Genomic DNA, 229,852 nt, shown 5'->3' with positions numbered 1-229,852 from the left:
ACGCTCAGGCCGATCTGCACAGCCGGCGTGACGTACTGGCGCACCGGCATGAAGGAACTGAAGCGGCGTCCGGTGAGCTCGATGACTTCCAGGGCACGCACTACGCGCCGCGCATCCGAAATCCGACCGGCCGAGACCGGATCGGCATCCTGCAGCCGGGCCTGCAGGACGGGCAGGCCCTGCGCCGCCAGCTCGGCTTCGAGGCGGGCACGCACCGCAGGATCGGTTCCCGGGAACTCCAGGACATCCAGTGCGGCGCGGATATACAGGCCGGAGCCTCCCACCAGGATGGGGTATCTGCCCCGCCCGCGGATCTCTTCGATGAGTGTCCGCGCGGAGCTTTGGAACGCCGAAACGCTGGCTTCGTCGGTGACGTCCAGGATGTCCAGCAGGTGGTGCGGAACGCCGCGGCGTTCCGCCACGGGAATCTTGGCCGTACCGATATCCATGCCACGGTAAAACTGCATGGAATCGGCGTTGATCACCTCGCCGCCGAGTTCCATGGCCATGGCCACGCCAAGGTCGGACTTGCCGGAGCCGGTGGGCCCGACGACGGCGATCACCGGAAGGTCAGCCGCCGGCGCGCTGCCGGTGCCGGAGAGGAACTCCGCGGCAGAGCCTGCGGAGCTGTTCGGGGTAGCCACCACCGGTCAGGAACGCGGCGGAAGGGCCGGCATACCCAGGGACACACCCGTACGGGTGCCGGCCGGTCCGGCGGGCACACCGCAGGATTCGGCCTGCGACCGGTCCCAGGCGTCACCGGCCCGGGACCGGCGCAGCGAGTAGTCGGCGGCCGTGGCCGGATCGGAGATCAGGTGGAAGGCTGCGGCGGCCGTCACCGGCACGGTCACCAGGTCCCCCGGGCGCGGGACGGGTGCGCCGTCGGGCACCGAGAAGTGCACCAGCCGCTGGTCCCGTGCGCGGCCGGAGAGACGCCCCGTCTCCCCGGACTTGCGGCCCGATGCCGCCGTGACCATCAGCTCCACGGTGGTGCCCACCTGCTTGGCGTTTTCCTCGGCCGCGATCCGGTCCTGCAGGGCGGTGAGCCGTTCAAAGCGTTCCTGGACCACCGCTTTCGGCAGCTGGTCGGGCAGCTCGGCGGCCGGGGTGCCGGGACGCTTGGAGTATTGGAAGGTAAAGGCCGTGGCGAAGCGGGCCTGCTCCACGACGTCGAGCGTGGCGGCGAAGTCCTCTTCCGTTTCGCCCGGGAAACCGACGATGATGTCGGTGGAGATGGCCGCATGCGGCATCCGTTCCCGGACCCGGTCCAGGATCCCGAGGAACTTCTTGGAGCGGTAGGAGCGGCGCATGTCCTTGAGGACCTTATCCGAGCCGGACTGCAGCGGCATGTGCAACTGGGGCATGACATTGGGCGTTTCGGCCATGGCTTCGATGACGTCGTCCGTGAAGGCCGCCGGGTGCGGGCTGGTGAACCGGACCCGTTCCAGGCCCTCGATCTCCCCGCAGGCGCGCAGCAGTTTCGCGAAGGCTCCGCGGTCGCCGAATTCCACCCCGTAGGAGTTCACGTTCTGGCCCAGCAGCGTGACCTCGATGGCGCCGTCGTTCACCAGGGCGGAGATTTCAGCCAGGATCTCCCCCGGCCGGCGGTCGCGTTCCTTGCCGCGCAGCGACGGGACAATACAGAAGGTGCAGGTGTTGTTGCAGCCTACGGAGATGGAGACCCATCCGGAGTACACCGAGTCACGCTTGGTGGGCAGGGTGGAAGGGAAGACGTCGAGGGACTCGAGGATTTCCAGCTCCGCCTTGGCATTGTGCCGCGCCCGTTCCAGCAAGGCAGGCAGGGAACCGATGTTGTGGGTGCCGAAGACGGCGTCCACCCAGGGTGCCTTGCGCAGGATGGTCTCGCGGTCCTTCTGGGCCAGGCAGCCGCCGACGGCGATCTGCATCCCGGGGCGCTCTTCCTTGACCGGAGCCAGGAGGCCGAGGTTGCCGTACAGCTTGTTATCCGCGTTTTCGCGGACCGCGCACGTATTGAACACCACCAGGTCCGGCTGCCCGCCGTCGGACGGGACATAGCCGGCACCTTCGAGCAGCCCGGAAATACGCTCGGAATCATGCACATTCATCTGGCAGCCGAAGGTGCGGACCTCGTAGGTGCGGGGCTGGGCAGCAGCGGCGGCGGGGGCAGGAGAGGTAACAGTCAGACTCACCCTCCTAGGGTACGTCCATCTGCGGGGCGGTCCGGCATGTCCCGCAGTGCACTTATTTAGTACCAGTTATTGGCATAGTGGAAATTCAACGCACTGCAGGGGCTGCCGTAACGCGAGGCAATGTAATCCAGCCCCCAGGTGATCTGCGTGGAATAGCTGACCTTCCAATCGTCCCCGGCAGCGGCCATCTTCTCGGCCGGCAGAGACTGGGCGATTCCGTAGGCACCGCTCGAGGGATTGACGGCGCTGGTCAGCCATTCCGATTCCTTGGTCCAGAGCTTGTCCAGGCAGGTCAGCTCGGCGGCCTCCCATCCGCGGGCGGGCAGGGCGGAAGCAGCGAAGGCCCGGGCTGCCGCGGGATCGTCCACGGGCACCGCGGCACGTGCCGCTTCCTCCGCAGCCTGCTGCCGCGCGGCCGCCTCCGCTGCCTGCTGCTGCCGCTGGGCCGCCTCCGCTGCCTGCTGCTGCCGCTCGGCCGCCTCCACCGCGCCGGGCTCCACCACCGCACCGGCCGCGGCCGGGGGCTCGGCCGAGGCAGGGGTGGAAACGCCCTCCCGCCCGGGTGCCGGTATTTCAGAGTCGTATCCGGCCAGGACAGGATCGGCAAGGTTTACCAGCTGGATGCCGGCAGTGGCACGCAGGGTGGCTCCCGCCGTCCCCAGTGAAGCACCGGAGATGCCGGCTAAGGCAAGGGAGCCCACGGCCGTTGCGGCCCCCAGATGAAGCCGGCGACGGCGTCGCCGGGCTCGTCGGATGCGGGTCAGGTCGCGGCGGGAAAAGTTAGGTGAACTCACAAACGCAGGACGATATCGGAGATTCCCGCAAAAGTCACAAAATGGTAACGCCGATATTGACGTTTCGCCCCCTGCGTGGTGCTGGTACGGGGTTTAGTACCAGTTGTTCCGCTGCCAGAAACCGTAGGCGCCGCACGGTGTCCCGTAGCGGGACTTGATGTAGTCCAGCCCCCAGTTGATCTGGGTCCGGTAATTGGTCAGCCAGTCGGAACCGTGGCTGGACATGTTGCTTCCCGGGAGGGACTGCGGAATACCGTACGCGTCGCTGTAGGGATTGTCTGCGCTGGTCAGCCAACCGGACTCGTGGTTCCACAGGATCACCAGGCAACGGAACTCGCTGGTGTTCCAGCCGAAGGCCCCCATCCGTCCCGCGGCGTAGTTCTGCGCCCCGGCCGGATCATCCACCGGCTGGACGGGTGACGGTGCCGTGGGCGGGGCCGGCGCACCGGGGGCGGGAGCCGGAGCGGGTCCGGGCGCCGGAGCGGGTCCGGGCGCAGGCGCCGGTGCAGGCGCAGGTCCGGGTCCGGGGTCCGATGCGGGCGGCACGGTTCCGGTGGGCGGAGCATCACCGCCCGGTGAACTCGCCGGCTGCCGGCCTGCCGGCTCCGGCCGCTTCGCTGCCGAGCGTTTGGCGGCGGCTTCCTGTTCTTCGAACGCCTTTTCGGCGGCTATTCCGCGTAGCCGTGCTTCCTCGGCTGCGGCGGTGCTGCCGTGCAGCTCCGCCAGCTGCTCAAGCAGGACGGATTTCCGGGTCTCCTCGTCCCGCACCGCTTTGGCTGCCGCCTCGGCGGCTGCCTGGCCGTCACGCAGCGCCCGCTCTGCCTCGGCGGCGAGTTCGGCGCGGGCATCCCTGGCCTGTCGTTCCTGGTCGCTGAACCCCGCAGCCACCTTTTCCGAGGCCACCGCCTCGGCGTACATGGTCCCCGCCCGTGAGGACACCCTGTCCATCAGGTCCACACCGTGAAGTTCATCCGCCGAGGCATCCGCCGCAAGCAGCATCAGGGTCGACCCCGTACCCCCGGACTTATAGGTTTGAGCCGCGAGCCCGGCAACCTGCCGCATTAATTCCGCAGAATGCTCCTCGGCCGCTTCCCCCTGGGCGGCAAGCGACGCAAGCTCTTTGTCACTGGCCGCCAGCGCATCCCTGGCTGCGTTGTAGCGGTTGGTGGCGTCCGCTGCGGCGTCGCCGAGGGTTCCGGCGTCCTCGCGCAGCTCCGTGAGCAGGCCCTCCAGCTTGTCTGCTTCAGCAGCCTTGGCTGTTTCCGAGGACTTGGCCTGCTGGATGTCGTCCCAGGAAGGGTAGGACTCGGCGGCCGAGCCGGGCGCCGCGGTGAGTACCGCTGAGGCAAGTACGCCGCTGAGGACGAGAGCATAAACAGGAGCCGATCGTGTCCTCAGCGGAGCGAATCGACGTGCTGAATGCATCATGTGTCCCGCCAACCTCATCTTTAACATGGTCGGCACAGCATACGATACGGCGCGGCGGATGGACACCACGGCAAAAGGACTCCCGGGCGCCTTGCCGGGCAGGAGGTTAGACCGAATCGCTTCGGGTGTCCCGGATTTCGCCGATCACCTCAGCGGCCACCCGGAACCCCAGCGACGGCGAATAGCCCTTCCGCGCCAGCATCCCGACCAGCCGGCGGGTCTGTTTGTCACGCACGCTGCGGTCAGACAGATCCGCGGAGGCCTGCAGCTTTTTCCGGGCCAGGGCACGGGCACTCTCGAGTTCATCCTCCGCGCTCACCTGCTCCAGCGCCTCGGCGGCCAGGTCCGGGGCAATCCCCTTTTCCGTCAGCTCGCGCCGGAGCGCTCCGCGGGCCAGGGACTTGCTCTGCGATCTGCTGCGGACCCACAGCCGGGCAAACTCGGCATCATCCACGAGCTGCACTTCCTCGAAGCGGTCGAGGACAGCGGCTGCGGCATCGGGTGGAATTTCCCGCTCCGCAAGCTTGGTTTCAAGTTGCCGGCGGCTCTTGGGCGAGGCAGTGAGCTGGCGCAGGACAATGGCCTTTGCCTCCGCGTAGGCTTCCTCGGGGGAAAGCGGCTCAGCCTCCTGGCCGGGATCCTGCGGCTCCTGCCGGCCCCGTTGCCGGCCGGATTTCCTTCCGCCGCGCTTCCCGGGGCCGGATACCCCCTCGCCGGTGTCCAGCCATGGTTCGTCGGCGGCGGCTTCCTCGCCAAAGCCGTCCTCCTTGAAGGCATCCGGTGTCTTGGCGGTGGTCCTCCTGCGGCGTGACGCCTTGGCGCCGGCACCGGCCTTCGCCCGCCCCGCGGCGGCGTCCCCGCTACCGGCGCTGCGGACGGCCTGGTCGGGGGCGGCAGCTTCGGCGGCGGCCGTTCCGGCTGCGATATCGGCGAGGCGGCGCTTCAGCTCCGCGAGGGTTTCTTGCTGCGGGGTATTCATACGTATCACTCCAGGGCAGTGTGTTCCCGGCCATCGGCGGTGCCGCATTCCGGGGAAAAGGCAGCCGCACCGGACGGGACCGGCCGGGGAACCCTCCGGGACGCCGGCGCTGCCCCCGTCCGGAAAGGACCTCCGGCAGGGCTCTAACGGCAAACGCCTCCCGGGCGGCCGGTTCAGCGGCGGCCCGGGAGGCGTGGTGCCTAGGAGTCCTTTCCGACTGCCTTCAGCTTGGGCTCTGCCGGCGCGTCAGCGCCGGGAGCGTCGATCCCGAGCTTTTCGCGGATCCGGCGTTCCAGCTCGTCGGCCAGATCGGGATTGTCCTTCAGGAAGTTGCGGGAGTTTTCCTTGCCCTGGCCCAGCTGGTCACCGTCGTAGGTGAACCAGGCACCGGACTTCTTGACCAGGCCGTGTTCCACGCCCATGTCAATCAGTCCGCCCTCGCGGGAAATTCCGACGCCGTACATGATGTCGAACTCTGCCTGCTTGAAGGGCGGAGCCATCTTGTTCTTGACGATCTTGGCACGCGTGCGGTTGCCGACCGGGTTGGTGCCTTCCTTCAGCGTCTCGATGCGGCGGACGTCAATGCGCACGGAAGCGTAGAACTTCAGTGCCTTACCGCCGGTGGTGGTTTCCGGGCTGCCGAAGAAGACGCCGATCTTTTCACGCAGCTGGTTGATGAAGATGGCCGTGGTGTTGGTGTGGCTCAGGCGTCCGGCAATCTTTCGCAGCGCCTGGCTCATCAGGCGTGCCTGCAGGCCCACGTGGCTGTCGCCCATGTCGCCTTCGATTTCGGCACGCGGAACGAGGGCGGCAACGGAGTCAATGACGACGACGTCGACGGACCCGGAGCCGATCAGCATGTCCATGATTTCCAGGGCCTGCTCGCCGGTGTCCGGCTGGGAGACCAGCAGGGAATCGGTGTCCACGCCGAGCTTGGCTGCATAAATGGGATCCAGGGCGTGCTCGGCGTCGATGAACGCGGCAATGCCGCCGTTCTTCTGCGCATTGGCGACCACGTGGAGCGCCAACGTGGTCTTACCGGAGGATTCCGGTCCGTAGATCTCCACGACGCGGCCGCGGGGCAGGCCGCCAATGCCCAGCGCAACGTCCAGCGCTACGGAGCCGGTGGAAATGGTCTCGGCGGGGGCGCGCACTTCGTCGCCCAGGCGCATGATCGAGCCCTTGCCGTATTGCTTGTCAATCTGGGCCAGCGCTGCCTCTAGGGCTTTTGCGCGGTCGGCTGGAGCAGCCATTCTTCACCTCGTGTTGTGGTTGTGGGCGGCCCGTAGGCCGGTCGTCATTTCTTATCTACGACCCTATCCGGCGGCACTGACAAAACGGCTGACCGGAACGCATAACTGGTTCTGTTGTGGATATCCCCGGGCCGCATCGGCTACGACCAGGCCCTGTGTAGGAGCATATCTTTATCCGAACAAATATTCGAACAGCGGGCCCGGCGTGTCCGTCCGCCTGGGCGTAGCCGCCGCTAATCCGCTTTGGGTTTTACGTCCCGGCCCAGCCGGCGTTCCGGGGGAACATCCTGGATGTCGCAGACCGCCAGCCATACCGATTTCGGCTCCATCCCCTTACCCAGGGCCTCTGAAGCAGTGACGCCGCCAAGCTGGCCAAGGACCAGATCCGCAGCCAGGACCCGGGAGTAGGCCGGACCGAACTCGTCATCCATAAGCCGCCAGAAATCACTGATACGCATCAATTAATCCTCTCACGCAAGCAACGGCGCGGCGAACCGGTTCCTTCCGTGAAAACGGTCCCTTCCCGGTGCCCGGGCAGCGCGGCGAACCTACACTGGAGGGATGACCGACACATCCGGTCCTCCCGGCTTCCCAGCCGGCAGCACCTCCCCGGCTCCGGCCGCCGCCGGCACTGCTGCCGCGGCTCCGGACCGGGACACGGCAATCGATGATCTGGAGCAGGAACTCAGCGTGCTGTGGCGCCGGGCCCGGGCGAGTTCCCAGCGGATCGCCCGGGAAATCCATCCGGAGATGGAGCCCTCCGCCTACGGCCTGATGGTGCTGCTCCACCAGCAGGGACCCATGCGCCTGACTGACCTCGCAGCAGCGGTGGGCGTGGGCAAGCCCTCGCTGAGCCGGCAGATCGGGATGCTGCAGACACTGGGACTGGTGGAGAAGCACACGGACCCGGTGGACGGACGCGCCCAGCCGATCAATCTCACCGCGGTAGGCGCATCCCGGCTGCAGGACACCGCCGCCGCGCGCAGGGAGCGTTCCCGGCAGACCTGGACAGACTGGAACCCGGAGGAACTGGATACCCTGGTCCGGCTGCTGCACAAGCTCAATGCTTCCGTCCAGCCCGGCGGGGAACCGGAGGAACCAGGGGAACCGGAAGAGCCGCCAGGGCCCGGCCGGGGCTGACTGCCGGCGCAGCACCGCGCGCGGCAGCACGGCCGTACGGCAGCGGGCAGAACAAACCCCCGCCGGCACCGCGCCGACGGGGGTTTCCTCTGTTCACCCTGAAATTGCAGATTCAGGGGCATGTCTATGGGGCAACGCTGCTGCTGCGGCCGGATCCGTCCGTCGCGGCAACTGCGCTTGTTGGTGCGGTTCTAGGATGTGCGGGCCAGGTCCCGTGCCAGGTCTTCGGGGAATTCGCGGGCGAACTCCCGGGCAAACTCAGTCGGTACGGTATCTGGAATGGCAACGCCTTCGGCGTTTGCCACCCGGTCGCTGACCTCACGAAGCATCAGGGACAAGGGCACATCGAGGGCCGTGCAGATTGACGACAGAAGTTCTGATGACGCTTCCTTCTGTCCGCGTTCAACCTCGCTGAGGTAGCCGAGGGAAACACGGGCGCTATGCGACACCTCGCGCAGGGTACGGCCCTGGCGCTGGCGCACGTCGCGGAGAACATCACCAATCTCGTGACGAAGAACTACCATCTTGCGCTCCTTAGGCTCCCGGTGTGCGTCTTCCGCCAACCCTACATCCCGCCAGCGGATCACGCCGTTCACGGATACGGGTTGCTTAACCATGTGTATCGTCCTGCTCCCTGTGAGTACGGACTGCGGCGGTGCCGCAGACTGTCCAAAGATCGTAATAAAAGAACCTTGGCGGTTCCTGATACTAACAACTGACGCCCTGCAGGTTTTGTTCCCGACGCGCGGCTTCATTGTTCTGCTTCGACGCTAACGGTCCTTCAACGCGGCCGCCAGCAGGGAAAGCGCCTGGGTGCATGCCGCCGTCCGGATGGCCGTGCGGTCCCCGGAGAACAGGAACTCCCGGGAGAAGGTGCCCTCGGCAGTAGCGATCCCCACGAACACGGTACCCACCGGTTTGCCGTCATGGGCCTGGGGCCCGGCGGCGCCGGTAGTCGATACCCCGACGTCGGCGCCGAGCACACGCCGCGCGCCGGCTGCCATCTGCTCGGCAACCCTTCCGTCGACGGATCCGGCTTCGGCCAAAAGCTCCGCCGAAACGCCGAGGACGGAAAGCTTGACTCCATTTTGGTACGCGACCACTGCCCCCTGCAAAACCGCAGAGGCCCCCGGCACGGATCCCAGTTCCGCGCAGAGCATCCCCGCCGTCAGCGACTCGGCGGTGGCGATGGTCTGCCCCGCCAGCCGCGCGGCGGCCAGGACCTCTTCAGCGAGGACAGCTGCCGGCGGCCGGCTCATGCGCGTTTACCGGCCCGGCGCAGCTTCACGGCCTGCAGCACGTAGTCGACGCCGGTGACGACGGTGATCACGAGAGCAGCGGCCATCAGGACGGCTCCGATCCACCAGGCCCAGGCGCCCAGCCAGGCGGTCAGCGGCAGCAGGAACACAAAGATGGCAAAGGTCTGGACCACGGTCTTGAGCTTGCCGCCCCGGGAGGCGGCCATCACGCCGTACCGGATCACCACGAAGCGCATCAGCGTAATGCCCAGTTCGCGGACGAGGATCACGATGGTGACCCACCACCACAGCTCGCCCAGCAGGGAGAGCATCACGAGGGCGGAGCCGATCAGCAGCTTGTCCGCAATCGGGTCGGCGATCTTGCCGAAGTCGGTAATCAACCCCCGGCTGCGGGCAATATCGCCGTCGAGTTTGTCGGTGTAGATGGCGACGGCGAACGTTGCCACGGCGAGCCAGCGGAACAGGCCGTCACGGCCGTCGTCGGAGGCAAGGAACCAGATGAAGAGCGGAACCATGAGGATCCGCGCCACTGTCAGTGCATTGGCGATATTGAGGGTAGGAACCCGCTCGGTAGGAGAATTGCTCACGGCTTCAGCGTAGCGAAGATTCACCGGCCGGTGAGATTCCACGCGTCCTCGGAACCGTCGGGATCCTCCGCACCGTCGTGGTAATCCTCCGCCTGGGGACGGCCGTCCAGATCCGCCGCCACCAGGTCCACCGGTCCGGTGGGGTCGAACCCGTGGTTGGCATTGGCGTTGTCCGCCAGCGCGGCAGCTCCGGCTCCTCCGGACGGGGCCGGAGCATCGCCGCCGCTGATGGCGGCCAGGGTGGCAGCCAGGTCATCCGGCTTCACCAGCACGTCGCGGGCCTTGGAGCCTTCGGACGGTCCCACCACGCCGCGGGATTCGAGCAGGTCCATGAGGCGGCCGGCCTTGGCGAAGCCCACCCGCAGCTTGCGCTGGAGCATGGAGGTGGACCCGAACTGGGTGGTCACCACCAGTTCGGTCGCCTGCAGCAGGACGTCCAGATCGTCTCCGATGTCGTCGTCGATCTGCTTCTTGGGTGCCGTGACCGCTACGTCTTCACGGTAGACCGCCTTTAGCTGGCCCTTGACGTGCTCAACCACGCGGTGGATTTCGGATTCCGTCACCCAGGCGCCCTGGACACGTATGGGCTTGTTGGAGCCCATCGGCAGGAACAGGGCGTCGCCCTGGCCCAGCAGCTTCTCGGCCCCCGGCTGGTCCAGGACCACGCGGGAGTCGGTGACGGACGACGTCGCGAACGCCATCCGGGAGGGCACGTTGGCCTTGATCAGGCCGGTCACCACGTCCACGGACGGCCGCTGGGTGGCCAGCACCAGGTGGATGCCGGCGGCACGGGCCAGCTGGGTGATGCGGACAATGGAGTCTTCCACGTCCCGCGGGGCAACCATCATCAGGTCGGCGAGTTCGTCCACGATCACCAGCAGATACGGGTAGGCGCGGATGACCCGCTTGGAGCCGGCGGGCGGGATGACCTTGCCGTTGCGCACGGCCTTGTTGAAATCATCAATGTGCTTGAAGCCGAAGTTGGCGAGGTCGTCATAGCGGGTGTCCATTTCCCGGACCACCCACTGCAGCGCCTCGGCGGCCTTCTTCGGGTTGGTAATGATCGGGGTGATCAGGTGCGGCACGCCTTCATAGGCGGTCAGCTCCACACGCTTGGGGTCCACCATCACCATGCGTACCTCGTCCGGTGTGGAGCGCATCAGGATGGAAGTGATCATCGAGTTCACGAAGGAGGACTTGCCGGCACCGGTGGCGCCGGCGACCAGCAGGTGGGGCATCTTCGCGAGGTTGGCGACGACGAAGCCGCCCTCGACGTCCTTGCCCACACCCATGACCATGGGGTGTTCGGTCTTCCGAGCAGAGTTGGAGCGCAGCACATCGCCCAGGGCGACGACTTCCTTGTCCGCGTTCGGGATTTCGATGCCGATGGCGGACTTGCCCGGGATGGGCGAGAGGATGCGCACGTCGGAGCTGGCCACGGCGTAGGCAATGTTCTTGGACAGTGCGGTGACCCGCTCCACCTTGGTGCCTTCGCCGAGTTCAATCTCGTAGCGGGTTACCGTCGGGCCGCGGGAGAACCCGGTGACCTTGGCATCAACATTGAACTGTTCGAGGGTGTGGGTCAGGGCGGCGACGACGGCGTCGTTGGCTTCAGAACGCTCCTTGGCGGGCGGTCCCGGCGGCAGGAAGTCCGACGGCGGCAGGGTGTACGTGATGTCGCCGGACAGCTGCAGCTGCTCGGTGCGCTGCGGAATGGGGGCGGCCGGAGGTGTGTGCGCCACCGGACGGGAGGGCACGGGGGCGACCGGCGGCACCGCGGCCAGGTTCAGCACCTCGGTGGCCCCGGGGACCGTGCTGATGGCCTCGGTGGGGGGCTCGGCAGCGTCAGCACCCATGCCGTCGTCGACGGGCAGGCCCTGGTTGCGGCGGATCTTCTGTGTGGCCAGCTCGGCCTGGGTGGGACGCCGGACGCCCGGCGGCACGGCCGGCGCGGCGGGCGTGGCGGCTGCGGCAGCGGCTGCCTCGTCTTCCTCGTCCTGCAGCAGTGCGCGCTCGAACGCTTCATCGCCGGCGAAGCCGTCCTGCGCGGCGGCTGCCTCGGCTTCCTTCTCACGGCGGCTCTTGCGCGGCTTCTTCACCTTCTGCGGCTTCGGGGTGCCGTAAAGGTAGCTCTGGTCATGCGCTTCGGGATCATCCGGGGCCAGGTCCTGGCCCATCAGGTGTTCGTAGAGGGCGCGAAGCCGCAGCGGAATGTGGCGGAACGGCGTCGCGGTGATGATCAGGATACTGATGAACACCAGCAGGGACAGCAGGGCCAGCACGGGCCACACGGTGAGGGCTGCGGACAGCGGCCCGGCGACGAGGAAGCCGACAATGCCGCCGGAGGCCCAGAGGCGGTCAAAACCGTCCGACAATGCGGGCAGGCCGCCGGCTATGTGGGTGATCCCGGCGCCGGCCAGCAGCATGATCACCAGGCCGATGCTGATCCGGCTGTTGGCCCGGTGGCGCTCCGGATAGCGGAAAAGCCGGATGGCCCCGGTGGTGAGCATGAAGGGCAGGACCACCGCCATCCAGCCGAAGGTTCCGGCGGCGCCGGCATGGATGATGTCGGCAACGGGACCGCGCAGCGCCCACCACTCCACGGTGGCGACCGCGAGGGCGACCAGGAGCAGGAAGAACCCGGTACCGTCCCGGCGGATCTCCCGCTCGGGGGAAACGTCGGTGCCGAGCTTGCGTACGCCGGCCCCGGCAAGCCGGGAGATGCCCATCCAGGCGCTCTCCACCACACGCAGCGGCAGGGGCAGCTGGTCCGGGGGCGCCTGCCGCGACGCGGAGCTCCCCCGGCCTGTAGATCCGCCCCGCTGGCCGGACTTGGCTGGGGTCTTGCTGGAGTTGCCGCCGGAGTTCCGGGCCGGGGTCCGGCCGGAGGAACCGCTGCGCGCGGCAGGGGAAGTACGAGTCGCCATACGAGCCACGCTACCCGATATGTCCCCCGATCCCCCGGATTTACGCGGCCCGGACCGGCCCGGGAACGGATTTGCGCGCCGGGGCAGCCCGGTGCGGACTAGGCCTCGACCACCACCGGCACAATCATGGGACGGCGCCTCAGTCGGCGGTTGACCCAGGTGCCGACCACCCGGCGGACCACCTGCTGCAGCTGGTACGTGGTGTGGTCGGTGTTGGACCGCACCGCTTCCTCCAGGGCAGCACTGATTTTAGGAATGATCTCGTCAAACACCGCGTCCCCCTCGGCGAAGCCGCGGGCATGGATTTCCGGACCGGAGACAATGGTGCCGGTGCTGCGGTTCACCACGGAAATGATGGAGATGAAGCCTTCCTCGCTGAGGATCCGGCGGTCCTTCAGGTCGGTGTCCGTAATTGCCCCGACGCTGGAGCCGTCCACGTAGACGAAACCGCACTCCACTTCCCCCACCACGCGGGCCTTGCCGTCGCGCAGGTCCACCACCGTGCCGTCGTCAGCCAGGATGATGTTCTGCTCCGGGACGCCAGTGGCGGCGGCCAGGCGGCCGTTGGCAATCAGGTGCCGGGTCTCTCCGTGCACCGGCATGGCGTTTTTCGGCCGCAGGATGTTGTAGCAGTACAGCAGTTCCCCGGCGGCAGCGTGCCCGGAGACGTGGATTTTCGCGTTGCCCTTGTGGACGACGTCGGCACCGAGCCGCATCAGTCCGTTGATCACGCGGAACACGGCGTTTTCATTGCCCGGGATCAGGGACGAGGCGAGGATGACGGTGTCCCCCTTCCCGACGCGGATGCGGTGGTCGCCGTTGGCCATCCGGGACAGGGCAGCCATGGGCTCGCCCTGGGACCCGGTGGACATCAGCACCACCTTGTTGTCCGGCAGGTCATCCACGTTCTTCAGGTCCACGAGGATGCCCTCGGGCACGTGCAGGTAGCCCAGCTTCTCGGCAATGGCCATGTTGCGCACCATGGACCGGCCGACAAAGCAGACGAAGCGTCCATGGGCGGCGGCGGCGTCGAGGACCTGCTGCACGCGGTGGATATGGGAGGAGAAGGACGCCACGATGATGCGTTTGTCCACCTTGCCGAACAGTTCCCGCAGCACCGGGCCGATCTCGCGTTCGGCCGTGGTGAACCCCGGAACGTCGGCGTTGGTGGAATCGGCCATGAACAGGTCCACGCCCTCTTCGCCCAGCCGTGCGAAGGCGCGCAGGTCCGTGATCCGGCCGTCCAAAGGCAGCTGGTCCATCTTGAAGTCGCCGGTGTGCAGCACCGTGCCGGCGGCGGTGCGGATGAACACGGCCAGCGCATCGGGGATGGAGTGGTTGACGGCCACGAATTCGCATTCGAACGGACCGAGCTGTTCAATCTGGCCCTCGGTGACGGTCAGGGAGAACGGTTTGATGCGGTGTTCCTGCAGCTTGGCTTCCACCAGTGCCAAGGTCAGCTGGGAGCCGATCAGCGGAATGTCGTTCTTGAGCCGCAGCAGGTAGGGCACGGCGCCGATGTGGTCCTCGTGGCCGTGGGTGAGCACCAGGCCGACGACGTCGTCCAGGCGGTCCTCGATGTAGGAGAAGTCCGGCAGGATCAGGTCCACCCCGGGCTGGGTCTCCTCCGGGAAGAGCACGCCGCAGTCCACGATGAGCAGCTTGCCGTCAATCTCGAACACGGCCATGTTCCGGCCGATTTCCCCCAGGCCGCCCAGTGCGACGATCCGCAGGGTTCCGGGATCCAGGGCCGGCGGGGTGAGCAGTGCGCCGTCTGCGGTTTCACTCATCCGGCTACGCCCCTGCCCGGGAGAAGTCCATGCCCGCTTCGGCCAGGTCCGTGTAGACGGCTTCCATTTCGACGGCGTCCGGGGCCACCAGCGGCAGGCGGACGACGGCGCTGGGGATCACCTTCTGCAGTGCCAGGATCTGCTTGGCGGAGACGGCCCCGGGGATGTGCGTCATGACCGCACGGATCAGGGGGTCCAGTTCGAAATGGATGCGGCGGGCGGTGGCGAAGTCGCCGGCCGCCGCAGCGTCCACGAGGGCGCGGAACCGGGCGGTGGCGATGTGCGCTGACACGCTCACGACGCCGACGGCGCCGGCGGCCATCCACGGCAGGGTCAGCCCGTCATCGCCGGCATAGACGTCCAGGGTGGTGTTGGCCAGCACGCGGGTGATGCCCGCGAAGTCCGCCTTGGCGTCCTTCAGGGCCAGGATCTTCGGATTGTCGCCCAGCCGGATAAGGGTGGAGGTGCTCAGGGCAATCCCGGCGCGGCCGGGAATGTCATAAATCATCACCGGCAGGTCCGTGGCGGCGGTGACGGCATCGAAGTGCGCCAGTACGCCCGCCTGCGTGGGCTTGTTGTAATACGGGGTGACCACGAGCTGCCCGTCGGCCCCGGCGCGCTCGGCGCGGCGTGCCATTTCCACCGAATGCGAAGTGTGGTTGGTGCCGGTTCCGGCAATGACCTTGGCCCGGCCCCCTACGGTCTCGGCAACCACGCGGAACAGATCTTCCTTCTCGCTGTCCTCCAGCGTGGAGGTTTCACCCGTGGTCCCGGACACCACCAGCCCGTCGCAGCCGTCTTCGACGAGCTTGTTCGCGAGGTAGGCAGTGGCGTCGAAGTCCACGTTCCCGTCCTCGGTAAACGGAGTCACCATGGCGGTGACGAGGGTGCCGAAGGGAAGCGTGCGGTTATCAGTTTCCATGGGTGAAACGTTACCCGCTGAGCCCTGCAATAGGACAACGTCCCGCAGGCGAACGCTACCTGCCCCGCCCGGCTGTGAGACGATTCTCTGCATGATCCAACGCCGCCTGACCGGCATCGACGCTGCCCGCGGGATTGCCCTTTTGGGAATGGTCGCCACGCATGCGCTGCCGCTCTACCACCAGGAGACCGGCGAACCCACCCTCACCGGCCTGGTGTTTTCCGGCCGCTCCTCGGCGTTGTTCGCGGTGGTGGCCGGCGTCGGACTGGCACTGCTGACCGGCGGCAGCGAGCCCCATGATGCCCGGACCGTGGGCCGGGACCGGCGCGGTATAGCCGTCCGGGCCCTCCTCATTGCCCTGGTGGGACTGGTGCTGGGCGGGCTGGAAACCACCATCGCCGTCATCCTGTTCCATTACGCCGTGCTGTTCCTGCTGGCACTGCCGTTCCTGGGCATGCCGCTGCGCCGGCTGGCCGTGTGGGCCGGGAGCTGGCTGCTGCTGTCCCCCGTGCTTGCCTACCTGCTGCGCGGCTGGCTGACCGGTGCCATGGCGCCGTCGCAAATCGCCGGGAACATCACCTGGGAGGCGTTCGGCACTCCGGCCGTCCTGGCAGCGGACCTGTTCGTCACCGGGTTCTACCCCGTGCTGCAGTGGCTGAGCTATATCCTGCTGGGCCTGGTGATCGGGCGGCTCGCGCTGACGAACCTGGCGGTCCAGGCCGGGCTGCTGACCGCCGGTGTTTTCGCCGCCGCGGCCGCGAAGTTCCTCTCCGCCTACCTCTTAGGCGAGCTGGGCGGATTCCAGGCCCTCACCGCCACCGAATCCGGGCAGCGGTGGCCGCTGGCACGGATGATGGAGGTCAACCTCAGTCCGGTGGAGCAGACCGGGTCCTGGTGGTGGCTGGCAGTGTCCGGACCGCATTCCAACACCAGCCTGGACATGCTGCACACGGCCGGCACCGCCGCCGCCGTGCTGGGGGTGTGCCTGCTGCTGACGCGTGCCCGGCCGCAGTTGCTGCTGCCGCTCTCCGCGGCGGGTGCCATGACGCTGACCCTGTACAGCCTGCATGTGTGGGTCATGACGATCGTGGACCAGCAGAACCCACAGCTGGAGCCGCTGCCGGTGTACTGGATCCAGGTCACCTTCTTCGTGGTGCTCGCCGTCCTGTTCCAGCGCATCGAGGCCAGGGGCCCGCTGGAATTTGTCACCTCGGGCGCCTCGCGTCTGGCGCGCGGCAAAGCCGGACGCGGCGCAGCCCCCGCCCGGCAGAAGCGCTAAGCGTTCCGCCGGTTCCCCGTGCGGCTGCCTGCGGCGAAGAGCCTGCCGGCCTGGCGCATGGTCCGCCGGGCGCGGGTGCGGTCCCCCGCGGCGTCATAGGCGCAGGACAGCCGGAACCAGCTGCGCCAGTCCTCAGGCGCTGCCTCGGTTTCGGCCTTGTAGGCGGGGAACTGGGCGTCAGCGGCGGCGCGCACAATCCGTCCGGCAGGCGTCCGCGGCAGGTCGTCCACGGGCAGCCGGCCTTCCTCGGCCAGGATGTGGGCCATCTGCTCGGTGCGGCTGCCGAACAGAAGCTCGCGCAGAAGCGCCCAGGCGCCCACCACGGGCAGCACCAGATACGCCAGCCCCATCGCTTTGGCCGTCAGTTCGGGAGCGGTCAGGAGCACCCAGCCGCGCTGCACCAGCACCACCAGATAGAAGCACAAAAGCAGGGATACCAGGGCCACGCCCAGTTTGGCGCGGTTGGTGAAGAGGCCCTTGAAGAAAGACACCGTGTTCCTTAGTCGTTCAGGTTGAGGTAGCCGTCGAGTCCGACGGTCAGTCCGGGGTGGGCGGCCACCTGCCGCAGTCCCAGCAGGACGCCGGGCATAAAGGAGGCGCGGTCGAAGGAATCATGCCGGATGGTCAGCTGCTCGCCCGGGCCGCCCAGGAGCACTTCCTGATGGGCCACCAGGCCGCGCAGGCGGACCGAATGCACGTGCACCCCGTCCACCACTGCTCCCCGGGCTCCCTCGAGTGCCTTGGCGGTGGCGTCCGGGGAGGCCGGGACACCGGCTTCCCCGCGGGCCGCCGCAATCAGCTGGGCGGTGCGCACGGCCGTCCCGGAGGGGGCATCCACCTTGTCCGGGTGGTGCAGTTCGATCAGTTCCACGGACTCGAAGTAGCGTGCCGCCTTCGCGGCGAACGCGGTGGCCAGCACGGAACCCAGCGCGAAATTCGGGGCAATCAGCACACCGGTGCCCGGGGAACCATCCAGCAGGTCCCCAAGCCTGCCGAGCCGTTCGGCGTCCCAGCCGGTGGTCCCCACCACGGCGTGCATCCCGTGCTCGACGGCGAAGCGCACGTTCGCCTCGGTGCTGTCCGGTACGGTCAGGTCCACCACGTACCGGGCTCCGGCGGACACCAGGGTTTCCAGCGGGTCATTCCGGCCCAGGGCGGCCACCAGGTCCATGTCCTCGGCGGCCTCGACGGCGGCAACGGCCTCGGATCCCATCCGGCCCGCGGCGCCGAGGACCGCTACGGCAAGTTTTTCGCTCATATGCTCCAGATTACCGGTCAGGGCCGGTCGCTGACGCCCACCCATTCGGTGCTGCCGTCCGTGAAGCCCTGCTCTTTCCAGATGGGCACGTTCGCCTTGACCGTATCCACCAGATCGGTGCAGGCCGCGAACGCGGTGCCGCGGTGGGCCGAGGCCACGGCGGCAACCAGGGCGGCGTCACCGATCTGAAGGTCTCCGGTGCGGTGCGCGACCCAGATCCGGACACCGTCGTATTTGGCGGCAATTCCGGCGGCCACTTCGCTGAGCACGGCTCCGGCGGTGGGATGGGCGCTGTAGCCCAGGGCGGTGACGGACTTGCCGTCGTCGTGGTTGCGCACAATGCCGCTGAACAGCACCACTGCCCCGCAGTCCGGCGACCAGGCGGCACGTTCGGCCTCGGTGCTGCTCAGGGGTTCCGCCGAGACGGCAGCCCGGATGACTTCGCTAGTGTTCACGTTTTCCTTCCAGTTGGCCGCAGATGTGGCCGATGATCGGTTCAAGCACGGCAAGACCGTCCGCGACGGCGCCCGGGGAGCCGGGCAGGTTGACCACGAAGGTCCGGCCCGCGGTGCCGGCGAACCCGCGGCTGATTGCGGCCATGGGCGTGGACGCCATGCCCTTGGCACGGAGGGCTTCCATGACTCCGGGCACCTGGCGGTCCAGGAGCGGTTCGGTGGATTCCGGGGTAACGTCATCCGGGCTCAGCCCGGTGCCTCCGCTGGTCAGCAGCACCGACGGTTCCAGGGCGAGGATGCGCTGCAGCGACGCGGCGACCTCCACGCCGTCCGGCACCACTTCGGCCAGCACAATGTCGAAGCCGAGGGCATACAGCCAGTCCGCGATCAGCGGCCCGCATTCGTCCTGGTAGGTGCCGGCGGCGGCACGGGTGGAGGCGATCAGCACCCCGGCCGTGCGGCGGGGAGACGGGGTGTTCACAGTGTCCAGTCCCCGCTCTTGCCGCCGGATTTAGCCAGCACCATGATGTCCGTGATGCGGGCATGCTTGTCCACGGCCTTGATCATGTCGTAGAGCGTCAGGGCGGCGACGGACGCGGCGGTGAGCGCTTCCATTTCGACGCCGGTGAGTGCCTTGGTTTTCACCGTGGCCTCGATCAGGACGTCGCCCTCCCGCGGGGTGAAGTCCACCGTGACCTTCGTGATCGGCAACGGATGGCACAGCGGGATCAGGTTGGAGGTCTGCTTGGCAGCCATGATGCCTGCCACCCGCGCCACGGCCAGCGCGTCGCCCTTCGCCAGGCCGCCGTCGGCAATCAGGCGGATTACTTCGGCAGTGCTGTGCAGCACGGCCGAGGCCGTGGCCTGGCGCGTGGTTTCGGTCTTGGCGGAGACATCCACCATGTGCGCGGAGCCGTCCTCGCGGACATGGGTCAGTCCGGCGGGGTGGAGGTCTTCGGGTTCGGCGCTCACGGGAGGGTCCTTTCGGGCACGGCGTCCGGGCGGGACGCAGCTGGGTTTATTCCAGTAGTAATACTGTCACTTCTGCGCCCGCCTCGAGGTGCTCGGTGCCCACGGGTACGGGGATCAGGGCATTGGACGCGGCCAGGGCATGCAGCAGATGGGATCCCGGTCCGCCCACCGGCTCCACCGTTCCGGCTGTGTACCGGCCCCGGCGGATCTGGTGTTTCCCGGCCGGGCTGCCCAGCGGTGCGGTGAGGCGGGCCTGCACCTCGGTCCGGGGACGCGGCGCACCGGTCACCGCCGTGAGGGCGGGGCGGAGGAACATCTCGAAAGACACCAGCGAGCTGACCGGATTGCCGGGGAACCCGAGGAACGGGACGCCGTCCACCGTGCCGATGCCCTGTGGACCGCCCGGCTGCATGGCCACGGAGAGGAACGCCACCTCGTGTGCGGCCAGGCCCTGGCGCACCACCTCGTAGGCGCCCTTGCTGATGCCGCCCGAGGTAAGGACCAGGTCCGGGGCGTCCGCGGCGACGTCGGCGCGGAGCCTGGCGATGAATTCCTGCGGGGAGTCGGCCAGGATCCGGGACCGGAGCACCTCGGCTCCCGCCTCCTCCAGCGAACTGCGCAGCAGGGTGGTGTTCGCATCGTGGATCTGGCCCGGTTCCAGCGGCCGGCCCGGTTCCCGGACCTCGTCTCCGGTGGTCAGCAGCAGGACCCGCGGCCGGGCCCGGACAGTGAGGCGGTCCAGGCCGAGGCCTGCCAGCAGCCCCAGCTGCAGCGGACCCAGCACGGTGCCCGCGGGCAGGGCGGGGGCGCCGGCGGCGATGTCGCTGCCCGCCCGGCGGACAAACTGCCCGGCGGGCGTCTGCGCGGGAACCTCGACGGTGCCCGCTGCGCCGCCGGCCGGGACGGTCCCGCCGGGGCCGGCGGAGGGAAGGAAAGAGTCAGGGATGCAGGCTTCGATCGGTACGACGGCGTCGGCACCTTCGGGCAGCATGGCTCCCGTCATGACCGGGGCTGCCGTGCCGGGCAGCAGCGGCGGCGGAGCCGAGCCGGCCGGAATGGGTGCGGCCGTGGCCAGGGGCACCATCGCGGGGGCACCGGGGGGACGGTTTCCGGCGGCAAGGTCCGCGGTGCGCACGGCGTAGCCGTCCATCTGCGAGTTGGTGAAGGGCGGCAGGTTTCCCGGCGCCCGCACTTCCTCCGCCAGCAGCCGCCCCGCTGCCGAGTCCAGCGCAACGCTCTCCTGGGCCGGAGGGTGGGCCAGGAACCAGCGCCGGAGGAGGTCCTCGACGGCGTCACGGTGTGCAGCCACCGTCCGCGGCCCGGAGCCGGCCGGGACTGCCGGAGATGCCGGAGATGCCGGCGGTGTCTGTGCCTGTCCCGGGACCGGGACACCCTGCGGTGCCGGAGATACGGACATGTTCCTCCTTGGGACGTGGTTGGACCGGACATGAATTGGCCGGGCATGCTTGGGCGGAAGCAGGCAGGAAGCGGACCTCAGCGCACCGTCACCCGAATTGTATGCAGTCCGGTGGCTCCGTCGGGGAGCACCGGCCGTTTTTCCTCCGCCTGGCGGACTCCGTTGGCGTCCACTGCCCGGACGGCGATGCGGTGCTCCCCCGCCGCCAGATCCACCGAGGTCCGGTACTGCCGCCAGGTGTCCGCGGAAATGCCGGGAGCAAGTTCCGCGTCCTGCCAGGCGCCGTCGTCCACGCGCACCTGTACGGCACTGATGCCGGTGTGCTGCGCCCAGGCCACCCCCGCCACGGTGACGGCTCCCGCTGTCACCGGTGACCGTCCGGGAACGTCGATGCGGGAGGAGAGCTTGATGGGACCGCGCTCGCCCCATCCCCGGTCCGTCCAGTAGGCGGTCTCATCCGCGAACCGGGTGACCCGCAGCTCGGTGACCCACTTGGTCGCCGAAACGTAGCCGTACAGTCCGGGCACCACCATCCGGACGGGGAATCCGTGTTCCAGGGGCAGCGGTTCCCCGTTCATGCCCACGGCCAACAGCGCGTCGCGGTCATCGGTGAGCGCTTCCAGGGGGGTGGAAGCGCTCCAGCCGTCCCGGCTCGTGGAAAGCACCATGTCCGCACCGGGCCGGACCCCTGCCCGGGCCAGCAGGTCCCGGACGGGCATCCCCAGCCACCGGGCGTTGCCGATCAGATCCCCGCCCACCTCGTTGGAGACGCAGGTCAGGGTGACATAGCTTTCCTGCAGCGGCTGGGCGAGCAGCTCGGCGTAGCTCAGCTCCACCTCACGGTCCACCATCCCGGTGATACGCAGCCGCCACTGATCCGGATCGACCAGCGGCACGCTCAGGGCAGTGTCAATCCGGTAAAAGTCCGCGGCCGGGGTCACCAGCGGCGCCAGGCCGTTGACGGCGAGCTCCGCACCGGCCGGAACCGCAGCCGCCGGGCGCACCGGCATGGGCAGCCTGACGGTTTCGCGCAGGGCGGTGACGCCCACCTGCCCGCCGCGGGCTATGCCCGCCAGCGCGGCACCGAGCAGGGCCACCGCCGTTCCCCCGCCTACGGAGGTCAGCACCGTGCGGCGGCGCACGGCGGCGTCCTCCGGCGTCCGTGCCGCTGCCAGATCCCGGATCCGTGCGGTGAGGGCCCGGAGGACCAGCACGGCAACGGCGCCGGCGGCCACCGGCGGCAGGAGCGCCAGGATGGAAAACTGCTGCCGGGACAGGACCGCTGCCAGGCCTGCCGCCCCGAAGAGCCCGAGTACGGCCGCGCCAAGCGGGGGCCGGCGCAGTTCCAGCAGGCCTGCTCCGACGGCGGCGAGGGCGATGACCAGCCCCATGCCGACCAGCAGTGCGGCCTTGTCGGCCGTGCCGAACAGCGCAATGGCGGCGTCCTTGACCGGGCCGGGAACGGCATCGATGACAACCGAGCCGACTCCGGACACCGGGGAGAGCGACGGGCTGACGCCGGCGGCCAGCAGCTCCCCGGCAGCCACCCCCAAGCCGGCAGCGACCAGCCCCGCGGCGGCAGCCCACCGGAGGTTCCCCCGGCGGGGGCTGCCGGCAGGCAAACGGGGCTCCGCGTTCCGGGTGCTCATCCCGGCAGCAACCGTCCGGTGGTGGCGCGGGCCATCAGCAGGACCAGCAGGTACAGCGCGATCAGCATCAGGCAGATGCCCAGCGCGGCCTGGGGCTGGTTGGAGTTCAGGCTCAGTTCAATCTGCAGCGGGAGGGTTCGAGTGCTTCCCTCGATGCTGCCGGCGAAGGTGATGGTGGCCCCGTACTCGCCCAGTGAGCGGGCGAAGGCAAGCAGGGTTCCGGCGACGATGCCGGGAAGCGCCAGCGGCAGGGTGATGTGGCGCAGGATCGCCGTGGGTCCGGCGCCGGACGTCGCGGCGGCCATCTCCAGGTCACGGTCCACGGTGGACAGGCTGTTCAGCGACGCAACCACGAAGAACGGCAGGGAGACAAACACCTGGACGATGACGACGGCGGCCGGTGAGTACCCCACGTCCACGCCCACGGTGCCCAGCAGCTTTCCGGCGATCCCCTCCCGGCCCCAGAAGTAGAGCAGGGCAATGCCGGAGACCACCGGTGAGAGCACCAGCGGAATCAGCAGGATGCCGCGCATGAGCTGGATCCAGGGACCCTCCAGCTTGCTGAACAGCACGGCCAGGGGCAGGCCCAGCAGGACGCAGAGCAGTGTTGACACGGCCGAGGTGGCCAGGGAGAGCCCCAGCGCCGTACGGGCACTGTCCGTTCCCAGCAGCTCCGGCAGCGAGGTCCAGGGGACGTTGAGCAGCAGCGAGGCCACCGGCCCGGCGCACAGGAGCAGGGCAAGCCCGGCCGGAATCCACAGCCAGCCGGGGGTGGTGGCACGTGCCTCCCGGCTCATCGCGGACCCGGCTCCTGAGGCCCCGGACCGGAGACTTTCGGGCGTCCTACGGGGCATCGGTGCTCCCGGGGGTGCTGTCAGCCGTACCGGGGACCGCAGGGGTGTCCGGTCCGGCTGCCGGGTCCGCCGGACCGAACCCGGCCTCCGCGAAGACGGCTGCCCCTTCCGGCCCCGTCAGCCACTCATAGAATGCCGCGGCCTCCGCGCTCGCGGCCCCCTGGCTGGTCAACGCGGCCGGGTACCGGTTCGGGTCCGGATCCTCCAGCGGCAGATAGGTGACGCCGGCCTGTTCGGCGGCGAGGGCATCGGTCCGGTAGACAAATCCGGCGTCGGCCTGTCCGCTGGAGACCTTGGTCAGCACCGAGCGGGCACTGTCCTCCAGGCTCGGTGCCGTCAGGGACAGGCCCGCTGCCTGCAGCACCCGATCCGTCGCCCGGCCGCAGGGGACCGACGGGGCGCACAGGGCGGTCCGGACGCCGTCGGCCGCAACATCGCGTAACACGGTGATTCCTGCCGGATTGCCTCCGGCCAGGGCCAGCACCAGGCGGTTGCTGGCCAGCACCGTCTCCCGGTCCAGGTCCGTCCGCAGGGGCTCAAGCGCTTCCAGGTCCGCCGTGATCACCACGTCCGCTGCCGCTCCGGACTGCAGCTGCGCCACGAGCTGGCTGCTGGAGCCCACATTGATGCGCAGCCGCCCGCCGCCGTCGTACGCCGCATTGAGGTCCTCCACAACGTCCGTCAGCGAGGACGCCGCAAAGAGGGTAATGCCGGCGTCGCGTGCAGCGGCGGTACCCGGGGAGGTGCAGGCAGCCACCGAAGCCGTGAGAAACATCACTGCGGATGCCGCCATAATCCGCTGGGAGCGGAGGACCAAACGCATTTATAGAGCCTAACTGTGAAAGGGCGTAACCTCGAGGGATGGGAACTCAGCTGGGAATGCCTGTAATCAGCCCTTCCCCCAGTACATCAGACATCGGCGCCCGGGATGCCCGGGCAGCCGGCGGTGCCGAACAGGTGCCGCCCTCCCCCGCGTCCGCGCTCACCCCGGCTGACGGTCTCCTGGACCGGCACGGCCGGCGGGCCACCGACATGCGGCTGTCCCTCACGGACAAATGCAACCTGCGCTGCACGTACTGCATGCCTGCGGAGGGGCTGGACTGGCTGGCTCGGGACAAGGTGCTCGCGCGCGACGAAATTGTCCGGCTCGTCCGCCTCGGCGTGGACCGGCTGGGCGTGCGGGAGCTTCGCCTGACCGGCGGCGAGCCGCTGGTGCGTGCGGATCTCGTGGAGATTGTGGCGGGGATCCGTGCCAATCACCCGGACCTGCCCATTTCCCTCACCACCAACGGACTGGGCCTGGATAAGAAGGCGCAGGCCCTGAAGGATGCCGGCCTGACCCGGATCAACGTGTCCTTGGATTCCCTGCACCCGGACACCTTTGCCCAGCTCACCCGCCGCCCGTTCCTGGACCGGGTGCTGCGGGGCGTTGAGGAAGCGGCCCGCGTGGGTCTGGGACTGGTCAAGATCAACGCGGTGCTGATGCGCGGCATCAACGACGCCGAGGCTCCGGCCCTGCTGGAGTGGGCGGTGAGCCGCGGCTTTGAGCTGCGCTTCATCGAACAGATGCCGCTGGACGCGGACCACGGCTGGACCCGGGACGGCATGATCACGGCCGCCGAAATGCGAACGCTGCTGGAACGGGACTTCGTGCTGACGCCGGACCCCCGGGAGCGCGGCGGGGCCCCCGCCCAGCGCTGGGAGGTACGCCGGAACGCCGATCCGGCAACCGTCGTCGGAACCGTGGGCATCATTGCCTCCGTCACCGAGCCCTTCTGCGCCGAGTGCGTCCGCACCCGGATCACGGCCGAGGGCAAGGTCCGCAGCTGCCTGTTCTCACACCACGAAACGGACCTGCTGGCACTGCTGCGCAGCGGCGTGGATGACGACGCCGTTGTCCGGCGCTGGCAGGAAGCCATGTGGGGCAAGCCCAAGGCCCACGGCATGGGCCACACCGGGCTCGGCGACGCCGATTATGTCCAGCCCGACCGAACCATGAGTGCGATAGGCGGCTAAGTGCTGATCCGATACTTCGGCGCTGCGAAGGCAGCAGCCGGCACAGAAGAAGAACACCTGGACGAGGGGCCGCTGACACTGGCGGAGCTGACGGGAAAACTTGCCGTCCGCTACCCCACGCCCGGGTCCGGGACCACGGACCTGGGTACCGTCATTGCGCGCAGCACCTTCCTGGTCAACGAAACCGCGGCCCGCAACCCGGATCTGCTGCTGCAGCCGGACGACGTCGTGGACATCCTCCCGCCGTTCGCCGGCGGGTAGGCGCAGCACAGGCCGGACAACGGCGGCGGCGGTCAACGCAAAAAGGCACATCCGGAACCCGTCCGGATGTGCCTTTTTGATACGGGCGTAGTTGTGTGCGGGGTTTAGAAACCCAGTTCGGCAGCCGACTCGAACGGACCCACGACGGTGATGGTGCGGGGCGCGGCAGCAAGTTCGGCGGCCAGTTCCTGCACCTGTTCGGCGGTGACGGAATGGATCCGGCGCAGGGACTCGTCGATGTCGATGAACTCGCCGCTGACCAGCTCCGCCCGGCCCAGGCGGGACATCCGGGAACCGGAGTCCTCCAGCCCGAGCACCATGCCGCCGGAAATCTGGCCCAGGGCCTTGGCCAGCTCCCCCGGCTCCAGGCCGTGGGCGGCGAGGCGTTCGAGTTCGCTGCCGAGCAGGTCGATGACCTGGCGGGTCTTGCTCGGCGAGCAGCCGGCATACATGCCGAAGTAGCCGGCGTCGGCGTACGACGCCGAGAAGGAGTAGGTGGAGTACACCAGACCGCGCTTCTCGCGGATCTCCTGGAACAGGCGGGAGGACATGCCGCCGCCCAGGATGGTGTTCAGCACGCTCATCGCAAAGCGGCGGTCATCCGTGGCGGTCAACGAGGGGCAGCCCATAACAATATTGGCCTGCTCCACCGGACGGTTGATGACCTGCACGCCCGCCGTCCCGGAGATCCGGGCCGGGGCAGTCTCCCGGCGGGGAGCCGGAGTTGCCGAAGGGTCCAGTGTCCAGCCGGCAGCCTGCAGGGCCTCCAGCACCAAGGCACAGACGTGCTCGTGGTCCAGTCCCCCGGCGGCAGTGACTACCAGCTCCTCCGGACGGTAGTAGCGCCGGTAATGCTCAAGGACCGCTTCGCGGGACACGCTGCGGATGGCGTCGGGGGTGCCGCCGATGGGGCGGCCGAGGGCATGCTCCCCGAGCACCGCCTCGGAAAACTTTTCGTGGCAGAGATCGGCCGGATCGTCATTGTCCATGGCGATCTCTTCCAGGATGACGTCGCGTTCCTGTTCCAGTTCCTCCGGATCCAGGACGGCGGACGTCACCATGTCCGTGATGACATCAATGGCCATCGGAAGATCGGTATCCAGCACCCGTGCGTAGTAACAGGTGCTTTCCTTGGCGGTGGCCGCGTTGGACTCTCCGCCCACCTCGTCAAACGCCGAGGCAATATCCAGCGCCGAGCGGCGGCTGGTGCCCTTGAACAGCAGGTGCTCAAGGAAGTGTGTGGAGCCGTGCCGGCCCGCGGCTTCATCCCGCGAGCCGACACCTACCCAGAATCCAATGGCCGTGCTGCGCTGGCCGGGCATTTCCTCCGTCAGCACCCGGACACCGCCGGGCAGCACCGAACGGCGCACAACGGCGCCTCCCGGAGTCCCGATGACGAGCGTCGGGTCGGAGGAAAGGGTGGTCAGCGGCAGCTGGACAACCGTCCCGTGCCCCTTCAGGGAAGAAGGGACCACGGGACGGCTTCCATCGGAATTCTCCGGCATTTACTCTGCTGACTCGGTTTCTGCTGCTTCGTCGCCTTCGGCGTCTTCAGCAACCACCGGGGAGAGCGACAGCTTTCCGCGGTCATCGATCTTGGTGATTTCCACCTGGACCTTCTGGCCCACGGAGACGACGTCGTCGACGTTGTCTACGCGCTTGCCGCCGGCGAGCTTACGCAGCTCGGAGATGTGCAGCAGGCCGTCCTTGCCCGGGGTCAGGGAGACGAAGGCACCGAAGGTGGTGGTCTTGACGACCGTACCCAGGTAACGCTCGCCGATTTCCGGAACCATCGGGTTGGCGATCGCGTTGATCGCCGCACGGGCAGCCTCGGCGGAGCCGCCGTCGGTTGCGCCGATGAGGACCGTGCCGTCATCTTCAATGGAGATGTCAGCGCCGGTGTCCTCCTGGATCTGGTTGATCATCTTGCCCTTCGGGCCGATGACCTCGCCGATCTTGTCCACGGGGATCTTCACCGAGATGATGCGCGGGGCGAACTCGGAGAGCTCGTCCGGTGCGTCAATGGCTGCCTGCATGACATCGAGGATGTGCAGGCGGGCCTCGCGGGCCTGCTTCAGCGCTGCTGCCAGCACGGAGGCGGGGATACCGTCGAGCTTCGTGTCCAGCTGGATGGCCGTGACGAACTCAGAGGTACCGGCAACCTTGAAGTCCATGTCGCCGAAGGCATCTTCGGCGCCGAGGATGTCGGTCAGGGCTGCGTAGCGGGTTTCGCCGTCAACCTGGTCGGAAACCAGGCCCATGGCGATGCCGGCAACCGGAGCGCGCAGCGGCACGCCGGCATTGAGCATGGACAGCGTGGAGGCGCAGACCGAACCCATGGACGTGGAGCCGTTGGAGCTCAGGGCTTCGGAGACCTGGCGGATGGCGTAGGGGAACTCTTCACGCGAGGGCAGCACCGGAACCAGAGCGCGCTCGGCGAGGGCACCGTGGCCGATTTCGCGGCGCTTGGGCGAACCCACGCGGCCGGTCTCACCGGTGGAGTACGGCGGGAAGTTGTAGTTGTGCATGTAGCGCTTGCGCGTTACCGGCGACAGCGAGTCGATCTGCTGTTCCATCTTCAGCATGTTCAGCGTGGTGACGCCCAGAATCTGGGTTTCGCCGCGCTCGAAGATGGCCGAACCGTGCACGCGGGGCAGAACCTCTACCTCGGCGGTGAGCTGGCGGATGTCCGTCAGGCCGCGGCCGTCGATGCGGACCTGTTCCTTGAGGATGCGCTGGCGCACAACCTGCTTGGTGACGGCGCGGAAGGCTGCGGAGATTTCGCCTTCGCGGCCTTCGAACTTCTCCGCCAGGGCGGCCTTGACTTCGTCCTTCAGGGCGTCGGCAGCAGCGTCGCGCTCCTGCTTGTCGGCGATGGAGAAGACCTTGGCCAGCTTCTCGCCGGCGGCAGCCTCAACGGCTTCGAAAGCGTCGTCCTGGAAGTCCAGGAAGATCGGGAATTCAACGGTGGGCTTGGCGGCGCGGGCAGCCAGGTCCGACTGGGCGTCGCACAGGACCTTGATGAACGGCTTGGCCGCTTCGAGGCCTTCTGCAACAACCTCTTCGGTCGGGGCGGTGGCGCCCTCTTCCTTGATGAGGTTCCAGGCGTTGTCGGTGGCTTCGGCTTCCACCATCATGATGGCGACGTCGTCACCGGCAATGCGGCCGGCTACCACCATGGAGAAGACTGCGCGCTCCAGCTCGGAGTGCTTCGGGAAGGCAACCCACTGGCCGTCGACCAGGGCCACGCGGACGCCGCCGATCGGGCCGGAGAACGGCAGGCCGCTCAGCTGGGTGGACATGGAGGACGCGTTAATGGCGACCACGTCGTAGAGAACGTCCGGGTTGATCGCCAGGACGGTAACCACAATCTGGACCTCGTTGCGCAGACCCTTGACGAACGCGGGGCGCAGCGGGCGGTCCATCAGGCGGCAGGCCAGGATGGCTTCGGTGGAGGGGCGGCCTTCGCGGCGGAAGAACGAGCCCGGGATGCGGCCGGCAGCGTACATACGCTCCTCGACGTCCACGGTCAGCGGGAAGAAGTCGAAACCTTCGCGCGGGGACTTGCCGGCGGACGTGGCCGAGAGCAGGGCGGTGTCTTCGTCGATGTAGACCATCGCCGCGCCGGCGGCCTGCTGGGCAAGGCGGCCGGTTTCGAAGCGGATGACGCGCTTACCGTATTTGCCGTTGTCAATGACGGCTTCTGAGAACTGAATTTCGGGACCCTCCATATGAGAGTCACCTCCGTTTCTTCTGTGGGCGGAGGCACCCAGCACCGATTCGGACTTCTTTCCGTACGGCACGGGCCGCACGTTCAACACCCGGTCTTCGATCGAGGTCCTCGGGCAGAATCTCCCGGGGACCACTACCGAGGACCGCGAATGCTGCGATGCTGGCTGACTCCTGTGATGTTTACTGTGCTTCTGTTGTACTGCTTTTACTACTGCTCAGCGGGTCCCCCTTGGGAGGGGGCCGCTTCGCATATCAGGCAGGTGCGCTTCCGGCTTTCCCGGTGTCCATGCCTGCCTGCGCAAAAGGCGGCTCCCCGTGCAGTGCACAGGTGCCGCCTTCCACAAAGACTATCGACGCAGGCCGAGGCGCTCGATGAGCGCACGGTAGCGGGCGATGTCGGTCTCGCGCAGGTAGCTCAGCATGCGACGACGGCGACCAACCAGGGCCATCAGGCCGCGGCGGGTGTGGTGGTCATGCTTGTGGGTCTTCAGGTGCTCGGTCAGGTCGAGGATGCGCCGTGACAGCACAGCAACCTGAACCTCGGGGGAACCGGTGTCCCCTTCAGCCCGAGCGAATTCCCGAATGATCTCCTGCTTGACGGCGGGATCGAGTGCCAATGTAACTCCTAGAGTTGTGCCGTGAGGCCCGAGTCAGCACTTCGCTGCCGGGAATCTTTCTGCTCCCGGGGGAATCCCCTGGAACATAAAGAAATTCAGCCGCCACGGACCGCAGCCGAATTTGAATCCAGTTTACCTGCCCGTGCCGCTTTCTGTCGAAAGGACGTTCCGGGTGCGTTCGACGTCGATCCGCATCTGGTCTACCAGGGCCTGCGGTCCGGTGTACGCCACCATGCCGCGCAGCCGGTCCACGAATTCCACCAGCACGTGCTGGCCGTACAGGTTGAAGTCTTCGACCTTTTCGTCCGGGCGGTCGATCACATGCGCCTCCACCTGCCGGCTGACCCCTTCGAAGGTGGGGTTGGAACCCACGGAGATGGCGGCGGGCCACCGGGTCCCGGCCTCGTCCACCAGCCAGCCGGCATAGATGCCGTCGGCGGGGATGAGGCCCGAAGATTCGGGAGCCAGATTGGCGGTGGGGAATCCCAGTTCCCGTCCGCGTGCCGCTCCGTGGACCACTTCGCCGCGCATGCGGTGGGTACGTCCCAGCAGGCGGGCCGCGGTGCGGACATCACCCTCGCGCAGGGCTTCGCGGATCCAGGTGGAGGAACAGCGGCGCCCGGAGGCGGGACCGTCCGGCAGGGCGCCGAAGTCCTCCACGGCCTCGACGGCGAACCCCAGTTCGCGGCCGAGTTTGCGCATGGTCTCCAGGTCTCCTGCATTGCCCTTGCCGAAGCGCACATCGTGGCCAATGACGACGGTCCGGGCATGCAGTGCCTCCACCAGGACCCGGCGGACAAATTCCTCTGCGGTCAGCGACGCCAGGTCCAGGGTGTAATGCATCATGAGCAGCCCGTCCAGCCCGGTATCCGCCAGGGCCTGCACCCGGTCCGTGGTGCCCATGATCAGTTCGGGGGCACTCTCGGGCCGGTGCACCTGTGCCGGGTGCGGGTCAAAGGAGATGGCCACGGCCGACGCGTCCTGGGCCCGCGCCACCTTCACCAGCCGGTTGAGCACGTGCTGGTGCCCCAGATGCACGCCGTCAAAGTTGCCGATGGTGATTACTGTCGGACCGAAGTCGGCAGGTATCTCCGCCAGGTCATTCCAGTAGTACACGCACAGCTCCTTAGCAGCATTTTCCGGTGCCGGGCGATCGGCATATCCAGGTTCCCGGGAGGCTTGCGCCGCGCCGGGACCTATCCATTATGTCCGATCAGCGGCGCTTACCGGGAACCGCCCGCAATCCCGGGATCAGTGCCGGTCCCGCCCGCCTGCTGGCTGTACTCGCGGCGCAGGTCAGAGGTCTTGGCGATGAACCGGTGCCAGACCAGCAGCGCCGGAGGGAAGGCGAGCTCAAGGATCATCAGCACGATGAAAGTGAAGTGCGGGGTGCCGGAGAATGCCCAGGAGAGCACCCGGCCGATACCGCCCAGGAACACCATCAGGCAGACCAGCCACAGCATGTTCGCCCACTGGAACTTTACGGCGATGGCCACGAACGCGGCGCCGACGCCCACCATCATGGCGGCGAAGAACCGGTACTGGCTCTCCAGCGTGGGGTTGACCTCTCCCCCGGACGCGTCCGGCAGTCCGGCCGTTCCGGTGATGAGGTTATAGAGGCCGAAGCCCGCCACCAGAATGCCCACTCCGATCACCACGGCACGGAAGACACCCCAGTCATCGCTGCTCTTGAAGGCCTTGGCCGCCTTGGGCTGCCTGGCGGGCTTCCCCTGCTTCCGGCCGGACCTTCCGGACGCTGCCCCGGAGGACGCCGGAGCGTCAGGCACGGAAGCATCAGGCGACGGGGTTTGTGCAGTCCGCGGCGCCCGGGCCTGGGGCATGTCGGTGCCCTGGGGGCGGTTCCTGTCGCCGGGGGCGGGCGTTGAGTTACTCATGGTTCTCCCTAGACGGAGTACGGACGGTAAGTGTTCCCGCCATCGTCTCACGCGGTCCCCCGAAACAGGTAAGCATACTTATTTCAACGGCGCGCGTCTTCGCGGTGCCGGTACAGCCACCACAGTCCGATCATCGGCAGGACCAGCGGCACATATCCGTAGCCGCTGCCGAAGCCGGACCAGACCGTGTCTTCGGGCAGTGCCGCCGGATCGATCAGTCCGAAGAGCCCGACGGCCAGCACGCCGACCATTTCCACGCCCACGGCAGCCACCGAAACACGGTATGCGCCTGCTCCGGACCGGGCCAGCCCCACGGTGGCCACGATGTACACCACGGCGGCGAAGGCGGAGAGCAGGTAGGCCAGGGGGGCATGCTCGAACTTGGTGAGGATCTGGAACGCCGCGCGGGCCGTCGCCGCCAGTGCAAAGATGGCGTACACCGCTACCAGCAGCCGGCCGGGGCCGGCATTGCGCCCGGCCTGCGGGGCTGCGTCCTGCGATCCGGCGTCGTGGGAGTTGTTGCTGCGGTTCATAGAAGATTGGCTCCGTCCCAGATCTGTTCCATCCGGAACAGCATGACAAAAACAGTGATTCCGACGGCGGACAGCACGATGTTGCTCCACCGGCTCCGGTCCATGAGGGACCACCAGACGGCCCCGACCGGAATGATCAGCGCCGTGAGCAGGTAGCCCCAGAACTCCCAGGCCGCCCCGGCGATACCCTGGCCGCCTGCCAGGCGCAGCAGGGACGCTCCTCCGTAGACCAGCAGGAACAGTTCCACGGCTGCGGCGGACAGGATGGTGAGGTCATTGGGTCCCTGCTTGAGGGCGGCGGCACCGATGCACAGCACCACGGACACCAGGCAGACCAGGGCCCCGACAAGGAACAGCGGATCCACGCTCATCTACGCTTTCTCGTTTCCGGGGGTGAACACCAGCAGGGCCTTGGCCTGGCCGCCCTTGTCCTCCAGCAGCCCCACCACGCGGCCGTCCGGGTCAATGGCAGCCACCGGCCCGGGCTCCGAGTTCCCGGTGGCAGTGATCCGGCGGCCGTGCGAGAGATCCTCGGCCTCGGCGGCGGAGAGGCTGCGCACCGGGAAAAGGTCCGCAGCGGCGTCGTCAAGGTCCCGGACGCGCAGGTCTTCGGCCAGCTCCTCAAGGGTGGAGGCGGAATCAATCCCGAACGGGCCCACCTTGGTGCGGCGCAGAGCCGTCAGGTGTCCGCCCACGCCCACCGCGGCGCCGAGATCACGGGCCAGTGCCCGGATGTAGGTGCCGGACGAGCAGTCGACGGTGACATCGACGTCGCGCAGTTTGCCGCCGTTCTCCCGCCGGATGTCATGGATCTCGAAGCGGGACACGGTCACCGGCCGGGAGGGCAGGTTCACCTCGCCGCCGGCACGGACCCTGGCGTAGGAACGTTCTCCGTTGACCTTGATGGCGCTGACGCTGCTGGGGACCTGCTGGATGTCTCCGGTGAGCTCCCGGACGGCTGCCCGGATCTCCTCGTCCGTCACTGCGGCGGCGATGGTTTCGGCGGTGACTTCCCCCTCGGCGTCGTCCGTGACGGTCGACTGGCCGAGCCGGATGGTGGCTTCGTAGGTCTTGGTGGTGCCGACAATGTAGGTCAGCAGGCGGGTTGCCTTGTTGATGCCCACCACCAGCACGCCGGTGGCCATCGGATCCAGGGTGCCTGCATGTCCAACCTTCCGGGTACCCGCCAGCCTCCGCAGGCGGCCGACCACATCGTGGCTCGTCCATCCCTGCGGCTTGTCCACAATAATCAGTCCTGAACGGACCTGCCCGGAATTCACGCCTTTCAGTATATGTCGCGGGGCGCGGCCCCCGGGCCGCACCGCCGTTGCCGGCCGGAGCGATAACATTCGGATATGCCACAGCTTTCACCCCATGTCCAAAACGTTCCGGCCAACCAGATCCGTGAAATCACCCAAGCGGCGTGGGACACGCCGGACGCCCTTGTCCTGAGTATCGGCGAACCCGGTTTCCCCACCCCTGCCCACATCCTCGATGCGGCGCGGGCCACTCTGGACCGCGACGAGACCGGCTACACCCCCAACGCCGGAATCCCTGCCGTACGCGCCGCTTTTGCCCGCCGGGCCGGTGCGGCCTCCGGCCTGGACATTTCCCCCCATAGGGCTTTCATCACGTCCGGGGCGCAGCAGGGACTGCACCTGGCTTTGACCCTGCTCCTGGATGCCGGTGACGAGGTCCTGGTGCCCAATCCGGGCTACCCGACGTTCGCAATGACTGCGGAACTGCTGCACGCCGTGCCGGTGGAATACCCGCTGTATCCGGACCACGGATTCCAGCCGCGGGTGGAGGATATCGAGGCCCTGCTGACGCCGCGCACGCGGGTGCTGCTGCTCAACTCTCCGTCCAACCCCCTGGGTGCGGTGCTGAGCCGGGACCTGACGCGTGAGCTGGTGGAGCTGGCGCGGCGGCACGACCTGTGGATTGTCTCGGATGAATGCTACGAGGCCTTCACTTTCGATGTTCCCCACGTGAGTCCCCTGGCGTTCGACGGCGACGCCGGGGAACGCGTCATCACGTCCCTCACGCTGTCCAAGACCTACGGGCTGACGGGCCTGCGCATCGGTGCGCTCATCATGCCGGAGGGACTGGAAACGGCAGCGAGCACGGTGATGGAGTCCACCGTCTCCTGTGTGGCGTCCCCTTCGCAGTATGCGGCCCTTGCGGCGCTGACCGGACCGCAGGACTACGTGGCCGAGGCCTCCGCCCATTACCGGGCCAACCGGGACGCCGCCTGCGCCGTGCTGGACGGGAAGGGGATCCCCTATCTGGCCGCCCAGGGCGCCTTCTACCTTTGGGCCGACATGTCCTTTGCCACCGGCGGCAATGTCCGCGACTGGACCTTCCAGTTCCTCAAGGAGGAATCGGTGGCCGTGGCACCGGGGACGGCCTTCGGCTCCATCGGTGAGGGCTGGATCCGGATTGCCCTCTGCGGTGACCGTGCGGAGCTGCTGGAGGGCATGCGCCGGCTGCCGTCCCCTGCAGACGCCGGCTAGCCGGACCTGGACAGCAAAAAAGGGAGCGGCTCCGGATGGAGCCGCTCCCTTTGTGCCTGCCTGAGGACTACTTGGCGTCCGAGTTGACCGGTGCTTCGGATTCGAGGTCGTCCTCGAAGTCCTCGTCATCCTCGTCCTTGCGGTACGGGTCCGGGTCGCCGGCGTAGGTGGCGCCCTTCTTCAGCGCCGCCAGTTCAGCGTCGCGTTCCTTGGCTGCACGGATCAGTTCCTCGAGGTGCCCGGCGTTGACCGGAATCTCGTCGGCGACGAATTCGAGCGTAGGCGTCAGGCGGACGGTGATGTTCTTGCCCACCTCCGCACGCAGGATGCCGCGTGCCGACTCCAGGGCAGCCTTGGTATCCGCCTGCTGTGCTTCATCGCCGAAAACGGTGTAGTACAGCGTGGCATGCTGCAGATCGTTGGTGACCCGGGCATCGGTGATGGTGACGAAGCCCAGCCGGGGATCCTTGATCCGCCGTTCGAGCGCCTGGGCAACTACTACCTTGATTCGGTCAGCGAGTTTCGCAGCGCGTGCTGGATCTGCCATTACCTCTCCTTATTACCTGAGAATAATCGGGCGCGCACAGACGCCGGCGTGAGCCGGGCGCTGTGCACGTTGTCGGTGGGCCGCACCACGGCCGGAAACCGGCCGGTACGGGGCCGCCGGTTTCCCGGCGGCCCCTGCCACGGATTAGACGCGCGGCTTCTCCCGCATTTCGAAGGTCTCGATGATGTCGCCTTCCTTGACGTCGTTGAACGAGCCCAGGCCGATACCACATTCGAAGTCCGTCCGGACCTCGGTGGCGTCGTCCTTGAACCGCTTGAGCGAGTCAACGGTGAGGTTCTCGCCGATGACCTTGCCGTCGCGGGTAACCCGTGCCTTGGCGTTACGGCGGATGACACCGGAGCGGACGATCGAGCCGGCGATGTTTCCGAACTTGGAAGAACGGAAGACTTCGCGGACCTCGGCGGTGCCGAGCTGGACTTCCTCGTACTCGGGCTTGAGCATGCCCTTGAGTGCAAGCTCAATGTCATCAATTGCTGCGTAGATGACGGAGTAGAAGCGCATGTCCACGCCTTCACGCTCTGCCAGGTCGGCAACGCGTTCGGCCGGCTTGACGTTGAAGCCGATGATGACGGCGTTGTCCACCGTCGCCAGGTTGACGTCGTTCTGCGTGATGGCACCGACGCCGCGGTGGATGACGCGCAGCTGCACGCCTTCGCCGACGTCGATCTTGAGCAGCGAGTCTTCCAGGGCTTCCACGGCACCGGAAACGTCACCCTTGAGGATGAGGTTAAGGGTGTCCACCTTGCCGTCGGCAACAGCCTGATCGAAGTCTTCGAGGCTGATCCGCTTGCGGCGCTTGGCCAGGGCCGCGTTGCGGTCCGCAGCTTCACGCTTTTCGGCGATCTGGCGGGCGGTGCGTTCGTCGTCGGTCACGAAGAACGTGTCGCCGGCGCGGGGAACGTTGGACAGGCCGAGCACCTGGACCGGACGCGACGGTCCGGCTTCGGTGACGTTGTCGCCGTTCTCGTCGAACATGGCACGGACGCGGCCGTGGGCCGTTCCCGCCACGATCGTGTCGCCGACCTTCAGCGTTCCGGACTGGACCAGCACGGTTGCTACCGCACCGCGGCCCTTGTCCAGGTTGGCTTCGATCGCGATACCGCGGGCATCCTTGTTCGGGTTGGCGCGCATGTCCAGGGCAGCGTCTGCGGTGAGCAGCACGGCTTCGAGCAGCGCGTCGATGTTGAGGTTCTGGCGTGCGGAGACCTCAACGAACATGGTGTCGCCACCGTATTCCTCGGGAACCAGACCGTATTCGGTCAGCTGGCCGCGGACCTTCTCCGGGTTGGCGCCTTCCTTGTCGATCTTGTTCACTGCGACCACGATCGGCACATTGGCTGCCTGTGCGTGGTTGAGTGCTTCGACCGTCTGCGGCATGACGCCGTCGTCGGCTGCGACAACCAGGACTGCGATGTCGGTGACCTTGGCACCACGTGCACGCATGGCGGTGAACGCCTCGTGGCCCGGAGTATCGATGAAGGTGATGGCACGCTCGGTGCCCTCATGCTCGAATTCGACCTGGTAGGCACCGATGTGCTGGGTGATGCCGCCGTGCTCGCCTTCAACAACATTCGAGTTGCGGATGGCGTCCAGCAGGCGGGTCTTACCGTGGTCGACGTGGCCCATGACGGTGACTACCGGAGGACGTGCTTCCAGCTCGTCATCGCCTTCGGCTTCCAGCTCGGCATCAAAGTCGATGTCGAACTGGCTGAGCAGCTCGCGCTCTTCGTCTTCAGGCGACACAACCTCGATCCGGTAGCCCAGTTCCTCGCCCAGGACACCGAAGGTTCCCTCGTCGAGGGACTGCGTGGCCGTTGCCATTTCACCGAGGTGGAACAGAACGGTGACCAGTGCTGCCGGGTTGGCCTCAATCTTGTCGGCAAAGTCCGTGATGGATGCACCGCGGCGCAGACGGACAACAGTGTTGCCGTCACCGCGGGGTACCGAAACGCCGCCCAGCGACGGAGCTGACATCTGCTCCAGTTCCTGCCGCTTTGCCCGCTTCGACTTGCGCTGCTTGCCGCGTCCTGCGCCGCCCTTGCCGAAAGCACCGGCAGTGCCGCCGCGTCCGCGGCCGCCCTTGCCGAAACCGCCGCCAACGGGTGCGCCGCCGCCGGTACCCGGGGCTCCGCCCGGTCCGCGGCGGGGGCCGCCGCCTGCACCGGGACGGCCCGGGGCTGCCGGGCGTTCGGTGCGGTTAGGCATCATGCCCGGCGTGGGGCGTGCGCCGCCGGCGCCTGCTCCTGCCGGACGGGGAGCGCCCGGACGCGGTGCACCCGGACGGGGAGCACCGGGACGCGGTGCACCCGGACGGGGAGCACCGGGACGCGGTCCACCTGCACCGGCAGCCGGACGGGGTCCTGCTGCACCCGGCGTACCGGGGCGTTCGGCTTCATCGCGGCGTCCACCCGGACGCGGCATGCCCTGCGAGGTAGCGAACGGGTTGTTGCCCGGACGAGGTGCACCGGCACCCCGCTCGCCGTCACGGCCGCCGCGGGGACGCGGCATGCCCTGGGACGTGGCGAAAGGATTGTTGCCCGGACGGGGACCGCCGGCACCGGGGCGCGGAGCACCGGGACGGGGAGCCGAAGAGGCGGGTGCCTTGGCGGTGTCCGCCTCGGTTGCTGCCGGTGCCGCGGCCGGAGCCGGGGTTGCCGGGGCTTCCGGTGCGGGGGCTGCCGGAGCTGCTTCTGCGGGGGCGGAAGGCGCCGGAGCGGTTTCCACGGGGGCAGAAGGCGCCGGCTGCTCAGCTGCGGGAGCCGCCGGGGCAGGCTTTGCGGAGCCGGGCTTGGGGGATGGTGCTGCCGGGCGGGACGCCGGAGCGTCGGCCTTGGCAGGCGCTGCCGGGGAAGCGGCAGCCTTGTTCTCAGACGCCGGGAAGGCGCCTCGAAGTTTCTTGACTACCGGGGCCTCAATGGTTGATGAGGCGGAACGGACGAATTCGCCCAGTTCCTGCAGTTTTGCAACTGCATCCTTCGAGGTAATGCCGAGCTCTTTAGCAAGCTCGTGTACGCGGACCTTGGCCACATTTCTCCTGTCTCGGTCCGCACCGAGCCAGGCACGAACCGTCTATTTGCTGCGGGCTTCGACTGCAGCTGCAGCGGAGCCCATCACAGAGCACAACAAAGTACTCATCGCTGGGTACTCATCGGGTTTCCATCAGATTTCTGACCCGCTTTCAGGTTGGACGGTTTTGGGTTCGTTCCCGGTCGGAACGTCCCCAAGTGCCTTAAACCAACGCTCAACGTCGATTATTCCTACGGAACCCCTGAAGGCCCGCGGAAAACCCGAACGTTTCACTGCCAATCTCAGGCATGCCGTGTCGGGGTGCAACCAGGCACCCCTCCCAGGCATTCGGCGATCTTCGTCGACACGGACGGCATTTCCGCCTTCCATGCTGACACGGACCAACCGCAGCAGAACAGCCTGATCATCCCTTTTCCTGCATCCCACGCACGTCCGCTGGGGAACGTGCCTGGATACCCGGTTTCCCGATGCAGCGCCGGAAGCGGCTGAACGGGAGGCTGAGGGAGACCCGGCCTTGTACATTCTAGCGCCTTTCTTGCCCGGCGCCGCATCCTCTTCCGGCACCGTCGGCCTAGGAAGCCTTCGAGTCGGAAACGATGTCGATCCGCCAGCCGGTCAGCTTGGCTGCCAGACGGGCATTCTGCCCTTCCTTGCCGATGGCCAGGGAAAGCTGGTAGTCGGGAACCACTACGCGTGCGGAACGCATTTCCTCATCCGTGATGGTCACGGAATTCACGCGCGACGGCGAGAGCGAATTGGCGATGAAGGTCGCCGGATCCTCGCTGAAGTCCACAATGTCGATTTTCTCGTCATGCAGTTCGTTCATGACGGCACGCACACGCGAGCCCATTTCTCCGATGCAGGCGCCCTTGGCGTTGATGCCCGGGACGTTGGCCTTGACCGCAATCTTGGAGCGGTGGCCGGCCTCGCGGGCCAGGGCCACGATCTCCACGCTGCCGTCCGCGATTTCCGGAACTTCCAGTTCGAAGAGCTTGCGGACCAGGCCCGGGTGGGACCGTGAGAGCGTGATGGACGGGCCCTTGAAGCCGCGGCGCACGTCCACGACGAAGGCGCGCAGGCGGGAACCGTGGGTGTACTTCTCCCCCGGCACCTGCTCGGGCGGAGGCAGCAGTGCCTCGACCGAGCCCAGGTTGACCTGGATCATGTGCGGGTTGTTGCCCTGCTGGATCTGGCCGGAGACCAGTTCCCCTTCGCGGCCCTTGAACTCGCCGAGGATGTTGTCATCCTCGACGTCGCGCAGCTTCTGCAGGATGATCTGCCGCGCGGTGCTGGCGGCAATGCGGCCGAAGCCGGCAGGAGTGTCGTCGAACTCCCCCATCTCCTCGCCGTCGTCGTCAAGCTCCTTGGCCCAAATGGTGACGTGGCCGGTTTTCCGGTCCAGTTCCGCCCGCGCCTGATCCTGCGCGCCGTTGGTCTTGTGGTAGGCAACCAGCAGAGCCTGCTCAATGGTCGGCACGAGCAGATCCAGGGGGATCTCCCGTTCGCGTTCCAGCAGCCTCAGCGCACTCATATCAATTTCCATCTAGGCCTCCTCAGCTGTGGTTTCGTCATCCGGGGCGTCCTCGCCGGCCGGGTCGTCTTCAAGGTGGGCGAATTCAACTTCCACGCGCCCCTTGCGGATGGTGCCGAATGCCAGATGGACGGGGTCCCCCTGCTTGGCCTTCATCCCCTTCTTGACCGGAAGTTCCGGTATTAGCGTGATGCCGTCATCGTCGACGGAGACGAGCCGTCCCATGACGTCGTCCCCGCGCTCCACGGACACGGACACCATGCGGCCCGTGTTGCGTCGCCAGTGGCGCCGCTCGGTCAGGGGACGGGAAACCCCGGGGGATGAAACCTCGAGGTTGTAAGGACGTCCGTCATCGCCCGGATCGTTGTCCATTGCGTCGGAAATCACCTGCGCCGCGGCCGCAATCCGGTCCAGGCTGACGCCTCCGGACTGGTCCTCCGGGAGATCGACAATCACGTGGACGGTGCGGTGGGCACCGGCCAGTTTGATCTCGATGTCTTCCAGGAACAGATCCTGCATCTCTACCGTGGGGGCCAGGTAACTCTTCAGCCGCTGCGTTTCCGCGGCTACTTCTGCACGCATCGCATTCCTGCGGTAATCCGACGACGTGTCTTTTTTGGGGTTGGGCCGAACCGCCATGCTGCCTCCCACTAGATGTTGTTGTAGTCCTAGACTACCGACATTCCCGGCCCCCCGAGGCATCGATGCAGATCAGGGCACGTTCGTGACATCATCGATTGTTGTGGACGCGCCTTCGAACAATCCCGGATCCGGGCCCGTGACTGCCCGCCCGCGGGGGCGTCTGGCAGCGCGTGCGCGCCGCCTTGTGTTGTTCCTCGCATTGGGAGCGGTGGTCCTCAGCTTCGGATTGGTGGCCGGCAGCTCCGGCGCCTCGGACCCCGCCCCCACCTTCTCCGAGACCGCTCTGGCCGACGCGCGGGCAGCTGCCCGGAACCTGGCCGCAGAGGCGCAGGCGCTGGCCGGCGAAGGGCAGGATCCCCTGGCGACCGAGCTTCGGCAGCAGGCAGAGGGGCTGCGCACCCAGGCGGCACTCCTGGCTGACACCGGGCAGGCTCAGCGTTCGTCTGCGGCTGCAGGCGGTGGTGCGCGAACCGCGGACGCGGCAGATCCGCAGACTCCGGAGTATCTGCAGGAGCTGGCCGAATCTGCGGATGTCAACCTCCGCGCAGCGTGGCGGGCGGATCCCGGCACCGCGCGCCTGCTGGCCGCGGCCGGCGCGGCACAGCAGGTCTGGGCTGCACGTGGCGGCGCCCTTGCCGGTCCGGACCCGTCCGGTCCTGCCGGCGGGACCGGCGCGGCTGACCGGGGAGGTCCCGGCACCGCAGCGGCCGACGCCGGCGGGAACGTTCCGGGCGCCGGTGCCGACTCACCGGAATGCCCGGACGGTGCCGTACCGGGAGCCGAGCCGGGAGACGAGCCTGGCACCCAGCCCGCCCAGAGCTCCGCAGCGGCGGCACCCTCCGGCACCGGTGCGGGAGCGGCAGAATTCCCCGCAGCCGCGCCGGATGCCGCCGCTGCCCTCAGGGCCGCAGTCGATGCGGAGTTCGGAACCGCCTATGCGTACGAGGTGGCCCTGGCGCAGGTTCGTCCCCCGGAAGCAGAGCGGACTCAGTGGCAAACACGCGTTGCCGAGCATGAATCCCGGGGCGCGGACGCCGTCGCGTACCTGCCCGGCCTGTGCCTGCCCGCCGTGGCTCCCGTTGCCGGCTACCGCCTGGAGGCAGCTTTCCTGCAGGACCCCGCCGCCGGCCTGCCCGCACTGGAACAGCAGTTCCCGGCGGTCTACGCTGACCTGGTGGCGCTGTCCGAAGGCGGGCTCCGCAGCTGGGCAATCGGCCGGCTGGCCGCCGTCACGAACGAACTGTATCTGCAGGCGGACACCGTCCCCGCGGCTCCCGGGCTTGCTGCCGTCCCGGATGATCTGCCGTGGAACTGATCCCCGCCGGTTCCGGCGGGACCGGCCTGCCGCCGCAACCGTAACTGCTACCCCCTAGGAGAAGTGCATGGCACCCGCCGTCGTCGTACCCGAGGCCCTGCGCCGGCGCTATCTCGGCACCCGCAGCGGGCGTACCTGGCTGGCCGGACTGCCGGAGCTGGTGGATGCCAGCCTGACGGCCTTCGGGGTCATGCCCGATCCTCCCGGTGCGGCGCCCTGGCACGGCCATGGAGCCTTGGTGCTGCCGGTCCGCTTTCCGGATCGGGCCCCGGCCGTGTTGAAATTCCCGTTTCCCCATCCCGAGGCCGCCACCGAGACGGCGGCACTGACCCTGTGGGACGGCGGGGCTGCGGTGCGGCTGTTGGACCGGGACGCTGCGGGCACCTGCCTGGTCCTGGAACGCCTGGACCCGGACCGCACGCTGCTGACCGTGGACCTGCCCGACGCCGTGCGGATCTGGGGCTCCCTGGTCCGCAGGCTGAGCCTGCGCGAATCCGACTCGCCCCAGTGGGCGGCCGTCCCCTCCCTGGCGGAGCACGCCGAACAGCTTTCGGACGAACTGCCTTCGGAGTGGGAAGCGCTGGGGCGCCCGTTTGAACGGTGGCTGCTGGAGGCGGCGCTTCAGGTCTGCCAGACCCGCGGTGCGGTGGGACGGCGGTCGGCCCGCGACGTTCTGGTGCATGCGGACCTGCACTATGCCAACATCCTGGCCCGTCCCGGGGTCCCCGGCGGCTACGCGGCGATCGATCCGCAGGCGGTCTTTGGGGAGGCCGAGTACGCGGTGGCACCGATGCTGTGGAACCGTCTGGAGGATCTGGACCCCGCCGCTCCGGAGGAATCCCTGCTCGCACGGCTTACCGCCCTCTGCACTGCGGCGGACCTGGACCGGAACGCGGCGCGGGACTGGAGCATCCTGCGGGAGGTGGCGAATGCGCTCGACTACGCGCGTGTTGGCCGGCACGGGGACGCTCAGCGGTCCGTCTGGGTGGCCTCGGCGCTGACCGGGCGGCGGCATCCGGGCATCCCGCCGGTGGAGGAACTGCCTGCAGCCTAGCCGCGGATGTTCTCCACCCAGACGTCGTGGCCGAGCTTGACGATCAGTGCGGCAACGACCACCAGGAAGACGATGCGGATGAATTTGCTGCCCTGTTTCACGGCCATCCGGGCACCGAGATAGCCGCCGATCATATTGGCGAACCCGAGCACCAGGCCCAGTCCCCAGAGCAGCGACCCGTGCGGCAGGAAAAAGGCCAGGGCCCCGAGGTTGGTGGCCATGTTGACGATCTTGGCCTTGGCGCTGGCCGCAAGGAAGTTGTAGCCGAGCAGCGTCACCATGGCAATGATCAGGAACGAGCCGGTTCCGGGGCCGATCAGCCCGTCATAGAAACCGATCACCAGGCCGATGCCCGCTGCCGTGCCGTAGTGCCGGCGGCCGGTGTGGCGCAGCTGGGTCAGCTCGCCGACCGTGGGTTTGGTGGCGGTGAACACGGCCACCGCCACCAGGGCCACCACTATGACCGGCTTGAAGACCGACGACGGCAGCGACGCCGCGATGACGGCTCCGCCGAAGCTGCCCGCCAGCGCGATCACGGCCATCGGCAGCGCCGTGCGTAGATCCGGATGGGCCCGCCGGTAATAGGTGACGGCACTGGTGGTGGTACCGAAGATAGAGCCCATTTTGTTGGTGGCCAGGGCCTGGACCGGGCTGATCCCGGGCACGAGGAGCAAAGCCGGAAGCTGGATCAGCCCCCCGCCGCCGACGACGGCATCCACCCAGCCGGCGGCCAGGCCTGCCACCACCACAAGCGCGATGGTGGCAAGCGTGACATCCTCGAGACCGGAGACCATGGAAGGTTACTGCTGGACGGCGCGGCGCACGTACTCCACCGCTTCGGCGACGGGTACGTTCTCGGCAACACCGGTGGCGCGGTCCTTGATTTCCACGACGCCGTCCGCGAGGCCGCGGCCGACCACCAGGATGGTGGGGACACCGATCAATTCGGCGTCGCCGAACTTCACGCCCGGGGAGACCTTGGGGCGGTCGTCATAGATGACTTCCAGTCCGGCAGCCTCAAGTTCCCCCGAGAGCTGTGCGGCGGCGTCGAAAATCTCCGCGCCGCGGCCGGTGGCAACCACGTGGACATCAGCCGGGGCGACGGCGCGGGGCCAGATGATCCCCTTGTCATCGTGGTGTGACTCGGCGAGGGCGGCAACGGCGCGGGTCACGCCGACGCCGTAGGAGCCCATGGTCACGGTGGCCAGCTTGCCGTTCTTGTCCAGGACCTTCAGGCCCAGGGCTTCGGCGTACTTGCGGCCGAGCTGGAAGATGTGGCCCATTTCGATGCCGCGGGCGGCCTCGAGCGGACCGGATCCGTCCGGGGCCTCGTCGCCTTCGCGGACCTCGACGGCCTCGATGGTTCCATCCCAGGTGAAGTCGCGGCCGGCGATGAGGCCGATGACGTGCTTGCCGGGCTCATTCGCGCCGGTGATCCAGCTGGTGCCGGAAACCACGCGGGGATCCACCAGGTACAGCAGGCCGGTGGCGGATTCCTCACCCAGGACGGGTTCCTCCACGGACAGGCCCGGGCCGATGTAACCCTTGACCAGTCCGGGGTGCTTCTTGAGGTCCTCGTCCGTGGCGGCGTCCACTGCCAGCTCGCCGCCCATTCCCACATGGGAGCTGATGTTGGCTTCGATGCGCTTGAGGTCGACGGCGCGGTCACCCGGAACGCCGACCACCACGATCCGCCGTTCCCCGGTGGGCAGGGTGACGGCGAGCACCACGTTCTTCAGGGTGTCTGCAGCAGTCCAGCTGCCCGATTCGCGCGGGAACCGGGCGTTGACGTCGTTGACCAGGGTGTCGATGGTCGGGGTGTCGGGAGTGTCCACCACGCGGGCATCAGGTGCGCCGGTGTAGTCGATCTCGGCGGGAACCACGGTGGTGACGGCTTCGACGTTGGCGGCGTAGCCTCCGGCCGAGCGCACATAGGTGTCCTCGCCGACCTCCATCGGGTGCAGGAATTCCTCGCTCTTGGACCCGCCCATGGCGCCGGATACTGCCGAGACGACGACGATTTCCAGGCCCAGGCGCTCGAAGATGCGCAGGTAGGCGCCGCGGTGCGCCTGATAGCTGGCGTCCAGGCCTTCATCATCAATGTCGAAGGAGTAGGAATCCTTCATGATGAATTCGCGGCCGCGGAGCAGCCCGGCGCGCGGCCGCGCCTCGTCACGGTACTTGGTCTGGATCTGGAACAGGGACACCGGGAGGTCCTTGTAGGAGCTGTAGAGATCCTTGACCAGGAGGGTGAACATCTCCTCGTGGGTCGGTGCCAGCAGGTAGTCCGCTCCCTTGCGGTCCTGCAGGCGGAACAGGTTCTCGCCGTATTCGGTCCAGCGGTTGGAGATTTCATACGGCTCGCGCGGCAGCAGTGCGGGGAAGTGGACTTCCTGCGCGCCAATGGCGGCCATTTCCTCACGGATGATGTTCTCCACCTTGCCCAGCACCCGCAGGCCCAGCGGCAGCCAGGAGTAGATGCCCGGGGCGGCGCGGCGGATGTAGCCGGCACGGACCAGGAGCCGGTGGCTGGCGACGTCGGCGTCGGCCGGGTCTTCGCGCAGGGTGCGCAGGAAAAGGGTGGAAAGTCGAAGGACCACGCTGGGAATCCGTTTCTGCAGCCACTCGGCTGCATCTGCAAGGAATGTATTCCCTACTAATCTAACGCGCCCCGGTCCGGATGCCGGACAGGGGCGTACGACGACGGCGGGGCCGGACCCGCGCTGCAGGTCCGGCCCCGCCCCGGGGTACGGGCGGTAGCGGGCTACTTCTTTTCCAGTTCCGCCAGAATCTCGTTGATGAGTTCCTCGGCAGCGGCAACCGCCCCGTCGGAGTCCGCCGGGTTGGTCATGCTGACGCTGATGTTGGTGGTGCCCGAGAAACCGCTGATCTGATAGCCCTCCAGCACCTCGGCCCCCGTCGTCACCACCGAACTGTATGCTTCCGTGGTTTCGGCATCCGTGGACGCCTCAACCGTCTTGCCGGTGGCCGAGGACACCTGTCCGTCGACTTCCATCTGGAATTCCGCGCACTGGTCCACCTGTTTGGCGTTGCTTTCGATCTGGCCCTCGATGAATGAGGCGTCCTCATAGCTGAGGATGGTCACGGCATCGGTCTGGTTGAGCTGCATGACTGCCACGTTGGCGCTGTCGACCTTCTCAGCCAGATTGTTGGTCACCAGGTCGCCGCAGACCTCGGGCGTGATGACAATGTTCTGGAGCGCGTCCGCCGTCCGCTCCAGCTGCGGCCGCAGGCTTGCGTCATTGACCACCAGTCCGGTCATGCCGCGTTCGTCCCTGACCGCGGTAAGGGCAGTTTCCAGGTCGGCGGCGGAATACTGCTGAGCTTCCGCAGTCGGGGTGGGCGTGGCGGACGCGGCCGTGGTTTCAGCAGCTGCGGGTGCCTGCTCGCCCTCGGAGCTGCCGCAGCCCGACAGTGCGATGACGCCTGCGACGAGGAGTGCGCCGGCTTTGACGGTGTTCTTCATGGTTCCCCCAGTGTTGGATGTTCTGCAGTTCTCGTGAGACGCAGTGGTGGTACGGCAGCCCGTCTGCCTCTGTGTGCCGCGGGCCTTCCGTCCGGTTATTTCTTGTCCAGCGCGGCGAGGACCGCGTTGACGGCTTCTTCCCCGTCTGCGACCGCCCCGTCAACGTCTGCCGGATCGAACAGGGTCGCGCTGACCTGGACGGTGCCGGAGATGCCCATGACGTGGACGGCGGTGCCCTGCGAGTCCATCGCGCCGATGGTTGTCCGGTACGCCTGGGTGACCGGCGCTTCGGTGGAGGCGTCAATCTTCTCCAGCGATGCGTTGATCTGCCCCATGCCGTTATCCATCTGGAATTCGGCGCAGTCCGTCAGTGCCTGTCCGCTGGCGTCGACCTGCTCCTCGAGGACTGAGGCGTCTTTATAGCTGACCAGTGTCACGACGTCGGAGTCATTGAGCCCGCCGAAGGCGAGGTTGCCGTCCTGGATCTTCCGGTCGAAGGTGGAGGAAAGCAGGGCTGCGCACTGTTCGGGCTTGATGGTGAGGTCCTTGTAGGAGGATTCCTCAAACTGCGGCCGCAGCATCCCGTCGTTTTCGATGTCGCCCGTCACCACCCCGTCCTCCCGGGCGGCCTTGAGCGCATCTTCGAGCTCATCCGCTGAATACTGGTTCTGGCCGACGGCGAGGGTGGGCGTCGGTGAGGACGTCTCTCCCTCCGCGGAGCCGGACGTTCCTTCCGAGCTGCCGCAGCCCGACAGGGCAATAACGCCGGCTACCAACAGGGCGCCTGCCTTGATGCTGTTCTTCACTAGTCCCCCAAATATGAATAATCCGCTGGGCTCCGCCGCGGCCGCGGCGGTCAGCCTGCCGGCAGCAGTGGTGCCATGACTCCCGGGTAGGAAGTTCACTGAGCATCCTATCGGTGTGGTCCTGCTCACCCTAAACCGCTGCCGGCCCCGATCCGGTCCAGTACCGCTTCAAGGATGGCTGCGGCCCAACGCACGCTTTCCTGGGGATCCACCTCATAAAGGGTGATCTGCGCTGAATTCGTCCCGGACCAGGCCGTCAGGACCAGGGACGTCTGCGTGGCGCCGTCCACGGTTTGGCGGGTGACGTAGGCCTGGGAAGCATCACCGAGCGGCGGCATGTCCACCGCTTCCGTGGCCGAGGACACCGTCCGGCCGTTGGCGGTCAGAGTGAACTCGGGGCAGGCCGACAGCTGCCGTATGCTCGCCTCGATTTCGTCCGCAACCGGCTCCTCGTCCGGCCAGCTCAGGACGGAGATGCTGTCCTGTACCCGCGGTGCGTTGCCGGGAACCACCATGGCGGCCATGCTGGCCTCGCGTACGGCCCTCGTCGGGTCCGTGCCCTCGGTGGGGTTGCAGGGGGTGTATTCGACGCCCTTGAGGGCTTCCGCACTCTGCATCGTGGATGCCTTCAGCTGCGCTTCCTCCACTACCGTGCCGCTCATGTTGAGGTCGGTTTTCAACCCCTCCAGGGCGGCAGCCAGCTCCGCGCTGCTGCGGGTTCCCTGCCCGGCGGCGGTGCCCTGGGAGACCGCGGTCGACGGCGACGGCCGGGCGGAGTTCGACGCGTGCGGGGAGTCCGACGGCGTGGGGCCAGTGCTGTTCGCGCCGGCAGGTTTGTCCTCTCCCCCGCACCCGGAAAGGAGCACGGCCAGCGCCAGGCCGATGCCGATGGCTCCCGCCCGCAGGTGCCCGCTCTCCGCCCGTGCGGAACGGAGCCGTGCAGAACATGGACGCGCTGAACCATTCGGCCCGGTGCTGAAGATAGCCATGGGAATCCCCCAACGTCGACGTCGGCGGACAGGTTCCTGTCCGTTCCTTCGCAGCGGCACAGGGGCATCCGGCGGCGGCCGGACCGCAGCACACTGTGCTCCCCGTGCCTGTGCGCGTGCCCAGAGCCTACGGCATTCCCGGCGAAGCGGCGGCGGGTGCCGGCGCGGCACGCGTAGGGCCGGACCGGATGGCCTCAGACAGGACGGCTTAGAACAGGATGGTGGCGAAGGTGCCCACCTGCTCGAAGCCGACGGCCTCGTAGCTGGCACGGGCGGGCGCGTTATAGGAGTTGACGTACAGGCTGACGAGCGGAGCCACGTCCAGGGCGGCGGCCACAACGGCGGACATGTAGGACCGGCTCAGCCCCTGTCCGCGGTATTCGGGGTTCATCCACACCCCTTGGATCTGGACCGCCTGCGCTGAGACGGTGCCGAGTTCGGCTTTGAACACCACGCGTCCGGCGGCGTCGAAATCCACCAGCGACTGGCGGCGCTCGATCAGGCCCTTGACCCGCTGACGGTAGTGCCTGTCGCCGTTGGACACGGGCGAGTAGCCCACTTCCTCCTCGAACATGGCGGTACAGGCCGGGAGCAGCACGTCCAGTTCATCTACCCGGGCAGGACGCAGGCCCGGCGCCGGGGTGACCGTGGAGCGCCCGGCCATCTGCATCAGCGGCTGTTCGGGCCGGACGTCGAAGGGCTTGGGTGAAACGTCCCGGAGCTCGGACCAGATGGAGAGCACGGCCTCCGCGGGACCGAAAATGGAGGAGACGCGGCTGCGGGACCGGGCAAGATACCGCCCGACCTCGGGGCCGGCAGCGGCGTCGAGGCCAACCGGGACCACATTCACTCCGGCCCAGCAGGCGCCGGTGAGGGTGCCGCCGTCGAACACTCCGATCACCCGGCCGCCGGCCGAGGTGGGCGCCGCAGTCCGGGCGGCTTCCAGATGGGAGAGCATAAAAATGTTGGCCACCGGGTCGGCGGCGGCCAGGTCCCAGAGTGCGTCGGTGTCGCCGTCACCCAGGATCCGCAGCGCCGCACTGGAGGCGGCGCTGCGGATATCGGACTTAGCTGACGGTAACCATGGGGCCACCCGTCCCAGCATCCTCGCCATCGGGTTCTCCCATATCTTCTGCGATCCTCATCGCTTCTTCGATGAGGGTCTCCACAATCTGGTCCTCGGGGACGGTCTTGATGACCTCGCCCTTGACAAAAATCTGGCCTTTGCCGTTACCGGAGGCTACACCCAGGTCCGCTTCGCGTGCTTCACCGGGGCCGTTTACTACGCAGCCCATCACGGCAACGCGCAGCGGGATGGTCATGCCTTCCAGGCCTGCGGTGACCTGTTCGGCCAGCGTGTAGACATCCACCTGGGCGCGGCCGCAGGACGGGCAGGACACAATTTCGAGCTTGCGGGGACGCAGGTTCAGCGACTGCAGGATCTGGTTGCCCACCTTGACCTCCTCCACCGGCGGGGCGGAGAGGGAGACACGGATGGTGTCCCCGATGCCCTTGGACAGCAGTGCGCCAAAGGCAGTGGCGGACTTGATGGTGCCCTGGAACGCGGGACCGGCTTCGGTCACGCCCAGGTGCAGCGGCCAGTCGCCGCGTTCGGCCAGCAGTTCGTAGGCGCGGACCATGACCACCGGGTCATTGTGCTTGACCGAGATCTTGAAATCATGGAAGTCGTGCTCCTCGAAGAGGGACGCTTCCCAGACCGCGGATTCCACCAGTGCCTCCGGAGTGGCCTTGCCGTACTTGGCCAGCAGCCGCGGATCCAGGGAACCGGCGTTGACACCGATGCGGATGGACACGCCTGCGTCCTTGGCAGCATTGGCAATCTGCTTGACCTGGTCATCGAATTTGCGGATATTTCCGGGATTCACGCGAACGGCTGCGCAGCCGGCGTCGATAGCCGCGAAAACATACTTCGGCTGGAAGTGGATGTCCGCGATCACGGGAATCTGTGACTTCTTCGCGATGATCGGCAGCGCGGCCGCGTCGTCGGCGCTCGGGCAGGCAACCCGGACAATATCGCAGCCCGACGCCGTCAGTTCGGCGATCTGCTGCAGGGTTCCGTTGATGTCCGTGGTGGGGGTGGTGGTCATGGACTGAACGCTGATCGGCGAGTCCGAGCCAACTCCGACGGAGCCCACTTTGATCTGACGGGTTTTGCGTCGCGGCGCAAGCGTGGGCGGCGGTGCGGCTGGCATTCCAAGGTTGACCGAGGTCAAAACGTCCTCCATGTGCCGAAACGGCAGGTATTAGGCTGTGAAACGCGCGCCAAAGAAACGCGCCCTTCCTATTATCACCCCGGCCCGGGCAGGGACTGCCGGGGCCGGGCGAATATCACTGTGGGCTTAGAACGTCCGGCTACGAGAGGTCGGAGAAGGCTCCGAGGGCGGGTTTCCATGCCGTGGTCTTCATGCCCGAGATGGCACCTACGGCGGCAAACGGGTCCTGCTTCAGCAGGGCGATCAAACCGGTTTCATCCTCGGCCACGAACAGGAGCAGCGCACCCGCGCCGTCGGCGAACGCCCCAGCGGAAAGGCAATGGCCCTCGTCCACGAGCTGCTGCAGCCACTGGCGGTGCGCGGGACGGTGCTCGTTGCGGAGTTCGGCGGAATCGGCGTCGTAGACATACTCAACTGCGAAAATACTCATGCCCTCCAGCGTACGTGATGCCCGGGCCACGGCCGTAAGAGGCTGACGGCTACAGCAGGTACAGCCGGACGGGAACCGCCACCGCCGCTGCCCACAGCATGGACGTGAGCGTGCCGATGATGAAGCGCTCCGCGGCCGCGGGGGTTTCCTTCAGCTCGGCATACCGGCCCAGGCCTTTGACGGCGACGACGTAGGCAATTGCCACCGGCTCGTCGGCGAGGATTGATGCCGCCACCGCGAGGCGTTCCAGTATGCCGATCGCCAGCCCGCCACGGAGCACGGCGGGCGGCGGCGGAGGCGGATTCCCCACGTCACGCGCAATTCGAAGCACACCGGCGGTCACCGGCCAGCCGAGCAGCGCTGCCGCCAGCAGTCCGAGCACAACCCAAAGGAAAGCCACTACCGATCCCCCTCCGTATTTCCGCTGTGCGTCCCGCTGTTCGTCCCGGCCGCTGCGGCAAGGCTCTCCGCGCGCTCCAGCAGTACCGCCGCAGCAGGCCGGGCGGCCCATTCCTCCTGCCAGCCGGCCCGGCGAACCGCCTTACTGACCGCCTGCGAACTGATGACGAGCTTACGGGCAGCTTCGGTCTGGGTTCCCCATTTGCCGGGTTCGACGTGTTGCAGGATCCGCCATTCGGCGTCGGTCCGCTCAGTGATCAGCCGTCCGAGAAGGACCAGGACGGCCTCCGCCTCCGGCGCACCGGCTGAACCCGCTACGGCAACGGGCGGCCTGTCCCCCGTCTTTTTGGCCCGGTCCACGGCCTGGCGTGCTGCAACGAAAGCGGACCCGCCTGCCTCGCGGGGGCTGCGCGGCAAGGGTTCGTGGACGTCGCCGACGCCGATCCCCACGTACCAGTTGCCGTCCCGCAGGACGCGGAGGGCAGCATCGACGGCGGTGTGGGCGGAGGCGCAGACGCCCTGGATTTCATCACCCACTGACCGTTCGAACGCCAGCACCATGGGCAGGTCCGCCAGGGCATGGAGAAGATCCGGAACCTTATCTCCACTGCCTTGGCTGTTGCGCTGATCGATGGTGAGGACAAACATTTTGCAACCGTAAGGGTTTGTAAACTGATTTGCAACCGATATTGGATGCATCTCGAATTGCAACCAACCGACGGTGAACCACAGAACCCGGAGAAACCGGGTGCCGCAGACCCCTAGCCATGCGCCGGTATTCATGTTTCATTACTACTATGACGAGAATTCAGGCACAGCAAGACGCCCAGCTCGTCCGCGCTGCCCTTCCCCTGCTGACCCTGACCCTGATCGGCAGGGAGGAATCGTACGGCTACCAGCTCATTGAACGGCTGGCGGACTACGGGCTGGAAGTGACCACCGGACTTATCTATCCGCTGCTGAACCGTTTTGAGCGGGACGGCCTCGTCAGCACCAGGATGGTTGCCTCCTCGAGCGGGCCGCCAAGGAAATACTTTGCACTCACGGTAAGCGGAGAGGCTGCCAAGGTCTCTGCCGAAGGACAATGGCACCTTGTGTCCGCCGTGGTCCAGCAGGCCCTCACAAAGGAGCACGGTCAAAATGATTAACAGCAGCCTGCCGTCCGCGGCACCGCCGCGGCGTTCCCTGCCGGACCGATGGCGGACGGAAACCTACCTCCTGCGCTTTGACTTTCACCTCGAAGGAGTGGTGCCGGGCAGGGAACGCAGGGCGATCGTCCGCGAAGTGCGCCAGGCGCTGGCCGGCGACCCCAGGGACGCAGAAACGGCGCTCGATGATCTTGGGTCCCCGGCTTTCCTGGCACGGCAGTACGCCGAGGACGGTGCGCGGCGCCCCCTGTGGTCCATGGGAGCCGTCACTGCCGGTGCGGCACTGCTGGTCTACTGGATGGTGTTCCTGGCGTTCACCTTCGGAATGCTCGCTGCCGTCGAGTCAACGGACCTATCGGAGGCCCACGGCCGCTTGTTCTTCGTCGATGTCCTGGCATTCTCCGGACCCGACCGGGTCGGCATCGGGTGGACCAGTGAGTGGGCATGGCTCGTCGTGCCAGCCGCCGTCGTCCTGACGGCCTTCCTGCTGGGCGCCCGTGTCTGGCGGGTCACCCAGACCCGGCCGTAGCCCGGGCACGCCAGGTATCCGCCCTGGTTGAACAGGCTGACCGGCTTCACGATGTGCGCGTATGCACATCAGATTGCACCCAGATATGGGTTCACTTCCTGTTGCAGCCGTGTGGATTGCCGGCCCCCGCGCAGCACAGCATCCCACGATGCGGTGCTGCTGTGGCGCATGTGACCCCAGGAGTGCGCACCTGTCCCATTCGGTGGGACCCTGCGCCGTTTCCCCTGCCCGAGCATCCGGGCCGCGGGTGCCGGCCGGGAAGCCCAGCACCCCCACGATCAGCCGGTACCGTGCCGGCATCCCCGTAGTGAAGGTAGTTGCATCCCGTGCAAGGTGCCCGGATAAGGCGGCTTTAATATCCCGGCGAGCTCTGCGAGCAAGGGATTTCGTTGCCGCCGTTCCGGGCACCGTAACGGTACCAGCACCCGGGACCACAGCACCGGAAGTACCGGAAGCCCCGCAACCCTAGTTGAACAGGCTGACCGGCTTCACGATGTCCGCGTAGATCAGCAGCGCGCCCATCCCCATGAGCAGCACCGCGACGGCGTAGGTGACCGGCAGCATCTTAGCCATATCGAACGGCCCCGGATCGGGACGGTGGAACAACTTCGCGACGCGGCGGCGCAGCCCTTCCCACAGGGCGCCGGCCACGTGGCCGCCGTCCAGGGGCAGCAGCGGAATGAGGTTGAAGACAAACAGCGCCAGGTTGACGCTCGCCACCAGGCCGACCAGCGACGCCACCCGGTCCGCCGCCGGAATGACTTCCTGCGAGGAGATTTCGCCGGCGATGCGGCCCACACCCACTACGCTCATGGGACCGTTGGGGTCCCGCGGTTCCGAGGAGAAAGCGGCCTGGGCAACATCCACGAGCCGCTGCGGCAGGTTCACTACGACGCCGGCAATGTTGGCCAGGTTCTCCCCCACGGCAGGCAGCACCGCACCGGCGGACTGGCGTACCAGAGTCTGTTCGGCGCCCACACCGATGAAGCCGACCTCCCGGGTGACGTAGTTGCCGTCGTCGTCGGTCTGCGCCGCGCCGTCGTCGCCCACCACCGGGCGTTCGGTGAGCAGCGGGGTGATGCTGGTTTGCCGCTCGACGCCGTCGCGCTCGTAGGTCAGTGGAACGGTGCGTCCGGCGGCCTCCCGGATCCAGCCCGAGAGCTCCTCCCAGGAGGACACTTGCTTACCGTCAAAGACGGTGATGGTGTCTCCGGGCAGCAGGCCCGCCGCGTACGCGGGGGCAGCCGGATCGGCTTCCGTACATTCGGTCTGGCCGGTGTCCGCCTGCTGTTCGGCGGTGATCACGCACTTGTTGACCTCGGCCAGCGTGGTGGTGGTCTGGGCCGTGCCGAAGCCCATCAGCAGGACGGCGAAAAGAACCGTGCCGATCAGCAGGTTCATGAACGGCCCGCCGAGCATGATGATGATGCGTTTGTAGACGGGCAGCTTATAGAAGACCCGGTCCTCGTCGCCTTCGACCAGCCGGTCGGTTTCCGCCTGGCGTGCCTCGGTGGCGAGCTGCTGGAACATGCCGGTGCTGGAGCGGCGGACCTCCCCCTCGTCCTCCTTGTTCGGCGGGAACATGCCCACCATGGAGACGTAACCGCCCAGGGGCAGTGCCTTGAACCCGTATTCGGTCTCACCCCGGGTGCGGGAGAAGACGGTGGGTCCAAAACCGATCATGTACTGGGTGACCCGCACCTTGAACGCCTTGGCCGGCAGGAGATGGCCTACCTCGTGCAGGGCGATCGAGACAGCAATGCCGATCGCCACGAACAGCACACCCAGGATGAAAAGCAGAATGGTCAACGGGTTTCCTTCATTTCAACTGCACCACTGGTCATCTTCCACAACGCGTGCGCGCGGCGGCACGTGCCCACTCCTCCGCTGCCACCAGCGATGCCAGCGTGAGCGGCCCCGAGTCCGGTGCTTCGTCAAGTACGGCGGCGATCGTATCAACGATGTCTGTGAATCGGATGAGTCCGTCATGGAACGCGTCCACGGCCTCCTCGTTGGCGGCGTTGTAGACGGCCATGTTAGTACCCCCGGCAGCAGCAGCCCGCTTGGCCAGGGCAACGGCGGGGAATGCTTCCTCGTCCAGCGGCTCGAACGTCCACTCGGTGGCACGGGTCCAGTCGCAGGCCTGGGCGGCACCAGGCACGCGGTGCGGCCAGCCCATCCCCAGCGCTATCGGCAGGCGCATGTCCGGCGGGGACACCTGGGCCAGCGTGGAGCCGTCCACGAACTGCACCATGGAGTGCACCATGGACTGGGGATGGACGACGACGTCGATCCGCTCCAGCGGGATGTCGAAGAGCAGGTGCGCCTCGATGACTTCGAGCGCCTTGTTCACCATGCTGGCCGAATTGGTGGTGATGACCCGGCCCATGTTCCAGGTGGGGTGCGCCAAGGCCTGCTCCGGCGTGACATCGGCCAGGTCGGCGCGCTTGAGCCCCCGGAACGGTCCGCCGGAAGCCGTCACCACCAGCCGGTCCACTTCGGCATGCGTGCCGGAGCGCAGGGCCTGGGCCAGCGCCGAGTGTTCGGAGTCCACGGGAACGAGCTGCCCGGGAGCAGCGGCGCGCTTGACCAGTTCCCCGCCCACGATCAGGGATTCCTTGTTCGCCAGGGCCAGCAGGTGTCCGGCGGCCAGGGCAGCCAGTGTGGGTTCGAGGCCTATCGAACCGGTGATGCCGTTGAGGACGACGTCCGCTTCGGTCCAGGCCGCGATAGCCGTCGCCGCGGACTTTCCGGCAAAAAGTTCAGGTGCATATCCGGTAACCCCCGCCGCGGCTGCAGCGTCAGAGATGTGCCGGTGCAGGGTGGGCAGGTCCACGGCGGCGCAGCCTACTGCTTCGGCCCGGGTGTGCACCGCCTGGCGTGCCAGCAGCTCGAGGCGGGAACCGCCCGCGGCCAGCGCCACGATCCGGAACCGCTCCGGCGCGGCGTCCGCCACGTCGATGGCCTGCGTACCGATCGACCCGGTGGAGCCGAGCAGGATCACGCGCCGGGGCAGGTGGTCCGAACCGGGCCGGCGGGCACGGACGTAGTCGTGGTCAGAGGAGATCGGCTCGGAAGTCTGCATGCCTCCAGTATCCCGCAGCCGGGCCTTCGGCGCGGTCTCCGGGCCTGCGATGCCCGTTAGAGTGCCTGCACGGCCTCGGGAATCGGAGTGTTTCCGGAAATCAGGCCCAGGGTCCGGTGCACTCCGTTGCCGGTGGTCAGCAGCTCGGCCAGTACGGCGGCGACATCGGCGCGCGGGACGGCAGCCCGTTCCACGTCCGGAGCCAGCTCCACTTTGCCGGTGGGGGCGTCATTGGTCAGGATGCCCGGGCGGATGATCGTCCAGTCCAGCTGGCTGCGGGCCGCCAGGTCCTCTTCGGCGGCGAGCTTGGCCACCAGGTAGGCGTACATCACCTCATCCATGGATTCGGGGCGGGCGCCGCCGCGCACGGCATCCAGTCCCCCGGACGAGACCTGCAGGAACCGGCCGGCACCCGCCTGCTCGGCGGCATCTGCCAGGAGCACGGCGGCGGCACGGTCTACGGTGTCCTTGCGGGCTGCGCCGCTTCCGGGGCCGGCGCCCGCGGCAAACACGGCCGCGTCCGCACCGGTCAGCACCTGGACAACGTCTTCCAGGGTGCTGTTCTCCAGGTCCAGCACCACGGGGGCCACGCCGTCCGCCTCCAGGTCCGCCGCCTGGTCGGGGTTGCGGATCAGGCCCGCAACATCATGTCCGCCGTCCGCCAGGAGGCGTCCAAGGAGACGGCCGATTCTTCCGTGGGCTCCTGCTATGACTATGCGCATGATGCCAGAGTAGCGGCCTGCGCCGGCAGGTGATTCCCCTGCCGCGGGAATCGGTTCCGGTTTCAGCCCTATGCGCGGCGGAGGGTCTGTTCGGCCTGCTTCAGGAGCGGTCCGTCGATCATCTGCCCGCGGAAGCTAAACACGCCCCCGTGGTGCTTTGCCTCGGCCAGTACCTGCTCCGCATACGTCACGTCGGCGGGGTCCGGCATGTACGCGGCACGCACCGCTGCAACCTGGCCGGGATGGATGCAGGCCTTGGCCGCGAAGCCGGACGCCACGGCGTCGCGCGCCTCGGCCTCCAGTCCCTCGATATCCGGGATGTTGCCGTAGATCGAGTCAATGGCTCCCTTGCCGAAGGCGCCGGCGGCGAGCAGCACCGTGGACCGCGCCTGCACGGCCACGCTGCGGTAGGTGCCGTCCTGGCTGCGGCTGGATTCTCCGCCGAGGGAGGCCAGCAGGTCTTCCGCCCCCCACATCAGGGCTGCCACGTTCTCCGTGGAGGCGATCTCCGCCGCCCGCACCACCCCCAGCGCGGTTTCCAGCAGCGCCACCACGGTGAAGCCGGCGAGCGCCCGGGCGACGGCGGGGCCGTCCTCCGCCTTGGCCAGCATCACGGTGCGGTAGGGCGTCTGCTGCAGCGCTGCCAGGTCCCTCTCAAAGTCCTCGGTCCCGAGGGGGTTGACCCGGACAATGGTGCGTTCGGGATCCAGGTCAGCGGCGATGAGGTTCTTCCGTGCCGCGTCCTTGTCCCGGGGTGCAACGGCGTCCTCCAAGTCCAGGATGACGGCGTCCGCCCGTTCCGCCGCCTTGCCGAAGCGTTCCGGCCGGTCCCCCGGGCAGAAAAGCAGTGCTGGTCCCATGGGGAAGGTGGTCATGGCTGAAAACTCCTCGGTGTCTGGCGGTTAGGTGCCGCTCCAACCTATCGCGTCCCGGTCCCTGTCTCCTGCGCGGCGTAACCCTCGGCAGTCCACATCAGGGCGGTGCGGCGGCACCGCCCCACGACGTCGCCGTGTTGGTTCCTGCCGGTATGGGCCAGCGTCACAATCCCCTGGCCCGGGCGGGAGGAGGAGAGCCTCAGGTCCGCCACCTCGGTCTCGGTATAGAGGGTGTCGCCGTGGAAGAGGGGATGCGGAAAGCTAATCTCCGACAACCCCAGCTGCGCCACCAGTGTGCCCTGCGTCAGCTGGGCCACCGACTGGCCCACCATGGTGGCCAGGGTGAACATGGAGTTCACCAGCCGCTGCCCGAAGGGCTGGGCTTCGCTGTACGCGGCATCGAGGTGCAGGCCCTGGGTGTTCATGGTCAGGGTAGTGAACAGGACGTTGTCCGCTTCGGTGACGGTGCGGCCGGGGCGGTGCCGGTACACGGCACCCGGGGAGAACTCCTCGTACCAGAGGCCGCGCTGCTCAATGACCCGCGGCGCCATTGCCGGCTCCTCCGTACCGGCGCCGGGCTCCTCATACGTCAAGGAGCACCTCCAGCGGCGCACCGGTGGCGGCCAGGACCTCGTCCACGCTGACGCCGGGGGCGGTCTCGCGCAGGAGCAGGCCCTCCGGACCCACCTCGATGACGGCCAGGTCGGTGACAATCAGGTCCACGCAGCCCTTTCCGGTCAGCGGCAGGGAGCATTCCGCCACGATCTTGGGCCGACCCGCCCGGTCCACATGCTCCATCATCACAATCACGCGCTTGGCGCCGAAGACCAGGTCCATGGCCCCGCCCATGCCCTTGACCATCTTTCCGGGCACCATCCAGTTGGCGAGGTCGCCGTTGGACGCCACTTCCATGGCGCCCAGCACCGCTACGTCCACATGCCCGCCCCGCACCATGCCGAAGGAGGCGCCGGAGTCAAAGAAGGACGCGCCGCTGTTCACGGTGACGGTTTCCTTGCCGGCGTTGATCAGGTCCGGGTCCAGCTGGTCCTCGGTGGGATACGGCCCGACGCCGAGGATTCCGTTCTCGGAATGCAGCACCACTTCCACGCCCTCGGGGATGTAGTTGGGAATCAGCGTGGGCATGCCGATGCCGAGGTTCACGTATTGGCCGTCCTGCAGCTCGCGGGCTACCCGGGCGGCCAGTTCCTGGCGGGACAGTGCCATCTCAGGACTCCTTGCTTCCGTTGGTGCTTCTGCTTTCAGCGGCCGAAACGGTCCGCTTTTCAATCCGCTTCTCCCCGTCGGAGGCCAGCACCACCCGCTGGACAAAGATCCCCGGAACGTGGATGTGTTCCGGGTCCAGTTCACCGGGTTCCACCAGTTCCTCGACCTCGGCAATGGTGATCCGCCCGGCCATGGCGCAGAGCGGGTTGAAGTTCATGGCGGTGGCGTGGAAGACCAGGTTTCCGTGCCGGTCCCCTTTCGCCGCATGGACCAGGGCGAAGTCGGGGGTGAGGGATTCCTCCAGCACATAGTCCGCGCCGGAGAAGCTGCGGATCTCCTTGGCCTCGGAGGCCAGCGCCACGCCACCCTCGGCGTCGTACTTCTGCGGAAGCCCGCCTTCGGACACCTGGGTGCCCACCCCGGCCGGGGTGTAGAAGGCGGGGATTCCGGCGCCCCCGGCGCGCAGCTTCTCGGCGAGGGTGCCCTGCGGGGTCAGCACCACTTCCAGCTCCCCGGAGAGGAACTGGCGGGCAAATTCCTTGTTCTCACCCACGTAGGAGCTGGTGGTGCGGCGGATCCGGTGGTCCGCCAGGAGACGGCCGAGCCCCCAGTCATCCACGCCGCAGTTGTTGCTGACCGTTTCCAGGTCCGTGGTGCCCTGCTCATGCAGCGCATCGATCAGCGCCACGGGAATGCCGCAGAGCCCGAAGCCGCCCACGGCCAGGGAAGCGCCGTCGGGAATGTCGGCCACGGCCTCGGCCGCACCGGGGTACACCTTGTTGATCATGGGGTTCTCCGTTCGGATTCAGACGGCATCATCGGTTCTTACAGGCCCATACTGCGGGCAATGAGCATCAACTGCACCTCAGTAGTTCCCTCGCCGATTTCGAGGATCTTGGAATCCCGGTAGTGCCGGGCCACGGGGAAGTCGTTGATGAAGCCGTACCCTCCGAAGATCTGCGTGGCATCGCGGGCGTTGTCCATGGCGGCTTCACCGGCCACCATTTTGGCAATCGCGGCCTGCGTCTTGAACGGGCGCCCGGCGAGCATGCGGGAGGCGGCGTCGTAGTAGGCCAGGCGGGCCGTGTGCGCGCGGGCCTGCATCCGGGCGATCTTGAAGGAGATGGACTGGTAGGTGCCGATGGCTGCCCCGAAGGCCTGCCGTTCCTTGGCGTACCGCAGGGATTCATCCACGCAGCCCTGCGCGGCACCGGTGGCAAGCGCAGCAATGGCGATGCGGCCCTCATCCAGGATCTGCAGGAAGTTCGCGAAACCCCGTCCCCGGTCTCCCAGCAGGTTCGCCTCCGGAACCCGGACGTCGGTCAGGGTCAGCGGATGCGTGTCCGAGGCATTCCAGCCCACCTTGTTGTACGGTTTTTCGGCGGTGAAACCGGGGGTGTCGGTGGGGACGAGGATGGTGGAGATCTTTTTCCGGAAGGTGCCGTCCGGCTCGGTCACCGTGTCGGTGACGGCGGTGACCGTCACCAGGCGGGTGATGTCCGTACCGGAGTTGGTGATGAATTCCTTGCTGCCGTTAATGACCCACTGCCCGTTCTCGAGGACGGCGGTGGTCTTGGTGCCGCCGGCGTCCGAGCCCGCTTCGCTTTCGGTCAGGCCGAACCCTGCGAGCGCCTCGCCGCTGGCCAGCAGGGGCAGCCACTGCTGCTTCTGCTCCTCGTTGCCGAACCGGTACACGGGCATGGCCCCGAGGGAAACCCCGGCCTCCAGGGTGATGGCCACGGACTGGTCCACCCGGGCAATCTGCTCCAGGGCGAGGGCCAGCGCAAAGTAGTCCCCGCCCTGGCCGCCGTACTGCTCCGGGAAGGGCAGCCCGAACAGTCCCATCTCCCCCATCTGGGCGATGACCTTGTACGGGAAGCTGTGCTCCGCGTCGTGCTGGGCGGACACCGGGGCGATGACTTCGTCGGCGAAGTCCCGCACCGTGTCCGAGAGGTCCTGGTATTCCTCGGTGAGGTCAAAGTCGGGCATGGTCTGCTCCTTGGTTCTGGTGCTGCTCGATGGGAAGAGTGCCGGACACCGGGTCCGGGGTAAGGGTGGCCAGGATCTGGTCGGCTTTCACCAGGTCTCCGGGGCGGAGGCTGAGGGAGACAATGCCGTCCATCGGCGCGCGCAGCTGGTGTTCCATCTTCATGGCTTCCACGCTGAGCAGCGGTGCACCGGCAAGTACCCGGTCCCCGTCCTCTACGGCCACGGCCACCACGGTCCCGGGCATCGGCGAACGGACCACCGGGTCCGCGTCGCCGGCGCCCCTGCCGGCCGAGGCCAGTTGCCGGTCCAGCTGTTCGCTCCGGCTGCGCAGCCGCAGGCGCACGGTGAACAGCGCCCCGGCGCTGCCTCCGGCCAGCCAGAACGCGCCGGTGACCGGTTCGACGGCCGCCGTGAAGGAATGCAGCACCCCGTCGAAGAGGACACTCACGCGTCCGTCGGCGGCGGCACCCAGCCCGGCTGGGTGTTCCGTTTCGCCGATCCGGATCCTCGCCTGCGCTGCGGTGCCGGTGACGCTCACTTCGACGTCGCCGCCGCCGGATGCCGGGGCAGCGAAGACCAGGTGCAGCGGTGTTCCGGTGCTTCCATCCCGGGTACCCGCTCCGCTGCCGCCGATCCGCCAGCCGTCGGCCCGCCGCCAGGGCGAGCCCGACTCCGGGTCCGCCAGTGCCTGCAGGTGCAGCAGGGCGGCGGCAGCGATTTCGGGCGGCTGCGGAGTCCGGAACGAAAGTCCGGGCAGCCGGCGTTCGATCAGGGTGGTGTCCAGCCGGCCGGCACGGACATCGGGATCGGCCAGCAGGAGGCGGAGGTATTCCACGTTGGTGCCGATGCCCAGCACTGCGGTGCCCGCCAGTGCCGTGTCCAGGCGGGCCAGCGCGGCGGCACGGTCCGGGCCCCAGGCGATGACCTTGGCCAGCATCGGGTCATAGCTGGAGGAGACCGCCAGGCCCGGCAGCAGGGAAGAGTCCACGCGGATGCCCTCGCCTGCCGGTTCCTGCAGCCACTGCACCGAGCCCGACGTCGGCAGGAAGTCCTGCGCGGGGTCCTCCGCATAGATCCGGGCTTCCACCGCATGCCCGGTGAGGGTGACGTCCTCCTGCTTGAAGGACAGGGGATGCCCGGCGGCGATCCGGATCTGCTCCGCCACCAGGTCCACGCCGGTGACCATTTCGGTGACCGGGTGTTCCACCTGCAGGCGCGTGTTCATTTCCATAAAGAAGAATTCGTCCGGAGCAGCGTCCGAGACCAGGAACTCCACGGTTCCGGCGCCGGTGTAATCCACTGACCGGGCGGCGTTGCAGGCCGCCTCGCCGATGCGTTCACGGGTCGCCGGATCCAGCAGTACGGAGGGGGCTTCCTCGATGACCTTCTGGTGCCGGCGCTGCAGGGAACACTCCCGCTCCCCCAGGTGAACCACGTTCCCGTGGATATCCGCGAGGATCTGCACCTCGATATGCCGGGGCGAGGAGACCAGCCGTTCCAGGAACAGGGTGTCGTCACCGAAGGCCGAGGCAGCCACCCGCCGCGCCGTCTGCAGCGCAGCCGGCAGGTCCTCGGGCACCTGGACGGCCTGCATTCCTTTCCCGCCGCCGCCGGCGGAGGGCTTGATCAGGATCGGATAGCCGACGCCGGCAGCGGCCGCCACCAGCCGGGCGTCGTCGAGGCCCGGCTCGGCGATGCCCGGGACCACGGGCACCCCGTGGGCCTGCACATGGTTCTTGGCCCGGATCTTGTCCCCCATCAGGTCCAGGGAACGGACCGGCGGGCCGATGAAGGTGATGCCGGCGTCCGCCAGGGCTGCAGCGAAGTCTGCGTTTTCGCTGAGGAAACCGTAGCCGGGATGCACGGCCTGCGCCCCGGTGCTGCGGCAGGCGGCGAGCACGGCGTCCACGGACAGGTAGCTTTGCCGGGCCGGTGCCGGGCCGAGCCGGACGGCTAGGTCGGCTTCACGCACGTGGCGGGCGCCGGCGTCGTCGTCGCTGTAGACCGCCACGGAACGGATCCCGAGTGTGCGCAGGGTGCGGATCACGCGGCAGGCAATCTCGCCGCGGTTGGCGACCAGGACGGTGTCAAACAGCGGAGCATCAAAGGGTGTCATGGTCGCTCACATCCGGAACAGGCCGAAGGAGGTCTCCGGCAGGGGTGCATTGGCGCAGACGTCCAGGGCCAGGCCCAGGACGGTGCGGGTGTCGAGGGGGTCAATGATGCCGTCGTCCCAGAGCCGGGCGGTGGAGTAGTAGGGGCTGCCCTGCGCTTCGTAGGTCTCGCGGATGGGGGCCTTGAAGGCCTCCTCGTCCTCGGGGGCCCATTCCTCGCCGCGGCTTTCCATCTGGTCCCGTTTGACCGTGGCCAGCACGGAGGAGGCCTGGTTGCCGCCCATGACCGAGATCCGGGCCGCGGGCCACATCCACATAAAGCGCGGCGAGTAGGCCCGGCCGCACATGGAGTAGTTGCCGGCGCCGAAGGAGCCGCCCACCACGACGGTGAGTTTGGGTACCCGGGCCGTGGCCACCGCGGTGACCATCTTGGCGCCGTTCTTGGCAATCCCGCCGGCCTCGTAGTCCCGGCCCACCATGAATCCGGAAATGTTCTGCAGGAATACCAGCGGAATGCCGCGCTGGTCACACAATTCAATAAAGTGCGCCCCCTTGAGCGCGGATTCGCTGAACAGCACGCCGTTGTTGGCCACAATGCCGATCCGGTGCCCGTGCAGCCGGGCAAAGCCGGTGACCAGGGTGGTGCCGTATTCCTTCTTGAACTCGTGGAACTCGCTGGCGTCCACCAGGCGGGCAATAAGTTCGCGGACGTCGTAGGGGGTCTGCAGGTCGGTGGGGACCACGCCGTAGATCTCTTCCGGATCTTCGGCGGGGGCCCGTGTTTCGGCAATGTCTCCCGCGGGTTCCTGCTGCGGGAAGGTCTCCACGATGCTGCGGACTATTTCCAGGGCATGGGCGTCGTTTTCGGCCAGGTGGTCCGTGACCCCGCTGGTGCGCGAATGCACGTCGCCGCCGCCCAGCTCCTCCGCTGTCACGATCTCGCCGATGGCTGCCTTGACCAGCGGCGGGCCGCCCAGGAAGATCGTGCCCTGGTTGCGCACAATGACGGTCTCATCGCTCATGGCCGGAACATAGGCGCCGCCGGCGGTGCAGGAGCCGAGAACGGCGGCGATCTGCGGGATCTTCCGGGCCGACATCTGCGCCTGGTTGAAGAAGATCCGGCCGAAATGCTCCCGGTCGGGGAAAACCTCGTCCTGGCGGGGCAGGAAAGCTCCGCCGGAATCCACCAGGTAAATGCACGGCAGCCGGTTCTCCAGGGCAATTTCCTGGGCCCGCAGGTGCTTTTTGACGGTCATTGGATAGTAGGTGCCGCCCTTGACCGTGGCGTCGTTGGACAGAACCATCACCTGCCGCCCCTGCACCAGGCCGATGCCGGCGATCAGTCCCGCTCCGGGACACTCGCCGTCGTACATTCCTTCTGCGGCCAGCGGAGCCACCTCGAGGAACGGGCTGCCCTCGTCCAGGAGCCTGCTGACGCGTTCGCGCGGCAGCAGCTTTCCGCGGGCGGTATGCCGCTCGCGGGAGCGCAGCGGGCCGCCGACGGCGGCTTCCGCCAGCCGCCCGCGCAGTTCCCTGGCCAGCGCCCGCTGTGCCTCCGTGTTTTGTGCAAACGCAGCCGAGGCCGTATCCAGCCCGGATTTCAGTGTCTCCATTGACGTCTCTCTGCTTCAGGTGCGAGGGGTGGCCCCGGTACAAAGCTGGGTTAATAAGCCCTAACCCAAGTCAGGTTATTGGTTATTAACCGAACTGTCCACCACAATGGAAATATCGGCACAATCCAATCGGGAGGGGCGGGAATGGCCGCAGCAAAGAACGACGCCGTTCCGGAAGCGGAGCGGTTGACGGGACGCAGCCTGGCCAAGGCGTCCCGCCGGGCGGTGATGCTCGACGCCGCTGCCTCCCTGTTCGCCGAGCGCGGCTACAACGGGGTTTCCATTGAGGACCTGGGCGCGGCTGCCGGGGTCAGCGGACCGGCTGTCTACCGGCATTTCAGCGGTAAGCCGGCCGTGCTTTCCGCCCTCCTGATCGGTGTCAGCGAGGATCTGCTGGAAGGCGGACAGGCTGTGGCCTCCGGGTCCGAGACTCCGGAAGAGGCCCTGCGGGGCCTGGTCGAATTCCAGGTGGACTTCGCGCTCCGGCAGCCGGACGTGATCCGGGTCCAGGACCGGGACCTGGGCAGCTTGCCGGAAAACGACGCCCGGCGGGTACGCTCCCTGCAGCGCCAGTACGTGGAGGTCTGGGTGGAGGCCCTTGCCGCCCTGCATCCCGGGTCCGACCTTCCGTCCCTGCGCCACCGGGCGCAGGGGGTCTTCGGCCTGATCAATTCCACCTCCCATACCGTCCACGGCCGCATCAGCGGCCCCGAGACGGCAAGCCTGCGTACGCTGCTCGATAGAATGGCGTGGGCGGCACTAACCGCCCGGTAAACTTATCCGTCCGCCGGTTCCTGCCGCCGGGCCACACTCCACCCCCGAGCAGAAAGACCTGCCGTGATTGAGCTTCGTGACGTAGTTCCCGCCGATCTGGAGGAGTTTTTCTCCCACCAGCTGGACCCGAGCGCCAACCATATGGCTGCGTTCAGTGCCAAGAATCCAGCAGACCGCGGTGTCTTCGACCATCACTGGCAGAGCATCCTGAATGATCCGACGGTCACGGTGCGCACCATTGTGGCCGACGGAAAGGTGGCGGGAAGCATCCTGGCCTACCGGGACGGCGATATCCCGGAGATCAGCTACTGGATCGACAAGGCGCGCTGGGGGCAGGGCATCACCAGCGCTGCCGTGGGGCTCTTCCTCGAAGAATTCGGCGAGCGGCCCATCCGCGCACGCGCCGTGGCGGACAATGTCAGTTCGATCCGCATCCTGGAGAAGTACGGCTTCACGGTCATCGGCGAAACGCAGGGCTTCGCCAATGCCCGCGGTGCCGTGGTGAAGGAACTGGAACTCGAGCTGAGCTAGCTTCCCGGCAGCCGACCAGGCGCTGCACCTGAAAGGGCCGCCCCGGATGTCTCCGGGGCGGCCCTTCGTGTGCCGGGCTGTGTGTGCCGGGCTGTGTATCCGTCCCGTGCTGCGTGTCCGGCCTTGCCCCTGCTAGGCCATGGCCAGTGCCAGCAGTGGATCGGCCAGGACCGCTCCCACGTCGCTGAGGAACCCGGCTCCCTGTTCGCCGTCCACCAGCCGGTGGTCGAAGGACAGGCTCAGTGTCATCACCGAGCGCAGCGCAATTTCCCCCTCGTACTCCCACGGCTGGCGCCGAACCGCTCCCAGCGCCAGGATGCCCGCTTCGCCGGGATTCAGGATGGGAGTTCCGGCATCAACACCGAACACGCCCACATTGGAGATGGAAATGGTGCCGCCGGCCAGGTCCGCCTGCGGCGTTTTCCCGTCCCGCGCCGTCTGCGCCAGTGCCGTGACGGCCGCCGCGAGACCGTGCAGGCTCAGCGCCTGGGCATCCTTGATATTGGGGACCATCAGCCCCCGCGGAGTCGCCGCGGCGATGCCCAGATTCACATAGTTGTAGCGGACAATCTCCCGCGCCGCCTCGTCCCACCGTGAATTCAGTGACGGATACCGCCGCAGCGCCAGGCACACCGCCTTGGCCGCCAGCGTGAGCGGGGACAGCTTCAGGCCGTCAAAGGCCGGCTGCTGCTTCAACCGTTTCAACAGCTCCATAGTGGGAGTGATATCCACGGTGAGGAACACCGTGGCATGGGGGGCGGTGAAGGCGCTGGCCACCATGGCTGCCGCGGTATGCTTCCGCATGCCCGAGACCGGTGTCCGCTCCTCCCTGCCGGCACATCCCTGCGGTCCGGCCGCCGCAGGGGCAGCCGTGGCCGATGCCGTGTCCGCGGCCGGAAGGGCAGCACGGACGATGTCGGCACGCACCACAAGCCCGCCCGGTCCGGATCCCTGTACCCCGGTGAGGTCCACGCCCATGTCCCGGGCCAGCTTGCGGACCGGCGGAGTGGACCGGGGTCGTTCCCGCACCGGGGCGGGTGCGGCTGAGACTGCCGGTGCAGCCGCGGCGACGGCTACGGCACCGGTGACAGCTGCGGGCGCAGCAGCGGTAACCGGCACGGGCACGGGATCGGCAGCTGCAGCGGCTCCGCGGCGCCGTCGGGCAGGGCGCCCCACCGCGTCGGGGACCGCCCCGTAACCCACCAGGTTAGGCTCCCGCTTCGCCGGCGCGGATTCCCCGCCGGTTCCGGAACCGTCTGCGTCGGCACCGGCCGGCGTCGCAACCTCAAACGAGACAATCGGTGACCCGACCTCCACCACGGTTCCTGCCTGTTCGTGCAGGCGGGCCACGATGCCGGCATACGGTGACGGCAGTTCAACCACGGCCTTGGCCGTCTCCACGTCGGCGATCACCTGGTTCAGCTCCACGGTGTCCCCCACGCTGACATGCCAGTTCAGGATCTCGGACTCGGTGAGTCCCTCCCCCAGATCCGGGAGCCGGAATTCGCGCAGCATCAGCCGACCGCCGATCCGGAAACGAGGCCGGCCAGGGAACTGGGACGGCCCATGACGCAGTCAACGCCGTCAAGGATGCGGTCCAGGTCCGGCAGATGATGGGATTCCAGCCGGGCGGGCGGATACGGGATGTCGAAGCCGGTCACCCGCACGGGAGCGTGTTCGAGGTAGTCGAAGCAGCGTTCGGTGATGCTGGCGGCAATCTCGGCGCCCACACCGCCGGACTGGGCAGCTTCGTGGGTGATCACCAGCCGGCCGGTTTTCCGCACGGAGGCCTCCACGGTGGCGAAGTCGACCGGTGCCAGCGAGCGCAGGTCAATGACTTCCACGGACACTCCTTCGTCCGAGGCCGCCACCGCGGCGTCGCGCGCGGTGGGAACCAGCGGCCCGTAAGCCACGAGTGTCACGTCGCTTCCCTCGCTGACCACCCGGGCGGAGCCCATGGGCAGCTGCGGGGCCGCCGCTTCATCCACGTCTCCCTTGACGTGGTAGCGGCGCTTCGGTTCGAAGTAGAGCACCGGGTCATCGGAAGCGATGGCCTGCTGGATCATGGTGTAGGCATCCTGCGGGTTTGACACACTGATCACGCGCAGCCCGGACGTGTGCGTGAAGTACGCTTCGGGTGACTCGGAGTGGTGTTCGGGTGAGCCGATGCCGCCGCCGAAGGGGACCCTGATGGTCAGCGGCAGTTTTACCTTTCCGCGGGTCCGGTAATGCATTTTCGCCACCTGGGACACAATCTGGTCGAATGCCGGGTAGATGAACCCGTCGAACTGGATCTCCACTACGGGGCGGTACCCGCGGAACGCCAGTCCCACGGCCGTGCCCATGATCCCGGACTCGGCCAGCGGAGTGTCCACCACGCGCAGGGGACCGAAGTCTTTCTGGAGTCCGTCCGTGATCCGGAAGACCCCGCCGAGTTTGCCGACGTCCTCGCCCATAATCAGGACGCGCGGATCCTGCTCCATCGCCCGGCGCAGGCCGGCGTTGATCGCCCGTCCGAAAGTCATGCTGGTCATTAGCGGTTCTCCTCGCCAGCGAAACCGCTGAGGTAGCGCGAGTACTGCTCCTGCTGGCGGTCCAGCCAGGAGTTGGGCTCGGAATAGACATGGGCAAAAACATCCGCGGGCCCCGGATCCGGCATCCCGAGGCACGCTTCGCGCAGCTCGGCGGCCACGGCGTCGGCACGGCGGCTGGATTCGGCGGCGAACTCCTCGGTGAACAGGCCCATGGCGTCCAGCAAAGCCTGCAGCCGGGACAGCGGATCCTTGACCCGCCAGCGTTCCAGTTCGGCGGAGTCCCGGTAGCGGGTGGGATCATCTGCGGTGGTGTGCGGCCCCATCCGGTAGGTGACTGCTTCAATGAAAGTCGGCCCGTTGCCGGAGCGGGCCCGGTCCAGGGCTTCCCTGGTTGCCGCCATGACCGCAAGAACGTCGTTTCCGTCCACGCGGATGGAGGGAATGCCGAAGCCCGGGGCACGGTTGGCGATGGGTACCTGCGCCTGCAGGGTCACCGGCTCGGAGATGGCCCACTGGTTGTTGGAGCAGAAGAAGACCACCGGGGAGTTGAAGCTCGCAGCAAAGACCATCGCCTCGCTGACATCTCCCTGACTCGTGGCACCATCCCCGAAGTAGCTGATCACGGCGTCGTCGGTACCGTCGCGGGTAATTCCCATGGCGTAACCGGCCGCGTGCAGGGCCTGGGCGCCGATGATCACTTGGGTGGGTGCCACGTTCACCGTGTACGGGTCCCACCCGGCGCCGGCATTGCCGCGCCAGGTCCGCATCAGCTCCCCCACCGCCACGCCGCGGCAGTACGCCACGCCGTTTTCGCGGTAGCTGGGGAAGACGAAGTCGGAGGAGCGCAGGGAACGCACGGAGCCGATCTGGGCGGCTTCCTGGCCGAGCAGCGGAGGCCACAGCCCCAGCTCGCCCTGCCGCTGCAGGGCCGTGGCTTCGGTATCAATTCGGCGGATGACCGCCATGTCGATGTAGAGCTCCTGGAGCCGGGCGCCGTCGATATCCTCGACCCAGCGGTCATACAGGGGATCTGGAACACGGACGCCGTCGGGGGTGACGAGCTGTACGTACGGGTCGATGGGTGAGCTGCCGGAGTTTTCCGGGTGCCGCACCGGGATATGCAGGGACACTGGGATACGCATCCTTCCGTGTTTTGGGCCCCAGGGGTGGCGGGGCCGGCCGCAGGCTCCATTGCCCGGGTAGATGTGACCCTACTCACACCCGGCAGGTGGCACAACCATTTCCGGAAAGACCGAGCATCCTGCCCTATAAAGCGGTCAAGGGGCGTGCTAGCGTTGCGCACTATGCTCCTTGACGCCACCGACCGCCGCCTGCTTCTGGCGCTGGCAGAAGATCCCCAGCGCACGGCGGTGGCGTTGGCTGCCGTGCTGGGGCTGTCCCGCAACACCGTGCAGGCCCGGTTGGCCGGGTTGGAGCGCAAGGGGGCGTTTCTGCCCTTTGAGCGCCGGATCAATCCGGCGGCTTTGGGATATCCGCTGATGGCGTTTGTCCACGTGCACGTCCATCAGCCGGCGCTGGCCCGGATCACCGCGGATCTGGCGGAATTTCCCGAAGTGACCGAGGCGCACGGGCTTACCGGGGATGCGGACATCCTGCTGCGGGTGGTGGCTGCCGATGCGGAGGACCTGTTCCGGATCAACAAGCAGATACTGGCGGTGGACGGCGTGCAGCGCTGTGACACCAATCTGGCCATGGGTGAGCTGATCCCGCTGCGGGCCACTCCCCTGCTGCAGTCCGGATCCCAGCGCTAATCGGGCCGAAGCCCCTGGCTCGGCTCTCATCCGGGACCATCGCCTGCGCTTCTACCAGCCACCCACCGGCTATGCCTGTAGGGCGCCGCCTTCAACGAGGATTGCATGTGCCATGGCCCACTGCGCCCCGACGAAAGCGAGGATGAGCACGGCTCCGAGGATCGGTACCCTCACACGGGCGCCCTTGCTCAGGTGGTGTGCATCCGGCTTCTTCGTTGCCCTCCACAGGCCCGTGAGGACCAGGAAGACGGCAAGCATCGCGATGGGCATGGGAATTCCGTTCCTGCCGAACTGCCCGTTGTACGGCAATTTGGTATCCAAGGGGACGCTCGCAAAAACAAAAACCGCAATACCTGCGCAGACCGCAATGGCAGCCAGGCACATGATTTCGATGACCCTGACCGTTTTCTTCCCCAGCAGCAGATCCTCTTCGCTCAGCTCTCTGGCAGGGCGTTCAGGCCCGGGCACCGGTTGCTTCTCAGTTTCCACGGCGACTTCCTGACTTTGCCCATGACGATTTCATGCCTTCAAGAATAGCGGAAATGGTGTGTGGGCCCGGGAACATCAGACCGGGCCCACACTGCGGTTATGCGGGTTTATTAAGGGACAATCTCACGGGCCACAAATTCGAGCCCGCTGGAAATTATCGATGCGTGGCCTCCCGCATAGGCGGCCAGGGAATGATCCACCCACCCAGGAACGCCCGGATTCAGCTGTGATGCCCCTGGGAAGTGGCTGAGGATGCTTCCTCCAATAACGTCGAAGCCGATATCCGCAAGCGTGTAATCATCGCCGGTGATGTACTTCTCCAGGCCACCGCCCAGCACGGCGCCGCCGCTGGCCACCGCGTACTGGACAAGCTTGGCTTCGATGCCCGCCAGCGGAGCGGAGAGGTATCCCGCCTGCGGGCTTATCATGCCTGTTACCACACCACCGGCAAGAGCACCTCCGGCACCCTGCCACGACCAGTCTTCCTTGGGATTCGTTACAAAGTACATTCCCGTGTTGACGACTCCGCCAATCGCTCCGTTGGTGATGGCAGCCTTGCCCGCCTGGGTTGCCGCTGCGCGGCCGAGACCGGAGACGACGGCCTGGCCGGCCTTCCCAGCGATGGGACCCGCTATCCAGCCGACAGCCCCGGACACTGCCACCTGACCCCAGTTCACTGAACCCGTAGTTGCCTTTTGGATGATGGTGTCGGCACCGGCAGCTACGAGGGCGAGGCCCGCCGGGCCGCCGACCCCGCTGAGCATCAGGGCGCCGCCGACGACCACCATGGCACCGCCGATCAGGTAGTCCTTGTTCTCCTTCACGAAGTCCCACGCCGCTGCCAGGGCACCGCCGTTCGCGGCGTCGTAGGCCTTCAGGTCCTCATCGGTGAGGGGACGCAGACCCGTCGGGTCAGTGGTGTTGAGCGGGTTGTTGCCCGCATACGAATACGGGTTGCCGTCCCAGCCCGCACCCAGGACCGGAGCGAGCGGGTCCGTGGACAGGAAACCGCGCGTAGCCGGGTCATAGGCGCGGGCACCCAGCCACTCCAGGCCCGCTATGTCCAGGCCGCCGTTGCCGGTCAGCCGGATCCCTGCGGACAGCACTCCTGCCAGTCCGGGAGCAACACCGGCTGCACCGGCGGTTCGGCCCGCTTCGGGGAGCACGGGACTTCCGAGCACCGCCCACGGATCGGCATGGTCTGTCGGACGCGCCGTCCGCCAGCCCGCCGCGGTCCACGCCTCTCCGATCCCCGTGATGCCGCCGGGCAGGTTCAGCACCTGCTCGCCGTCGATCCCGGCCAAGGTGGGGACCGGGTTCGCGGTGTCCCACCACGCCTGGCATCCGTCCACGGCAGCCAGCTCACCCAGCGCGTCCACCCAGACCTCGTGCCGGGACGTTTCGTTACCGTCGCGATCCCGTTCAACTGCCGCTTGGAGGAAACCGGTGGGACTCCAGGAGTATTCGGTCCAGGACCCGTCCGGACCGATCAGCCGCGACCGGCGTCCGAGCCCGTCATAGACGTACTCGGTCCTTGACCCGTCCGGCTCCGTGACGGAGGTCAGTTCCCCGGCAACGTCATAGGCATACGTCCGCGGACCGGCCGGAGTCATCTCCCGGACCAGTCGGCCGCCGGCATCGTACTGCCATTCCGAAACCTGTACCCGGGCGGACGCACCCGCCCCTTCTCCCCGGGTGGTGGCGGCAGCTGCCAGCTGGCCGGCGTTGTCATAGGCGTAGCGGGTCACTGCCCCGGCACGGGTGAGTCCGGTGATGCGCCCGTCCCCGTCCCGGCCGATCAGCGTGGTGTCGGGCGCGCCGTCATCCGTCAGATCGGTGCGGTTGTGTTCGGCCGGGTACCCGTTGCGGTATTGCCATTCCTGGACCAGGGCACCCGCGGTGGCGGCAACCAGCCGGCCTGCCGGATCATAGGTAAACGCTGCGTCCCCCAGGCGGGGGTTGTGCACGGTCTTCACGCGGCCGACGGCGTCCCGAACGTAAGTGGTGGTGGCACCGGAGGTGTCGGTGAAGGACATTCGGTGCCCGTCGGCGTCGTAGTCCCAGGAGAGCCCTTGGGCGCCGCGGGTGCGGGAGGTCAGCTGGCCGCGGCGGTTGAACCCGAGCTCGTGCTCCACGGTCAGCCCGTTCCCGGCAGTTGAGTCCGCGATGACCACCCGACGGGACAACCTGTCACGTTCGATGCGGGCGAGCTGCTTCCCGTTGTACGAGGTGGTGACCTGCTGTCCGGAGCGGTCATAGGACCAGCTGGTGGTGTTCCCGTCCGGGTCGGTGTGGGAGAGCTGCCTGCCGGCCGGATCATACGTTGACGTTGTGACCCGGCCGAGCGGGTCGCGAACCGAGGCGATGCTGTCGGTGTCCGTGTACATACGTTCGGTGACGCCGCCCAGCGGGTCGGTGATCCGCACCAGGCGTCCCCGGACGTCGTACTCGAACCGGGTCCGCCCGCCCAAGCCGTTGACCGACTCGATAAGCTCTCCGGCGGTGTTGTATTTGAACCGGCGTGTGCCGTACCAGGAGTCCTGGGAGAAATTCAGCCGGCCGGCCTTGTCGTAGCCGTAGCGGGCTGCGCCGTTTCCGGGCGTGACGCGTAATGCCAGGCGGCCGGCGGCGTCGTACTCGAACATTTCGGCTTCACCGGTGGGCAGAATCCGGGCTGCCACCCGCTGGTCGGCGTCGTAGACCAGTTCGGTGACCGCCCCGAGCGGATCGATGGTCTTCCACGGCCGCCCGCAAATGTCGTACTCATACCGGGTCACGGCCCCGGATGGCGAGGTCACCGAGGTGATCTTGCCGGAGACATCCCGTCCCAGCAGGGTCAGCCCGCCTTCCCCGTCCACGAGCTCCACCGGGTTCCCGGCCGCGTCATAGGTGATCAGCTCAGCGGAACCGTCAGGCGCTTCGGCCCGGACGGGACGCCCGTACTCATCGAAGCTGTAGGTGGAGGTGGAGAACGCGTTCGCGAGGGTGGCCGTGCCCGTCTTCCGGTCCGTACTCGCCTCTGAGCGTACCCCGGTCGGGTCGACGACGGCGGTGAGGTTGCCGAGCCTGTCGTACTCCCGGATCCAGTCGTGGCCGGCGGGATCGGTGATCCCGGTCAGCCGGGAGAGGCTGTCCTGCGTGAATTTCCACCGGGCGCCGTCGGGCAGGATGGCTGCGGTGACATTGCCGAGTTCGTCAAACTCCCGCTCAATGGCCCGGCCCAGGGGGTCGATGGTGCGGACCAGTTCCCCGTTGGCCGCGTATTCCAGCTCCGAACGGCCCCCGTCCGGGGCGATGGACGCCGTGATCCGCCCGGCGGCATCATGCTCGAAGGACCAGACGGCACCGTCCGCTTCCTCGCGCCGGATGAGCAGACCGGCGGCGTTGTAGGTGAACCGGGTGGTGGCGCCCGAGGGGGTGATGGCTGCCACCGGGCGGCCGGCCGCGTCGCGGAGGACCCTTGCCGTGTCCCCGACTGCGTTGCGGGTGGCAATCAGGTCGCCGTAGTTGTCGTAGTCGAACTCGACGGTTACCCCGGCCGGGTCGGTCACGCGGGTCAGCAGGCCACGGTCCCAGGTCAGCTCGGTCCGACCGCCCAGCGGATCGAGAATCGCCGACGGATCCCGGGCAAGGTCATCGGCATATTCATAGGTAACGACGGACCCGGATTCGGTGACCAGGGTGGTAATCCGGTCCTGCTCGTCCCACCCGTAGGTCAGGTCCGCACCCTCGGGCGTCACGGTACGGATGCGGCGGCCGCGCTGGTCATAGGCGTGGACGGTGACGGATCCGTCGCGTTCGGTCAGGGAGACCAGATTGCCGTGCCGGTCATAGGCCATGGACTGGCGCTGATCATGGGAGTCCAGCACCCCGACCAGCCGGCCTTTGGTATCGGCGATCCAGGAGTTGGAACGGGTGCCGTCCTCATCCGAGACAACCGTGACCCGTCCGGGCAGGTACGCGAAGCGGGTGCGTCGGCCGTGCTGGGTCAGCTGCAGGATCACCCGGCCCTGCTCGTCGTAGGTGTTTTCCGCTTCCAGCACGCCGGCGGCGGAGTACACGGCGTCAATCAGGCCGGCCTCGTTCCACCGGTACGTCCGGGTGCCGGTTGCGGTGGTAACTGAGACGAGCCGGCCGGCGTCGTCATAGCCGTACTCCACCCGCCGGCCGTCCGAGGCACGCACCACCGCAGCGCGGCCGTCAATGTAATCCACGTCGAGGAAACGGCCGCAGGCGTGGGCGAGTTTGGACACCCGGGCGGAGGCCCCGGCGTCGTTAGCCCCGTTGGCTGCAGACTCGTGGTGGACGGAGACGGTACGGCCCGGTCCGGCGCCGGCGCCAAGCCACACGCCGGTAAGGCTGTAGGCCCACCAGGCGCCCTGGTTGTCGCGCACCACCAGCAGTTCGGTAGTGCCCTCGGGCAGCACCAGGTCCGTCAGGGGCGAAGTGGTTGCCGGTTCGCGGGCAACCCAGTAGTTCTCGCCCACGGCGCGGCCCCAGCCCTCGCCTTCGCGGGGAAAGTCCACGGCACGGCCGTCAGCCAGGACCCAGCGGCAGCCCTCATCCGACAGCACCAGGTGCTGGTCCAGGACCGATGCCCAGCCCGGGCCGAACACGCCGGGAGATTCCAGGCCCGAAGGCAGTGAGTTGTACATCCGGGTCAGTGCCAGGCTGGAAGCCCTGCCGGCGAAGGCCAGGTCCGTTTCCGGCTCAATGAAGTTACCCGTGGCCGTGTTCACCGGGTCATTGGCGTAACCGGTGGTAGGGATGGCCCCTGCCGCGGTCGGCGGGTCTATAGCGAGGGCGCTCCGGCTGGTGTCCACACCGGCTGCGGCCAGGGCTGCCGCAAGAGCTGCATCCGAAAGGGTGGAAACGTTCCCGTCTCCCCCGGCTGCGGCAAAGGCATCCGCCACCGTGATGGCCCATCGGGCGTCGTTTTCGTTGGCGGTCAGGTACGCACGGTAGGCCCTCAGGACCCCCGAGGCCTCGATGGTGCCCCAGTTGCACTGTGCAGCAAAGGTGGAAAGGTGGCTTTCAAGGCTGCCGGGAACGCCGATCAGCTCAGCGTTCAACCCCCGGGCACCGACCGCGAAACTGCGCAGGTTGGATGGCCGCGCCGAGGACGTCCCGCCTCCGTTGCCTCCGGCGTTGCCGGACGGCGGAGTTCTGCGGCTGCCGGTGACGGCGGTAGCCGGCGCGAAGGTTGGGGCCGGTCCCCGCTCCTGGTTGGGCCGTTCCCCTTCGCCCCAGATCCAGTCTCCGACTTCCTCCAGCCAGCTGCGGTTGTTGTGCCGCCACACCCATTCATTGTTTTCCCTGCGCCTGGCATCTTCTTCGCGTGCCAGCGGAATCATCTGCCCGGCATATTTGGCCACAGTACGAAGGGCCGTTGCCAGGTTCCCCGCGTCAACGGCTGCAGTAGCGGCGTTCTCCTGGAAGATGTCCGCGAACGCGCCCTTAAAATCCTCGATACCTGTGGACACAAATGATGCCCGGGAGCCAGCCTGCCCTTCGAGCCGTGCCGCCGCGTTCTCAAACGCCTGCTTCATCTCTTCAGCTACGGAGTAGACAAACCGTCCCTGCGCGTCCTCGGGCAACAACGGAACTTCGACAAACTTAGACTCAGACATAAATCAGGGTCCCCCACTGCAAGAACTGGAAAAGAAGAATCAAACAACCTTGGGCGTACCAGCGGGGACGAAACACCGGCGCCGGGACGTCAAGGGAAAACCGGTCAAAGCCGGCCGGAAGCGACCGCCCGCCGAACAGCCGGGGCGACTAGATTGCCCGGCGGGTCCGCAGCGTGTGCCTGCCGGATAGCCGTCCGCAGCAGCGGAACAGCTATCCGGCCCTGACAACGCGGACGGGAACGGCTCGCTTAGGCGCCGCCGCCTGCGGAGAAGATGTCCTGCGAGATCTTCTGGAGCTGGGTGCGGAGCTCTTCGAGTTCCTGGCGGGCCTTATCCAGGGCGGCCTTGGTTTCCGGCCACGTGGATCCGCGGAACTGGGCGGCCAGCGGGCCGTCCCACACGTTCGGGTCAGACAGGATCTTGCCCTGCGCGTCCAGCGCCTGAATCTGGTCGGTGAACCCGCCGTTGATGATGGACTGCACCTGGTTGATGGCGGACTTCGCCTGCTCGGTGGACAACACGCGTGACATATGATTTTCCCCCCTAGAGACAGTGGCTCCGCCGCCCGATGAAATCCGTTGAACATTTCCGTTTGCACGGATTCCGCTAACCTTTCGGGCAACGGGGCGATGAAGACAGTGGTAACAAACACACACAATACCAATACCAATACGGGACGCTGAATCCCCTTTTTTGCGTGCACCTTTCACCGGTTTTTACCGGTGCACGCTTTTAGGCGGCGCACAAAAGGCAGGACCCGCCGGAGCGGGCCCTGCCTTTATGCCTGCGGCAGCTGCCTTAGTGGTCGACGGCCTTTTCGGCGCCGACCCCGGTCAGGGACCGGACTTCCATCTCCGCCTGCTTGACGGCGGATTCGGTGTTCTTGTCCAGCACCGTGCCCAGCCAGCCCAGGAAGAAGGCCAGCGGAATGGACACGATGCCCGGGTTGTTCAGCGGGAACCAGGAGAAGTCCGCGCCGGCGATCATGGACGTTTCCAGACCGGATACCACCGGCGAGAACGCAATGAGCACAATGGCGGAACCCAGGCCCCCGTACATGCTCCACACGGCACCCTGGGTGGTGAACTTCCGCCAGTAGAGCGAGTAGATGATCGTGGGCAGGTTGGCGCTGGCAGCCACCGCGAAGGCGAGGGCCACCAGGAAGGCCACGTTCTGGCCCTGGGCACCGATGCCGCCCAGGATCGAGATGATGCCGATGACCACCACCGTGGTGCGGGCCACCTTGACCTCCCCGTCTGCGTCCACCTGGTCCTTGCGGATGACGTTGGCGTAAATGTCATGGGCAAAGGAGGCGGCTGCGGTGATGGTCAGGCCTGCAACCACCGCGAGGATGGTGGCGAAGGCGACCGCGGAGATCAATCCCAGCAGGACCGGTCCGCCCAGCGCGAAGGCCAGCAGCGGTGCTGCCGAGTTCACGCCGCCCGGAGCACCCTTGATGGCGTCCGAGCCGATCAGCGCCGCGGCGCCGTAGCCCAGGACCAGGGTGAACAGGTAGAAGATGCCGATCAGCCAGATGGCCCAGACCACTGAACGGCGGGCTTCCTTGGCCGTGGGAACCGTGTAGAAGCGCATCAGCACGTGCGGCAGGGCGGCGGTACCCAGCACCAGTGCCAGGCCGAGCGAGACGAAGTCCAGCTTGGAGGTTTCCGACTTGCCGTACTGCAGCCCCGGATCCAGGATGGCCGGGTTGCCGGTGGTCTCCACTGCTGCCCCCAGCAGTTCCGAAAGATTGAAGCCGTGCAGGGCCAGCACCCAGACTGTCATAACGGCGGCACCGGCGATCAGCAGGACGGCCTTGATGATCTGCACCCAGGTGGTGCCCTTCATCCCGCCGATCAGTACGTAGATGATCATGAGGGCGCCGACCACGGTAATGACCAGGGACTGGCCTACCTTGCCGTCGATGCCCATGAGCAGGGAAACCAGTCCGCCGGCACCGGCCATTTGGGCCAGCAGGTAGAAGAAGCAGACGGCGAGGGTGGTGATGGCCGCGGCAATGCGGACCGGACGCTGCTTGAGGCGGAAGGAGAGTACATCGGCCATGGTGAACTTGCCGGTGTTGCGCAGCATTTCGGCAACGAGCAGCAGGGCCACCAGCCAGGCGACGAGGAACCCGATGGAGTACAGGAAGCCGTCATAGCCGTTGACGGCGATGGCGCCGACAATGCCCAGGAAGGAAGCAGCGGAGAGGTAGTCCCCGGCAATGGCGGTGCCGTTCTGCGGACCGGTGAAGGACCGTCCGGCAGCGTAGTAGTCGGCGGCCGTCTTGTTGTTGCGGCTCGCGCGCAGCACCACCACTAGGGTGACGGCAACGAAGAGCCCGAAGATGATCATGTTCAGCAGCCCGGTGTCCTTGATGGACTCGGCTGTGACCTCGGTGGCGGCGGAAATCTGCAGGCTGTTCACTTGGTCTCCTCCGGGCGGCTGACTCCGTGGGCCTCAAGGTCGCGGCGCAGATCCGCGGCGATGGGGTCCATCCTGCGGTTGGCGTAGCTGACATACGCCATGGTGATGCCGAATGTACTGACGAACTGCAGCAGGCCAAGGATCAGGCCCACGTTGATGTTTCCGATTACCGGGGTGGACATGAAGTCATGCGCATAGTCGGCCAGCAGGACGTACGCGAAGTACCAGACCAGGAAAACCACGGCCATGGGGAAAATAAAGCTGCGCTGGCGCTTGCGCAGTTCCTGGAACTCAGGCGAGCTCTGGACTTCCCGGAAGTCCACCTGTTCCTGGTGCGCAGCGTGTGAAACCGGCTGCTCTTCAGCCATTGTTCCTCCTCTGTTGGATGCCCGCCGCGCGGTGCATCCACCCGTGGAGGTCAGGACACGACGCCGTGCAAGCTGTGACGTCCATCACTGTCCTACAGTGCCTGCACGGTTGTGTGCCGAACACACTCCGGCGTCGGTGAACGGTCGATTCTCTGCGGTGAACGGCGTCGTATCCGGCCGGCGGCTGCCGGGCGGCTAGGGTGGGTCCATGCTCAGTCCCGCCGTCGATATCGCCCTGGTCTGCGCCGTTGCCGTCCTGACCGTCGCCGCTGTGGGTGTGCTCGGCTTCCGGCTCAGCCGTTCACAGCGGGACCTGGGGTCCGACGCCGAGCAGGCCACCTACGCCACGCTGCACACCGCCTCGCTGGCCTCGGCCCATCTGCGTGCCGGCCTGACGCCGGCCGGTGCCCGCAAGGCCAGCCGCCACCTGCGCGATTTGCTGGACTGCGACACGCTGGTGATCACCGACGCCACCGCGGTGCTGGCCTGGGACGGGGCGGTCAATGACACCCCCTACCGCCGCCAGCGGCTGTTGTCCGCGGCGGCGCTGGTCCTCGAATCCGGACGGACGCGGGTTTTCCGCGGCGCCGCACTGCGGGCATTGGGCCTGCAGGAGTGTGGCTGTGAACTGTTGATCTGCCCTCTGCCGGTCAACGGCGAGACGGTCGGCACGGTGGCGGTCTTCGCGCCGGAGGTCCGTGCCGGGCTGGTCCGTGCCGCCAACGAAGTTGCCGCCTGGCTCGCCACGCAGGTGGAGCTGGCGGAGCTGGATGCCTCCCGTGCCCAGCTGATGGAAGCCGAGGTGCGTGCCCTCCGGGCACAGATCAGCCCGCACTTCATTTACAACTCGCTGAACGCCATTGCGTCCTATATCAATACCGATCCGGCGCGTGCCCGCGAGCTGGTGGTCGAGTTCGCCGATTTCACCCGGTATTCCTTCCGCCGCCACGGCAACTTCACCACCATCGCCCAGGAACTGGAATCCGTGGACCGGTATCTGCTGCTGGAACGGGCACGCTTCGGTGAGCGGCTGAAGGTGGCCCTGCAGATCGCCCCCGAAGTGCTGACCACCGTCATCCCCTTCCTGTCCCTGCAGCCGTTGGTGGAGAACTCCGTCCGCCACGGCCTGGACACCAAGGACGGACAGGGGCGGATCAGCATTGCCGCCGTCGATGCCGGCGCGGACGCGGTGATCACCATCGAGGACAACGGAGTGGGCATGGACCCTGAGTACCTGCGCTCGGTCCTGGCCGGGCATGCGGACGGCGACCACGTGGGCCTGCGCAACGTCGATGTGCGCCTGCGGCAGGTGTACGGGCAGAGCCACGGGCTGGTGATCGACACTGCGCCGGGCGCCGGCACCCTGATCACCATGCGTGTCCCCAAGTCGCAGCCGGAGAACCGGCCAACGGACGCGTAATCTTTTGTCCATGCGCAAACCTCCCCGGCCGCTCACCGTCGTTGTTGCCGACGACGAAGTTCCTGCTGTCGAGGAACTCGCCTACCTCCTGGGACTCGATGCCCGGATCGGCACCGTGCACCGTGCTGCCAGCGGCGCCCAGGCGCTGCATGAAATCGAGACCCGCGACATCGACGCCGTGTTCCTGGACATCCATATGCCCGCCCTGTCCGGACTTGATATTGCCAAGGCCCTGGGCCGCAGGGAGCGCCCGCCCGCTGTCGTCTTCGTGACCGCGGACGAGGACCAGGCGCTGCGGGCCTTTGACCTGGCCGCCCTGGACTATCTGCTCAAGCCGGTGCGGCCGGAGCGGCTGTCCGAGTCGGTACGGCGGATCTGCGACGCCGCGGCCGATGCCGGGCCCCAGGACGCCGACGTCGTGACCGTGGTCCAGGGCGCGACGACGCGGATCATTTCCCGGGCCGATATCCGCTACGTCCAGGCGCAGGGCGACTATGCCCGGCTGCACACCGCCGATGCCAGCTACCTGATCCGGGTTCCCCTCGCGGATCTGGAGGAGCAGTGGGCGGGAGCGGGCTTTGTCCGCATCCACCGCTCCTATCTGGTGGCCCGGAACCACATCCGCCAGGTCCGGCTGACCGCCGGGCGGGCCAGCGTGCAGCTGGGCGAGGTGGACCTTCCGGTAAGCCGGCGGCACCTGCCGGCCGTGCGCGGCACGCTCGACGCCGGACGGGTCCGGCCGACGTCGTGACCGGCGACCCGCTCCACAGCCAGGCACCCCCGCGGGTCCGGGTCACCGCCCCCGGGACCGGAGCCGCCCCGTTCCCTGTCTCACGCGAGCTGGACGAGCAGTCCGAGGTGGGCGAACTGATCATCGGTTCCCTGATCCGCAGCCAGCTCCGGCTGGCGCTGGTGGTGGGCGGCGGCTTCCTGCTGATCCTGCTCAGCGTCCCGGTGCTGCTGGCCTTCCTGCCCGTGATTGCGGAGCTGACGGTTTTCGGCGTTCCGGCGCCGTGGATCCTGCTGGGCGTCGGTGTCTATCCGCTCGTCATCGGCTGCGGTCTGCTGTATGTGCTCAGTGCCCAGCGGAATGAAACCCGGTACCGCGATCTGGTGGACGGGCGGTAGCCGGTGACCGGAGATGCGGCCGCGGGCATGAACCCCGGCATCGGTTACACCGCCCTGGCACTGGTGTCCGCCGCCACGCTGCTGATCGGTTTCTACGGGCTGCGGATCTCGCGCACCACCAGTGACTTCTACGTCGCTTCCCGCACGGTGAAACCCTGGTGGAACGCGTCCGCCATCGGCGGTGAATACCTTTCCGCGGCCAGTTTCCTGGGTGTGGCCGGGCTGATTGTCGCCTCCGGCGTGGACGCGCTCTGGTTCCCCATCGGCTACACCGCCGGCTACCTGATGCTGCTGCTCTTCGTCGCGGCACCGCTGCGCCGGTCCGGAGCCTATACCGTGCCGGATTTCGCGCACGCCCGGCTGGAATCCCTCCCGGTGCGCCGCCTGACCAGCCTGCTGGTGATCGCCATCGGGTGGCTCTACATTGTGCCGCAGCTGCACGGCGCAGCCCTGACCATGCGCATCACCACGGGACTGCCCGCGGAGATCGGCTGCCTGGTGGTGACCGGCGTCGTCTGCCTGAGTGTGGTGACCGGCGGCATGCGATCCATTACCTTCGTGCAGGCTTTCCAGTACTGGCTCAAACTGGTGGCCATTGCCGTGCCCGTGCTGTTTATCCTCTTCCGGCTGGCCGGAGACGGACCGCCCGGAGCCGACGGTGCGCAGCTGCTGGCGGAAGCATTGGACGCGGAGACCCACGCGCCGCTGTACCGCAATGTCTCCCTCAGCATCGCTCTGCTCTGCGGGACCCTGGGCCTGCCGCACGTTCTGGTGCGCTTCTACACCAACCCCGACGGCGCCTCGGCCCGGCGGACCACGCTGATTGTTTTGGGCCTGCTTTCCCTCTTCTACATCTTCCCCATCACGTTCGGCGTACTGGGCAGGATCTATGCACCGGATCTGGCCGGCGGTGCTGCGGACGCGACGGTACTGCTGCTGCCGGGGAGGGTTTTCGACGGCGCGTCCGGGGATCTGCTGGCTGCACTGGTAACGGCCGGGGCGTTTGCGGCATTCCTCTCCACCAGCAGCGGACTGGCGGTCTCACTGGCGGGGGTGATCAGCCAGGAGTTTTTCCGCGGCAGCGTGCGCGGTTTCCGGCTCTCGGCCGTACTTGCCGCGGTGGTTCCCCTGGTCATTGCCCTGCTCACCGAGTCCTCGGCGCTGGCCGGGAGTATCGGCACGGTGTTTGCGTTTACCGCCTCCACCCTCTGTCCCCTGCTGGTTCTGGGCATCTGGTGGCGCCGGCTGACCGCGCACGGGGCCGGGGCGGGAATGCTGACCGGTGCACTGCTGTGCGGCGGGGCCATGCTCGCTTCCGCCGTCCTGCCCCGGATCGGAGCCGATACCCCGGCCTGGATCGAGCAGCCCGCCGCCTGGACCGTCCCGGCCGCCTTTGCGGTGACGGTCCTGGTATCCCGGCTGACTGCCGGATCGGCACCGGGCGGAGCGGCCAAGTTCCTGGCCCGGCTGCACACGCCGGAGCCGCTGGGACCGTGCCCGGCCGGGAGCCGGTTCCGGGGGCGGTAAGCCGTCCTAGTCGACGGCGGCCATCAGTTCGACCACCCGGTCCAGGAAGGCATCCACCTGGTTTTCCTCGTATCCCTGCGGACCCTTGGCCTCGCGGAAGACGGCACGGCGCACCACGTCGACGCTGAGCGGGCGGTCACGTTCAAAGTAGCCGAGGAGCTCGTCGCACAACGCGTCAACGTCCTCGACGTTGTAGCTGGTGACGCGCTTTTTTCCGGGGCGGCGGAACCGCTCCCCCGGTTTACGGTGCAGGCGGGCCCGCAGGACGGCGGACGTCCGCCCGATCTGCAGCAGCCAGGCCTTTTCGCCGCGGCCTGAAATCAGTTCGTCTCGCTCCCGCTGGGCAAACACGTCCTCGAGGCGGTCCAGCGCGGCGTCCACCGCCTGCGGTTCATAGCCGCCCTTCGCCGGGTCAAACGCCATGGACCGCACATCGGTGCTGGTCACCGGATGGGCCGAGGAGGAGTCCGAGTTGTAATAGTCCCGGGCCTTGGTGAGGAACTCATCGACCTGGCGAATGTTGTAGCCGTAGTCCCGTCGTCCCACGCGCTCGAAAGGGGCACTGGCCTGCCGCACATCGTCCATGAATAACTTGTTCCTCCGTGGTCATTTCCTTGTGGAACTACTATCGGCAGGACCCCGTGTTTCCTGGATCCTGCCGATAGTCGGCTGAAAACTCTGACATATCCTACGATGCCGGCACCGGACCCTCCGGCTCCGGCGCACCGGTTGTTGCCGGACCGTTACGGTTCCGACGCCCCTACGAAACGGCGGAAAGCAACACCGAAAGCAGGAACACCACCGGGGACGCGAAGACCACTGAATCCAGCCGGTCCATCACGCCGCCGTGTCCGGGCAGGAGGTTGGACATGTCCTTCACGCCCAGCTCGCGCTTGACCATGGATTCCGAGAAGTCTCCCGCGGTTGCCGCTGCGACCGTTGCCACGGCGAGCACCAGGCCAAACCACCAGGGCTGGCCCAGGAACAGCACCGCCGAGACGATACCCACCACCCCTGCACCGGCGGCGGATCCCGCGAAGCCCTCCCAGGACTTTTTCGGACTGATCTTGGGGGCCATCGGGTGCTTGCCGAAGAAAGCACCCACCAGGTAGCCGAAGGTGTCATTCGAAACCACTAGCAGGAGCAGCACGGCAACCTGGACCTGCCCGCTCGGCTCGCGGAGCAGCAGGAGGGCAAAGCTGAGCAGGAACGGCACCCAGAGCACCACGAAGATGCCGGCGAGGATGCTCTGGATCGCCTCGTCCGCCGTGTCGATGCTCCGCCAGAGGAGAATGGCTACCGCCGTGGCGACCATGGCGAAGGCCAGTGCCTCCATGCCGCCGAAGAATGCCGCAAACGGCAGTGCCACGGATCCGACCAGCACAGGCACCTGCGGTACCTTCATGCCGCGGACCTCAAGGGCACGGTTCACTTCCCACACGCCGACGGCGGCAAACACCACCGCGATGATCACGATGGCGAAGGGGAAGAAGAGCAGGCCCATCAGCAGCGACCCCAGCAGGATCACGCCAACGGCTATGGCAGCAGGCAGGTTGCGTCCGGCCCGGGAAACCTTTGCCGGCTTCCCGGCGCCGTGGCTGTCCCGGGCACCGCCGCCCCGGACCCGTCCGGAATTCCCTGCGCTCATTTGTTTGGCCTTCGCTGCCGGAACAGTCTCAACGGACGGTGCACCGCCAGCCTGGGTGGGAGGCTGGGCGTCACTCATCAGACCTCGAGAAGCTCGGCTTCCTTGCGCTTAAGGAGATCGTCAATGGAATCCGTGTGCGCCTTGGTCAGGGCGTCGAGATCCTTTTCGGCACGGGCGCCGTCGTCCTCGCCCACCTCGCTGTCCTTGACCAGGCGGTCGATGCCGTCCTTGGCCTTGCGGCGGATGTTGCGGACGGAAACCTTTGCATCCTCAGCCTTGCCGCGGACGATCTTGACGTATTCCTTACGGCGGTCCTGCGTCAGTTCGGGCATGATGACCCGGATGACCTTGCCGTCGTTGGACGGGTTGGCGCCGACCTCGGAATCGCTCAGGGCCCGCTCGATGGCGCGCAGGGCGCTGACATCGTAGGGGGTGATGAGCAGCGTGCGGGCGTCCGGGGTGGCGAAGGATGCCAGCTGCTGCAGCTGGGTCGGGGAACCGTAGTAGTCCACCAGCACCCGGTTGAACAATGCCGGGTTGGCGCGGCCTGTGCGGACGGAGGAGAAGTCCTCCTTAGCAACTTCCACCGCCTTGTCCATCTTTTCGGCGGCCTCTTTCAAGGTGTCTTCGATCACGGTCTCTCCTCATAAAACAGTGTCCACAAAGCTCTATGGCTCTGTGGCCGGACTCTAATATCATCCTAAGCCAAAAGGGTGCGGGTTCCCTGCACCGAGCGAAGCGAGGTGGAGGGGAACCCTTTCGGCGCAAAAGGGTGCGGGTTCCCTGCACCGAGCGAAGCGAGGTGGAGGGGAACCCTTTCGGCGCACCCTTGCCTGCGAGACCCGCGCTGGAGGGACCTGGAGGAAGGCGGCTTTAAATTCCGGAGGCCGCCTGCGGCCGAGGGGATTTCGTTGCCGCCGTTCCAGGTCCCGCAAGGGCCCGCCCAGGGCTAGTTCGAAACGATGGTGCCGATCTTCTCGCCGCGGATGGCACGCGTGACGTTGCCTTCACCCTCCATGCCGAAGACCACCATGTTCAGGTCATTGTCCTTGCACATGGTCATGGCCGTCTGGTCCATCACGCGGATGTCCTGGCGCAGGGCGTCGTCGTAGGTCAGGGTTTCCAGCCGCACCGCGGTGGAGTCCTTGTTCGGATCAGCGGTGTAGACGCCGTCCACGCCGCTCTTGGCCATCAGCACCTCGTCCGCGTGGACTTCGAGGGCACGCTGCGCGGCCACGGTGTCCGTGGAGAAATACGGCAGGCCCGCCCCGGCACCGAAGATGACCACGCGGCCCTTTTCCAGGTGGCGGATGGCGCGCCGCGGGATGTACGCCTCGGCAACCTGGCCCATGGTGATGGCACTCTGCACGCGGGTTTCGACGCCGGCCTGCTCCAGGAAATCCTGCAGGGCCAGGCAGTTCATCACGGTGCCGAGCATACCCATGTAATCCGCACGGGAGCGGTCCATGCCGCTGGTGGACAGTTCCGCGCCCCGGAAGAAGTTTCCGCCGCCGACGACGATGGCTACTTCAACCTCGCCCACCGTCGCAGCGATCTGCTTGGCCACTGCACGCACAGTCTCGGGGTCCACGCCGAGCTTGCCCCCGCCGAATACCTCCCCTGAGAGCTTGAGCAGGACGCGTCGTCGCGGGGAATCGGTGTCTTTCATTACGTGGGCCATGGTGCCTCCCGGGCATAGGTGCTGGTGCTGCTTTAAGACTAGTGAGCTGTTTTGGACAGGCAAAAGGGGTGGTCACCCGTGGTGACCACCCCCTCTGTCATGATGATGATTCCGTCGGAACCGTTTGGCCCTAAGTTATTAGGCGCCTACGCGGAAGCGGGCGAAGCCGACCGGCGTCACACCGGCTTCTTCGAGCACCTTGCCAACGGTCTTCTTGGCGTCCTTCGCGAACGGCTGGTCCAGCAGAACGATTTCCTTGAAGAAACCGGTCAGGCGGCCTTCCACGATCTTGGGCAGGGCGCCTTCGGGCTTGCCTTCTGCGCGGGCAGTCTCGTCGGCGATGCGGCGTTCGTTCTCCACCGTCTCTGCCGGGACTTCGTCACGGGTCAGGTAGGTCGGAGCGTATGCAGCGGTGTGCACGGCGACGTCGTGGGCGGCGGTAGCGGCTTCGGCGCCTTCCCCGTCAACGGCGAAGAGCACGCCGACCTGCGCCGGAAGATCCTTGGAGGTCTTGTGCAGGTATGCATCGACGGTCTTGCCTTCGACGCGTGCAACGCGGCGGACAACAACCTTTTCGCCCAGGATGGCGCCTTCTTCGACAACAACCTCGGACAGCGGCTTGCCGTCGACGTTGTAGGCAAGGAGGGTGTCGGCGTCGGCAGCGGCAGACTCAACGGCAGCGGCCAGGACCTTGTCGGCCAGTTCAATGAACTTGGCGGACTTGGCGACGAAGTCGGTCTCGCAGTTGAGTTCGATCATGACGCCGACCGTGCCTTCGATAACCTTGGCAGCAACCAGGCCCTCGGCGGTGGAACGGCCTTCGCGCTTGGTCGCGCCCTTCAGGCCCTTGATGCGGATGAGCTCCATGGCCTTGTCGGCATCGCCGTTGGCCTCGTCCAGAGCCTTCTTTACATCCATCATGCCTGCGCCGGTACGCTCGCGCAGTGCCTTGATGTCAGCAGCAGTGTAGTTCGCCATTTGGACTCCAGTCCTCCCGTAATAAGTATTGGTGCGGTTCTGCCAGTGCGGCTGGCCGGATAACCGGCCAGCCGCACCACAGTCCGGGTCCGGGGGAATCGATCCCCCGGACTAAGGAAATACGTTCTTTACTTCTCGGTTGCTTCAGCAGCCGGGGCTTCGGCGGCCGGAGCAGCCTCCGCGGCGGGAGCTTCGGCGGCCGGAGCAGCTTCTGCAGCGGGAGCTTCAGCAGCGGCGTCGGCAGCCGGCGCCTTGTCTGCGCCCTCGAGGAGTTCGCGCTCCCACTCGGCCAGCGGCTCAGCAGCGGCTTCCGTGTTGCCGGACTTGTTGTGGCGGACGATCAGGCCCTCAGCCACTGCGTCGGCAATGACGCGGGTCAGCAGGTTGACGGAGCGGATGGCGTCGTCGTTGCCCGGGATCGGGAAGTCGACGTCGTCCGGATCGCAGTTGCTGTCCAGGATGGCAACAACGGGGATGTTCAGCTTCTTGGCCTCGTCAATGGCGAGGTGTTCCTTCTGCGTGTCAACAATCCAGAGCAGGGACGGAGCCTTGGTCAGGTTGCGGATGCCGCCGAGGTTGGTTTCCAGCTTCGTCAGTTCGCGACGCAGGAGCAGCAGCTCCTTCTTGGTGTGGCCGGAGGAAGCGACGTCCTCGAAGTTGATCTCTTCGAGTTCCTTCATGCGCTGGATACGCTTGGCAACGGTCTGGAAGTTGGTGAGCATGCCACCGAGCCAGCGCTGGTTCACGTAGGGCTGGCCAACACGGGTGGCCTGCTCTGCAATGGCTTCCTGTGCCTGCTTCTTGGTACCGACGAAGAGGACGGTTCCGCCGTGGGCCACAGTGGCCTTGACGAACTCGAAGGCCCGGTCGATGTAGGACAGCGACTGCTGCAGGTCGATGATGTAGATGCCGTTGCGCTCGGTGAAGATGAAGCGCTTCATCTTCGGGTTCCAACGGCGGGTCTGGTGACCAAAGTGAACGCCGCTGTCGAGCAGCTGGCGCATGGTAACGACGGGCATGTCGTCACTCCTTCCGGCAGCATCCGTGCGCACGGCGCACGGGTCCTACTGCCTATTGACGGTTTTAGCTGTACGCCCGGTCGGGCGGAGCTCCTGGTGTCCATCAGCCGCTGCCCGTAAGAGGCTGCGACGTGCATCCCCTGCCGGCGTTGCCGGACCGTTGGAGACGCACCCCCGTGACGGGGATAATTGGGACACGCGTAGTCAGCTTCCGTGCCGGCGGATCAAGACCGAGGTCCTTGGCCGGGGGCCGTGGGGACTCTCAGAGTCCGGGCAGGTCCCATGGCACAGCAAGCTGCTCCGTCAAGTGTACTACAGCGCCGGAGCCCTGCCGTTCCGGCCGGCACTCTCCCTCCCGCCATGATTTCCACCCTGCCGCTGTCCACCGCAGGTCCTTCGGGCGCCCTGCGGCACCGGGGCCCCGCGGAGGGTTGGGGCATGGCAATCAAACACGGCGTGCTTGCTGTGCTGGTCTGGGCTGCGGCCGTCCCGGCACCGGTACCGGCAGTCCCCCACGCACCGCTACCGGTGACCGCGGCGGGCGGGTATTCCCCGCCCTGGGCCTGGCCGCTGGATCCCGTGCCGGTCCTGCTGCGCGGCTTTGATCCCCCGGCGCAGCGCTGGCTAGCCGGACACCGGGGTGTGGACCTCGCTGCTGCGGAAGGCACCGAGGTGCTGGCGCCCGCGGACGGACGGGTTGTTTTTGCCCGCCGGGTGGTGGACCGCCCGGTGCTGACCGTGGACCACGGCGGCGGACTGCTGACCAGTTTTGAACCCGTGGATCCTTCCGTTGCCGTGGGTGCGGAGGTACGGAAAGGAACGGTCGTGGGAACGGTCCGGTCCGGCGCGCACTGCAGCGGCAGATGCCTGCACTGGGGCGTCCGGTGGGGCGGCCGGTACGTGAATCCGCTCAACTACGTCACGGACCGCCGTCCGTCGGTGCTGCTGCCGGTGACGCCGGGGCGCACCGCGGCAGGAGGGCGACAGGAGGGCGGCAGACCGTCCGGTAGGACCCGCCGGTTAAACGTCCCGGCCGGATCCTGGGACAGGATCCGGCCGGGGTTCTTTACTGGTTCCGCAGGTGCCGCAGCTTAGACGAACGCAGCAACGCCTGTGATCGCACGGGCGGTGACCAGGGTATTGATCTCGTAGGTTCCTTCGTACGAGTAGATGGCTTCGGCATCGGCGAAGATCTTGGCCATCCCGTAGTCGGTGACAATGCCGTTTCCGCCCAGGATGCTGCGGCCCATGGCCACGGATTCACGCATGCGGGCCGTGGTGAACGCCTTGGCGAGGGCGGACTGCTCGTCCTTGGCCTGGCCCAGGTCCTCGAGCTGCGCGAGGCGGACCATCATGCCCAGCGAGCTGACGGTGTTGCCCAGGATCTTCACGAGCTGTTCCTGCACCAGCTGGAAGGATGCCAGCGGCTTGCCGAACTGCTTGCGCTCCACGGCGTACTTCCGGGCCACGTCGAACGCGGCCATCTGCTGGCCCACGGCCTGCCAGGCCACGGCAAGGCGGGTGACCTTCAGGACCTTGTTGGTGTCGCGGAAGCTGTTGGCTCCCTTGAGGTGGAAGTCATCGCTGACCACCACGTTGTCCAGGACAATATCGGCGTTCTGCACGGTACGCAGGGCGATCTTGTTTTCAATCTTCGTGGCGCTGTATCCGGGCGTCTTAGTGTCCACCAGGAAGCCCTTGACCTGGTTATCCTCGAGGTCACGGGCGTAGATGACCACCCAGTCGGAGAAGGTCGCGTTACCGATCCAGCGCTTTTCACCGTTGAGGATCCAGTTGTCCCCGTCGCGGCGCGCAGTAGTGCGCGTGCCGCCGGCGACGTCGGAGCCGCCCAGCGGCTCGGTGAGGCCGAAGGCGCCGATCTTCTTCATCGAGTAGATGTCCGGCAGCCAGGCCGCCTTCTGCTCTTCGGAGGCCAGGGCTTCGATGGAACCGGTGAAGAGACCGTCATGCACGCCCAGGAACGTGGCGAAGGAGGTATCGGCACGGGTCACTTCGGCGTGGACCAGGCCGGCAAAGAGGTTGGAGTACCCCTGGCGGTAGACCGGGCTCATCACGTCAAGTTCCGCGAGCTTGGGGATCATGTGGTGCGGGAACTCACCGGCGTTCCACCAGTCAGCTGCATGCGGCTTGACCTCGGCCGCGAGCCAGGCACGGATTTCGTGCAGGCGGTCGCGCTCCTTGTCAGTGAGCAGGTCCTCGAATGCGTAGAAGTCGCCGTCCGGGTACGGAAGGTTGTCGACGTCGATAATTCCCATGGAAAATGTCCTTCGCTGCTGATCATCGGTGATCCACTGGTGCCCGTTCGGGGACCGGCAGAGCCTATGTTACCCAGCAGTAACAACGATCACAACGCGTTGGGGAATTGTTGCGTTCCCGTCCCCGGCGGGATCCGGCCGTTGCGGTGCGGAGAAAGCAAAACGCCCCGGTCCGCGGACCGGGGCGTTCATGCACGGGACCGAAGGCATGGTTCGGTCCGTGACAGGGGTAGGGCTGGTGGGGCTTGAACCCACGACCCACGGATTATGAGTCCGCTGCTCTGACCAGCTGAGCTACAGCCCCCGGTGCCCACAGGGCAACGATGCCATCCTAGTGGGTCAGGGGACCGGACAACCAATCAGGCCGCGGGCACCGGCCGGCCGGGATCCCCGCGGTAGAGGTCTTCAAAGGTGGACAGCGTGGCGTCCAGGCTGTGCCGGTCCACCATTTCCCGGCTGATGCTGCCCATCTTCTGGCGCTCCTCCCGGGAAAGAGCCAGAATTTCCGTGATCCGTCCGGACAGCTCATCGCTGTCGCCGGGCCTGAACAGATACCCGTTCCGCCCCTTCTCCACGAGGTGCGGAAGGGCCATGGCATCGGCGAGCAGGACCGGCTTGGACGCCGACATGGCTTCCAGCGTCACCAGGGACTGCAGCTCGGCGGTGCCGGGCATGCAGAACAGGTCCGCCTTCAGATACGCCTCGCGCAGCTCCTCGTCCGAGACCAGGCCGCGGAACACCACGCGGTCCCCCAGTCCCAGCCGCTGCACCTGGGCCTCCAGGGCCGGCCGGACTTCACCTCCGCCGATAATTTCGGCGCGCACGCCCAGTTCGGCCGGAGTCTTGGCCACGGCGTCAATGAGCACGTCCACGTGCTTCTCTTCGGCCAGCCGGCCGACGAACAGGACGGTCGGCCCCGGATGCGGGGGAATCTTCTCCCCCGGGTGCAGTTCGTACACCGAGGCATCGATGCCGTTGGACAGCGCCATCACGTCATGCAGGAAGGCATGCCGGTACATGGCCTCGGCGGCGAGCGGCGTGGGGGTGGTGACCACCTGGGCCTTGCCCATCACCTTGCCCATGTCCTTCCAGGAGTTGGTCGCCACGATCCGCTTTACCCACTTGGGGAACGGCAGGAAGGGATCCAGGTTGGCCGGCATGAAGTGGTTGGTGGCAATCACGCGGATACCGCGTTTGCGGGCCTCGTACAGCGTGTACTCACCCACCATGTAGTGGCACTGGATGTGTACGACGTCGGGCTGCACCCGGTCGAACAGGAGCGCGATTTCCTTCTTGATTTCCCACGGCAGGCAGATCCGCCAGTACTCGTGGGTAGGGACCCCGTGGGAGCGGAGCCGGTGAACCGGCCACTCGCCGTCCAGATCGCTGCGGCTGCCGCCGTCGACGTCGTTCGGGGCCAGGACGTGGACATTGTGTCCGCGCCCGTGCATTCCGCGTGCCAGCCGGTAGCCGAACTGTGCGGCACCGTTCAGGTGGGGAGGGTAGGTGTCACAGGCAATGAGGATCGTCAGCGGTTTGTCTACCGGTGAATCGGTCACGTGTGTGGTCCTGCTTTCGGGGTCTTGGAGGCCAGCTTCTGCCGCCTCCGCTCTTCATTCCGCCGCTGAATGACATCAGGGTGGTATCGGGAGAGGGCAACCACCCCCACAATAGCAATCAAGGCCGCCACTGCCATGGCGACGGCGGCCACCGCGGGCACGTCCGGGCGCAGTTCGTGCAGCACGCCGATCCCGATGGCGATTCCCACCATGGGGTCAATGACGGTCAGTCCGGCTATCACGAGGTCAGGGGGGCCGCTGGAATAGGCGTTCTGGACAAACCAGGATCCCAGGGCGCCTGCCGCAGCAATCGCCACAATCGTGTACCAGGGCACATTGAGCAAAAACCGCCCGTTGGGATTGAGCAGGTCACCGGCAATGACCTTGGTCAGCACGGCCACGAAACCGAACAGGATACCCGCGCCCAGAATATGGGCGATGGCACGGAGCCGCTTGCCGAAAAGCAGGTTCAGTCCGCCGAAGAAGACCACAACGACGGCGAGGATCAGGACGATCGTCACTTCCTGTGACGGCTCCACCGACTGGTCCGTCCGGGTGACCGTGATCGCCAGCGTGACGAACAGCATGCTGCCTGCCACGCAGGCAGCGATAGCCGCGACCGTAATCCGGTTCATCCGCAGGCCCTGGTCCCGCGAATTCACCACGGTGGTGATCACCAGCGCTATCGATCCGATGGGCTGAACCACCGTCAGCGGCGCCATGGACAGGGCGGCCACGTTCAGGGCCATCCCCGAGCCGAGCAGCAGGAGCCCCAGGAGCCAGCGGGGATTACGCAGCAGCCGGCTGATCTGGGAGCCGTTCAAGGACAGCCCGCCGGTATCCGCCTTCACGGCGCTGCCCTGGCGCTGGGCGCCGAAAGCGAGGAAGAAGGCGCTGGCCACCGCGCAGGCTACGGCAATTCCTACCATCGGCACGGTCCCGGAGTAACCCTGCGGCCTGTAAGGGCCGAAGCGTGGCTAGGGCGCATGGCCGGTTCCGGTTCCGGCCGGGACGTGTCCGTGCTGGCTCCGGTACTTGCGCCGGGCAGCCCTGAGGTATCCGGCTGCAGCGACAACATGGCCGATGCAGCCCAGGGCCAGCACAACGGACCCGGCGGACGCGAGCCACTGGTAGTCATACCCGTCCACCCGGCCCAGCAGCAGCAGGGGCGCCCCCAGAAGCAGCAGGGCGGTCCGGACCTTGCCGATGTAGCTGACCGGCAGGTCCGGGTTGCCGCGGAACAGCAGCAGGGAGTTGATGATCAGGATTGCGTCCGGCACGGCGATGGACAGGATCAGCCATACCGGCGCCATGCCGTCCACCACGAAGGTTGCGGCCACAATGATCAGTGCCAGCCGGTCTGCCACCGGGTCCAGCCACTGTCCGGTAGTGGAGACCTGGTTCAGCCGGCGGGCCAGATAGCCGTCGATCCAGTCGGTGCAGCCCACCACAACGAGGGTCAGGAAAGCGCTGCCGTAGCGGTCCCCGCTGATGTAGAAAACGAATAGGGGGATGCCGAGAAAACGAAGGACCGTGATCAGATTCGGTAAGGTCCAGAACTGGTCCGATACGGTGAGTTCCGTATCCGGACGTGCTCCGGCACCGACTAATCTGATCACGGTCCGTTCCCCTCGTCGAAGACGTACGAGTACTGCTTACTTTCGCGCGAGCCTGCGGAACATGATGAGCAGTGCCAGCAGCGAGGCAAGCAGCACGGAGAGCGGCTGCCAGCGTTCCTTGATCAGGGCCATCACGTCATCCGCGGTCGACGGTCCGGAGGTGCTGCCGTCGTTGCTGCGCGCTGCGGCAGCCCGGCGGGACTTCAGCTCCTGGATGCGGGCCTTGACGTCCACCTTCTCACCCAGCCCGTCGCGGACCGCGGCGATGTGCTCGCGGCGTTGGCGGGCGCGGGTGCGCAGTTCCTCGGATGAAGGCTGCTTCGGGCCTTCAGGCTTGTCATCCTTGTCCGCCTTCTTGTCCTTCTTTTCCTTCGGCTCCTTGGGCTTGTCCAGCGTGGCCGGATCGAAGCTGCGGCCTTCCTTCAGTACGCCCAGGTCATAGCGCACCCCGCGGATGGCCTCTTCGGGAAGCAGCGGCAGTGCCTTCTTGAAGCGGCTGTAGCCGATGAAGCCCGCGATAGCCGCGATCACCAGGAACAAGGCGGCGACCAGCAGTGCGGCCAGCCAGGGCGGCATGATCAGCGACAGCGCCATGATGCCGGCGACCAGCAGCGAGATGGCCAGGGCCGCAACCATCAGCAGCGCCACCACCATAAAGGCCGCGGCAATGCCTGCTTTGATGCCCTTCTGCTTCATCTCTGCTGTGGCGAGGGCGAACTCGTCATTCAGCTGGCGCGGCGTCAGGCGGGCCATGACTTTCGCCAGCCCCACCAGCGACGAGCTCCCCGCCGTTCGCTGTGTCCGAGTGCTAGCGGAGCGGTTCATGCGCCCAGCCTCCGTCCTCTGTTCAGTATTCACCGTTGCCATAACCCCAAATTACCATTCTCCTCAGTGTTATCAGTCTGCCCATCCGCACCACCGGCACGTCAGGACGTTTCGAGGCCCTCACGGTCCTCGAGCTCGCGGCCGGACAGCTCGGGAAGTTTGCTCTTCACGAACCAGAAGGACAGCACCGCGAACGCGCTAAAGATCGCGTACATGATCCAGACCCCGAAGTTATCGCTGACCCAGGGGAAGGCAAGAGTAACGATGAAATTGAAGATCCAGTTGACCATGGCGCCGAGACCCAGGGCCAGGGAACGGATGTTGTTCGGGAAGACCTCGCCGAGAGTAACCCACATGACCGGGCCCCAGGTGGCCGCGAAGAAGACCACAAAGAGGTTCGCGCCCACCAGCGCCACCGGACCCCAGATGCCGGGAAGGGACACTTCACCGGCTACGTCCTCGGCCTGGAGGAAGGACACGGTCGCGGCCAGCAGGCCTACGAACATACCCGCCGAACCGATCATCAGCAGCTTGCGGCGGCCGATCCGGTCCACGAACGCAATGGCCACCAGTGTCATCACCACGTTGACCACCGAGGTGATCACCGACGTCGTGAAGGAATCGCTCTCGCTGAAGCCCACGGACTTCCACAGAGTCGTGGAGTAGTAGAAGATCGCATTGATGCCCACCAGCTGCTGGAAGGCGGCAATGGCCATACCGACCCAGAGAATGGGCTGGAGTCCGAACTTGGGGCCGCGCAGGTCGCGGAACGTGGGCTTGGGGCTCTTGAAGCTGTCGCGGATATCAGCGATCTTGCGGTCCGTATCCTTCACGCCGGAAATAGTGGTGAGGACCTTGGCGGCCTCCTCATCCCGGTTGCGGCGGACAAGGAACTGGGGAGACTCGGGAATGGTGAGGGCCAGGAGACCGTAGACGATGGCCGGCGCGACGCCGACCAGCAGCATCCAGCGCCAGGCCGGCAGGCCCCACCAGAGTTCGCCCAGTGCGCTGCCGGCGGAGTTGGCCAAGAAGGCATCGGAGAGCAGGGCGGCAAAGATGCCGAGGGTGATTGCCAGCTGCTGGACCGAGCCCAGTGCACCGCGCCATTTGGCCGGGGCAACTTCGGCGATGTAGCCGGGGGCGATCACGGAGGCGGTGCCGATGGCCAGGCCGCCGATCAGGCGCCACAGCATCAGGTCCCATGCGCTGAAAGCCAGTGCCGATCCCACGGAGTTCGCCGCGAAGAGCACGGCTGCACCGACCATGACGGATTTGCGTCCCAGCTTGTCGGCCAGCTGGCCGGCGAACCACGCTCCGGCGGCGCAGCCGAGCAGCGTGATGGCCACCGTGAAGCCCAGGACGCCGGGGCTCAGTGCGAATTCCTCGCCGATGGCGTCCACTGCACCGTTGATGACTGCGGTATCAAACCCGAACAGCAGGCCGCCCACCGCAGCGGCAACGGTGACACCAATCACCCTGCCGGGGTGGGCCACCTGTTCAGATCCCCCATTGTTAGGTCCTGGCTGAGTCGCGCCCATCGACCGTTCCTCGTTTTCTACTCAACTAGCTACGTACATATGACTGGTGTCAAAACACTTAAGCCTACGCATAACCCTAAGCATGCTTGTTCATGCACGGTAGCCGGAGCAGTCCTCCGAAGACAGATGGGCGCTCAACGGTTGATGGAAATTCTGTGTGGACCCGGACCGGACCGGCCGTAATCCCCGGGGCAGGACGCACATCCCGGCTCAAGGACGGACACAAAAAGGGCCCGCAACACGGGAAAACCCGGTCACAGACCCTTTGCTGGCTCCCCCGACTGGACTCGAACCAGTAACCCTTCGATTAACAGTCGAATGCTCTGCCAATTGAGCTACGGGGGAAAGCGGCGTCCTCAACTATACAGGAAGTTTGGGGTGCTTCCGAACCACGCGGGTGGGAGTCCGTCTCACCGGGTGGTTGAACGGCAGAGGCTTGGGCTCTGTGAGACAGTTGCGCATGGTTACACCGGTCCGGAAAGTCGTCTGCTACGCCGTACAGCAGGGCCATCTGCTGGTTTTCACCCATAAAGATGTGCCCCTCGAAATCACGGGCGTCCAGGTCCCGGCCGGGACTATCCGTCCCGGTGAAGAGGCAGCCGCCGCCGCAGTCCGCGAGCTGCACGAGGAGACCGGGCGAAGCGGCAGGGTCTTGAGGTAGCTCGGCGAGTCTGTCTACGACCTCCGTCCGCTGCGGAATGAGGCGGCTGTCCGACACTTCTTCCAGATGGAGGTGAACGCCGGGGACCTCGCCGAGCGCTGGGACGCCGGGGAGCCGGATCCCGCACACGGCGGTTCACCCGCAGCCTGGACCTGCTGGTGGATGCCCCTCCCCCAGGCCCATGTCCTCGCTGCCGGACTCGGCGCCGGACTTGGCAGACTGGGGCAGCACGAAAAAGGCCCCTGATCTGCATAGCTGCAGACCAAGGGCCTTCCCGATTGCTCCCCCGACTGGACTCGAACCAGTAACCCTTCGATTAACAGTCGAATGCTCTGCCAATTGAGCTACGGGGGAAAGCGGCAGGTTTTACTTTACCCAGATTCCGCGCCGAAACGAAATCGGCACCCTGCCGGAGGAATCCGGGCCTTTACTGGTCTCCCCGCAGGGCGCGGCGCTGCATCTCCAGCTCCATGAGCTCACGGTTGAGCTGGTGGAACAGCTCCTGATCAGCGTTGGGATCCAGGCGCTGCAGCTGGCCCAGTTTCTCTGCCTTGAGGTGGGTCACCTGAAGCTCGAAAAGCCGGTTGAGGATGTCATGGCAGTACAGGGCCAGCGCATCGGCGTCCCGGGCAGGCAGCGGCGTCACGGCCAGCTCGCTGACCAAACCGCGCAGGGGCTCCGGCAGCTCCTCCCGCACCCGCTCCACCCAGGCCGCCGGGGCGGTTCCCGCGTCGCCTGCGGCCCGGATCGCGTCATGGACTGCCACATAGGCCGGAACGGTGAACCGGACAGCCTTGAAGCGTTCCCACTGACCGGCGTCGAGCATTCCCGGCTGCTGGAGTGCCACTTCCAGGGCCTGGCGCTCCATCCGGGCTGCAGGATCGCTGGCGTTGGGACGGCTGAACGCGGGCGCAGATTCGGGTTCCTGCCGGGCGTGATCCTGGGCCGGATTCCGGCCCTGCCACTGCCGCGGGGAATTCTCACCGCGCTGCCCGTAACGGGACTGTCCGCCCCGCTGCTGGCCGTACTGCTGCTGGTCCCCGCGCTGGCCGAACTGGTGTCCCTCCTGGCTGCGTCCGGCCGGAGCCTGCGGGCCGGAGCTGTCCCCGCCGGGCGTGGCCTTCCCCCGTTTGGCGGCGGCGTTGACCGCCCGGGTGACGTCGTCGACGTCGGTCCCCAGCCATCCGGCGAGTTCGCGTGCGTACGCCGGGCGCATCGCCGGGTCACGGATGTCCGCCACCACCGGTGCCGCGGCCCGCAGCGCGGAGACCCTTCCCTCCACGGTGTTCAGATCGAACTTGCGCAGCGTGGAGCGGATCGCGAACTCGAACAACGGACGGCGGGAATGGATCAGCTCGGCAACGGCAGAATCACCGTGGGTCTGGCGGATGTCACAGGGGTCCATGCCGTTGGGGTCCACGGCGACATAGGTCTGCGCAGTGAACCGCTGGTCCTCCTCGAAGGCCCGCAGGGCGGCCTTCTGGCCGGCGGCGTCGCCGTCGAACGTGAAGATGACCTCTCCCCCGGTGCCGTCGTCGGACAGGAGCCGCCGGGCGATCTTGATGTGGTCGGTGCCGAACGCCGTTCCACAGGTGGCGACGGCGGTGGTGATGCCGGCCAGATGGCAGGCCATTACATCGGTATACCCTTCCACGACCACCAACTGCCGGGTCTTGGCGATGTCCCGTTTGGCCAGGTCGATGCCGTAGAGGACCTGGGATTTCTTATAGAGCGGAGTTTCGGGGGTATTGAGGTACTTGGGACCCTGGTCATCTTCATAGAGCTTGCGGGCACCAAAACCGATCACGGCACCGGTGAGGTCGCGGATGGGCCAGATAAGCCGGCCACGGAAACGGTCATAGAACCGGGAAGCGTCGGAACCGGTGGAGAACATCCCGGTCTCCGCCAGTTCCTCGCGGGTGAAGCCTTTGGACGTCAGGTGCTTGAGCAGCGAGTCCCAGCCCTGCGGTGCGTAGCCGACGCCGAAATGCTCCGCCGCTGCCGGATCGAAACCGCGTTCCTGCAGGAAACTGCGCGCCGCCGCCGCACCCTGTGTGCCCAGCTGGCTGCGGAAGAACTCCGCGGCGACTTTGTGTGCGTCCAGGAGCCGCTGCCGTTTACCCACGTCTTCGCGGCGCGGTCCGGTGCCGCCGTCCTCGTAATGCAGTTCGTAGCCAAGCCGGGCAGCCAGCTTCTCCACTGTTTCCGAGAAGGTGCCGTGGTCCATCTTCTGCACGAAGGAGATCACGTCACCACTCTCGCCGCAGCCGAAGCAGTGGTAGGTGCCCACCTGCGGGCGGACATGGAAGGACGGCGAGCGCTCGTCATGGAAGGGACACAGGCCCTTGAAGGAGCCGATGCCGGCCGACTTCAGGGTCACGTAACCGTCGATCACGGCCTTGATGTCGGTGCGCAGCCGCACTTCATCGATATCTTCACGCTTGATCAGTCCGGCCATACCTCCCAGTCTATTCTTCCCCGCTGATGCCGCGTTGCCGGGGCCTGCACAGAGAGGATCCCGTGCGGCCGCCGGCCACACGGGATCCTCCTGGACAGCTACTCCCCACTACTCCTGAGGCTTAGCCTCTTCCTCCGTGCTGCCTGACCTGCGGCGGCTGGCCGCCAGTGCAAGTCCTCCTGCCAGCAGCAGCCCGGCACCGGCGTAGAGCCACCCGAGAGTCCCGTTGGCACCGGTGGACGGAAGGTCGGGCCGGTCCGGTCCCGCCGGAGCGGGTGCCGGCTGCGGTTCCGGTTGCACTACGGGGGCGTACGTGTTGGTAACGATGGCTTCGGCCCCGCCGCCGGCGGGGATCGTTACCGGCTCCGGCAGGTCAGCCACCACGTTGACGGTGCTGGTTTCCCCGCCCGCTGTTTCGGTTACGGTGCATTCGGTGCCGGTGGGCAGGCCCTCAAAGCCGGTGCTGACGTCGCCCTCCGTTCCTGCAGGAATGCTTACCGTCTCATCCAGGACCGATCCGTCGGGACCGCACTGGACCCGCAGCACTACCTCGCCCTGTCGGCCGGCGGCTTCTCCGGCGATGACCTTGGTCACCAGGAGGGTGCCGGGGGTAAACGAGTAGGTGTTGGTAACAGTTGCTGTGACGGTCCCTGCACCGATGACCGTTACCGGTTGCGGTGCCTGCGTGGTCACGGAGACTTGAGTGGTTGCTCCGGTGGCCGTTTCAGTGACAACGCATTCCGTTCCCACAGGCAGGTCCTCAAACGTCGTGGTGACGTTCTCTTCGGCGCCTGCCGGAATGGTCACCGTCTCATTCAGTACCGATCCGTCCGGCCCGCAGGTCACCTGCAGGACAACCTCACCCTGCTGGCCGGCCGCCTCACCGGCGATGGCCTTGGTGACTTCCAAGGCGCCGGGCACGAAACTGTACGTGTTGGTGACCGTCAGTTCCGCACCGCCTGCAGCCGGGATGGTGACCGGGTCCGTAATGACGGTGTCCACGGAGACCGTTGTTGTGGCGCCGGTTTCCGTTTCGGTGACGGTGCATTCCGTGCCGGCGGGCAGATCCTCGAAATTCCGGGTTACCGGTTCGGCGGTCCCGGCGGGGATGGTCACGGTTTCATCCAGGACCGATCCATCCGGGCCGCAGATCACCTGCAGCACCACCTCACCCTGCGCACCGACGGCTTCTCCGGCAAACTCCTTAGTGACTGACAGCGTTCCGGGGGTGAAGGTGTAGGTATTGGTCACAGTGGCACTCTGGATGCCGCCGGGGGTGATGGTGACCGGCGTGGGAAGTTCGGGGACAACCTGGACAAACTCGGTGACCCCTGTGACCGGTTCAGTAATGGCACAGCTGGCGCCCGCTGGGATATTCAGGAACTGGGCCGCTACCTCGCCGGTCTCGCCGGCCGGGATCTGGGAGGTTTCCTCGAACACCGTTTCACCAGCCAGGGTGCACAGGACATCAATTTCCACGGCGTCCTGGTTTCCGGCAGCCTCACCTGCGATCACCTTCGTAACCCGCAGGAGCCCCGGGTTTTGACTGTAGGTATCCGTCACAGTTGCCGTGGCGGTGGCGCCGGCGGCGATGGTCACGGAATCGGGCAGATCCACCATCACGCCTATTTCGGTGCTCTCGCCGGTGACCGGTTCGGTGACCGCGCAGCTGGCCCCTTCCGGAATCCCCCTGAGGGTGCCTGCCGGAACGGTGCCTGTGGTGCCGGCTGTGACGGTGAAGCTTCCCTCTGCGACAACCGCGCTCTCCAGGGTGCAGGTCACCTCAAGGGTGACCTCGCCCTGCTGACCCGCTGCCGGGCCGGCAATGCTCTTGTTCACAAGCAGTGCCCCCGGGTTCACCGTGTATGTGTCAGTGACAGTAACCTCCACGCCGTCGCCGGCCGGGATGGTTATTGCTCCCCCGGCCGGATCGATCACCGTGCTGACGCTGACCTCCGTGGTGGCACCGTCTGCTGTCTCTGTGACGGTGCAGGTGGTCCCGGAGGGAAGGCCCGTGATTTCCTCCGTGATGGGTTCGGTGGTGCCGGCCGGGATGGTGATGGTCCGGCTTGCCCCGGAGCTGCAGGTGACCTGCAGTGTCACAACGCCCTGCCGGCCCGCCCCGGACCCGGTGATGTCCTTGCGCACCGCAAGCGTCCCGGGATTGAACGTGTAGGTGTTGGTCAGTGCGGCAGTAACGCTCCCTGTCGGCGGAACGACCACAGTCCCCTCGCCTTCGACAGTGACAGCCACGGCAGTGGTCTCCCCCCTTCCGGTTTCCGTCACCGTGCAGCTGGAGCCTACGGCGATGTTGGGGAATTCTGCTGCCTCCGGCGTAAGCGTCCCTTCAGGGATAGTCACCGTTTCATTCAGTACCGTGGCACCGTCCAGGGTGCAGACCACGGAGATCGTCACCTCGCCCTGCGCGCCGGCTGCCTCCCCCATATTGGTTTTGGTAACCACCAGTGTCCCGGAGGTGAAGGTGTACGTGTCCGTGACCGTCGCCGTCGCCGCGGTACCCGAAGGGATCGTCACTGCGGTCGGCACAATGCTTGTGCTGACCGCGACACTTGCATTGGTACCGTTGGTGGGCTCGGTAATCGTACAGACGGAACCTGCCGGGATGTCGGTGAAGGTCTCCGACGGCGCCCCGGTGGATTCGGCGTCAATATTAAAGGTGAACTGGTAACCCGTTCCGCAGTCGATGCTGATCACCACCGCGTCTTGGCTGCCCGCGGCGGGACCCTCAATCGATTTGGTAACCGTCAAGGACCCGACCTCGAAGAAGCTCGCCGTGGCACTGGCTGCGGAGCTCAGTTCCCGGGTGTCCGCCAGGATCAGTTTCTGGGCAGCGTCCACCCCCGGTGTGGCCCCGTCGTAGAGGTACACACTGCCCGTGGGAACGGTCACCACCGCCCGCGCGCTGATGGTGGCTGGCCCGGTGCCTCCGTCCTCACTCCGCACCCACACCTGCGTACCGCTGGCGACCGGGTTGGTGAGCGGCACGGTGCCTGCGGCATCTGCGAAGAGACCGAAGCCGTCGTCGACCGTCACGGTGATTTCATCGGCCTCTGAGGTCACGGTGTAGGGTCCGGCGACACCCGTCACTGCGGCTTCGGCCGTGGCAGGAGTGATCGAGATATCCGGGGCATCCGGTTCCTCCAGCGGCCCGGCCGCGATGGTGGAGTTCACGATGGAGGCAACGGTGGAATACAGGCTGTTGGTGCGGTTGACCACGTAGCCGTCCGTGAAGAACCAGATGGCGGCCTGCACCGCCGCGGCCTTCGTATTGTTGTCGACACCGGCAGGGAGATTCGTGCTCGGATAATAGGTATTCAGGATCCGGTTCACATATCCGATATTGGGGACGTTGGATTCGTCCCACGTACCGTTTTCATACCCGATGCCCACACGTGTGGAGGTCCGCAGATCGATGCAGTACATCTGGGCCGTAGTGGTCCCGTCCACTTCCTGGGTGTTGATGACCCCTGCGAAACCGACCGTCTCGGATTGGTAGCCCGCCGGAATGGAGGTGGGATAAGCATTGATGGGCCAGGTGGTCCCAACGGGCGGCAGCGCCCCGGGGACGTTCCTTCGCCCTTCGCCCAGGGACGTGATCACAATGTCGGTGCCGGCGTCCGACGCCGGAGCCGCGCCCCGCGGCGGTTCCGGATCAACGGCCGCCTGGGCCGGGCCGGCCATCGGGACGAAGAACAACAGGGAGAGCAGGGCGGCAAGGAAGATGCCCCGCAGTCCGCGTTGGGCGGACCGCGGATACTGATTGCGGCGTCGATGGGAACGGAAAAGGAAGGGCTGGTCGCTCATCAAGAGTCCCCCGTGGGAGTTGTCCGATGGAGGTGCTCCTGCGGCCAGTGGTAACCGAAGGGATGGGTGATGCACCTCGGAGCCGAAAGACTATGGTCCCCAGGTTGGCTCCGCCAGAGTCATCGCCAATATCCGGCCCGAAAACGCCGGAAATGGATTTACCAGAGCGCCGGAACCGGCCCTACCAGCCGTTCGTGCAGGGCCAGTGCCGAACCGTCCGTGAGCGAGGCGACCTGGTCGACGACGACGCGCAGCCGGGCGCCGTCGTCGGCCGCGTCCCGCCAGTCGGCGGCGAACATCGGGTCCAGGTGCTTATCCCCGGTGGCGGAGAGCTGGGCGACGAGGGCGGTGAGGATTTCACGCTGGCGTTCGTACAGCGGCTGGCGCTGGTCAGTGGTCATGACGAACGTGGTGGCCAGGCCCTTCATCACGGAAATTTCCAGCAGGGTGTCCTCGGGGACGACAATTTCGGCGTTGTACCGGGTCAGCGGGTCGGTGCCGTAGATCCCTCGGGTGGCCTCCAGGGCGCTGTTGCAGAACCGGCCGATCAGCTGGCTGGTCATGTCCTTCAGCGCTGCCATGGCGCGGCGGCTGCCGTCGGATTCGCGGACCCACACGGCGGTGGCCTCCAGCCGGGCCAGGGCGGCGTCGATGGCGGCCGGGTCCGCTCCGGGCAGGTACCACTGCTGGGTGTAGCCCACCACGCGGGCACGCTGGTCCGGGTTGTCCAGCCACTTGAGCTGCACATGGCCGGCAACGATCGCGTCCTCGACGTCGTGCACGGAGTAGGAGACGTCGTCCGCCAGATCCATGACCTGGGCCTCCAGGCAGGAGCGTCCCTCCGGGGCACCGTCGCGCAGCCAGGTGAAGACGGGCAGGTCATCCTCGTACACGCCGAACTTGGTGGTGCGGTGCCCGTTCACCAGCGGGGCGTCGGCGATGGACCACGGGTACTTGCACGCCGCATCCAGACTGGCCCGGGTGAGGTTCAGGCCGGCCGGGGTGCCGTCCGGGGCAATGATCTTCGGTTCCAACCGGGTCAGCAGCCGCAGCGTCTGGGCGTTGCCCTCGAACCCGCCGATGGCGTGCGCAATGTCGTTGAGCGCGGTCTCGCCGTTGTGGCCGAAGGGCGGGTGCCCCAGGTCATGCGAGAGGCAGGCTGCGTCGACGACGTCGGGATCGCAGCCCAGTGCGTTACCCAGTTCCCGGCCCACCTGGGCCACCTCCAGGCTGTGCGTCAGCCGGGTCCGCACGAAGTCGTCCGTATCCGGAGCCACCACCTGGGTTTTGGCTCCGAGCCGGCGCAGCGCGGAGGAATGCAGCACGCGCGCCCGGTCACGGCCGAACTGCGTGCGGTTGGTGTTTTTCGCCGGTTCCGTGACCCATCGGGCCAGATCGACTTCGGTATAGCCTGCGGTGGAGACTGCCTGCGGGAAGGTCATGGGGTGCTTTAGCCGCCTGATACGTCGAGTTCGGCCGCCGAAATGATGGACTTCTGGGCGGCATTGAGTTCCCGCCCGTCCAGCCAGCCTTCCGGCAGCGCTGTCTTTTTGGGTGTTCCGGCCCGTCCGCGCGGTCCCTCGGCGTCTGCGCCGGGGTACGGAGCTTCGGGATCCAGCTGGTCCAGCAGTTCACGGAGCACCGCCAGGGACGGCACCGTGGCCAGTTTAGCGCGGAGGTCTCCGCCCACTACGTAGCCCTTGAAGTACCACGCCATGTGCTTGCGGATGTCGCGCAGGGCAATCACTTCGTCGCCGAAGGTCTCCACCAGCAGCTCGGCATGCCGGTACACGCTGTCGGAGACCTGCTTCAGCCCGGGCCGGTGCCGTTCGGACCGCCCCTCGAAGGCCGCTTCCAGGTCCCCGAACAGCCACGGGCGGCCCTGGCAGCCGCGTCCGATGACGACGCCGTCCACGCCGGTTTCGCGCACCATGGCGATGGCATCCTCAGCGGACCAGATGTCGCCGTTGCCCAGAACATTCATGTCCGGCAGTGCCTCGCGCAGTTCCGCGATGGCGGACCAGTCGGCCTTCCCGGAGTAGAACTGCGACGCCGTGCGGCCGTGCAGCGTCACGGCTGCCACGCCCGAGTCGCGCGCGATGCGGCCGGCATCGAGGAAGGTCAGGTGGTCCTCGTCAATGCCCTTGCGCATCTTGATGGTCAGGGGCACGTTGCCCCGGGAGGCTTCCTTCACTGCCGTCTGAACGATGGCGGTGAACAGGTCCAGCTTCCAGGGCAGGGCCGAGCCGCCGCCCTTGCGGGTCACTTTGGGGACGGGGCAGCCGAAGTTGAGGTCGATGTGGTCCGCCCGGTCCTCCTCCACCAGCAGGCGGACGGCTGCACCGACGGTCTTGGGGTCCACGCCGTAGAGCTGGACGGAACGGACCTTTTCGTCGTCGTCGTGCTTGATGATCCGCATTGATTCCGGCGAGCGCTCCACGAGCGCGCGGGAGGTGACCATTTCGGTCACGTAGAGCCCGCCGCCGTGTTCGCGGCAGAGTCGGCGGAAGGCCTTGTTGGTAATGCCGGCCATGGGGGCCAGGATCACCGGGGTGTCCACGGTGATGGGGCCTAATTGCAGCGGGGGAAGCTCGAGCTTGAGTTCCGGAGATAAAACAGTCACCTGTCTATTCTCGCAAGCCGATGCAAATCCTGCGTACCGGGCGGAGAACCTGCGCAGCGGGCGGGATGCCCGCCGGAATTTGACAGGTGTTCCCCGCCGCTTTAGCGTGCTGGTGATTTACATCACCTTTGCGGTTTCACCGTTGCAACCGACGATTCGAGGTTTCCCATGACCACTGCCGCCCCCGGCACTTCCACGCGTTCCGAAAAGGGCCTGGCCCGGGTTGCCCAGGTTATGGCCGGGTGGACCGAGAAGTGGTTTCCGGACGCGTATGTCTTTGCCCTCGGCGGCGTGGTGCTGGTGGCGCTGGCCGCGCTGCTCAACGGCTCCTCCCCGCAGGCCGTGGTGGATGCCTTCGGCAACGGCTTCTGGGACCTGACCGCCTTTACCCTGCAGATGGCAATGGTGGTGCTCACCGGCTACGTGGTGGCCACGTCCCCGCCGGTGGCCCGGCTGATCGACCGGTTGGCCCGGGTTCCGCAGCAGGCCACTACTGCCGTGAGCTTCGTCGCCCTGTTGTCCATGAGTGTTTCCTTCCTGAACTGGGGCCTCAGCCTGGTCTTCGGCGGCCTGCTGGCGCGGGCCATCGCCCGGCGAACCGATCTGCGCGTGGACTACCGCGCCCTGGGTGCGGCGGCCTTCATGGGCCTGGGCGCGGTCTGGGCACTCGGTCTTTCCTCTTCCGCCGCACAGCTGCAGGCCACCGCAGCATCGCTTCCGCCGGACCTGCTGCAGATCACGGGGGTACTGGACTTCGGCAAGACCATCTTCACGTGGCAGTCCCTGCTGACCTGCGCCATCCTGATTGCCCTGACAACCGTCGTTGCACACCTGTCCGCTCCCCGCGGAGCGGCTATCCGGACGGCCTTTGAGCTGGGTGTGGATCTGGATGATTCGCCGGAACCGGCATCGCGCCGGGAGCGGCCGGGTGAGTGGCTGGAATACAGCCGGATCCTGCCGGTGCTGATGGGCCTGCTGACGGCCGGCTGGCTGGTTTCGCAGTTCCTGAGCAAGCCGTTCCTGACCGTCATCTCCAGCCTGAACGGCTACCTGCTCGTCTTCCTGATGCTGGGTCTGGTGCTGCACGGCACCCCGCGCAACTTCCTTCAGGCCGTGACCAAGGCCGTTCCGGCCACCGCCGGCATCCTGGTGCAGTTTCCCCTGTACGCGGCCATGGCCGCCATCCTGACCAAGGCCGAAGGGTCCGGTGGCATGACCGTTTCGGCGCATCTGGCCGAGTTCTTCACCAGCATTGGTTCCGGAGGCGGTTTTGCTGTCGTGATAGCGCTGTACACGGCCATCCTCGGCATCTTTGTTCCGTCCGGCGGCGGGAAGTGGCTGGTGGAGGCGCCCTACGTGATGCAGTCCGCCACCGACGTCGAGATGAACCTGGGCTGGACGGTGCAGATCTACAACGTCGCCGAGGCCCTGCCGAACCTCGTCAACCCGTTCTTCATGCTCCCGCTGCTGGCGGTCCTGAAACTGCGGGCGCGGGACCTGGTCGGCTTCACCTTCCTGCAGTTCACCATTCACCTGCCGGTGGTGCTCCTGCTGGTCTGGCTGCTGGGCATGACCTTCACGTTCGAGCCTCCGGTGATACCTCCTGCGGTCCCTGCACCCTAACCCGGCCCGCCCCCGGGGACGGCGTTCCTTCCGCGGCATCTAAGATCGAAGGGTCAGCAGTTTTCTTCCGCCCTAAGGACTTATTGCCGCATGCCACGCGAATCCGGCACCAAGCGCGCCATACTCGACGCCGCCCTGGAGCTTGCCTCCGTCAACGGTATTTCCGGGACCACCATGGATGACGTGGCCGAGCGGGCCGGGGTGGCCAAGGGCAGCCTGTATTACAACTTCTCCTCCAAGGACAAGCTCTTCGAGAAGCTGCTGCTGGAGGGCGTGGGCGCCCTGACGGAGTGCCTGCGCACCGCACGCGCCGGGCTCGCCGGCTGGGACGCCATCGAGTCAATGGTCCGCGCCCTGCTGAAGCTGTTGTCCGAAAATCGGGCGCTGGCCAGGCTGATGGCCGCCGAAATCCTGCGCACGGACCGCGTCTGGCAGCATTCCCTGCACCTGCTGCGCCAGGAAGCCCTAGGTGAGTTTGTGGAACCCATCCGTCAGACCGGCGGAGCGACCACGCTGCCGGACGGCAGCCCGGACCGTCTCACGCTGATTGCCGGCAGCGTCTTCGGCGCCACCCTGATGGGGGCATTGGACTGGCTTGTCTTCGATCCGGACCGTTCGGTGGAAGACGTGGCGGCGTCGGTGCTCTACGCACTGTCCGGACGGCTGAATACCTGACGCCGCCTGCGGACAGCTGCAGAGAAGAGGCGGTCCCGCTATTGCACGGGACCGCCTCTTCTTTTTTGCTGCTGTTTCAGTACGCCTAGTCGCTGAGGATCAGCGTTTCCCGTCCGACCTGCCGGGCGGCGCCCGCCTTGAACAGCGGGGCCAGTGCCCGGACCACAGCCGTCATGGACTCATCCACTTCCAGCTGCACCGGATACTGGTACGCCAGCATCGCCAGCAGTGACTCCACCGCGGCGCGTGCCTCGTCGTCGGCGAGGGTGGTGTCGTAGCCCACCAGGACGTCGGCGGGCTCGTCGGTGCGTTCCTGGGTGTAGCTCACCGCGAAGGCGGCGATCTTTCCGCCGTCCTTCTTCGGCTGGTCGCGGAGCACCACGGCGCCCGAGGCGCCGGTGGCGTCATTGAGCAGCATCTGCTGGGCGCGGCCGAGGGTCATGTCGGCGCGGTCCCATTCGTGCACCGCGTTGTAGAACGCCGTTACTGCCTGCGTGAGTTCCACCGAGCCGGTGGCGGCCTCATCCAGCTGGGGTCCGTCATCCTCGAACACCGGAAGCTTCAGCCGGCCCGGTTCCACCACAATCACGGCGGACCGCTGGATCGGGGTGAGCCCGGCGGCTTCGGCAAATGCGGCGGCCGGGGTGCCCGGTTCCACCTTCGCCCGCAGCTTGGTGACGCCCGACGGCGCGGACTCGGCTTCCTTGCGCAGCATCTGCAGCAGCGTGGTGCCCAGTCCGGCCCGCCGGTTTTCCCGGGCGACCTCCACATAGGCCCACAGCCGGTCCGGGTGCAGGCTGGTTTCGTAAACCACTCCCGCGGCCACCGGAATCCCGTCCTCCTCGGCCACGATGCAGCGGCTCCACGGCTCGTTGGAGGAGGGACGCAGCACGGCGCGGAACTGACCGGCCTGCACGCTTTCCGGATCACCCCAGAGCTGGTTCAGCTTGAGATCGTCATCTTCACGCCATTCGCGGAATGAAAGTGCCATTACGCGCCGATCAGCCGTTCGGCGAGGTAGCCCTCAACCTTGTCCAGGCTGACCCGCTCCTGTGCCATGGTGTCGCGTTCACGCACGGTGACCGCCTGGTCCTCGAGGGTGTCGAAGTCCACGGTGATGCAGAACGGGGTGCCGATTTCGTCCTGGCGGCGGTAGCGGCGGCCGATGGCGCCGGCGTCGTCGAAGTCGATGTTCCAGTTCCGGCGCAGCTGCGCGGCGAGGTCCTTGGCCTTGGGCGAGAGGTCCTCGTTGCGGCTGAGCGGCAGCACGGCGGCCTTGACCGGTGCCAGGCGCGGGTCCAGCTTCAGCACGGTGCGCTTGTCGACGCCGCCCTTCGCGTTGGGGGCCTCGTCCTCGGTGTAGGAATCCACCAGGAACGCCATGAAGGAACGGGTCAGGCCGGCGGCGGGTTCAATCGCGTACGGGGTGAAGCGTTCGTTCGTGGCCTGGTTGAAGTAGCTCAGGTCCGTACCGGAGTGCTTGGAGTGGGTGCCCAGGTCGAAGTCGGTGCGGTTGGCGATGCCTTCCAGCTCGCCCCACTCGCTGCCGGCGAAACCGAAGCGGTATTCGACGTCGGTGGTGCCCTTGGAGTAGTGGCTCAGCTTTTCCTGCGGGTGTTCGAACAGGCGCAGGTTCTCCGGATCGATGCCCAGGCCCACGTACCAGTTGAACCGGTTCTCGATCCAGTACTTGTGCCATTCCTCGTCCGTGCCCGGCTCGACGAAGAACTCCAGTTCCATCTGCTCGAACTCGCGGGTGCGGAAGATGAAGTTGCCCGGCGTGATCTCGTTGCGGAAGCTCTTGCCGATCTGGCCGATGCCGAACGGCGGCTTCTTGCGTGAGGTGGTGAGCACGTTGTTGAAGTTTACGAAGATGCCCTGCGCGGTTTCGGGACGCAGGTAGTGCATGCCCTCCTCATTGGCCACCGGGCCGAGGAAGGTCTTGAGCAGGCCGGAGAATTCCTGCGGTTCGGTCCACTGGCCCTTGGTGCCGCAGTTGGCGCAGGCAATGTCGGCCAGGCCGTTTTCCGGGGCGTGGCCCTTCTTTTCCTCGTAGGCCTCTTCGAGGTGGTCCGCACGGTAGCGCTTGTGGCAGCTCAGGCATTCCACCAGCGGGTCCGAAAAGACCTCCACATGGCCGGAGGCTTCCCAGACCTGGCGCGGCAGGATGACCGCGGAATCCAGCCCGACGACGTCGTCGCGTCCGCGGACCATGTGCTGCCACCACTGCTTCTTGATGTTTTCCTTGAGTTCGACACCCAGGGGGCCGTAATCCCATGCGGACCGCGACCCGCCGTAGATCTCACCCGACTGGAAGACAAAGCCCCTGCGCTTGGCCAGGGAGATGATGGGATCCAGCTTGGATTTGGTCGAAGCCATGGAATGGTACCGCCGTTCTTTTCGTGTCTAGAGGGCCGCTGGGTGCGGTCCTCTTCTGATCCCTGGGCATTCTGCACCACACCTTGGAAGGGGTGGGAGTCCGCCGCCGGGCAAAGCTACAACTACCAGCTTAAGGCGGTGATACCCCGCTGACCTACCGGGCCCGCCGGGCGGGGTGTTCGTTCGTCAGCGCGGTGCGCTCTCCCGCCGGGGCTCTGCGGTCCGGCGACGGCGGAGCGGGCCGCCGCCGGGCATGTTCCACGGCAGCGTGGCCAGCACGATGGCGGCCAGCGTGAGCAGGGTTCCCAGCACGGTTGCCGCCACCACGACGCTGCCCGGTGCGGGGAAGACGAGGTCCAGGAGCAGGGAACCGATCAGCTGCCCGCCGATCAGGCCGAGACTGGTCAGCAGCACACCCAGGCTGCGCACCAGCAGGGCGCCGACGCCGATGAAGATGCAGCCCAGCGGCCCGCCCAGGTACAGCCACCATTCCCCCGGCAGCGGATTTCCCGGGCCCGAGACGGCAATCTTGATGCCCCACATCACCGCAAGCAGGACGGTGCCGGAAATGAAGTTCACCAGCGTGGCGGTGATGGGCGTGCCGTAATGCATCCCGGTGGTGCCGTTCATGGCCTGCTGGAAACTCATCAGCATGCCTGCGGTCAGGGGCAGCAGCACCGGCAGCAGCCACTCGGACGGTTCACCGCCTGCTCCGAGTTTCGGGCTGACGGCCCAGGCAACCGCGGCGATGGTCAGCACCGCGCCCACCACGCGCATCACGGTCAAGGCCTTCTTGCCGGCCGGTCCGATGCCGAGACGGTCCACCACCAGCCCGGTGAGGGTTTGCCCGGCGACGGCGGCCACGGTGAAGACGGCCACACCCAGCACCGCGACGGTCAGGGTTTGGGAGAGCACGAAGTAGCCGCCGATCATGCCGGCCAGCACGTAGTAGCGCGGGAACCGCCGCTCGCGCAGCGACGGAATCAGCTGCCCGGCTCCGGCCCGGCCGCGGGGCAGAGCGAGGCTGATGCCGATCATGACCGCCAGCCCGACCAGGAAGCTGACCAGCGCAGCGGCCAGGCCGTCGTCGAGGCGCTCCCCTAGGGCGCCGTTGACGCGGGCCTGGGAGGGAATGGCAACTCCGGCAAGCAGAGACAGGGGCAGACCGATCAGCGGGGACATCCGCACAGCGTTTGGCACCCGACCACCCTACCGCCGTACCCCCTCGTCCCCGCCGCCGCCATGCCGCGGCTGCCGCTCCTGCGCCGGGCGGGGCAGGTCCTGCGCCGGGCGGGGCAGGTCCTGCGCCGGACGGCACGGGAGAATCGGGCAGAATGGAGGTATGAGTTCCTCCGATGCCCAAGACCTTCCCATCCGCGACGACATGATCCGCCTGGGCCAGCTGCTCAAGCTCGCCAACCTGGCGGAGGACGGGATCCAGGCCAAACAACTGATCGAAGACGGCCTGGTTCAGGTCAACGGCGACATTGAAGAACGCCGCGGCCGCCAGCTGCACGCCGGCGACCTGGTCTCGGTCAACGGCGAGACGGTCCGGATTACCCGCGAAGGTTAGTTCGCCCGGGTTCCGGCGCGCAGCACCGTGTGTGCCAGGAACTCCTTCACATGGCCCAGCTCCTGCATGTTGATGCCGTGGCCCATGTTCGAGTAGAGGATCTTGGTCAGCGCGGTATGCGCGTTGAGCCAGGCATGCGTATATTCGATCCGCGGTGCGTCAATCACCGGGTCTGCCTGGTCCCGGCCCCAGAAGAACTGCACCTTGTCCTGTTCCAGTTCCTCGTCATGGAAGAACGCGTTGTCCTGCGACGGGACCACAAAGCCGGAGAGCCCGACGACGGCGGCAAAGTCCCGCGGGCGGTGCCGCAGCAGGGTGGTCGCCACGGCCATGCCCATGGAAAAGCCCAGCAGGCTCACACTCGTGTGGGAGTCCTTGACGGTATCCAGCCAGGCGGCGACGTCCGCCACGGACTCCACCACCGCGTCCACCGAGTAGTCCGCGTCGCTCATCAGCGGGAACCAGGTGTAGCCCGGGCCGGACGCCTGCGGCGCGCGGACCGAGGCAATGGTGAAGTCATCGGGCAGGTAGTCCGTCAGGCCCATCAGGTCCTCTTCATTGGCCAGGTATCCGTGAAAGAGCACCAGCAGCGGGGTGCCCGCCCGCTCGGCTTCGGGTTTTGACCAGAGGACTACGGGATTCCATGCGGGGTTTGTCATGGTTTCATTTTGGCACGCCGCAAATTGGAACCTACGGTCGCGTAGCCGAGGCACGGTTTGCGAGTATTGACCGGTGAGTACAAATTCTTTGCCCGAAGCCGTTTCCCTCCCCGATTCCCGGCAGGAGCAGCAGCCGCTGCACCTCTGGTCCCGGTTCGTGGCCATGGGCGATTCCTTCACCGAAGGCATCGGAGATCCCGATCCGAACAGTCCGGGCGGCAACCGCGGCTGGGCGGACCGCGTCGCCGAGGAGCTGGCGTCGGAGCAGCCGGATTTCGCCTACGCAAACCTGGCGATCCGGGGGCGGCTGCTGAACCAGATCATCGACGAGCAGCTGGAACCGGCGCTGGCCCTGAAACCGGATCTGGTAACCATCTGCGCCGGCGGCAATGACGTGATCCGGCCCGGCGGTGATCCGGACCGGCTGGCCGAACGCATGGACGGCGCCGTGGCCAGGCTGCGCGCCTCAGGTGCCGGGGTTGTCCTGTTCACGGGACCTGACCTCGGCAACACCCCCGTGCTGAGCAGCGTCCGCGGCCGGGCCGCAATCTACAACGAAAACCTGCGGACCGTCGCCAAGCGGCACGGCGCTGTCATTGCGGACATGTGGGCGCTGCGCGAATTGGGAGATCCGCAGATGTGGGCACCGGACCGGCTGCATTTCTCTCCGCTGGGACACCACACCATTGCCGCCATGGTGCTGGACACCCTGCACGTGCCGCACTCCCTGCAGCCGCTGGAAACCAAGCCGCTGCCCCCCAAGAACTGGCGGACGGCCCGCACCGAGGACATGGTCTGGGCCCGCGAATTCCTGCTGCCCTGGGTGGTCCGCCGGGTGCGGCACCAGTCCTCCGGGGACGGAATCTCGGCCAAGCGCCCTGAGGCCGGACCGATTTTCGGGCAACCCATGCCGCAGGGTTCGGCCGACTAGGTCTCTCGGTCAGGTGTCTCAGTCGGGGTTAGGTGTCTCGGTTAGGTGCCTCAGTCCGGCCAGTGTCTCAGTCCAACTAGTGCCTCAGCACAACTAGGACCGCCGGGACCGAAGACCGGCGGACCGCTGAAGCCGCCCGCCGTCGTCGTCCCGCGCCGGCGCTGCGTCAGGAGCCGCCCGACTGCCGGGCCTGGTCGGTTTTCTCCGCCTGCTCTATGAGGTTTGCCAGGTGAAAGGCCCAGCCCTCCCGGTGGGCTGCGGAAAGCACGGCGCCCATTCCGGCGTCGAGCCCCGCAAAGCCGCTTTCGGAGACCTCCACCCCGGTGGCATCAACCTCATCGGTCAGTTCGAAGCTGACCACCGTGTGCGCGCCCCATTCGGGCGCCGTCCACCGGAAGGAGAGCAGCCGGCCCGGGGCGACGGCCAGGACCGTCCCCGTGGCGGTGTGCTCCACCCCGTCCTCGCTCCACCGCTCCGTCAGCGGCGCTCCGGGATGCGGAGCGAAGTCCATGTCCGGCCACCATGCGGCCCGGTTATCGACCAGTACGTGCCAGAGCACCTCCGGAGTGCACTGTGCCCGGCCGGAGAGTGAGATCCGATCTGCCATGGGAAATGTTCTCCCATGAATTGCCGCGGCGGACAAGGGCACGCCCTCTTTGGCGGCGGCCTACCCGAAGACCTCACGTTTCAGCGCGCCCGAAATCTCCCGGATGCTGGTCAGGAACCCGTCGTGGCCGATGGGCGCCCGGATGAGGTGGACGGAGGTTCCCCGGGGCAGGGCGGCAGCCAGATCCGCCGACTGCTGCGGAAAATACAGCCGGTCCGATTCCACCGCGGCAATGAAAAAGTCCGCCGTGGTGCCTGCGAGCGCCGCGCGGAGCGATCCCCGGCCGCGGGCGACGTCGTGGCTCACCAGTGCTTCGGTCAGCACCAGGTAGCTGTTGGCGTCGAACCGTCCGGCCAGCTTCCATGCCTGGTGGTCCAAATAGCTTTCCACGGAGTACCGCCCCCGACCGGCCGGGAGTGCGGCGCCGAACGGATCCTCCGCCGTCTGCGGGGTGCGGCCGAACCGATAGTCCAGTTCCGGCTCGGACCGGTAGGTGATGTGCGCAATCCGGCGGGCCAGGCCGAGTCCGGCCAGCGGCGGCGCACCGTTGTAGTAATCGCCCCCGTTGAACGCCGGGTCCAGGCGGATGGCCGCCAGCTGCGCCTGGGCAAACGCGATCTGCTCCGCAGTGCTGGCAGCCGTAGCGGCAATCACTCCGCAGTGCAGCACCCGGTCCGGCTCGGTCACCGCCCATTCCAGCGCCCGCGCTCCCCCGAGCGAACCGCCCAGCACGGTATGCCAGCGGGCAATGCCCAGCCCGTCGGCCAGCCGCGCCTCTGCCCGCACGGAATCGCGGATGGTAACGAAGGGGAACCGTGACCCCCAGGGCAGTCCGGCGGCGTCGGGCGAGGAAGGCCCGGTGGACCCGTAGCAGCCACCCAGCATGTTGACCGACACCACAAAGTACCGGTTGGTGTCCACGGTCCGGCCGGGTCCCACGAGTTCTTCCCACCAGCCCGGCTCGGTACTGCTCCCCCGGGCCACGTGGCTGCTGCCGGTCAGGGCATGCGGGATCAGCACTGCGTTCCCGGCATCGGCGTCCAGCTGCCCCCACGTCTCATAGGCGAGAACGACGTCGGGCAGGTACCCGCCGGTTTCCAGGTCCAGTCCGCCGATACCGGCGTACTGCAGCACCCCGTCCTTTCCGGCGGGGTGCTGCAGCGGCGTCCGCAGCGGCTCGCACTGCGGGGCCGGACGCCGGGGCACGGAGGTTACGCCCCCTTGGCGGCCCGGAAGCCGGCGTCGAGGTCCGCGAGGATGTCATCAATGTGCTCGATGCCGACCGAGAGCCGGACCAGCCCGGGGCTGACCCCCGCAGCCAGCTGCGCTTCGGCACCCAGCTGGCTGTGCGTGGTCGACGCCGGATGGATCACCAGCGAGCGCACGTCCCCCACGTTGGCCACATGCGAGTGCAGCTCCAGTCCGTCGACGAAGCGTTTGCCGGCTTCCACCCCGCCGTCGATTTCGAAGGACACAATGGCACCGGTGCCGCGCGGGCCGTATTTGCGTCCGCGCTCAAACCAGGGGCTGGATTCCAGCCCGGCATACGAGACCGACACGACGTCGTCGTGGTTTTCCAGCCAGGTGGCGACGGCGACGGCGTTGGCCACATGCCGTTCCACCCGCAGGCTCAGGGTTTCCAGGCCCTGGGCAATGAGGAACGCGTTGAACGGGGAGACGGCCGCACCGAGATCGCGCAGCAGCTGCACCCGCGCCTTGAGGATGAAGGCCAGGTTGGCTCCCAGGGCGCCATTGACGCCGAGGTCCCGGGCGTAGACCAGGCCGTTGTAGCTCTCATCCGGGGTGTTGAAGCCGGGGAACTTCTCCGGATCGGCCGCGAAATCGAAGTTGCCCGAATCCACGATCACTCCGGCAATGGAGTTGCCGTGCCCGCCGAGGTATTTCGTGGCCGAGTGGACCACAATGTCGGCGCCCCATTCGAACGGCCGGATCAGGTACGGCGTGGAGAGGGTGCTGTCCACGATCAGGGGGACGCCGGCGTTGTGGGCGACGGCGCTGATCCCCTCGAGGTCCAGGACGTCCTGGCGCGGGTTGGAGACCACCTCGCCGAAGAACGCCTTGGTGTTGGGCTGCACGGCGTCCCGCCACTGGTCCAGGTTGTCCGGGTTCTCCACGAACGTGGTCTCAATGCCGAACTTCTTCAGCGTGTGCTTCAACAGGTTGTAGGTGCCGCCGTAGAGACTCGGGCTGGCGACGATGTGATCCCCGGCCTGGGCCACGTTGAGCAGCGCGAAGGTTTCGGCAGCCTGTCCCGAGGCCAGCAGCAGCGCGCCGACGCCGCCTTCCAGGGACGCAATCCGGTTCTCCACCGCTTCCTGGGTCGGGTTGCCGATCCGGGTGTAGATGGGTTCCAGTTCGGCCAGGGCAAACCGGTTTGCGGCTGCCTCAGCGCTGGGAAAGACGAAGGACGATGTCTGGTAGATCGGCAGGGCGCGGGCGCCGGTGACGGCGTCGGGCTCCTGTCCTGCGTGGATCTGGCGGGTTTCGAACGACCAATCTGCACTCATGATGCTCCCTTAAACCAGGGGCCGCACAACGCCAGCCGGGACATCCGGGTACGCCGGATGATGCACCGGAATTCCGGTAGGGCTGTGGGACCCGCGCTTGCCGGACGCCCTTTTGGCGTACGGCCAGGTCTTCACCCGGGGCACCCCACCGCGGTTGGAGGGTTGCCGGCCAGCAAGCCGGGGCTATCTGCTGGCACTCATGACCTGCACCTATAGAAACCGATCCGCAGCGATCATGCAACCTCTGTGACGAACCGTGAAAGGCCGGCCGTTTTGGTTACAGATTGGCAGCATGGGGAGGAAAAGTCCGGTCTTAGGCTTCCCTTGGTCGAGACGGGTATCACAACGTGCCACAATGGGCCGCATGCGCTTGGACCATGTTTCTTATGCCTGTGAATCCGACGGTCTTCTGGCCACCACCGAAAGGATTGCTGCTGCACTCGGTGCCGATTTCGTGAAGGGTGGGGTCCATCCCCGCTTCGGTACCCGCAATATGATCCTGCCCCTCGCCAACAACCAGTACGTGGAGGTGGTGGAGGTGCTGAACCACCCGGCGTCGGACAAGGCCCCCTTCGGCCAGGCCGTGCGCCAGCGCTCCGAATGCGGCGGCGGCTGGATGGGCTGGTGCGTCGCTCTGGATGACCTCTCTCCCTTCGAGGAACGCCTGGGCCGGGCCTCCGTGCCGGGCAACCGCAAATTCCCGGACGGCCAGGAGCTGACCTGGCGCCAGATCGGCATCAACGGGCTGATCGCTGACCCGCAGGTGCCCTACCTGCTGCGCTGGGATGACGGCACCGAGGAGCTGCACCCCTCCAACGCGCTTCCGGGTATGCCGGGCTCCGTCAAGCTGAAGTCCCTGACCATTGCCGGGTCTGCCGCGCGCGTCACGGACTGGCTGGGCCAGCCCGTGGAGAAGCCGCTGGAGAACGTCGACGTCACGTGGATTGCCCCCGCCGGGACGCCGGGCATCATGTCCGTCACCTTCGATACCGCGAACGGGCCGGTCGAGATCTAGCTCGGGTTTCCCGTCCGGGTTGGGGTTTTCCGGCCGGTTTGGGGTTTTCCGGCCGGTTTCTCGGCCGGGTTGGGCTTCTGCGCCCGGTTTCCCGCCCGGTTTGGGCTTCTGCGACCGGTTTCCCGTCCGGTTTGGGCTTCTGCGACCGGTTTGAGCTTTCCCGCCCGGTTCAAACCGGCAGCAGAAGCAGCAACTGGTCGATTCTTTTGGAAACGGGGGTTTTCCACAACCAGTTGCAGCACGCTCGCAGGCGGCCTGTACCTCCCGTAGGCCTGGCCTCATGGATCCTGAATTGATGTTCGCGGCCGACGGCGCGTCCGACCGGGGTAGGCCGCTGGCGAAGCGCTGTGCCGCCGGAGAGCTGGTGCGGCTGCGGCGTGGCGTTTATGTGGCCTCTGCTGAATGGAACAGGCTGCCCCGATGGGAGCGTGAGCGCCTGCGGATCACCGCAGCAGTAGAAACCGGCAAAGGACCCCGGGTGCTGGTGCAGCAATCTGCGGCGCTGATATGGGGCATCCCCGTTATAGGTGCATCCACGGAGATACTTCTGCTCAGCTCTCAGGCCACCCGCGGGCGGCGCCGCGGCGACCTCAGATGGACCGAACGGAAGCTCCTTGAATCCGTGACCCAAAGAGACGGCGCCGACCTCACCACCCGGGCCCAGACTGTTATCGATATGGCTGCCTACCTTCCCTTCCGGCAAGCCGTCCCCGCCATGGACCACGTACTGCGCCCGGATCCGGTCAGGGGATTCGAGCCCCTCAGCAAGGACCATCTGTACATGGTTGCGGAGCGGCTGCCTGACCGGGCCAAACACCGGCGGGCGGTAAGGGTCATTGATTTCGCGGACGCACGCGCGGAGTCCCCCGGCGAGTCCTTCTCCCGGGCGGTGCTCCACGGATATGGATTTGCGGCCCCGGAGCTCCAGCAGGACTTCCATTCTGCCGGCGGACGGTTCCTGGGCCGGACGGATTTCTATTGGCGGGAGCAAAGGGTTGTCGGGGAGTTTGACGGAGCGGTGAAATACGGCCGTGGCGCCACGGTACCCGGTGCCGGCACGGCCCCTTCGTGGGAAACCCTAACCAGGGAAAAACGGCGTGAAGACGCGATCCGGGCGACCGGTGTGGGGTTTGTCCGCTGGTCCTGGACCGACATCACGGACTCACCACGGAATCCTGACGGTTTGGTCCAAGGGCTTGTCCGGGCCGGTGTGCCAAGAAACCGGCGGCGTTGATTTGCGTCCGGTTCGCACTTTTCCGCCCGGATAACGTTTTTTCTGCCCCTTTAAACTGGGCGGATAAGTGCAAACCGGTCGATTTGCCCAAGGCGAAGCGCCCCCGGCAGTCACCCGCCGGCCGCACGGATCAGGCGGGCATTGGTTTCCCGCAGCGCCCCGCCATCGATCTTGAGCACCGCCCGGTCATAGGTCAGCAGCCCGTTGACCTCGTCCTCGACGTCGGTGAGCTGTGTATAGACCGTGGCAGCCAGCCCCCGGGCCACCGCCGGTTCGATCTGCCGGGCATGCAGCCGGCGGTAAGCCCGCTGCAGCGCCTGCCGGGTCCGGAAGCTCCGGTAGCCGAACTCCTTGGCGTTGAAGGTGTGCCCGGGGATCCGCAGGCTGTAGCCGCCGTATTCGGACAGGACGACGGCGCGGCTTCCGTGCAGCCAGCTCTTCCGCAGCCGGAACCGATGGAAGTAGACGTGCACGCTTTTCAGGTCGCCGCCGCCCTGGTCATGCCAGCCGCTGGCATGGTCGATGCTGCGGGTAGGATCCAGCGTACGAAGCTTCCCGGCAACGGCGTTGGCGTCGAACTGGCCCCAGCCTTCGTTGAAGGGCACCCAAACGGCCAGGGAAACGGTGTTCTGCAGCAGCTCGACCGTGCCCTGCAGTTCCGCCAGGAACTCCGCCCGGCCGGCCTCATCATCCCGGCCGAAGGCCAGATAGGCGTCATCGCGCCGGTGTGTTCCGCCCACCACGGGAGCGGTGACCACCGAGTGCCGGTAGGTGGTGCCGCCGTTGACCAGGTCCTGCCACACCAGGATTCCCAGCCGGTCGCAGTGGTAGTACCAGCGCAACGGTTCGATCTTGATGTGCTTGCGCAGCATGGTGAAGCCCAGGCCCCGGGCCCGGTCAATGTCCGAGGCAAGCGCCGCGTCCGACGGCGCGGTGTACAGTCCGTCCGGCCAGTACCCCTGGTCCAGCAGGCCCGCGTGGAAATAGGGCCGGCCGTTGAGCAGCAGCCGCTGCCGTCCTGCGGCGTCGGGGCCCATGCCGAAGGTCCGCAGCCCCGTGTAGCTTTGCACCTGGTCGATTTCGCGCCCGCCGGCCAGCAGCCGCACCTCGACGTCGTAGAGAAACGGATCCTCCGGGGTCCACAGGTGGGGATCGGGAATCGGGATGCGCAGCGGAACGCCGGGCCCGACGGCGGCATGGGCTACGGTCTGTCCGGCCGAGGACACGGTGATCTCCGCCGTCAGGTCCGCAGTACGACCGGGGCCGTAGCTTCCGCCGTCGAGGCTTCCGGGAGAGGTGCCTGCGCCAGGCACATGGCCCGGGGCCGCATCATCCGCGCCCGCTGCATCGTCCCCGCCCGGCACGCCGTCCACATCGTCCGCGCCCGGCACGCCGTCCCCGCCGTCCGCATCGTCCGCACCCGGCACGCCGTCCCCGCGGTCCCCGCCCGGTGCGCGCGCATCATCAACCAGCACCGTGATCGTCACCGCGTCCAGCTCCGGCACCAGGGCCAACCCGCCGATGGATGTCCTGGGCACTGACTCCAGCCACACGGTCTGCCAGATCCCGGACTGCGCCGTGTACCAGATCCCGCCCCGGTCCAGTTTCTGCTTGCCGCGGCTGTGGTAGCCGGTGTCGCTGACGTCCCGGACCCGGACGATGATTTCCTGCTCCTCAGCGGAACCGTCCAGCGCACCGGTAACATCCAGGGCGAACGGCAGGTAACCGCCCTCGTGCCCGCCCACCGGCACACCGTTAACCGTCACCGTGCAGCTGGAGTCCACGGCGCCGAAGTGCAGCAGCACCCGCTCCCCCGCGAAACCCTCCGGCAGGGAAACGCCCCTCCGGTACCAGAGCGCTTCCTCGGGCCGGAGCTGCCGGGAAACCCCGGACAGCGGTGCCTCCGGCGAGAACGGCACCAGAATCTGCCCGTCCCATTCGTCCGGTGCCTGCTCCCGGCTGGCGGGGGTGACGGCATACTCCCAGTACCCGTTCAGGTTCAGATAGCTGTCGCGGACGAGCTGGGGCCGGGGGTATTCCTGCAGCACGGCGGCCGGGTCCAGCTCCGTCCCCCAGGCGGTCATCAGTGTCACTGGGCTGTGTTCTCCTTTTTCTCGGCGGTCCTGGTGCCAGGGTCCGGTGCCGGTGTCTGGTGTCAGGGTTCGGTGCAGCGGTCCTGGTGCCAGGGTCCGGTGCGGCGGTCCCGGTGCCAGGGTCCATTGCCGCTCCCGTCACCGACGCCGGTTCCAGGCGTTCCAACGGGGGCAGGCGCGTCAGTTGCCGATTCCAATGGCCGGACCGAACAGGGCAAACCCGACAAACCCGGCAATATCCACCAGCGCGTGCGCGATGACCAGCGGCATCACCCGGCGCGTTTTGTAGTAGGCGTAGCCGAAGAGCAGGCCCATCAGGAAGTTCCCGATCCCGGGGCCGATCCCCTGGTACAGGTGGTAGCTGGCCCGGATCAGGGCACTGGTCAGGATGATCGCCGGCGTCCCCCAGCCCAGCTGCCGCAACCGCAGGAACAGGTAGCCCACCACAATGACTTCCTCCAGCACGGCATGCCGCATGGCGGAGAGGATCAGCACCGGCAGGGTCCACCAGTAGGTGTCCAGGGCTGCGGGGACCAGGGCTGTGGTGAGGCCCAGCGCCCGGCCGCCGGCATAGACACCCAGGGTGCCGACGCCGATCACCGCGGCCAGGGCCACGCCCAGACCGAAGTCCCGAAGCGGCCGGGCAAAGGTGAAGCCGATCCGGCGGAACGCAGACTTCCCCGGCTCGGTCAGCAGGAACAGGACCAGCGCCACCGGCAGCAGCGAAAAGAAGATGCCAAGCAGCTGGTAGACCAGGTCGAACCAGGGCTGCTCGTCGAGGACCGGATTCAGCGTGGTGGTCTGGCTGGCCAGCGGAGCCTTCGTGGCTTTTTCAATGAGCTGGACGACGGCGTAAACCCCGGACTTGCCCAGCGACAGTCCCAGCACGATCAGGATTTCGAACACCAGCATCCGGCGTGCCCGCGGATCCAGGGACCCGGCTTGGGCGGAAGGGGAGGCAACTGACATGCACACCATTGTGCCGGACGGGTGCCGGTGCCGGATGCTGCCGGCCCGGTTTGCGCTTCCCCGGGGTTTGACCCGGACACCAGCCCCCGCCGGAAGTCAGCGCCGCAATTCAGCGGCGGACGAGCTCCCCGGCCCGGAACACCGGACCGGTCAATGGCATGCCGGGCCGGTACGCCAGGTGGGCAACCGAGGGAGCGTTCAACAGCTGCAGATCCGCCCGGTGCCCCACCGCCAGGGATCCCACGGCCCGAGCACCGTCCCGGTCCTCCCCGGCGTGCACCCGCAGGGCCAGGGCCCCGCCATAGGTTGCTGCCCGCACGGCTTCCTGCACGGTCAGGCCCATCTGCAGCACCGCAGTGGCCACGCAGAAATTCATGGAGCTGGTGTAGGAGGTGCCCGGGTTGCAGTTCGAGGCCAGCGCCACCTGCACTCCGGCGTCCAGCAGCCGCCGGGCCGGGGCCAGCGGTGCGCGGGTGGACAGGTCACAGGCGGGCAGGCAGGTCGCCACCGTTCCGGCACCGGGAGCACCAGCACCAGCACCAGCGTCGTCCCACCCGGACCAGCTGTCCGCGAGCGTCGCGACGTCGTCGTCGGACAGGTGGTTCACGTGGTCCACGCTGGCCGCCCCGAACTCCACCGCCAGCTGCACCCCGGCCCCGGGCCCCAGCTGGTTCCCGTGCACCCGCAGCCCCAGGCCGGCCTCCCGGGCCGCCTGCAGCACCCGCCGGGACTGGTCGGTGGTGAAGGCACCCTGTTCGCAGAAGACGTCGGCCCACTGCACATACGGCCGGACGGCGGCGAGCATGTCCGTGCAGACGAGGTCCGTGTACTCGTCGGCGTCGGCTCCGTCCGGGACCAGGTGCGCGCCCAGGAAGGTGACGGTGTCCGCCACCGTGGACGCGATCCGGGCATGCCGGCGCTCCTCCTCCACGCTCAGCCCGTAACCGGTCTTGGTTTCCAGGTAGGTGGTGCCGCCGGCCGCTGCTTCGGCGGCCCGGGCCAGGAGGAGCCGGGTCAGGTCATAGTCCGACGCCGCCCGGGTCGCCTCCGTGGTGACGGCGATCCCGCCGGCTTCGTATGCCTGCCCCGCCATCCGCGCGTCGAACTCCGCGCTGCGGTCCCCGGCAAAAACCAGGTGGGTGTGCGAGTCCACCCAGCCCGGCAGACCGGCCCGGCCGCCGGCGTCGACCACCTCGTCCGCCGCAGGGGCCTGCCGCGCCGGGCCGATCCAGCTGATCCGCTCCCCCTCGAACACCACCGCGGCATCCCGCAGCACGGGCGTGTCCGCGGCGAGGTCCTGCGTGGAGAGTTCGCCGATGTTCGTGACCAGTTTCGAAGCGGAGCTCATCGGCGCCGGGTTCCTTCCGGGATCGGGGGTGCGGAGTCGACGGCGGCCAGGGCAGCACGCAGCAGGACAGCCGGATCACCGAGGGTGGCGTGCCTGCCGTTTTCGGCACGGAGCCGGCCGCCGACGACGACGGCCGTCACATCCGCGGCGGTGGCCGTCAGGGCCAGCTGGCCGGGGTCCGAGCCGGCAGTGCGGACGCTGTGCGGATTCACGGCCATGAGGTCGCAGGTCTTTCCGGGTTCCAGTCCGGGGGCGGTTCTCCCCTGTGCCGCGGCTCCGGCGTCGGAGGCGGCGAAGTGCAGCTCGGCGGGGGTAAAGGTTCCGCGCTTCCCGGTCCGCAGCCGTTCACCGTATTCCAGTGCCCGCATTTCCTGCCAGGGGTCGACGACGGCGTGCTGGTCGCTGCCCAGCGCCAGGGCAACTCCGGCGTTCCGCAGCCCTGCAGCGCGGCCCAGCCCGTCCGCCAGATCGGCTTCGGTGGTCGGGCAGAACACCGCCGTGGCACCTGCTTCCCCCAGCAGGGCCAGGTCCGCGTCGGTCAGGTGCGTAGCGTGCACCGCCGAGAGCCGCCGGCTGAGCAGCCCGTGCCGGTGCAGCAGCCCGGCGGGTGTCAGACCGGTGGCCGCAAGGCAGTCGGTGTTTTCCTGCGGCTGCTCCGAAAGGTGGATGTGCAGCGGTATTCCGGCCGGCAGCCGCTCCGCAATGCGGGCCAGTGCAGCTTCCGGTACGGCACGGACGGAGTGCAGGGCTGCCCCGAGGCTCACCTGCTCCGGATCGAAGGATGCCGCGACCGCAGCCTGAAGCGAGGCGAACCGATCCAGCCAGGCATCGGCATCGGCGTCCCCGAACCGCTGCTGCCTCGGCTCCAGCGGCACCCCGGATCTGCTCGTGCCGGATCCTTTCGTGCCGGAACCGGCGGACCCGGAACCGCCGATGCCGGAACTGCCCGCGCCGAACCCGCCGGCCAGGTAACAGGCGTCCAGCAGGGTCAGCCGGATGCCGGCGGCAACCGCGGCACGGGCCAGGGCCGTTTCCATCCTGTGCTCCGGATAGGGGGAACCGTCCGGAGCATGATGCACGTAGTGGAACTCGGCCACGCTGGTGTAGCCGGAGACCACCATCTCGGCAAACACGGCAGTGGCCAGCTGCTCGTACAGCTCCGGGGTCAGCGACCCGGCAGCCGCGTACATCTGCTCCCGCCAGCCCCAGAAATCTCCGGCGGTGTGGGTGCGCCCGCGCAGCACCCGGTGGAAGGCATGTGAGTGGGCGTTGGCCGCTGCGGGGAAAACGACGCCGGCCAGCACCAGGTCTCCCGGCTCCGGTGCCGCCCCGGGAGTGGCTGCGGTGACTGTCCCCGCGGAGTCGACCGTCAGGCGGATCCCCCTCCGGATGCGGCCCCCGTACCATCCGGCCTCACACCAGACGGCGGTGTTTCCGGCCGGTTTGGCCCCGCCGGCCCTGGCACCGGCACCGACCCCACCGGCCCCCGCACCGGCACCGGCACCGGGCCCGGCACCGTCCCCGGCTCCGCTCACAGCAGCGCCTCCAGCACATCGGCGAGCGCCTCGGCACCGGCGTCGGCGTCCTCCGCTTCCACATGCTCCTCCGGGGAATGCGAAATGCCGGTGGGGTTGCGGACAAACAGCATGCCCGACGGAACGTGTCCGGCGAGGATGCCGGCGTCGTGGCCGGCTCCGGTGGCCAGCACCGGAGCTCCGGGCAGCGCCAGTTCCAGGCTGCGGCCCAGCGCGGGATCGAAGCTCACGGACCCGGTCCAGGATTCCGGAGTCAGGGACACGGTGCAGCCTTCGAAGGCGGCGATCTTCTGGGCCTTGCCGTGAATGGTTTCTACGAGGGCCAGTGCTGCGGCGTCGTCCGGGTGCCGCGCGTCGAGCCACAGATCCACCCGCGAGGCGATGACGTTGGTGCCGCCGGGGATCGGCGAAATCCGTCCCACCGTGGCCCGGGCGCCGTCGATGGCAGCGGCAGCCTGCTGGACGGCGAGGATGATCTGCGCGGCAGCCACCAGGGGGTCGGCGCGGTCCGCCATGGCCGTGGTCCCCGCGTGGTTACCCTGCCCGGAGACACTGATCCGCCAGCGGCCGTGGCCCAGCACGGATCCGCCCACGGCAACGGACGGCCCGTTCTCTCCCAGCCCGCGCCCCTGTTCCACATGCAGTTCCACGAAGTCCCCGATCCGGGCCAGTGCGTTCTCGTCGCGTCCCAGCCGGTCAGGATCGAGTCCGTTTGCGCGGGCAGCGTCTGCGAAGGTGGTTCCGTCCGCATCGCGCAGGTTCCGGGCCTTGTCCGCATCGATGTCTCCGGTAAGCAGCCGGGATCCCAGGCACGCGAGTCCGAAGCGGGAGCCCTCCTCTTCGGGGAACACGGTGATGGCCAGGGAGCGGTTGCGGGTGATGCCGCGTTCGCGCAGCACATCCACGGCGGCTAGCGCGGACGCCACCCCCAGCGGCCCGTCGAAGGCGCCGCCTCCGGGTACGGAATCCAGATGGCTGCCCGTGACCAGCGCCCCGCGTTCGGGTTCTCCCCACCACGCCCAGAGGATGCCGTTGCGGTCCGTTTCCACCCCAAGGCCGCGGCGCTGTGCCTCCTGCTGGAACCACTCGCGCAGCGTCAGCTCCGGCGTCGAAAAGACCGGACGCGAGTAGCCTCCGCGCCGGGAGTCGCGTCCGACGTCGGCAATGGAGGCGAGCAGGGTGTTGACGGTGGAGCTATTGGTTCCCATGCCCCTAGCTTCCCATCCTCGTGGGCGTCCTATTCGTTCATGGGGATGCGTATCCCCCGGTCGGCGGCGACCTCCGCGGCCCGGGGGTAGCCGGCGTCGGCGTGGCGCATCACGCCGGTGCCCGGATCATTGGTCAGCAGGGTTTCCAGCTTGCGGGCCGCCAGCTCGGTGCCGTCCGCCACACCCACCTGCCCGGCGTGGATGGACCGGCCGATGCCCACGCCGCCGCCGTGGTGCAGCGACACCCAGGTGGCGCCGGACGCGGTGTTGAGCAGGGCGTTGAGCAGCGGCCAGTCCGCGATGGCGTCCGACCCGTCGGCCATGGCCTCGGTCTCCCGGTACGGGGAGGCGACCGATCCCGAATCCAGGTGGTCCCGGCCGATCACAATGGGCGCGCTCACCTTCCCCTCGGCGACGAGCCGGTTGAACAGCAGTCCGGCCTTGGCCCGGTCTCCGTAGCCCAGCCAGCAGATCCGCGCCGGCAACCCCTCGAACTCCACATGCTCGGCCGCGGCGTCAATCCAGCGGTGCAGGCGCACGTTCTCCGGAAACAGCTCCTTGATGGCGGCGTCCGTGACCGCAATGTCCGCCGGATCCCCGGAGAGCGCCACCCAGCGGAACGGGCCCATCCCCTCGCAGAACAGCGGGCGGATGTAGGCGGGGACAAAGCCGGGGAAGTCGAAGGCACGGTCGTAGCCGCCCTGCCGGGCCTCGTCGCGGATGGAGTTGCCGTAGTCGAACACTTCAGCCCCGGCATCCTGGAACCCGACCATCGCGGCAACGTGCCGGGTCATGGATTCGCGCGCCTGCTTGGTGAAAGCTTCCGGATCCGCCGCGGCTTCGGCCTGCCACCGGTCCACCGGAATGCCGACCGGCAGGTAGCTCAGCGGATCATGGGCGGAGGTCTGGTCCGTGACAATGTCCACCGTGACTTCCCCGGCCTGCTGCCGGCGCAGCACTTCCTCGAACACCTCGGCCGCGTTTCCCACCAGCCCCACGGACAGGGCTCGCTTCTCCGCCCGGGCGGCCATCACGCGGGCGACGGCGGTGTCCAGGTCCGGGGCCACCTCATCCAGGTAGCGCTTGCCCTCGCGGCGGCGCAGGCGTGCCTCGTCGACGTCGACAATCAGCACCACTCCCCCGTTCAGCGTCACCGCCAGCGGCTGTGCCCCGCCCATGCCGCCGCAGCCGGCGGTCAGGGTCAGGGTGCCGGCGAGGGTGGCGTTCCCATCCCCGAAGAGCTTGCGGGCGACGGCGGCAAAGGTTTCGTAGGTGCCCTGCAGGATGCCCTGCGTGCCGATGTAGATCCAGGACCCGGCCGTCATCTGCCCGTACATCATCAGGCCTTCGGCTTCCAGCCGGCGGAATTCCGGCCAGGTGGCCCAGTCCCCCACCAGGTTGGAGTTGGCGATCAGAACCCGCGGCGCCCACTCATGGGTGCGGAAGACGCCGACGGGTTTGCCCGACTGCACCAGCAGGGTTTCATCCCCGGCGAGGGTGGAGAGGGTCCGGATCATCGCGTCGTAGGCTTCCCAGCTGCGGGCGGCCCGGCCGGTGCCGCCGTAGACCACCAGGTCCTCGGGGCGTTCGGCTACTTCGGGATCCAGGTTGTTCATCAGCATCCGCAGCGGAGCCTCGGTCTGCCAGCTGCGTGCCGTGAGCTCGGTGCCGCGCGGTGCCCGGATGCGGCGGGTCGGGTCAGAGGTGGTTGCCATAGCCAGACCGTAGCCCCGGGCGGTTCCGGAGGCAGCGCTCCCGGCGGGGGTGTCTGGGATGCCAGACGCAATCGGCTCTGTCCTTAGGCCTGCGGCCGGGCGCCCAGCCGGCGGGAAAGCTCGGCGGCGCAGCGAAGCAGGTCGGGCAGGACGTGCTCCGCCAGGGCTTCAATGCCCGCTCCCGCAGCCGGCTCGGTCCCGGGAACCCCGTACGCGGCGGTGCAAACCCGGTGCGGGGCGGTAAGCGTCAGGCCGGCGACGGCGTGCCCGGACCGGTCCTGAACAGGTACCGCAACGGAGGAGAATCCCTCCGTGACCTCGTTCTCTTCCCAGGCGTAGCCGCGTGCGCGGATGGATTCCAGCAGGTCCGGCAGGGCACCGCCGCCGCTGCGCGAAGACCGGACAGCGGCGGGGTCGGGGTAGAGGGCTGCCAGCTGAGCGCCGGTCATGCCGGCCAGCAGGACCCGGCCGCTGGCCGTGCGGTGGGCAGGAAGGCGGATGCCGGCGTCGGTAACCAGCGGCTGCTGGTGCGGGGCGCGCTCCTCGATCACGTAGATCACGTCCGTGCCCTGCAGCACGGCCAGGTGCGCGGTGAACCGGGTCCGGGCGACCAGCCGGCGCAGCGGGAACCGCGCAATCCGCTGCAGCGGTGCCTGCCGGGAGTAGCCGGTCCCCAGCTCGTGGGCCGTCGCGCCCAGGGCATACCGGCGTTCCTCCGGAAGGTGCACGGCAAAACCGTCACTCACCAGAGCCGCAAGCAGGTGATAGGTGGTGGAGCGCGGCAGCGACAGATCCCGTGCGACGGCGGCGGCGCTGACCGGGCCGGCCTGCTGTCCCAGGTAGCGCAGGATCGCCAGGACCTGCGCTGCGGCAGGGACCTGGACACGGGAATAGGCGGCAGGCATCCCCAGAGTCTAGGCGAGTGTCTGGTATCCCAGAAACCGAATTGGCCGGTATGCACTCCGCCGGCAGCCCGGGCAGGCAAGATGGATAGCAGCCGCCGGGACGGGGCGGGCGGGCGCCGATGCCCGGACCGGTACGCCGGCGGAAGCGCAGGAGGAGCAAACATGCAGGAACACCAGAACGTCCGGGCAGCAACCGTGGAGCTGGGAGTCGGTTCGCTCTCCGGGCAGGACATCCTCGCCGTCGCCCGGAACGGTGTACCGGTGACACTGGCTCCGGATGCCCTGGCTGCCATGGCCTCCTCGCGCAGCGTCATCGAGAGCCTGGCCGCCGACGACAAACCGCACTATGGGGTCTCCACGGGGTTCGGTGCCCTGGCGGTCAAGCAGATTCCGCCGGAACAGCGCACCCAGCTGCAGCGCTCGCTGATCCGCAGCCACGCGGCGTCGTCGGGCGCCCCAGTGGACCGCGAAGTGGTACGGGCGCTGATGCTGAACCGGCTGGCCACGCTGGCCACCGGCCGAACCGGGGTGCGTCCCGCCGTCGGGCTGGCATACGCGGGGATGCTCAACGCGGGCCTCACGCCGGTGGTGGGAGAATACGGGTCGCTGGGCTGCTCCGGCGATCTGGCGCCCCTCTCCCACTGTGCGCTCGCGCTGATGGGTGAAGGGGAGGTGCGGACGGCGGACGGGCAGCTGATGCCGGCGTCCGCCGCGCTCGCCGCTGCCGGGCTGGAGCCGGTGGAGCTGCAGGAGAAGGAGGGCCTGGCGCTGATCAATGGAACCGACGGCATGCTCGGGATGCTGACGATGGCCATTGCGGACCTGCACCGGCTGCTGGCCACCGCGGACCTGGCCGCCGCCATGAGCGTAGAGGGGCTGCTCGGCAGCGACAGTGTCTTCGCCGCGGACCTGCAGGCGCTGCGGCCCCAGCCGGGGCAGGGCGAATCCGCTGCCAACATCCGCGCGGTCCTGGCCGGATCGGCCCTGATCGAGGAGCAGAAGACGGGCGGGTTCACCCGGGTGCAGGATGCCTACTCGCTGCGCTGCGCACCTCAGGTCCACGGCGCCGCCCGCTCCACCCTGCAGCATGCCGAGATGGTCGCGGAACGTGAGCGTGCCTCCGCGATCGACAATCCCGTGGTGACGCTGGACGGACGGCTGGAGTCCAACGGCAACTTCCACGGGGCTCCGGTGGCCTATGTGCTGGATTTCCTGGCCATCGCCGTCGCCGATGTTGCCTCCATGAGCGAGCGGCGCACGGACCGCTTCCTGGACCGTTCCCGCAGCCACGGGCTCAACGCTTTCCTGGCTTTCGATCCCGGGGTGGACTCCGGCCACATGATCGCCCAGTACACCCAGGCCGGCATCGTCTCCGAGCTCAAGCGGCTGGCCGTCCCCGCGTCCGTGGATTCCATCCCGTCCTCCGCCATGCAGGAGGACCACGTCTCCATGGGCTGGGCCGCGGGGTTGAAGCTGCGCCGGGCGCTGGACGGACTCACCCGGGTGCTCGCCATCGAGCTGCTGACCTCGGCCCGGGCACTGGATATGCGCGACGGCGGCCTGGCCGCTCCGCGCAGCGCCCCTGCCGTTACCGCCGGCCGGACCGCCATCCGTGCCGTGGTGGCCGGGCCGGGCCCGGACCGGTACCTGGCCCCGGAGATCGAAGCGGTGCGGGTGCTCGTGGACAGCGGCGTTCTGCTGTCAGCCGTGGAGCACGAGCTGGGAACCCACCTGGCCTGAATCCGCCCGATTCCCGGGACATCGGCTGCGCCCGGGCATGTCCGCGCTAGGCTGTGCGGATGAACGAGCAGGATTATCCGGAAGGAACTCCCCGGCGGCTGACCGCCCGGGTCACCGGCGAGGTGCAGGGCGTGGGATTCCGGTACCGGACCCAGCGCCAGGCCGTGCAGCTGGGCCTGACCGGCGTGGTGTCCAACGCCGCCGACGGATCCGTCCGGGTGGTGGCCGAGGGCAGGGAGCCGGCGCTGGACGGACTGCGGGAATTCCTGCGCGGCCCGAAGGCTCCGGGCATGGTGGCCGCCGTCGAGGAATCCTTCTCCGCCGCCACCGGGGAATTCTCCGACTTCAGCGCGGAATAGGCGGGATATCCGGCGGTCCCGGCTGGCCGGCCTGTACCGGCCGGCCACGACGACGACGGCGGCCGCTGCCGGGCCGTGCTGCGGAACGGTTAGCTGCGGAATAGCTGACCCGTTAAAAGGAAAACGCCGGCAGACATGGGGCTGGTTGGGGGAAACAACCCTTGTCTGCCGGCGTCCGGACCGGTCACTACTCGGTCCATTCATCACTCGCACCCTTATGAGGTACTAACGACAATAAACGGCCCGTCTGGGTAGGTGCTGAAGACAACCTGACAACTACCTGAGTACGAGAGCGCTGATGGGCGGGATCAGGCTGCTGCGAGGTGGCGGGCCGCGGCGACGCGTGCCGCCTTGCCCGCTGCGGAATCCGCGCCTTCGGCGGGTTTCTTCACCCCGGCAGGTTTCTTCACCCCGGCGGATTTCTTCACCCCGGCGGATTTCTTCGCTGCGGCAGAAAGTCCCTGAGCCGATTCCCCAGAAGCTCCGCCCGACTTGCTCTGCGAGTCTTCCCCCGCAGAGGTGCCATTGGACGCGCCTTTCCCTGCCGACGCCGGTTTCTTGCCGGCCGGCTTGCTCGAGGCGGATTTGCCGGTCGGGGATACCGATGCTGTCTTGGACCCTCCCACTGCGGACTTCTCCGCTGCCGCGGCGGAGGTGTGCGCTGCCGTCCGTGCTGCCAGGGCGGCGGCCACGTCCACGGCATTCACCGTCTGCGGCATCCGTACGGAAGCGATTGGACGGCCGCGGGGTGTGGCCGGGCGCAGCGCAGCCATGATCTCTTCGGTTGCTGACCGGGTGGTGTCCACAAACACGGCGGCGGCGTTGTCATCGGGAACGGCTTCCACCCGCTGGAGTGCCGCCTTGGTGAGGATGCGGTAAAGGGCGGCAATAACCACCAGCAGGGCGGCACCCGTGCCGTAGAGGAGAATCAGGGACAGGGCCAGCGACGTCGTGCCGCCGGAAAAGAAACCCACACCAACAACGGCAAAAATCAGCCACAGCGTACAAAGAATTTCCAGGACGGAACGAACCCGGACGTAAAGCGGGAGCTGCTGCACGCCAACAAATTTGGGCGGCAAGAAATCTGGCACTGAGACTGACCTTTCGGGCACTGCATGATCGATGCATACGAGTCCTGGCGGACGGGTATGTAAAGACAACTGTAGGCATGTCCCAGCAATCTGATGACCATACGCGCGCACCTTGGCTGATTCGTTACGCGCACATGATGAGATTTTGGTCACACTTGCAGGCGGGCCGGGCTAAGGGCCTCCCGGGCACTGTTTTCTCCGTCACCGTCAAGCAGGATTCCGGCTGCCAGTTCGGCAATCGCGGAGGACGTCTGGAACCCATATCCACCCTGTCCCGCCAGCCAGAAGAAGCCCGGCACAGCCACATCCCAGCCCACTACGGGCAGCCCGTCCGGCGCCTCGGTACGCAGTCCGGTCCAGGCGCGGGCCACCCCGGTGATACCCATGGTCGTGACCCCGTTCACCAGTTCCACCAGTGCCCGCACATCCGCTTCCCGGGGCCGGGCATCCTCCGCCACGCTCGGTTCACGTTCCGACGGTGAGATGAGGACCTGCCTGCCTTCCGGCCGGTAATAGAACCGGTCTTCGGCATCGGCCACCATGGGCGCCCCGGCGTCCAACGGCCGTTCCACGTCGACGACGGCGGCAGTGCGTCGATAGGGGGTGAGCCCCAGGGGACGCGCGCCGAAGGTTCCGGCGAGGATATCTGCCCAGGCGCCTGCTGCATTGATCACCACCGGAGCCTCAACCCGCATTCCCCCAGCAACCGCTTCCCAGCGATCCGAGCCCGGATCCCCCACGCGCCGGGCCGTCTGCACCCGCCGGCCCGTGAGGATGCGGCCGCCCGCCGCCGTCAGCCGTGCGCGGTGGTACTCCAGCAGGGCATCCGTATTGCAGGCAACCGAAGTGGTGTCCAGCCCTGCAGCACTGAAAGCGTCCGGCCTCAGTTCCGGAGCAAGTCCGAGCGCCTCCGCCGGCATCACGGGGTGCATATGGCTGCTTGCCCGGTCCCGCACCGAATCTTCATCCCCGATCAGCAGGAAGCTTCTGGGCGCCAGGATGGGTTCGGGCAGGTTGGCTTCGGCCGCCCTGATCAGGGCCAGGGTCCGCAGGGTCAGGTCCTGGATGACCTGCGGTCCATAGCTGGGTATCAGCTGCCGGGCCGAGCGGGAGGACGTGTGGTAGCCCAGCGTGGATTCGGCCTCCACCAAGACAACCCGGCCGCCGCCGCTGTCCCGGCCCGCGGACCCGGATGTCCGCGCCGCACCCGCCGCACCCGCCGCACCCTCAGCGGACTCAGCGGATTCCTCAGCCCCGGCGAGCCGGGACGCGAGCTCGGCGGCGAGGGAGAGGCCGGCGATTCCACCGCCGATCACCAGGATGTCGCAGACCGTACTCTCAGTCACGGGAGAATCCTTTCCAACGTAAGGAGGGTGGCGTCGTCGGCGTCTTCGCCCAGTTCCGCCTGCAGCGTGCGCAGGGCTAGCAGCAGCTCCTGGGCGGCGACGGCGGAGCCGGCCGCGGCGAAGAAGCCTTCCGGACCGTTCACCACGCCCAGTTCCACCGCCCGCCAGGCACCGTCGGAGGCAAGCACTACCCGCCGCGCCGGGCCGAGCCGGACAGTGCGCGCCTGGTACGCGGCTTCGGCTTCCCGCCGGGCCACCCACAGCCGGCCCGGGGTATTCCGCAGCTCCCGGTCCAGTACCCGCAGCTCGCGTTCCCGTACCGGGTCCGCTGAATGTTCGGTGCCGATCCGGATGTCGGCCGGTTCATGCGTGACATGAACCAGCGAGCCGTCTTCCAGTTCCACCACTGCGTGGCAGTCCGCGAGTGCGAGGATCTCCACGCCGTCGTCCGTCAGCTGGGCCAGGCACAGGGCAGCGGAGGGAAAGCGGATCCGTTCCTCGCCTGCCACGGTTCCGGCCAGCCGGTCCATCCGGGTCAGGGCATCTGCCAGCACGTCCGGCGCGGGTGTCCCGCCGGCAGGACCGGCAGCCACCGCGGCCTCGGTCAGCAGCAGGTCCAGGTTCCGGGCGTACCAGGCCGGGTCCGACGGTCCCGGCAGCCCGAGCTGGGGCAGCAGTGCGCTGGCACCGTCGATCACCCAGCCCGTGGCGGCCGCGTAGCCGCACGTATCTTCCTGGACGTGCCCGTCGCCTTCCGTGGAGATCCGGACAGAGTGCTTCCAGTTGCCGGCCGCCACGGGGCTAGACCCCTTCCCGGTCGCCGGTGAGGATCTCCATCAGCGTTTCCGAGCCCACGAGGTTCAATCCGGGAGCGTCATCGGAGTTTGCCAGCAGAATGGTGGCAATGCACAGTGCCCAGCCGCGGGCCCGCTCCCAGATAGAGGAATCCCCGTTGTACTGCGGGCCAATGGCGGCCCGGAACGCGCGCCTGCCTTCAGCGTCGAACACCAGCCAGGCGGAGGCCAGATCAGTGGCTGGATCCCCGGCTGTCATGTCCCCAAAGTCGATAACCGCCTGCAGGGCGTTGTCCTTGGAGATGAGGTTCGCGGAATGCAGGTCTCCGTGCAGCCACAGGGGCGGTCCGGTCCAGGCAGGAAGCTGCTGCACCTGGTCCCAGAGTTCCCGCACGCGGGCGGCATGCGGCACCATACCGCTGTCCAGGCGTTCCAGCACGGAGTCATACCGGCTGGACAACGGGCCCCCGCGGTACGGGTTGCGGGGGTAGTCCGGTGGCGCCGGACGGTGGAATGCGTTGAGGAACCCGGCCAGCCCGGAGGCGAGGCACACGTTGCGGTCCCGCGGCTGCAGCGAGACATCCTGTCCGTCGAACCAGAGGGTGATGCTCCACGGCCACGGATAGAGCACGGAGGGCTTGCCGCAGAACACCGGGGCCGACGTCGCGACGGGCACATCTGCGGTCAGGTCCGGCAGCCAGCGCTGTTCGTTCGCGGTCAGCCCCGCGGCGGAGCGGCGGCGGGGCAACCGGATGGCGTAGTCGGTGCCCAGCCGGTAGATGTGGTTGTCCCACCCGCTACCCGCCGGCCGAAGCTCCAAATCCGCCAGGTCAGGCCGATGTTCCTGCACCAGCTGACGGACCAGGGCCAGATCGGCAGAGATATCAGCTGCGGGAAGGTTGGCCATTTCGCCAGCGTACCTGTACCTTGTGGGCCCGGTCACCTCGATGACGCGGTCCGTTACGCGACGCCGGTTAACGCAGCGGACCCCGGCAGGCACAATGCCTGCCGGGGTCCGGAACGGACGGATACCGGGTGCTAGCCCTGTACGCCCAGGCGTTCCAGGATCAGCTCACGGACGCGGCCGGCGTCGGCCTGTCCGCGGGTTGCCTTCATGACGCCGCCGACAATGGCGCCGACGGCCTGGACCTTGCCGCCGCGGATCTTGTCCGCGACGTCGGGCTGGGCTGCCAGGGCGGCGTCGATGGCTTCGAGCAGGGGGCCGTCATCGGAGACGACGGCGAGGCCGCGCTTGTCGATGACTTCCTCCGGGGTTCCTTCGCCGGCGAGCACGCCGTCGAGGACCTGGCGGGCCAGCTTGTCGTTGATCTTGCCGGCCTGGACCAGGCGGTCCAGTTCCACGATCAGCTCCGGGGTGACGCCGACGTCGATCGGGTCGACTTCGGCTTCCTTGGCGCGGCGGGCAACTTCACCCATCCACCACTTGCGGGCCACCTGTGCGGAGGCGCCGGCGGCAATGGTTTCCTCGATGGCTTCCATGACACCGGCGTTGACGACGTCGCGGAACTCGGCGTCGGAGTAGCCCCAGTCTTCCTTGAGCCGCTTGCGGCGTTCTGCCGGCGGCTCCGGCAGCTGGGCGCGCAGCTCTTCGATCCATTCCTTCGAGGTGACCACGGGAACGAGGTCAGGCTCCGGGAAGTACCGGTAGTCGTCGGCGTCGGACTTCGGCCGGCCCGACGTCGTCGAGCGGGTGTCCTCGTGCCAGTGCCGGGTTTCCTGCACAATCGCGTTGCCGGAGTCCAGGACGGCGGCATGGCGCTGGATTTCGAAGCGGACGGCGCGTTCGACGGCGCGCAGCGAGTTCACGTTCTTCGTTTCCGAACGCGTACCGAACTTCTCCTGGCCGTAGGGGCGCAGGGAGACGTTGGCGTCGCAGCGCACGTTGCCGCGTTCCATCTTGGCGTCGGACACACCCAGGTTCTTCACGATTTCCCGGATGGCAGCCACATAGGCCTTGGCCAGTTCGGGGGCACGGGAACCGGCGCCCTCAATGGGCTTGGTGACAATCTCCACCAGCGGAACGCCTGCGCGGTTGTAGTCCACCAGGGAGAAGTCGGCGCCCTGGATGCGTCCGGTTGCCCCGCCCATGTGGGTGAGCTTGCCGGCGTCCTCCTCCATGTGGGCACGTTCAATCTCGACCCGGAAGACAGTGCCGTCTTCCAATTCGATGTCCAGGTAGCCGTCGTACGCAATGGGATCTTCGTACTGGGAGGTCTGGAAGTTCTTGGGCGTGTCCGGGTAGAAGTACTGCTTCCGGGCGAACGTGCAGGATTCGGCGATCTTGCAGTTCAGAGCCAGGCCGATGAGGATCGAGTACTCCACGGCCTTTTTGTTCACAACCGGCAGCACGCCGGGCATGCCCAGGTCCACCGGGGTGACGGCGGTGTTGGGTTCGTCGCCGAAGATGTTCGGGGCGTCGGAGAACATCTTGGTTTTGGTGTTCAGCTCCACGTGGACCTCGAACCCCAGCACCGGGTCATACTTCTCCATGGCCTCTTCGAAGGACAGGGTTTCATCCTGGATGTAAACGGACATTTACTTCACTCCTCCGAGTACGGGTGCCGAGGCCAGCAGCGGGCCGCCCCACTTCTGCTCCAGCATGCCTTCAAGGGCGGCGCCGGCGCGGTACAGGCGGATGTCTTCGCGCGCGGGGGCCAGGAACTGGATGCCGACGGGCAGTCCGTCGGACAGGCCGCCGGGGATCGAGATGCCCGGGATTCCGGCCATGTTGGCCGGGATCGTGGCAATGTCGTTCAGGTACATGGCCAGCGGATCGTCCAGCTTTTCCCCGAGCTTGAACGCTGTGTTCGGCGAGGTCGGGGAAATCAGCACGTCGGCCTGCGCGAACGCGGCGTCGAAGTCGCGCTGGATCAGGGTGCGCACCTTCTGGGCCGAGCCGTAGTAGGCGTCGTAGTAGCCGGCGGACAGGGCGTAGGTGCCCAGGATGATGCGGCGCTTGACCTCGTCGCCGAAGCCGGCGGCGCGGGTTGCGCTCATCACGCGTTCGATGGTCAGCGGCGGTTCGGCGGGCAGTTCGCGCATGCCGTACCGGACGCCGTCGTACTTGGCCAGGTTCGAGGAGGCCTCGGACGGCATGATCAGGTAGTAGGCGCCGAGGGCGTACTTGAAGTTGGGGCAGGAGACCTCGACGATCTCCGCGCCGGCATCCCGGAGCATCTCAACCGACTCGTTGAAGCGGGCCTGGACGCCGGCCTCGTAGCCTTCGCCCTGGAGTTCCTTGACGATGCCGATGCGCATCCCGGCCACGTTGCCGTTGCGGGCGGCGTCGGCCAGGGAACCTACGGGGTCCGTCAGGGAGGTGGAGTCGCGCGGATCATGGCCGCCGATGACTTCCTGCAGCAGAGCAGCGTCGAGCACGGTGCGGGAGACCGGGCCGATCTGGTCCAGCGAGGAGGCCATGGCGATGGCGCCGTAGCGGGAGACGCCGCCGTAGGTGGGCTTCACGCCCACGGAACCGGTGACCGCGGCGGGCTGGCGGATGGATCCGCCCGTGTCCGTGCCCAGGGCCAGCGGTGCCTCGAAAGCGGCGACGGCGGCAGCTGAGCCGCCGCCCGAGCCGCCGGGGATGCGGTCCAGGTCCCACGGGTTGTGGGTGGGGCCGTAGGCGGAGTGCTCGGTGGAGGAGCCCATCGCGAACTCGTCCAGGTTGGTCTTGCCCAGCATCGGCATGCGGGCGGCACGGATCTTGGAGATGACCGTGGCGTCGTAGGGGCTCATCCAGCCCTCGAGCATCTTCGAACCTGCCGTGGTGGGCTGGCCCTTGGTGACGATCAGGTCCTTGATGGCGATGGGGACACCGGCCAGTTCGTGGAGGTCTTCGCCTGCAGCGCGGGCCTTGTCGACGTCGGCTGCCACCTGCAGCGCTTCGTCCGTGTTGACGTGCAGGAAGGCGTTGATGGCGCCGTCCACCTCGTTGATGCGGTCCAGGTGGGCCTGGGTTACCTCGACGGCGGTGACCTCGCGGGCGGCCAGCTTGGCGGCCAGCTGCGCGGCGCTTGATGTAATCAGTTCACTCATGGAAGCTTTTACTCCTCATCCAGGATGGCAGGGACCTTGAAGCGGCCGGCGGCATTGTCGGGCGCGCCGGACAGGGCTTCTTCATTGGTCAGCGTCTGCCCCACAACGTCCTCACGGAAGACGTTGGTCAGCGGGATGGGGTGGGAGGTGGCCGGGATGTCCTCGCCGGCCACTTCGCTTACGGATTTGATCGAATCCACGATGACATCGAGTTCGCCGGCCATCTTGTCCAGCTCGTCGTTGGTCATCTCAATGTGGGCCAGCCGCGCCAGATGCGCCACAGCCTCACGATTGATCTCAGACATGAGTCTCCCATGCGTCTTATATAGGAACGTTTCGGTATAAACCGGTATCCGTTCCAGTCTACGGCGTTCAGGGGAAGGTCACGGAGGCGGCCGACACACGTCCGACGCGCAAAAGCCGTCCCGGCGCCGTCGGGCACCGGGACGGCGGGGGCCGCGTACTGACGGAGAACTAGACCGCCTTGCGGAAGACCCAGAGAATGTAGTCCTCGCCGGGGACGGTCCAGTCCCGCTCCGGAACCCGTTCAAACCCGCAGGACAGGTAGAGTGCGTGGGCGTTCAGCATGGTGGTCATGCTGGTGAGGCTGACCGCCTCGATGCCGTCCTTGTTCCGGGCGTAATCGACAATGGCGTTAACCAGGGCACGGCCCACTCCCCCGCGCTGGACGGCGGGGTCCACGGCGAGCATCCGGAATTCGAGTTCACCTTCAATGGCAATGTCGGTGTACGGCTGGCCGGCGTAGGTGATGGCAGCGGAAGCAGCCACCTTCCCGTCGAGTTCGGCTACCCACAGTTCCGTGTGCTTGGCGCGGTCTTCGACGTTTTCCAGTTCCTTGACGTAAGGATTGTCGGCCTCGATGTGCTTGCCGTGCAGGTAAGCCTCACGGGTGATCCGGCGGATGTCGTCAAAGTCAGCCTCGGTGGCAAGCCGGATAGTGATGCTCATGCGTGTTACGAATCCTTACGGTCTTGGTTGAAGTGCACGTAGATTCTATCCCCGCTCCGGAGGGTTTCCGGACGGCGGTGAGACCGCGCACAGCCTCTGACCACTTCCTGTGCCCAACTACCGCCGGCGGGCTGCGGCGCATTCCACGCAGAAGCGGGTTTCCGGACGGATCTCCAGCCGGGCCGCCGGTATGGGATTTCCGCAGCGTTCGCAGATACCGTAGCCGTCCGTGGTCAGGCGTTCCTGCGCCTCCATCAGTTCGATCAGTGATGCTTCCGCTGCGGCCAGCAGCGCTACCTCGTTGGCGCGCTCCACGGACACGGTGGTTCCTTCGGGATCGTGTTCGTCATCCGCCGGGATGTCCTTGGCTGCCAGCGTCACTTCCCGGATAACAGCCGTCAGTGAGCTGATCTGCTCGCGGGTGTGTTCCATCCGTTCGTCGATCAGACGGGCAAAGTAGGCGGCGTCGAGTTCCGGCGGGGCCATGGGTGCTTTTTCAGGCATGCGGTTTCCTCCTGTGAGTCGGTGCTGCACGGGATGCATCGGGATAAATTATCCGGCTCCGGAGCGGGGAAAAGGGCCTCCGAGAGCGGTCCTTTCCTCAGGGCTTAATACCGGTAGGATTCGGGTCAGCTGTCCGAATCCGGGAGAACAATGGTTGACACGGTCTACAACGAGCCGCGGCTCGTGGCTAGATCATCATCGCCGCCCGCTGCCAGACGAGTGCCCGGACCGCCAGGAGCGTCCGGGGAACCGGATAAGCCATCATGGTGCCATGACCTCGAATCCCACCGCTCCCCGCTGGCCCGTCATCACACCCCGCCTCACCATCCGTCCCGCCGCAGCCGAAGACCTGCCGCGCATGTTTGAGTACCGACGGAAGCCCGAGGTCGCGCAATGGATGACAGCCCAGCCCACGGACGTGGACGCCTTCGTGGAGCGGCTCCGGCAGCCGGAGCATTTGGCAGCCACCTTTGCCGTGGAACAAGCCGGAACCCTGGTCGGTGACCTTTATCTTGCCCGCCAGGACGCGTGGGCGCAGCAGGAGGTAGAGGAGTTGGCGAGCGGCACGCAGGCCGAGATCGGCTACGTCATTGCACCGGAGTTCGCCGGGCAGGGGTACGCGAGCGAAGCCGTCACTGCACTAATGCGCGTCTGCTTCGAGAACCTGGGCCTGCGCCGGGTGGTGGCGGAGTGTTTCGCCGACAACACCGCTTCCTGGCGGGTCATGGAAAAAGCCGGGATGCGGCGCGAGGGGCGGTTCCGCCAGGGGTCACTCCACCGTTCGGGGCGCTGGCTGGATGACCTCCGCTACGCGCTCCTGGCCGATGAATGGCGTGCATCCCGGGCCGGCGGAAGTGCCGTAGCAGAACCGCTCCGCCACACCTAACCCAGCAGCGCAGCCCCGGCGACGGTAACGGCGTCGAGCCGCTCGGCGTCGTTGGCAGGCTCCGGCGGACGCTGCACCCGCACGCCCGCTTCCTCGGCAATCAGCGCTCCGGCAGCGTAGTCGTATTCGTTCAGGCCACGTTCCATGTAGGCGTCGAGGGTTCCGTCCGCAACCATGCACAGGTCGAGGGCAGCAGAGCCCAGCCGCCGCATGTCGGCAAACTGCTCCGCCAGGCCGGGCAGAGCCGCATATTGCTCGGACCGCACGGAGGCATCATAGGAGAACCCGGTGCCCAGCAGCTTTCCAACCCGCTGCGGATCCGGACCGGCCAGCTTCCGGACGCTGCCGTGCTCGGCAAGCCAGGCTCCGTGCCCGCGGGCCGCCGAATACACGCGCACCAGCGCCGGAGCGTGCACGACGCCGGCCAGCCACTCGCCGTCGTCGTTCACCGCTGCCACCGAGGTGGCGTAGTAGACGATGCCGCGGATGAAGTTGGTGGTGCCGTCCAGCGGATCGATGGACCAGCGGATGCCGGAGGGATGCACCGGGACCGCAGGTTCCAGCTCCTCCCCCATGACGACGTCGTGTGGGCGCAGGCGGGCAAGGACCTCCCGGACCGCTTCCTCGGCTGCGGTGTCGAAATCGGTGACCCAGTCACCGTCGGCGCTTTTGTTCACTGCGTTCAGACCGCCGACCGAGCGCTGTGCCAGTACGGCGGCACCGGCAGCGGCAGCCTCGCGGGCCACCTCGAGCAGTTCCAGCGGGTCCGCGGCATCGGGCAAAGGCATCATGCGGGTTCTCCTTCCGGGACGGATTCTTCCTCCGACGCCGATTCCGCCGCGGGCACGGCACCCTCAGCCCCGGCACCGTCGGGCACCGACCCCTCGGCCAGCAGCGTCCGGAAACCGTCCTCGTCAATCACCCGCACACCCAGGGATTCGGCCTTGTCCAGCTTGGTTCCGGCGTTTTCTCCGGCCACCACGTAGTCAGTCTTCTTCGAGACCGAGCCGGAGGCCTTGCCGCCGCGGGTCAGGATGGCTTCCTTCGCCTCGTCGCGGCTGAAGTTGGGCAGGGTGCCGGTGACGACGACGGTCAGGCCCTCCAGGGTGCGCGGCATGGATTCGTCGCGCTCGTCCGCCATCCGCACTCCGGCTGCGGCCCACGCGTCAACTATTTCGCGGTGCCAGTCCTCGGCGAACCATTCCGTCAGGGCGGCTGCGATGGTGGGGCCGACGCCATCGACATGCGCCAGCTGCTCTTCGGTGGCAGCACGGATGGCATCCATGGAGCCGAACGCACCGGCGAGGGCGCGTGCCGCCGTCGGGCCCACGTGCCGGATGGACAGTGCCACCAGGACGCGCCACAGCGGCTGTGACTTGGCCTTCTCCAGTTCGTCGAACAGCTTGCGGGTGTTTGCGGAAGCGACAGACGGCTTCTTGGCCGTGCCCTTGGTGTAGAAGTACGGGACCAGTTCGGTACCGTCCACCACGCCCTTGACGCGCTTCGGCCGCTCAATCCGCACGTCGGCCAGGTCCTCGATCTTCAAGTCGAACAGACCCGCTTCACTGGTCAGCGGCGGGTTTTCCGGTTCGGCGGGTGAGGTGAGCGCAATCGCCGCCTCCCAGCCAAGTGCCTCGATATCGAAGGCACCGCGGCCGGCCAGGTGGAACACGCGTTCGCGCAGCTGTGAGGGGCAGGACTTGGCGTTGGGGCAGCGGATGTCCACGTCCCCTTCCTTGGCCGGCTTCAGCTCGGTGCCGCAGGAGGGGCAGTGCGTGGGCATGACAAAGTCGCGTTCGCTGCCGTCACGGAGTGCGACGACGGGGCCCACGATTTCCGGGATCACGTCGCCGGCCTTGCGCAGCACCACGGTGTCGCCGATCTTCACGCCCTTGGCCTTCACCACGTCCTGGTTGTGCAGAGTCGCCATTTCCACGGTCGAACCGGAAACCAGAACGGGTTCCATGATCCCGTACGGCGTGACCCGGCCGGTGCGGCCCACGTTGACGCGGATGTCCAGCAGCTTGGTGTTCACTTCCTCCGGCGGATACTTGTACGCCACGGACCAGCGCGGCACCCGGGAAGTGTTGCCCAGGGCCCGCTGCAGGGCAAAGTCGTCCACCTTGACCACAATGCCGTCGATTTCATGCGACAGGTCGTGCCGGTGCTCGCCGTTGTCCGCAATGTACTTCAGCACTTCTTCGTAGGTGTCCAGCACCTTGTAATAGGGCGACGTCGGCAGGCCCCACTGCTTCAGCAGTTCGTAGGTCCCGGACTGGCTGGCCACATCCAGGCCTTCGCGGGCGCCGATGCCGTGCACGTACATGCTCAGCGGACGCCGGGCGGTCACCTCGGGGTCCTTCTGCCGAAGCGAGCCGGCGGCAGCGTTGCGGGGATTGGCGAAGGGGGCCTTGCCTGCCTCCACCATGGTTACGTTCAGGCGCTCGAAGTCCTTGGACGGGATGAACACCTCGCCGCGGATTTCCATCTCCGCCGGCAGGTTCTCTCCCTTCAGCGACCGCGGGATGGAGGCGATGGTGAGTACGTTGTGGGTGATGTCTTCACCGGTCGTGCCGTCACCGCGCGTGGCAGCGCGGACCAGTTCGCCGTTGCGGTAGAGGAGGTTCACGGCCAGACCGTCGATCTTCAGCTCGGTCAGCCACTTGATCCTCGCCCCAGGGGAAATAGTGGCGACGGAGGCCTCGGTTTTGCGGACCCAGGCGTCCAATTCGTCGAGGGAAAAGACGTCCTCCAGGCTGTACATCCGCTGCAGGTGTTCCACCGGGGAGAAGGCGGCCGATACTTCGCCGCCCACTTCCTGGGTGGGCGAATCGTTGGTGACCAGCTCAGGGTGCAGCGCCTCGATTTCCTCCAGGCGGCGGTAGAGCGTGTCGAATTCCGCGTCCGAAACCAGCGGGGCGTCTTCGTTGTAATAGGCAAACCGGTAGCGGCGCACCTGCTCGGCGAGCGCCTGGTATTCCTCGCGCAGATCCCCGGCGGGCGGGGTGTCAGTGCTGACCGACTCGACGGCGGCTTCGGTTTCCGGGGATGTCTTGGCTGTGCTCACCTAACCAATCTTGCCCCATCGTCCCGGCTGGCGGGAGCCGTGCGCCGTGCCGACGTCGGACCCGAATACAGCCAGGACGGAAACCAATCCACGGCGTTCCGCGGATGTCCACAGGAGCCGCCGTGTCAGCCGCGTGCACGAAGCGGCCGAGGCCCGCCCGGTTCTTGGAGTGCTTGCGGCGGTGCGGCCTGACTGTTAGGTCTAATGGTAGGTAAACTGCGGGAGAGCCAAGTTCGCTTACGGTGGACCTGCAGCTAAGCGATGAAGGGAAGTGCGGCGTGGCCAAGAATGAACCCCGCGTAAAAGAAGTAGACGAGAACGAGATACAGGTTAAGGGCCATCCGAAGGAATGGGCGGCGGGGCTCCCTGCTGTCTACCACTCCATGAAACCCGCCATTGAGAACATGGGCCTCAGCCGTGCCCTCGGAACCACGTTCCGCATGAACCAGAAGCACGGTTTTGACTGCCCGAGCTGTGCATGGCCGGATCCCAAGGACCGCAGCCCGTTTGAATACTGTGAAGAAGGCGTCAAGGCTGTCACGTGGGAAGCCACGCCGGTTATCATTCCCTCGGAGTTCTGGGCCGAGCACAGCCTTACGGAGCTGCGCGAACGCAGCGAATACTGGATGGGCATGCAGGGCCGGCTCACCGAGCCGCTCTACAAGCCCGCGGACGAAGACCACTACCGTCCCGTTGGCTGGGATGAGGCGCTCGGCATTGTGGCCGACAAACTCAAGGCCCTGGACTCCCCCGACGAGGCCGCGTTCTACACCAGCGGGCGTACCTCCAACGAGGCCGCCTTCCTCTACCAGTTGTTCATCCGCGCCTACGGTACGAACAACCTGCCGGACTGCTCCAACATGTGCCACGAGTCCTCGGGCTGGGGCATGGGCCAGACCATCGGCATCGGTAAGGCCACGGTGGCCTACGACGACTTCGAAAAAGCCGACCTGATCATCCTGATGGGCCAGAACCCGGGCACCAACCACCCGCGCATGCTGACCGCGCTGGAGCACTGCAAGCGCAACGGCGGCAACATCGTTGCCGTCAACCCGCTCCCCGAAGCAGGGCTGAAGCGCTACAAGAACCCGCAGAAGCCCCGTGGCATCGCCGGTAAGGGTACGGAACTGGCCGACCAGTTCCTGCAGATCCGGCTGGGCGGAGACATGGCCCTGCTTCAGGCCATCTCCAAGCGGGTCTTCGAGGCCGAGGAAAAGAATCCGGGAACGGTCCTGGACCACGACTTCCTGGAAAAGCACTGCGAGGGCCTCGCAGACCTCAAAGAACACGTCATGCTGCTCGACGACGCCGTTGTCCTCGAAGCTACCGGACTGCGCGTTGAAGAAATCGACGAGCTGGCGGACCGCTACCTGCGTGCGGAAAAGGTGATCATTACCTGGGCCATGGGCATCACCCAGCAGAAAAAGGGTGTCGCCACCATCAAGGAGATCATCAACCTGCTGCTGCTGCGCGGCAATATCGGTAAGCCCGGCGCCGGCGCCGCCCCGATCCGCGGACACAGCAACGTCCAGGGCGACCGCACCATGGGCATCTGGGAGCAGATGCCTCCGGCGTTCCTCGATTCGCTGGGCAAGGAGTTCAACTTCGACCCGCCGCGTGAGCACGGGGCCGACGCCGTCGAAACGTTCCACCGGATGCATGAGGGCCGCATCAAGTTCTTCATGGCACTGGGCGGCAACCTGATCTCCGCCATCTCGGACACGCAGTTTGCCGAGGCCGCCATGGTGAAAACCGACATGACGGTTCAGATGTCCATCAAGCTGAACCGCTCGCACCTCGTCACCGGCAAGGAAGCACTCATCCTTCCGGTCCTGGGGCGCACGGAATTCGACGACCAGGAGACCGGCCGCCAGTTTGTCTCCGTGGAAGACACCGTTTGCGTGGTGCATGCTTCACACGGCGGAGTGGAGCCGGTGTCCAAGAACCTGCTCTCCGAACCCGCGGTCGTGGCGCGCCTCGGTGCCTTGGTGATCGGCGACCGGATCGACGCCGACTGGGCCGGCTATGAGAAGGACTACGACCTGATCCGGGACCACATCTCCCGGGTGGTTGAAGGCTGCGAGAACTACAACGAACGGATCCGCCAGGATGGCGGGTTTGTGCTCCCCAACGGTCCCCGCGACTCGCGGACCTTCAACACGCCCACGGGCAAGGCCGTCCTGACGGTCAATGACCTGGAGGCTGTTGAGCGTCCCGAAGGCACCCTGCTCCTGCAGAGCCTGCGCTCCCACGACCAGTGGAACACCACTATCTACGGACACAATGACCGGTACCGCGGGATCAAGGGCGGCCGCCACATCCTGTTCATGAACTCCGCGGACATTGAGGAACTCGGTCTGGCGGACGGCCAAAAGATCGATATCCACGGTGTCTACAAGGACGGTGTTGAGCGGGTGGTGCGTAACTTCCGGGTAGTTTCCTACCCCACCCCCAAGGGCTGCGTCGCTGCCTACTACCCCGAGGCCAACGTGCTGGTGCCGATGGATCACGTCGCAGAAGGCAGTAACACCCCGGTGTCCAAGGCCGTCGTCGTCCGGGTTGAACCCGCTGCGCAGACAAATGCCGGTCCCGAGGACAAGATGCGCCGCACCCCTGTTAATGCCTAGTCGCTAGGGGCACGAACGCACGAGAGGCCAGGACTTCGGTCCTGGCCTCTCGTGTTTGGTTTCTGACGATTACTGGGCAGAGCCCTTCCAACCGGGATTATCCGGTCCTTCCAGACCGGTCTCGGCCAGCTGGAAGGCAGTGTTTGCGGCCTTCTGGACAGCCTCGTCGGCGCCCTTCCGTCCGCTGGTGGTGGTAAGCCCTGCTGCGTAGCCGACCACGAACGCGCTGATCACGCCTGCGTTACCGGTGACGCTCTGCGCCGACTTTTCGCCCAGTTCCACGAGCATTTTGTGGTCCACTTCCAGATCCAGGATCTGCAGGGCCTGGGTCAGGCGGCGGCTCCAATCGCTCAGTAGGCGCTCTTCCATATCCGGGTTCGTGCTCATTGCGGCTCCTTCTGTGGTTCGGGTTGTAACACTCAAGCTTATTCGGCTGAGCCGGTGGAATCAGGCGCGGTCCCTGTCAGGGTGACCGCCGCGGTTTCCTCGCCGCCGTTGGCGCTCCTGGCATCGACTACCAACACCGTAATATTGTCCCGTCCGCCGGAGCGCAGCGCCGCCTGGACAAGAGCCGTGCACGCGTCCTGCGGGTTGGACACTGAGGTCAGGAGCTCGTAAATGGAGTTGTCGGTGACCTCGCCGGTCAGTCCGTCGGAGCACACCATGAGCCGGTCTCCGGGTTCCGCGGGGATCAGCCAGAAATCCGCTTCGGCGTCGTTACCGGTGCCCAGGGCGCGGGTAACCACATGGCGGCGGGGGTGCACCAGTGCCTCGTCGGCGGTGATCTGCCCGAGGTCCACCAGTTCCTGGACTTCACTGTGGTCCACGCTGACCTGTTCCAATACCCCGGAACTTAGCCTGTAGGTCCTGGAATCGCCCACGTTGAACACCAGCCAGTGGGGCCTCCCGGCGGCCCGGACCAGGACGGCGCCGGACAGGGTGGTACCGGCACGTCCGCCGGTGGCTTCGCGGATGCGGTGGTCCGCCTCGCGGATCAGTGCTTCCATCTGCCCGGCTGAAAACTCCGGGAGGCGTTTGCCCACTATCGGGGAATCCCCCAGGGTCCGGACGGTGATGCTGCTGGCCACCTCGCCGGCCTCGTGCCCGCCCATACCGTCCGCAATAGCGAAGATCGGGTCGGCAGCGATGAGCGAGTCTTCATTCAGTTCGCGTCGAAGTCCCCGGTCGGAGGCGTAACCAAACACAGCGTGCAGGTCAGTATCCGGGGATGTCGTTTCGTCGGAGTTCATTCACGCCCTATCCGGCAGGTTTACTAAAGTGATCTGGCTAACGCGTTCTCTGTCATACCCTAACCGACGCCGGCGCCTCCGGCTTCGACGCCGGGCGGAGCCGCGGGGCGGGAGGCCCCCGGAACAACCGTCAGTCGATCACGAGACCCGATCCGGTTCCCCGGGCCAGGGTCACCGGATGGATTTCACCGAAGCCACGGACATTGCGCGGCTGGTGCGGAATGAGCACGAACTTTGGATTGTCCTTCAGGGCGGCGGCAGTGGAGGCATCGGTGAGGACGGTGCCCGGTTCCGCCAGGGAGGTCAGCCGGGAGGCGAGATTGACGGTGGGACCGTAGATATCCCCCAGCCGGGAGAGCACCCGGCCCCAGACCAGGGATACACGCGCCGAGGGCAGCAGCTCATCCTCCGTGAACGCCTTGGCCAGCGCCAGGGAGATTTCCGCGCCGGCCTCCGGGGATTCAGCGTTGAACAGGACCTCGTCGCCGATGGTCTTGACCAGCCGGCCGCCGCCCACCGAGATGATTTCCGCGCACTTGTGCTCAAAGCGCTGCACCATCTGGGCCAACGTTTTTTCATTCATCTGCCGCGAAAGGCTGGTGTAGGAGACCAGATCAGCGAATCCCACGGCGCGTGCCAACGGCAGCGGAGCGTCGTCGGAGGCGGCGTCGTCGTGGCTTGCCAGCCCGGCTTCGGCGCGCAGGGCCAGACGCTGGACGGCGGCATTGAGCTGGCGTTTCCACGCGTAGACGAGGGTCTTTTCCAGCGGCTCGATGAGATCGGGAAGGGCCTCGACCAGCCGCTTGCGGGCTTCGGCATCAGTGATCCCGCGGCGGACCACCATTTCCTCCACCAGCGCTTCGACCTGCCAGACCACCATCCGGTCCGTCATCTGCCCGATGGACCGCATGATGGAAATAGCCGCGTCCTCGGTCAGCTGCTCATCGCGGACCAGTTCAATCACGGTGCTCAGGGCCTCACGGTCCTGTTCGGTGAAAAAGACGGCGTCGTCGTCGAGGTTCGGAAAGCCCATGGCCCGCCAGAGCTTACGGGCGGACAGCAGGGACACGCCCGCTTCCGCGGCCGCTTCACGGCGCTTCAGGGTCCGCGGACCGCCGAGTAGCTGCGCTTCGAGCCGGCGGACGTCTTCCCGGTCAATGTCGGTTCCCGTGCTGGCCCGCGAATAGTCGGGACGCGGCGCCTGCACCGGCATGCGTTCGGGGCGGGGCATCGGTTCGGGGTGGCTGGCGGGTCCGGACTCACCGTGGCCGGTTTCAGTCATCGTCCCTCCCTTCGTAGTCGTATCCCCTGTCTCCTTCCATATCTACACCATCGAACATGGCCGTCAGCGGCAGCTGCCCGATGGCCGCCACCACCATGGAGCGGAACCGGTGCACCTCGGGCACCGACGGATACTGCATAATCCGGCCGTGGCCCAGGTCAAGGATGAGGGTGCCGCTGCGCTGCATCCGGTCCGTCACGGACTGGCGGATTTCCAGCTGGTAGATGGCGGCGAGGGCTATTTCATGCTCACGGCGCACCAGGACCCCCTGCCGCTGGATCAGCCTCCGGTCCGTGAGGATGATCCGCCCGGCGAACCACCGAAGCAGCGGCGGCAGGCAGTAGCGGGCGAGCACCAGCACCGCCAGACCGAAGACCGCCGGCTGCAGGTACGGGCTCCACTCCGCCAGCTGCCCGGGCAGGGTGTCCCGGCCCAGCCAGCCGATCACGTAGCCGGCCAGCGCGCCGATAATACCCGCGAGGACCAGCGGCTTCCACAGGGAGCGCGCGTGCGGGCGGCCGGCGGCGATGATGTGCTCGCCGGAAGACAGTTTCAGGCGCACGGGGCGCCTCCCCGCAGCCGGGGCGGGACGGACCTCACGGCTGCTCGGGGCGCAGATGCACGACGTCGGCGGCGCTGACAGTGTGTGCGGCACCGGCGTCGTCAACAATCACCAGGGCACCGGTGGGCGCCATCGTTACCGCGCGGCCGGTCAGCACGCCGCCGCCGGGCAGCTGCGCACTGACGCGCCGGCCCAGGGTGGCCAGGCGCGCGGTGACCTCGTCCCGCAGGGAGCACTGCTTTCCGGCGGGCACCGCCTCGGGATCTCCGTCCACGGAGCAGAAGGCCCGGTACCGGGACACCAGTGCGAGCAGGTAATCCTGGAGCAGGATATTGCGGTCAGTGGTGGAGGCGTACTCCATCAGCAGGCTGGTGGCCGTGGGGACCGGCAGGTCCTCGTCGGTCAGGCTGACGTTCAGGCCGGCGCCGACCACCACGGCCGGCGGGCCGCCGTCGGACGCCGGAACCAGCTGTGCCAGCACTCCGGCGAGCTTCCGGCCGTCCACCATAACGTCATTGGGCCATTTCAGCCGGGCCTCGACGCCGGTGCGCGCGGCCACGCTTTCGGCCAGGGCCAGGGCGGCCAGCAGCGACAGCCAGCCGTAGGAGACCGTGGGCAGGGGCCGGCCGGAGGAATTCACCGGACGCAGGAGCACGCTGACAAACAGTGAGGAACGCTCCGGGGCCACCCAGCTGCGCTCCATCCGCCCGCGGCCGGCGGTCTGCAGCTCGGCGGTCAGGACCGTCAGGTCCGGAACTTCCCAGGGACGCAGGCGTGCCGCGTCCGCCAGGTCCGTATTGGTGGACCCGGTCTCCTGCACCACGTCCAGCGCAGCGAGGGGACCGTTGGGTGCCACCAGCTCCGCCCTGAGGCGGGCGGGATCCAGGGCCGGTCTTTCCATGCTGGAGTAGTGCAGTTGCATTCTTCCGATCTTACGCGGGCGCCCTGACATTCCCTTCGCGCCCGGCCCGGCAGCGGCGGTTAGAGGAAGAAGTCCGGCATCAGCTTCTCCGCCGGGACTCCGGGGGCGTAGCGGCCGAAATCGGTGACGCCCTCCTCGCGCAGCACCTCTTCGTCGGTGAAGAAGTTGCCGGTGGAGCGCCCGCTCGGACGGGTGAGGATCGCGTGGGCGGCATCCGCCATGATGTCCGCGCTGCGGGAGGCCGCGGCCAGCTTCTCGCCTCCGGGCATGTTGCGGATGGCGGCGGTGTTGATGCCGGTGACCGGCCAGAGCGAGTTCACGGACACGCCGTCGTCCTTCAGCTCCTCGGCCAGCCCGAGGGTAGTGAGGGACATGCCGTACTTGGCCATGGTGTAGGCCAGGTAGCCGCCGGCCCACTTGGGATCCAGGTTCAGGGGCGGGGACAGCGTCAGGATGTGCCCGTTGTCCGAGCGGCGCAGGGCGTCCAGCGAGAACTTCGAGAGCATAAACGTGCCGCGGGTGTTGATGTCGGCCATCAGGTCGTAGCTCTTCATGGTCACGGCGCCGGTGCCGGAGAGGTCAATGGCGGAGGCGTTGTTCAGGACAATATCGATGCCGCCGAACTGCTCCAGGGTGGTTTCGACGGCGCGGGCAACGTCTTCGTCGCGGCGCACGTCGCCGATGATCGGCAGGGCCTTGCCGCCGGCGGCCTCCAACTGCTCGGCGGCCGTGTAGACGGTCCCCTCGAGCTTGGGGTGCGGCTCCGCCGTCTTGGCGAGCATGGCAATGTTGGCGCCGTCCGCTGCTGCGCGCAGGGCGATAGCGAGCCCAATGCCACGGCTTCCGCCGGACATGAGGATGGTGCGTCCTGCGAGGGACCTGGGCGCCGTTTCCGGGGTGCTGTTGGGGATGCTCATAGCCACAGGGTAATGCACCTCACGCCGATGTTACTAGCCAGTAACATCGGGCGGTCGCAACGGACCCGACCAACCGGCAGGAGACGAAATTGTAGGTTTTCTACACTCAATCCCTGCGGTCCGGCTCACTAGACTGGGTAAAACGTTCTGATCTTTGTGCGGAACCTACTTAACACCCTTGCACTGCCTCTCCGTCGGAATCCTCCGTAGGCCCGGCAGCGTCCACACCGAAGCACCCGGAGGACCCTTTGAGCATCGACCAGGACCTGTCCCTGCATACGACGGCCGGCAAAATCGCTGACTTCCGGCGCCGCCGGGCCGCAGCAGCGGTCCCCTCCGGATCCGCCGCAGTGGAAAAGCAGCACGCCCGCGGAAAGCACACCGCCCGCGAGCGGATCGACCTGCTGGTGGACGCCGGCTCCTTCGTCGAGTTCGATGCCCTGGCCGTCCACCGCTCCACCGCCTTCGGCATGGAGAAGAAGAAACCCCTCGGCGACGGACTGGTCTCCGGCTACGCCACCGTGGACGGACGTCCGGTGGCCGTCTACAGCCAGGACTTCAGCGTCTACGGCGGTTCCCTCAGCCAGGTCAACGGCGAGAAGATCGTCAAGGTCCAGGAATTTGCCCTGCGCAACGGCTGCCCGGTCATCGGCATCCTGGACGGCGGCGGTGCCCGCATCCAGGAAGGCGTCGCCTCGCTGGCGATGTTCGCCGATATTTTCCGCAACAATGTCCACGCCTCCGGCGTCGTTCCCCAGATTTCGCTGATCATGGGCCCGTCCGCCGGCGGCGCCGCCTACTCCCCCGCCCTCACGGACTTCGTGGTGATGGTGGACAAGACCTCGCACATGTTCATCACCGGACCAGACGTCATCAAGACCGTCACCGGCGAAGACGTGGACATGGAGACACTGGGCGGCGCCCGCCAGCACAACACCAACACCGGCACCTCCGCCTACCTCGCCTCCGACGAAGAGGACGCCATCGAGTTTGTCCGCGAGCTGCTGGATTTCCTCCCCTCGAACAACCTCGCCGAAGCACCGCTGACCGCCTTCGACCAGGACCCCGAGCCCACCGCCGAGGACCTTGCCCTCGACGAACTGATCCCGGACTCCGCGAACCAGCCGTACGACATCCGCGCCGTCATCGAGAATGTCCTCGACGACGGGCATTTCCTGGAAATGCAGGCCCTGTACGCACCCAACGTGATCATCGGCTACGGCCGGGTGGAGGGCCACACCGTCGGCATCGTCGCCAACCAGCCGATGCAGTTTGCCGGAACCCTGGACATTGCCGCCTCGGAGAAGGCAGCCCGCTTCGTGCGCAACTGCGATGCCTTCAACATTCCGATTCTGACCTTCGTGGATGTTCCGGGCTTCCTGCCGGGCAAGGACCAGGAGTTCCAGGGCATCATCCGACGCGGCGCCAAGCTGCTCTATGCGTACGCCGAGGCCACCGTGCCCAAGCTGACCGTCATCACCCGCAAGGCCTACGGCGGCGCGTACATCGTGATGGGCTCGAAGAAGCTCGGCGCGGACCTGAACCTCGCCTGGCCCACGGCGCAGATCGGTGTCATGGGCGCCCAGGGCGCGGTGAACATCCTGTACCGCGCACCGCTGAAGGCAGCGGCCGACGCCGGCGGCGACGTTGAGGACGTCCGTCGCCAATATATCGAGCAGTATGAAGACGAGCTGTTGAACCCCTACCAGGCCGCGGAACTCGGCTACGTGGATGCGGTCATTGCTCCCTCCGAGACCCGGCTGCTGCTGATCCGCGGCCTGCGGGCACTGCGGGACAAGCGGGCCGCCCTGCCCGCCAAGAAACACGGGAACATGCCGCTGTGAGTACCGCCAACGGGGAGCCGGAACCGGTTGCCGAACCTTTGCTTTCGGTAACCGCGGGCAATCCCACGGAAGAGGAGCTCGCGGCGCTGACCGCCGTCGTCGTCGGACTGGCGGCCCAGGCTGCACCGCCCACCCCGGTCCGGCCGGCCCACCGTGCCTGGGTGCGGCGGCGCAATCTGCGTCTGGACCCGAAGCCCGGGCCCGGGTCCTGGCGGCGGAGTTTCCGCTAGACACAAAGACAGCGGACTGACGGATGTGCGGTTAGGCTACCTTTGTGACCGAACAGACATCACCTTCCGAACCTTTGTCCACCGCGGGGAACGCCCCGGTGCGCCAGCCCACCGCCATCGACGCCGTTGCCGATGCCTTCACCGCAGCCCTGCTGCACCTGGATCCGTCCTTCGCCACGTCCCTGGGCATCCCGGGGCACGAAACCGAATACAGCGACTACTCACCCGCCGGGCTGGAATCGTATGCCGAGGCCATCCGGGAAACGCTGCACCGGCTGGACGGCCTGGTGCCTTCCGATGACGTGGACCGTGTCACCCTGGACGCCATGCACGAACGCCTTGGCCTGGACCTGGAGATCCACGAGTCCGGCTGGGACCTCGCCGAGCTGAACAACATCGCCTCCCCCGCCCAGGGGATCCGCAGCATCTTCGACCTGATGCCAACCGACACCGAGGAGCAGTGGCGACACATTGCCGGCCGGCTGCACAACGTCGACGACGCCGTTGCCGGCTACATCACCAGCCTGCGCTGCGGCGTAGAGCGCGGCCGGGTAGCCGCCCGCCGCCAGGTGAAGATCGTGATGGAGCAGGCCTCCGCCTACGCCGAGGACGGCGGCTTCTTCGACGCCCTCGCCGCCAACGCCTCCCTGCCCGAAGGCGGCGAGCTGCCCGCCGGGCTGCTCACCGAGCTGCGGACCGGCGCCGACGCCGCCCGCCGCGCATACACCAACCTTGCCGCCTTCCTGGCGGATGAACTGCTTCCGGAAGCGCCGGAACAGGACGCCGTCGGCCGCGAACGCTACGCCCTGATGTCCCGGCAGTTCCTGGGATCCACCCTGGATCTGGAGGAAACCTATGCCTGGGGCGTGGAGGAATTGGACCGCATCATCGCGGAGCAGGAAGCCGTGGCCGAGCAGATCCGCCCCGGCGCAAGCGTGGCCGAGGCCATGCGCATCCTCGACGAGGACCCGGCACGCCAGCTGCACGGCACCGAGGAACTGCAGGCCTGGATGCAGGACCTGGCTGACCGTGCCGTGGCGGACCTGTCCGGCTCCCACTTCGAGATCACCGAGCCGATGCGCCGGATCGAGTGCATGATCGCCCCCACCCAGGAGGGCGGCATCTACTACACCGGGCCCAGCGATGACTTCTCCCGCCCGGGCCGCATGTGGTGGTCCGTGCCGGCCGGCGAGGACACCTTCACCACCTGGCAGGAAACCACCACCGTCTACCACGAGGGCGTTCCGGGCCACCACCTGCAGATTGCGACGGCGACGGCATCCCGCGGCCTGCTCAACGACTGGCGGCGCAACGTCTGCTGGGTTTCCGGGCACGGAGAAGGCTGGGCACTCTACGCCGAACGGCTCATGGAGCAGCTGGGCTACCTCAGCGATCCCGGAGACCGGATGGGCATGCTGGACGCGCAGCGGATGCGCGCCGCCCGCGTGGTCTTCGATATCGGCGTCCATCTGGAACTGGAGATTCCGGAACGCTGGGGCGAAGGCACCTGGACCGCGGACAAGGGATATGACTTCCTGAAGCAGAACCTGACCATCAGCGAAGGCCAGCTGAACTTCGAGTTCACCCGCTACCTCGGCTGGCCGGGCCAGGCTCCCTCCTACAAGCTGGGCCAGCGGCTCTGGGAACAGATCCGCGACGAGGTCCGCAGCCGCGAGGGCGACGCCTTTGACGAGAAGTCCTTCCACACCCGTGCCCTGCAGCTGGGGTCCGTCGGCCTGGATACGCTGCGGCGGGCCCTGCTCGGCGACTAGGCGCCTGCGAGCTTTGTCACAATGGCCCGGGAAATTTCCCGGGCCATTGTGCTTCCGGGCGGCTCCGGCGCGGCTTCGATGCGGAACTACTTGGTATCAGCGCTTTTTATTCCCGTAACATTTCGCAACTTTTAGTCCTGTCTGATATGGGCTGGCGGCTAGAGTCTTTCCGTGACCTCACAGACTTCCTCCCCCGAATCCACCGCCCGGCGGCTGCCCACATGGGTAACGTCCTTCGGACCGCAGATCATCGCCGCCCTCATTGCCGGCGTGGCACTGGGTCTGCTGGCCAAGACCATGGGCACCGTCGACGATGAGCCGAACTGGCTCACCACCACGCTGGACACCATCGGCAGCAGCTACGTTTCCCTGCTGAAGGCCGCTGTTGTTCCCCTGATCTTCACCGCGGTGGTCAGCTCGATCGCCAATCTCCGGGCCGTTTCCAACGCCGCCCGGCTGGCCTGGCAGACCTTGCTCTGGTTCGGCATCACGGCTCTGATCAGCGTGACCATCGGCATCCTGCTCGGGGTGTTCATGCAGCCCGGGGACAACGCCTCGGTCAGCAAGGACGCGGAGTTCAGCGGCAGCCAGGGCAGCTGGGTCGGGTTCCTGACCGGCCTGGTGCCGGGCAACTTCCTGGGACTGGGTGCCAGCTCCAAGGTGGCCGAATCCGGTGACGTCACCACCAGCGTCAGCTTCAACGTGCTGCAGATCCTCGTGATCGCCATCGCCGTCGGCATTGCCGCCCTGAAGGTCGGCAAGCCCGCCGAACCGTTCCTGGCCCTGAACGCCTCCGCCCTGGCCGTCATCCAGAAGGTCCTCTGGTGGATCATCCGCCTGGCGCCGGTCGGCACGGTCGGCCTGATCGGCACCGCCGTCGCCACCTACGGCTGGGACACCATCGGGTCCCTGGGCATGTTCGCCCTGACCATTTACATCGGCCTGTTCCTGGTGCTCTTCGGCGTCTACCCGGTGCTGATCAAGGCGCACGGCCTCTCCGTCCGCCAGTGGTTCTCCGGCGCCTGGCCGGCCATCCAGCTGGCCTTCGTTTCCCGCTCCTCCGTGGGAACGCTGCCGCTGACCCAGCGCGTCACCGAACGGAACCTCGGCGTTTCCCGGGCCTATGCATCCTTCGCCGTGCCGCTGGGCGCCACCACCAAGATGGACGGCTGCGCCTCGATCTACCCGGCCGTTTCCGCGATCTTCGTGGCCCAGTTCTTCAACATCGACCTCGGGTTCACCCAGTACCTGCTGATCGCCCTGGTCTCCGTCCTGGGATCCGCTGCAACCGCTGGCACCACCGGCGCCGTCGTGATGCTCACGCTGACCCTGTCCACCCTGGGCCTGCCGCTGGCCGGCGTCGGCCTGCTGCTGTCCATCGACCCGATCCTGGACATGGGCCGCACCGCCGTCAACGTGGCGGGCCAGACCGTCGTCCCCACCCTGGTGGCCAAGCGCAACGGGCTGCTGGACACCGCTTTGTACAACGCACGCCGCCAGGGCGATCCGTTCGTGGATGATTCCGAGCAGGTTGAGGTTGCTCTGCCCGTCGCATCCAAGAGCTGATCCCTTTCGGGATTCGACGCCGGGCCGTCCCTTCGGGGGCGGCCCGGCGTTTTTCGTTTTCCGGGCCGGTCCCCGCGCTGCCCCGGTTCCGGGCGGTTACCGTGCCCGTCCGCGCTGCCCCGGTTCCGGGCGGTTACCGTGCCCGTTCCGGGCGGTTAGCATGCCCGTCCCCGCCCGCACTAGGCTTGATCCCGTGACCAACCCGAACCTGAGCCTCATTCTGGCCTCCGCCTCCCCCGCCCGCACCAAGCTGCTGACCGATGCCGGCATCAGCCACACCGTCCTCGTGTCCGACGTCGACGAAGACGCCGTCACCGCCCGCTACGGCCTGACCGATCCCCATGACACCGCCCTCCTGCTGGCCCGGGCCAAGGCCGAGGCCGTCGCCTCCCTGCCCGAGGCCGACGGCGCGCTGGTGATCGGCTGCGATTCGGTGTTCGAGTTCGACGGCGAGGCGCACGGCAAGCCGTGGGAGGCCGACGTCGCCCGCGAACGGATCCGCCGGATGAGCGGTTCCTCCGGGGTACTGCACACCGGGCACTGGCTGGTGGACTGCCGCGACACCGACGAGGACGGGTCCGGTGCCACACTCGGCGCAGTGTCCTCTGCCGAGGTGCACTTCGCGAAGCTGACCGACGACGAGATCGAGGCCTACATCGTCACGGGGGAACCGCTTCAGGTGGCCGGTTCCTTCACGATCGACTCCCTCGGCGGGGCCTTTATCGAGCGGGTCGTCGGAGATCCGCACGCCGTCGTCGGGCTGTCCGTTTCGACGCTGCGCCAGCTGCTGGCCAGCGCCGATGTGCGGATTATCGACCTCTGGAAGTAGCTTCCTGCATTCAGGGCTCACCCTTGATACGGCCGGACTGCGCTGCGGCTCCCCCCTCCCTGCGGCTCCGGGCTGGTCCGGGTCCGCGTTTCCCCCGCTTCATCCCCGCTTCCCTGCTTCATCCCCGCTTCTTCCCCGCTTCATCCCCGCTTCATCCCTGCTTCATCCCCGCTTCCGCCCCGCCGATAGTACAGATAAGGGGCTTTTGAGCGCCGGATAGGGCCCTTATCTGTACTATCGGTGCGCCCGGAACGGCCACCCGACCCAAAAAGGGCCCTTATCTGTACTATCGGTGCGCCCGGAACGGCCACCCAACCCAAAAAGGGCCTTCCAGCCTACGGGCTGCGTCGGAGCCGAGACCACCCGGCCAGAACCAGGCCCCTTCGGACTTTGGCCCTGACGCAACCGGGACCCCGGGCGACATCAATCTTGCTGATCTTGACCTGCACCCACCCCAGCTCGGCCGTTTTCAGATCCCGGTAGTGATCCCTGGCCTGCTGTTCCGGCGTGAGGTGGTGCCCTCCCTCGTACTCGAGGCACGTCCGGAATTCCCTGCAGCCGAGATCCGTCCATACCTGCGGATGCCCCGCCGCATCGCAGACGGCGACATTGGGCAGGAACTCCGGCAACTCCGGGTCATCCTGCAGCATCAGCCGGAGCAGGGTTTCCGGCGGGGAATCCACCCCCACCCGGACGAGCTCCAGCGCTTCCCTGCACTTGCGAATGTGGGCTGACCGGGCCTTGGCATCGATGTACTCCCTCAGATGCACCAATGGCACAAGTGCCACGCGGGGCGGGCCAAAGCTGCGGCGGTGTTCGCTGACAATCTGGTCCCCCATCACTATGAGTTCATCCCGGCTGAGCATTCCGGCGCAGTCCAGCCAGGTTCGGGCGAGCGCGGTCACTGGTATCCCCTGAACCCAGGTCTTCTCCTGCTCCTCCAGATCCAGACGGTGCCCCGCAACATTCCGGCGCCTAGGCACCCCCTGTCCGGGACGTCTGCTCAGGTGCAGCACGCGTTCCTCAAACAGCCGCCGCGGCAGCACTAGCCCGTGCAGGCGTGCAGCCGTGGAGTGGCTTATGACGGCGTCCGGCATCAGTTCCACGTAAGGCCGGCAGCGCTCTGCCAGCCGGAACGGCCCGCTGCCGGGCACCCGGATGGATCGACTGGGGATTCGAAGGTCGGAAGCACGCAGCCTGCCCCGGCCCAGCCCGCAGGATTCAGCGGCCTGCAGGGTAAACGGCACCCCTTGAAGGGATGAGGGCAGCGGACTGGGAGATCTCATGCGGCTATTACATGCTGAGGTCTGCGTGCGGGTCCGGCGCGGCTGCCCCGGCTGCGGGCTGCTCCTGCCCATGTGCGGCTTGGGGAGGAACAGTTCCGGCCTCCGACACCCGACCCGAGAGACCCCGGAAGAACACACGCCAGACAAACGCCCGAGTCCCGCGGACACCGGCCGCTTTGTAGAATCCCCACAACGAACGGCGCTCTCCCACGCAGAAACAGCACGTATTATGGCTCGAGACCACAAAACCACGCTAGGCTCCGAACAGATCAAAAGGAGCCAGTGCACCAATGAGCCAGAACACCCCCGCGCCTGCGGCGACCCCCGCCAAGGCACTTAGCAAGATCCTCATTGCCAACCGCGGCGAGATCGCAGTCCGCGTCATCCGCGCCGCCCGCGATGAAGGAATTACCGCCGTGGCGGTCTACGCCGAGCCGGACCGCGACGCCCTGCACGTCCGCCTCGCCGACGAGGCCTATGCCCTGGGTGGCAGCACCGCCGCCGAGTCCTATCTGGACATGGGCAAGATCCTCGACGCCGCCGCCCGCTCGGGCGCGGATGCCATCCACCCCGGGTACGGCTTCCTCTCCGAGAACGCCGAGTTTGCCCAGTGCGTCATCGACGCCGGCCTGACCTGGATCGGCCCCTCCCCCAGCGCCATTTCCTCGCTCGGGGACAAGGTCCAGGCCCGGCACATTGCCGCCAAGGTCGGCGCCCCGTTGGTTCCCGGTACCCCCGATCCGGTGGAATCCGCGCAGGACGTCCTGGACTTCGCAGACCGGCACGGGCTGCCGCTGGCCATCAAGGCAGCCTTCGGCGGCGGCGGCCGCGGCATCAAGGTTGCCCGCACCCGCGAGGAAATCCCCGAGATGTTCGAGTCCGCCGTCCGGGAGGCAACGGCAGCCTTCGGCCGCGGCGAGTGCTTCATCGAGCGCTTCCTGGATGCACCCCGCCACGTGGAAACCCAGTGCCTGGCGGACGCCTACGGCAACGTCGTCGTCGTTTCCACCCGAGACTGCTCCCTGCAGCGCCGGAACCAGAAGCTGGTGGAGGAGGCCCCCGCACCCTTCCTCTCCGAAGAGCAGAACTCCCGCCTGTACGCGGCGTCGAAGGCCATCCTGAAGGAAGCCGGTTACCAGGGCGCCGGAACCTGCGAATTCCTGGTGGGAACCGACGGCACCATTTCCTTCCTCGAGGTCAATACACGCCTCCAGGTGGAGCACCCGGTCTCCGAGGAGGTCTCCGGGCTGGATCTGGTCCGCGAACAGTTCCGCATCGCCCGCGGCGAAGCCCTGGGTTACAACGATCCGGAAGTCCGCGGCCACTCCTTCGAATTCCGGATCAACGGTGAGGATCCGGGCCGCAACTTCATGCCCGCCCCCGGCACCGTCTCGGAATTCAAGCTGCCCACCGGCCCCGGCGTCCGGGTGGACTCCGGCATTGAAGCGGGCGAAACCGTGGGCGGCAACTTCGATTCCATGCTCGCCAAGCTCATTGTCACCGGCGCCACCCGCCGCGAGGCGCTGCAGCGGGCACGGCGTGCCCTGGCCGAGATCGACGTCGTCGGCATGCCGACGGTGCTGCCTTTCCACCGCGCCGTCACAGCGGACCCGGCCTTCACCAACGAAGAAGCGTTCGGCGTCCATACGCGCTGGATCGAAACGGACTTCGTGAACACCATTCCGGCCTGGACCGGCGAGGCGGGCACGGGGGACGACGACGAGCGCCGCCGCGTCACCGTTGAAGTAGGCGGCAAGCGCCTTGAAGTGGTGCTCCCGGCCGGCCTGGGCGGCGGCTCCGGCGCTCAGGGCGCCAACGGTGCCCGCAGCAACGGCAAGGCACGCAAGCGGTCCCGCGGCGGCGCGTCCGCTGCAGCCGCGGGCGATGACCTCACCTCCCCCATGCAGGGAACCATCGTCAAGGTGGCCGTCGAGGACGGAGCAGTGGTCCGCGAAGGTGATCTGGTGGTGGTGCTGGAAGCCATGAAGATGGAGCAGCCGCTGACGGCGCACAAGTCCGGCACCATCTCCGGCCTGGGCGCCGTCCCCGGCGCGACAGTATCCGCCGGCGCCGTCATCGCCTCGATCCTGGACTAAACCGGAGCCGCTGGCGGCGGGACGCCGGGGCGGATACCGGCCTCGTCAACAGATCAAGGGGCCATTTCCCGGTAGTCAGTAGAAGCCCCGAAAACGCAGCAGGCCCGGTTCCCCTCAGGGAACCGGGCCTTTGCCGTCGCAGCCGGTCAGGCCGGGGCTGGTCAGCCCACCTTCACGCCGTCGCTGGCGTTGTTCTCATAGTCGACGTCGCGGGTTTCCTTGGTGACGAACAGCGCGATCAGCGTCAGCACCGCCATGGAGCTGAGGTACACGCCCACCAGCCAGGGGCTGCCGTCCGCGGCCTGCCACAGGGCGACGGCGATGAACGGCGCCACCGCAGCGCCCAGGATCGAGGAGAAGTTGTATGCGATGGCCGAACCGGTGTACCGCACATTCGTCGGGAACAGCTCCGGCAGCATGGCACCCATCGGCCCGAAGGTCAGGCCCATCAGGGTGAAGCCGATGATCAGCACGGTCATGACGCCGGCGGTGCCGCCGTCGAACAGCGGAGCGAAGGTGAAGCCGAAGACGAAGATCCCGGCAGTCACCGTCAGCAGCGTCTTGCGCCGTCCGAACTTCTCCGCCAACGGTCCGGAAACCATGGTGAAGATGCCGAAGAACACCACACCGATGATCAGCATGACCAGGAAGTCGTTGCGGGCGTAGCCCAGGCCCGCGGCGAACGTCTCGGGATCAAAGGCCTTGCCCGTCTTCTCCGCTGCGGCACGGGCTGCTTCCTCCGTCTTGGCGGCGGTGCCGTAGGACAGGGTGAAGGTGGTCATCAGGTAGAACAGCACGTACGTGGCCAGCATGATGAACGTGCCGGCAATCATCTGGCGCCAGCTGAACCGGAAGGCCTGGCCCAGCGGCAGCTTGCGGACTTCGCCGGAGTCGAGGACCTTCTGGAAGGCCGGGGTCTCCACCAGCTTCAGCCGGACGTAGAGTCCGACGATCACCATGACGGCGCTGGCCAGGAACGGCACCCGCCAGCCCCAGGACATGAACTGCTCGTCGGTCAGCTGCATGCTCAGCAGCAGGAACAGGCCGTTGGCCAGGATGAACCCGATGGGCGCACCCAGCTGCGGGAACGTTCCCCAGACGGCACGCTTGTTGGCCGGGGCGTTTTCCGTGGCCAGCAGGGCTGCACCGCTCCACTCGCCGCCGAGTGCCAGGCCCTGCGCAAAGCGCATCACCACCAGCAGCGCCGGCGCCCAGAAGGTCCAGCCGTCCAGCTCCGCGGTGGGCAGGCAGCCGATCAGGAAGGTCGCGATGCCCATGGTCAGCAGCGAAGCCACCAGAGTCCCCTTGCGGCCCACCTTGTCCCCGAAGTGGCCGAAGATGATCGAACCGAGCGGACGGGCAATAAAGGCGACGCCGAAGACGGCGAAGGAACTCAGCAGGGCCGTGGCGCCCTCGGCATTCGGGAAGAAAAGCCGGGGAAAGACCAGGACGGCGGCGGTGGCATAGACGTAAAAGTCGTAGAACTCGATTGAGGTGCCGATAAGGCTGGCGACAATCACCCGGCTTTTGGAATTGGCCTTGGCCGGCGCCGGTGCCGCGTAGGGATTCGTAGTAGACATGTCACGGTCTTTCGCAAGGGGAAGTGAAGTATCCATATCCTAGGAGCAAGCGTCCGCCATCTGAGATTGGTGTCCATATAGTGGACACATATTTCAGCCGGAGCTCCCCCGGGCATTAAAAAACCGCGCCCGCGGACGGAATAATCCGCCGCGGACGCGGTTCTGTAAAGCGTAAAAATCTACATGTGGACGTGCAGCCGCCGCGCGGCTTCCGAAATGGATCCGCTGAGCGACGGGTACACGGCGAAGGTATTCGCCAGGTCATCCACGTGCAGCTTCTGGGTGACGGCGATGGCGATGGGGAAGATCAGTTCCGAGGCACGCGGGCCCACCACTACCCCGCCGATGACCGTGCCGGAGCCCTTGCGGGCAATGATCTTCACAAAGCCCTCCTTGACGTCCATCATCTTGGCCCGGGCATTGGTGTGCAGGGACAGCTTGATGACGTCGCCCTGATAGCGGCCCTCGGCCACGTCCGCCTCGGACACGCCCACGGAGGCGATTTCCGGGGAGGTGAAGATGTTGGAAGCCACGGTCTTGAGCTTCAGCGGCTTCACGCCGTCGCCCATCAGGTGGGCCACCGCAATGCGGCCCTGCATGGCCGCCACGGAGGCCAGATTGAAGACGCCGGTGCAGTCGCCCGCGGCGTAGACATTGTCCGCGGTGGTGCGGGAGACGCCGTCGACCCGGATCTGGCCGCGGTCATCCAGCTGGATGCCTGCCTCTTCCAGACCGATGCCGGCGGTGTTGGGAATGGCGCCCACGGCCACGAGGCAGTGGCTGCCCTCGATGGTGCGGCCGTCCGACAGGGTCACGCGTACGCCGTCGCCGGTGTTCTTCACGGAGTCGGCGCGGGACCTGCTGAGCACGGTCATGCCGCGGGCCTGGAAAACGTCCTCCAGAACGACGGCGGCGTCCGCATCCTCGCCCGGCAGCACCCGGTCGCGGCTGGAGATCAGCGTGACCTTGGTGCCCAGGCCGTTGTAGGCGGAGGCGAATTCGGCGCCGGTGACGCCGGAACCGATGACAATCAGGTGCTCGGGAACCTCGGTGAGGTTGTAGATCTGCTTCCAGGTGAAAATCCGCTCCCCGTCAGGTACAGACGTATCCAGCTCGCGGGGGTTGGCGCCGGTGGCAATCAGCAGCGCCTCGGCCTTGACCGTTTCCACCGTTCCGTCCGCCGCGGTGACCTCGATGGTGGAGTTGTCCAGCAGCCGGCCCTCGCCGATCTTCACCTTCACGCCCACCCGTTCCAGGGTGCTGCGGATGTCATTGGACTGCTCCTTGGCCAGTGCCAGCAGCCGGTGGTTGACCACCTTCAGGTCCGCGAAGACCGGTGATGAGACGTCGCCGAATTCCACACCGAGGTTGCGGGCCGCGTTCATCCGGGTCATCACATCGGAGGTGGCGATGAGGGTCTTGGAGGGGACGACGTCGGTGAGCACGGCGGAGCCGCCCAGCCCTTGCCGTTCCACGATGGTTACGTCGGCTCCAAGGGATGCGGCCACGAGGGCAGCTTCATAGCCGCCGGGGCCCCCTCCGAGAATTGCAAGTTTTCGGGCAGTGAAATCTAGTTGGGTGGTCACAAGGCTCTATTCTGTCTCATCCCGTGAGGCGCTCAAAACGGTGTGCCCCGGGCGGACGGCGGCGCTCCCGGCAGGCTGTAGATTTGTTTAGTGACTAACGACCCATTTGAACTTGCCCAGCAGGCCGCCGACTATATCGCAGAGCACACCGGCGTGCCCTCCCACGACATTGCCCTGGTCCTCGGTAGCGGCTGGGGAGAAGCCGCCGAACTAATCGGCGAAACCACCGCAACGCTTTCCGCCTCCGACATCCCGGGCTTCTCCGCACCGGCCGTGCAGGGGCACGTGGGAACCATCCGCTCGGTGCTCACCACCGACGGCAAGCGCGCCCTCGTCCTGGGCGCACGCACCCACTACTACGAGGGCAAGGGCGTCCGCGCCGTCGTCCACGGCGTCCGCACTGCGGCGGCCGCCGGCGCCAAGGTCATGGTCCTCACCAACGGCTGCGGCGGGCTGAACCCCGACTGGACGCCGGGCACCCCGGTGCTCATCAGCGACCACATCAACCTCACCGCCTCTTCCCCGCTCGAAGGTGCCACCTTCGTGGATCTGACGGACCTGTACTCCTCGCGGCTGCGGGACGTGGCCCGCAGCGTGGACCCCACCCTGGATGAAGGCGTCTACGCCCAGTTCACCGGCCCGCACTACGAAACCCCGGCCGAAGTCCGCTACGCCAAGGCCATCGGCGCCGATCTGGTGGGCATGTCCACCGCGCTCGAAGCCATTGCCGCACGGCACGCCGGCATGGAGGTCTTCGGCATCTCCCTGGTGACCAACCTTGCTGCCGGCATCAGCCCGGTGGCGCTGAGCCACGGCGAGGTCCTGGAAGCCGGACAGGCCGCCGGACCCCGCATTTCCAAGCTGCTCGCCGAGATCATCAACCGGATCTAGCAGCTTCCCGCCGCACAGCTATCCGCACCAGCAACAGTAGGTACCCACAATGACTCTGATTCCCGCCGAACTCGAAGAACTCACCGCCGCCGCGCAGAAATGGGCGGACAGCGATCCGGATCCGGACACGGTGCGTCAGCTCCGCACCCTGCTGCGCACCATCGCAGACGGCACGGACGATGCAGCCGCTGCAGCGTCCGCGGAACTGGCGGACCGGTTTGCCGGCACGCTGGAGTTCGGAACTGCGGGGCTGCGTGCGGAGCTGGGCGCCGGGCCCAACCGGATGAACCGCGTGGTGGTGCGCCGCACCGCCGCCGGCATCGCGTCCTTCCTCCAGGACACTGCCGGCGAGAACTGGACCCCCAGCGCCGTCATCGGATATGACGCCCGGTACAAGTCCCGGGACTTCGCTTTGGAGACAGCTGCCGTGTTCGGCGCTGCGGGCATCGAAACGTTCCTGCTGCCGTGCACGCTGCCGACGCCGCTGCTTGCCTACGCGGTCCGCGCACTGGACACGGACGCCGGCGTCATGGTCACGGCCAGCCACAACCCGGCCGCGGACAACGGCTACAAGGTGTACCTGGGCGGCCGGACGGTCAAGGGCCCGGGCCGCGGGGCGCAGATTGTCACGCCGTACGACGCCGAGATCGCAGCCCGGATCGACTACAGCGTGCCGCTGAGCTCCATTGACCTGGCACCGGACGGCTACACCGAGGTCTCCGAGTCGCTGATCGCGGATTACATCGGCGCCGTCGACCGGCTGATGCATGCCGAAGGCTACCCGGAAAGGGACCTGGACATTGTCCTGACCCCCATGCACGGTGTCGGCGGGGAAACCATGTCCTCCGTGCTTCGCGGAGCGGGCTTCACCTCGGTGACCCTGGTTCCGGAGCAGGCCCTGCCGGACCCGGACTTCCCCACCGTTGCCTTCCCCAACCCGGAGGAGCCTGGGGCACTGGACCTGGCGCTGAAGCTTGCCGTCGAGCGCAACGCGGACCTGGTCCTGGCCAATGACCCGGACGCGGACCGCGCCGCCGTAGCCGCCAAAGATCCCGCCACCGGCGAGTGGCGCATGCTGCGCGGCGACGAAGTCGGTGCCCTGCTGGGCCGGCACATCGCCCGGCGGATCGCCGCCGGCCGGTGGAAGGTGCGGGGCGAAAAGACACGTAACGGCGTCGTCTTCGCCAACTCGATTGTGTCCTCCCGGCTGCTGGCCCGCATTGCCGAGGCCGCAGGATTCGAGCACCAGGAAACCCTGACCGGCTTCAAGTGGATCTCCCGCGTGCCCAAGCTGACCTACGGGTACGAGGAAGCCCTTGGCTACTGCGTGGCCCCCGGCCTCGTCCGGGACAAGGACGGCATCTCCGCCGGTGTGCTGATTGCCGAACTGGCGGCGTCCCTGAAGGCGGCCGGACGCACGCTCTTCGACGAACTCGACGAGCTCGCCCTGCAGCACGGGCTGCACCAGAGCGACCAGCTCTCCGTGCGGGTCCAGAACCTGGGGCTGCGCACCGAGATGATGCAGCGGCTGCGCGAGTTCCCGCCGACGTCCTTCGCCGGTTCGCCGGTGGCAACCGCCGTCGACCTGTCCGAAGGTGCCGGCGGACTGCCGCCCACGGACGGGCTGCGGTACATCACCGAGGACAACACCCGGGTCATCATCCGTCCCAGCGGTACCGAGCCGAAGCTCAAGTGCTACCTCGAAGTGATTGAGCCCGTGGGCTCGGCGGCGGACCTGCCGGCGGCGCGTGCCAACGCCCGCGCCACGCTGGACGCCGTACTGGCGGATGTGCGCACGGCTCTGGGACTGTAACCGGCTCCGGCCAAGGCGGGAGCCGGGCATAGTTCCAGCAGCTGCGTAGGCACGCAGCTGCTGGAACTAGGCCGTCAGCTCCGCGACCAGGGGTTCCGGAGCCAGGGGAAGGCGGTCGCCGCTGGCCAGGAGGGCTCCGGTCTGCCCGGCTGTGAGCGGCCGGCTGAAGTAGTAGCCCTGGCCGTGGCAGCATCCCATTTCCTGCAGCATGGCGGCCTGCTGGGCGGTTTCGACGCCTTCAAAGACCGCTTCCAGCCCGGCCGCCTGGATCAGCCGGTGAACGGCGTCTACGAAGTGCAGCTGCCCCTTGTCACGGCTGATCTCGGCAATCAGCTCCCGGTCCACCTTGACGGCATGCACGGGTAGCCGCCGCAGATAACTGATGGACGAGTAGCCGGTCCCGAAATCATCAATTTCCAGCCGGATCCCCAGGGCCTTGAGCGCCTGCATGGAGTACGTTTCCACGTCACCGCTGCCCACCAGGGCGCTCTCCGTAATTTCGAGGACCAGGTCCTGCGGTTCCGTGCCGGTGTCCCGGAGAACCCCGCGGACGTAGTCCACCAGATCCATGCTCTGGAGTTCGGACGCCGAGACGTTTACGCGGATATGGAATCCTTCCTTATCCTGCCCGTCCGCACGCCAGGCCGAAAGCTGTTCCAGGGCGGTGCGCAGCACCCAGCGCCCGATGCCCACAATGGCGCCGCTCGCCTCGGCAAGGGGAATGAAGGAGTCCGGCATGGTCAGCCCCTGCGTGGGGTGCTCCCAGCGCAGGAGGACCTCCACACCGTGCATCTGCCCGGTGACCAGGTCCACGACGGGCTGGTATGCCAGCCGGAATTCGTTCCGCTCAACGGCGTTGCGCAGGTCCGAGGCCATTTCACGCCGCAGTTGGCGTGCATACAGCATCACGGGCTCGAAGGACCGCACCAGGCCGGGGCCGGCCTCTTTCGCCTCATACATGGCTGTATCGGCGCACAGCAGCAGTTCCTCAGCCGACTGCCCGGGGGCGGCCAGGTGGATACCGGTGCTGGCCCGCGGCCAAACATCCAGTTCCTGCACAACGGTCCGCGCGCACAAGGCGGACTGGATTGTTTCCGCCGTCACCAGGGCTGAGAGCCGGCCGGCCGCAGGGAGCAGCACGGCAAACTCGTCGCCCCCGAGCCGCGCGACCACGCTTTCCTCCGGGGCGGAAGCAAGAAGGCGGGCCGCAACTTCCTGCAGCACCAGATCACCGGCGCGGTGACCGAAGCTGTCATTGATTTCCTTAAAGCCGTCCAGGTCAATCATCAGCACCGCGGGCGCAGTATCGCTGCCGTCCCAGCCGGCAAGGACAACTTCCACCTCCTGCATCAGCGCGGTCCGGTTAGCCAGCCCGGTGAGCGGATCCGAGAGTGCCATCTGCTGCATCTGCGCGTGGGCTGCCTGGAGCTCCCGGGTGCGGTTCTGCACCCGCTGCTCCATGTCCTGGTACATGTCATTCAGCTCTCCGGCCAGGAGGTTGATACCGGTGCTGACGGCATCAATCTGATCGCGGGCGGGGGAAACCGGAATACGGGTCGTGAGGTCCCCTGCGGCAATACTGACAATGCCTTCAATGATTCTGCTGAGGCGTGGGTCCTCCGGGGAGACCCCGGCGTTTTCCGGCGTCGGGATCACGCAGCATACCTCGAAAGCCATTTGAGGGCGTCGTCTTCACCGGTGAAGTACCTCGTGGGGCATGGCTGAACCTCACCCCCAAGCAGAAAGTTAGCGATCACCCGGTCCACCGGGGAAACGCCGACTACGGCAACCGCCGCCAGGCACCGCACGGCCCCAAAGACATCGCGGGCACTCCGGGAAATCGATTCCACCCCTGTGAGGGTGAGCAACATCGGTAGGCTCCCGTCCACTGCCAAACGCTCGATGGTGTCAGCAAAGCCGACAGCCATGGAGCCGTTGATTATCCCTCCAGGGGGCAGTAACAGCACCAAGTGCCCCTGCTCCGACTGGGTTACCTGCCCGAGCCGCGGCGGAACCAGCCCGTTTTCGGCAGAGCGGTCCGCGACACCCTGTGAACCGTCGGGCGCCTCGACGCTGGAGCGCCGGGCCGTATCCTGTGTTGCCATAACTCCCCCAAAAGTTGCCGCCCAGGAACTCAATGCAACGGAGAATCCGTCACCGTCCCGGACCACATGACTGGTGGGCGGGTTATCCATGGCTCTATACGTATTGTGCGTCTTCAACGATTCGATAGCGAGTTCCGGACGCAGGAACTGCCTATGGTGACCCGTGATTATGAAACGCCAATCCCGATACTGTCAATGATTTCCCGGCATTCGGACGCATAGACGTCCGCGCCCAGTTTGTTGAAGATGCCCTCACTTTGCTGAGCATCTTTCAGAGCCTCCTCCTGGTGTTCGAGGGAGGAGAGCGCGCGTGACAAAAGGAGCAGAACCCTCGCCTGCAGAAAGGGGTAAGGGCCGGCGAGTTCTTCGGTAAGTGGTCTGAGCAGCCGTTCGGCTTCAGCTGCGTTACCGGATTCCAGTTCCCACCACGCGCGGGTAATCGTGACCTCGTACAAGTCGATATCGTTCCCTCCGGCAACCTCGAACGCAACCTCGGCACGTTCCACGCACTCCAGGGTTTCAGGCCCGGTGAGTCCGGCCACCAGTCGCACGTGGCCCATCGCCTTATTGAACTGCGCCCATAGATTAACGTCGTCCAGCTTGGTCAGGTTCTCTGCGGCCAGCGACTGATATTTCGATCCTTCGCCCAGACGGGATGACATAAATGCCACATTCGCAACCACCCAGTATGTTATGCCGAGCGTGTGGGGTCTGGTCTCTCCATGGTGCATTTCTTCCAGAATCAACGCTTCAGCCCAGGCATGCTCTAAATCGCCCTCCTCGGCCAATGCCGAGACCAAGGTGTGCTGAACGCTTCGCCGCGCTTCCGCCGATAACTCTGTTTGAGGCAGGTTCACGGCTTCCCATGCCACGGCAAGGGCCTCGTGCATCTGCCCGTCGTTATGGAATATCCTGGCCAGAAGAGCCCTGGTCCGGGTATCGAACTCAGGATGCTCTTTGACGGCGTCCGATTGCAACAACTCCCGGCAGGTGGCAACGGCGTCCTGGATCAGTCCAAGATCGTGCTGAAGCTGTCCCGTTTGAAACGCCATCCGGCTGAAGCCCCAAGAGTCACCCTGCTCACGGGCCGCTTCGGCAGCCGATTGTGAATAGCTGACCGCCGCGGAATAATCCCGCTTCTGCAGCGATTGCAGCATTCGGTATTCGTTCAGGATGAACACGGCATTGTTTTCCAATCCAAGGTACCTTCCCACAGTATTCGTGTACGCGAAACGGCGCGTTACCCGGACTTCACCCTGCCCGAGCCCAAAGGTTCCAGCGGGAATACACCGCTAACCTAACACCGTTGCAACTTTTCCGCAGGATTCCCGCATCTGCCCGAAATTTCATAATTTGCACTCATCTGGATAGCTATACTGCAAGTGTTTTAATTCTTCAGTATTGCGTCTTCCTAGGAGCAGAACATGAAAAAGCTTGGTGCAGCAGTGCTGCTGTCCGCTGTCATAGCCGGGGCAGGTGTGGCGGCCCCGGCATCCGCCGCATCCTCGGCTCCCTCAAACATGGAAAAGGTAGTCGTTAAGTCGCAGACGGTTTCGCTCTTCGGAATCTGGCCGCGCAACGTCTAGGGATTTGAGTCAAGGCCCGGATGAACCGTACCCGCGGAGCATCCGGGCTTTTGCGTCGTGATCTCAGCCACGCCCCTATGGCAAGATAGATCCCATGTCTACACCCATTGCCTCGTACATTGATCACACGCTCCTCAAACCCGAGGCCAGCCGCGACGACATCCTCCGGGTCTGCTCCGAAGCTGCTGAGTACCAGTTCAAATCCGTCTGTGTTAACCCGCTCTGGGTCGGCACCGTCCGCAACGCCCTGAAGGGCAGCGGCGTCCTCACCTGCTCGGTCATCGGTTTCCCCCTGGGGGCCACCACCACCGAGGTGAAGGTCTTCGAAGCCCAGGGCGCACTGCAGGACGGCGCCGATGAGATCGATATGGTCATCGACATCGCCGCAGCACGGCGCGGAGACAAGGCCACCCTGGTCCGCGACATCGCCGCCGTAGCCGAGGCAGTGCACACGGGCGGCGGGATCCTCAAGGTCATCATCGAAACGTCCCTGCTCAATGATGAGCAGAAGGTCCTGGCCTGCGAAGCCTCCGTCGAGGCCGGCGCCGACTTCGTGAAGACCTCCACCGGTTTCAACGGCGGCGGCGCCACCGCCGAAGACGTCGCGCTGATGCGCCGCACCGTCGGCCCGGACCTCGGAGTGAAGGCTTCCGGCGGTGTCCGGTCGCTCGAAGATGCGCAGGCAATGATCGACGCCGGGGCCACGCGTATCGGAGCGAGCTCCGGAATCGCTATTGTTAATGGAAGCAAAGCCACGTCGGACTACTGACCGGCATAGCTACAGACACTTTTTGAAACGGAGAACTTCATGGTTGGAACACGGTCAAAGCAGCCCTCACACTCGGGCGAGGGCCATCTGGTCAGCAACATCCTCATCTTTGCCGTGATGTTCGCCATCTTCCTGGGCGCCATTTACGCGGTGAACTGGCTGACCCTGGACAACGTCTGGCCGATGGCCATCCTGCTGGTCGCCGCCACCGGCATGTACCTCGTGGCGTTCAGCATCGGCCGTTCCGACACCACCACGGAACTGGCCAAGGGATACTCGCACAACGAGTAGGTCCTGCACGCAAACAGTGATGCACCCCGGCGTTCGCGCCGGGGTGCATCACTGTTTAACGGCTAGCCCTACTCCTTGAACACGGCGTCGAGCACCTGCTTGGCCCACGCCAGGATTTCCGCGTCCACCAGATCCCGCCCGCCGATTCGGGCGGTCTTCGGCTTGGGCACCAGCACCGCGTTCAGGGCCGGCTTCACCAGGGCCCCGGGGTACATGCGCTGCAGCCGCATGGTGCGTGATTCGGGCAGGTCCGCCGGAGCGAACTTAATGAAGTTGCCCTGCAGCGCGACGTCGGTCAGCCCGGCCGCGCGTGCATCCACCCGGAAGCGGGCGACGTCGATCAGGTTCTTCACTTCCTGCGGCGGCTCGCCGTACCGGTCCACGAGTTCGGCCAGCACCTCGTCGATGGCCTCGTTGGTGACCGCCGCGGCCAGCTTGCGGTAGGCCTCCAGCCGCAGCCGCTCCCCCGGCACGTACTCGTGCGGCAGGTGTGCGTTGACCGGCAGCTCGATCTTCATTTCGGCGGCCTTCTCCTCGGCCTCCCCGCGGTAGTCCGCCACGGCTTCGCCCACCAGCCGGATGTACAGGTCGAAGCCGACGCCGGCAATGTGCCCGGACTGTTCCCCGCCCAGCAGGTTGCCCGCACCGCGGATCTCCAGGTCCTTCATGGCCAGCTGCATGCCGGCACCGAGCTCGTTGTGCGTGGCCACGGCCTTGAGCCGTTCCAGCGCCACCTCGCCCAGCGGCTTTTCGGACGGGTAGAGGAAGTAGGCGTAGGCCCGCTCCCGGCCGCGGCCCACCCGGCCGCGCAGCTGGTGCAGCTGCGAGAGGCCGAAGTGGTCCGCCCGGTCCACAATCAGGGTGTTGGCGTTGGAGATGTCGAGGCCGGTTTCAATGATGGTGGTGCAGACCAGCACGTCGAAGCGCTTTTCCCAGAAGTCCACAATGATCTGCTCCAGCTTGGACTCGCTCATCTGCCCGTGGGCGACGGCGATGCGGGCCTCCGGGACCAGCTCCTGCAGGTGCGCGGCGGTCCGGTCAATCGAGGAGACCCGGTTGTGGACAAAGAACACCTGGCCCTCGCGCATCAGTTCGCGGCGGATGGCGGCGGAGGCCTGCTTGTCCGTGTACGGGCCCACATAGGTGAGCACCGGATGGCGTTCCTCCGGCGGGGTGGCCAGGGTGGAGGTCTCACGGATTCCGGTCAGGGACATTTCCAGGGTGCGCGGAATCGGGGTGGCGCTCATGGCCAGGACGTCCACGTTGGTGCGCATCTTCTTCAGCGCTTCCTTGTGTTCGACGCCGAAGCGCTGCTCCTCGTCCACGATCACCAGGCCCAGGTCCTTGAACTGGACCTCCTGCGAGAGCAGGCGGTGCGTGCCGATCACCACGTCCACGGACCCGTTCTTCACGCCCTCGATGGTGGCCTTGGCCTGTTTCGAGGTCTGGAAGCGGGACAGTGAATCCACCCGGACGGGGAAGCCGGAGAAGCGTTCGGCGAACGTTTCCATGTGCTGCTGCGCCAGCAGCGTGGTGGGCACCAGCACGGCCACCTGCTTGCCGTCCTGCACGGCCTTGAACGCCGCCCGGACCGCAATCTCGGTTTTGCCGTAGCCCACGTCGCCGGAGACCAGCCGGTCCATGGGCACTTCGCGTTCCATGTCCGCTTTGACCTCGTTGATGGTGGTCAGCTGGTCCGGGGTCTCCACATACGGGAAGGCTTCCTCGAGTTCGCGCTGCCACGGGGTGTCCGCGGCGAAGGCATGGCCCTTGGACGCCATCCGGGCGGAGTAGAGCCGGATCAGCTCCCCCGCAATTTCCTTGACCGCCTTGCGCGCACGGCTCTTGGTCTTGGCCCAGTCGGAGCCGCCCATCTTGGACAGCACCGGGGTTTCCCCGCCCACATAGCGGGTGATCTGGTCCAGCTGGTCGGTGGGGACAAACAGCCTGTCCCCGGGGGCACCGCGCTTGGAGGACGCGTATTCCAGCACCAGGTATTCGCGCACGGTCTTGTTGGCGCCGGCACCGGTGGCCCGCTGGATCAGCTCAATGAACTTACCGACGCCGTGCTGCTCGTGCACCACAAAGTCACCCTCCTGCAGCTGCAGCGGGTCCACGGCGTTGCGCCGCTTCGAGGGCATCTTCCGCATATCGCGGGTGGAATAGGTGCTCGCCCGGCCCAGCAGGTCCGCCTCGGTGAGCAGCCCGGTCTTCAGGGTGTCGAACACATAGCCGCGGCCGGCGCTGGCCGTGGTGATGGCGATGACGCCGGGCTGCGGTTCCTTGTCCACGGAGTCCACGAGGGCGGCGGGGATGTCATTTTCTCGGAACAGTTCGGCCAGGCGCGACGCCGGTCCCGGCCCTTCGGTGACGACGACGACGCGCCACATGTCCCGGACGCGGCCACCGATGAACTCCATCATTTCCGCGACGTCACCGCGGTAGCCGCGCGGTTCGCGGGCATTGATGGTCAGGGTGTCGATGTCCAGGACGGTTTCATCGTCGGGGTTGAAGGAGGTGATGGACCACCAGGCCACGTCATTGGCGTGCGCGGCGGTGCGGGTGTCGGTCAGGGAACGGAAGCTCGCGGCGTCGAGGTCCGCGGAGAGCGCGGCGGACAGGTCCAGGGGCGCGGAGCCGCCGTCGGACGCCGTGGCCCACGCCGCGGCCAGGAATTCCTCGTTGGTGGCGGCCAGGTCATGGGCACGGGCGCGGACCTTTTCCGGCTCGATCACCACGGCAAGGGACCCGCGGGGCAGCTCGCCCATCAGCGGAACCATGGAGTCCACCAGCACGGGGGCCAGGGATTCCATACCCTCCACGGCAATGCCGCCGGCGATTTTCTCCAGCATGTCCGCGGCAGCCGGCATCTGGTCCTTGAGCTTGGCCGCGCGGCTCATGACCGACGGCGTGATCAGGATTTCCCGGCAGGGCGGGGCGTAGAGCTCGTCGGGGTGGGTGATGTGCTCACCGGTCAGCGTCCGCTGGTCCGCAACTGCGAACCAGCGCATGGAATCCACCTCGTCGCCGAAGAAGTCAATGCGGATGGGATGGTCCTCGGTGGGCGGGAAAACGTCCAGGATGCCGCCGCGCACGGCAAATTCGCCGCGGTGGCTGACCATGTCCACCCGGGCGTAGGCAGCCTGGGACAGGGCGGTCACCACCGAGTCGAAGGGCTGTTCCTGGCCAACCTTCAGGGACACCGGCTGCAGTTCGCCGAGCCCGGCGACCAGGGGCTGGAGCACGGCGCGCACTGGAGCCACCACAATCTGCACCGGAGCGGTCTCCGGGTGTGCCAGCCGGCGGAGCACCGAGAGGCGCCGGCCCACGGTATCCGAGCGCGGGGACAGCCGCTCATGGGGCAGGGTCTCCCAGCTGGGGAATTCCTCGATGCCGGCCAGCGGCAGGTAACTGCGCAGCGCCGCCGCCAGGTCCTCGGCTTCGCGTCCGGTTGCCGTCACGGCCAGCACCACCGGCGGAATGTCGTCCCCGGTCCCGGCCGCCGCGAGCCCGTCCACCATTTCCGCCAGCAGTGCCGCACGCATGCCCTGCGGGGCGCCGATCTGCAGGTCTTCGCTGCGGCGGTCCAGGGGCCGGGAGGAAAGGGTCCGCACCCGGGCGTACGAGGGATCCTCAGCGAGGGCGGCACGCAGTCCGTTCAGGCTCATGGGGTGTTTTCTCCTTCATGACGGCAACGCAAATACCCGAAGTCCGCACAAGGAACCCCGGGGTTTTCTTCCACACTACCTGCTGCCGGAGCGGTCGCTGCCGCGCTCCCGCTGAGAGCGGAAACCGGTTCCGGGACCGGTGTTTGCCGGCAGCGCCCGGCGGTCCCGGTCCCCGCCTACTTCTGCAGCCGATGGCCGCGGTAGCTGTTGTCCGCCCTGTTGTTTCGCCGGGCCCCCTGCCACGCTGGAAAGGCACGGGCAGAACCGGACAGCATTTCACCGTTGACGACGTAAGGATTGCCCCATGGCCACTCGCACGCCCCTATGGGCTACAGGATGTGCGCTGCTTGCCCTCACCTTCACCGGGTGCGCCGGAGATTCCGATGACGGCAACGGCTCATCAGCAACCCCGTCAGAAACCGCATCTGCATCCATTCCGGGCAAGACCGCCAATCCCGACCGCTGCGGACAGTTCACCGCCTCGCCCACGCCGGGCGGCATCATCGTGGGAACCTTCGGCCCGTACTGTGAGGAAGCCGTCGCAACCACCTACACGACGGCGCTGATCCCGGACGAGTCCTCGGCCATTGTCACCGTGGAGGAAACGGATGCGGACACCACCGTCCAGCTGCAGGCACAGGGCTTCGCCGCCAATATGTCCTACAGCGCGCGGCTGCACGAGGACAACTGCGGCGCCGAGCCTGCGGACGCCGGCGCGGAGTACCAATCCGGCCAGGATCCGCTTGTCCTGGACTTCACCACGGACGCTTCCGGGAATGCGACCGCCAGCGCCACGGTGCCGTGGGTGGCTCCCGACGACGACGTCGAGTCCCTCCTTATCCTCGGCGCGGGGGACGCCGCCGGGCAGCCGGCGGGCTGCATCAACCTCGCGCCCTAGCCCGGCCCGCACCGGCCCGGCACCGGGTTTCGGGGCAGCTGGGGGTGCAGTTTAGGATGAGGGTTGGCCGGACCCGGGGTTGCAAGCCCGGGGATCCCGGCATAACGCCCACCCTACGGAGGACCTATGGCCCTGAACGCATCCACCAGCCTGCCCTATGACGTACGCACCGTGACGGACACCTTCGCGGACGAGGGATTCCTGCGCAGCATGAGCGAACACGTAGGAGGCTCCCTGGTGTCCGCTTCCGTGGACGGAGACACTGCCGGAGCTTTTGTCCTCACCGCAGTGCGGACCATGCCGACGGACCGTCTGCCGGACATTGCCAAGAAGTTCGTGGGTGCCACGCTGACCGTGACCCAGAAGGAGCAGTGGGCCGCTCCCGCCGCAGACGGCTCGCGGGAAGCCAACGTGGAGCTCTCCGTTGCAGGGGTGCCGCTGAAGGTCAACGCCGTGCAGCGCCTGGTCACCACCCCGGAAGGCACCCGCGTGGATATGGACGGCAAGGTGGCCTCCAGTATTCCGTTCCTGGGTGACAAGATTGCCAAGGCCGCCGAGCCCATGATCGGCAAGGCGCTCACCATTCAGGCCGGCCAGGCCGGCAAGTGGATTGAAAGCCGGCAGGGCTAACCCATGGTCCTCTCCACTCCCCTGTCCCTGGTCCTTGTCATTGCCGGGCTCTGGTCCGTCATCGTCTGGCCGTCCTACCTGCGGGATGTGCTCAAGTCCCCCAAGTCGCGGGATGCCAACGGCGCCGCCACCCGGTATATGACCATGAACCTGATGAAAATCAGCACGGCGATCATCCTCGGCCTCGCCACCCTCGTCATCGGGGTCCGCGGCCTGCTCAGCTAAGCCAGCCTGATGCTGCAAACGCCCCGGCGGTCCTGACCCCGGGGCTTTTTGCTGCCCCGGGGCGGCCGGAATCACGTTCCCGGCGGGTGATGCGGTTAGACTGGTACGCGGTGCGCCGGGAAGTCTGGTCGGCAATAGATTTGCCGTACCCGAATTCGTTAGGACATTTTCCATGGAGCCTTCATCATCCAAGCCAAACGGCGCACGCACCGTTCTGGGCCGCGGCAGCTACGGCGAGGCACTGCGCATCGGCGAGATCCTGCGCAAGGAAACCGTCGGCGGGATCCTGTTGCTTCTCGCCACCGTCGCCGCATTGATCTGGGCAAATTCGCCCGCTGCGGACACCTACTTTGCCGTCCGCGACTTTGAAATCGGCTACGAGCCGTGGCACCTGAAGCTGAGCATCGGCACGTGGGCGGCCGACGGCCTGCTCGCCATCTTCTTCTTCCTGGTCGGCCTGGAGCTGAAAAAGGAATTCATTGCCGGGGACCTGCGGGACCTGAGACAGGCCATCGTGCCTATCGCAGCCGCGGCGGGCGGCGTCGTCGTCCCCGCCCTGATCTACGTAGCCGTGAACCTGATTGCCGGGTCGGACGGGCTGCGCGGGTGGGCCATTCCCACTGCCACCGACATTGCCTTCGCCCTGGCCGTCCTCGCCGTCATCAGTTCCCACCTGCCCAGCGCGCTGCGGATCTTCCTGCTGACCCTTGCCGTGGTGGATGACCTGATTGCCATCGCCATCATTGCCTTCTTCTATACCGAGGAGGTCCACCCGGCCTATCTGCTGTGGATGCTGGTGCCGCTGGCCGCGTTCACCCTGCTGGTCCAGCGCGTTCCCCGTTTCTTCGGCACCCGGCGGTGGCCTGCCTGGGTCATCCTGCTCCCGCTCGGCATTGCCACCTGGGCACTGATGCATGCCTCCGGCGTCCACGCCACGGTAGCCGGGGTGCTGCTGGGCTTTGCCGTTCCCGTGCTGCGCCGCGGACCGGACCGGCAGAAGCTGCCCGCCGACTCCGAGGCCCCCGGCCTCTCGGAAATCTTCGAGCACCGCTTCCGGCCCATTTCCACCGGTTTTGCCGTTCCGGTCTTCGCCTTCTTCTCCGCCGGCGTTGCCCTGGGCGGATGGAGCGGTCTGGGCGCCGTGGTCAAGGATCCGGTGGCCATCGGCATCATCCTGGGCCTGGTGATCGGCAAGCCCATCGGCATCCTGCTCACCACCTGGGCCGTCACGGCCGGCACCCGCGCGAAGCTGGATGCGGATGTCCGGTGGGTGGACCTGACCGGCATCGGCATCCTCGCGGGCATCGGCTTCACCGTGTCCCTGCTGGTGAATGACCTGAGCTTTGAGGTCGGGTCGCTGCACAACGACGACGCGAAGGTGGGCATCCTCGTGGCGTCCGTCCTGGCCGCACTGTTGGCCTCGGCCCTGCTAACCGCCCGGAACCGGCGCTACCGGCTGATCGAAGAGGAAGACCGGCGCGACGATGACCAGGACGGCATCCCAGATGTGTACGGGGACGGCGAGGGGCGCTAGGGGCGGTAGGTACCTCAGCAGAAGAACGAGGCGAGGTAGTATGCGCTGGTAGCTTTAGAGGCCGGCGTCACTGGTGCCAGTATCTTTGTCTCGTCCACTGCAGCGGGAAGGTTGCCCGGCGCCGGCGCCCCGTCGAGGTACGCGGTAGTGACGGAAATGCTCATTTTGTCGCCCCAGGAGAGCGCACCGGGCAGCCCCGGCAGGTCTCGGAGCACAATAACGCCATCATTAGGAACCGCATAGAGCCTGGGCTTCGAGCTGCCGTTGATAACTACGGAGGCCACCACACTCGCATCCGGCGGAAGGGCTGCCACCCGGGGGTAGAAGATACGCACAACGCCCACACCAAACGGCTGGTTACACGAAGCGTCTCCTGCCACGGCAGGAAGGACCGGGCGGGCGGTGGAGCCGGAGACTACAACGTTGGTCGAGGCGCTCCAGTAGGCATATGCGGCGGGGCCGCCCACACCCAAGATCACCGTCAGCACGAACGCCACGGCAGCAGTCTTGAAACCCGGCTGGGCGCGCAGACGAGCGAACCAGCCGGAACCCTTCACCGGTTCAGTTTCCGCCTCGGGAGCAGCACCCAACTGCTTGTCACACATATCTTCTACTCCAGACCCGAAGAACCACGGCCGCGGTGAACGCCACCGACATTGCTATCAGGAGCGTACCGGACAGGGACCGGATAACGGGTTCCACCGTGCTCTGCACCCGGGCATCCAGGATCCGGGGCGCCGTTTCCCGGTCCGGCGACTCCGTGCCCTGCGGACCCCAGACTGCGGGATTCTGCGATATCGCTCCCGCCGGCACCGCCATCAAACCGCCAGGCGTTGTCCCGCTGCCGGGCACGGCAACCAGCGAACCCGCCGCGGGAGCAGAGGCCTGCTGCGAAACACCCTCCGCATCCCGGCCGTCAACCCGCCCGACGGACGGGGGCTGTCCGTTGCCGGCCCCGCTTCCAGTCCCGCCACCGCTGTTGTCTGTGCCGCCGTCAAGGACCTCACAGGCTGCACGGGGAGCCAAGCCAGCCTCTGTTGATTCAAGATAGAAGAGCAGATCGAACTCAGCGTCACGGTTTTGTGTGGCATTAGGGGCGTCAAAAGACATGTCCACAAGGAAGGTCAGGGCAGTTTCCTCGCCGCTATCCAGGTTCCAAGCCTCAGGAAGGTCCATGCACGAATCCGTTGCCCCAAGCTCCACTCGTCCGGCCGGACTGACCCCGGACCAGGCAGTGAGTCCCAGATAGCCGATCAGCTCGGGATCCGAGTGCCCCATTACCGCGGCGGAGCTCAGCCGGGCCGGGTCACCGCTGTTGTTGCGTACCCAGACGGTAGCAGTCTGTCCGGCGCCGGGGATGTAGGTCATGGATTCGCTGAATACCCGACCGGAGATTGTAGGTCCGTAGCTTTTTCCGTCGAGGCTGAACTGGAGGTAATCCCCGGCAGCCCAGGCGCCGGGGGCCCCCGCAAGCGTTACGGTGCCGGCCAGCACGAGCACGGCGGATGCTCCGCCCAGCCGTTGGCTTATATTCGTCGGTCTTTTCATCAGACGCCCGCGGGCGTCCGGTTATTCATGGAGTGATGGTGGTGACGCACGGGAGTGTCGCAGTCACAGTCGGTGAGGATGGGATCGTCATATTCCAGCGGGTCACTGTGCGCCGGAAACTCGCTGTCAACGGCACCGCCTGCGTTGTCCCCGTCGCTGTCATTGTCTCCGTCTTCGGGTCCCTGACCGGGCGTTCCCTCGGAGCTTTCCCCGCGGCGCTTTGCCAGTGCACCTCGCACCAGGGAGATGACACCGTAACCCATGAGGGCGACGGCGCCCCACTGGGCAGCGGCGCCGCGGTCCGAGTTGCCCAGGGCGTTGGCGGCGAATCCTACAAACGGCACCGCGTAGAAGAGCTTGCCGCGGATCTGGAGTTCGCGTACGGGCAGCTCGTCGTCGGCGTCGTTGTTGTCGCCCTTGGTAATGAACTCCAGTTCGCCGCTCTGCGTGGCGCTGATGGCCGTAATGCGGTGCGTAATGACGGCGGCGCTGCCGGACTCAATCTGGTAGGTGATGATGTCACCCACCCGGAGTTCCTCGAACGGAATGGGCTTGACCACCAGGAAGGTGCCCGGAGCGTACTTCGGGGCCATGGAGCTGGTCAGGACGCTGTAGGTCTGTGAACCCGTGAGCATGGGGACAATCACCAGGGCGAGGGCGGCCAGCGCCGCGAGGCAGAGGGCAAGGTAGCTCAGGCCTGCGCCAAGGAAGCCCAGGGGGCTGGCTGAGGCTGCTGCGTTCCTGCGACCGCTCATGGTTTCTTCCTATCCTCTGTTACTTAGCCGGCGCTGTCTGCGCGACGGTGAGGGTGATTGTGCTGGCGATGTTCCGCCCCAAGTAGGCGGTGGGAGTGTTGGGGTTGAGTTCCGCCTTCAGGCAGATCTTCTGCGGCGCGCCCTTGGTGAGGACGGGTGCCGGTGAAACTGAGGTGTACTGGTTCGCGGCGAGGAGCTCGCAGGCGGTTGAAATAGGTACCGCCGCTGCCGTCACCGTCAAATACCCGGCAAAATCTTTGACCGGCCCCAGTCCAACGAGACTTGCCTGGAGGCGAAGGGGAGAACTGTCGGTGACGTTCACTGCGTTTTCAACGGTGATGAACTGGTATCTCGGCTGGCCCTTGGCCACGTCACCAATGTTGACCGCGAGGGGTCCGGGTGTCATCGGGCTCCCGTTGACCAGGATGTTGAAGTCAGCTGCCTGAATGGTTCCGGCGTTCGACGGAGCCGTGGTATTCCATAGTGCGTAGCTTCCCTGGACCGTCATCAGCCCGAGCACTACGGCGGAGAGGATCAGGCCTGCCGCTTTCAGTGCTCGAAGACTCTTCACGGTTTTTGTCTCCAGGGAACAGGCTGTGCGCGGGCGGATGCACCGCGCACAGCCAGGGGTTAGAACAAGGTGGCCTTAGCCGATGCTACTTGGTGGGCGCCGGGGTGGCGGCCGGGGTGACGGGCGGCAGAGCCTGCTGGTCCAGCTTGTAGCTGATGTTCTTGAAGTCGGCCAGGGCGGCAACGCTGCTGCGCAGATCCGTGTCCTGCTTGAAGGTGAACTTGGCGGAGGCGGTGACCTCGCCGGAGTTGACCGGCTTCAGGATGGCGTTCTGCAGGTTGGCCCCGGCTGCATCCTTCACCACGACGTTGTCGATGGTGACGTTCTGGGCCACGAAGGTGCTGGTGGGAACGTTCTGGATGGAAAGCTTGGCCTGCATCAGGTCACCGGTCAGCCTGACGTTCATCTTCTGGCTGTAGGTCAGGACGTCGCCCGGTACCACCTTGTAGTCGGCAACGGTGTTGGTGGGATCCAGGTCCACCACGGTGCCGTAAGCGTTGGTCCAGACACCGGGCTGAGTGGTCAGTTCCAGGTCACCGGCTTGGATCTGGCCGGCGTTGGCTGCCTGCGTCTGGTTCCAGACTGCCAGGGTGCCGCCGCCGCCGAGCAGCATTGCCGAGCCGATACCGATTGCCAGTGCGCCTTTTGCCATCTTGTTCATTGTGTTCCCCTTGTTCCCTGTTTCATGTTTATCGGCCTGGGGAAGTTTTCTTCCCCGCCGCTGGGTATTACTTTGCTGCCCTCTCCTCAAGAAACAACGCCGCCCAAACACAGTGTTGATGAAACATTCCGGCAAAGCTCAAGCGCTACACAAGGTAACCTCAAAACCAGCACATCCGGCCGTATCCGGCCCTGAAAACCAGCCCTATCCGAAGCACGAGGACATGAGAACCACCACCGAACCGTTCCGCATTCTGACCGTCTGCACCGGCAATATCTGCCGCTCCCCCATGGCCGAACGCCTGCTCCAGTCCGGACTGGACCAGATGGCCCCCGGTGAGTTCGAGGTCACCAGTGCCGGCACCGGCGCATTGGTGGGATCGGGCATCGAACCGCATGTGGCCGGTTTCGTGAACATCTTCGGCGGCAATTCCGAGGACTTCACCTCCCGGCAGCTCACCGCGGACATCCTCCAGGGCCAGGACCTGGTGCTGGCTTTGACCCGCGGCCACCGGAGCAAGATCATGGAGCTCGCCCCGGGGCTGCTGCGCCGCACCTTCACCCTGCGCGAACTGGCCCGCCTGCTGCCGCTGGTGGACGCCGATCCGGAGGCAGCCGCCGCGGACCGCTGGAAGGCCGCCATGTCCCGCGCCCTGCGCCTGCGCAGCGCGCACCCCGCAGGACCGAAGGAAGATGACGTGGTGGACCCCTACCGCCGCAGCGACGACGTCTACCAGCAGATGGTCCGCGAACTCACCCCCGCGGTGGAGGAGCTGCTGGCCTGGGAACGCCGCTACCGGTGAACCTGGTGATCCCGGGAAGAGAAAGACGACGGCGCCTGGCCGTCCTGTTTCTGCTGTATCTGGGTGCGCTGGCCCTGATCGTGTTCTGGCCCTCGCCCGTGGACGCCGGATCCGCCGGCACGCTGCAGGCATTGCTGGATGCCCTGCATAAGCGCGGCGTGCCGGGCTGGGTGAACTACACCCTGGTGGAGTCCACGGCGAATGTGCTGCTGTTCATTCCCTTCGGCATCCTGGCCGCCGCCTACCTCACCGAACGGTTCGCCTGGCTCGCCGCCGTCGTCGGCATGGGAGCCTCTTGTGTCATTGAAGCCGGGCAGCACCTGTTCCTGCCGGCCCGGTATGCCACCGTCCATGACGTGATTGCCAATTCGCTCGGCGCGGTGCTCGGCACCCTCGCCGTCTACGTGGTGCGCAGCTGGAAGCACACCGGACCGGTGCCCGGAGGACATCGGAGGGACGCCTGAAACGGCGGGCCGCAATATTGCCTCGATCTTGAGCGTTGCAGGCAACTCTTCCTGAGGTTGGGGTGAAAGCGTGGGGCATCGGCCGGGAATCCGGCCGGTTTGCATCCGGAACCGGACGCCTCCGGCGGCCCCACCCTCCAAAGGATATTTTGTTTGCCACTCACTCCCCCGCAGTCCCCGCCGGCCGAGCCACCGAGCCCGTCCGCCGCTGTACCAGCGCGACCGCGGAGGCGGAACACCACCGTCCTGCACACGGGGAACATCAGGTGACGGCTCCTTTGGACCACCCCGAGCCGCAGCTGATCTCCCTGGACAAGCTCCGGGGGCTCATCGACCAGGTGGGCGCCGAGCCCTGCCGGCAGTTTGTCTCCAGGTTCGTTTCCATGTGGGACGGCCGCGTCACCCGGCTGCACCACGCCGTGCAGGAACGGGACTTCGACGCCGCGATGGACGTGGTCCTGAGCATCAAGATTTCCAGCCACATGGCCGGAGCGGAGCGGCTTTCGGCCCTGGGCGAGGCCGCGCAGGGCCTAGTGGTCCGCCGCGACGTGCGCGGGCTGGAGGACATGCTGGCTGCGGTCCGTGCCTGCGGAACCGAAACCATGGCGTATCTGAACGAGCCGGATCTGTTTCTCGCAGCCTAGCCCCGCCTCCCCCTGCCCGCACTCACCCCCTGCCCGGCCATGGTGAGCGCGGTCACGAGTCTCCCTCAGCACCGGTATCGTTAGACGCTGTTGTGCTTACAGGGGGGTCACATGTCGCGGTTGTCGCAGTCGACGCTGGAGTTTTTCGGCATCAGCTCCCAGTTCCACGAGTTGCCGCTGCGGTACCGCACCGTGGTGAGCCAGGCTCCGCTGGTCATTGTGGTGGGGCTAATCTGCGCCGTCGCCGCCTGGCAGCTGCCGGAGGTCTTTGACCGGCCGGAATTCGTCTACGGCTTGATCACGCTGGCCGTGGTGACCGTGGCCTGCATCGTCATCCCGTGGAACGGTCTCTGGTACCCGTCCCACTGGATCATCCCGCTGCTCGACTTCGTCGCCATCGCCCAGCTCCAACACGGCAGTACCGGCATCCTCACCGGGCTGAACCTGCTCCACGTCTTCCCCGTGTTCTGGATGTCCTGGTCCCGCGTCTCCCCGGTGACGGCCCGCTATCTGAGCTTTTTCTGCCCCCTGATCTCCGTCTGGCACCCCTACCTGCTGGGCGTGGCCAGCCCGACCGACGGCGGCGACCTCGCCTCCCCGATGCTGGTTCCGCTGGTGACCCTCGGTGTCGCGGTCACTGTGTCCGTATTGCGCGAGGACATCCGTGCCCAGCGGAAAACCCTGGAGGACAAGGACCGGCTGCTCGAGGAAGCACTGGCCGAGAGCAAACGGAAATCACAGCTGCTGGACGATGTGCTGAACGCCGTCGACGTCGGGATCCTGCTGGTGGACGAGGACGGCATCCCCCGGCACATGAACCACCGCCAGCGGCTGCTGCAGGAGCAGGCCCTGCTCCCGGGAATCCTCCGCCCGCACGAACGCGATCTGCTCCTCTATACCCTTGACGGCACCACCCCGATGCCCTTCGAGCAGCGACCCGTTGCCCGGGCACGGCTCGGCTCGGATTTCCGTGATGTCACGCTGCGGCTCGGCCCTCCCGGCAACCAGCTCGCCATGAATACCTCGGCCGCCGTGAACCTCAACAACGACGGCGAGTTCAGCGGTGCGGTGATCGTCTTCTCCGACGTCACAGCCCTGATTGACGCGCTGGCTGCCAAGGATGACTTCGTGGCCAGCGTCTCGCATGAGCTGCGCACTCCGTTGACGTCCATCATGGGTTATCTGGAACTCGCCCTCGACGAGGCCGAGGACACCCAGCTGCAGGGCAGCATCCCCGTCTCCTTGCGGGTGGCCCTGCGCAACAGCGAGCGGCTTCTACGCCTCGTTTCGGATCTGCTCACCGTGGCGTCCGGCAAACTGTCCCTGGAACCGCGGCCCATGTGCCTGACGGATCTCATCGGCACCAGCATCGGCGCCGTCCAGGCACGGGCACGGGAGGTGGGCGTGGAACTGGTCAACAAGGCCCCGGCCGCGCTGCCGATGCTCGCCGATCCGCAGCGCATAGCCCAGGTCCTGGATAACCTGCTGTCCAACGCCATCAAATACTCGCCCGACGGCGGCACGGTCACCGTGGATGCCTGGCGGGACGGGGACCGGGCGGTGTTCCGCGTGGTGGACACCGGCATGGGCATGGCCGCTGCGGACGTGGACGAGATCTTCGAGAAATTCTTCCGCACCGGCACGGTCCGGCAGGCGGGTATTCCCGGCGTGGGACTGGGCATGGCCATCAGCAAGGAGATTGTGGAAGGACACGGCGGCAGCATCCATGTGGACAGCACACTGGGCCAGGGCACCAGTTTCACCGTGGAGCTGCCCTCCGGCGTGTAGCGCGCGGCGGGCCGCGGCCCAGGGTCAGAGACCCGGGGCCGGCGGGATTAGTTCTGGGGTGCCAGCCGGTAGCCGACGCCGCGGACGGTTTCGAGCCAGCGGGGCGCCTTCGAATCGTCCCCGAGCTTGCGGCGCAGGTTGCCTACGTGCACTTCCACGGTCCGTTCATCCGCGTCGCTGATGAAGGATCCTGTGTCGTACTCCTCGCCCCGCAGCCGCCGGACCAGATCGGTCTTGGTCCGGACCAGGCGGCCGCCTTCCAGCAAGGCCTGCAGGAGGTCAAACTCCGTGCGGGTGAGCTCAACGTTTGTGCCTTCGATTTCCGTGGTGCGGGTACCCGGGTTCAGGGTCAGGCCGTTGTGGGCCAGCGTGCCCGGGATTGCATCGGAAACGGGAGCGGAAACGCGTGCAGGTGCCTGCCCCGTAACGGGTGCTCCGGGGCTGTCCAGCGGGGAGGAAGAGGTACCGGCCTCCGGTGTTTCGGCAGCGGCGGCCTCGCCCCGGGGCCGGCGCAGCATGGCGGAGATCCTGGCGCGCAGTTCCCGGGGACGGAAGGGTTTGGTGACATAGTCATCCGCCCCGGCCTCAAGTCCCATCAGGGTGTCGAGTTCCTCCGCGCGGGCCGTGAGCATCACGATGTACGCATCGCTGAACTGCCGCAGCTGCCGGATGACCTCAAAACCGTCAATGTCCGGCAGGCCGAGGTCCAGCGTAACCACCGTGGGATTGTGCTGCCGCACGGCTTCAACACCTTCGGAACCGTTGGGAGCGGTAAAAACTTCAAACCCGGACTGCTGAAGCACCGCATAAAGAAGATCGCGGATATCGGCGTCGTCTTCGATGATGACGGCTACGCGTTGAATTTCCATGTTCTATTTTTTCCTGTTCCTGCGAGACCTTCTGATTCCCCGCTCCCCTTGCTCAGTATTCTACAGGAGGGGCCCTATAATCTGAGCTATCGCTACAGGATTCCGGGGGTTTCCTTTTTTCATGTCCAGTCTCAAAGACCGTGTGGCAACCCTTACGGGCATCACCTCTTCTTTCAATCAACTAAGGCTGCGGTACCGGTTGCTGGTGAGCCAACTTCCGCTCGTACTTGCCGTAGCCGTGGCACTCCTGATTTCCGCCGTAGTTGCCCCGGAACTGTATGGAAGTCCCGGCTTCCGTTTCGCCGCAGTACTTCTTGCGGTGCTCACCGTGGCCTGCGTTGCCATTCCGTGGGAACGGTATTCACCGCTGGCTTATTGGTCCATTCCCGTGCTGGATTTCGCGGTGGTCGGCGGGCTTTACTTCGACGGCAGAAACTCCGTGATCGGCCTGAGTTTTTTGGCAACTTTTCCAGTCTTTTGGATGGCGTGGTCCGGTGCGGCACCGCGGCGGGCCTGCCTTCTCAGCTATTTCTGCACCACGCTGGTGTTGTGGGCCCCGCTGTTTATCCAAGCCGGGGGTTTCCCCGGTATAGACAGCTTGGCCGCTCCGTTGCTGATCCCCTTTGTGATGCTGGGTATCTGCATAGTCGCCTCCTCCATGGAAGCCGATACCACCGCCCACCAGAAACGGCTTGCGGACATCGAATCCGAACTCCAGGCCAGCCTGCACGAAATCAGCCGGCGGTCCCAGCTGCTGGACGCGGTACTGGAAACAGTGGACGTGGGCGTCACGGCTGTGGATGCCGCGGGCCGGACCATCCTGATGAACAGCCGGCAGCGCACCAACCACGCTCTCGCCGGTCTTCTGCATGCGTCGGATACGGACGGTGACGCCCTGATTTTCGGCCTGGACCAGCTCACACCCGTGCCCCTAGACCAGCGGCCGTCCCAGCGGGCCATGCGCAACGAGTCCTTTTCCGACGTCGTGATCTGGGTGGGTACGGGTGAGCGCCAGCGCGCCCTGGCCGTCTGTGCCCGGCCCATGCGGGAGAACGGGCAGTTTACCGGTTCCGTACTGGCGTACAGCGATGTCACGGAGATGGTCAACGCCCTCAACGCCAGGGAGGACTTTGTCTCCAGCGTCTCGCATGAGCTGCGCACGCCGCTCACCTCGATCATCGGCTATCTGGACCTGGTGTTGGATGACGAGGAACTGGACGGATTGCCGCCGCGTCTGCAGAGTGCCCTGCAGGTGGCGCAGCGCAACGCGGAGCGGCTGCTGCTGCTGGTGGCGGATCTGCTGACCACTGCGTCCGGAACCATGGACCTGCACCGCACCGAGACGGACGTTGCCGAGCTGGTGCGTGCCGCCCTGGACTCCGCCGGTAACCGTGCGGCTGCCGGCGGCGTGGCCCTGCACTGTGACTGCGATCCGGAGCTGCGGGCTGTGATTGATCCGGCGCGGATCTCCCAGGTTCTGGACAACCTGCTCTCCAACGCCATCAAGTACTCCCCCGACGGCGGCAAGGTCACCGTCCGCTCCCGGCAGGAGGGTGAGAGCCTCATCCTGGAGGTGGAGGACACCGGCATCGGCATGAGCGAGGCCGACCAGCGGGATGTGTTCACCAAGTTCTTCCGCACCGGGCAGGTGAAGAAGGCCGCCATCCCCGGGGTGGGCCTGGGCCTGGTGATCTCCAAGTCCATTGTGGAGGCCCACGGCGGGCGGATCTCGTTTAGTTCGGAGTTAGGTGCGGGCAGTACATTTCGGGTAGAGGTGCCCTGATCTGTGGCCGCTCCCGCGTGGACCCACAAAAATAAAAGCCGCACCCCTCACCAATCAGACCTGTGACAAGCCAGCTGGCAACTGATCAGGAAGGACTCGCGACGCTCTGGCATGTCAGCAGATACCCCTCAGCGGAGTACTATCCTTGCGAACATTCAAATCTCGGGTGGATCCGTCCGCTTCGAGTCGTTTCGAAGACTTCACCTTTGGGTACCGATAGGTCACATCAAAAGCTCAATAGTATCTGACATAAAAGCGAATACGCTGATTCACAACCCCAAAAGCGTTCAAACTGATTCGCGTCCATGCGTTTTGAAGAAGCTACAAACTTTCACCCGCCCCCTAATCCCCTTCTCAAACGTCGAGGTATAAATAAAGATCTCTGGCGAGGGCGAAAGGAACATCCAGAGCGTTCCTCAGCATGATTCTACGAACTGCTACTCGCTGGCACCCCTTGGCTAGTTGTTACAATCACGTCTTGGAAAAACTGCAAGTCGACAATTTCAAACTATGGGCCAGGGCGGTTTACCTCCAAGAACATTCCTCTCAGGATGTCCGAACCCTATTAATCCTGCTCATCAACCACTTCGGCTGCTCAAATAGCCATACATACCCGACTTGCCGATGGGCATAGAAGAGGAGCGCAGTGGCAACCGTAAACGCACTGGAGGCCAAAGCTACGGTTACCCCCGCAAATGCACTATCGCTTTGAGGGAGGAAAGTAAGCATCGTGGTTACGATTATGAGCAGACTAGAATGTGTAACGTAGACGGAAAGCGTCCGCAAACCTATGTATCTCAGCCAGGACAAATCGGCTAAGACGATGGCGCATCCAACGCCTGCGGCACATCCGACAAACGCCATGAGAAAGGATATATACCCATTTTCATTTAAATTCCTCGAGTCAAGGACAATCCAAAGGACGGCCCAAATCAGCACCATACCGATTGCAGCCAATCTCCCCACGCGGGCTACAGCGGGAATAATCAAGCTCCGCAAGTAACAACCGGCAAGAAAGAAGACATAGAAAACAAGACACCCACGAGGACCGAGACCCGTCAACTCCATGAACGGCTCCATCAATTCGGTGGGAACAATGCGGGCACCAAGCGCTGCCATGCAGGCAAGTGAAAATTGCGCCCACAATGGCCACCGAGAAGTCAGTTTTGCAGCTGCGAAGAACACTGCGAGAGCCCAGATGAACCACAAGGCACCGGATGCTCGAAACGGGATTGCTGCTACAACGACAACCTGTGAAAGTAAAAACCCGTCGTCAATCTTCTGGGTCAATTGCCACATTGCCAACCATTTAGTTGGGAGCTCCAATATTGACCAAAGCAGATATATCCAAAGAAACAAAGACAGTTTTTTGGCAAATAAGTCATGCCATGAGCCCTGAACCGACTTAGCGGCAAAAATCCCTGATATGAAAAAAAATACCGGCATCCTCAAATCAGCCAGCATCCGATTGACTACCTCAAGGGGTTCAACTTCAACACCGGCGGAGCGAAGCCAAGACGTTGAATGGTAGAGGACTACGAGAAGTATAGACAACCCCTTGCCGGCATCTATCCAGCCAATACGTCCAGAGGTTAAGACTTTAGCGTCCGTCATGATCTTCTCTCAGTGAGCGATGGGGCAAGGTTAGTATATGGCGGATGACACGCAACTCCATAAATTGGCCTTTGGGGTTCGGGGTGTCGTCAGATGTCACTCCCGATCGCCGTTAGTGTTGCAGAGCGGCCTTAACTGCTTCCCCTATAGAACGATAAGACATAGATTTCCGAGGCGCCTGTGGTCAATCTCCCCAGTAAGTTGTCTCGATGCCGACGACAGTGGCTAGTGCTGGCAATTGCCCAGAAGTTGAGACCCACACCTTCTGCCCTCCGATCATATGAAATCGCGACCGCGGGCGGTGGCCTGCAAACGTCAACGATACTCGTTTTTCTTTCGCGAAAGTCCGGGTGTACTCCGTGTCCGGGAGGCAGTAGTCCGGTGGCGATGTGCGGCATGGAAACAATGCCTGGAAAACGCAAGCACTCGGGCACCGAATCCCGGAACCTCATTATCGGAGGCGCCGATTCCGAAGGACGAGGGCCTGACAGGGCAGATGAACCCTACGCGTCTCGGGGCGTTACCCGGCGCAGCTTTTTGATCAGTGGTGGCGTCCTCTCCTGGCTGGCTCTTCCCATGATCCGGGCAGCTGAATACTGATGCACGTTCGGTAGGCGTAGGCGGACTATGCTTACCGGATGACGGAAACGCACAGGCCCAGACGCTCGATCACGGTAGACAACATGAAGGGAGTAGCAATACTCGTTGTCGTTTTCGCGCACATCACACTCGGACTGAATAAAACCGGCCACATCTCGGATGGTTTCATCTATGGTTCTATGCCGTTCTACCTCTGGTACATGGCCGCCTTCTTTTTTGCGTCTGGCCTGTTCATGGAAAAAGGGCTCCACAGAGAGGGTCCTTGGAAATTCATCCTGAATAAAGCAGTAGAACTAGGATACCCGTTCATCATCTGGTCGTTCATTTTTGGTGTAACGCAAATGGTGTTTTCCTCGTATACGAATACCGGTTCTATCGGATTTTCTGAAGTACTTACAGGGCTTCTGCCGTGGAAGCCCAGGGACCATATGTGGTTTCTCCCGGCCTTATTTCTTGCATTTGCGGTAGCTGCAACAGCCTTCCGTCTCGGAGGGCCGCGTTGGAAGACTCTACTCCTTTCTTTTGCCTTAGGAATGGCCGCAATGGTTGCTGTCCTACCCTCATGGAACCAACAGTTGCAGTACACTCTGTGGCTTTCAACAGCTGCCCTTATCGCGTCCACCTCTTTCGGAGGATGGGTGAAGGGAGCATCTGCTAGTGTCCGCTCTGTTTTATCGTTCCTCACTATCGCGGCGATTTTTGTTTTCATCATCCTAGTCTGGGTCGGTCCCGGCAGAGATTTTTACCTCGACGTTCCTTCTCTTGTGCTGGGATCCGGAATAGGAATCCTTGGTTTGGTGGCTCTGAGCCGAATCACGGCGGCTATCAGCGGTCTCGGCCCATTTCTGGCGCGCCTAGGCCGATGGAGTCTCCATATCTACCTGACGCATGTTCCGGTGCTTGCGGCTGTTCGCGTTGCTCTGACCCGCTTTATGGGGTTAGATTCACCTGTCATAATCACTGCTACAAGTCTCGTGGTTTGCGTCGCCATTGGATGTGCCTTTGGCTATCTCTCAGAACGAAGCCAGGTAAGCATTCTCTTCCGTCCCCCGCAGGGCGCCAGGTCGTCCGGGAAGTCGATGCCCGTCACCTCACGCTAGAGACCCTTCCTGAACTCTGTTTGCTGGAGTCGGCGCCCAGCAAGCTCGGCGCTGATGATGTCGGAGCTAGCAGATAGCAATCAAACAGGGGATCATCGCTGCGGTGTCGTGGCCAATCTTGTGAAGAGTCCGTGTACCACTGCACTAAATTGCGTAAAAATTGCTTCCACGATCAGGACCAGTGCGGTACTGGTTGGGGTGCCGCAGACCACGACGATCAAAGCACTCCTGGACACGGCCACACTCAAACAGGCAGCCTGCACTAGCCGTGGTCAGGTGGGGCGACACACAGAATACAGATTGCTCCCGGGCGGCCGGGCGAGAATGGGCGGTGGGACAGCCCATCATCGTCTAAACTCTGCGCATGGGCTTCGCGAACGGACGATGAGAAAATGTCTGTCTTGGGTTGTACTCCGCTTCCGTTGACGAGCTCGCCGGCTCGCTACGCCCTCAGGCCACTCAGCGGACTCCTGACGCCAAAATCCGCGGGCATCGAATATCGCTGAGAATAGATATATGACGGAACGTTCAAAGAGGACAGCGCGCAGCCGATACGTCCAAGGCTGATCCCGGGATAATCTAGGATTGTTGGATACCGTTCCGAACGCCTGCTAATGAAGTACTAAGCTCCACTCAGACAGAACCGGTGCTAGAGCTATGGCAGGGTCACATCTCTTTGATTGGATCCATGAATCTCATATCGACTCTGCGTACTGATTACGCGGTCAACCACCGCCTCCTCGACCGCATCACAGTGACGGTCTTTCGATTAAGCCAAGCCTCCCGACGAGGTAAAGTGCAATTTCCTCGCCGCGTGGCGGCAAAAATCCTCGACATAGTCTGGATGCAGGGCATCGTCGGTTCGGATCTCCCCGGGAACGTCCAGTGCGGACCCGGGCTTCGACTGCCTCACGGGGGGCGTGGTGTAATAATCCACCCCAATGCCGTGATCGGATCAGGCGTCACAATCTACCATCGTGTAACGATCGGGGTCTCAGGAAACGACGTTTACAACGTACCCACGCTGGGGGACGGAACATACGTTGGTTGCGGGGCAACTCTGATTGGCCGCATAAAGGTCGGCACTGGAGCGAAAATAGGGGCTGGAGCAGTTGTCGTCAAAGATATCCATGCTGGAGCAACGGTTATCGGGATCCCTGCAAGGACCATATCTAATGCCGCTTAGTGTCGTTGCCGACCTCACTGATTTGGAAGACCGCCCCAAAATGTGATGCTGACGCCTGGAGGGTAGTTTCTGGAGGACTCTGCCTTCACACGTCGTCAGAGTATCTACACCTCTGGCTAGCGCGTTACGAAAACGAGTGCTGCTTTTTACTCCGCCGGAGCACTTTAACGAAATCAAAAATGCGACGGCATATTCAGGGGGCCGAGCGGCCAGCATGCGCTGCCCTCATGGGTGATTCATCCCATAGTCATACTCAGGCGGGGCTCTGAGTGCTAATCCTGTCCGAACTAGGCTGCCGCCCCGAGTCTTCCAAACCAGGCAAACGGGCCGCCAGGATTCCTGCCAAGAAAAACATGATTGCTCCACTGGCGCTTTGCGTCATAAAAGAACTGTACCCCGCCTGCATTGTTATCAGGATAAACATGACCAACGCGCTTCCCCACTCCCTTTTCGCGAAAGAGATAACAAACACTCTCAATAAAAAGATAAGAATGCCAGCAGCTGGAACCCACCCAAAATCGAATGCGTACATAGCAAATCCGTTTTCTAAGCTCGAGCCGAGAGAACCCGACATCTTCAACTCGTAACTCGAATTAAGGCCGCGGCCTATAAGGACCTTGCTGAAGATATTATCAAAAACATAATCTATTGCCTCAGTCCGCCGTATAGTCGATCCAGAAGCATTCTGCAGCCGATCAAGAAATCCTTGCCCGAAACGGCTCATGAGCAGACCACCGGCGCATACTAAAAGACCCAAAGCGCTCACCAGCCGGGTCCTCAATGTATCGCCCGCAAATACCACATAGACGACTCCTATCAACGCCAAGACGACACCTAGTCGTGATTGAGTTGCGAATACGCCCGCGAGCAACACCCCAACAGCCAGCACGCGCAGAGTGTTGCTGCGAATGTAGACCGTAAATGGAACGGCAACGACCAGCAGCAAAGCGAGGTCCAAGGCGCTGTCCAGGGTTCCGACCGCCCTACTGAACCGTTCAGAATCAAACCAGTAGAATCTCGCATACTGGGCCTCATATAGTATGGGCCTCCCCAGAAACACTTGAACCACCGCAAATGCGGCTTGTAACAGCGCCGAACCAAGAACTACCCTCACAAAAACTAGCGTGACCCTACTGTGACCATCCCTTACTGCTAACACAACAAGACCCATAAGCAACAAAGGGCCAATTAAATTGTTCAGCAACTGTCCTAAGGCACCAGTACCTACGAAAGTGAGAAGAATCGAATGCAGAGACAAAAGCGTTATAAAGATGGTATTGCCGAGGGATGTCACGGCGACTTCGAGTATTTCTTTAAACCGAGTAGAACAAAGCCACAAAGAGGCGACGAGAACGAATATAGTAGCGGGGTGCAAAGGAGTACCGGCGCCTACGATGACGCTACGCGCTACACTGGGAACTGCTAGAAACAACACAATCCCAATTGCCACAAGTATATCTATACGGCTTCGGAAATATACAACCACAATCGCGCAGACAATCAACCATCCAACTAGCTGCACGATTATACTCCTGCGTAACGTTGATAAAAATGTGTGCACCGAGTGCACACCTGTCTATTCCCCATCGGAGAGAATCTTCGATCTATCCTGGTCCGTATAAGTTGAACGAATTTGAACGTCGTTACCTCCAGAGGTGTTGCTGCCAACTAATCCGCCAGCCCACGTACCTCTCACGATGTCGAATTCCCTGCTTATAGACCCGACCTGTCGAACCCGAAATCCGGATCGAACCGCAATGGCATGGAGCCAAATGTCATCAGCACGCGGGGCAAACTCTGTGAAAATAGATCCGTTTTCCTTCAGAGCATCTTGCATCTTGGGAGGGTAAGCCACACCAGATACTCCCGTGGCGAAGTTTCTGTATGACCCCACACTGGATGTTGCCCGTTTCCAGCTAGAGTAAGGCAAGATAACCCCGTCTTTAAACGTCAGGCGATGTGCGCGGTAGCACCACACTGCTGATGGATCCTCGTGCAATGCCTTAATTAGGTTCCTCAACCACTGTTTCGGATAGATTGTGTCATCATCCGCGGTAACAAGCGCGAGGTCGGAACCCGACGAACGCGAAGCGACATAAGGATAATATTTTGTATGAGGGCCATAGTTTTTAGCGATCTTGATTTCCAGCCCGCGCGATTGTAGCCGGATCAGTTCCCGCGGCAGCGACGTCATAGCAGCCGGATCGTCCAGCCAGAGAATCACCCGCTGTGGCCGGCTATTCCCCCGCCCGATACTCTCAATTGCGTAGTGAACAAGTCTAATCCGGTGACCGTGGGTCGTAAGCGATACCACCGCGGGCGTATCGCCCGTGATCGCTTGCTTGCTTGTCTTGTTTCTCAGCAATAACCCGAACATCTTTGTTCTCACGCGCACCAGTCGCACAACACGACGCCAGAATGAATACTCCTGCGCAGTCGAGAACTCTTCACCAATGGTTAGTTCCGATGCATTAGCATTTCGGATACCTCCCACACCTATACCAGGCGTCTTCTCTTCAGTTTCTTCCATGAGCAACCTTCTTAATCGTGCCTAACATTTTTTCACCGAGGAAGACAAAGTCCACCCTGCTGAACCGATAAAAACCCAGAGCCTTTACTTGAAAGTGCTTTGATAGCCATAAAATATTTAAATTGGATGAAACGAGATTGCCGATAAGCGTTGCATAGGCCGCGCCCAATGCTCCCATAACAGGTACAAGAAGGACCAATACCGCTACGTTTATGATACTTGCTACAATCAGCGATCGGCTTCTGAGGCCGGGGCGTCCCCTTGCGCTCAATGCTGACCCGGCGACTGACCCAGGTACGCCCACGACGATTGCTATAATCAAAACAATGACAATGGGCAAGGCTTCACTGAACTCCTCCCCGAACAGCATTGGGAACCAGAGTGGGGAAGTCAAAGCTGTCGGTAAGGCGACGACCGTTGTTACAATTAAACTGAGCCGACCGGCACGGTGAATACGGTCGTCGTTCCTGTTTGCAGCATCGGCAGAGAACATGACGTCTCTCACCGCGTTATTTACGACCAGTAATAGCTCAGCTACATTGACGGAGACAGCATACATTCCAAGTTGGACCGCTCCTGCCATGGGGAGCAACAGGATTTGGTCTATACGCATAAGTAGGACGCCGGACATTGCACCGACCCAGACACTCAGTGAATAATTCAGGAGGCGGGCGACCGGTCGTTTTCCATCCTTATGATATGTGTTGCATGCAGAGTCGTTCTTCAAGCCCAAGTAAGCAAGCCCCCCGATGACTGGGGAGTATGCCATCACCGCTACTGCGACCACAAGAGACAAATTGCCGGAGAGTGCGCACGCTACAATAGCCACCAATCTTACGGACGCGGTAATGTATTTCTCGGCATTGACACGTTTCCATTTGTGGAGTCCGATAGCCACGCCTCGAAGCGCAGCTACCGAAAGTGAAAGAGGCAGCGCGCCGGCTGCGATTATCGTCAATACCGCAACATGATGATTCCCCGCGGATAAGACAGGGGCGGCGACCCAGGTTAGCGCTATTCCAGCCGAACCTGTTATCCAAAGCAGGACCAGTGCGGTTGGAAGCGATTTCTTATACGGCATCAGCCGCGCAGCTGTGTGGTAAGACAGCGATTCCGGCATTCCGAGTGCTGCAACGCTTACGAGTAGCATCAACGGGGCAATAGCTGCTGCCAACTCCCCCCTGCCATTAGCCCCCAACTGCCAGGCCAGGACGGGCGCGGTGACGAACGCTGCGACCGGAAATGCCAAGTTGCCAACAGCAGTCAAGGATATATTGTGAAATATGCCATCCGGTCCTTGGGCTACAACCTTTGTCATCCATCTACTCTCTTAGGTATTCAGCCCGGGCCAATCTAATTATGCGCCGTCATTCGCACGGTAACAGTGGGCAGACTACCCGAGTGAGCAATAGCGGCCGATCAACTAATCTTGCCGACGTCGTATCACCTATAGGTGGTGGTGCGATTCAAGGCTTTTTTCGTAATGGTCGCAATAAGTTCCCCGGGCCTATAGGTTAGCAATTGCCTGACTGTAAATATGACACGCATACCTAACTTTGCGTGGCATACGCGTCGGATACTGTAGAGTTCGCGATTCAATAACCGCAGGTCTCTCGAGCTCAATCTCGGTCGGTACTTGTTCATAAAATGCTCGATGCCCCGGGCACGGTGCTCGTTCCGATTCGTTAATTGGCCCTGTTGGTGAATTCGTTGTAAGACTAGCCGTTGCTTGATTACGCCGTATGGGTGGCCCGCATCAAGGAAACGAATGAGGAAGTCCCGGTCATTCGAGACCCAGAGGGTCGTATCGAAGCCGCCGAGTTCACAGAAAACCTCTCTTTTAATTATGAAGTTACTTCCAGTCAAACCAGGGTTCTTGCTGAACCCGTCCGATGGGCGGAGCCCGGTCGGTAGAGACTGTCCGTCGAATTCCTTGTCATTGGATAGGAAGCTCGCCCATACGGCGACTAGGGCAGTGGGATTCGCCAGAAACTGCATCCGGCATTCCTCTAATAGTGTCGGCTTCCATATGTCATCATCGTCTAGGAACGCGACATAGGGCTTTGTTGCGGCTTTCGCACCGAAGTTACGTGAAGCCCCTGCTCCTTTCAGTTGCAAACCGCTCGCATCCATATAGCGCAGTGGAAGGGCCGCTGTAGAAAGGCTATCTACTAGTAGGGAGGTCGCCTTAGATCCGACGTCGTCCACAATTATGACCTCCATGGGACGGATCGTTTGTCCTAAGACACTCGATATAGCGTCACGCAGGAAAACATCGCGATCGTGTGTCGTAATAACGCAGGAGCATTCAAACTCCGTCTTCATCTGTGGCTCATCTCCAGGTTGGCAATGGCATACACGTTTTCGACCTCGTCAACCATTCGATCGAATGTAAACGAAGCAAGGTAGCGAGTTCTGCTCACACTCCCCCATGAGTGCAGGACTGAGTGGTCCATCGAGCCCACAATCAGATCAGTAATCTCATCCGCGTTTGCTTCCGCCGGATAGAGAATCCCGTTGCGCCAAGGATCTACCGCATCTTTACAGCTTCCTACGTTTGGCAGTATTGTCCCGATGCCGAGTGACATAGCTTCTAAAACAACCAGAGGAAGCCCTTCCCATCGCGAAGTTAGAAGTAATACGTCGGACCTGGCCAACTTTGCAGACACGTCAGAATGGGAACCACTAAAAACTAAGTTGGAAATGTCTCTTCGTGCGACGTCAGCTCGACACTGATCTAAAAGCTCACCGTCCCCTACCCACTCTGCTTGGATGGATATTTGCCTCTGGTTCAGGGATTCAATTATGTCGATGAACTTGTGCGGGTTCTTCTGTTCGCTGACGCGGCCGACCGCAATAATTTTTATAGGTTCATTGCGGCTCTTAGCGGAGACGGGCGCTGCAATCGCTCCATCGAGAGGATCGGGTACGCCGTTTAGAATGGTGAATATATGCTGCGGGTCTCTCTTGTAGTCATCTTGTAGCATTTGCTTGATCGCCGAACCGCACGCTATTAGATACTTGCCCCGAAACGAGGCGCGTGCGTTCGTGACCGGCAGAAAGGTATTGTGGACGTGCTCAACAATCGAAGTAGTCAATCCGGTCGTCGCCAGTTTGGCCTCAAGTGTTATTCCCCGTTGGTGGCTGTGAACAATACCGTATTTGTTGCTCTTGACGATATTTCGGAGCGCTCTAGCTCTCCCAATTTGGCTATATATACCATTTCTGCCTGGGATCTGATAGGTGTTACAGCCTGCAGGGAGTTCTTGCCAGAGGTCGCCCTCGGGGGAGGCCGCAACGCCTACCCGTACCCCTCTTTTCAATAGCGCCTCAGCCAGTCGGACTACTACCTTCTGTACGCCGCCAATCTTTAGGTTGTCTGTAACAAGAAGAACTGAGTTTGCTGACTCAAGCTGTTTCGTTCTCGACTTCATGGTCTCACCGGAACAGTCTTAAGTTGAGACGCGGTAAGAAGATGCTCTGCTTTGAGTGCGTCAGCCTCAGCTACCGTTGCTATCCCGAGTTCAGCAACTAGTGCAGCTATCTGTAGCTGATGGTCATCCACGTGCTCACCCCGCGATTTACGCCTAGGAACTACTACTGGATGGATGCCCGCTTCAAGTAGGTTCAATATAGTGCCTACGCCCGAATGCGTAACGACGATATCGGATTCCTTACAAAGCCGACTGAAATCCTCTGCGGAAATCTGGTCTACCACAGTCCCTGGAAGGTCACTTCGGTTAGTGTGTCCCAACTGCCATGTGGTTAACTCGTTGCATAGGCCGGTAGATAGTAGTGCATCGACGAGTGAATCGAACCGGTAAGGTCGAATGGTACCGAGGGTAACAAAAACACTTGGTTTCTTTACCGGTTCGGAATACGAGGTCTTGGTCGCCTGAGAAAACTGTGACAGGACGCTGGGGTGCTTGATCCACCGCCGACTAGCCCAATTCGAATGCTGAGTATGCGTCTCGGCTAGGCGCAGAGCTGCAATCACCCGGCCTGTCAGGGAGGGGCCCTGCACCCGTGACACACTCTCGACGTATCGTGCGGGGATCCTCCGAATCTTGGCAACCGGCATAACCGCAAGCGCCAGTGCGGCCCCAGTACTAATAACGCAGTCAAAGGCCTCGTCTTTAAGAATCTGTCTGGCTGACTTAGAGGCTCTCACCACACCTCGCAAGTCGCGCGAGGCGATGTATGGGACGTATCGCACCCTTCGTCCGGCCAAGAGCGATTCGCTCTGCGGGGATTCGAACGTAACCCATAACGAATCTTCTGCTGGGTTCATCGCCGCTGACATCCGAACCAGCTGTGCAAGGTGGCCCCCTGTAGAGGCGACAAAAAGATATTTTTGCCGTGTCTCCGAATGGAGTCTTTTGTCAAACTGGCCCACGCTCGTCGTTGTCATTGCAGCTCTTCTACCTGTCCGGTACTAGTGACGTCCCGCTTCCGCTTCGAAGATACGGAATCTTCGAATCCAATAGTAGTCGGTCTGCGCCGCATGCCCGCCACTCAGTGAATCCGACACATGTCAAATACACCGCTCAGTCCATTGATAGTGACCGCTCGTTAGGGGTAAGAGTTGCTTTCAGCTACTATGATCAGGTTCTTCTTAGTCTCCGCATAGCGGTTCTGACCCATCGACCTGCTCGGCCGCCCAGTCGGAACTGCCCAAGAAAGGCGACCCTTTTTGGAGCTCAGCGATTACCTTCGCCTCCTTCGGCGAAACTGGATTCCGGCGTCATGTTGTCTGCTATTAAGCCTGCTCATTTCTGGGCTTCTAGCGACCTTTACCGCGCCAATGTATTCCTCCAAGACGCAGCTTTTCGTGGCGATCCAGAACTCAGGATCGGTCCAAGAGTTGCAGCAAGGTAACACCTTCAGCCAGGCACGCGTGAAATCTTACGTTGAAACCGTAGGCACGCCGGCAGTCCTGCAACCGGCAATCGACTCCATGGGTTTAGATATCACCCCCGCAGAGTTGGCGAATAAAGTCAGTGCTACTGCGGATCTTGACACGGTCATAATCTCGATCTCAGTCCTAGATGACTCTCCGATACAAGCAGCGGCACTCGCTAGCGCAATAAGCGAAAGCCTGATCGCCACGATCGAAACCCTGGAGAGTCCTGCGGCTGGAGGCATCTCACCTGTAAAGCTTTCCGTGGTCACTCCTGCTACGGCTCCGCCTTTTCCATCCTCGCCTAATACAAAGCTCTATTTAGCCATTGGTCTTATTCTGGGCCTAGGTGCGGCTCTCGGATTTGTGGCTCTACGTTCCGCTTTCGATACTCGTATCCGCAGCGAGTCCGATTTGCGCCGAATTTCGCAAGCGCCTTTACTCGGAGGTCTTGCGTTTGATCCCGAAGCATCTAAGGCACCGCTCCTTACACAAGTTCCTCCGCAGAGTTCAAGAGCCGAAACGTTCCGCCAGATACGGACTAATCTCCAGTTCGCGAATGTTAACAGCGATTCTAAGTCAGTATTGATCACTTCCTCCTTGCCCGGCGAGGGTAAGAGTACAACGGCAACTAACATGGCCGTTGCAATGTCCCAAGCAGGACAGCGAGTTGTCCTCATTGATGCTGATTTACGACGGCCGATGGTTGCCGAGTACCTTGGGTTGGAAAGAAACGCAGGGCTCACAACGGCGTTAATTGGCGCGGCTGAGGTCCGGGATCTACTCCAACCATGGGGCCAGAACGGATTGAATGTCCTCACGTCTGGGCAGATCCCTCCAAACCCAAGTGAGCTCCTCGGTTCCCAGGCCATGGCCGACCTCCTCACCGAGTTGGAGACTATTTTTGATGTAATCATCATTGACGCTCCCCCGCTTATTCCGGTTACGGATGCAACGGTTCTGGCCCAGAAGGTCGGGGGCGTAGTAGTAGTAGTTGGTACAACAAAGATCAGGATTCAGGATCTGGAAAAGTCGTTGTCGTCCTTGAGCTTGGTCAAAGCAAATATCTTGGGCATCGTCCTAAATCTGCTTCCTGCCAAGGGACCAGACGCATATGCACAGAGCTATTATTCTTACGAAACTAGGCCCGATACCACCCACCCTGGTCGACACGGGAATAAATCGCTAAATAGCGGCTCGATGACAGTCCGTACTCGCGCGAATAGGGTCAGGACAAGCACACGTGACACGGTTGAAGAACGGCGCTAGCCATGCCAACAATCTCGGCAGGGTCCGCCCGGGCCGGCTCCATGGCTAACTGGCGAAAGCACCACATACGAGTGCTGGCAATTGTGGATGGAGTCGCTGTTGTATGGGCCATGTCTGGCGCACTGGTTCTCCGATTCGGAACGAAATCCGGTATGGATTGGATCGATGCCGACGAACGGCCTTATCTGGCTATAACGCTCATTCTCTCAGCTATATGGTGGTGCATGCTTGGGTTGTGGGGCAGCCGCGATACAACAATCTTGGGATATGGCCCCGAGGAATATAAGCGGCTGATTAGCGCCTCATTCTGGCTTTTCGGCCTTATTGCGACAGTTTCATATGTGTTTCAGCTTGACACCGCCCGCGGATACATTGCCATAGCCTTACCCGCCGGGATAATTTCATTACTTATGGCTCGGATGCTGGTTCGAAGCTACCTTCGAAGTCAACGGCGAGCCGGCTCTAGTAGTTCCAGTATCCTTATAATAGGTGGCCCCCATGGCGTTGAGCATCTAACTCGTGCGCTACGAAGTCACCCGATGGCGGGGTACCGTCCAATTGCGAGTTACATACCTGGCGCACAGTTCGATACATCTCTCAATGTTGACCCAGACTTGCCCATCTTAGGGAGCGATCCTTCAGCAGCATCGATTATCGACGCGATTGATCGGTCGCGTCCGGATGCTGTAGCGCTTTCGAGCGGAGTCCCATTGCCGCCCCGCGTGATCAGGGAACTCGGCTGGGCACTTGCTGATATGCAAGTGAAGATGATTATGGCACCTGCGCTAACTGACGTCGCGGGCCCACGCATTCATACGCAGCCGGTGGCGGGGCTCCCACTGATCCACGTCTCTACACCAAATCTGGGCAGCGGCCAGAGAATCCTAAAGCGGGCATTTGACCTCGCTGGAGCTATTTTTTTGGTGGTTCTATTGTCTCCTATACTCCTGGCGGTCATTGCTATCGTCCGTTTTGACTCACCTGGACCAGTATTTTTCACCCAAGAAAGAGTGGGTAACCGCGGCGTACATTTCAAAATGTTTAAGTTTCGTTCGATGGTGGTAGATGCTGAGGCCCGTCTCGACGCTTTAAGGGCCCAAAGCGAAGGTAACGGCGTCATGTTCAAGCTGAAAGCTGACCCCCGCATCACCAGAGCAGGCCGCTTCCTACGTCGTTACAGCTTGGATGAATTGCCTCAGCTTTTCAACGTTCTAAACGGCACAATGAGCTTGGTTGGTCCGCGTCCGCCTCTTCCGTCCGAGGTAGAGCTATATCAGAGTCACGTTCGCCGGCGGCTCATGGTACGCCCAGGGCTAACCGGCCTTTGGCAGGTCAGTGGACGCTCGCTCCTCTCCTGGGACGACACAGTCCGTCTCGATCTGTATTACGTGGAAAACTGGTCCGTCCCAGGGGATATTGCCATCCTGCTCAAGACCTTCCGTGCGGTCCTCGCTCGACAAGGTGCTTACTGACCTACGCGCTAATTCCTTTCCCCTGCTTCCGAAGGCACAATATGACTACCATCGACGACGGCATCACGCACGACCATATCCAGAAAAACCAGCGCCGCCCCTCGAAGCGCGAACAACGTCGTCGGCTTTTTTTTCAGATCGCCCTCGGAGCATTCGGGCTGCTACTGATAGCCGCCGGCGCTGGTGTCGTCGTGGCGCATCAGGTATCTTCTGTCCGGAGCCAACTCGAAATGGCAATGGATCTGGTGCCACAGCTACGAGACAACTTGGAGAATGGCGATCATCAGGCGGCCAAGATATCTTTAGAGGCCATTCAAGCGCAAACATCCGGCGCCCGTTCAACAACCGCGGGGCCGCTTTGGAAGATTGCTTCCTACGTTCCTGAATATGGGAGCAATTTCAGTGCAGTCCGAGAGGTAGCAGTCTCTGCTGACGACATCGCCATCCGAGCTGCGGGTCCCCTGCTGGACAAATACGATTCACTGAACTGGCAGACGCTTTCCCCTACCGACGGCGGGGTGAACGTCACGCAATTGGAAGACGCCGCTCCAAGTATCCGCGCCGCAGCGGATACCGTTCGCCTTTCTTATGAACGTCTCGCTGCGATTGATCTTGATGCATTGAGGCCCGAGGTGGCGGAACCCGTCCGTGCCGTCACTGAGCAACTCAAGCCCGTCAGCGGAGCGCTTGCTACCGCGTCATCCGCAGCGCAGCTGCTCCCCAGCATGCTTGGCGCTGACGGGGAGCGGAACTACCTGGTCTTAGTCCAGAACAGCGCCGAGTCTAGGGCCACGGGTGGAATTCCTGGTGCTATAGCGGTGTTAAAAGCGGCTAACGGCCGCATAAGCCTGGGAGAGCAAAGCAGCGCGGGGGCCATCGAGGCATTCACACCGGCGCTCGACGTGGATACAGATCAGGAGAAGCTATACACAAAACGGCTCGGGACGCAGATGCAGAACGTCAATCTCACCCCCCATTTCCCGACCGCCGCAGAAACTGCCAAGCGGATGTGGGAAGCACGCCGGCCCGGTCAAACAATAGACGGAGTACTGGCGTTGGACCCCGTAGTATTGGCCCACCTGTTGGAGGCCACCGGACCTGTAGATCTGACCGACCCCGTGGTAGTAAGCGCAATCGACGGAACGTCACTGCCCCAGTCCTTGACCCAGGATAATGTGGTCAGCACTCTCCTGTCCGATGTGTATCGGGAAATCGAGGAGCCCGCAGCCCAGGATGCCTACTTTGCGGCAGTAGCTGCAAGTATATTTTCAGCTTTTACGGATGGGGGAGGAGACAGCGAACAACTGATCAAGGCCTTGAGCACCAGCGCTCAAGAGCGCCGATTATATCTGTGGTCCAATGTCAGAGATGAACAGAACATCATTTCGTCCACGGCCCTCGGAGGCGAAGTTACGGGCTCGGACGCGGGTGGCGCCAGCTTCGGAGCGTACTTCAATGATGGAACCGGTGCCAAAATGGATTACTACGCATCACGCACGGTGCAGTTGGTTCAGACATGCCAACACGACGGCTACGGCGAGTACACGGTCCATCTCACCGTGCAGAACAAGGCACCCCTGGATGCTGCCGCTTCGCTTCCCTCCTACGTGACGGGTGACGGGGCATTTGGGGTGGAACCGGGAAATTTCCGTACAAACTACGTGTTTTATGGGCCATCACAAGCTCTCGTGGCATCGGCCCGAATCAATGGGATCCCCGTACCCATCGGAGCTGGTAAACATGGCCAACGGCCGGTTGGAACTGTGACGTTAGAGCTAGCGCCCGGGGAAACGGCACTGATTGACATCGGGTTCACCCGGGTAGTTCAGGATTCCGAGCCCAAGCTCCAGGTAACTCCCTCAGTGCAAGCAGTTCAAGATGTCATAATTCCTATGGATCGGCGTGAGTCCTGCCAATAGAGGGAAGGTACATTCTCAGTACATATCACACAACGCTTGGAACTGGGGGCAGTACCTGTTACCGTAAGAGTGTTCCTCACCGCAAAGTATTTGCGGACGGAATGTGTTGCTGGCAATGCAGAGTGAACGCCGGAGCACATGAAACATCAAAAAATTTTGGGCTTGGTTTCACGGGTTCTTGGTGGGAACCGACCGTCTATAACCGCAGTCTTTATCTATCGCACCGGGGAGTCTCACACATGAAAAAAACCGTATCCGCACTGGTCCTGGCCGGATCCCTCGCCTTTGTCGGCGCCGGCGCCGCTAACGCCGTCTCCAGCTACCCCGCCCCCGTCACCGGCTCTGTCAGCGCCACCATCGTTACCCCCGGCGCCACCATCGTCTTCAGCGGAGCCGGATTCACCGGTGGAGAGCAGATCCGCATTGACGTGACCTACGCCAATGATCCCCAGATCGTGGCCGGCACTGGCATCAGCAGCCCCATTATCCTCGCGCAGCTCGTGGGCACCAATACCGTCGTGGCAAACCCCGACGGTTCATTCTCCGCCGACGTCACCCTTGGTGATGCTCCCGGTACCTACACCCTGACTGCCACGGGCCTGACCTCGGGCCACCAGGTGACCGCGGCCGTTGTGGTTGACCCCGCAGCTGCCGGCGGCGCTGGCACCGGAAGTGGTGCAGGAACTGGTGTAGGCACAGGCACCAATGCTTCTGCTGACAACGGCCTGGCCAACACCGGTGCCGACTCCGCCATGATGCTGTGGGGTGCCGCAGGCGTCCTGGCTCTGGGTGCAGGCGTAGCCACCGTGACGGTTGCCCGTCGCAAGAATGCCTAACTAGCCGTTTAGCTGGGTTCAACGGCACAGCTAATCAGCAACAGAGGGAGGCTGGAAACCAAGCGGTTTCCAGCCTCCCTCTGGCATTTTCACGTGAGATTATGCGTTCATCTGGATAGAGCGAAGAACAACACCACTACTGTGACCAGCGCCAGCGCCACAACGGCCGCATATGCCGCCCATTCGCGGCGGGTCCGGCGGGTGCGCGTGCGGCGCCATTCTCTTCTCGGTTCAGTTGTGCTCATGGCCCCGAAACTATGGGGGAATTTCGTTCCTGGAAACAGTAATTCATACTGGCACAATGACTTGCGGTACGTATGACTGCCGCGTGTTTTCCACTTGCACCCTCGGAAGGGATAAGATACTCGGGTCTTTTTGTTTTCGAGCTAATGGGGAAATATGCGTCTTTCGGTTATCGGCTGCGGCTATCTGGGAGCAGTCCACGCCGCCTCCATGGCGAAACTGGGTCATGACGTTGTAGGCATTGACGTTGACCAGGCCAAGGTCAACGAGCTTGCCGCAGGGCGGGCACCGTTCTTCGAACCGGGCCTGCCGGAGCTGCTCGCCGAGTCCCAGGCCACCGGCCGGCTGAAGTTCAGCACCGACCTGGCCGACGCCGCCGGAGCGGACGTGCACTTCGTCTGCGTGGGCACCCCCCAGCGCAAGGGTGAATACGCCGCCGACCTGCGGTTCGTCGACGCCGCCGTCGCCGGCCTCGCACCGTACCTGAAGCCGGGCAACATCGTGGTGGGCAAGTCCACCGTCCCGGTGGGCACCGCCGCCCGCCTGGCAGACCAGCTGGCCGAGGACGCCCCGGGCGCCGTCCTGGCCTGGAACCCTGAGTTCCTGCGCGAAGGCCACGCCGTGCAGGACACCCTCTCCCCGGACCGCTTTGTCTACGGCGTCCCTGACGGCGCTGCCGGCACCGCCGCCGTCGCCGCCCTGGACGAGGTCTACGCCGCACCCCTCTCCACGGGCACCCCGCGCCTGACCGTGGACTACGCCACGGCGGAACTGGTCAAGACCGCCGCGAATTCCTTCCTCGCCACCAAAATCAGCTTCATCAACGCCATGGCGGAGGTCTGCGAGGCCTCGGGGGCAGACGTCTCGGCCCTGGCGGATGCCATCGGCATGGATGACCGGATTGGCCGCAAGTTCCTCAACGCCGGCGTCGGCTTCGGCGGCGGCTGCCTGCCCAAGGACATCCGCGCCTTCATGGCCCGCGCCGGAGAACTGGGCGCCGACCAGGCCCTGACCTTCCTGCGCGAGGTGGATGCCATCAACATGCGCCGCCGCTCCAAGGTAGTGGAGATGACGCGTGAGATCTGCGGCGGCTCCCTGATGGGCAAGCGCGTCACCATCCTGGGCGCTGCCTTCAAGCCGGAGAGTGACGATGTGCGGGACTCCCCCGCGCTCAGCGCCGCAGCGCAGATGCAGCTGCAGGGCGCCACCGTCACCGTGACGGACCCCGAGGCCCTGCAGAACGCCAAGGGGCGATTCCCCGAGCTGACCTACGAACCGGTCACCGAAAACGCGCTGCTGAACGCCCACGCCGTGGTGCTGCTGACCGAATGGAAGGAATACCGGAACCTGGACCCGGCAGCCACGGCCGCCCTCGTCACGGACACGAACATCATTGACGGCCGGAACGTGCTGGACCCGGCCGCCTGGCGGACCGCCGGCTGGACCTACCGGAGCATGGGCCGCCCGTAACCGGACTAGACACCGCTCAACGCGACCCGGGATCCTGCCGCCGAATAGTCAGCCGCGCAACGCGGCCTGGTTGCCCCGGTACCAGGACACCGTGTCCCGGATCCCGTCCGCCAGACTGATCTGCGCGGTCCAGCCGGCGGCGGTCAGTTTGGAGACGTCCAAAAGCTTCTGCGGTGTTCCGTCGGGTTTGGAGGTGTCCCACTCGATGGCCCCGGTGTAGCCCACGGCCTCCGCAACCAGGCCGGCCAGTTCCCTGATGGTGAGGTCCGAGCCGGTGCCCACGTTCACCTGCTGCGGGCCGTCATAATGCTCCAGCAGGTGAAGGCAGGCGGCAGCCATGTCATCCACGTGCAGGAATTCCCGCCGGGGGGAACCGGTCCCCCAGTTGGTCACCGTGTCCAGGCCCTGCCGCGCGGCGTCGTCGTACCGGCGGATGAGTGCGGGAAGGACGTGGGATCCCTCCGCGGAGAAGTTGTCCCCGGGGCCGTACAGGTTGGTGGGCATCGCCGAGATCCAGGGCAGGCCGTACTGCCGGCGGACGGCCTGGATGTGCATGATGCCGGCAATCTTCGCGATCGCGTAGGCGTCATTGGTGGGCTCGAGGTGCCCGGTGAGCAGCGCGTCCTCGGAAATGGGCTGCTCGGCAAACTTGGGATAGATGCAGGACGAGCCCAGGAAAAGCAGGCGTTCCACGCCGTGTTCGCGGGCGGCGTCCAGCACGTTGATCTGGATCTGCAGGTTCTCGGTCAGGAAGTCCACCGGGTACGTGTCATTGGCGAGGATTCCGCCCACTTTTGCTGCCGCCAGGACCACGTAGCGGGGGGTGGTCTCCGCGAAGTAGTCGAAGACGGCTGCGCGGTCCTTCAGATCCAGTTCGCTGGAAGTCCGGCCGCTAAGATCCGTAAAACCGGCGGATTCGAGTCTGCGCCAGATAGCCGAGCCCACGAGGCCGCGGTGTCCGGCAACATAGAAGGGTGCGGCGCGGTCCAGGATCCCGGGCTGGAAGCCCGTACCGTCCGCCAGAGGAACCGAGACCACGCTAATCGTTCCAGCAGTCGAGGTTCACCGTGTCAATCCAGTTGCGGCCCGGGTGCTTGAGCATCTCAATGTCCGCGTCCACCATGATGCGGGCCAGGTCCGGAGTGTGCACCGTGGCCTTCCATCCGAGCTTCTCCTGCGCCTTGGATGGATCCCCCAGGAGGGAATCGACTTCCGTGGGGCGGAGGTAGCGTTCGTCGAACTTGACGTGGTCTTCCCAGTTGAGGCCGGCATGCTCAAACGCGATGGTGAGGAAGTCCCGCACGCTGTAGCTGCCGCCGGTGGCCAGCACATAATCATCGGGCTCGTCGGCCTGCAGCATGCGCCACATGCCCTCCACGTATTCGGCGGCATAGCCCCAGTCACGGCTCGCATCCAGGTTGCCCATGAAGAGATGCTGCTGCTGACCGGCCTTGATAGCGGCGACCGCCCGCGTGATTTTCCGGGTGACGAACGTTTCTCCGCGCCGGGGGGATTCGTGGTTGAACAGAATGCCGTTCACCGCGTACATGCCGTAGGCCTCACGGTAGTTCCGCGTAATCCAGTAACTGTAGACCTTCGCGGCACCGTAGGGCGACCGGGGATAAAACGGGGTGTCCTCGCTCTGCGGCGGCGGCGTGGCCCCGTACATTTCGGACGAGGACGCCTGGTAGAACCGGGTGTCGATTCCCGCCAGCCGCACGGCCTCGAGGAGCCGGACCGTTCCCATGCCGGTGGTATTCCCGGTGTGCTCGGGCTCGTCGAAGGAGACCCGGACGTGGGACTGCGCGGCAAGGTTGTAGACCTCGTCCGGCTTCAGTCCGGCCAACATGGTCACCAGGCGGGATCCGTCGCTGAGGTCCCCGTAGTGCAGGAAGAGCTTTGCCTCGGGATCATGCGGGTCCACGTAGAGGTGCTCCACCCGGGAGGTATTGAAGGTGGAGGCGCGGCGGATGAGGCCGTGGACCTCGTACCCCTTCCTCAGCAGAAGCTCTGCAAGGTAGGAGCCGTCCTGTCCCGTGATACCTGTAATCACTGCGCGCTTAGGCAAAATGTCCCCCCGGAGATTGAAGCCGGCCCCTCTGCGGCGGGCGGCTAGTTACCTGAAGCCAATCTCAGGTCCGGGAGTCTCGGAAGCGTGTTGGATACCCGCTAAGCCTGGCGCGTTACGCGCAACTGCGCACACGGTTACCTGCGGACGCGGAGGCGCCTAGGCTGCCGGGGCGGCCGAGTCCAGGGCCTCTTCCAAGGCCACCCAGGCGAGCATCGCGCACTTGACCCGGGCCGGATAGCGGGCCACACCGGCGAAGGCTGCGGCATCGCCCAGCACTTCCTCGTCCGGCTCGATGCTGCCGCGGGAGCGCATGAGCGTCCGGAATTCCTCCACCAGCTCGGCTGCCTGCCCGCGGTCCAGTCCGGCCACCATTTCGGTCAGTACCGAGGCCGAGGCCATCGAGATGGAGCAGCCCTGCCCTTCCCAGCTGATCCCCTTCACGGTGGACCCGTCGACGACGGCGCGCAGCGTGATCTCGTCTCCGCAGGTGGGATTGAGCTGGTGGGATTCCCCCGACGCAGCACCGGCCGGAACCTCGGCCAGCCCGTCGCCGAGGCGCCGCTTGGCGTGTTCCAGGATGATCTGCTGGTACAGCTGCTGCAGGTCGGAACTCATTTATTTCACTCCAAAGAAGGGACGGACGCCGGCCACCGCGGCCAGGAAGGCATCGACGTCGTCGGTGGTGTTGTAGAGGTAGGTGCTGGCGCGGGTGGTGGAAACCAGCCCCAGGCGCCGGTGCAGCGGCTGGGCGCAGTGGTGGCCCACGCGGACGGCGATGCCCTGGTCATCCAGGAACTGGCCGACGTCGTGGGAGTGGACGCCGACGACGTCGAACGCCGCCAGCCCGATCCGCTCCACGCCCGCCTTCGGGCCGAGGACCCGGATACCGTCAATCTGTTCCAGGCCGGCCACCAGCCGCTGCCCCAGCTGCGCCTCCCAGGCGTGGATGCGGTCCATGCCGGTTTCGCTCAGGTAGTTGGCGGCGGTGCCCAGGGCCATCGCCTGCGAAATCCGCTGCGTGCCGGCCTCGAAGCGCTGCGGTGCGGGCAGGTAGTCGGCCTTCTCCATGGTCACGGTGGTGATCATGGACCCGCCGGTCAGGAAGGGCGGCATCGCGTTCAGCAGTTCCGCCTTGCCGTACAGGGCACCGATGCCGGTGGGGCCGAGCATCTTGTGCCCGGAGAAGGCCAGGAAATCGACGTCGAGCGCTTTCACGTCCACCGGAAGGTGCGGCACGGACTGGCAGGCGTCCAGCACCACCAGTGCGCCGTGCCGGTGTGCCATTGCCACCAGGGTGTCCACCGGGTTGATGGTGCCGAGCACGTTGGAGGCGTGGGAGAAGGCCAGCAGGCGGGTGCGCGGGCCGATGATCCGTTCCGCTTCCTCCAGCCGCAGCGCGCCGTCGTCGTCCACCGGAATGAAACGCAGGGTTGCGCCGGTGCGCGCCGCGAGCTCCTGCCAGGGAATGAGGTTGGCGTGGTGCTCCATTTCCGTCACCACAATCTCATCGCCGGCACCCAGCGCGAAGCGGCGGGCCGCTTCCCCGCCGCGGCCCAGCGAGGCGTTGGAGAAGGAATAGGCGATCAGGTTCAGCGCCTCGGTGGCGTTGGAGGTCCAGACCAGCTCCTGGGGACGGGCATTGATGAAGGCCGAGACCGTTTCGCGGGCCTGCTCATAGACATCGGTGGCGGCGACCGCCAGCGTATGCGCACCGCGGTGGACGGCGGAGTTGCGCTGTTCGTAGAACTCCTGCTCCGCTTCGATCACGCTGAGCGGATTCTGCGAGGTGGCTCCGGAATCCAGGTAGACCAGCCGGTGCCCGTTGACCTCCTGGTCCAGGATCGGAAAGTCATTCCGGATCCGCTCCGCCTCGGCATTGTCGATGGGACCCGCGGCAGGCCGCAGGGTGTCAGGGGTGGAAATCACAGGCACGGAAGAATCTCCTTGGCTGGCCGATGGATTGCGCGTCCAGGTGATGTCCACCATTACGCAACGTAAGTCTGCGCTAATCATCCCACCGCTGGCCACGGAGCGCATCTGAGCCGGGCCTTAGTTCACTGTCCTCCGGCGGGACGGGATCGGTCCATCGCTCTGGCCTGTGCGGCAAAGAGGGCCTATGCGGTGGTAGGTAACGCCGCCTGCACAAACGCGTAGGGGTACGCGTTATCACCCCGGAATACAGGCGGTTAGGATCCGTACCGGATACGTCGCTCAAGGGGACGACCCCGGGGACTGCCCCGTTCAGGCGTACCGGGATTCAAAGGCCAGAGGTGGATCGCCATGCGCCAAAAACTCACCGCGCTGCTCACCGCATTGCTGCTCACCCTCGTGTCCCTGGCCGGATTCGCTCCGCCGGCCGCGGCCCTCTCACCGGGGGTCGCGTTCTCCGCCACCAATCTGCCCACCTGGCAGACCAACGGCATTGTCTGGGGACTGGCCGAGGCCAACGGCGTGGTCTACGTGGGCGGAACGTTCACCGCCATCCGCCCGCCCGGCACCGCGGCCGGCGGCGCCGGAACCCGCAGCGCCGTGAACTTCGCGGCCTTCGATGCCTACACGGGCAATCCCACCAGCTGCAACCTCTCGGTCACGGGAACCCGGGCCACCGTCCGGGCCCTGGACGTGTCCCCCGACGGACGCACCCTCTACATTGGCGGCAGCTTCAGCGCGGTGAACGGCGTCAGCGCCTCCAGCTTCGCGGCCATCAATCTGCCCGGCTGCACCGTGAAAACCAGCTTCCAGCCCGGCGGCGTGTCCGCCACCGTCCGCGCCATTGATGCCACCGGCAACGCCGTGTATTTCGGCGGGGACTTCACGTCCGTGAGGAACACTGCCCGCCAGCGGCTTGCCGCCGTCACTCCCACCGGGGCGCTGCTTCCCTGGGCGCCGGCGGCGGACCTGCCCATCCGTGCTCTGCACGTTCCGCCGGCCAAGAACGTCGTCATCGCCGGCGGAGATTTCACCACCATGAACGGTGCCGATTCCAAGGCTCTGGCGGTGGTGGACAGCAGCGCCGGAAGAAACCTCCGCACGTATCCCAACTTCTTCATTCCCCGAACCTCCGTGGTCAAAGGCATCGACTCGGACAGCACAAGCTTTTACGTGGCCAATGAAGGCACCGGCGGCGGCGTGTTTGACGGACGGATGCGGCTGGACCTGGGCACATACAACCAGGTGTGGCGGGACACCTGCCTCGGTGCCACCCAGGCCGTGTCCGTGATCGGCAAAACCCTGTACGCCGCCCACCATGCCCACAACTGCGCCAGCATGGGCGGGTTTACCGACGGCAGCCGGATCCACCTCAGCGCCCAGAACGTGGACACGCCCTCGCCCATGCTGCAGTGGAACCCCCTGACCAATGACGGGCAAGGGGAAGGACTGGGTCCGCGCGCCCTGGCGCACACCACCGCCGGATCCAACAACATGCTCTGGGTGGGCGGCGAATTCACCACCGTCAACGCCGGGGCCCAGCAGAGCCTCACCCGGTTCGGCCCTGGCCCGGGCGCCGCCGGCCCCGGGGCTCCTCAGTTCGTGGCCGCCGAGTCCCTCGCCACCGGACGGAACACCATCCGCTGGCAGACGACGTCGGACCCTGACGATTCGGCCCTGACCTACAGCATCTACCGCAACGGATCCGGCACCCCGCTGGGCACGGTCAACGCCTCCTCGCTCTGGTGGAACCTTCCGCAGGCCTCCTTCACGGACACCACCGCCGCGCCCGGGGTCAGGTACTCCTACCAGGTGCGCGCCACTGACCCCAACGGGCACACGGGGCCGCTGTCCGCGCAGGTCAGCGTGACCACTGCGGCCACGCCGCCGGCGTATGCCGCCGCCGTCCGCGCCGACGGTGCCAACACCTTCTGGCGCCTCGGTGAGAGCTTCGCCGCCGCCGGAGATTCCTCCCCCGGCAACCGGATGGGCCTGCCCTACGGCCGGCCGTCCCTGGGAAACACCGCCGGCGCCCTGAGCGGGGATTCCAACCGGGCCGCCACGTTCGACGGCGTGGATGACTTTGTCTACGCCCCGCAGCAGGCCGCCCCGCCCACGGCCTACAGCGCCGAGGCCTGGTTCCGCACCAACACCACCACGGGCGGGAAGATCCTGGGCTTCGGCAACGGGCTTCCACGGCGCAACGGCACCAACCCGGGGCTGAGCAGCAACTATGGCCGGCACGTGTACATGACCAATGCCGGCAACCTGATCTTCGGGGAATGGAGCGGCGGGGCCAGGACCATCAAGTCCCCTGCCGCATACAACGACAATGCCTGGCACCACGTCGTCGCCACCCAGGGCCCCGGCGGCATGGTGCTGTATGTGGACGGTGTCCGGGTGGCGTCCAGCACGGTGAGTGCCGTCCAGACGGCCATCGGCGGATGGCGGATCGGCGGAGACCAGCTGGGCTCCTCCTGGCCCGAAGCACCCACCAGCCGGTACTTCCGGGGCAGCATTGATGAATTCGCTACCTACCCGAGGGTCCTTTCCCCCGCCCAGGTAGCAACCCACAACCAGCTCGGGCGCCGGTGAGCGCTCCGGTCCTCCAACGCGTTCCGGCCCCCCGGCACGAACGCGTCCGCACCCGCAGCCGCGTCCGCACGGCAGTCCAGTTGGCCTCCACTCTGCTTTTCACCGCCGGCGTCCTCACTGTGCTCCTGTGGCCGACGCCGGTGGACCGGCCGCTGTACGTTCGGCTGCTGCGGACCCTGCACCGGCTCGAGGAGCTGGGACTGCCCGCGGTGGGCTACGCCTCCCTGGAGGCCGCCGCCAACGTGGCGCTCTTCGTGCCGCTGGGCTTCCTGGCCTGCCGCCTGCTGGCGCCGAAGCGGTGGTGGCTGGCGCTGCTGGCCTGCACCATGCTCTCCGGAGCCGGCGAGCTGGCCCAGGAGCTGTACCTCCCCGAGCGGGTGGGCAACGCGGAGGACGTGCTGCTCAACGGCGCCGGCGCGCTGGCCGGGGTGGGAATGGCCGTGCTGCTGCGGCCGGGCAGGCAGCGGAGACTGATCAGGTGATTGCCACGGTGCGGAACTCCACCGGGAAATCCTCGGCATAGTTGCGGGTGAGGCTGAAGTAGCCGCCGCGGTAGCTGCGTTCCACCGCCATGCCTGCCCAGCCGAGGCTGTCCAGCCGGGAAAAGCGCAGGCTGTCGGGTGAAATGTCGATTTTAAAGGAGAGCCACTCCCCGGGTGTGGCCGCCTCTGTCTGGACGACGGCGAGCCGCAGGCCGTCTGCTTCGCCTGCGTGGCGCAGCAGCAGGGTCATTTCCCCGTTGGGCCGGAACACAAAGTGGTAGCCTCCCACCTCGCTGGGGATGAGCACCCGGTAGGGCATGTCATTGTCCTGCCCGAAAGCCAGTCCCGCGTGGCCTTCGACGCCGGGCAGCCGGTCCGGCCAGCGCATCTCGAACTCAATGCTGTAGACGTCCGGTTCCACCGGCGCCATGGACCCCATCCGGTAGCTGCTGTTCATCGGGGCCTGCAGCCGAAGGATTCCCTCGGCCCCCTTCAGCTGGGGCTGGACGGACCAGCCCTGTTTCACGGTCCAGGGCAGGTCCCCGGCGGCGCGGTGACCGTCACCGAAACGGTCAGCCGTTTCCGGAGACACCTGATCCGCAAGATAGGGAACGTTGGCACTCATCAGTCCCGCGACCCCCAGCCCCACCAGCCGGTCCCGCTCCGCCCGCGAATGGACCTCCCAGCAGATCACCGGCTTGCCCGTGGCCACCGCGGCGGTGATTTCCTCATCCGTTGCGAGGGTGTTGATCCCTAGGAACGTGAACCGGGCATACCGCTCCGCCAGCAGGGACATCTGTTCCCCGGTGAAGTAGCCCCAGCTGGCGTACCCGCGCTCAGTCACCAGCCGGATCTGCGCCGCAACGGCGGACTGCTTCCAGATGATGTGCCGGTGGGCGTCCGGATAGGTGTCCATCAGGTCCAGAAGCGGCCGGGTGTTGCTGCCCTGCTTGTCCTCGAGGAAGATCACGTGCGTGGCCGCGTAGGCGTCCAGGACTTCCGTCAGGAGCGGAATCGGTTCCAGCGGCGTGTCCGGGCCAAGCCACTGCCGGGCATCGACGCGCAGTTTCGACAGCTCGTCCCAGGTGGTCTCGCCGATCACCAGGTTCTTCCCGGTGGTCCTTGCAGTATCCGTGTCGTGATGACAGACCAGGATGCCGTCCGCCGTCGCGCACACCGAGAGCTCCAGTGCCGGGACACCGGCAAGGACGGCCTCCCGGTAAGCGGTCATGGTGTGTTCGGGCCAGTTGTCCCAGGATCCGCGGTGGGCCACCTGGAAGGGGCTGGAATCGAAGAGTGAGCGCACCGTGTGGACCGGGGCCGGGCTCGGGGTCGGGGATGGGCTCCCTCCGGAGGCGCCTGCCCGCGGTTCCTCATTCGCGGGCATGCATCCGGCCAGGGCCAGGCCTATCGCCCCTAACGCCAATACGCTGCGGCGGCTCGGTCCGGTGGCCGGCAGGCCGGGGGGACCTGCTGGACCGGCAGGAGCGGCAGGACCGGCACCGGCAGCGAGGCCGAAGGTTGTGCGGTCAGGTTTCATGCGTTCATGGCTGAGTCCCCGGGCGAACCGGTCATCACGCTCAGGGCGCGGCGCAGCATGGTGGAGGACGTGGTGGGGGTGTACGGCAGGTAGACAACCTGCACGCCGATCAGCTCCATGTCCCGTTCCAGCCGGTCTCCCTTTGGTGTGCCGCGCCAGTCATCGCCCTTGAAGAACATGTTGAACCCGACCTCGCGCCACGTCTCGGCCTTATTCACGTGTTCATCCACCACCGCGTCGTCCACGAACCGGATACTGCGCACAATTTCCAGGCGCTCCGCCAAAGGCACCACCGGCGTGGTGCCTTTGAGCCGTTGGGACATTTCCGCCGAGGCCACGCCTGCTATCAGGAAATCGCACCGCTCCCGGGCCTGGCGCAGCAGGTTCAGGTGGCCTATGTGGAAGAGATCATAGGCGCCCGAGGCATAACCAATTCGTACAGGCATGGCGTGTGGACCCCCAGTGAGACGGTGACTGTCCGGATGATCTTCCAGTCCCGGAAACCGGAGGTAAAGCGAATTGTCCGGATTAGAGTAGCGCCGCCTCAAACACGAGTACCGGCCCGCGGACCCCGCGTAACACCGGGTCCAAGTTAGGTAGGGGCCACCTGCAAACCGTCTTTGCCGCGCGGCTACGATGCTTTCAGTTTCGGGCCGCTTAGTCCCGTTCCCCATGGCAGTAGAGGCGGTAGCGTGCGTAAATCATTCGCGGCTTTGTTGGCGGTCGCGGCCCTAACGGCCACGGCACTGGCAGGTACGGCCGCGCCGGCGTCGGCCATCAGTCCCGGAGTGGCTTTTTCCGCCACGGACCTGCCTACCTGGCAGACCAACGGCATTGTCTGGGGACTCACCGAAGCCAACGGCGTGGTCTACGCCGGCGGCACCTTCACCGCCATCCGCCCGCCGGGCGTTACCGCCGGGGGCGCCGGAACCCGCAGCGCCGTGAACTTCGCCGCCTTCGACGCGTATACCGGCAACCCCACCAGCTGTAGTCTCTCGGTCACGGGCACAAATGCCACCGTCCGGGCCCTGGATGTCTCCCCCGACGGACGCACCCTCTACATCGGCGGCAGCTTCAACTCGGTGAACGGCATCAGCGCCTCCAGCATCGCCGCCATCAACCTGCCCAGCTGCACCGTGAAAACCAGCTTCCAGCCCGGCGGAGTGTCCGCCACCGTCCGCGCCATTGATGCCACGAACGACGCCGTGTATTTCGGCGGGGATTTCACCTCCGTGAGGAACACTGCCCGCCAGCGGCTCGCCGCCGTCACCCCCACCGGGGCCCTGCTCCCCTGGGCACCGGCAGCAGACCTGCCCGTGCGCGCCCTGCACGTCCCGCCGGCCAAGAACGTGGTCATCACCGGCGGAGACTTCACCACCATTAACGGAGCCGATTCCAAGTCACTGGCCGTGGTTGACCCGGTCTCGGGCAGCAGCATCCGGACCTACCCGGGGTTCTTCATTCCGAGGACGTCCGTGGTGAAGACCATTACCTCGGACGCCACCAGTTTCTACATCGGCAACGAGGGAACCGGCGGCGGGGTGTTCGACGGGCGGGTCCGCCTCGATCTGGGCACGTATGACCAGGTATGGCGGGACACCTGCCTCGGCGCCACCCAGGCCGTGTCCGTCTACCAGCGCAATCTCTACGCTGCCCACCACGCCCACGACTGCGGCAGCATGGGAGGGTTCACCGACGGCAGCCGGACCCACCTCAGTGCCCAGGACGTGGACAACCCCTCCCCCATGAGGCAGTGGAACCCCCTCACCAATGACGGCCAGGGCGAAGGCATTGGGCCGCGCGCCCTCGCACACACCTCCACCGGATCAAATGACGTGCTGTGGGTCGGCGGCGAATTCACCACCACCAACGGCAAGGCCCAGCAAAGCCTGACGCGGTTCGGTCCCGGTCCGGGCACCACCGGGCCCGGCGCACCCCGGTTCGTGAGTGTTGAGTCCCGCGCCGCCGGGCAGAACACCGTCCGGTGGCAGACCGCCACGGACCCCGACGACTCGGAGCTGACCTACAGCATCTACCGCAACGGATCCTCCACCCCGCTGGGCACCGTGCAGGCAACCTCGCTCTGGTGGAACCTTCCGCAGGCCTCGTTCACGGATACCACCGCCGCACCGGGGGTCAGCTATTCCTACCGGGTCCGCGCCAATGATCCCGACGGACACGTAGGAGCGCTCTCGGCCCAGGTGCAGCTCACCACCGCTGCCGCGGCCCAGGCGTACCCTTCGGCGGTCCGCGCCGACGGCGCCGACACCTACTGGCGGCTCGGCGACTCCTTCGCAGCGGCGTCGGACTCTTCTCCGGGAAACCGGATGGGCCTGCCCTACGGTTCGCCCGGCATCGGTGCTGCCGCCGGAGCCCTGGCCGGTGACACCAACAAGGCCGGCAGCTTCGACGGCACCGATGATTTGGTCTACGCCCAGCAGCGGACCGCCGCGCCCAAGGAGTTCAGCGCCGAGGCCTGGTTCCGCACCGACACCACCGCGGGCGGAAAGATCTTCGGCTTCGGCAACGGCCAGCCGCGCCGCAGCGGTACCAACCCCGGCCTAAGCAACAGCTATGACCGGCATGTCTACATGACCAACGCCGGCAACCTGGTCTTCGGGGTATGGACCGGCAGCGCACAGACGGTTGTCTCTCCCGGAACATACAACGACGACGCCTGGCACCACGTGGTGGCCACCCAGGGCCGGGACGGCATGGTGCTTTACGTCGACGGCGTGCAGGTGGGTGCGAACAGCGTGACCGGCAACGAAGCGATCACCGGGTCCTGGCGGATCGGCGGAGACCAGCTGGGCTCCACCTGGCCGCAGATGCCCAGCAGCCGGTACTTCAAGGGCAGCATTGATGAATTCGCGGCCTACCCCGCGGCCCTCAGCCAGGCCCGGGTGCAGGCGCACTACGCGGCCGCCGGTCGAACCGCACCCACCCCTGCTCCGGTTCCGGACACCACGGCTCCATCGGCAGTGGAAGGTGCCACCGCCTCGCTCTCCGGAACCACCGTGAACGTGGGTTGGGGCGCTGCCACCGACAACGTGGGCGTTACCGGCTACCGGGTCCACCGGTCCACGGAGAACGGATTCACGCCGTCCGCGGGAACCCTGCTGGCCACGGTGCCCGGGACTGCGGCGCTTACCTACGAGGACAAGAACCCGGCTCCGGGGACCTACTACTACCGGATCGTGGCGGTGGATGCTGCGGACAACGCGGGGCCCTCCTCCGCCCAGGCCTCCGCCACGGTTGCTCCCCCGGCACCTGCGCCGGTCACGCTGACACTGACGCCGTCGGAGGACACCTACGCCAACCAGGGAGCACCCAACACCGCGAACGGCAGCTCCGCAAGCATGGCCACCCGCGGCAGCCCGGGGTACACCTCCTATCTGCGGTTCCAGCCCGGAGCCGGGGTGCCGAACGGAATGCGCCTGCAGTCGGCCACCCTCCGGCTCTACACCACTACCGAGTCCATCGCGGGATCGGTGGACCAGCACACCATCCACCCCGTCACCGGCAGCTGGTCGGAGGCGGCCGCCACCTGGAACACCCGGCCGGCACTGGCCTCGGTTCTGCTGGGCAGCGTCGCACCCACCGCGGTCAACACCGCCTACACCGTGGACCTCGATCCGGGCGCGGTATCCGCCATGCTCTCCGGGTCCGTGGACCTGGGCATCACCAGCACCGGCACCGACAATGCGTGGTTCTTCACCAAAGAAGCCTCCTCCACGCGCCGTCCGGTCCTGACCCTCGTTTTCGCCCCCTGACCAATCCATCCGGCGGGCATCCGTTCCGCCCCGAAAGAGAAAGCACACCGCATGAGAATAGGTCTCAATAAATCCATGGCTGCGCGGCTGCTCGCCGCCGGGCTGGTGGTGCCGTTGCTGGGAACGGCCACAGCATGCCGATCCGCTGATCCTGAATCCCGCGGAACGCCCAAGGCTTCCGCCGGCTCAACTCCCTCCGCCTCCGCTCCGTCCACCACCGTTCCGTCCACCTCCGCCCCATCCACTTCGGCTAACGCTTCGCCGTCCGTCGGAGGCACCGCCACCGGCGAATCTCCGTCCGCAGCACCGGACGGGGAGGAACCGGTGCCGGAGGAACAGTCCCCGCAGCCGGCTCCGGAGCCCACCTTCAACGCCGCTGAGGACGTCTTCCTCGAGGGCAAAGTGCCGGCGGGTGTGGATCCCAACGCCGTCCTGCAGGTTGGCCAGGAGCGCTGCGACGTCCTGCTCAACGCCAAGACGTCCGATCCGGGGGCCGTGGTCAGCGAGCTGATCATGAATCCCTCGGCGGAGGCCACGGATGCCATTCGGTCCCTGTGCACGGATCTCCTGCCCGAACTCGAGGCAGCCGCACTCGGGTTCCCGGACGGGGTTTTCACCGTGGGCGCGCATGCACCGCACGCAGAGCAACCGTCAATCGCTCCCGGCAGCTACCGCGCCTACGCGGGCGTCGACGGGTGCAGCATCTCGATCTATGCCGGCTCCGGCGCTCTGCTCGGAGAATATGACGCCTCCGCGCCCGTCACCGTCGGCCCGGATGCCGCACGCGTGGATTCGAGCGGATGCTACTCGTGGTTCCGCTCATGACGCGCCGCGAGCGTTCCTCAGAAAAGCCAACCAACCGTCTTATCCAAGGGAAGGGGTAACCAATGGATATGCACGAACAGATTCTCATTCTGCGAAGAAATTGGATGTTCATCGTTTCATTCGCACTCATCGGCCTGATCACGGCCGGTGTGTTGTCTGTCCTCATGCCGAAGGCCTACACCGCAAGCAGCAGCATCTTTGTCTCAACCCAGAACGTGGAGTCCTCAGCCGAACTGCAGCAGGGCAGCGTGTTCGCGCTGGCACGGGTGCAGTCCTACGTGAGCCTGGTCAGGAAGCCGCAGGTCCTGGACCCGGTGATTGAAAAGCTCGGTCTGGACACCACCGCGGCGGAACTGGCCGAAAACGTCAAAGCCTCCACCTCCCGCAACACGGTTCTCATCCAGATCGAAGCCGTGGACTCCAATCCCCAGCGTGCAGCGGACATTGCCAACGGCATCGTCTCCAGCCTGATTCTGTCCGTGGCTGACCTGGAGCGTCCCACCAACGGGCTGCCCTCCCCGGTCCGGCTGTCCTCAGTGGATACCGCGCAGCCGCCGGACGGGCCGTCCAGTCCCAAAACATCCCTGAATCTGCTGCTCGGGCTGCTGTACGGCCTGGCCGCCGGGCTGGTGGTCGCCATCCTGCGCAACGTCCTGGACCGGCATGTCCGGACCGAAGCCGACGTGCGCAAGTCCACCTCCCTGCCGTTGCTGGGCGGCATCACCGAATCGGCAACGCCCCGGTCCTCCACCGCACCGTTTGTGCTGGCCGGCTCGGGCAGCGATGCGTTCCGCCAGCTGCGTACCAATCTGGAGTTCGCCGCCGTCGGGCATGAGATGCGGTCCGTGGTGGTCACGTCCTCCCAGGCCGGAGAGGGCAAGAGCACCGTGGCGCTGAACCTGGCGCTGAGCATCGCGCAGAGCGGCCGCAGTGTCCTGCTGGTGGACGCTGATCTGCGGCTGCCCTCGGTGGCTGACGCCACCGGCCTGGAGCAGACCGTGGGACTGACCTCGGTGCTGATCGGACGGACCAACCTCTCCGACGCAGCCCAGCAGTGGGGCACCGGCGGTTTGTCCGTCCTGACCTCGGGTCCGCTGCCGCCAAACCCCACCGAACTGCTGGGTTCCTCCACCATGCAGAAGCTGATCGGGGAAATGGAGGCAGCGTATGACGTTGTGATTCTTGATGCTCCGCCGGTGCTGCCGGTGGCGGACGCCACCATCCTCACCCGGTACACGGACAGCCTGCTGCTGGTGGTTGGTGCCACAAAGGTTAGCCAGCACAATTTGTCCAAGGCCGTTGAACAGCTGAACCTGGTCAAGGCCGACGTCATCGGCGTGGTCCTGAACCGGATCCCGCGCAAGGGCCCGGACGCGAACTCGGCGTACCTCACCGGTTACGGAGCCGCGCTGGCCTCTCCGCTGGACTGGGAGAAGGGCGGACAGCCGTCGTCGCCGGCGGCTGAAGCCAAGGCTGTCATGGCGCACGGCGAGGAGGACCACGGCAACACCCGCCGGAAGCACCCGGTGAAGAGCTGACTGGTGTTCAGTTCACTGCGGATCGCGCAAGCGGCGCGGCACGCTGAACGGTAAGGAACGGCTACAACGGAAGGCCCGGCACCTGATCAGGTGCCGGGCCTTCCCCTCGTTTCACCACTTATCCGCTGGAGACCTGCTGCGGAGCCGCGGCCTCAGGCTTGCTGCGCCGTCCCGCGGCGATGCTGAGCAACCCGCAGGCCGAGGCCAGCGCAACGGCTGCCGCGAAGCCCCAGGCTGCGGATGCCGCGGAACTGTTCAGGGCGAAGCAGAGCGGCAGGACGAGGGTGGATCCGGCGAGGACTCCGCGCATGGCGGTGGAAAGCCGGTTGGCAACGGACGCCCGGAAGTAGGCCAGCATGATCGTGTAAGGCACCATCGCCAGGTATTGAACGGCGTACGGCCAGCGCAGCTCCGTGGCGTTGGCCCAGGTATCCCCCAACATCCATTCGCCGGCGGCAGCGGGCAGGAACAGCACGGCGGCACCCCAGCCCACGGCCAGGACACCGACCACCGCCGAGGCCTCCAGCATCCGCCGGCGGAACGCCGCCGTCCCCCGCGAGCGCACCAGCTCCGGAATGATCGCCGTCTTCAGCGCACTGAAAACGGTGTTCAGCGGAGAGAAGAGCAGCTGCGCCGCACGCAGGGCCCCCACCCCGGCGGCCCCCAGCGGAAAGACCAGCAGGTACAGGACCGCGAAGCTCGAGGCATTCAGCGCAGCGAACTCTGCCAGGTAACGGAAGGCACAGTCCCGGTTCAGCCACAGCCACCGCGCTCCGGCCGGCACGGCCGGCAGGCTACGGGCAAGAACCAGGCCCGTCACCAGCGCTGCGAGCGCACCCCCTACCCAGCAGGCGAGCACGGGCAGCAGGGGCCGGCCGGCGGCGGCTGCCAGCAGCATGGCGGGAATGGACACGCAGGCCCAGATCCCGTCAACGGCCAGTGCCCGCACCGGCAGTCCCTGGCAGATAAAGAGGTACCGCAGACTGTCCTGCAGCAGGATAAACGGTGCCGCCAGCGCCATGACCAGCCACAACAGCGCATCCTGCCCTCCGGCCAGGCCGGCACCGGCCAGCAGGAACAACGCCGCCGGTACGGCCACGAGCACCGACCCGCCCAGGCTGGCGGCGATCACCGGGGCGTTGAGTGCTCCGGTGCGGGAGTAACGCACCAGTAGTGTTTCGCCCACAAAGGCGCGTTGGGCTCCGAGGAACAGCAGCAGCCCGGCGTAGGCAAGGGAAAACTGGCCGAACTCGCCGGTGCCCGCCACGTTCGCCGCGACGGCCACAGCCACGAAATTGGACACACTCGAGACGCCCTGGTCCGCGAAGGTTGTGAAGCGGCGCAGTGCTCCCATCAGCTCATCAGCTCAGCCGGAGAAGCTTGGACCGCCAATGCCGCATAAACGCGGCGCCGATCACCACGTGCGCGGCAGCCAGAACGAGGTAAACGGCGAGGAAGGCCGAAGGCGCGGGCACCAGCAGGAACGCCAGGCAGGTGATTCCGTAATCCACGGGCAGCATCACCACGGAGCGGAGGAGCAACCGGCGGTCCGGCGACGCCTGCGGGGTTCCTGCCGCCGGAGTCCCCGCCGCCGGAGTCCCCGCCGGTGCAAAACGTCCGTCAGCCGCGCCAGCCGGGCCGGGATCTGTCCGGGCGTTCCGCGCCAGCTGGTCAAACAGCACCCCGCCGAAGAAAATCAGCGAGCTGGCCAGCAGGAAGACACCGCAGGCAAGAGCCAGCAGCACGACGTCGTAATCCGTGGTCCGTGCCAGGAAACAGAAGACGGCCACGTGCATCACGGTCATCCGGCCGTTGTCCAGCACATGGTCCAGCCACTCACCGTAGGCCGAGCTGCTGCCCCGCAGCCGGGCCAGCTGCCCGTCCGCGGAATCCAGGACATATCCGGCCGCGAGCAGCACTCCGGTCAGCGCGGCCGCCGGGCCGGGCTGCGCCCACAGGGCCAGCCACAGGAGCGCACCGTAGGTCAGGGCCGCCCCGGCCCAGGTCACCTGGTTGGGCGTGACCCGGGTAGGCCGGAGGGCCGCCGCGACCGCCCGCCCGGCGGGGCGGTTCACGTACAGCAGATACAGCGGCACGCCCTTGCGGGTCTTCTGCGCCCGCCGGAGCTGATCGAAGGAGGCACGGAACCCCGGCCGGTCCGTTGCCTGGGGCAGGGGCCCGCTCATGGGGTTCTCCGTTTCCTGCGGCCGCCGGCCGCGGTGGTCAGGATGAGGATGGCTACCGCCAGGATCATCAGCCGGCCCATGGACTGAAGCAGTGATCCGCGCATCAGGATGAAGAGGTATCCGGCAAAGATCGAGATGCCCAGGTACCCCACGGATCCCATACCGAGCACATCCGCGCGGTACCCGGTGTCCAGCCGGTGGGCCAGCACCCCGAGGCCGATGAAAACCAGCATGACGCCCACCAGGCCGAAGTTGATCCAGGCTTCCGCCCACAGCGGCGCCGAGAGGTTGAGATTCGCGTTGTTCATCCATATGCCCACCTCAACACCCGTGTCATACGGCTTATCCGGCCAGCCCACCCGCGGCACCCAGAAAAGCAGCGGCCCGAGCGCCTGCATGCCCCAGGAGAATCCATGGTCCGCGGTGTAGCCCACGGTGTTGGCCAGCATGGTGAACTGGTCATAATCCTTGGTGGCGATCATGGTCCACACCGAATCCACCTGCAGGGGTGCCTGCGTACCGTTGGCACGGCGGGTGATGTCCGAGAGCGGAAAGATGAAGATCGAGGCAAAGGTTCCGCCGATGATGGCTAGGTTGAACAAGCCCCTGCGTCCTCGAATCAGCGGGAGGACCAGTCCGAAGAGCACCGCCAGGGTCCAATAGCGGGAGTTGGAAATCGGATTGTTCACGACGACGTTCATCACCACGAGCGCCGCCATCAGCGCCATGTCCGGGATGGCCACCGCATGCTCCCGGGCACGAACCACATGGATGTAGAAGATGAGCGCGCAGAGGACAGCCACGGACCCCGCGCCGGAGATGGTTGCCCGTATTGCCTGCCCGCTGTCCGGGTTGATGGCTTCGAGTGCGTCCCCGGCCTCCTCCCGGCTCAGGAAGAAGACGGCCGGGCCGCCCACCTGGGTGATGTAAATCAGTGCCGCTGCCAGGGCGGCCAGGGAGAAAATGCGCAGGACCTTGATGCTGCGCAGCCGAAGCACCCGCCTGGGGGGATTATTGGCCGGCGGCCGGCGCAGCCGCGAATGGTAGGCGACGTCGAAACACACCAGCCCCAGCAGGGTGAGCAGAGTGGCCTCCGTCAGCATCCAGTCATCCACCTGGATGGCCAGCGGCGTGGATCGTCCGGTGGTCAGCTGAGCGAGAGGTGCCACCCCCATGCACGTGTAGACGAAGATCCAGAACACGCCGGAGACCGGGCGGATGTCCCGCTGGCTCAGGACGAGGGCAAGTTTGACGGAGGCGTAGAGCACCACGGCGTAGCGGATGAAGAAATCCGTGTCCGTGTAGAAGACGGCGCTCGAGCCGCGGATCAGCAGCGGCAGCACCACCCCGAAGACGAGGAACGCCGCGATGGCAGCGGCGGGACGGGCGCTGGAGCGCCTGTCCACGCCGGTCTGGTCGGGCAGCAGAGTGGTCATGGCTGGTTTCCTTCCGGGACCGCGACGCCGCGGTAGGCCGTGAGCAGGTCCTGCGCCAGGGCGCGGGTGGACCAGTTATCGCGGTGGACCTGCCGCGCGTTGCCGCCGAGACGTTCCCGGGCGGCAGGGTCCCGGGCCAGCTGAAGCATCGCGTCCCGCACGGCGGACACGCTCGGCTCCACCACGACGGCGGCGTCCTGCCGGCCCATCAGCGGAGCCAGCCCGCACTGGGCCGTGAGAATCACCGGTGTGCCCAGCGCCGCCGCCTCGAGCACCGTCATGGGGTACGGCTCGGACAGCGCGGGCAGGACGTAGGCCGTGCACGCCGCCATCCGCGCCTGGACGCCGGCGGACGGCAGTTCGCCAACGAACTCGAACCGGTCCGCGTGCCGTGAGGCGGCAATCAGGCTGCGCACCGTCCCTGCTTCCCCCTGATCGGGGCCGACGACGGCGAACCGGGCGTCCAGCCCTGCGTCCAGGGCCTGGACAGCGGCCTGGATGAAGACTCCGGGCTGTTTGCGCGGTGCCAGCCGGGCCGCGAACAGGAACACCGGTGTGTCCGGATCCGACCACCGCTGTTCCGGCTCCGCGGTCGCGTTCACTACGCGGCGGAAGCGGCCGGGGTCCACGCCCAGCGCGGCCAGTCCCCTTTCCTCGTCCTCGGTCAGGGTCAGCCAGAGGCTCGGTATCTGCAGGATGCGGCGCGTGATCAGCAGGTCGAAGGCCCGCAGCGCCGGGCGCTGTGAAGGCTGAAGCATCCCGTGGGTCTGGGCCACCACCGGGACCCGGGCCCGGCCCAGCAGCAGCGTGGACGCGCAGGTGACGAAGTCCCGGCAGAGGTGGACGTGCGCGACGTCGGCCCCTGCTGCCGCCCGCCGGACGTAGCGCGGCAGTGCCAGACTGACCGGGGCCCGGAGCCGGGCTCCCGGTACGGGTCGGCGCATCCGGAAAAAGCGGACGGCCGCCGTCGGGCGTCCTGCTGCCGCCGGGAGCGACGGAGCCTGCGGACCGGCGGCCTGCCGGGGCGGGATGCCCAGCCAGCCGCCAAGGAGCTCGACTTTCGCTCCCAGCCGGGCCAGGGCATCGCTTTGCATCCGGGCCACCACCCAGACACCGCCCGCTGCCGCGCCCGGGCCGGCGAGACCGCCCACCTGCAGGACGGCCGGGGCCCACTCCGAGCCGTCCCTGACCCGGCCGGAGTCCGCGACGGGGAGTGCTGAGTCCTCGAGGGCGGCCGCGGTCTGTGCCTCAGGGAGCTGCGCGCCGGCGGCACCCCGTATTCCGGCCGTCACCTGCCGCCCCCTCGGGCAGCGGAAGAGACAGATCCCGTGCCTCGGCGCTGTCCGCCCTGGCCGTGCCCGCGCACCTCGCGGATTCTGCGTGAAACGGTAAACCCGGGGCGCTGGAAAGCCTCAGAAATCATTTTCTCTTCGGGTCTCACCCGGCACCGCCCGGAATAACGGGGAACCGGCAAAATCGAGCCTCCAGGCGGCATAAACCTGCACTTGGGAAAAATAGCCGCGGCACCCCGGCCGGTTCGAATGTCAATGCCGTACTGCCGGCTCTGCCTTTCCCGCAGCAGCACGTGATTCCCGGTGAGACTGCCTGCCGGTGCAGGCTGCCGCGCTGCCGTCCCAGCGTTTCGACCGGGGTACACACAGTTTCGGAGGAGGGCCGAACCGAAGACGGCAAGGGCCCTCGACGACATTACGGCGGCATTTTCGGAATTGCGTGTATCAGCCAAAAGTAAAACAGGTATATTACTCACTTACTTCCCCCGAATTAGGTATTTATTGGTCGCGTTAGCGTTTATTTCCGAGATGATTAGATTAGAATTCAGGAATGCCTACACGACATGGACGCCACACATCCAAGCCCCGTTCCCGGAGGAGGAAACGGCGGGGCAGGAACATCGTCTGGTTCCTGGTCCTCGCCCTGGCCGCCGGGCTGGTTTCGGCGTACGCACTCACCCAGTCCACAGGGACCAGCCGGGCCGATGACCCGCGCCCGTCCTCCACATCCGCGGGAGTCACCCCGGGCGCAGGTCCGGCCCTGGCTGACTCCGTGGTGAAGATCGATGTTCTGGGCGATTCCTATACGGCAGGTTCCGTGGAAGGCGGCCGCGGAGCGGCAAACTGGACCAGGCTGGTGGGCACCCGGTTCACGGACCGCGGCGATACCGTTGAACTGAACGTCATGGCGCAGCCGGGATCCGGTTACATAGCCCGCGGCAATGCCGGCCTCCACTTCCGGGAGATCGTCACCCTCAGGCTGAGGGAGGATGCAGACGTTGTCCTGGTGTTCGGCAGCAGGAATGACGGCGTCCAGACGGACGACGCCATGTACACGGCCGCCAAGTCGCTGTACGCGGATATCCGGGACCGTGCTCCGTCGGCGCGCATCATCGCCGTAGGACCCGCCTGGGGCGAGGAGTCCGCGCCGGACTTCATCCGGGCCAACAACGAGGCCATGGCACGGGCTGCCAGTGAGGAAGACGTGCGTTACGTTGATGCCATCGCGGCCGGCTGGTTCGCCGGGGACAGCACCGGGCTGATCAGTGAGGACGGTATCCATCCCACGGACGCCGGCCACGATTACCTGGCCGGGAAGATTTTTCCGCTGCTGGCAGATGCCATGCGCGAGATGCGCACCGCCTAGGCGGTGCCGGGCCCTCACCGCTCCTCCCGTTCCGGTGTGCTGCCCCCGGCTCCGGAGGGAAACCTCTCCCCCAGCCCGGTTGGTCCGGAGGCGCTGCCCAAGACCTGCCCCGGCGGCACCGTCCCCTTCACCACGGTCATGGGCTGGATGACGGCGGACCTCCCGATTCCCGCGCCTCCCAGCACCATGCAGCGGGACGTGATCCAGGCGCCGTCGTCAATCCGGATGGGACTGGTCACCAGTCCCATGTCGGTACGGACCCGGTGGCTGCCTGTGGTCAGGAACGTCTCCTGGGAGATGACCACATCGCTGCCTACATAGATGTGGTCCTGGTTGTGGAACCAGACGCCCTCCCCGATCCAGCTGCGTGCGCCGATATGCAGTTTCCACGGTGCCTTCACCCTGGTCCGCGGCCGGAAGACCACGCCGTCGGCAATCTCGGCCCCGAAGGCGCGCAGCACCGCCACCCGCAGACGCGAACTGATCTGCCACGGATTGGTGAGGAACACCAGTTCACAGGCAGACCAGAGGTACACCACCGGGCGGGGCCTGCCCCAGGCCTCGCCGGATCCGGGGGCCCGGGAGAGGTCAATGACGGGGGGCCGGCGGAGCGTCTCCGGGGATCCGCCGTCCCCCGGAGGCCCGGCCGGCTGTTCCCGGAGCATCAGGAGGCCTTCCGCTGGAAGCCGCGCGGAGGCGGGGCGGCATGGGCGGGACGGTTCCTGGCTCCGGGGCCGGCCTCCGCCGTTCCGGGGATGAAGCCGGGTCCCGCGGCACGGTTGAGTACCGTTTCAAACCGGTCCGCGATGGGGCCGATGCCGAACCGGCGCTCTGCCAGCTGCCTTCCCTTGCGCCCGACGGCCGCTGCGGCTTCGGGCTCCCGGGCCAGCATCCGGAGCCAGCCGACCGCGGCGGCAATCCCGAAGTCAGTGGGAGGTCCAACGAAGCCGTCGGCAGCCCTGATATCCGCTGCCGCCGGGTTGTCGGCGGGCATGAGCCCGAGGACGGGGCGCCCTGCGGCAAGTGAGGAAAGCACCTTGCTGGGAATGGAAAACCGCGAAGCCTCCGGTTCCAGGATGGTGAGCAGGGCATCGGCGGAGCCGAGCATGTCCGGGAGGTCGGCCGCGGACTGGAAGGGCAGCAGGGTCACCGGCAGGTCCGGAGACCGCTCCAGGTCCTGGCGCAGCATGTCAATGCCTTCCCCCTCCGACGCGACAATCAGCCGGGCGGGCAGACCCGCACCCAGGGCCGAGCGGAGCAGGCCCGTCAGCAGCAGGGGATTATGCTTGCGTCCCAGCGTCCCGGCATAAAGCAGCCGGAATTCCGACCCCCGGGGCAGATGCTGGTCCGCCCAGGCGTTCTCCCGGGGCCGGGGCACTATCTCCCCGATCGGCGCCCAGTTCGGGATCACCGTGACGTGGCTGGTCCGCAC

General features: G+C 65.9%; 204 protein-coding genes, 3 tRNA genes and 1 riboswitch (2 of these 208 cut by a window edge). Of the genes, 62 read left to right on the top strand and 145 right to left on the bottom strand.

From position 1 onward, the window contains the following. The 7 genes from miaA to GD627_RS14220 form a co-directional block, all read right to left on the bottom strand. Window positions 1–563, bottom strand: the 5' portion of a protein-coding gene (miaA, locus tag GD627_RS14260) for a tRNA (adenosine(37)-N6)-dimethylallyltransferase MiaA (protein WP_246165542.1). Its footprint begins 349 nt before the window's first position; 563 of the gene's 912 nt are visible here — the first part of the coding sequence; its start codon is at window positions 561–563; its stop codon lies off the left edge, out of view. An 87-nt stretch (window positions 564–650) separates the two neighbouring features. Then, entirely contained in the window at window positions 651–2,171 is a 1,521-nt protein-coding gene (miaB, locus tag GD627_RS14255) for a tRNA (N6-isopentenyl adenosine(37)-C2)-methylthiotransferase MiaB (RefSeq protein WP_152273019.1), read from the bottom strand. Window positions 2,172–2,227: 56 nt separating this feature from the next. After that, window positions 2,228–2,965 (bottom strand): aggregation-promoting factor C-terminal-like domain-containing protein, encoded by a 738-nt coding sequence (locus tag GD627_RS16520; RefSeq protein ID WP_153297133.1) that lies wholly within the window; start codon window positions 2,963–2,965, stop codon window positions 2,228–2,230. Window positions 2,966–3,058: 93 nt separating this feature from the next. Next, the gene (locus GD627_RS17000) at window positions 3,059–4,393 is read right to left on the bottom strand and encodes an aggregation-promoting factor C-terminal-like domain-containing protein (protein ID WP_153297132.1); all 1,335 of its coding nucleotides are present in this window, start codon (window positions 4,391–4,393) and stop codon (window positions 3,059–3,061) included. Between the two features lie 106 nt (window positions 4,394–4,499). Next, window positions 4,500–5,372, bottom strand: a complete 873-nt coding sequence (locus tag GD627_RS16995) for a regulatory protein RecX (protein WP_152273016.1) — start codon at window positions 5,370–5,372, stop codon at window positions 4,500–4,502. Between the two features lie 200 nt (window positions 5,373–5,572). Then, a complete protein-coding gene (gene recA, locus GD627_RS14225; RefSeq protein WP_146363272.1) occupies window positions 5,573–6,625 on the bottom strand; it encodes a recombinase RecA in 1,053 nt (350 codons plus the stop codon). Between the two features lie 233 nt (window positions 6,626–6,858). Beyond that, the gene (locus tag GD627_RS14220) at window positions 6,859–7,083 is read right to left on the bottom strand and encodes a DUF3046 domain-containing protein (protein ID WP_146363274.1); all 225 of its coding nucleotides are present in this window, start codon (window positions 7,081–7,083) and stop codon (window positions 6,859–6,861) included. A 103-nt stretch (window positions 7,084–7,186) separates the two neighbouring features. On the opposite strand from GD627_RS14220, the gene GD627_RS14215 reads away from it, so the two are divergent. Next, window positions 7,187–7,765, top strand: coding sequence for a MarR family winged helix-turn-helix transcriptional regulator (locus GD627_RS14215; RefSeq protein ID WP_152273015.1), 579 nt, complete (start codon window positions 7,187–7,189; stop codon window positions 7,763–7,765). Window positions 7,766–7,956: 191 nt separating this feature from the next. Here the strand turns inward: GD627_RS14215 and GD627_RS14210 are convergent, their stop codons facing one another. From GD627_RS14210 to dapA, 6 genes are all read right to left on the bottom strand, one after another. Then, complete coding sequence (locus tag GD627_RS14210; protein WP_146363278.1) at window positions 7,957–8,382, bottom strand: helix-turn-helix domain-containing protein; 426 nt, start codon at window positions 8,380–8,382, stop codon at window positions 7,957–7,959. A gap of 153 nt (window positions 8,383–8,535) precedes the next feature. Further along, the gene (locus GD627_RS14205) at window positions 8,536–9,024 is read right to left on the bottom strand and encodes a CinA family protein (RefSeq protein WP_152273014.1); all 489 of its coding nucleotides are present in this window, start codon (window positions 9,022–9,024) and stop codon (window positions 8,536–8,538) included. Then, window positions 9,021–9,611 (bottom strand): CDP-diacylglycerol--glycerol-3-phosphate 3-phosphatidyltransferase, encoded by a 591-nt coding sequence (pgsA, locus tag GD627_RS14200; protein WP_146363282.1) that lies wholly within the window; start codon window positions 9,609–9,611, stop codon window positions 9,021–9,023. The genes GD627_RS14205 and pgsA overlap by 4 nt, the downstream gene beginning before the upstream one ends. 20 nt (window positions 9,612–9,631) lie before the next feature. Continuing rightward, the gene (locus GD627_RS14195) at window positions 9,632–12,538 is read right to left on the bottom strand and encodes an FtsK/SpoIIIE family DNA translocase (protein WP_152273013.1); all 2,907 of its coding nucleotides are present in this window, start codon (window positions 12,536–12,538) and stop codon (window positions 9,632–9,634) included. Window positions 12,539–12,636: 98 nt separating this feature from the next. Beyond that, the gene (locus GD627_RS14190) at window positions 12,637–14,328 is read right to left on the bottom strand and encodes a ribonuclease J (protein WP_152273012.1); all 1,692 of its coding nucleotides are present in this window, start codon (window positions 14,326–14,328) and stop codon (window positions 12,637–12,639) included. A 4-nt stretch (window positions 14,329–14,332) separates the two neighbouring features. Continuing rightward, window positions 14,333–15,250 carry a 4-hydroxy-tetrahydrodipicolinate synthase gene (dapA, locus tag GD627_RS14185; RefSeq protein ID WP_146363285.1) on the bottom strand — a complete coding sequence of 306 codons (918 nt, stop codon included), beginning with the start codon at window positions 15,248–15,250 and terminating at the stop codon, window positions 14,333–14,335. 91 nt (window positions 15,251–15,341) lie between these two features. On the opposite strand from dapA, the gene GD627_RS14180 reads away from it, so the two are divergent. Further along, the gene (locus GD627_RS14180) at window positions 15,342–16,529 is read left to right on the top strand and encodes a heparan-alpha-glucosaminide N-acetyltransferase domain-containing protein (RefSeq protein WP_152273011.1); all 1,188 of its coding nucleotides are present in this window, start codon (window positions 15,342–15,344) and stop codon (window positions 16,527–16,529) included. Here GD627_RS14180 and GD627_RS14175 read toward each other — a convergent pair. The 9 genes from GD627_RS14175 to modA form a co-directional block, all read right to left on the bottom strand. Then, entirely contained in the window at window positions 16,526–17,020 is a 495-nt protein-coding gene (locus GD627_RS14175; RefSeq protein WP_152273010.1) for a hypothetical protein, read from the bottom strand. The two genes, GD627_RS14180 and GD627_RS14175, sit on opposite strands and share 4 nt — an antisense overlap. Window positions 17,021–17,028: 8 nt before the next feature. Beyond that, complete coding sequence (gene dapB / locus GD627_RS14170) at window positions 17,029–17,787, bottom strand: 4-hydroxy-tetrahydrodipicolinate reductase (protein WP_152273009.1); 759 nt, start codon at window positions 17,785–17,787, stop codon at window positions 17,029–17,031. A 17-nt stretch (window positions 17,788–17,804) separates the two neighbouring features. Then, entirely contained in the window at window positions 17,805–18,242 is a 438-nt protein-coding gene (locus tag GD627_RS16600; RefSeq protein WP_186764321.1) for a molybdenum cofactor biosynthesis protein MoaE, read from the bottom strand. Then, window positions 18,232–18,723 carry a MogA/MoaB family molybdenum cofactor biosynthesis protein gene (locus GD627_RS16595; protein WP_246165517.1) on the bottom strand — a complete coding sequence of 164 codons (492 nt, stop codon included), beginning with the start codon at window positions 18,721–18,723 and terminating at the stop codon, window positions 18,232–18,234. Before GD627_RS16595 ends, GD627_RS16600 begins: the two co-directional genes overlap by 11 nt. Continuing rightward, a complete protein-coding gene (gene moaC, locus GD627_RS14160; RefSeq protein ID WP_152273007.1) occupies window positions 18,720–19,214 on the bottom strand; it encodes a cyclic pyranopterin monophosphate synthase MoaC in 495 nt (164 codons plus the stop codon). Before moaC ends, GD627_RS16595 begins: the two co-directional genes overlap by 4 nt. Before the next feature lie 46 nt (window positions 19,215–19,260). Further along, entirely contained in the window at window positions 19,261–20,631 is a 1,371-nt protein-coding gene (locus GD627_RS14155; RefSeq protein ID WP_152273006.1) for a molybdopterin molybdotransferase MoeA, read from the bottom strand. Between the two features lie 77 nt (window positions 20,632–20,708). Then, window positions 20,709–22,280: a molybdopterin-dependent oxidoreductase gene (locus GD627_RS14150; protein ID WP_152273005.1), complete on the bottom strand. Its 1,572-nt coding sequence runs from the start codon at window positions 22,278–22,280 to the stop codon at window positions 20,709–20,711. Next, complete coding sequence (locus GD627_RS14145) at window positions 22,277–23,077, bottom strand: molybdate ABC transporter permease subunit (protein ID WP_146363300.1); 801 nt, start codon at window positions 23,075–23,077, stop codon at window positions 22,277–22,279. Before GD627_RS14145 ends, GD627_RS14150 begins: the two co-directional genes overlap by 4 nt. A 46-nt stretch (window positions 23,078–23,123) precedes the next feature. Further along, window positions 23,124–23,957: a molybdate ABC transporter substrate-binding protein gene (gene modA / locus GD627_RS14140; RefSeq protein ID WP_152273004.1), complete on the bottom strand. Its 834-nt coding sequence runs from the start codon at window positions 23,955–23,957 to the stop codon at window positions 23,124–23,126. Between the two features lie 38 nt (window positions 23,958–23,995). Here modA and moaA point away from each other — a divergent pair, with 38 nt between their 5' ends. Then, window positions 23,996–25,150: a GTP 3',8-cyclase MoaA gene (moaA, locus tag GD627_RS14135; RefSeq protein WP_152273003.1), complete on the top strand. Its 1,155-nt coding sequence runs from the start codon at window positions 23,996–23,998 to the stop codon at window positions 25,148–25,150. Next, the gene (locus tag GD627_RS14130; protein WP_152273002.1) at window positions 25,151–25,411 is read left to right on the top strand and encodes a MoaD/ThiS family protein; all 261 of its coding nucleotides are present in this window, start codon (window positions 25,151–25,153) and stop codon (window positions 25,409–25,411) included. A gap of 104 nt (window positions 25,412–25,515) precedes the next feature. Here GD627_RS14130 and GD627_RS14125 read toward each other — a convergent pair whose 3' ends face one another. The 8 genes from GD627_RS14125 to truB form a co-directional block, all read right to left on the bottom strand. Then, window positions 25,516–26,916, bottom strand: coding sequence for a M16 family metallopeptidase (locus tag GD627_RS14125; RefSeq protein WP_152273001.1), 1,401 nt, complete (start codon window positions 26,914–26,916; stop codon window positions 25,516–25,518). After that, on the bottom strand, window positions 26,917–29,142 hold the full coding sequence (locus GD627_RS14120) for a polyribonucleotide nucleotidyltransferase (RefSeq protein ID WP_152273000.1): 2,226 nt from the start codon (window positions 29,140–29,142) through the stop codon (window positions 26,917–26,919). A gap of 348 nt (window positions 29,143–29,490) precedes the next feature. Then, entirely contained in the window at window positions 29,491–29,760 is a 270-nt protein-coding gene (gene rpsO, locus GD627_RS14115; protein WP_146363312.1) for a 30S ribosomal protein S15, read from the bottom strand. A gap of 132 nt (window positions 29,761–29,892) precedes the next feature. Then, entirely contained in the window at window positions 29,893–30,876 is a 984-nt protein-coding gene (locus tag GD627_RS14110; protein WP_152272999.1) for a bifunctional riboflavin kinase/FAD synthetase, read from the bottom strand. Between the two features lie 107 nt (window positions 30,877–30,983). Continuing rightward, window positions 30,984–31,655, bottom strand: coding sequence for a DUF4345 domain-containing protein (locus tag GD627_RS14105; RefSeq protein WP_246165516.1), 672 nt, complete (start codon window positions 31,653–31,655; stop codon window positions 30,984–30,986). A gap of 83 nt (window positions 31,656–31,738) precedes the next feature. Next, a complete protein-coding gene (locus tag GD627_RS14100) occupies window positions 31,739–32,188 on the bottom strand; it encodes a hypothetical protein (protein WP_152272998.1) in 450 nt (149 codons plus the stop codon). Further along, complete coding sequence (locus GD627_RS14095; RefSeq protein WP_146363320.1) at window positions 32,185–32,559, bottom strand: hypothetical protein; 375 nt, start codon at window positions 32,557–32,559, stop codon at window positions 32,185–32,187. Before GD627_RS14095 ends, GD627_RS14100 begins: the two co-directional genes overlap by 4 nt. After that, window positions 32,560–33,468: a tRNA pseudouridine(55) synthase TruB gene (gene truB, locus GD627_RS14090; protein ID WP_246165515.1), complete on the bottom strand. Its 909-nt coding sequence runs from the start codon at window positions 33,466–33,468 to the stop codon at window positions 32,560–32,562. 75 nt (window positions 33,469–33,543) lie between these two features. On the opposite strand from truB, the gene GD627_RS14085 reads away from it, so the two are divergent. Then, entirely contained in the window at window positions 33,544–34,701 is a 1,158-nt protein-coding gene (locus GD627_RS14085; protein ID WP_152272996.1) for a pyridoxal phosphate-dependent aminotransferase, read from the top strand. 67 nt (window positions 34,702–34,768) lie between these two features. Here the strand turns inward: GD627_RS14085 and rbfA are convergent, their stop codons facing one another. From rbfA to GD627_RS14060, 5 genes are all read right to left on the bottom strand, one after another. Continuing rightward, window positions 34,769–35,248: a 30S ribosome-binding factor RbfA gene (gene rbfA, locus GD627_RS14080; RefSeq protein WP_152272995.1), complete on the bottom strand. Its 480-nt coding sequence runs from the start codon at window positions 35,246–35,248 to the stop codon at window positions 34,769–34,771. 144 nt (window positions 35,249–35,392) lie between these two features. Then, window positions 35,393–38,296 carry a translation initiation factor IF-2 gene (gene infB / locus GD627_RS14075; RefSeq protein ID WP_152272994.1) on the bottom strand — a complete coding sequence of 968 codons (2,904 nt, stop codon included), beginning with the start codon at window positions 38,294–38,296 and terminating at the stop codon, window positions 35,393–35,395. A gap of 132 nt (window positions 38,297–38,428) precedes the next feature. Next, window positions 38,429–38,818 (bottom strand): YlxR family protein, encoded by a 390-nt coding sequence (locus tag GD627_RS14070; protein WP_146363750.1) that lies wholly within the window; start codon window positions 38,816–38,818, stop codon window positions 38,429–38,431. Between the two features lie 49 nt (window positions 38,819–38,867). Beyond that, window positions 38,868–39,839, bottom strand: a complete 972-nt coding sequence (gene nusA / locus GD627_RS14065; protein ID WP_152272993.1) for a transcription termination factor NusA — start codon at window positions 39,837–39,839, stop codon at window positions 38,868–38,870. Beyond that, on the bottom strand, window positions 39,840–40,466 hold the full coding sequence (locus GD627_RS14060) for a ribosome maturation factor RimP (RefSeq protein WP_146363332.1): 627 nt from the start codon (window positions 40,464–40,466) through the stop codon (window positions 39,840–39,842). Window positions 40,467–40,551: 85 nt separating this feature from the next. Between GD627_RS14060 and GD627_RS14055 the strand changes: the two genes are divergently transcribed. Then, window positions 40,552–41,784, top strand: a complete 1,233-nt coding sequence (locus GD627_RS14055; RefSeq protein ID WP_194266060.1) for a DUF4439 domain-containing protein — start codon at window positions 40,552–40,554, stop codon at window positions 41,782–41,784. A gap of 67 nt (window positions 41,785–41,851) precedes the next feature. Further along, on the top strand, window positions 41,852–42,838 hold the full coding sequence (locus GD627_RS14050; protein ID WP_152272991.1) for an aminoglycoside phosphotransferase family protein: 987 nt from the start codon (window positions 41,852–41,854) through the stop codon (window positions 42,836–42,838). Here GD627_RS14050 and GD627_RS14045 read toward each other — a convergent pair. The 10 genes from GD627_RS14045 to GD627_RS14000 all read right to left on the bottom strand — a co-directional run bounded on the left by GD627_RS14045 (window position 42,835) and on the right by GD627_RS14000 (window position 51,831). After that, window positions 42,835–43,632 (bottom strand): sulfite exporter TauE/SafE family protein, encoded by a 798-nt coding sequence (locus tag GD627_RS14045; protein WP_152272990.1) that lies wholly within the window; start codon window positions 43,630–43,632, stop codon window positions 42,835–42,837. The two genes, GD627_RS14050 and GD627_RS14045, sit on opposite strands and share 4 nt — an antisense overlap. 6 nt (window positions 43,633–43,638) lie before the next feature. Next, window positions 43,639–45,438, bottom strand: coding sequence for a proline--tRNA ligase (locus GD627_RS14040; protein ID WP_152272989.1), 1,800 nt, complete (start codon window positions 45,436–45,438; stop codon window positions 43,639–43,641). 164 nt (window positions 45,439–45,602) lie between these two features. Then, entirely contained in the window at window positions 45,603–46,325 is a 723-nt protein-coding gene (locus GD627_RS14035) for a hypothetical protein (protein WP_152272988.1), read from the bottom strand. A 95-nt stretch (window positions 46,326–46,420) separates the two neighbouring features. After that, on the bottom strand, window positions 46,421–47,131 hold the full coding sequence (locus tag GD627_RS14030) for a hypothetical protein (protein WP_152272987.1): 711 nt from the start codon (window positions 47,129–47,131) through the stop codon (window positions 46,421–46,423). Window positions 47,132–47,256: 125 nt separating this feature from the next. After that, window positions 47,257–48,120, bottom strand: a complete 864-nt coding sequence (locus GD627_RS14025) for a hypothetical protein (protein WP_152272986.1) — start codon at window positions 48,118–48,120, stop codon at window positions 47,257–47,259. A 208-nt stretch (window positions 48,121–48,328) separates the two neighbouring features. Further along, window positions 48,329–49,213 (bottom strand): GNAT family N-acetyltransferase, encoded by an 885-nt coding sequence (locus GD627_RS14020; protein ID WP_343032399.1) that lies wholly within the window; start codon window positions 49,211–49,213, stop codon window positions 48,329–48,331. Further along, window positions 49,188–50,354 (bottom strand): flavodoxin-dependent (E)-4-hydroxy-3-methylbut-2-enyl-diphosphate synthase, encoded by a 1,167-nt coding sequence (gene ispG, locus GD627_RS14015; RefSeq protein WP_146363344.1) that lies wholly within the window; start codon window positions 50,352–50,354, stop codon window positions 49,188–49,190. The genes GD627_RS14020 and ispG overlap by 26 nt, the downstream gene beginning before the upstream one ends. A 139-nt stretch (window positions 50,355–50,493) precedes the next feature. Continuing rightward, window positions 50,494–50,784 carry a YciI family protein gene (locus GD627_RS14010; RefSeq protein WP_152272985.1) on the bottom strand — a complete coding sequence of 97 codons (291 nt, stop codon included), beginning with the start codon at window positions 50,782–50,784 and terminating at the stop codon, window positions 50,494–50,496. Window positions 50,785–50,833: 49 nt separating this feature from the next. Beyond that, on the bottom strand, window positions 50,834–51,184 hold the full coding sequence (locus GD627_RS14005) for a hypothetical protein (protein ID WP_152272984.1): 351 nt from the start codon (window positions 51,182–51,184) through the stop codon (window positions 50,834–50,836). Continuing rightward, on the bottom strand, window positions 51,184–51,831 hold the full coding sequence (locus GD627_RS14000) for a MarR family transcriptional regulator (protein ID WP_152272983.1): 648 nt from the start codon (window positions 51,829–51,831) through the stop codon (window positions 51,184–51,186). The genes GD627_RS14005 and GD627_RS14000 overlap by 1 nt, the downstream gene beginning before the upstream one ends. A 149-nt stretch (window positions 51,832–51,980) precedes the next feature. Between GD627_RS14000 and GD627_RS13995 the strand changes: the two genes are divergently transcribed. Together GD627_RS13995 and GD627_RS13990 are read left to right on the top strand one after the other, a co-directional pair. Beyond that, window positions 51,981–52,331: a PadR family transcriptional regulator gene (locus GD627_RS13995; protein WP_152272982.1), complete on the top strand. Its 351-nt coding sequence runs from the start codon at window positions 51,981–51,983 to the stop codon at window positions 52,329–52,331. Then, the gene (locus tag GD627_RS13990; RefSeq protein ID WP_152272981.1) at window positions 52,324–52,860 is read left to right on the top strand and encodes a hypothetical protein; all 537 of its coding nucleotides are present in this window, start codon (window positions 52,324–52,326) and stop codon (window positions 52,858–52,860) included. The genes GD627_RS13995 and GD627_RS13990 overlap by 8 nt, the downstream gene beginning before the upstream one ends. Window positions 52,861–53,325: 465 nt before the next feature. On the opposite strand, the gene GD627_RS13985 is transcribed toward GD627_RS13990, so the two are convergent. The 10 genes from GD627_RS13985 to GD627_RS13940 all read right to left on the bottom strand — a co-directional run bounded on the left by GD627_RS13985 (window position 53,326) and on the right by GD627_RS13940 (window position 64,482). Further along, window positions 53,326–54,669 carry a M50 family metallopeptidase gene (locus GD627_RS13985; protein WP_152272980.1) on the bottom strand — a complete coding sequence of 448 codons (1,344 nt, stop codon included), beginning with the start codon at window positions 54,667–54,669 and terminating at the stop codon, window positions 53,326–53,328. A 31-nt stretch (window positions 54,670–54,700) separates the two neighbouring features. Then, window positions 54,701–55,945 (bottom strand): 1-deoxy-D-xylulose-5-phosphate reductoisomerase, encoded by a 1,245-nt coding sequence (gene dxr, locus GD627_RS13980; RefSeq protein WP_152272979.1) that lies wholly within the window; start codon window positions 55,943–55,945, stop codon window positions 54,701–54,703. 56 nt (window positions 55,946–56,001) lie between these two features. Next, a complete protein-coding gene (locus GD627_RS13975) occupies window positions 56,002–56,667 on the bottom strand; it encodes an NAD(P)H-binding protein (RefSeq protein ID WP_152272978.1) in 666 nt (221 codons plus the stop codon). Window positions 56,668–56,735: 68 nt separating this feature from the next. Continuing rightward, window positions 56,736–57,542, bottom strand: a complete 807-nt coding sequence (locus tag GD627_RS13970) for an HpcH/HpaI aldolase/citrate lyase family protein (RefSeq protein WP_146363364.1) — start codon at window positions 57,540–57,542, stop codon at window positions 56,736–56,738. A 44-nt stretch (window positions 57,543–57,586) separates the two neighbouring features. After that, on the bottom strand, window positions 57,587–58,093 hold the full coding sequence (locus GD627_RS13965; protein WP_146363756.1) for a MaoC family dehydratase: 507 nt from the start codon (window positions 58,091–58,093) through the stop codon (window positions 57,587–57,589). 31 nt (window positions 58,094–58,124) lie between these two features. Beyond that, window positions 58,125–58,766 carry a CoA transferase subunit B gene (locus tag GD627_RS13960; protein ID WP_146363366.1) on the bottom strand — a complete coding sequence of 214 codons (642 nt, stop codon included), beginning with the start codon at window positions 58,764–58,766 and terminating at the stop codon, window positions 58,125–58,127. 1 nt (window position 58,767) lies between these two features. Then, window positions 58,768–59,553, bottom strand: a complete 786-nt coding sequence (locus GD627_RS13955; RefSeq protein ID WP_152272977.1) for a CoA transferase subunit A — start codon at window positions 59,551–59,553, stop codon at window positions 58,768–58,770. A 38-nt stretch (window positions 59,554–59,591) separates the two neighbouring features. Continuing rightward, window positions 59,592–60,755 (bottom strand): acyl-CoA dehydrogenase family protein, encoded by a 1,164-nt coding sequence (locus GD627_RS13950; protein WP_152272976.1) that lies wholly within the window; start codon window positions 60,753–60,755, stop codon window positions 59,592–59,594. Beyond that, the gene (locus GD627_RS13945) at window positions 60,742–62,871 is read right to left on the bottom strand and encodes an ATP-binding protein (protein ID WP_152272975.1); all 2,130 of its coding nucleotides are present in this window, start codon (window positions 62,869–62,871) and stop codon (window positions 60,742–60,744) included. Before GD627_RS13945 ends, GD627_RS13950 begins: the two co-directional genes overlap by 14 nt. Before the next feature lie 6 nt (window positions 62,872–62,877). After that, window positions 62,878–64,482, bottom strand: coding sequence for a carboxyl transferase domain-containing protein (locus GD627_RS13940; protein WP_152272974.1), 1,605 nt, complete (start codon window positions 64,480–64,482; stop codon window positions 62,878–62,880). A gap of 144 nt (window positions 64,483–64,626) precedes the next feature. On the opposite strand from GD627_RS13940, the gene GD627_RS13935 reads away from it, so the two are divergent. Both GD627_RS13935 and GD627_RS13930 read left to right on the top strand, forming a co-directional pair. After that, entirely contained in the window at window positions 64,627–65,256 is a 630-nt protein-coding gene (locus tag GD627_RS13935; RefSeq protein ID WP_152272973.1) for a TetR/AcrR family transcriptional regulator, read from the top strand. A 63-nt stretch (window positions 65,257–65,319) separates the two neighbouring features. Further along, window positions 65,320–65,787 (top strand): GNAT family N-acetyltransferase, encoded by a 468-nt coding sequence (locus tag GD627_RS13930; protein ID WP_146363378.1) that lies wholly within the window; start codon window positions 65,320–65,322, stop codon window positions 65,785–65,787. 132 nt (window positions 65,788–65,919) lie between these two features. Here the strand turns inward: GD627_RS13930 and GD627_RS13925 are convergent, their stop codons facing one another. From GD627_RS13925 to pdhA, 3 genes are read right to left on the bottom strand one after another with little or no spacing between them, the layout of a single operon-like run. Further along, the gene (locus tag GD627_RS13925) at window positions 65,920–67,302 is read right to left on the bottom strand and encodes a dihydrolipoamide acetyltransferase family protein (protein WP_152272972.1); all 1,383 of its coding nucleotides are present in this window, start codon (window positions 67,300–67,302) and stop codon (window positions 65,920–65,922) included. Beyond that, window positions 67,302–68,321 (bottom strand): alpha-ketoacid dehydrogenase subunit beta, encoded by a 1,020-nt coding sequence (locus GD627_RS13920; protein ID WP_152272971.1) that lies wholly within the window; start codon window positions 68,319–68,321, stop codon window positions 67,302–67,304. The genes GD627_RS13925 and GD627_RS13920 overlap by 1 nt, the downstream gene beginning before the upstream one ends. Beyond that, a complete protein-coding gene (gene pdhA / locus GD627_RS13915) occupies window positions 68,321–69,451 on the bottom strand; it encodes a pyruvate dehydrogenase (acetyl-transferring) E1 component subunit alpha (protein WP_425481927.1) in 1,131 nt (376 codons plus the stop codon). The genes GD627_RS13920 and pdhA overlap by 1 nt, the downstream gene beginning before the upstream one ends. Window positions 69,452–69,625: 174 nt before the next feature. Here pdhA and GD627_RS13910 point away from each other — a divergent pair, with 174 nt between their 5' ends. Continuing rightward, complete coding sequence (locus GD627_RS13910; RefSeq protein ID WP_152272969.1) at window positions 69,626–70,093, top strand: Lrp/AsnC family transcriptional regulator; 468 nt, start codon at window positions 69,626–69,628, stop codon at window positions 70,091–70,093. Window positions 70,094–70,162: 69 nt separating this feature from the next. On the opposite strand, the gene GD627_RS13905 is transcribed toward GD627_RS13910, so the two are convergent. From GD627_RS13905 to GD627_RS13885, 5 genes are all read right to left on the bottom strand, one after another. Next, window positions 70,163–70,582: a hypothetical protein gene (locus GD627_RS13905; protein WP_146363387.1), complete on the bottom strand. Its 420-nt coding sequence runs from the start codon at window positions 70,580–70,582 to the stop codon at window positions 70,163–70,165. Window positions 70,583–70,692: 110 nt separating this feature from the next. Next, complete coding sequence (locus GD627_RS13900; RefSeq protein WP_152272968.1) at window positions 70,693–76,212, bottom strand: DUF6531 domain-containing protein; 5,520 nt, start codon at window positions 76,210–76,212, stop codon at window positions 70,693–70,695. Between the two features lie 248 nt (window positions 76,213–76,460). Continuing rightward, complete coding sequence (locus tag GD627_RS13895) at window positions 76,461–76,742, bottom strand: pyrophosphorylase (protein WP_146363391.1); 282 nt, start codon at window positions 76,740–76,742, stop codon at window positions 76,461–76,463. Between the two features lie 268 nt (window positions 76,743–77,010). Then, complete coding sequence (locus tag GD627_RS13890) at window positions 77,011–78,567, bottom strand: solute symporter family protein (RefSeq protein ID WP_210244091.1); 1,557 nt, start codon at window positions 78,565–78,567, stop codon at window positions 77,011–77,013. Between the two features lie 68 nt (window positions 78,568–78,635). Further along, window positions 78,636–79,007 (bottom strand): DUF485 domain-containing protein, encoded by a 372-nt coding sequence (locus tag GD627_RS13885; RefSeq protein WP_152272967.1) that lies wholly within the window; start codon window positions 79,005–79,007, stop codon window positions 78,636–78,638. Between the two features lie 208 nt (window positions 79,008–79,215). Here GD627_RS13885 and GD627_RS13880 point away from each other — a divergent pair, with 208 nt between their 5' ends. Genes GD627_RS13880 through GD627_RS13865 form a run of 4 tightly spaced genes read left to right on the top strand, consistent with a single transcriptional unit; the run spans window position 79,216 to window position 83,082 of the window. After that, a complete protein-coding gene (locus GD627_RS13880; RefSeq protein ID WP_152272966.1) occupies window positions 79,216–80,427 on the top strand; it encodes a sensor histidine kinase in 1,212 nt (403 codons plus the stop codon). A 10-nt stretch (window positions 80,428–80,437) separates the two neighbouring features. Beyond that, window positions 80,438–81,178 (top strand): LytR/AlgR family response regulator transcription factor, encoded by a 741-nt coding sequence (locus GD627_RS13875; RefSeq protein WP_146363397.1) that lies wholly within the window; start codon window positions 80,438–80,440, stop codon window positions 81,176–81,178. Next, window positions 81,175–81,555 (top strand): DUF485 domain-containing protein, encoded by a 381-nt coding sequence (locus GD627_RS13870; RefSeq protein WP_152272965.1) that lies wholly within the window; start codon window positions 81,175–81,177, stop codon window positions 81,553–81,555. The genes GD627_RS13875 and GD627_RS13870 overlap by 4 nt, the downstream gene beginning before the upstream one ends. Window positions 81,556–81,582: 27 nt before the next feature. Then, window positions 81,583–83,082: a sodium/solute symporter gene (locus GD627_RS13865; RefSeq protein WP_152273118.1), complete on the top strand. Its 1,500-nt coding sequence runs from the start codon at window positions 81,583–81,585 to the stop codon at window positions 83,080–83,082. 6 nt (window positions 83,083–83,088) lie between these two features. Here GD627_RS13865 and GD627_RS13860 read toward each other — a convergent pair whose 3' ends face one another. The 6 genes from GD627_RS13860 to rpsB form a co-directional block, all read right to left on the bottom strand. Further along, window positions 83,089–83,667 carry a DivIVA domain-containing protein gene (locus GD627_RS13860; RefSeq protein WP_146363399.1) on the bottom strand — a complete coding sequence of 193 codons (579 nt, stop codon included), beginning with the start codon at window positions 83,665–83,667 and terminating at the stop codon, window positions 83,089–83,091. Window positions 83,668–83,842: 175 nt separating this feature from the next. Beyond that, window positions 83,843–84,730 (bottom strand): phosphatidate cytidylyltransferase, encoded by an 888-nt coding sequence (locus GD627_RS13855; RefSeq protein ID WP_246165513.1) that lies wholly within the window; start codon window positions 84,728–84,730, stop codon window positions 83,843–83,845. Between the two features lie 77 nt (window positions 84,731–84,807). After that, window positions 84,808–85,365 carry a ribosome recycling factor gene (frr, locus tag GD627_RS13850; RefSeq protein WP_146363403.1) on the bottom strand — a complete coding sequence of 186 codons (558 nt, stop codon included), beginning with the start codon at window positions 85,363–85,365 and terminating at the stop codon, window positions 84,808–84,810. A 314-nt stretch (window positions 85,366–85,679) separates the two neighbouring features. Then, window positions 85,680–86,411, bottom strand: a complete 732-nt coding sequence (gene pyrH, locus GD627_RS13845) for a UMP kinase (protein ID WP_146363405.1) — start codon at window positions 86,409–86,411, stop codon at window positions 85,680–85,682. A 138-nt stretch (window positions 86,412–86,549) separates the two neighbouring features. Continuing rightward, a complete protein-coding gene (gene tsf, locus GD627_RS13840; protein WP_152272963.1) occupies window positions 86,550–87,389 on the bottom strand; it encodes a translation elongation factor Ts in 840 nt (279 codons plus the stop codon). 128 nt (window positions 87,390–87,517) lie between these two features. Beyond that, window positions 87,518–88,408 carry a 30S ribosomal protein S2 gene (gene rpsB / locus GD627_RS13835; RefSeq protein ID WP_146363409.1) on the bottom strand — a complete coding sequence of 297 codons (891 nt, stop codon included), beginning with the start codon at window positions 88,406–88,408 and terminating at the stop codon, window positions 87,518–87,520. Between the two features lie 438 nt (window positions 88,409–88,846). Between rpsB and GD627_RS13830 the strand changes: the two genes are divergently transcribed. Further along, the gene (locus GD627_RS13830; RefSeq protein ID WP_152272962.1) at window positions 88,847–89,503 is read left to right on the top strand and encodes a M23 family metallopeptidase; all 657 of its coding nucleotides are present in this window, start codon (window positions 88,847–88,849) and stop codon (window positions 89,501–89,503) included. On the opposite strand, the gene GD627_RS13825 is transcribed toward GD627_RS13830, so the two are convergent. From GD627_RS13825 to GD627_RS13790, 8 genes are all read right to left on the bottom strand, one after another. Further along, complete coding sequence (locus GD627_RS13825; protein ID WP_146363413.1) at window positions 89,500–90,684, bottom strand: acyl-CoA dehydrogenase family protein; 1,185 nt, start codon at window positions 90,682–90,684, stop codon at window positions 89,500–89,502. The two genes, GD627_RS13830 and GD627_RS13825, sit on opposite strands and share 4 nt — an antisense overlap. A gap of 230 nt (window positions 90,685–90,914) precedes the next feature. Then, window positions 90,915–90,988: transfer RNA gene (locus tag GD627_RS13820), tRNA-Ile, on the bottom strand. Between the two features lie 55 nt (window positions 90,989–91,043). After that, the gene (locus tag GD627_RS13815; RefSeq protein ID WP_152272961.1) at window positions 91,044–92,243 is read right to left on the bottom strand and encodes a glycosyltransferase; all 1,200 of its coding nucleotides are present in this window, start codon (window positions 92,241–92,243) and stop codon (window positions 91,044–91,046) included. Beyond that, window positions 92,240–93,172 (bottom strand): DMT family transporter, encoded by a 933-nt coding sequence (locus tag GD627_RS13810; RefSeq protein WP_152273117.1) that lies wholly within the window; start codon window positions 93,170–93,172, stop codon window positions 92,240–92,242. Before GD627_RS13810 ends, GD627_RS13815 begins: the two co-directional genes overlap by 4 nt. A 48-nt stretch (window positions 93,173–93,220) precedes the next feature. Further along, on the bottom strand, window positions 93,221–93,862 hold the full coding sequence (locus GD627_RS13805; RefSeq protein ID WP_246165512.1) for a CDP-alcohol phosphatidyltransferase family protein: 642 nt from the start codon (window positions 93,860–93,862) through the stop codon (window positions 93,221–93,223). 36 nt (window positions 93,863–93,898) lie between these two features. Then, the gene (locus GD627_RS13800) at window positions 93,899–94,687 is read right to left on the bottom strand and encodes a phage holin family protein (RefSeq protein ID WP_152272960.1); all 789 of its coding nucleotides are present in this window, start codon (window positions 94,685–94,687) and stop codon (window positions 93,899–93,901) included. Window positions 94,688–94,788: 101 nt separating this feature from the next. Beyond that, on the bottom strand, window positions 94,789–96,225 hold the full coding sequence (locus GD627_RS13795; RefSeq protein ID WP_152272959.1) for a sugar porter family MFS transporter: 1,437 nt from the start codon (window positions 96,223–96,225) through the stop codon (window positions 94,789–94,791). 269 nt (window positions 96,226–96,494) lie between these two features. Next, a tRNA-Asn gene (locus tag GD627_RS13790) sits at window positions 96,495–96,570 on the bottom strand. A 115-nt stretch (window positions 96,571–96,685) separates the two neighbouring features. On the opposite strand from GD627_RS13790, the gene GD627_RS16685 reads away from it, so the two are divergent. Continuing rightward, complete coding sequence (locus tag GD627_RS16685) at window positions 96,686–96,886, top strand: NUDIX domain-containing protein (protein ID WP_210250507.1); 201 nt, start codon at window positions 96,686–96,688, stop codon at window positions 96,884–96,886. A gap of 66 nt (window positions 96,887–96,952) precedes the next feature. After that, on the top strand, window positions 96,953–97,132 hold the full coding sequence (locus GD627_RS16680; RefSeq protein WP_210250506.1) for a hypothetical protein: 180 nt from the start codon (window positions 96,953–96,955) through the stop codon (window positions 97,130–97,132). Between the two features lie 35 nt (window positions 97,133–97,167). On the opposite strand, the gene GD627_RS13780 is transcribed toward GD627_RS16680, so the two are convergent. The 5 genes from GD627_RS13780 to dusB form a co-directional block, all read right to left on the bottom strand. Beyond that, window positions 97,168–97,240 (bottom strand) — tRNA-Asn (locus GD627_RS13780). Between the two features lie 73 nt (window positions 97,241–97,313). After that, window positions 97,314–99,344: a DNA primase gene (dnaG, locus tag GD627_RS13775; RefSeq protein ID WP_152272958.1), complete on the bottom strand. Its 2,031-nt coding sequence runs from the start codon at window positions 99,342–99,344 to the stop codon at window positions 97,314–97,316. 108 nt (window positions 99,345–99,452) lie between these two features. After that, a complete protein-coding gene (locus tag GD627_RS13770) occupies window positions 99,453–103,169 on the bottom strand; it encodes a thioester domain-containing protein (RefSeq protein ID WP_152272957.1) in 3,717 nt (1,238 codons plus the stop codon). Between the two features lie 158 nt (window positions 103,170–103,327). Then, entirely contained in the window at window positions 103,328–104,611 is a 1,284-nt protein-coding gene (locus GD627_RS13765) for a deoxyguanosinetriphosphate triphosphohydrolase (RefSeq protein WP_146363425.1), read from the bottom strand. A gap of 8 nt (window positions 104,612–104,619) precedes the next feature. Then, window positions 104,620–105,792 carry a tRNA dihydrouridine synthase DusB gene (gene dusB / locus GD627_RS13760; RefSeq protein ID WP_146363427.1) on the bottom strand — a complete coding sequence of 391 codons (1,173 nt, stop codon included), beginning with the start codon at window positions 105,790–105,792 and terminating at the stop codon, window positions 104,620–104,622. Between the two features lie 168 nt (window positions 105,793–105,960). Between dusB and GD627_RS13755 the strand changes: the two genes are divergently transcribed. Beyond that, window positions 105,961–107,415 (top strand): short-chain fatty acid transporter, encoded by a 1,455-nt coding sequence (locus tag GD627_RS13755; RefSeq protein WP_152272956.1) that lies wholly within the window; start codon window positions 105,961–105,963, stop codon window positions 107,413–107,415. Window positions 107,416–107,505: 90 nt separating this feature from the next. Next, entirely contained in the window at window positions 107,506–108,090 is a 585-nt protein-coding gene (locus GD627_RS13750; protein WP_152272955.1) for a TetR/AcrR family transcriptional regulator, read from the top strand. Window positions 108,091–108,175: 85 nt separating this feature from the next. Here the strand turns inward: GD627_RS13750 and GD627_RS13745 are convergent, their stop codons facing one another. From GD627_RS13745 to GD627_RS13735, 3 genes are all read right to left on the bottom strand, one after another. Then, window positions 108,176–109,081 (bottom strand): GNAT family N-acetyltransferase, encoded by a 906-nt coding sequence (locus tag GD627_RS13745; RefSeq protein WP_152272954.1) that lies wholly within the window; start codon window positions 109,079–109,081, stop codon window positions 108,176–108,178. Next, the gene (locus GD627_RS13740; RefSeq protein ID WP_146363437.1) at window positions 109,081–110,469 is read right to left on the bottom strand and encodes a glycine--tRNA ligase; all 1,389 of its coding nucleotides are present in this window, start codon (window positions 110,467–110,469) and stop codon (window positions 109,081–109,083) included. Before GD627_RS13740 ends, GD627_RS13745 begins: the two co-directional genes overlap by 1 nt. Before the next feature lie 186 nt (window positions 110,470–110,655). Then, the gene (locus GD627_RS13735; RefSeq protein WP_246165511.1) at window positions 110,656–111,669 is read right to left on the bottom strand and encodes a DMT family transporter; all 1,014 of its coding nucleotides are present in this window, start codon (window positions 111,667–111,669) and stop codon (window positions 110,656–110,658) included. 142 nt (window positions 111,670–111,811) lie between these two features. Here GD627_RS13735 and GD627_RS13725 point away from each other — a divergent pair, with 142 nt between their 5' ends. Continuing rightward, the gene (locus tag GD627_RS13725) at window positions 111,812–112,042 is read left to right on the top strand and encodes an RNA-binding S4 domain-containing protein (RefSeq protein ID WP_146363439.1); all 231 of its coding nucleotides are present in this window, start codon (window positions 111,812–111,814) and stop codon (window positions 112,040–112,042) included. Here GD627_RS13725 and GD627_RS13720 read toward each other — a convergent pair. Continuing rightward, window positions 112,039–112,701 (bottom strand): alpha/beta hydrolase, encoded by a 663-nt coding sequence (locus tag GD627_RS13720; protein ID WP_152272953.1) that lies wholly within the window; start codon window positions 112,699–112,701, stop codon window positions 112,039–112,041. The genes GD627_RS13725 and GD627_RS13720 overlap by 4 nt on opposite strands. Before the next feature lie 88 nt (window positions 112,702–112,789). On the opposite strand from GD627_RS13720, the gene GD627_RS13715 reads away from it, so the two are divergent. Next, the gene (locus GD627_RS13715) at window positions 112,790–113,632 is read left to right on the top strand and encodes an SGNH/GDSL hydrolase family protein (protein WP_425481931.1); all 843 of its coding nucleotides are present in this window, start codon (window positions 112,790–112,792) and stop codon (window positions 113,630–113,632) included. Between the two features lie 166 nt (window positions 113,633–113,798). On the opposite strand, the gene GD627_RS13710 is transcribed toward GD627_RS13715, so the two are convergent. From GD627_RS13710 to GD627_RS13700, 3 genes are read right to left on the bottom strand one after another with little or no spacing between them, the layout of a single operon-like run. Continuing rightward, window positions 113,799–114,239, bottom strand: coding sequence for an SRPBCC domain-containing protein (locus tag GD627_RS13710; protein WP_152272952.1), 441 nt, complete (start codon window positions 114,237–114,239; stop codon window positions 113,799–113,801). Window positions 114,240–114,299: 60 nt separating this feature from the next. Next, complete coding sequence (gene metX / locus GD627_RS13705) at window positions 114,300–115,412, bottom strand: homoserine O-acetyltransferase MetX (protein ID WP_152273114.1); 1,113 nt, start codon at window positions 115,410–115,412, stop codon at window positions 114,300–114,302. A 38-nt stretch (window positions 115,413–115,450) separates the two neighbouring features. Then, window positions 115,451–116,767, bottom strand: a complete 1,317-nt coding sequence (locus GD627_RS13700; protein WP_152272951.1) for a bifunctional o-acetylhomoserine/o-acetylserine sulfhydrylase — start codon at window positions 116,765–116,767, stop codon at window positions 115,451–115,453. 88 nt (window positions 116,768–116,855) lie between these two features. Further along, window positions 116,856–116,972, bottom strand: a riboswitch (SAM riboswitch). Window positions 116,973–117,131: 159 nt separating this feature from the next. On the opposite strand from GD627_RS13700, the gene GD627_RS13695 reads away from it, so the two are divergent. Then, window positions 117,132–117,782, top strand: a complete 651-nt coding sequence (locus GD627_RS13695; RefSeq protein ID WP_146363447.1) for a VOC family protein — start codon at window positions 117,132–117,134, stop codon at window positions 117,780–117,782. A gap of 280 nt (window positions 117,783–118,062) precedes the next feature. Continuing rightward, on the top strand, window positions 118,063–119,016 hold the full coding sequence (locus tag GD627_RS13690; RefSeq protein ID WP_152272950.1) for a hypothetical protein: 954 nt from the start codon (window positions 118,063–118,065) through the stop codon (window positions 119,014–119,016). A gap of 110 nt (window positions 119,017–119,126) precedes the next feature. On the opposite strand, the gene GD627_RS13685 is transcribed toward GD627_RS13690, so the two are convergent. The 7 genes from GD627_RS13685 to GD627_RS13650 all read right to left on the bottom strand — a co-directional run bounded on the left by GD627_RS13685 (window position 119,127) and on the right by GD627_RS13650 (window position 128,789). Then, the gene (locus GD627_RS13685; RefSeq protein WP_246165535.1) at window positions 119,127–121,100 is read right to left on the bottom strand and encodes a glycoside hydrolase family 2 protein; all 1,974 of its coding nucleotides are present in this window, start codon (window positions 121,098–121,100) and stop codon (window positions 119,127–119,129) included. 189 nt (window positions 121,101–121,289) lie between these two features. Beyond that, entirely contained in the window at window positions 121,290–122,078 is a 789-nt protein-coding gene (locus GD627_RS13675) for a CPBP family intramembrane glutamic endopeptidase (RefSeq protein WP_152272949.1), read from the bottom strand. Between the two features lie 109 nt (window positions 122,079–122,187). Next, a complete protein-coding gene (hutI, locus tag GD627_RS13670; protein WP_152272948.1) occupies window positions 122,188–123,426 on the bottom strand; it encodes an imidazolonepropionase in 1,239 nt (412 codons plus the stop codon). Next, window positions 123,423–124,961: an amidohydrolase family protein gene (locus GD627_RS13665; protein ID WP_152272947.1), complete on the bottom strand. Its 1,539-nt coding sequence runs from the start codon at window positions 124,959–124,961 to the stop codon at window positions 123,423–123,425. Before GD627_RS13665 ends, hutI begins: the two co-directional genes overlap by 4 nt. After that, entirely contained in the window at window positions 124,958–126,169 is a 1,212-nt protein-coding gene (locus GD627_RS13660; RefSeq protein WP_152272946.1) for an allantoate amidohydrolase, read from the bottom strand. The genes GD627_RS13665 and GD627_RS13660 overlap by 4 nt, the downstream gene beginning before the upstream one ends. Window positions 126,170–126,198: 29 nt before the next feature. Then, window positions 126,199–127,884, bottom strand: coding sequence for a urocanate hydratase (hutU, locus tag GD627_RS13655; protein WP_152272945.1), 1,686 nt, complete (start codon window positions 127,882–127,884; stop codon window positions 126,199–126,201). 83 nt (window positions 127,885–127,967) lie between these two features. After that, window positions 127,968–128,789, bottom strand: coding sequence for an IclR family transcriptional regulator (locus GD627_RS13650; RefSeq protein ID WP_152272944.1), 822 nt, complete (start codon window positions 128,787–128,789; stop codon window positions 127,968–127,970). Between the two features lie 162 nt (window positions 128,790–128,951). Between GD627_RS13650 and hutH the strand changes: the two genes are divergently transcribed. Beyond that, entirely contained in the window at window positions 128,952–130,529 is a 1,578-nt protein-coding gene (gene hutH / locus GD627_RS13645) for a histidine ammonia-lyase (protein WP_152272943.1), read from the top strand. Between the two features lie 59 nt (window positions 130,530–130,588). Next, a complete protein-coding gene (locus tag GD627_RS13640; protein ID WP_146363465.1) occupies window positions 130,589–130,888 on the top strand; it encodes an acylphosphatase in 300 nt (99 codons plus the stop codon). Window positions 130,889–131,196: 308 nt separating this feature from the next. On the opposite strand, the gene GD627_RS13635 is transcribed toward GD627_RS13640, so the two are convergent. The 9 genes from GD627_RS13635 to GD627_RS13595 all read right to left on the bottom strand — a co-directional run bounded on the left by GD627_RS13635 (window position 131,197) and on the right by GD627_RS13595 (window position 139,651). Next, window positions 131,197–131,946 (bottom strand): hypothetical protein, encoded by a 750-nt coding sequence (locus GD627_RS13635; protein WP_152272942.1) that lies wholly within the window; start codon window positions 131,944–131,946, stop codon window positions 131,197–131,199. Window positions 131,947–132,128: 182 nt separating this feature from the next. Next, window positions 132,129–133,325 (bottom strand): NAD(P)/FAD-dependent oxidoreductase, encoded by a 1,197-nt coding sequence (locus tag GD627_RS13630; RefSeq protein WP_246165510.1) that lies wholly within the window; start codon window positions 133,323–133,325, stop codon window positions 132,129–132,131. Then, the gene (locus GD627_RS13625; protein ID WP_152272941.1) at window positions 133,322–134,122 is read right to left on the bottom strand and encodes a hypothetical protein; all 801 of its coding nucleotides are present in this window, start codon (window positions 134,120–134,122) and stop codon (window positions 133,322–133,324) included. The genes GD627_RS13630 and GD627_RS13625 overlap by 4 nt, the downstream gene beginning before the upstream one ends. A 4-nt stretch (window positions 134,123–134,126) precedes the next feature. Next, window positions 134,127–135,026, bottom strand: coding sequence for an aminoglycoside phosphotransferase family protein (locus GD627_RS13620; protein WP_152272940.1), 900 nt, complete (start codon window positions 135,024–135,026; stop codon window positions 134,127–134,129). A 131-nt stretch (window positions 135,027–135,157) separates the two neighbouring features. After that, window positions 135,158–136,675 (bottom strand): Asp-tRNA(Asn)/Glu-tRNA(Gln) amidotransferase subunit GatB, encoded by a 1,518-nt coding sequence (gene gatB, locus GD627_RS13615; protein ID WP_152272939.1) that lies wholly within the window; start codon window positions 136,673–136,675, stop codon window positions 135,158–135,160. Beyond that, window positions 136,676–138,178: an Asp-tRNA(Asn)/Glu-tRNA(Gln) amidotransferase subunit GatA gene (gene gatA / locus GD627_RS13610; RefSeq protein ID WP_152272938.1), complete on the bottom strand. Its 1,503-nt coding sequence runs from the start codon at window positions 138,176–138,178 to the stop codon at window positions 136,676–136,678. Window positions 138,179–138,186: 8 nt separating this feature from the next. Continuing rightward, entirely contained in the window at window positions 138,187–138,483 is a 297-nt protein-coding gene (gatC, locus tag GD627_RS13605) for an Asp-tRNA(Asn)/Glu-tRNA(Gln) amidotransferase subunit GatC (protein WP_146363477.1), read from the bottom strand. A gap of 169 nt (window positions 138,484–138,652) precedes the next feature. Further along, window positions 138,653–139,147: a GNAT family N-acetyltransferase gene (locus GD627_RS13600; protein WP_152272937.1), complete on the bottom strand. Its 495-nt coding sequence runs from the start codon at window positions 139,145–139,147 to the stop codon at window positions 138,653–138,655. 117 nt (window positions 139,148–139,264) lie between these two features. Beyond that, window positions 139,265–139,651 (bottom strand): TraR/DksA family transcriptional regulator, encoded by a 387-nt coding sequence (locus tag GD627_RS13595; protein WP_210250505.1) that lies wholly within the window; start codon window positions 139,649–139,651, stop codon window positions 139,265–139,267. Window positions 139,652–139,922: 271 nt separating this feature from the next. Here GD627_RS13595 and GD627_RS13590 point away from each other — a divergent pair, with 271 nt between their 5' ends. Further along, window positions 139,923–140,537, top strand: a complete 615-nt coding sequence (locus tag GD627_RS13590; protein WP_152272936.1) for a GNAT family N-acetyltransferase — start codon at window positions 139,923–139,925, stop codon at window positions 140,535–140,537. On the opposite strand, the gene GD627_RS13585 is transcribed toward GD627_RS13590, so the two are convergent. Together GD627_RS13585 and ligA are read right to left on the bottom strand one after the other, a co-directional pair. Next, complete coding sequence (locus tag GD627_RS13585; protein ID WP_246165509.1) at window positions 140,534–141,328, bottom strand: inositol monophosphatase family protein; 795 nt, start codon at window positions 141,326–141,328, stop codon at window positions 140,534–140,536. The genes GD627_RS13590 and GD627_RS13585 overlap by 4 nt on opposite strands. Continuing rightward, window positions 141,325–143,604: an NAD-dependent DNA ligase LigA gene (gene ligA, locus GD627_RS13580; protein WP_152272935.1), complete on the bottom strand. Its 2,280-nt coding sequence runs from the start codon at window positions 143,602–143,604 to the stop codon at window positions 141,325–141,327. Before ligA ends, GD627_RS13585 begins: the two co-directional genes overlap by 4 nt. A 278-nt stretch (window positions 143,605–143,882) precedes the next feature. On the opposite strand from ligA, the gene GD627_RS13575 reads away from it, so the two are divergent. Then, a complete protein-coding gene (locus GD627_RS13575; RefSeq protein ID WP_152272934.1) occupies window positions 143,883–146,231 on the top strand; it encodes an FdhF/YdeP family oxidoreductase in 2,349 nt (782 codons plus the stop codon). 69 nt (window positions 146,232–146,300) lie between these two features. On the opposite strand, the gene GD627_RS13570 is transcribed toward GD627_RS13575, so the two are convergent. From GD627_RS13570 to GD627_RS13545, 6 genes are all read right to left on the bottom strand, one after another. After that, window positions 146,301–146,618: a DUF6457 domain-containing protein gene (locus tag GD627_RS13570; protein ID WP_146363487.1), complete on the bottom strand. Its 318-nt coding sequence runs from the start codon at window positions 146,616–146,618 to the stop codon at window positions 146,301–146,303. A gap of 38 nt (window positions 146,619–146,656) precedes the next feature. After that, entirely contained in the window at window positions 146,657–147,481 is an 825-nt protein-coding gene (locus GD627_RS13565; protein ID WP_152272933.1) for a PP2C family protein-serine/threonine phosphatase, read from the bottom strand. 130 nt (window positions 147,482–147,611) lie between these two features. Continuing rightward, window positions 147,612–148,694 carry an adenylate/guanylate cyclase domain-containing protein gene (locus GD627_RS13560; RefSeq protein WP_246165534.1) on the bottom strand — a complete coding sequence of 361 codons (1,083 nt, stop codon included), beginning with the start codon at window positions 148,692–148,694 and terminating at the stop codon, window positions 147,612–147,614. 61 nt (window positions 148,695–148,755) lie between these two features. After that, entirely contained in the window at window positions 148,756–149,325 is a 570-nt protein-coding gene (locus GD627_RS13555) for a PH domain-containing protein (RefSeq protein WP_152272931.1), read from the bottom strand. A 34-nt stretch (window positions 149,326–149,359) separates the two neighbouring features. After that, window positions 149,360–150,226 carry a biotin--[acetyl-CoA-carboxylase] ligase gene (locus tag GD627_RS13550; RefSeq protein WP_246165508.1) on the bottom strand — a complete coding sequence of 289 codons (867 nt, stop codon included), beginning with the start codon at window positions 150,224–150,226 and terminating at the stop codon, window positions 149,360–149,362. Between the two features lie 80 nt (window positions 150,227–150,306). Then, window positions 150,307–151,164, bottom strand: coding sequence for an SDR family oxidoreductase (locus tag GD627_RS13545; protein ID WP_152272929.1), 858 nt, complete (start codon window positions 151,162–151,164; stop codon window positions 150,307–150,309). A 248-nt stretch (window positions 151,165–151,412) separates the two neighbouring features. On the opposite strand from GD627_RS13545, the gene GD627_RS13540 reads away from it, so the two are divergent. The 5 genes from GD627_RS13540 to GD627_RS13520 all read left to right on the top strand — a co-directional run bounded on the left by GD627_RS13540 (window position 151,413) and on the right by GD627_RS13520 (window position 157,405). Beyond that, window positions 151,413–153,008: an acyl-CoA carboxylase subunit beta gene (locus GD627_RS13540; protein ID WP_425481925.1), complete on the top strand. Its 1,596-nt coding sequence runs from the start codon at window positions 151,413–151,415 to the stop codon at window positions 153,006–153,008. Beyond that, window positions 153,005–153,238, top strand: a complete 234-nt coding sequence (locus GD627_RS13535; protein ID WP_246165507.1) for an acyl-CoA carboxylase subunit epsilon — start codon at window positions 153,005–153,007, stop codon at window positions 153,236–153,238. Before GD627_RS13540 ends, GD627_RS13535 begins: the two co-directional genes overlap by 4 nt. 44 nt (window positions 153,239–153,282) lie before the next feature. Next, a complete protein-coding gene (locus GD627_RS13530) occupies window positions 153,283–155,010 on the top strand; it encodes a DUF885 domain-containing protein (RefSeq protein WP_425481924.1) in 1,728 nt (575 codons plus the stop codon). 171 nt (window positions 155,011–155,181) lie between these two features. Continuing rightward, entirely contained in the window at window positions 155,182–156,576 is a 1,395-nt protein-coding gene (locus tag GD627_RS13525; RefSeq protein ID WP_152272928.1) for a dicarboxylate/amino acid:cation symporter, read from the top strand. A gap of 193 nt (window positions 156,577–156,769) precedes the next feature. Continuing rightward, entirely contained in the window at window positions 156,770–157,405 is a 636-nt protein-coding gene (locus GD627_RS13520) for a Maf family protein (protein ID WP_246165506.1), read from the top strand. A 335-nt stretch (window positions 157,406–157,740) separates the two neighbouring features. Here GD627_RS13520 and GD627_RS16895 read toward each other — a convergent pair whose 3' ends face one another. Next, window positions 157,741–158,691 carry a hypothetical protein gene (locus tag GD627_RS16895; RefSeq protein WP_246165505.1) on the bottom strand — a complete coding sequence of 317 codons (951 nt, stop codon included), beginning with the start codon at window positions 158,689–158,691 and terminating at the stop codon, window positions 157,741–157,743. A 290-nt stretch (window positions 158,692–158,981) separates the two neighbouring features. Here GD627_RS16895 and GD627_RS13510 point away from each other — a divergent pair, with 290 nt between their 5' ends. Next, window positions 158,982–160,787, top strand: coding sequence for an acetyl/propionyl/methylcrotonyl-CoA carboxylase subunit alpha (locus GD627_RS13510; protein ID WP_152272926.1), 1,806 nt, complete (start codon window positions 158,982–158,984; stop codon window positions 160,785–160,787). A gap of 161 nt (window positions 160,788–160,948) precedes the next feature. Here GD627_RS13510 and GD627_RS13505 read toward each other — a convergent pair whose 3' ends face one another. Then, window positions 160,949–162,367 carry an MFS transporter gene (locus GD627_RS13505; RefSeq protein ID WP_152272925.1) on the bottom strand — a complete coding sequence of 473 codons (1,419 nt, stop codon included), beginning with the start codon at window positions 162,365–162,367 and terminating at the stop codon, window positions 160,949–160,951. A 179-nt stretch (window positions 162,368–162,546) separates the two neighbouring features. Continuing rightward, entirely contained in the window at window positions 162,547–163,953 is a 1,407-nt protein-coding gene (locus GD627_RS13500; RefSeq protein ID WP_146363506.1) for an NAD(P)H-quinone dehydrogenase, read from the bottom strand. A 90-nt stretch (window positions 163,954–164,043) separates the two neighbouring features. Here GD627_RS13500 and GD627_RS13495 point away from each other — a divergent pair, with 90 nt between their 5' ends. Together GD627_RS13495 and GD627_RS13490 are read left to right on the top strand one after the other, a co-directional pair. After that, complete coding sequence (locus GD627_RS13495) at window positions 164,044–164,844, top strand: purine-nucleoside phosphorylase (protein ID WP_152272924.1); 801 nt, start codon at window positions 164,044–164,046, stop codon at window positions 164,842–164,844. 49 nt (window positions 164,845–164,893) lie between these two features. Beyond that, complete coding sequence (locus GD627_RS13490) at window positions 164,894–166,657, top strand: phospho-sugar mutase (RefSeq protein WP_152272923.1); 1,764 nt, start codon at window positions 164,894–164,896, stop codon at window positions 166,655–166,657. Window positions 166,658–166,723: 66 nt separating this feature from the next. Here the strand turns inward: GD627_RS13490 and GD627_RS13485 are convergent, their stop codons facing one another. From GD627_RS13485 to GD627_RS13475, 3 genes are all read right to left on the bottom strand, one after another. Next, window positions 166,724–168,334 carry a bifunctional diguanylate cyclase/phosphodiesterase gene (locus GD627_RS13485; RefSeq protein WP_152272922.1) on the bottom strand — a complete coding sequence of 537 codons (1,611 nt, stop codon included), beginning with the start codon at window positions 168,332–168,334 and terminating at the stop codon, window positions 166,724–166,726. Then, complete coding sequence (locus GD627_RS16890; protein ID WP_246165504.1) at window positions 168,310–168,762, bottom strand: DUF7793 family protein; 453 nt, start codon at window positions 168,760–168,762, stop codon at window positions 168,310–168,312. The genes GD627_RS13485 and GD627_RS16890 overlap by 25 nt, the downstream gene beginning before the upstream one ends. 167 nt (window positions 168,763–168,929) lie before the next feature. After that, a complete protein-coding gene (locus tag GD627_RS13475; RefSeq protein ID WP_152272921.1) occupies window positions 168,930–169,958 on the bottom strand; it encodes a hypothetical protein in 1,029 nt (342 codons plus the stop codon). A gap of 228 nt (window positions 169,959–170,186) precedes the next feature. Between GD627_RS13475 and GD627_RS16510 the strand changes: the two genes are divergently transcribed. The 3 genes from GD627_RS16510 to GD627_RS13465 all read left to right on the top strand — a co-directional run bounded on the left by GD627_RS16510 (window position 170,187) and on the right by GD627_RS13465 (window position 171,408). Then, on the top strand, window positions 170,187–170,348 hold the full coding sequence (locus tag GD627_RS16510) for a hypothetical protein (protein ID WP_153297131.1): 162 nt from the start codon (window positions 170,187–170,189) through the stop codon (window positions 170,346–170,348). 94 nt (window positions 170,349–170,442) lie between these two features. Further along, window positions 170,443–171,117 (top strand): deoxyribose-phosphate aldolase, encoded by a 675-nt coding sequence (gene deoC / locus GD627_RS13470; RefSeq protein ID WP_152272920.1) that lies wholly within the window; start codon window positions 170,443–170,445, stop codon window positions 171,115–171,117. Between the two features lie 39 nt (window positions 171,118–171,156). After that, window positions 171,157–171,408, top strand: coding sequence for a hypothetical protein (locus GD627_RS13465; RefSeq protein WP_146363517.1), 252 nt, complete (start codon window positions 171,157–171,159; stop codon window positions 171,406–171,408). A gap of 68 nt (window positions 171,409–171,476) precedes the next feature. On the opposite strand, the gene mfd is transcribed toward GD627_RS13465, so the two are convergent. Beyond that, the gene (gene mfd, locus GD627_RS13460) at window positions 171,477–175,076 is read right to left on the bottom strand and encodes a transcription-repair coupling factor (RefSeq protein WP_152272919.1); all 3,600 of its coding nucleotides are present in this window, start codon (window positions 175,074–175,076) and stop codon (window positions 171,477–171,479) included. 304 nt (window positions 175,077–175,380) lie between these two features. Here mfd and GD627_RS13455 point away from each other — a divergent pair, with 304 nt between their 5' ends. The 4 genes from GD627_RS13455 to nhaA all read left to right on the top strand — a co-directional run bounded on the left by GD627_RS13455 (window position 175,381) and on the right by nhaA (window position 178,363). Continuing rightward, complete coding sequence (locus GD627_RS13455; protein WP_152272918.1) at window positions 175,381–175,974, top strand: hypothetical protein; 594 nt, start codon at window positions 175,381–175,383, stop codon at window positions 175,972–175,974. 126 nt (window positions 175,975–176,100) lie between these two features. Further along, window positions 176,101–176,604 carry a DUF2505 domain-containing protein gene (locus GD627_RS13450; protein WP_146363523.1) on the top strand — a complete coding sequence of 168 codons (504 nt, stop codon included), beginning with the start codon at window positions 176,101–176,103 and terminating at the stop codon, window positions 176,602–176,604. A 3-nt stretch (window positions 176,605–176,607) separates the two neighbouring features. Next, window positions 176,608–176,829, top strand: a complete 222-nt coding sequence (locus GD627_RS13445; protein ID WP_152272917.1) for an SCO4848 family membrane protein — start codon at window positions 176,608–176,610, stop codon at window positions 176,827–176,829. A 172-nt stretch (window positions 176,830–177,001) separates the two neighbouring features. Continuing rightward, on the top strand, window positions 177,002–178,363 hold the full coding sequence (nhaA, locus tag GD627_RS13440; protein ID WP_152272916.1) for a Na+/H+ antiporter NhaA: 1,362 nt from the start codon (window positions 177,002–177,004) through the stop codon (window positions 178,361–178,363). Window positions 178,364–178,377: 14 nt separating this feature from the next. On the opposite strand, the gene GD627_RS13435 is transcribed toward nhaA, so the two are convergent. From GD627_RS13435 to GD627_RS13415, 5 genes are all read right to left on the bottom strand, one after another. Further along, window positions 178,378–178,968 carry a hypothetical protein gene (locus tag GD627_RS13435; protein ID WP_152272915.1) on the bottom strand — a complete coding sequence of 197 codons (591 nt, stop codon included), beginning with the start codon at window positions 178,966–178,968 and terminating at the stop codon, window positions 178,378–178,380. After that, the gene (locus tag GD627_RS13430) at window positions 178,961–179,911 is read right to left on the bottom strand and encodes a hypothetical protein (protein WP_152272914.1); all 951 of its coding nucleotides are present in this window, start codon (window positions 179,909–179,911) and stop codon (window positions 178,961–178,963) included. The genes GD627_RS13435 and GD627_RS13430 overlap by 8 nt, the downstream gene beginning before the upstream one ends. Next, window positions 179,911–180,666: a signal peptidase I gene (locus tag GD627_RS13425; protein WP_152272913.1), complete on the bottom strand. Its 756-nt coding sequence runs from the start codon at window positions 180,664–180,666 to the stop codon at window positions 179,911–179,913. Before GD627_RS13425 ends, GD627_RS13430 begins: the two co-directional genes overlap by 1 nt. Before the next feature lie 19 nt (window positions 180,667–180,685). Beyond that, window positions 180,686–181,237 carry a hypothetical protein gene (locus GD627_RS13420; RefSeq protein WP_152272912.1) on the bottom strand — a complete coding sequence of 184 codons (552 nt, stop codon included), beginning with the start codon at window positions 181,235–181,237 and terminating at the stop codon, window positions 180,686–180,688. A gap of 85 nt (window positions 181,238–181,322) precedes the next feature. After that, window positions 181,323–181,889 (bottom strand): alternate-type signal peptide domain-containing protein, encoded by a 567-nt coding sequence (locus GD627_RS13415; RefSeq protein WP_194266059.1) that lies wholly within the window; start codon window positions 181,887–181,889, stop codon window positions 181,323–181,325. Between the two features lie 232 nt (window positions 181,890–182,121). Here GD627_RS13415 and GD627_RS13410 point away from each other — a divergent pair, with 232 nt between their 5' ends. The 4 genes from GD627_RS13410 (at window position 182,122) to GD627_RS13395 (ending at window position 185,596) form a co-directional block, all read left to right on the top strand. Then, window positions 182,122–182,700 (top strand): arsenate reductase/protein-tyrosine-phosphatase family protein, encoded by a 579-nt coding sequence (locus tag GD627_RS13410; protein ID WP_152272910.1) that lies wholly within the window; start codon window positions 182,122–182,124, stop codon window positions 182,698–182,700. After that, complete coding sequence (locus GD627_RS13405; protein ID WP_194266058.1) at window positions 182,697–183,164, top strand: VanZ family protein; 468 nt, start codon at window positions 182,697–182,699, stop codon at window positions 183,162–183,164. The genes GD627_RS13410 and GD627_RS13405 overlap by 4 nt, the downstream gene beginning before the upstream one ends. A gap of 266 nt (window positions 183,165–183,430) precedes the next feature. Continuing rightward, window positions 183,431–183,808 carry an Hpt domain-containing protein gene (locus GD627_RS16590; protein ID WP_194266057.1) on the top strand — a complete coding sequence of 126 codons (378 nt, stop codon included), beginning with the start codon at window positions 183,431–183,433 and terminating at the stop codon, window positions 183,806–183,808. Window positions 183,809–183,919: 111 nt separating this feature from the next. Further along, complete coding sequence (locus GD627_RS13395) at window positions 183,920–185,596, top strand: sensor histidine kinase (RefSeq protein ID WP_152272908.1); 1,677 nt, start codon at window positions 183,920–183,922, stop codon at window positions 185,594–185,596. Between the two features lie 47 nt (window positions 185,597–185,643). On the opposite strand, the gene GD627_RS13390 is transcribed toward GD627_RS13395, so the two are convergent. After that, window positions 185,644–186,465 carry a response regulator transcription factor gene (locus GD627_RS13390; protein WP_152272907.1) on the bottom strand — a complete coding sequence of 274 codons (822 nt, stop codon included), beginning with the start codon at window positions 186,463–186,465 and terminating at the stop codon, window positions 185,644–185,646. Window positions 186,466–186,586: 121 nt separating this feature from the next. Here GD627_RS13390 and GD627_RS13385 point away from each other — a divergent pair, with 121 nt between their 5' ends. Further along, window positions 186,587–188,248 carry a sensor histidine kinase gene (locus tag GD627_RS13385; RefSeq protein ID WP_152272906.1) on the top strand — a complete coding sequence of 554 codons (1,662 nt, stop codon included), beginning with the start codon at window positions 186,587–186,589 and terminating at the stop codon, window positions 188,246–188,248. A 546-nt stretch (window positions 188,249–188,794) separates the two neighbouring features. On the opposite strand, the gene GD627_RS13380 is transcribed toward GD627_RS13385, so the two are convergent. After that, the gene (locus GD627_RS13380; protein WP_152272905.1) at window positions 188,795–189,862 is read right to left on the bottom strand and encodes an acyltransferase family protein; all 1,068 of its coding nucleotides are present in this window, start codon (window positions 189,860–189,862) and stop codon (window positions 188,795–188,797) included. 638 nt (window positions 189,863–190,500) lie between these two features. Between GD627_RS13380 and GD627_RS13375 the strand changes: the two genes are divergently transcribed. Together GD627_RS13375 and GD627_RS13370 are read left to right on the top strand one after the other, a co-directional pair. Continuing rightward, a complete protein-coding gene (locus GD627_RS13375) occupies window positions 190,501–191,562 on the top strand; it encodes an acyltransferase family protein (protein WP_152272904.1) in 1,062 nt (353 codons plus the stop codon). A 688-nt stretch (window positions 191,563–192,250) separates the two neighbouring features. Then, window positions 192,251–192,748, top strand: a complete 498-nt coding sequence (locus GD627_RS13370; protein WP_152272903.1) for a serine O-acetyltransferase — start codon at window positions 192,251–192,253, stop codon at window positions 192,746–192,748. Between the two features lie 253 nt (window positions 192,749–193,001). Here GD627_RS13370 and GD627_RS13365 read toward each other — a convergent pair whose 3' ends face one another. From GD627_RS13365 to GD627_RS17060, 6 genes are all read right to left on the bottom strand, one after another. Continuing rightward, window positions 193,002–194,198 (bottom strand): hypothetical protein, encoded by a 1,197-nt coding sequence (locus GD627_RS13365; RefSeq protein WP_152272902.1) that lies wholly within the window; start codon window positions 194,196–194,198, stop codon window positions 193,002–193,004. Window positions 194,199–194,324: 126 nt separating this feature from the next. Beyond that, window positions 194,325–195,278 (bottom strand): glycosyltransferase family A protein, encoded by a 954-nt coding sequence (locus GD627_RS13360; RefSeq protein WP_152272901.1) that lies wholly within the window; start codon window positions 195,276–195,278, stop codon window positions 194,325–194,327. Beyond that, entirely contained in the window at window positions 195,265–196,596 is a 1,332-nt protein-coding gene (locus tag GD627_RS13355; protein ID WP_152272900.1) for an oligosaccharide flippase family protein, read from the bottom strand. The genes GD627_RS13360 and GD627_RS13355 overlap by 14 nt, the downstream gene beginning before the upstream one ends. Before the next feature lie 125 nt (window positions 196,597–196,721). Continuing rightward, on the bottom strand, window positions 196,722–197,603 hold the full coding sequence (locus GD627_RS17065; RefSeq protein ID WP_152272899.1) for a glycosyltransferase family 2 protein: 882 nt from the start codon (window positions 197,601–197,603) through the stop codon (window positions 196,722–196,724). After that, entirely contained in the window at window positions 197,600–198,712 is a 1,113-nt protein-coding gene (locus tag GD627_RS13345) for a glycosyltransferase (RefSeq protein WP_152272898.1), read from the bottom strand. The genes GD627_RS17065 and GD627_RS13345 overlap by 4 nt, the downstream gene beginning before the upstream one ends. Further along, window positions 198,709–199,359: a glycosyltransferase gene (locus GD627_RS17060; RefSeq protein ID WP_425481930.1), complete on the bottom strand. Its 651-nt coding sequence runs from the start codon at window positions 199,357–199,359 to the stop codon at window positions 198,709–198,711. The genes GD627_RS13345 and GD627_RS17060 overlap by 4 nt, the downstream gene beginning before the upstream one ends. Before the next feature lie 612 nt (window positions 199,360–199,971). Here GD627_RS17060 and GD627_RS13335 point away from each other — a divergent pair. From GD627_RS13335 to GD627_RS13315, 5 genes are all read left to right on the top strand, one after another. Further along, window positions 199,972–201,447 carry a tyrosine-protein kinase domain-containing protein gene (locus tag GD627_RS13335; protein ID WP_152272896.1) on the top strand — a complete coding sequence of 492 codons (1,476 nt, stop codon included), beginning with the start codon at window positions 199,972–199,974 and terminating at the stop codon, window positions 201,445–201,447. Window positions 201,448–201,449: 2 nt separating this feature from the next. Continuing rightward, a complete protein-coding gene (locus GD627_RS13330; protein ID WP_343032398.1) occupies window positions 201,450–202,919 on the top strand; it encodes a sugar transferase in 1,470 nt (489 codons plus the stop codon). A 41-nt stretch (window positions 202,920–202,960) separates the two neighbouring features. Continuing rightward, complete coding sequence (locus GD627_RS16885; RefSeq protein WP_246165503.1) at window positions 202,961–204,838, top strand: DUF4012 domain-containing protein; 1,878 nt, start codon at window positions 202,961–202,963, stop codon at window positions 204,836–204,838. Window positions 204,839–205,077: 239 nt separating this feature from the next. Continuing rightward, window positions 205,078–205,674 (top strand): LPXTG cell wall anchor domain-containing protein, encoded by a 597-nt coding sequence (locus tag GD627_RS13320; RefSeq protein ID WP_152272894.1) that lies wholly within the window; start codon window positions 205,078–205,080, stop codon window positions 205,672–205,674. Window positions 205,675–206,073: 399 nt separating this feature from the next. Continuing rightward, window positions 206,074–207,387, top strand: coding sequence for a UDP-glucose dehydrogenase family protein (locus GD627_RS13315; protein ID WP_152272893.1), 1,314 nt, complete (start codon window positions 206,074–206,076; stop codon window positions 207,385–207,387). Between the two features lie 48 nt (window positions 207,388–207,435). On the opposite strand, the gene GD627_RS13310 is transcribed toward GD627_RS13315, so the two are convergent. The 4 genes from GD627_RS13310 to GD627_RS13295 all read right to left on the bottom strand — a co-directional run bounded on the left by GD627_RS13310 (window position 207,436) and on the right by GD627_RS13295 (window position 211,390). Beyond that, window positions 207,436–208,425, bottom strand: coding sequence for a GDP-L-fucose synthase family protein (locus GD627_RS13310; RefSeq protein ID WP_425481922.1), 990 nt, complete (start codon window positions 208,423–208,425; stop codon window positions 207,436–207,438). Window position 208,426: 1 nt separating this feature from the next. Next, on the bottom strand, window positions 208,427–209,455 hold the full coding sequence (gmd, locus tag GD627_RS13305; protein WP_152272892.1) for a GDP-mannose 4,6-dehydratase: 1,029 nt from the start codon (window positions 209,453–209,455) through the stop codon (window positions 208,427–208,429). Between the two features lie 159 nt (window positions 209,456–209,614). Further along, a complete protein-coding gene (sufU, locus tag GD627_RS13300) occupies window positions 209,615–210,073 on the bottom strand; it encodes a Fe-S cluster assembly sulfur transfer protein SufU (RefSeq protein WP_152272891.1) in 459 nt (152 codons plus the stop codon). Further along, a complete protein-coding gene (locus GD627_RS13295) occupies window positions 210,074–211,390 on the bottom strand; it encodes a cysteine desulfurase (RefSeq protein ID WP_152272890.1) in 1,317 nt (438 codons plus the stop codon). It abuts the gene before it with no gap. A gap of 348 nt (window positions 211,391–211,738) precedes the next feature. Between GD627_RS13295 and GD627_RS13290 the strand changes: the two genes are divergently transcribed. Continuing rightward, window positions 211,739–213,982 carry a LamG-like jellyroll fold domain-containing protein gene (locus GD627_RS13290; RefSeq protein WP_152272889.1) on the top strand — a complete coding sequence of 748 codons (2,244 nt, stop codon included), beginning with the start codon at window positions 211,739–211,741 and terminating at the stop codon, window positions 213,980–213,982. Continuing rightward, entirely contained in the window at window positions 213,979–214,464 is a 486-nt protein-coding gene (locus tag GD627_RS13285; protein WP_194266055.1) for a VanZ family protein, read from the top strand. The genes GD627_RS13290 and GD627_RS13285 overlap by 4 nt, the downstream gene beginning before the upstream one ends. Here the strand turns inward: GD627_RS13285 and GD627_RS13280 are convergent. Both GD627_RS13280 and GD627_RS13275 read right to left on the bottom strand, forming a co-directional pair. Next, complete coding sequence (locus GD627_RS13280; RefSeq protein WP_194266054.1) at window positions 214,457–215,851, bottom strand: glycerophosphodiester phosphodiesterase; 1,395 nt, start codon at window positions 215,849–215,851, stop codon at window positions 214,457–214,459. The genes GD627_RS13285 and GD627_RS13280 overlap by 8 nt on opposite strands. Window positions 215,852–216,000: 149 nt before the next feature. Next, entirely contained in the window at window positions 216,001–216,450 is a 450-nt protein-coding gene (locus GD627_RS13275) for an FAD synthase family protein (protein ID WP_146363564.1), read from the bottom strand. A gap of 246 nt (window positions 216,451–216,696) precedes the next feature. On the opposite strand from GD627_RS13275, the gene GD627_RS13270 reads away from it, so the two are divergent. The 3 genes from GD627_RS13270 to GD627_RS13260 all read left to right on the top strand — a co-directional run bounded on the left by GD627_RS13270 (window position 216,697) and on the right by GD627_RS13260 (window position 222,140). Continuing rightward, the gene (locus GD627_RS13270; protein ID WP_152272886.1) at window positions 216,697–219,777 is read left to right on the top strand and encodes a LamG-like jellyroll fold domain-containing protein; all 3,081 of its coding nucleotides are present in this window, start codon (window positions 216,697–216,699) and stop codon (window positions 219,775–219,777) included. A gap of 51 nt (window positions 219,778–219,828) precedes the next feature. Then, a complete protein-coding gene (locus GD627_RS13265) occupies window positions 219,829–220,602 on the top strand; it encodes a RodZ family helix-turn-helix domain-containing protein (RefSeq protein ID WP_152272885.1) in 774 nt (257 codons plus the stop codon). Between the two features lie 62 nt (window positions 220,603–220,664). Continuing rightward, window positions 220,665–222,140, top strand: coding sequence for a tyrosine-protein kinase domain-containing protein (locus GD627_RS13260; RefSeq protein ID WP_152272884.1), 1,476 nt, complete (start codon window positions 220,665–220,667; stop codon window positions 222,138–222,140). 118 nt (window positions 222,141–222,258) lie between these two features. Here GD627_RS13260 and GD627_RS13255 read toward each other — a convergent pair whose 3' ends face one another. The 4 genes from GD627_RS13255 to GD627_RS13240 are packed head-to-tail and all read right to left on the bottom strand — an operon-like array spanning window position 222,259 to window position 227,054. Beyond that, window positions 222,259–223,494, bottom strand: coding sequence for an MATE family efflux transporter (locus GD627_RS13255; RefSeq protein ID WP_152272883.1), 1,236 nt, complete (start codon window positions 223,492–223,494; stop codon window positions 222,259–222,261). A 7-nt stretch (window positions 223,495–223,501) separates the two neighbouring features. Then, on the bottom strand, window positions 223,502–224,326 hold the full coding sequence (locus GD627_RS13250; RefSeq protein WP_152272882.1) for a CDP-alcohol phosphatidyltransferase family protein: 825 nt from the start codon (window positions 224,324–224,326) through the stop codon (window positions 223,502–223,504). Continuing rightward, window positions 224,323–225,762: a hypothetical protein gene (locus GD627_RS13245; protein WP_152272881.1), complete on the bottom strand. Its 1,440-nt coding sequence runs from the start codon at window positions 225,760–225,762 to the stop codon at window positions 224,323–224,325. The genes GD627_RS13250 and GD627_RS13245 overlap by 4 nt, the downstream gene beginning before the upstream one ends. Further along, window positions 225,759–227,054 carry a glycosyltransferase gene (locus GD627_RS13240; protein WP_152272880.1) on the bottom strand — a complete coding sequence of 432 codons (1,296 nt, stop codon included), beginning with the start codon at window positions 227,052–227,054 and terminating at the stop codon, window positions 225,759–225,761. Before GD627_RS13240 ends, GD627_RS13245 begins: the two co-directional genes overlap by 4 nt. 550 nt (window positions 227,055–227,604) lie before the next feature. Here GD627_RS13240 and GD627_RS13235 point away from each other — a divergent pair. After that, a complete protein-coding gene (locus GD627_RS13235; protein ID WP_152272879.1) occupies window positions 227,605–228,420 on the top strand; it encodes an SGNH/GDSL hydrolase family protein in 816 nt (271 codons plus the stop codon). A 14-nt stretch (window positions 228,421–228,434) separates the two neighbouring features. Here the strand turns inward: GD627_RS13235 and GD627_RS13230 are convergent, their stop codons facing one another. Then, window positions 228,435–229,085, bottom strand: a complete 651-nt coding sequence (locus GD627_RS13230; RefSeq protein WP_246165502.1) for an LbetaH domain-containing protein — start codon at window positions 229,083–229,085, stop codon at window positions 228,435–228,437. Next, on the bottom strand, window positions 229,085–229,852 hold the 3' portion of the coding sequence (locus GD627_RS13225) for a glycosyltransferase family 4 protein (protein WP_152272878.1). The gene runs 540 nt beyond the window's last position; 768 of the gene's 1,308 nt are visible here — the last part of the coding sequence; its start codon lies off the right edge, out of view; the stop codon is at window positions 229,085–229,087. The genes GD627_RS13230 and GD627_RS13225 overlap by 1 nt, the downstream gene beginning before the upstream one ends.

Source organism: Arthrobacter yangruifuii (genome assembly GCF_009192775.1).
Taxonomy (GTDB): Bacteria; Actinomycetota; Actinomycetes; order Actinomycetales; family Micrococcaceae; genus Arthrobacter_B; species Arthrobacter_B yangruifuii.
This window is presented reverse-complemented; position numbering and strand designations above follow the sequence as displayed.

Coding starts and splice junctions, on each gene's coding strand:
- GD627_RS17000 (WP_153297132.1), bottom strand. CDS start 4,393: ATGATGCATTCAGCACGTCGATTCGCTCCGCTGAGGACACGATCGGCT.
- GD627_RS16995 (WP_152273016.1), bottom strand. CDS start 5,372: ATGAATACCCCGCAGCAAGAAACCCTCGCGGAGCTGAAGCGCCGCCTC.
- recA (WP_146363272.1), bottom strand. CDS start 6,625: ATGGCTGCTCCAGCCGACCGCGCAAAAGCCCTAGAGGCAGCGCTGGCC.
- GD627_RS14220 (WP_146363274.1), bottom strand. CDS start 7,083: ATGCGTATCAGTGATTTCTGGCGGCTTATGGATGACGAGTTCGGTCCG.
- GD627_RS14215 (WP_152273015.1), top strand. CDS start 7,187: ATGACCGACACATCCGGTCCTCCCGGCTTCCCAGCCGGCAGCACCTCC.
- GD627_RS14210 (WP_146363278.1), bottom strand. CDS start 8,382: ATGGTTAAGCAACCCGTATCCGTGAACGGCGTGATCCGCTGGCGGGAT.
- GD627_RS14205 (WP_152273014.1), bottom strand. CDS start 9,024: ATGAGCCGGCCGCCGGCAGCTGTCCTCGCTGAAGAGGTCCTGGCCGCC.
- GD627_RS14195 (WP_152273013.1), bottom strand. CDS start 12,538: ATGGCGACTCGTACTTCCCCTGCCGCGCGCAGCGGTTCCTCCGGCCGG.
- GD627_RS14190 (WP_152273012.1), bottom strand. CDS start 14,328: ATGAGTGAAACCGCAGACGGCGCACTGCTCACCCCGCCGGCCCTGGAT.
- dapA (WP_146363285.1), bottom strand. CDS start 15,250: ATGGAAACTGATAACCGCACGCTTCCCTTCGGCACCCTCGTCACCGCC.
- GD627_RS14180 (WP_152273011.1), top strand. CDS start 15,342: ATGATCCAACGCCGCCTGACCGGCATCGACGCTGCCCGCGGGATTGCC.
- dapB (WP_152273009.1), bottom strand. CDS start 17,787: ATGAGCGAAAAACTTGCCGTAGCGGTCCTCGGCGCCGCGGGCCGGATG.
- GD627_RS14155 (WP_152273006.1), bottom strand. CDS start 20,631: ATGTCCGTATCTCCGGCACCGCAGGGTGTCCCGGTCCCGGGACAGGCA.
- GD627_RS14150 (WP_152273005.1), bottom strand. CDS start 22,280: ATGAGCACCCGGAACGCGGAGCCCCGTTTGCCTGCCGGCAGCCCCCGC.
- GD627_RS14145 (WP_146363300.1), bottom strand. CDS start 23,077: ATGAGCCGGGAGGCACGTGCCACCACCCCCGGCTGGCTGTGGATTCCG.
- modA (WP_152273004.1), bottom strand. CDS start 23,957: ATGCGTTTGGTCCTCCGCTCCCAGCGGATTATGGCGGCATCCGCAGTG.
- moaA (WP_152273003.1), top strand. CDS start 23,996: ATGGGAACTCAGCTGGGAATGCCTGTAATCAGCCCTTCCCCCAGTACA.
- GD627_RS14125 (WP_152273001.1), bottom strand. CDS start 26,916: ATGCCGGAGAATTCCGATGGAAGCCGTCCCGTGGTCCCTTCTTCCCTG.
- GD627_RS14120 (WP_152273000.1), bottom strand. CDS start 29,142: ATGGAGGGTCCCGAAATTCAGTTCTCAGAAGCCGTCATTGACAACGGC.
- GD627_RS14105 (WP_246165516.1), bottom strand. CDS start 31,655: ATGAGTAACTCAACGCCCGCCCCCGGCGACAGGAACCGCCCCCAGGGC.
- GD627_RS14100 (WP_152272998.1), bottom strand. CDS start 32,188: ATGAACCGCAGCAACAACTCCCACGACGCCGGATCGCAGGACGCAGCC.
- GD627_RS14095 (WP_146363320.1), bottom strand. CDS start 32,559: ATGAGCGTGGATCCGCTGTTCCTTGTCGGGGCCCTGGTCTGCCTGGTG.
- GD627_RS14085 (WP_152272996.1), top strand. CDS start 33,544: ATGCCACAGCTTTCACCCCATGTCCAAAACGTTCCGGCCAACCAGATC.
- rbfA (WP_152272995.1), bottom strand. CDS start 35,248: ATGGCAGATCCAGCACGCGCTGCGAAACTCGCTGACCGAATCAAGGTA.
- GD627_RS14070 (WP_146363750.1), bottom strand. CDS start 38,818: ATGTACAAGGCCGGGTCTCCCTCAGCCTCCCGTTCAGCCGCTTCCGGC.
- nusA (WP_152272993.1), bottom strand. CDS start 39,839: ATGGAAATTGATATGAGTGCGCTGAGGCTGCTGGAACGCGAACGGGAG.
- GD627_RS14060 (WP_146363332.1), bottom strand. CDS start 40,466: ATGGCGGTTCGGCCCAACCCCAAAAAAGACACGTCGTCGGATTACCGC.
- GD627_RS14050 (WP_152272991.1), top strand. CDS start 41,852: ATGGCACCCGCCGTCGTCGTACCCGAGGCCCTGCGCCGGCGCTATCTC.
- GD627_RS14045 (WP_152272990.1), bottom strand. CDS start 43,632: ATGGTCTCCGGTCTCGAGGATGTCACGCTTGCCACCATCGCGCTTGTG.
- GD627_RS14035 (WP_152272988.1), bottom strand. CDS start 46,325: ATGAAGAACACCGTCAAAGCCGGCGCACTCCTCGTCGCAGGCGTCATC.
- GD627_RS14025 (WP_152272986.1), bottom strand. CDS start 48,120: ATGGCTATCTTCAGCACCGGGCCGAATGGTTCAGCGCGTCCATGTTCT.
- GD627_RS14010 (WP_152272985.1), bottom strand. CDS start 50,784: ATGAGTATTTTCGCAGTTGAGTATGTCTACGACGCCGATTCCGCCGAA.
- GD627_RS14000 (WP_152272983.1), bottom strand. CDS start 51,831: ATGTTTGTCCTCACCATCGATCAGCGCAACAGCCAAGGCAGTGGAGAT.
- GD627_RS13995 (WP_152272982.1), top strand. CDS start 51,981: ATGACGAGAATTCAGGCACAGCAAGACGCCCAGCTCGTCCGCGCTGCC.
- GD627_RS13990 (WP_152272981.1), top strand. CDS start 52,324: ATGATTAACAGCAGCCTGCCGTCCGCGGCACCGCCGCGGCGTTCCCTG.
- dxr (WP_152272979.1), bottom strand. CDS start 55,945: ATGCAGACTTCCGAGCCGATCTCCTCTGACCACGACTACGTCCGTGCC.
- GD627_RS13975 (WP_152272978.1), bottom strand. CDS start 56,667: ATGCGCATAGTCATAGCAGGAGCCCACGGAAGAATCGGCCGTCTCCTT.
- GD627_RS13970 (WP_146363364.1), bottom strand. CDS start 57,542: ATGACCACCTTCCCCATGGGACCAGCACTGCTTTTCTGCCCGGGGGAC.
- GD627_RS13965 (WP_146363756.1), bottom strand. CDS start 58,093: ATGGCGCCGCGGGTCATTGAGCAGCGCGGCCTCTGGTACGAGGAGTTC.
- GD627_RS13960 (WP_146363366.1), bottom strand. CDS start 58,766: ATGGCACTGTCCCGCCAGGAACTGGCCGCCCGGGTAGCCCGCGAGCTG.
- GD627_RS13955 (WP_152272977.1), bottom strand. CDS start 59,553: ATGATCAACAAGGTGTACCCCGGTGCGGCCGAGGCCGTGGCCGACATT.
- GD627_RS13950 (WP_152272976.1), bottom strand. CDS start 60,755: ATGCCCGACTTTGACCTCACCGAGGAATACCAGGACCTCTCGGACACG.
- GD627_RS13945 (WP_152272975.1), bottom strand. CDS start 62,871: ATGACACCCTTTGATGCTCCGCTGTTTGACACCGTCCTGGTCGCCAAC.
- GD627_RS13940 (WP_152272974.1), bottom strand. CDS start 64,482: ATGGAGACACTGAAATCCGGGCTGGATACGGCCTCGGCTGCGTTTGCA.
- GD627_RS13935 (WP_152272973.1), top strand. CDS start 64,627: ATGGCCGCAGCAAAGAACGACGCCGTTCCGGAAGCGGAGCGGTTGACG.
- GD627_RS13925 (WP_152272972.1), bottom strand. CDS start 67,302: ATGCTGCGCGAATTCCGGCTCCCGGATCTGGGGGAGGGACTCACCGAG.
- GD627_RS13920 (WP_152272971.1), bottom strand. CDS start 68,321: ATGACCAGCATGACTTTCGGACGGGCGATCAACGCCGGCCTGCGCCGG.
- GD627_RS13910 (WP_152272969.1), top strand. CDS start 69,626: ATGCTCCTTGACGCCACCGACCGCCGCCTGCTTCTGGCGCTGGCAGAA.
- GD627_RS13900 (WP_152272968.1), bottom strand. CDS start 76,212: ATGTCTGAGTCTAAGTTTGTCGAAGTTCCGTTGTTGCCCGAGGACGCG.
- GD627_RS13895 (WP_146363391.1), bottom strand. CDS start 76,742: ATGTCACGCGTGTTGTCCACCGAGCAGGCGAAGTCCGCCATCAACCAG.
- GD627_RS13890 (WP_210244091.1), bottom strand. CDS start 78,567: ATGATCATCTTCGGGCTCTTCGTTGCCGTCACCCTAGTGGTGGTGCTG.
- GD627_RS13885 (WP_152272967.1), bottom strand. CDS start 79,007: ATGGCTGAAGAGCAGCCGGTTTCACACGCTGCGCACCAGGAACAGGTG.
- GD627_RS13880 (WP_152272966.1), top strand. CDS start 79,216: ATGCTCAGTCCCGCCGTCGATATCGCCCTGGTCTGCGCCGTTGCCGTC.
- GD627_RS13875 (WP_146363397.1), top strand. CDS start 80,438: ATGCGCAAACCTCCCCGGCCGCTCACCGTCGTTGTTGCCGACGACGAA.
- GD627_RS13865 (WP_152273118.1), top strand. CDS start 81,583: ATGAACCCCGGCATCGGTTACACCGCCCTGGCACTGGTGTCCGCCGCC.
- GD627_RS13860 (WP_146363399.1), bottom strand. CDS start 83,667: ATGGACGATGTGCGGCAGGCCAGTGCCCCTTTCGAGCGCGTGGGACGA.
- GD627_RS13855 (WP_246165513.1), bottom strand. CDS start 84,730: ATGAGCGCAGGGAATTCCGGACGGGTCCGGGGCGGCGGTGCCCGGGAC.
- pyrH (WP_146363405.1), bottom strand. CDS start 86,411: ATGGCCCACGTAATGAAAGACACCGATTCCCCGCGACGACGCGTCCTG.
- tsf (WP_152272963.1), bottom strand. CDS start 87,389: ATGGCGAACTACACTGCTGCTGACATCAAGGCACTGCGCGAGCGTACC.
- rpsB (WP_146363409.1), bottom strand. CDS start 88,408: ATGCCCGTCGTTACCATGCGCCAGCTGCTCGACAGCGGCGTTCACTTT.
- GD627_RS13830 (WP_152272962.1), top strand. CDS start 88,847: ATGGCAATCAAACACGGCGTGCTTGCTGTGCTGGTCTGGGCTGCGGCC.
- GD627_RS13825 (WP_146363413.1), bottom strand. CDS start 90,684: ATGGGAATTATCGACGTCGACAACCTTCCGTACCCGGACGGCGACTTC.
- GD627_RS13810 (WP_152273117.1), bottom strand. CDS start 93,172: ATGGTAGGAATTGCCGTAGCCTGCGCGGTGGCCAGCGCCTTCTTCCTC.
- GD627_RS13800 (WP_152272960.1), bottom strand. CDS start 94,687: ATGAACCGCTCCGCTAGCACTCGGACACAGCGAACGGCGGGGAGCTCG.
- GD627_RS13795 (WP_152272959.1), bottom strand. CDS start 96,225: ATGGGCGCGACTCAGCCAGGACCTAACAATGGGGGATCTGAACAGGTG.
- GD627_RS16685 (WP_210250507.1), top strand. CDS start 96,686: ATGGTTACACCGGTCCGGAAAGTCGTCTGCTACGCCGTACAGCAGGGC.
- GD627_RS16680 (WP_210250506.1), top strand. CDS start 96,953: ATGGAGGTGAACGCCGGGGACCTCGCCGAGCGCTGGGACGCCGGGGAG.
- dnaG (WP_152272958.1), bottom strand. CDS start 99,344: ATGGCCGGACTGATCAAGCGTGAAGATATCGATGAAGTGCGGCTGCGC.
- GD627_RS13770 (WP_152272957.1), bottom strand. CDS start 103,169: ATGAGCGACCAGCCCTTCCTTTTCCGTTCCCATCGACGCCGCAATCAG.
- GD627_RS13765 (WP_146363425.1), bottom strand. CDS start 104,611: ATGACCTTCCCGCAGGCAGTCTCCACCGCAGGCTATACCGAAGTCGAT.
- GD627_RS13755 (WP_152272956.1), top strand. CDS start 105,961: ATGACCACTGCCGCCCCCGGCACTTCCACGCGTTCCGAAAAGGGCCTG.
- GD627_RS13750 (WP_152272955.1), top strand. CDS start 107,506: ATGCCACGCGAATCCGGCACCAAGCGCGCCATACTCGACGCCGCCCTG.
- GD627_RS13745 (WP_152272954.1), bottom strand. CDS start 109,081: ATGGCACTTTCATTCCGCGAATGGCGTGAAGATGACGATCTCAAGCTG.
- GD627_RS13740 (WP_146363437.1), bottom strand. CDS start 110,469: ATGGCTTCGACCAAATCCAAGCTGGATCCCATCATCTCCCTGGCCAAG.
- GD627_RS13725 (WP_146363439.1), top strand. CDS start 111,812: ATGAGTTCCTCCGATGCCCAAGACCTTCCCATCCGCGACGACATGATC.
- GD627_RS13720 (WP_152272953.1), bottom strand. CDS start 112,701: ATGACAAACCCCGCATGGAATCCCGTAGTCCTCTGGTCAAAACCCGAA.
- GD627_RS13710 (WP_152272952.1), bottom strand. CDS start 114,239: ATGGCAGATCGGATCTCACTCTCCGGCCGGGCACAGTGCACTCCGGAG.
- GD627_RS13700 (WP_152272951.1), bottom strand. CDS start 116,767: ATGAGTGCAGATTGGTCGTTCGAAACCCGCCAGATCCACGCAGGACAG.
- GD627_RS13695 (WP_146363447.1), top strand. CDS start 117,132: ATGCGCTTGGACCATGTTTCTTATGCCTGTGAATCCGACGGTCTTCTG.
- GD627_RS13690 (WP_152272950.1), top strand. CDS start 118,063: ATGGATCCTGAATTGATGTTCGCGGCCGACGGCGCGTCCGACCGGGGT.
- GD627_RS13685 (WP_246165535.1), bottom strand. CDS start 121,100: ATGACCGCCTGGGGGACGGAGCTGGACCCGGCCGCCGTGCTGCAGGAA.
- GD627_RS13675 (WP_152272949.1), bottom strand. CDS start 122,078: ATGTCAGTTGCCTCCCCTTCCGCCCAAGCCGGGTCCCTGGATCCGCGG.
- hutI (WP_152272948.1), bottom strand. CDS start 123,426: ATGAGCTCCGCTTCGAAACTGGTCACGAACATCGGCGAACTCTCCACG.
- GD627_RS13660 (WP_152272946.1), bottom strand. CDS start 126,169: ATGGGAACCAATAGCTCCACCGTCAACACCCTGCTCGCCTCCATTGCC.
- hutU (WP_152272945.1), bottom strand. CDS start 127,884: ATGGCAACCACCTCTGACCCGACCCGCCGCATCCGGGCACCGCGCGGC.
- GD627_RS13650 (WP_152272944.1), bottom strand. CDS start 128,789: ATGCCTGCCGCCTATTCCCGTGTCCAGGTCCCTGCCGCAGCGCAGGTC.
- hutH (WP_152272943.1), top strand. CDS start 128,952: ATGCAGGAACACCAGAACGTCCGGGCAGCAACCGTGGAGCTGGGAGTC.
- GD627_RS13640 (WP_146363465.1), top strand. CDS start 130,589: ATGAACGAGCAGGATTATCCGGAAGGAACTCCCCGGCGGCTGACCGCC.
- GD627_RS13620 (WP_152272940.1), bottom strand. CDS start 135,026: ATGGCCAACCTTCCCGCAGCTGATATCTCTGCCGATCTGGCCCTGGTC.
- gatB (WP_152272939.1), bottom strand. CDS start 136,675: ATGTCCGTTTACATCCAGGATGAAACCCTGTCCTTCGAAGAGGCCATG.
- gatA (WP_152272938.1), bottom strand. CDS start 138,178: ATGAGTGAACTGATTACATCAAGCGCCGCGCAGCTGGCCGCCAAGCTG.
- gatC (WP_146363477.1), bottom strand. CDS start 138,483: ATGTCTGAGATCAATCGTGAGGCTGTGGCGCATCTGGCGCGGCTGGCC.
- GD627_RS13600 (WP_152272937.1), bottom strand. CDS start 139,147: ATGAGCATCACTATCCGGCTTGCCACCGAGGCTGACTTTGACGACATC.
- GD627_RS13595 (WP_210250505.1), bottom strand. CDS start 139,651: ATGCCTGAAAAAGCACCCATGGCCCCGCCGGAACTCGACGCCGCCTAC.
- GD627_RS13590 (WP_152272936.1), top strand. CDS start 139,923: ATGACCTCGAATCCCACCGCTCCCCGCTGGCCCGTCATCACACCCCGC.
- GD627_RS13585 (WP_246165509.1), bottom strand. CDS start 141,328: ATGATGCCTTTGCCCGATGCCGCGGACCCGCTGGAACTGCTCGAGGTG.
- GD627_RS13570 (WP_146363487.1), bottom strand. CDS start 146,618: ATGAGCACGAACCCGGATATGGAAGAGCGCCTACTGAGCGATTGGAGC.
- GD627_RS13565 (WP_152272933.1), bottom strand. CDS start 147,481: ATGAACTCCGACGAAACGACATCCCCGGATACTGACCTGCACGCTGTG.
- GD627_RS13560 (WP_246165534.1), bottom strand. CDS start 148,694: ATGCCGGTGCAGGCGCCGCGTCCCGACTATTCGCGGGCCAGCACGGGA.
- GD627_RS13550 (WP_246165508.1), bottom strand. CDS start 150,226: ATGGAAAGACCGGCCCTGGATCCCGCCCGCCTCAGGGCGGAGCTGGTG.
- GD627_RS13545 (WP_152272929.1), bottom strand. CDS start 151,164: ATGAGCATCCCCAACAGCACCCCGGAAACGGCGCCCAGGTCCCTCGCA.
- GD627_RS16895 (WP_246165505.1), bottom strand. CDS start 158,691: ATGAGATCTCCCAGTCCGCTGCCCTCATCCCTTCAAGGGGTGCCGTTT.
- GD627_RS13510 (WP_152272926.1), top strand. CDS start 158,982: ATGAGCCAGAACACCCCCGCGCCTGCGGCGACCCCCGCCAAGGCACTT.
- GD627_RS13505 (WP_152272925.1), bottom strand. CDS start 162,367: ATGTCTACTACGAATCCCTACGCGGCACCGGCGCCGGCCAAGGCCAAT.
- GD627_RS13490 (WP_152272923.1), top strand. CDS start 164,894: ATGACTCTGATTCCCGCCGAACTCGAAGAACTCACCGCCGCCGCGCAG.
- GD627_RS13485 (WP_152272922.1), bottom strand. CDS start 168,334: ATGGCTTTCGAGGTATGCTGCGTGATCCCGACGCCGGAAAACGCCGGG.
- GD627_RS16890 (WP_246165504.1), bottom strand. CDS start 168,762: ATGGCAACACAGGATACGGCCCGGCGCTCCAGCGTCGAGGCGCCCGAC.
- GD627_RS16510 (WP_153297131.1), top strand. CDS start 170,187: ATGAAAAAGCTTGGTGCAGCAGTGCTGCTGTCCGCTGTCATAGCCGGG.
- deoC (WP_152272920.1), top strand. CDS start 170,443: ATGTCTACACCCATTGCCTCGTACATTGATCACACGCTCCTCAAACCC.
- GD627_RS13465 (WP_146363517.1), top strand. CDS start 171,157: ATGGTTGGAACACGGTCAAAGCAGCCCTCACACTCGGGCGAGGGCCAT.
- mfd (WP_152272919.1), bottom strand. CDS start 175,076: ATGAGCCTGAACGGACTGCGTGCCGCCCTCGCTGAGGATCCCTCGTAC.
- GD627_RS13455 (WP_152272918.1), top strand. CDS start 175,381: ATGGCCACTCGCACGCCCCTATGGGCTACAGGATGTGCGCTGCTTGCC.
- GD627_RS13450 (WP_146363523.1), top strand. CDS start 176,101: ATGGCCCTGAACGCATCCACCAGCCTGCCCTATGACGTACGCACCGTG.
- GD627_RS13445 (WP_152272917.1), top strand. CDS start 176,608: ATGGTCCTCTCCACTCCCCTGTCCCTGGTCCTTGTCATTGCCGGGCTC.
- nhaA (WP_152272916.1), top strand. CDS start 177,002: ATGGAGCCTTCATCATCCAAGCCAAACGGCGCACGCACCGTTCTGGGC.
- GD627_RS13435 (WP_152272915.1), bottom strand. CDS start 178,968: ATGTGTGACAAGCAGTTGGGTGCTGCTCCCGAGGCGGAAACTGAACCG.
- GD627_RS13430 (WP_152272914.1), bottom strand. CDS start 179,911: ATGAAAAGACCGACGAATATAAGCCAACGGCTGGGCGGAGCATCCGCC.
- GD627_RS13425 (WP_152272913.1), bottom strand. CDS start 180,666: ATGAGCGGTCGCAGGAACGCAGCAGCCTCAGCCAGCCCCCTGGGCTTC.
- GD627_RS13415 (WP_194266059.1), bottom strand. CDS start 181,889: ATGGCAAAAGGCGCACTGGCAATCGGTATCGGCTCGGCAATGCTGCTC.
- GD627_RS13410 (WP_152272910.1), top strand. CDS start 182,122: ATGAGAACCACCACCGAACCGTTCCGCATTCTGACCGTCTGCACCGGC.
- GD627_RS13395 (WP_152272908.1), top strand. CDS start 183,920: ATGTCGCGGTTGTCGCAGTCGACGCTGGAGTTTTTCGGCATCAGCTCC.
- GD627_RS13390 (WP_152272907.1), bottom strand. CDS start 186,465: ATGGAAATTCAACGCGTAGCCGTCATCATCGAAGACGACGCCGATATC.
- GD627_RS13385 (WP_152272906.1), top strand. CDS start 186,587: ATGTCCAGTCTCAAAGACCGTGTGGCAACCCTTACGGGCATCACCTCT.
- GD627_RS13380 (WP_152272905.1), bottom strand. CDS start 189,862: ATGACGGACGCTAAAGTCTTAACCTCTGGACGTATTGGCTGGATAGAT.
- GD627_RS13375 (WP_152272904.1), top strand. CDS start 190,501: ATGACGGAAACGCACAGGCCCAGACGCTCGATCACGGTAGACAACATG.
- GD627_RS13370 (WP_152272903.1), top strand. CDS start 192,251: ATGAATCTCATATCGACTCTGCGTACTGATTACGCGGTCAACCACCGC.
- GD627_RS13360 (WP_152272901.1), bottom strand. CDS start 195,278: ATGGAAGAAACTGAAGAGAAGACGCCTGGTATAGGTGTGGGAGGTATC.
- GD627_RS13355 (WP_152272900.1), bottom strand. CDS start 196,596: ATGACAAAGGTTGTAGCCCAAGGACCGGATGGCATATTTCACAATATA.
- GD627_RS17065 (WP_152272899.1), bottom strand. CDS start 197,603: ATGAAGACGGAGTTTGAATGCTCCTGCGTTATTACGACACACGATCGC.
- GD627_RS13345 (WP_152272898.1), bottom strand. CDS start 198,712: ATGAAGTCGAGAACGAAACAGCTTGAGTCAGCAAACTCAGTTCTTCTT.
- GD627_RS17060 (WP_425481930.1), bottom strand. CDS start 199,359: ATGCCGGTTGCCAAGATTCGGAGGATCCCCGCACGATACGTCGAGAGT.
- GD627_RS13330 (WP_343032398.1), top strand. CDS start 201,450: ATGCCAACAATCTCGGCAGGGTCCGCCCGGGCCGGCTCCATGGCTAAC.
- GD627_RS16885 (WP_246165503.1), top strand. CDS start 202,961: ATGACTACCATCGACGACGGCATCACGCACGACCATATCCAGAAAAAC.
- GD627_RS13320 (WP_152272894.1), top strand. CDS start 205,078: ATGAAAAAAACCGTATCCGCACTGGTCCTGGCCGGATCCCTCGCCTTT.
- GD627_RS13315 (WP_152272893.1), top strand. CDS start 206,074: ATGCGTCTTTCGGTTATCGGCTGCGGCTATCTGGGAGCAGTCCACGCC.
- sufU (WP_152272891.1), bottom strand. CDS start 210,073: ATGAGTTCCGACCTGCAGCAGCTGTACCAGCAGATCATCCTGGAACAC.
- GD627_RS13290 (WP_152272889.1), top strand. CDS start 211,739: ATGCGCCAAAAACTCACCGCGCTGCTCACCGCATTGCTGCTCACCCTC.
- GD627_RS13280 (WP_194266054.1), bottom strand. CDS start 215,851: ATGCCCGCGAATGAGGAACCGCGGGCAGGCGCCTCCGGAGGGAGCCCA.
- GD627_RS13275 (WP_146363564.1), bottom strand. CDS start 216,450: ATGCCTGTACGAATTGGTTATGCCTCGGGCGCCTATGATCTCTTCCAC.
- GD627_RS13265 (WP_152272885.1), top strand. CDS start 219,829: ATGAGAATAGGTCTCAATAAATCCATGGCTGCGCGGCTGCTCGCCGCC.
- GD627_RS13260 (WP_152272884.1), top strand. CDS start 220,665: ATGGATATGCACGAACAGATTCTCATTCTGCGAAGAAATTGGATGTTC.
- GD627_RS13255 (WP_152272883.1), bottom strand. CDS start 223,494: ATGGGAGCACTGCGCCGCTTCACAACCTTCGCGGACCAGGGCGTCTCG.
- GD627_RS13250 (WP_152272882.1), bottom strand. CDS start 224,326: ATGAGCGGGCCCCTGCCCCAGGCAACGGACCGGCCGGGGTTCCGTGCC.
- GD627_RS13245 (WP_152272881.1), bottom strand. CDS start 225,762: ATGACCACTCTGCTGCCCGACCAGACCGGCGTGGACAGGCGCTCCAGC.
- GD627_RS13235 (WP_152272879.1), top strand. CDS start 227,605: ATGCCTACACGACATGGACGCCACACATCCAAGCCCCGTTCCCGGAGG.
- GD627_RS13230 (WP_246165502.1), bottom strand. CDS start 229,085: ATGCTCCGGGAACAGCCGGCCGGGCCTCCGGGGGACGGCGGATCCCCG.